Genomic DNA, 230686 nt, shown 5'->3' with positions numbered 1-230686 from the left:
TTTCCTTGAGTTCCAAACGTATCTCTTTGATTCCGGCCGGATCATTGTCCGTTACGTCCTTTAGGTTGGAATTGGCCTCCATAGCTTGCTTAAGCTCCATTTTGGCCGCCTTAAGCTCTTCAATATTGTTACCCAATAGCGAAACTGATACAGGGTTCCCTCCAAAGTTACCTCCTGAGCCATAAATCAAGCTTTCCACTCCAATTACCGGGCCTACGAGTTCACGAAGTCTCGTGGTTACCATGTCGGCACGTATACCATCCGGTCTTTCCTCTCCAGGCAACAGGTTGATTTCCAATGTTGCCGTGGATGAACCGGGTCCAAGGTTTTTAATCATGTTCACAAAAAGCATTTTATCCATGCCCTGTAAATATTCATCAGTCAATTCTTGGTTTACGATATGTGCTTTATCCTGTATTAGACTGATAATGGAATCAGTCACTTTCTCGTTGGTGCCGTTGGGCATAGTAAGATTTATAGATACTTGGTCACTGGCAATTCTTGGAAAAAATGCAGTTCGGATAATCCCTCCTCCAATGGAACCCAGCGTTAAAGCCAAAGCCATAAAGAACAGGGCAAAGGTCAAAAACTTGTAGTTCAGCATAAAATGGAGTGCCGGGCTATACCACTTATCCCGCATATAGTTCATTATCCTATCTCCTATTTTGTTGATGACGCGTAGCTCGGCAAATACCTTGGCAATGCCTGTTTTGGGTTTATCACTTTGTGGGTGCAAGGCTTTTGAATGTGCCAAGTGAGCGGGCAATATAATCAATGCTTCTACCAAGGAAACCACTAAAGTGAGAATCACTATAACAGAGACCTCACTAAAGAATTCGCCAATTCTACTATCAAGGAACAAGAAAATAGAAAATGCCAATATGGTAGTGATGATGGCCGAAATAATTGGCGGTATCACCTCCATGGTCCCATCCAAAGCGGCCTGCACGGGTGATTTTCCATCCTCGTAATGTTGATAGATATTCTCTGCTATTACAATTCCATCATCCACCAGAATACCGATTACAATAATCATCCCGAAAAGGGATAGTACATTGATGGTGACATTGAACATGGGTGCAAAAACAAACATCCCCAAAAATGCAATGGGAAGACCAAAGGCCACCCAGAATGCCAATCTTGTATTCAAAAAGAGGGACAGGAATACCAATACCAAAATCATTCCCACAATGGCGTTCTCGGTCAAGAGTTCGGTCCGTTGGGTCAATGTTGTTGAACGGTCATCGATTACATCCAACCGAACATTGGTATATTTTTCGTTGAAATCGCCGATATATTGCCGAACGTTTTCAGCAGAACCCATCAAATCTTCTGTATTTGTACTTGTAATCGTAACGTTTACGGCAAGCTCCCCATTAAAATAGGAGGCATTGGGGGTTTCGGAGAACCGGTCGCGGATAATGGCAACATCCTTTAAACGCACTGCCCTTCCTTCCACATCACCCCGAACTACGATATTGGATAGCTCATCCCCATAATACGAGCGGTTATTGGCTCTTATCAGATATTCTTCGGTTACTGTTTTGATATTTCCTCCCGTTACAAGGATATTGGCGTTGGAAACGGCTTGGGCGACATCGGCAAAGGACAGATTGTACGCCAAAAGACTGTTCTCGTCTACTGCAATCTCTATTTCCTCGTCAGGATAGCCGTCTATTTGTATCTGTGAAATACCGTCAATCGCTCTAAGATCGTTCTCAATCTGACGGGCAATTTGCTTTAATGTTGCCAAAGGAATATCCTTTCCGCTTACCGCAAAACTGATGGTCGGCCTTACAGGTTCTTGCTTGGCCACGATCAAAGGTTCCATTCCTGTTGGGAAGGTCGGTACACGATCCACCGCATTTTTAACCTCCAACAGCATAAAATCAACATTCCGTTCCTTTTCGATCTCTACATTGATGGTACCACTGTTCTCCCTTGAAGTGGATGTTACCCTTTCCACTCCTTCGAGTCCTTTAAGGTTGTCTTCTATTTTGAGGACAATCCCTTCCTCTATTTCTTGTGGCGAGGCGCCTGGATAAGCAATAGTTATGGTAATGTTCCGAGCTTCGTTGAGTGGAAAAAATGATGATTTCAAGGAAAGAATCCCTACAACCCCAAAGACAAAAAATGCCAAAATAAAGACATTTACTGCCATGTGGTATTTAATAAAATACGAGATGAGATTTCTCATGGCGGGGTTTTTTAAGATTTGCTTTCGTCAAAAGTGCGCACCAACATACCGGCATAGGCACCCGTCATCGGTTTGGCAACGATCACTTGGCCGTCAGGAACATTTTTGAGCACAACGGTCTTGTCCGTAAAAAATACGGGGTCAACATCCATTAAATCCAAAATGGAGTCCCGTACCACAAAAATTTGGTTGTTTTCCAATAAAAGTGACCTATTGATCTCAATGGCATTGGGCTCTTCCTTGGCCTCGAGATTGGCCTCGAGATATTGGCCTTCTTTCAAATTATCACCTTTGACCTCTATGTACACCATTATGGTCTGGGAATTTTGGTCTACCCTACTATTTACCCGTGTGACCTCGCCCATGTAGGTCTGGGTCTTTTCTAAATTACTGAGCTCTACCTTACGGCCCACCCTTAAGAAATCCCCGTAGGTTTTGCTTACGGATACTCCCAATTCATATAATCCAGTATCAATAAACTCACCTAATTTTTGTCCTGACCTAACCAAAGTCCCCTCAGTGACCAAAGCCTCGGTCAATACGCCGGTGAATGGAGCTGTTATGGTATACTTGGACAAACGCTGTTCCAAATTCTTGACATTGTAGTATGTTGTGATGATTTCCCTTCCAGTTATAAAAAACTTTTCTTTTTCGGAATCCAATTTTGGAAGTTCCGGTGTGGTCTTCTCCAAATCGAATCCGTTAAGATATTGCTGCCATTTGGGATAGATTTCTGGATAATCAAGTCTAAGGTCTGGCATTATGGAAGTAAGCAAATTGTACAGATTACTTTTGGCGGATTGTACAGTGGCATAATACTCGCTGGCATCTATTCTGATAAGTGTTTGGCCAGCGGCATATTCCTGTCCTGTTCGGAACAATTTACTTCCCGGCCTAAAAACACCTTGTACCTCGGAATAGAGTTCGACTCTCTTTTTAGCTTGAAGATTTCCATTTGCGGGAACCTTTATCGGTACGGTGGTATTCTGAACCGTATCCACAAAAACTGTCTTTACTATTTTTTGTGATGGCGGTCTTCTATTGTCTTTGCTATCGGCGATTAAGCCAGCAAAATATAGGGAGGCAAAAATAATTACACCTCCAAGAACAGCCGATATTATTAGCTTTCGCATGCGCTAGTTGGTTTAGTCGGTGCAAATCTATCCCCTACATTTTTTACAATGGTTAAATATTTCATAAAATCTATCGAAAATTTTGTCACAAAAAAAATGGGGATACACGCCTGTATCCCCAAACCAAACAAACTAAAGTAATACTAACTACTCGTTTTCGTTTTCGTCCTCGAATTTGGTATCTGCCATTCGAGTACGGTCTATTTTAATTTCATTGAACTTTGGAGCCAAAGTCTTATCGTCAGAATCAAAAACCAGAAACTGCTTGGAATCCATGTTGTGCAACACATTAAAGGAATTGAACCTGTTGTTTTGAAGTTGCAATATCTTTAAACTCGCCAATTGTCCGAATTCGGCTGGAATCTCCCCACCTAGTTGGTTGTTGGACAAAACCAGTTCTTTCAGCTGAACCAAATTCCCGATTTCCGCAGGTATCTGTCCTTCCAATTTGTTCTCAAAAAGACCCAAAGCCTCCAAGTTTGAAAGGTTACCTATAGATTTAGGTATATCTCCTTTTAGATTGTTGCTGGATAAATTAAGCTCTTTCAAATTTTTAAGCTCTCCAAAGCTTTCAGGTATAGTTCCTGTTAAAAAATTATTGAACATGGAAAAAATTTCCAATTGCTTAAGATGGCCTATCCCTTCAGGAATTCCACCTTTAATTCTATTCATCTCCAAACGCAACGTTTTGAGCTTCTCCAACTTGACCAAATCTTTGGGAAGTACACCCGTAATCTGGTTAAAAGCCAAGTTTAACGTGGAAATATGCTTAAGGTCGCCCAAACTTTCGGGCAACGTACCATTTAAATTGTTCATAAATAAGGTAAGCCCAACCACATGTCCCTGACTGATTTCCACACCTTTCCAGGTGTTGACAGGGGCATCCAAATCCCAAGAAGAGTTCCATTCCTTGCCATTGGTACTGTTGTAAAGGTCTACCAATGCAGATTTTTCTTTGGGGGAAACCTGTCCATTGGCCAACGATATACCAGCTGAGGACATCAAACAAAAGAGAAAAATCGTAATACGAAGCATTATTTCTTATTTAGTTGTAGGAAATTTACATACAAAATAATAAAAATGAGAAACATCTTACAAGTTTTATCGATAAACTCACAGCTATATGTTGTGAATTCACAAAAAAATGTTGTAAGAAAACGGTAACTTCTCTTAATCCAATGCTTCTAGTTCATGGGATAGGGTTTCCCAGTCTTCCATAAGACCTTCCAATTCTTTCTTTTTTCCTTCATACTTGTCAAAAAAGTTTGGTTTGGCAATGGTAGTATCATAGTCCATAAGAAGGTTGTGGTCAATATCTGCAATTTCTTTTTCCAATTGCGATATTTTCTTTTCCACACCACTGAGTCGATTCTTCAGTGATTTTTGTTTTTTCTGGATGTGGTAATCACTTTCCTTTATTTTTTCTTGGGGCTTTTCCTCTTTCTTTTGATCTCCTTTTTCAACACTTCGAAAATCATCCATTTTACGCTGTTCCAAGTAAAAATCGATATCGCCTAAATATTCCTTGATTCCCCCTTCCTTGAATTCGTAAACTCTATCCGTCAATCCCTGAAGAAAATCACGGTCGTGGGACACCAAGATCAGTGTACCTTCAAAATTTTGCAAAGCCTGTTTCAGCACATTCTTGGATTTAATGTCCAAGTGGTTGGTAGGTTCGTCCATCACTAGCACGTTAAAGGGCTGCAATAGCATCTTTGCCAATGCCAAGCGGTTTCTTTCACCTCCCGACAATACTTTTACATACTTGTCCACATCATCGCCCCTGAACAAAAATGAGCCAAGGATGTCCCTTACTTTACTCCGATTGCTCTCGTTGGCCGCATCGATCATAGTATCCAGAATGGTTTTGCTGCCATCCAGATACTCAGCTTGGTTCTGGGCAAAATACCCTAGCTGCACGTTGTGTCCGATTTTTAGATTTCCCTGATAATCGAGCTCCCCAACCATAATCTTGGCTAAAGTAGTCTTACCCTGTCCGTTTTGGCCAACGAAAGCTGTTTTGCTCCCCCTTTCCACCAAAAGGTCGATATCCTCTAATACTCTTTTAGAACCGTAGCTTTTTGAAACACGATCCAATTCGGCAATCACCTTCCCAGGATTTATGGACACAGGGAAACGCAGGTTCATTACACTGTTATCCTCTTCATCTACCTCGATTCGCTCCATTTTATCCAACTTCTTGATCAAGGATTGGGCCATGGAAGCCTTGCTGGACTTGGCTCTGAACTTTTCTATCAACCTTTCGGTCTGCTGAATTTGTTTTTCCTGATTTTTTTGGGCACTCAATTGTTGTTCCTTGATCTCTTTTCGGTGCACCAAAAATTGTGAATAGGGCTTACTGTAATCATATATCCTTCCCAAAGAAATCTCGATGGTACGGTTGGTGACATTATCCAGAAACATTTTATCGTGGGAAACGATTACCACTGCTCCGGTAAAGTTCCTTAAAAATTGTTCCAACCAGATGATGGACTCGATGTCCAAGTGGTTGGTAGGTTCGTCCAGCAAGAGCACATCATTGCTTTGCAGCAACAGTTTGGCAAGCTCGATTCGCATCCGCCACCCACCGGAAAATGTATCGGTGAGCTTGTTGAAATCTTCTCGCTTAAAACCTAGTCCAAGAAGAACCTTTTCGGTATCGCCTTGGTAATTGTACCCTCCCAAAATTTCATATCGATGGGTAACATCGTTCAGATCCACCATTAATTGGTGATAACCATCGCTTTCATAATCTGTACGTTCTGCCAAAGCCGTATTGATCTCGTCCAGCTTCAACTCCATCTCCTTGATCTCGGAAAATGCCTGGTAGGATTCTTCCAACACGGTTCTACCTTCCTCAAAATCGATGTCCTGTTTTAGAAACCCAATCTTGACGTTTTTCTCGGTTGCTATGGCACCTTCGTCCAAAGACATTTCCTTGGCCAAGAGTTTGAGCATTGTTGATTTTCCGGCACCGTTCTTTCCGATAAGCCCTACCCTGTCGCCCCCATTGAGACGAAAAGATATTTCCTCGAACAGGTATTCCCCTCCAAAGGCTACGGATAGATTATGAACATTTAGCATTTTATGTGACCTTGATTACAAAACATTAATTGGCGAATGTGTACTTTTGTACAAAAGCCGTGCAAATGTTAAAAAAAGGAACCAAAATGTACAGCATTTTAACAGGAAACTGTCCAAGATGCCAAGAGGAGAGCATGTATGAAAAGTCCAATCCCTATGTACTTTCCAAAATTTTTAGCATGAAAGAAAGGTGTTCGCATTGTGGCTTAAGATATAAGATAGAGCCTTCTTTTTTTTATGGAGCCATGTATGTCAGCTATGGTGTGGGCATTGCCTTTGCCGTAGCCGCCTTTGTAATCTCATTCTTGTTCCTGGACGCTTCATTGCCAACCACTTTTATTGCCATAGTGGGCACTTTGGTGGTTTTTATGCCGGTTATCATCAGACTCTCCAGAAACATCTGGATCAATCTTTTTGTAAAGTATGATGCTACCTCTGCTAAAAAGCACGAAACCGCATAAAGCTAATTTGAGTAGTATTTTTTAGTGAATCGTTGAATATCCATTTCGGGGTCGAGATGGGATTGTTCTTCTATATAATCGAACAATTGTTTGGAGGCGCACGGCCCGATCATTACTCCCCTTGAACCAAATCCGTTTAACACATAAAGGTTTTTGTGTTCTGGATGTCTTCCCACCAATGGTCTACGATCTACAACCGTTGGTCTAATACCCGCTACATGATCCACAACCTCAAAATCACACTTTAAAAAGGTCTTCAACTTTTCCAAAAGCTCATTTTTGGACTCCTCCGTGGGCATATTGGTCTTGTCCTTCCACTTGTAGGTAGCGCCGACCAAATACCTGTCTTGACCCATCGGAATGGTGAAAACGGATGATTTTATAACGTTGTTCTCTCTATATTCCGGAGCATGGATCATCAATAATTCCCCTTTGGTCCCATTTAAAGGCAGATATCCAAAATAGGGGTCTTGCTTGAGGCCAAAACCACAAGCGAACACGAGATTTTTTGCCGTTTCATTCTTGTACGATACGGTTTCATCGGTAGTTGATATCGCATTAAAATCCAGCGATTCCTCTAAAAGCAAATCTCTATTCTTGAGATAACTTCTGTACGACCTCACCAAAGCGGCAGTATCAATTCTACCTGTATATTTTACTTCTCCGAAACCATACGGAGCGTCAATGGCGGGATTGTTATTGGGGAGCAATTTAGTGGACAGAAAATAGCCCATATCTGAGCGGTCGGAAGCTTCGAACCATAGGTTTTGCTCTTCAATAGAGGCAAATTTCCGGAGCACAGGAAGATCATTATCGATAGTGATCCCTAATTTTTTTTCTAAATTTTGATAAAACGGTTTTGCTACTTCCAATTGCATTTTGGCTTTCCACGCCATGGTAAACCGCTTCAAAATAACTGGGTTGTACAATCCACCCGCCACTTGGGACGCCTGTTGGGATTCATCGGTAATCACCTTAAAGGTTTTTTCGTTTTCTTCCAGAACTTCACAAAAAGAGATTCCCGCCAAACCTAGACCTACTACAATATAATCAACCATACCACAAAATTAGCGAACTGAGCGAATCCTTGACATTTTCATTTGACTTTAAACCAAAAAAAACGCCGCACTGAGTGCGGCGTTTTGCTTTATTGAATTGGAAATATTCTATGAACGATTAATACGCCCACATATCTTGTTCCCTATCTCGTATACCCTCTTTGATTCTTTGGGCTTCCAAGAGCTGGAACAGTGCATTATCAAAAATGTAATCGCTTATCTCACGATCTTCGTGAACGTTTTCTTCTTTATAGATGACACCGTTGAATCGACGTGCGTTCAACAGCATATCAAAAGAAATGGGCCTTGCCGAGTTTTGCTGGTTGTACACCTTGGCATCGTGCAAAATTTTACGTGCCGCTGGATACCAAACCCAGAATAACTCTACTTTGTTCTCCCCCGTTCCCATAGATTCATCGTCTATGAAGTTTACGTCAGGAGCAACTGGGGCAATTCCCAATAAACGATACTTAAGCTCACCTTGGCGCTTATCGAAATACCACATTCCTTTGATTCTGAACTCCTCAATATCAGCGGCTGTCAAATCCCTTCTGTTGATAAACTCAGGGGATATTTGCTCACCGGCATTCAATTGTTCATATCCAAGATCAGTGGTATCCACTTTACGCAAGGTTGCCGAAAGGTCTTCCAACTTTCTCTTCTCTGTAAAGTAAGAGTCTGCATATACCTCGGTAAGGTTACCGTTTCTGATGTTTTTCATCAAAACGTGGTATAAAGACCTTCTATCGGCACCAATACCTATGGTATCGGTCGGATAATACAATGGAAAGTTAACTCGCTCGTCAAGATCGATGATTTCCCAGACGGTCTTGGACCAAAGGATATCCCTATCGTCCACATAACCGTATGCTAAAGGCTCATCGGCATCTTGCTCTATTTGAGCTTGGGTTTTTTTACCGATATCTTCGGGCAGCTTGGCATTCAAAATGTTTGCCTGCGCCATGATTGATACTGGCAATATGCCCAACAATCCTATTAATAATGCGTTTTTCCAATTCATAATCACTTGTATACTTTTTATACTTCTTAGTTTGTAAGCTCAACCACTACAGGAGATACTTTTTTCAACTTGTAGCTCTTGTTGTTGGTGATGTAAGCTTGGATATCGAATATCTGGACAGATTCACCTCTATCTGCTCTCTTAAGTGCAGATTTGGCTCTGGCATCCAATTTGTTTCCATTTACAACTACAGTAGGCTGACCGGGAACTTTGAACTTAAACTGGCTTACAGCAAGGTTCAAATCAAAATCAAAGTCTTCCAACATAGCACTAACAGTGGAAATTTCCAGGTTGTTTCTTGGCATCTTAACGCTACCAGACTCACCACGAACGGTACCGCTCGGTCTTGGGATATCCTTGATACGGAACTCAGACTTGGTGCTGATTCCTTTACCATCTGGTAATGTACCAGAAGCGGTAATGGTTACAGATCTACCTGTACCTGGGTTCATAACATATTGGCTTCCGCTTCTTCTACTCAAACCAGGAGCATTTGCAGACACCTTGTTATCTGGAATTCCAGGGATAGAGATTGTCATTGGGTTGGCAACACCACGGTACACTACGTTCATTTTATCAGCAGAGATAACCGCTGCATTAGGCATAGAGATCGTAGCAAAAGTGTTGTTTACTTCCACTGGAACTTCTTCACCGTCCTGCATAAAGGTCATTGTTCCTTTGATGGTGTGATCACCTGGAGTACCGGCACTGATCAACATTTTGATACCGCCAGCTTCCAATTCGTAATCTTTACCTTCTGTCATTGGTCTACCGTCCAAGGTCAACTCAGCTTTAACAGGAGTCGAAGTCTTGTCAGTTTTGCTAACAATGATTTTTCCATCATACTTCTCACCTGCGTAGTAAGCTGTTTTTGGAGCAGCCAATGAACTTGCAAAGTTGGTCAAGGATACAGCTTCTGTCAACTCACCTTCCAAAAGGGTTTTCAACACCTCTTGCTCGGTAGTTTTGATGTCAGCCTGCAATTGGGTCATCTTGGTCAAAGAAGCTACCAATGGGAATCCTTCGTAGTGATAGTTGATCCAATCTTGACGGGTTCCGTCTCTTTTCTCAACCTTGCCATCTTCACCACCTGTAGCAAAACGAGCTTTCACTGCAGATTTCAAAGATTCGAACTTACCTTCTGGCAATGCATTGATTACGCCGTCACGGTAGTTGTTGATGTATTCCATGAACTTTTTTCCTTCTGGGCCTAAATTGTCACCTTGAAAGAATTTTTGGTCCAAGTAATCGGATTTATCCATAACCACATAGTCCGTTGGGTCCTCCAAATCTGCGGTCATTTCTTTTTTCAATCCTTCCAAATAGCTGTAGTAGCTATCGGAAAGTTCTTTTACCTTTTGGGCATCTTCGTAAAGCTCTCCGTACTCTTCAGCATTTTCGGAAGCTTTGGTTTCCAAACTAGCAAAAAAGCTAGCGTTGTTGGAATCCATACTCGTGTTGGAAGTTTCCAACTTTTCGTTCATAAGTCCGAATGCCGCAAGTACTTCCTTGCTCATATTAAGGGCCAACATCGCGATGAAGATCAAGTACATAAGGTTGATCATCTTCTGACGTGGTGTTTGTTTTCCTCCTGCCATGTTTTTCTAATTAGATTTAATAATTAATTTGATTTGGTTTGTTTTCTGTTGATCAAACTCTAATTAGTTTCTTCCGCCCATGGCTGTAAGCATACCACCGTAAACTCCGTTCAAAGAAGAAAGGTTAGTGGCCAATGATTGCATTTGGTCTTTCAAAGCACCTGCGTTCTGTACAACTTCCTCGTTGATGGAAGCTTGTCTGCTAGCACTTTCCAATTGTACTTTGTACAAGCTGTTCAAAGATTCCATTTGAGCTGCTGCGTGAGATAGTTCCTCAGAATACTTTTTAGTGTGCTGGATAGCATCTGTTGTAGGAGTGATATTCTTAGCGGCACCTTCAAAACTCTTGATGCTTTCGCCCAAGTTGGCAAAAAGATCGGAATCGATTTTGGCTTCTTTAAGTAGGTTGTCCAATTTCTTAGAAAGAAGACCTTCAGCTTCTTGAGCGTCTTGAGCCTCTTGTTTTCTGGAAGCAGATTGCTGACCACCAGCTAATTCTGGATAAACCAAAGACCAATCGTACTCATCGTCTACTGGTTCAAATGCAGAGATAGCAAAGATCAATGCTTCGGTAATAAGACCTACAGCAAGAAGAAGTCCACCAGTAAGTGGTCCAAACTCCCAGTGAAGGATTTTGAACAATGCACCAATAATTACTACCGATGCTCCAAGCCCGTAGGCCATGTTAAACAGCTTTTTTGTTGATTTTGACTGCGCCATAATTTTAGTTTTAATTAAGTTATATAAAAAATAAGTATTTGGTTACTACTCTTACTTGTTTATATAATGTTCTCTCGTTGTTTTGTTTATAGTCCGCTTCTGCTTCCGTTGGTGGAATCTTCTTCTCCCATGTAATCTTGAACGGTTCTGAATCCAATGTAACTTCTTGCTGAATCTTGGTATTCGTAATCCCTGGTACTTACTTGAAGGAAGTAAGCAACATCTTTCCAAGATCCTCCACGGATCACTTTACGTTGGTTGTCCTGCGAACCAATGTTCGGGTTCATGGTGGACAGGTATTCGTATGCACCTGGATCAAAGCTTGAGTTGGTCCATTCGGCAACGTTACCGGCCATATTGTAGAGGTTATAATCGTTTGGTTCGAATGATTTCGCTTCTACCGTATATAAAGCTGCATCGGCCGCATAATCTCCACGCTGTGGTTTAAAGTTGGCCATGAAACATCCTGTATCACTGATCACATAAGGACCGCCCCAAGGATAGGTTCCTCCTTCGATTCCTCCTCTTGCAGCGTATTCCCACTCTGCTTCCGTAGGTAATCTAAATTGGTTTACAAACTGTTTGCCACGGCTTTTTTGGTCATCGTTCTTGAACTTGGTTCTCCAGTTACAGAAAGCCTTGGCCTGCATCCAGTTTACACCTACTACGGGATAATCGCTATAGGCATCGTGCCAGAAGTAATCGTTGTGCATTGGCTCGTTGTAGCTGTATTCGAAATCGCGGATCCAAACGGTAGTATCTGGATAGATCTCCAATTCTTCATGTTTGATAAAATCCTTTCTGTTACCGGTTCTGGCCCTGGCAGCAGCTTCGATGTCCATCCAACTGTACTTATACTTTAATTTGGTTACATCCACACTTCTCAACCCGTTGTAGCTCTCTTCTTCAGGTAGGTAAAGGGAATCCATTACCTCAGCGTAATACTCATCCGGGTATTCGGATGTGTCCCATACCAAATCTGCATCTTTGTTCAATGCTCTTCCCTCGTATCCGGTAGCACCTAGACCTGCATAGTTATCGAGCATGTACTTATCGTAAACGGAAAGTTCGGTAGTATCCGTATCCTTAAAAGCATACTCTCCGATACCTTCGTCCTCTGGGCTGATCCCCAGCTCGTCGGCCAAAATGGCCAATCTTGTTCTTACTATGGAATCCTTGACCCACTCCACAAACTGTCGGTACTCACTATTAGTGATTTCCGTGTCGTCCATATAAAAGGAACGTACGGTAACCGTTCTTGTGGGAGCGTTCAATACTTTTGCCTGATCCTCTTCGGCTTTACCCATAACAAAGGCGCCGCGGGGAATCAGTTCCATTCCATAGGGTTTTTCTGGATGCCACTTTTTACCACTGACCCCAACTAGTTCACCTTTTGATCTTGATTTAGAGCCACAACTGGTAAGCAAAAAAACAAGTGCTATAGATGAAAAGAATAGCTTTCTCATACTTTAGGTTAAATTATTCGATTCAAGATTTTTAACTGTTCTACACAGGTTCATTATTTTCAAAACTGATTTTTGAATGAATTATTGTGCAGCAAACAATTAATGGTCAAAATTTAATTTATTTAGTTCAGCCCTTTTCTGTAGGCTTTGAACCACCTTTCGGGAATGTTCTGGTTGCATGCATCCAGATAGTCCTCTTCGGTGCATGGTAATAACGCCACCGAATTTGTTTTAGTATGTTCAGCTAAAATTGTTGGCACTTCTACCCACCATCTTTCTGTAACATGGCTTTTGAAGAAGACCAATTCCTCGGTGTCCGTAGGCACGGTAAACTTTGTGAAGTCTTCGCTCTTAGAGCTTGGGTATTCTTTTATTCTAAAACTCAACCCTTCTATAAAGTACCAAATGATCTGTGCGATCATCTGAAAGGCTTGGTATGAATTCTCTCCCTCGTAAATACCGAACAAGGTTACTTTATCGCTTATCCCGGCGTAACGGGCAATGGCACATATCTCCCTTCCGGTAAATCCGTTGGGGGAAAAATTTCTGGAGCCGCCCATTTCACTTGCCCGAATCGCCCTTAAATCCAGGCTTACGATATCGCTGCTCCGCAATACCGGTTCCGCCAATTCTATGTTGGCCGCTATCTCTCCCAATCGGTAAGCATCGAAAAATAGACGCTCCATCAAATCCTTTTCCTCTTGGGCATTGAAGTAACTCTGGTAGCCAATGTTGGAAAAATTGAAAAGGTTGTTGGGCTTATCAGTTATGATTTTACTCATGTAGGAATGTGATGAAATCAACTCGTCGTCCTCACCAAAGTCGAACCGGCTATCGATGGAGACGAGATTCACCATATTCTTTATTTTATCAAAAGCACGGTAGGTAGGAAAGGTAATATCCTGGGTAAGCCCCAACACAATCGGGATTATGTTTTCCTCGAGCAGACCTGCAACAATTTCTTTTACCACAAAATAGGTGTCCTCTACGGTATTGCCTTCCTCCACATCGCCAATATCGATAATAGTAGAGTTCCAATTACCCATCATAAGACGGTAAAGCTGGATACGGACCTCGTCAAGATCCAATTTTTCGGGCTTTTTCTCGAAAGCGTTTCTGGATTCCAAGACGCCAAAAATGGCGACATCAGCTTGAGCGAATACAGGTAGCCCATCCTTTTCGGTATGCATGTGAACGTTCTTGCCCAATGCTTGTTCTGGCAACAATTCGGAATGTGCCAATACCTTGTCCTTGACCGGAACCAGAAAGTCGAACGCCATAGTTATTTCTTAGCTTTTGTCTTGGCTTTTTTCTTTGGTGATTTTTTTTCCAATAGGGCCTGCGCTTCTTCCAATGTGATTTTTGTGGCATCCACATCCTTGGAGAGCTCCACCTTTACCCTACCTTTTATGATATTGTGTCTTCCCCAACGGGCTTTTTCTATTCGTATCTTTTCCTCTGGCCACTCTTGAATAAGTTTCTCGGCCTCTTTTTTCTTTTTAGCCTCAATCAATTCAGCAATATCTCCGTCGGATAGATTATCAAAATCATATTTCTTGTTCACGTTGATGAACATACCGTCCCACTTGATAAATGGTCCAAACCTACCTACTCCTTTGGTAACATCCTTTCCTTCATATGTGCCAATGGGTGCATCCGCCTTTTGCTTTGCCTTGATAAGCTCAATGGCACGGTCCATATCAACATCAAAAGCACTTTCGCCCTTATCCAGTGATATAAACTTTTTGCCAAATCGAACATAAGGACCGTATCTACCTACATTAGCTTCTACCTCTTCCCCTTCGTAAACACCTAACTTTCGTGGAAGCTCAAAAAGGGTCATTGCTTCTTCAAAAGTAATGGTACCTATGGACTGATCTGGCAACAAGCTGGCAAACTCCGGCTTGTCCTCATCATCTACGGTCCCAATTTGCACCATTGGTCCAAAGCGGCCCAATCGAACGGACACCTGTCTGCCAGATTTTGGGTCAGTTCCCAAAACACGTTCTCCGCTGGCGCGTTCAGCGTTTTCCTCTACCTCAAGTACATTGGGATGAAAATCTTTATAGAAATTTTTCATCATTTCCTGCCAATCCTCGTCACCAGATGCTATCTCATCAAAATCTTCTTCCACTTGCGCCGTGAAGTTGTAGTCCAAAATTTGGGTAAAGTGTGTCACCAAAAAGTCGTTTACGATCATCCCTATATCGGTAGGTACGATCTTTCCTTTTTCGGAGCCGACCATTTCGCTCAACTGGCTATCGGAGACTTTTCCATCTTCCAATACCAACTGTACATATTTACGTTCTGAGCCTTCTACGGTACCTTTTTCCACATAGCCCCTGTTCTGAATGGTAGATATGGTAGGTGCGTAGGTAGATGGTCTCCCGATGCCCAACTCCTCCAATTTCTTTACCAAAGAAGCTTCCGAATAACGGTAAGGGGGCCTTGAAAATCTTTCGGTTGCCGAAATAAATACATTTTGAAGCGGTTCCCCTACTTTCATGGCCGGAAGCATTCCATCTTGCTCCTCCCCATCTTCATCATCGGTACCTTCCAGATATACTTTAAGGAAACCATCAAACTTTACTACTTCACCGTTCGCAGAGAATTCTTCACTGTGGGTACTGGCTTTTATCTTTACATTGGTGCGCTCCAACTGTGCATCGCTCATTTGGGATGCCAGGGTACGTTTCCATATCAATTCATATAATTTGGCCTGATCTCGCTCCAATTGGGGCGATTGCAGTTTCATATCGGTAGGGCGGATGGCCTCGTGAGCCTCTTGTGCCCCTTTGGATTTGCCTGTAAAGTTTCTGGTTTGACTATATTTTTCACCGTAGTTATCCAGAATAGCATCTTTTGCCGCAGCCAATGCTTCGTTGGAAAGGTTGACACTATCCGTTCTCATATAAGTAATAAGACCTGCTTCATATAAACGCTGTGCCACCTGCATGGTGCGGCTAACCGAAAAGTACAGTTTTCTAGAAGCTTCCTGTTGTAGAGTGGAAGTGGTAAACGGCGCTGCAGGGGATTTTTTTGCCGGCTTTTGGGCCAAATCGGAAACTGAAAAGTCTGCACCAATATTCTCCTTTAAAAATGATTCTGCTGCTTGCTTCGTCGGAAACGTAGTGTTCAGCTTTGCGGCAAATGTATTTCCTTCGTCGGTTTTGAATTCAGCTTTTATACGAAAAGATGCCTCGGGGGTAAACCCTTCGATTTCCCTTTCACGCTCCACGATCAATCTTACCGCAACGGATTGTACCCGTCCTGCCGAAAGTCCAGGTTTTATTTTTTTCCAAAGAACGGGCGACAGCTCGTAACCCACCAATCGGTCCAGCACCCTACGTGCCTGTTGTGCATTTACCAAGTTGTAATTAATGTCCCTTGGATTTTCTATTGCCTTTTGGATAGCCGATTTGGTAATGGAATTGAAAACAATACGCTTTGTCTTGCTTTTGTCCAACCCCAACTCTTCTGCCAAATGCCAAGATATGGCCTCTCCCTCTCGGTCCTCATCACTCGCCAACCAAATAATTTCTGCTTTTTTAGCCAAGTCCTTGAGTTTTTTCACCAAGGCTTTCTTCTCCTTGTCAACAGTATATTTCGGCTTAAAATCATTTTCCACATCTACGCCAAGCTCTTTCGAGGGGAGGTCGGCAATATGCCCAAAACTGGACTCTACTTGAAATTCTTTTCCTAGAAATCGTTCAATGGTCTTTGCTTTGGCGGGGGACTCTACAATAACTAAATTCTTTGGCATGCACTTGGTTTTGTCCTAACAAAAGTATATCAATTTTTCGATTTTGTGGTTTTGCCCTTTACCAATAAAAAAATATCCCACTAAAAGTGGGATAAGAAAAGTTGATTTTTCACCTAGTTAAGACCTATTTGACTTATTAACTTGATACCTCCGTCTAGATATTCATATTGATATAGTATACCGTCACCTACCATGATCAAGTAATTTTCCATTGGGATTACGTCATAAGTAACTATATCTTCAAAATGGTTCAGCTCTATCAAATCATTGATATCGGTCTTATCATAAACTTTAAGACCTGAATCACCATCGCAGATAAAGATTTTTTCATCCTTGATGCCAAGACCATATGGCCCTTTCATGGGATAGGTTATGGCCAGTTCAGGATTTTCTATATTGGAAATATCCACGATATATAATCCGCTCTCGGTAGCGCCGCACATATTTCCGCCCCTTAAAGTCACGTAAGCATAATCCCCATCCACCACAACAGGATCGCAGGCCGTGCCATGTTGAAACTCCGATACAAAGGTCGGTGTTGCAGGAGATGAAATATCATAAATGTACATTCCCCTCATACTTCCCAAGAAGAGGTAATTGTCCCTATTAAAAATGGTTTCAATATCAAAACCGGCATGCACATCGTCCAAAACCTGCGGATTGTCCAAATCTGAGATATTGAAGATATTGATATTGTGACTATCGACAGCGTACAGATACTCCTCTACTATTTTGAACCTTGCCAACGACCCGCCTTGACCAGTTCCTCCACTGGCATCGTTCGCCACTTCGGCAAAAGCCATCCCAAAATCCCCGAAACGGGATTGATACTGCTCTTCCGACATACGTTCGGAAACCATTTCCCATCCGATCACAATATCCTCTGAATTGTAACTGTAATCACCATAGTCTACCAAATCTGCCTCAAATGGAGCTACTACATAATCTTGCAACACATTTTCTAACCTATTTACGATTGTGATGTTATCAAGATCAGAAATATCCAAAATCACCAAATCCATTAAACTATCGGCATAAAGAAAATCGCTCTTTACCGAAATATCAACATTCCCAGGAATTTGAATAAAGGCCACTTTAACGGGCTGGTTCGGATTACTGTTGTCTATAACATGCACCCCCCTGTACTTATCATTAATAAAGATATAATCTTGATAGGTATAAACTTTTCCCGATTCCTCTACGGGTCGAGGAGCGATAACATCCACACTGTTGGCAAACTCGGTCCGATTCATAGTCAATGGACGAGCCACCAAATATTCCTCATATTTGCCGTTTGCATCATCATCGGAACAAGAAGTGAACAACAAAAAATTGATACATAAAAGTAAGAGCAGCTTGGTTTTCATAGCGGTTTGTGTTTTACTTACCTAGATGCAAACCAAAGCATTACGTTGCGCCGTTGGGTACAAAAAATTATACATCCATCGAGATGACCACAGCATCTTTGTGTATAAAATAAATCGGTATTTTACTGAACATTGCAGTAAACAATACTCCGACCAAACATAGGATTACTCCCAGTTGACCAACCAATCCAGAAACAAGTATCAAAAGGAATATCATCAACCAGTTTTTGTTGCCAAGGGCAAAACTTGCCTTCACCACTTCCAAAGCGCTAAGCTCCCTGTCAAATGCAAAAAATGCAGGGAACAGTGACATCGGCACCATTAAATAGACAATTCCCAAACCACAAGTTAAAACACCCAAAAAAGATAGACCGACCATAATCAACGAAATAACCAAAGCCTTTCCCAAGTATTCCCTTTTAAAGTAAAAGAAGTAATCATCCTTTCCGGATTCGTTCAAATCATATTTCCTACAGATTCTTAAAAAAGCGGCATTCAAACAAATGCCAATGGTCATCACTCCAATCATAAACAAAGGCATCATTAAAGTCATCAATCCTGCAAATACCGGCGGCATTTCTTGCTGTTCAAATATGTCAGGGTCACTTATGCCCATCGCTATCATCGGCAAATAAATCAGAAGATAAAAAGGAAGTATTCCGGCAAATGTCAATACAAGCGTAATAAAGCCTTGCAGCCATACTTTTTTGAAAAGTTCAATGGAGTTGTTGAACACGGACCCGAATTCTACCGGGACACTTTGTTGTATTCTATTGGAAAGACTGCTGAAATTCATTGTACTGTTTAAGTTGTTTTTTAAAGTGAAAGGTAATATTAACAAGGGATATCGCAATATATTATTAAAAAATACTGCCATATTGTCACTAAAATGTAATAAGCACTATCTTTGCACCCCATTGAAACATTTATGATAGAGGAAAAAAGCGTGGAAAAGATAATAGATGAAAGCCAACAGGGAAGTAGCCTGTCACTGGAAAACAACGAAAAGAACGGTCGAAAGCTCTACATTGAGAGCTACGGTTGCCAGATGAACTTTTCCGACAGTGAAATTGTTGCATCCATTTTGGCGAAGGAAGGCTTCAATACCACCCAAGACCTGAACGATGCAGATTTGGTTTTGGTAAATACATGCTCCATTCGTGAAAAGGCTGAACAGACCGTTCGCAAGCGTTTAGAAAAATTCAACGCCGTAAAAAGAACAAGACCCAACATGAAAGTGGGTGTTTTGGGATGTATGGCCGAACGTTTGAAGAGCAAGTTCCTGGAAGAAGAAAAAATAGTGGACATGGTGGTAGGACCAGACGCATACAAGGACCTTCCCAATCTGATACAAGAAATAGACGAGGGCAGGAATGCCGTGAACGTTATCCTCTCCAAAGATGAGACCTATGGCGATGTGGCGCCGGTTCGATTAAATACCAACGGAGTCTCTGCTTTTGTTTCCATTACCCGTGGTTGCGACAATATGTGCACATTCTGCGTGGTACCGTTTACCCGAGGAAGGGAACGTAGCCGCGACCCGCAATCCATTTTGGAAGAAGTAAACGACCTATGGGACAGAGGTTTCAAAGAAATCACCTTGTTGGGCCAGAATGTGGACAGCTACCTCTGGTATGGCGGCGGATTGAAAAAGGATTTCGACAAGGCAACGGACATGCAAAAGGCCACTTCCGTAAACTTTGCCGGACTTCTGGAACTTGTTGCACAGGCACAGCCGAAAATGCGCATCCGTTTCTCTACATCCAACCCACAGGATATGACCTTGGACGTAATCGAGGCCATGGCCAAATACAGAAACATTTGCAAGTACATTCACTTGCCCGTTCAAAGCGGAAGCAACCGCATTTTAAAGGCAATGAACCGTTTGCACACTCGTGAGGAATATTTTGAGTTAATCGACAACATCAAAAAACTAATTCCAGATTGTGCCATAAGTCAGGACATGATAACCGGGTTTCCCACAGAAACCGAAGAGGACCATCGGGATACCCTAAGTTTAATGGAATACGTAAAATACGATTTCGGTTTCATGTTTGCTTATTCCGAACGTCCCGGAACACTTGCAGAGCGTAAAATGAAAGACGACATTCCTGAAGAAACCAAAAAAAGGAGACTAACGGAAATCATCTACCTTCAGCAAAAGCATAGCTTTTATCGCACACAACAACACGTGGGAAAAACCGAAGAAATCTTGATTGAAGGGACTTCCAAAAAATCGGACGCTCATTGGATGGGAAGAAATTCACAGAATACGGTAGCCGTTTTCCCAAAAGAACACTACAAAGTAGGTGATTTTGTCAACGTTAAAATTAATGAATGCACTTCGGCTACACTTATCGGAGAAGCAGTAGGGTATTCAGAAAATAATTAGTAACCATTTGTTATTCCACACGGATGCTGAACGTAGTCGAAGCACCATGCGGAATCCAAAAAAATTAAGATTCCTGCCTTCGCAGGAAAGACAATATATGGAGAGCGTACAATCCATAAAACAACGGTTCGAGCTTATCGGAAACGATGTAAAACTCAACCGGGCAATAGAAAAAGCAATACAAGTGGCCCCTACGGACATTTCCGTGTTGGTAACAGGTGAAAGTGGTGTAGGAAAAGAATCTATTCCCAAAATTATCCACTCGTTATCTCACCGAAAGCATGCCAAATATATTGCGGTAAACTGCGGTGCGATCCCCGAGGGAACCATCGACAGTGAATTGTTCGGGCACGAAAAAGGTGCCTTTACCGGAGCCACCCAAACCCGTAGCGGTTATTTTGAAGTGGCCGATGGCGGCACCATCTTCTTGGACGAGGTCGGCGAACTTCCACTGACCACACAAGTACGTTTGCTAAGGGTACTCGAGAATGGAGAATTCCTAAAAGTGGGTTCATCACAAGTCCAAAAAACCAATGTTCGGATTGTGGCCGCCACCAACGTGAACATGTTCGAGGCCATCGAAAAAGAAAAGTTCCGGGAAGATCTTTACTATAGATTGAGCACGGTCGAAATCAATTTGCCGCCGCTTCGCGATAGAAGGGACGATATCCATCTGCTTTTTAGAAAATTTGCTTCCGACTTTGGTCAGAAATACAAAATGCCCACTATTCGTTTGGAAGACGATGCGGTAAACCTGCTCTTAAAATACCGTTGGCCCGGAAATATCCGTCAATTACGGAATATTGCAGAACAGGTTTCCGTACTGGAAGAAAACAGGAATATCTCCGCTTCAACTTTAAACAGCTACCTTCCGAATTCCTCTGGTTCCAATTTACCGGCTGTTGTGGGTCAGGCTAAAAAGGAAGGTGATTTTAGCAACGAGCGGGAAATCCTGTACAAAGTGCTCTTTGATATGAAGGGTGACCTGAACGACCTCAAAAAACTCACTTTAGAACTGTTGAAGGACAACGATTCCAATAAAGTTCAACGAGAAAATGAGGGCTTGATTCGTAAAATTTATGGCAATGAAGAGGCTGAAGAAGAAATAGAGCACGAGGAAACACCTGCCGAATTGCTCCATTTGCCCGAGCCAGTTTTGGAACCATCAACTCCTGCCCCGTCACAATTACCAACGGAAGACAGATATCATTTTGCAGAGGAAATCGAAGAAGAAGAAACCCTATCTTTACAGGAAAAGGAAATCGAGTTGATCAAAAAATCATTGGAGCGCAACAAAGGAAAAAGAAAGGCCGCGGCAGCAGAGCTTGGAATTTCCGAAAGAACGCTCTACAGAAAAATAAAGCAGTACGATCTTTAATTTGCCCTAAACAGTTAGTAGTCAGAAATGAAAAAAAATGGAATTAAAATCGCGTTGTTAGGATTGGTATTTTTCTTGCAAAGTTGTGGTGCTTATAACTTTTCCGGCGCCGATATCGGTACCGCACAGAGTTTTCAGGTTAACTTTTTCCAGAACTATGCAGACCAAACACCAGGTTCGGTAATCGTCCCCGGTTTGGGAAGAGATTTTACCTTGGCCCTTCAGGATATGATCAACAACCTTACTAGCCTGTCCTTGACGGGAAGCAATGGCGATTTGGTGTATGAAGGTGAAATTGTGGAATACAAAGTAATACCCATGACGGCCACTGCCGACCAACGGACCGCTCAAAACCGATTGACCATGAGCGTTAACGTACGGTTCTACAATACCACCAAAGAAGACGCAGATTTCGAGAGAAGGTTTTCCTTCTTTTACGATTTTGATGCCGCGGCTCCCCTGCCATCCGTACAGGCCGCTGCGCACGAGGAAATTTTTGAACGACTTACCCAGGATATCTTTAATGCTTCCTTGGGAAATTGGTAACACTATATGAACATTTCAGATTTTATACATATTCTTCAAAATTCAAATACCATCCTATCTCCCAAACAGACTCGGGAACTGGAATATATTATTGAAGAGTATCCCTATTTTCAGGCTGCCCGGGCCTTGCATTTAAAGGGACTCAAAAATCTGGACAGTTATAAATATAATAATGCCTTAAAGATAACGGCCGCACATACGGCTGATAGGGACGTACTTTTTGATTACATAACCTCCAAAGAATTCGTTCAAAACAATATTGCAGATGCCATTGCCGGACGAGGTGCCAAACTTGAGGACCAAGAAGCGGTGTCCGAAGAAATTCAGCCCAATCCAAATACGGCAAGCATGCTTTCGGAATCCAGTGAACCTGCCCTGCCTCAAAATTTGAACGAAGCGGAGCAAATTCTGAACCCCAAACTATTCGAATCCAAAAAACCTGAGCCCAAGGTTGAAAAAGTTGAGGAGCCCAAAAAAGAAACCGGCTCCGATTTAAATTTGGGCAAGCCCATACCGTTTACCAAAAAAGAGAAACATTCTTTTACCGAATGGCTTCAGCTTACATCCTCGAAAGAGGAAGCTGTTGAGAAGCCAGTTGTCAATGAGAACCATCAGGATGAAGATGCGCAGGATGAATTGGAACGTAAAAAGAAGTTTGAACTATTGGACAAGTTCATAGAGAACAATCCCAAAATAGTTCCAAAAGAAACCCTTCCAAAAATTAACATAAAAGAGTCCACCAAAATTGACAAAAATGAGTTGATGACGGAGACTTTAGCCAAGGTTTATTTGGAGCAAAAAAAGTATAAAAAGGCCATTCAAGCTTTTAAAATATTGAGTTTGAAATATCCAGAAAAAAGTGGTTTCTTTGCAGACCAAATTCAGGCAGTGAAAAAACTGCAGAAAGAAAAAGAATAAGAAATGAGCACGTTTTCAATTTTTTTGGTACTGATAATTATCGTGTGCCTCTTGTTAATCTTGGTCATTATGGTCCAGAATCCTAAAGGTGGTGGATTATCCTCATCCTTTGGAGGAAGTGGCAACCAAGTTGTTGGTGGTGTTAAGAAGACTGGGGACTTTTTGGACAAGAGTACTTGGACACTTGCTACCTTGTTGATTGTTTTGATTTTGCTTTCCAATGTTTCCTTAAAAGGGAACTATAGCCAAGCAGATTCCAAATTGTTACAAGGCGATGATACCGAAATACCAGAAACGGTTCCAGAGGAAGTACCTGAACAACTTCCACCGGCCAGCACTACAAGTCCAGTAGACACTATTGGATAACATAAAGTGACAAAGCATAGAAAAATGCCAGCTTGAAATGACAAGCTGGCATTTTTGTTTTCCAGATTGTCAGTTTTTGTGCATTGGCACAATTTCTGTCTCTAATGTTCAAGAATTTTTAAAACAAACACCTAAAAATTAAAAATATGGCTAAAATTAATATCAAACCATTGGCAGACAGGGTTTTGATCGAGCCGCTACAGGCTGAAACAAAAACTGCCTCCGGTATCATCATCCCGGACAACGCGAAAGAGAAACCACAAAAAGGAACTGTTGTGGCCGTTGGACCTGGAACCAAGGACGAAAAAGTGACCGTTAAAGTAGGCGACACCGTTCTTTATGGAAAATATGCCGGCACCGAACTAAAGTTCGATGGCACCGACTATTTGATGATGCGCGAAAGCGATATTTTGGCAATTGTATAATTAAAATCAACTAAATAGAAATGGCAAAAGATATTAAGTTTGACATAGATGCACGTGATGGACTGAAAAGAGGCGTTGACAAATTGGCTGAGGCCGTTAAGGTAACCTTGGGACCAAAAGGTAGAAACGTTATCATCAGCAAATCATTTGGAGCACCACAAGTAACCAAAGATGGTGTATCTGTAGCAAAAGAAATCGAATTGGAAGACGCCCTTGAAGATATGGGTGCCCAAATGGTGAAGGAAGTTGCTTCCAAAACCAACGATCAGGCCGGTGATGGTACCACTACTGCTACCGTTTTGGCTCAGGCTATTGTAAAAGAAGGTCTTAAAAACGTTGCTGCCGGAGCAAATCCAATGGATTTGAAACGCGGTATCGACAAAGCCGTTGAAGCTTTGGTGGCCGATTTGGAAAAACAAGCCAAAAAAGTAGGTAACGATTCTGACAAGATCAAGCAAGTAGCTTCTATCTCTGCAAACAACGATGAAGCTATCGGTGACCTTATCGCCACTGCTTTCACCAAAGTAGGAAAAGAGGGTGTTATCACTGTTGAGGAAGCAAAAGGTACCGACACATACGTTGACGTAGTGGAAGGTATGCAGTTCGACAGGGGATATCTTTCTCCTTACTTTGTTACCGACACAGACAAAATGATCGCCGATTTGGAGAATCCATACATTCTTCTTTTCGACAAGAAAATCTCCAACCTTCAGGAAATCCTTCCTATCCTTGAGCCAGTAGCACAATCAGGAAGACCACTTTTGATCATTGCTGAAGACGTAGAGGGCCAAGCCCTTGCCACTTTGGTAGTGAACAAATTGAGAGGTGGACTTAAGATTGCCGCTGTTAAAGCTCCAGGTTTTGGTGACAGAAGAAAAGCTATGTTGGAAGACATCGCTATCTTGACAGGTGGTACGGTAATCTCTGAAGAAAGAGGGTTCTCTTTGGAAAATGCCTCTTTGGACATGTTGGGTACTGCTGAGACCGTGACCATCGATAAGGATAATACAACTATCGTAAACGGTAGCGGTAACGCTTCTGACATTAAAGCGAGAGTAAGCCAGATCAAAGCTCAAATCGAGACTACAACATCTGATTACGACAAAGAAAAACTTCAAGAGCGTTTGGCCAAATTGGCCGGTGGTGTTGCCGTACTTTATGTAGGTGCCGCTTCTGAAGTTGAAATGAAAGAGAAGAAAGACCGTGTGGATGATGCCTTGCACGCAACCCGTGCCGCTGTTGAAGAAGGTATCGTTGCCGGTGGTGGTGTTGCCTTGGTAAGGGCCAAAAAGGTTCTTGAGAAATTGGCTACGGACTCTTTGGATGAAACCACAGGTGTACAGATTGTGGCCAAGGCCATCGAAGCTCCTTTGCGTACTATCGTGGAGAACGCCGGTGGTGAAGGTTCCGTAGTTATTTCCAAAGTATTGGAAGGCAAAAAAGACTTTGGTTACGATGCCAAGTCAGACCAATATGTGGATATGCTAAAAGCAGGAATCATTGATCCCAAGAAAGTAACCCGTATTGCTTTGGAGAACGCTGCATCTGTTTCAGGAATGATCTTGACCACCGAGTGTGCCTTGACCGATATCAAGGAAGATGCACCAGCTATGCCTCCAATGGGAGGTGGCGGAATGCCAGGCATGATGTAATAACATCTTATTCGGATATAAATAGGAACGCCCCGATGCAAATCGGGGCGTTTTCTTTTCTCTTAAGTTGTACGGCTCTCCGAGAGAACCAAAACCACAAGTTACTTCTTCTTACCAGTAGCTTGGGCAGTCTTCTTTGCAGCAGGTTTTACCGCTTTTGCAGGAGATGACTTTCCGTTTGACTTTGCTTGTTTCATCAGTCAATAAATTAAAAACTGAAGTAAATGTATTTCAGATTTGAATCCGTAGATTTTATTTGGCTAAAAATTAACTAAAATAAAAATCAGTCAATTGTACCCACTACGCTACCGCAGGTAAGCATAGCATCTCCATAGTACGGATTCCGTATTTCCTCCTCCAAACTCAACCAATTGGCACCCTTATCATTATTGGCCATAGGACAATGTTGCACATAAAGTTTTGAATCCAAACCTTGCATTTGTTGACCAATTTGAATCATGTTCTCGGAAAGTAAAACAAATGTTTCACGTTGACCTTCCAAGTCACTTTTTGAACCCATCTCTTTTAATTGACTCGCTAGTTGTCTGATATGACTTTTTCCCATGTCATCCATTTGCAAACCCTTAATTTCAGAAGCTATTCCAACTCCTTTTTGAGCTAATTTTTGAGTTTGTTCCTGATTTGAAGCTACCAAGGCATCTTTTAAATCCAGATACACTTTTAAAAGCCCGCCGAACTTAGTTTCAGCTTCTTTTGAAAATTCCATTTTCATGGTACTGCCTATATCAGAATGCCCATCGTGTCCCATTTGGATGCCCCCCCCTTGGTTCATCATAGATTTTTTGCCCTGCAATTGTGCTGCGGCATCTACCGTAAATGTTCCTTTGACTACAATCATTTCTCCTGATTGCAATCCTGAATTGACCACATAACTGCCATTCATCAAATTTCCGAGCTCGACTTCACGCACTTCAAAAGTTGAACTATTTTGATTAGGTTGTACATACACCAAGGAACGCTTTCCTGTCCACAACACAGCACTTTCTGGAATGGTCAATACTTCCCCATCTCGATTGTTCGCCACCCCAACTTCTGCCTGTACAAACATGCCAGGTTTTAGCATTCCTTTTTTGTTATCGAGCTCTGCACGAACTTCCAAAGTTCTTGTTTGTTTGTTCAATACTGGAGCTACAAAGGAAACTTTTGCCATGAAAGTTTCATTGGGATATGATGTTGTGGATACATTCAGTGTTTGACCTTCCTTAAACAAACTCAATTGGTTTTCATAAGCATCGAAAATGGCCCAGACCGAATTTAAATTGGCTACTTTGACCAAAGGTGAACCTGTTTTAATATAATCACCTTCTTCCACCATAATTTCTGAAACCACTCCACTCACATTGGCATACACGGGAAAGTTTTCCAGCACCTGCCCCGAACCTTCTATTTGATTTATTTGTGCATCCGACAACTTCCAAAGCTTCAATTTGTTCCTTACGGCTTTGTATAACTGGGGTTGCGATTCCTTCAATTTGGCTGCCGTCAATAGTTCTTGTTGGGCCGAAACCAAGGCTGGGGCATAAATCGTGGCCAATCTTTGCCCTTTACGTACTTGTTCTCCCTCAAAATTGACATTTATGCTTTCAATCCTTCCATCAAAATAAGCAGATTGCACCGCATCGGATTCTTGGTTGACGGCCACCTTTCCAGAAATCTTGATATGGTCTTCACCATCAACGCCGAAACCTACCATTATGGTTTCCACACCGGCCAACACCATGGCATTCTCCGTCATTTTAATTTGATTTACAGCCAATCCCTCACCTCCATTATCCGCAGGAATCAAATCCATTCCACAGATAGGACACGAGCCGGGTTCTTGCTGCATAATCTGTGGGTGCATGGAACAGGTCCACATTTCGCCAGAAGTAATTTCTGTGCTATGATCATGCTCGTCCGTGGTGGAAGTTTCAGTCCCACCACCAAATATGAGGTATCCGACCAGTAGACCTACTACGACAGCAATTCCAATGTATATGATGTTTTCCTTTTTCATAATGCTATTTTTTTCGTTTAACCACTTTTCTCATCGTAGGCGACGAGGTAAACCAAAGTAAAAATCCGCTCAACACGGTAATCAACCCTAAAAGGGAGAAAGCTCGAAGCACAGTGGTGTTGAAGTCATCACGTCCTTCATAGTCCATGGTGTGGGTCATCCAAAGAAAGTCGAACCACCTCCAGTCGCGATGCCTTACGGTTTGAAAAGAACCATCGGCTACCGAAACATAGGCTTTAATATTTTCAGGAGAGTCGTAGCTAATCACATAAGCAGGTAATTTCTTTTCGCGATACTCGTGATGCTTATCGGTCTCATCAATAATTTCAACTCCTTTTACTTTTAATTCAGATGACATTTGACGTTTTGCGACGGCCAAGGCTTCTTCCTCTGAAACCCCTGCTTTTAGATTTCCGGTTTTGGCATCCACCAAATATTCGTTATTGATCCAATAGTGGGGTTTTCCTGCGATTTCCTTTAAGCTCAACGAACTGATTTTAACGGGGAAGTCAACCTCTGAAAACCCAATAAGTCCATCAAATGCAGTGGGTTCATAATCCATATTCCTGAAATGATCTCCATGGATTTCATCAATATCCGTCCAACTGAAATATAGTCCACTTGCTGTCCACAAAATGAATTGGATTCCCAAGAAAATTCCTAAATATCTGTGGGCCTTTCTAATTTTAATCGCTGTTGTCCGTTTTACCATTTTGTTGTTAGTCGATAGATTTAGTTCGTAATCTTAATGCATTGGCAATTACCGATACCGAGCTAAAACTCATGGCAAGCGCAGCGATCATAGGTGACAACAATATCCCGAAAAAGGGATAAAGCACTCCGGCCGCTACGGGCACACCTACGGTATTGTAGACCAATGCAAAAAATAGGTTTTGTTTTATATTCTTCATCACGGCCTCACTGAGGTTCCGTGCTTTTACTATGCCATGCAAGTCTCCTTTTACCAAGGTCATCATGGCACTTTCTATAGCCACATCGGTGCCAGTGCCCATGGCAATACCCAAATCACTTATGGCCAATGCAGGCGCATCGTTGATGCCATCACCAGCCATGGCCACTACCCTACCTTCGCCCTGCAAGCGCTCCACTTCTTTCATTTTATCTTCTGGCAAAGTCTCTGCCTTAAAATCATCCAGACCCAGTTCCTGTGCCACTGCTTTTGCCGTGGTAGCATTATCGCCTGTCAACATGATGACGGCTATGCCCTTATCTTGAATCGCTTTGATAGCTTTGCCACTTGTCTCCTTGATTTTATCACCAATGGATACAAAAGCATGACATTTGCCATCGATAGCCAAATAGGAAACTGTTTTACCTTCTGCCTGAGCTTTTTTTACTTTTTCTTTTATGGAATCCGAGATTTCTACATTCGCCTTTTCCATCAATTTGATGTTCCCCAAAAGAATTTTTGCGCCCTTGATTTTTCCTTCAACACCCATACCCGTAACGGCATTAAAGGATTCCGTTTTCAGGATTTTGATGTTCTCCTCCTTACCATATTTCACGGTAGCTTGAGCCAAAGGATGTTCGCTATTGGCATTTACAGATACCAAATATTGCAATAAATCCTCTTTGGAATAGGTGTCTGAAAACACTTCCAAACGGTCAAAAGTGGGTTTACCTTCAGTGATGGTCCCTGTTTTATCAATGATCAAAGTGTCCACATCGGCCATTTTCTCCAAGGCCTCTGCATTTTTAATGAGCACTCCGTTTTGGGCACCTTTCCCCACTCCAACCATTACAGACATCGGCGTAGCAAGTCCCAGTGCACACGGACATGCAATGATCAAAACCGCAATGGCATTGATTAAGGCATACACGTAAGCCGGTTGTGGCCCCCAAATGGCCCAAACACCAAATGTGATGATGGAAATAATCACCACCGTGGGCACAAAATAAGCAGATACTCTATCTGCCAAATTTTGAATCGGAGCTCGGCTTCGGCTGGCATCGTTCACCATTTTAATGATTTGTGAGAGCAGGGTATCACTTCCCACTTTTTCAGCTTTCATCAAAAAGGATTGATTCCCATTGATGGTTCCGCTGCTCACTTTATCCTCTACTCCTTTTTCAACAGGGATGGGCTCACCTGTGATCATGGATTCATCCACGGAAGTTTCCCCCTCGGTTATAACACCATCTACAGGAATTTTTTCACCTGGTTTTACCCGTAGAACATCGCCAAGTTCAATGTCGTCGATACTGACTTCAACTTCCTCCCCATCCACTATTTTTATAGCTTTGTTGGGGGCCAGTTTCAATAATTCCTTAACTGCATTATTGGTTTTACTGTGTGCCCTTGCTTCCAACAATTGTCCTAAGAGCACTAAAGTGAGTATAACAGTTGCCGCCTCAAAATATACATGTACAACTCCTGTTTCACTTTTAAACTGATCTGGGAAAAACTCTGGAAACAACAATCCAAGAACACTGAAAACAAAAGCCACCCCAGCACCAATTCCGATTAAGGTGAACATGTTCAAGTTCCATGTTTTTATGCTTCGGTAAGCACGTTGAAAGAACATCCAAGTGGCATAAAAAACCACAGGAAGTGATAGGGCAAATTGCACCCAGTTCCAGTATTTCGGCTCCAATATTTTATAGAGCGGATTGTTTGGAATCATTTCACTCATCGCAATCAAAAAGATGGGCAATGTAAAGCCAACAGCGATCCAAAACTTTTTGAGCAGTTTTTTATAAGTCTTTTCCTCTGCACTGGCTTCGGGCTCTTTGGGCACTAGGTCCATTCCGCATTTTGGGCAGGAGCCTGGATCATCCTCCACCACTTCTGGGTGCATGGGACAGGTCCATTGCTGTTTGGAATTATAGGAATTATTCTGCTCCTCCACCAAATCCATTCCACAAACAGGGCAATCTCCAGGTTTGTCGTAAGTTTTATCACCCTCACAATGCATGGGACAATAAAAGGTTCCCGTTCCATTTGTTGGGGTTTGCTTTTTTTCTTGTTTTGGTTCATGATGATGTCCAGGCATATGAATGCTATAACTACCACCATCCTCTTTCATTGCTTTTTGGAACGTTTCGATTGGAATGTGTTCCTTCATCTCGATCACAGCTTCGGCTTTTTCCAAATTCACCTCAACCGAGGTAACCCCATCCACTTTAAATAGGGTTTGTTCCACATGGTTTCTACAACCATTACAGCTCATTCCGTGTATGTGATAGGTATGTTTCATCTTGTTTGTTTTTATTCAAAACTAGCTGAACACCAGTTGGAAGCTTTTTACAATTATGGGTGTTTTTTATACAATTTGATCTAAAGACTTCCTATTCCAATCTTTTAATTTTTTATAATCGCTCATAGACATGCCCGTTACGGTTTTAAACTGCTTCGCCAAATGACTACTGCTCTTATAATTTAGGTCGTATGCGATTTCTGAAAATGTTTTGGCTCCCATTTGAATGTCTTCTTTAACCCTCTCAATTTTTAAAAGGATGAAGTATTTTTCAATGGTAAGCCCTTCTTTAATGCTAAACATTTTGCTCAGTACCGAATACTCCTTGTTCATTTTTTCGGAAAGGTATTTCGAGAGATTCTGATGGGTGTCGTTTTGCAATGCATTGATCAGATGTTTTTTGATTTCAGCAATGTAACTGTTGTCCAAATCATCTATCAATTCAAAACCATTACGTGTCAGAATCTCCCGAATCCCTTCCATTTGTTTTTGGGCGTTGTCAGCAAACTGAATTTCACCCAGGTCCATTTGCACCACTTCGATACCGGCATTCCCAAACTCGTGTTTTAGGACTGCTTTGCATCTATCACAAACCATATTTTTTACTTTAATGCGCATCTTCGGTACAAATGAATTTTTAATTAGTGTTGGTCGTGCCCTTCCATTTGGAAGTCCTCGTTCAATACGTAGGTCATACCACAAACTGGGCATTTACCCTCTTCGTCGCTACCACTACCCTCACAATGCATTGGGCAAACATATTTAGAAGTGTACTCCTTACCTTGCTTGTCGGCAGTTTCCATGTTGCCCATATCATGTCCTTCATGTTCCATGGTGGCCTCAGTGGAAGTTTCCTTTGCTTCCTCTGTTTTTCCCTTACAGGATACGGTAAGCACCAATACTGAAGCGAATGCGATTCCGATAATTGTTCTAATGTTTGTTCTCATTTTTGATAAATTAAATTTACTTGTTAATTAAATAATTGATGATGGCAGATTGCAGGTAATACAACTGCACAGATTGTATTTGATTGGTTTGAAATTTTAACTGTAGTTCCTGAATATCCAAGACATCATTAAAGTCAATAGTTCCTGTTTCATAATTCTTGATCAGGATTTCTTCGGCATCCTTGGCCTGTTTTAGGTTCTTTTCTTGGGTTTGATGTGCTATCCGAGCTTGGTTTCGTTGCGAAATAGCATTGGCATAGGCATTTTCCAACACGTTCAAGCGCTCCACTTTTTGCAATTCAATCTCCTTTTGACGAAGCTCGTTTTGCTTGGAAACAGATCTAAACTTGTTGTTGAAAATTGGTACAGATAAAGTGACCATGGGCATTACAATATCCTTTCCATTATCACTAAAGACCATATCATCTCTTTCTGATACAGGAATATAATCCAAACCAATTCCAAAGCTTGGCGCATTTTCTTTTTGATTGAGCAATTCCGATTGGGTAACCGATTCATACAACTGATCATATTTCAACAATTCGGGATTCAGGCTCAAATCCTCCTTGTTCAGCATCGGGTCATTTTCTGGAACGTCCATCACTTCCACCACCTCAACGGCAATACTTTCATCACGGTTCAACAAATTATTGAAAACTGCCTGTTCTGCGATATAGGATTGTTCCAATACTTCCTTCTGCTGTTGTAATTCGTTTTGTCGAATTTGAAGTTTCAACACATCCACAGCCGAAGCATTTCCCACTTCCACAGAAGTCAAAGCCAAGGTTTCGTAAGTCTTGAGCAATGCAATATTCTCTTGTAGCACCTTTTGCTTGGCTTGAATTCCATATAAGTTATAATAGGATTGAGCTACGGACAAGGCCAACTTTCGTTTTGCAATCGCAATTTCAGCATACTCGGTCTCCGCCATGGCACTGGCATAATTTTCTCTAGTGGTGATGCTTCCAAACCAAGGCAACATTTGTGAAACTGAAAACTTAGCGCGTTGTGCACCTGTTCTGGTTTCTGGTTCGCTTACAAAATATCCAGCACCAAAAGTGGTATTCGGTAAGGTGTTTACTTCATTTACCTTTTCCTTGGCAATGTTATAGCGCAATTCCAAAGCCTGAATCATGGGGCTGTTCAACTCTGCCTCTTGAAGATACCCCTCCAACGACTGAGCTTTTAGTCCAATGGTTACTAAAGCAAAAACTATATAAATGACTGTTTTTCTCATCGGTTTTGCATTTTAAGTTGCAATTCACTTTTCCAGCTAAACAAAACTGGTACCACAAACAAGGTGATCAATGCGATCAGCATTCCCCCAAAACTTGGAATGGCCATGGGAATCATGATATCACTTCCTCTTCCTGTACTGGTCAAAACAGGCAACAGTGCTAAAATGGTTGTGGCTGTGGTCATTAAACAGGGTCTGATTCGTTTTTCACCTGCTTCCAAAACTGATGCTCGAATTCCTTTCAGGCTTTCTGGTTTGTTCTTATCAAAAGTTTGGGTTAGGTAGGTGGCCATCACCACCCCATCATCTGTAGCGATACCGAACAAGGCGATAAATCCTACCCATACGGCAACACTCAAATTGATAGTATGCATTTGGAAAAGTTCACGCAGATTTTCCCCCATAAAACTAAAGTTGAGGAACCAATCCTGACCATAGAACCAAATCATTAAGAATCCACCAGCAAAGGCCACCATAATTCCAGAAAACACCATCAAAGATGTGGCAACTGACCTAAACTGGAAATACAAAATCAAAAAGATGATCAACAATGCCAATGGCACGACTACAGACAAGGTCTTTTTAGCTCTTAATTGGTTTTCGTAGGTACCCGTAAACTGATAGCTGATGCCTTTCGGCACTACCAATTCACCACTTTCAATTTTTTCCAAAATCTTGGTCTGGGCGTTTTCAACCACATCTACTTCGGCAAACCCATCCAGTTTATCAAAAAGCACGTAGCCCACCAAAAAAGTATCTTCGCTTTTAATGGCCTGAGGTCCTTGCTCGTATCGAATGGTCACTAGTTCGCTCAAGGGAACTGGACTTCCTTTTTGCAGAGGAACATAAATATTTCCGATATCAGTTGGGTTTTCACGAAGCTCCCTTGGGTAACGTACCCGAACACCGTAACGTTCTCTGCCTTCAACGGTTTGAGTCAAAGTCATACCACCAAGGGCAACCTCCAAAATTTGTTGCACATCTTCAATCACCAAACCGTAACGAACCAATTTCTCACGGTCAATATCAATAAGCAGATAAGGTTTACCCACGATTCGGTCTGCAAAAACAGCTTCGTCCTTAACACCTGCCGCTTCTTTTAAAATAGGTTCCAGCTGAAGTCCAAAGTTTTCAATTTCTTTTAAATCCTGACCTTTCACTTTAATACCCATGGGCGCTCGCATCCCTGTTTGAAGCATCACCAATCGGGTCTCAATGGGTTGTAACTTGGGAGCAGAAGTAACGCCTGGTAGTTTGGTCACTTTCACGATTTCGTTCCAAATGTCATCTGGGCTCTGTATCTCAGGACGCCAGTTTCTAAAATATTCCCCATCATTATCTGGAATCAAAAGGTCTCTGTCAATTCGCAAGGGTTCGCTCACATGGTTATCGGAATACTTATGCTCATTGCTCACTTCCAAATTTGGATTGGCAAGCACTTTTCCATTGCGCAATTCAAAATAACCATCATCATTCACTTTGAATCGCTGTGGACTTCCAGCATCATTTTTTTGATATTCCGAACGATACTGAATGATGTTCTCGTACATGGAAAGCGGTGCAGGATCCAATGCTGATTCTGTTCTTCCAGCTTTTCCAACCACAGTTTGAATTTCCGGAATAGTAGCCACGGCCATATCCAATTGTTGCACTACCCTTTTATTTTCTTCCACTCCAGAATGCGGTAAAGATGTTGGCATCAACAAAAATGACCCTTCATTTAAGGAGGGCATAAACTCCTGTCCTGTATTTCGCATGATCAAGAATCCAAAAACAACGATAACAGTTGGAATGGACAAGAACAACAATTTGTTTTCCAAGGCCCATGTCAAAATGCGGCTGTAGTACTGTCTGAAGAGATAAAACACTCCGAGCAAAGCACCACAAATCAATCCAACAAAAATGAGGTTGATGCCGATGCTACGATCAAAACCTAAAGGCCTCCAATAGGTGGCCAACAAGAAAACAATGGTGGCAATGCAAATTCCCACATTGAGCATTCCTGTCTGTTTGCCATCAATAACCACTTTCAATTTGAGAAACCCAGCAATTCCAAAGGCAATCAAGGCCAAGCCTAACCAATATCCAAATACGATTGCAGTCAATCCTAACGCAATCAATACGCAATTCCAAATGTATTTGAAGACTTGATTTGACCCTTTCTTTCTAAAAATGATAGCCGCAAAAGGTGGAATCAAAAACAGGGCAACAATTATAGATGCCGTCAAAGCCATTGTTTTGGTAAAGGCCAACGGACGGAAAAGTTTTCCTTCTGCCCCTACCATGGTAAACACAGGAATAAAACTGATAATGGTCGTTAACACGGCAGTTAAAATGGCCCCTGAAACTTCGGAAGTCGCATTGTAAACCACCTCATTTATGGATAAGTTTTCGTTGTCCTCATCCATGTGACGTATGATATTTTCGGAGAGAATTACACCCACATCGACCATGGTTCCAATGGCAATGGCAATTCCCGAAAGTGCTACAATATTGGCATCTACCCCGAACATTTTCATCGCAATGAATACCATCAATACAGCTACGGGCAACAAACCAGAAATTAAGACAGAAGCCCTAAGGTTGAACACCATGACCACAATCACCAAAATGGTAATAAGGATTTCCAGCGTCAATGCTTCGTTGAGCGTGCCAAGGGTTTCTTGGATGAGTTCCGTTCTATCGTAAAAAGGAACAATAGTAAGTTGTGATGTGCTGCCATCTTTCAAAACTTTAGATGGAAGCCCAGCGCTCAATTCATTGATTTTTTCCTTAACATTATTAATGACCTCCAAAGGGTTGGCACCATATCGAGCGACAACCACCCCACCAGCAACTTCAGCACCTTCTTTATCCAAAATTCCACGACGCACGGCTGGACCTAAAGAAACACGGGCAACATCCTGAACTCGAATGGAGGTATAATCGGTTGCTGTAACTACGGCGTTTTTAATGTCGTCCAAAGATTTGATGTAACCGAGTCCACGAACCAAGTATTCGGCCTTGTTGATTTCCAATGTTTGCGCACCAATATCCCGATTACTTTGCTTTACTGCTTTTACGACTTGATCCAACCCGACATTATACTGCTTCATCAGTTCGGGATCTACATCTATTTGGTATTCCTGTACAAATCCTCCAATAGATGCCACTTCGGAAACACCCGAAGCGGAAGAAAGTGCATATTTTACATAGTAATCCTGCACACTACGAAGCTCTTGCAAATCCCATCCTCCAGTGACATTGCCATTTTTATCTCGGCCTTCCAAGGTGTACCAGAAGATCTGACCCAAAGCGGTAGCATCCGGTCCCAAGGCAGGGTTTACCCCATCGGGCAATAAGTTGTTGGGGAGTGAATTTAGCTTTTCCAAAATTCGGCTACGGCTCCAATAAAATTCCACATCTTCCTCAAAAATGATGTAGATGCTGGAAAACCCAAACATGGATGAACTTCGAATGGTTTTTACCCCTGGAATCCCCAATAAAGAAGTAGTTAAGGGATAGGTAATCTGATCCTCGATATCCTGTGGGGAACGCCCTGGCCACTTGGTGAAAACAATCTGTTGGTTCTCCCCAATATCGGGAATGGCATCCACAGCTACAGGATTGCTTGGTAAAATACCACCAGTATCCCAATTAAAAGGTGTACTAATAATTCCCCAGGCCATAAAAACCACGAGCATCAGTACAGCAACTAATTTATTTTCTATTAAAAATTTAATGCTTTTGTTCAGCATAAGGGTTTGATTTAAACATTAGATTGACATTAAAAACACGCGTAAACGCATTCGCCCAACCAGTTTGGTCGGGTAAATTCAATCCATTTAAATCAAATAAGGAAAGTCTGGTCAAGAACCTGCACATCCCGTATCAATGGCGGTGGGTTGTACTCACTAAAAATGCTGGGTTCCTCAGCATCAAAATCGAAAAGTTGAAAATAGGTTTGGACGAAACTTACCAAGAAGACTTGTTGGTCCAAATCAAATTTCTCGAAAGAAATTTTTAGGTCATCTTGACCTTGAACGGTGAAAGATTCATCATCACAACAAGATTTTTCCATCTCCATATCCATTCCACATCCCTCGGCATGCGAGAACAGGGAAATATCCATCACTCGGCCCATACAAATATGCTTGTCCACCGTCCACGAAACCGTGGAGGCCAAGACCAAAAGGGCCATCAATGAGGATAGTATTTGATGAAAAATCTGTTTCATTCGACTACAAAACTACAAAATATTAACATTTATTGTTTTGCTTAACAGAACTTTATCTGTTTTTGACCTGTAAGCCTTCCTTTTGTTTGTCGTACAAATCCACTATTCAATACATTTGTAAAAAAATATCTCATGCTAAAATCATTGGAACCCAAGGTGCTCGAAATAGTGAAGGATGGAAACAAATCCGCGGATACCCGTTTGGGCGAAATCTGCGAGCTTCTGCACAATAATGTGGACCATTACGATTGGGTAGGGTTTTATTTTAAAAATGGCGACAAGCAAGAGTTAAAGCTTGGACCCTACGCTGGTGCCCCTACCGACCACACCATTATCCCATTTGGAAAAGGTATTTGTGGACAGGTTGCCGTGAGCAATCAAAACTTTGTGGTACCCGATGTGGCCGCCCAAGACAATTATATCGCATGCAGTATTACCGTAAAAGCGGAGATTGTGGTTCCCTTGTTTGTAAATGGCGAAAATGTGGGGCAAATCGATATTGATTCCAATACTCCCGACCCATTTACAGAAGAAGATGAGCGCTTTTTGGAATTCATCAATGCCGAAGTGGCCCAAATTCTGTAAAACTTAACGAATTTTGTTGATAAACCGTTCTGCTTTTTAGCTTCAAAAAAAGTACTTTTGTGCGCTTAATAAATTGATTCTAAGACACAGAAGATGACTGCTAAAAAAGCCTCCGCTGCATTAATTTCAGTATTTCATAAAGATGGTTTGGAACCCATCGTTAAAAAATTGGATGAACTCGGTGTAACTCTTTATTCCACAGGAGGAACCGAAAAATTTATCCGTGACCTTGGTATCAACGTGGTACCTGTTGAAGATGTGACCAGCTACCCCTCTATTTTGGGCGGCCGCGTAAAAACATTGCACCCCAAGGTTTTTGGAGGCATTTTAAACCGTCAGGACAATGAAAGTGATGTGGCCCAAATGTCGGAATTTGAAATTCCTCAGTTGGACATCGTGATCGTGGATTTATACCCATTTGAAAAAACGGTAGCTAGTGGCGCTTCGGAACAAGATATTATCGAAAAAATTGATATTGGTGGAATCTCTTTGATCAGGGCCGCTGCCAAAAACTTCAAGGATGTACTTTGTGTTTCATCCATGGAGGACTATGAAGACTTTTTAAACGTAATCACCGAAGGAGAAGGAACTACAAACTTGGAAGACCGCAAGCGCTTTGCCACCAAGGCCTTCAATATTTCTTCACACTATGATGCGGCCATCTTCAACTACTTTAACCAAGAAAAGGAAGAAACTGTATTAAAGATCAGCGAGACCAAAGGTCAAGTATTGCGTTATGGAGAAAACCCGCATCAAAAAGGATATTTCTTTGGTGATTTTGATGCGATGTTCTCCAAATTGCACGGCAAGGAGCTATCGTACAACAACCTTTTGGACGTTGATGCTGCGGTTAACTTGATGGGGGAATTTAAAAATGACGACCCAACCTTTGCCATCCTAAAACATAACAATGCATGTGGATTGGCCACACGAAGCACTATTAAACAAGCGTATGTGGATGCATTGGCAGGTGACCCGGTTTCCGCTTTTGGAGGTATTTTGATTTCCAATGTTGAAATTGACAAACCTACTGCAGAGGAAATCCACAATCTTTTCTGCGAAGTGGTCATCGCTCCAAGTTATTCTGATGAGGCTTTGGAAATATTAAAAGGCAAGAAAAACAGGATCATCTTGATTCAAAATGAGATTGAATTGCCCGAAACCTTGGTCAGAACTTGTCTGAACGGTGTTCTGGTTCAGGATAAAGATTCCAAAACCGATGCTAAAGAAGACCTGAACCCAGTTACCGACAAAAAACCGACTGCTGAGGAAATCGAAGATTTGATTTTCGCCTCCAAATTGTGCAAGCATACTAAAAGTAACACTATCGTTTTGGCCAAAAACAAACAATTGTGCGCCAGCGGAACAGGACAGACTTCGCGAGTTGATGCCTTGAACCAAGCCATCCACAAAGCAAAATCGTTCGAATTTGACCTAGATGGCGCGGTAATGGCCAGTGATGCCTTCTTCCCATTCCCTGATTGTGTGGAGATTGCAGACAAAGCAGGCATTAAAAGTGTCATTCAACCTGGAGGGTCCATCAAAGACCAATTGAGCATTGATTATTGCAATGAAAACGGAATGGCGATGGTGATGACAGGTACTCGACATTTTAAACATTAATTTTAGTACTTTAGCCGATAAATTTTACCGTTAATCCGAAATAGACGCTTTTTTTATGGGATTTTTTGATTTCATGACCGAGGAAATAGCTATTGACCTTGGTACTGCAAACACCCTGATCATCCACTTGGACAAAGTGGTTGTAGACAGTCCTTCCATTGTAGCGAGGGACCGCGTATCAGGAAAAATTATCGCGGTGGGCCGCGAAGCCAATATGATGCAGGGGAAAACCCATGAAAACATCAAAACCATTCGACCGTTAAAAGACGGGGTTATCGCTGACTTTGATGCATCGGAAAAGATGATCAGTATGTTCATCAAAAATATTCCTGCGCTTAAGAAAAAGTGGTTTCCGCCTGCCCTTCGCATGGTCATCTGTATTCCATCTGGTATTACCGAAGTGGAAATGCGTGCGGTCCGTGAATCTGCGGAACGCGTAAACGGTAAAGAAGTCTACTTGATCCATGAGCCTATGGCAGCAGCAATCGGTATCGGTCTGGATATTATGCAGCCCAAAGGAAACATGATCGTGGACATAGGTGGAGGTACAACAGAGATTGCGGTCATAGCACTTGGAGGTATCGTTTGTGATAAATCTGTGAAAATTGCAGGTGATGTTTTCACGAACGACATTATTTATTACATGCGTACACAGCACAACTTGTATGTAGGTGAAAGTACTGCGGAAGCCATCAAGATTGAAATTGGTTCCGCAACCGAGGATTTGAAATCCCCTCCGGATGATAAATCCATCCAAGGTCGTGATCTTTTGACAGGTAAACCAAAACAAGTTCAGGTTTCTTACCGAGAAATCGCCAAAGCTTTGGACAAAAGTATTTTACGTGTCGAAGATGCCGTAATGGAAACACTCTCACAAACCCCACCTGAACTGGCGGCCGACATTTATAATACTGGGATTTATTTGGCCGGTGGTGGCTCCATGCTACGTGGTCTGGACAGAAGACTTTCCCAAAAAACGGATTTACCGGTCTACATTGCAGAAGACCCTTTACGAGCGGTTGTACGAGGGACGGGTATCGCGCTTAAAAACTTGGAGCGCTATAAGAGTATTTTAATCAAATAGGATTATTTTTAGCCTATTACCTTCAAGGTGGTGATAAACCCTTTTTAACGATACGATTGCATGCAACGGATCATCAATTTTGTCTTACGCTATCGAAATGCATTTCTATATGCTTTCCTTGCGTTTATATCCTTAGTGATGACCATTCGATCGCATTCCTATCATCAATCCAGATTTTTTAATTCGTCCCGATGGCTAACCGGAAGCATTTATGGGGCAGGATCCAATGTTTCGTCATACTTCAATTTACAGGAGGAGAATAAAAGGTTGGTAGAAGAAAATCAACAGTTACGAAAAATACTGTTCAACACCTTTAATGACAGCATTCAACCTTTGGATTCAACTTTGGCCGTATATCAAGTATTGAATGCGAAACTTATAAAGAACAGTTTCACCTCTCCCAGAAACTATGTGTTGATCGATAAGGGAGAGAAAGACGGTGTACACCAAGACATGGGGGTAATTACCACAGACGGTATCTTGGGAATTGTGGAAAACGTGTCGAATAGCTTTGCTACGGTGCAAAGTGTGCTTAACACCAAATCCAACATCAATGCTAAAATCAAGGGAACAGAATATTTCGGTTCCTTGATTTGGGATACCAAAGATTACAATGTAGTTCAGTTAATAGACATTCCACGATTGGTGCCGCTCGTTGTTGGAGACACCATCGTAACCGGTGGCATGTCCAGTATTTTCCCTGAAAATGTACCTATTGGAACCATAAAAAAATATGATTTGAATGATTCCAAGAGTTTCTACAATATAGATGTTCAACTGTTTTCGGACATGGCAAACATCAAAAATGTGTACTTGATAGAAAATAAAGATAAAGAGGAAATCGAGGAACTAGAATCCAGAACCATAGAATGAACAATTCACTCATCATAAATATTCTACGTTTTGTGCTGTTGGTCATCACACAGGTTCTCATATTCAATAACCTGAATTTTTTGGGTTTTATCAACCCATTTGTGTACGTGATTTTCTTTTATTGGTACCCCATCAAAGGGAATCGCGCCATTTTTATGCTTACAGCTTTTTTATTGGGGCTTGTCATTGATATTTTCTCGGATACACTTGCTCTAAATGCTTTAGCATCGGTAACCATTGCTTATGCTCGACCGTCCATAATGCGTTTTTGTTTTGGCGTGAATTACGATTTCCAAAATTTTAGTTTTAAAAACACGACCAAGTTGCAGCGAATTACTTTTATGGCGCTTCTTATTTTTATTCATCACCTGATATTCTTTTCGTTTGAAATTTTAAGTATCGCCCATATCCTGTTAATTTTGAAAAAAGTTTTTGCCACAGGAGCGATAACTTTGATACTTTGTGTATTATTCAGTTCACTTTTTAGTCCAAAGAGCGAATAAAAACGTAGTTTTTATCGTTGGGTTATATGTGCAACTCAAGAATTTAGGTCTATCATGAAAAAATTATTGCTTTCATCCGTCATCGTACTTATAGGCTTCACCTTTATAGGAAGGCTTTCCTATTTGCAATTGTTCCGGTTTTCGCCAGACCAAATATTGGATGATCCCGCAATAAAAAAAGTGTACGACTACCCGGAAAGGGGCTATGTATATGATAGGGACGGAAAACTTCTTGTAGGCAACCAACCCGCATACGACGTCATGGTAATCCCTAGGGAAGTAAAACCATTGGATACATTGGAGTTTTGTGGTCTATTGGGGATTGAGAAGGAGGAGTTCCTTTCCAAAATGGAAAAAGCAAGGGTCTACTCCCCCAGGCTTCCATCTGTTTTGGTGCCCCAGCTTTCCAAGGAGGATTATGCAAAACTTCAAGAAAAAATGCGCCACTACAATGGCTTTTATATTCAAAAACGTTCCCTGCGTTACTACAACACCAAAAGTGCCGCAAATGTGCTCGGATACATCAGCGAAGTGAACGAGTGGGACCTCAAGAACAACCCCTATTATGTTGCGGGCGAACTAAAAGGTAGAACGGGTATTGAGCAACAGTATGAGGAAATTTTAAGAGGTCAAAAAGGGGTAAAACACATTCAAAAAGATCGTTTCAACAGGGATATAGGCCCTTATAAGGATGGAAAACTGGATACCCTGCCACAACAAGGCAAAGAAATCCATATTACACTGGACAAAACCCTGCAAGAGTATGGCGAAAAGTTGATGCACGGTAAACGTGGCGGTATCGTTGCCATTGAACCAAAGTCGGGAGAAATTTTGGCAATGATATCCGGTCCAACTTACGACCCTGCATTATTGGTTGGCAGGGAGCGTTCCAAGAATTACAGCAAACTGCATTACGATACCATATCCAAACCCACATGGGATCGTTCTATTTTGGCTCAACCATCTCCTGGATCACCTTTTAAAACATTAAATGCACTTATAGGTCTCCAGGAAGGGGTAATAAATGAGGATACCAATTTTAGATGTTACCATGGTTTTTATGTAGGTAATACACTTCGTGGCTGCCACTGCGGAGGTGGTATCAGGGATTTAAACTCTGGGATATATCAATCCTGTAACGCCTATTTTGCGGGTGTGTTCCGAAAAATCTTTGATAAGTACAACACCACTGACCAAGGCATGAATGTTTGGGAAAAGCACATGAAAAGTTTCGGCTTGGGCGGTTATTTGGGTACAGACCTTCCAACGGGAGCACCTGGAAGAATTCCAGATGTTGCTTATTACGACAAATGGTACGGGGATGGCAGATGGGCTGCGTCCACCATCATATCCAACTCTATCGGTCAAGGGGAAATCGCAGCTACTCCATTGCAATTGGCCAATATGACCGCAGCGATTGCCAATAGAGGCTATTTTTATACGCCCCACGTCATAAAGAGCATCGGTAACAATGGAAAGATAGACCCTAAGTATACCGAACCCAATTACACCACCATCGACAGAAAGCACTTTGATCCCGTAATCGAGGGAATGGCAAATGTATATAATTACGGAACTGCTCGATGGGTAAAAATTCCTGATATCGATATTGCAGGGAAAACAGGAACCGTAGAAAATTATATCCGAATTGATGGTGAACGAATGCAATTGACGGACCACTCCGTTTTTGTAGCCTTTGCTCCTATTGAAAATCCTCAGATAGCCTTGGCAGTTTATATTGAAAATGGGTACTATGGGGCTCGTTATGCAGGTCATATTGCCTCACTATTGATTGAAAAATATATTAAAGGGGAAATTACAAGGACGGACCTGGAAAAACGCATGTTGGAAAAAACTTTGGAACACGAGTATGCCAAACCCTACAGCGGTGAACCTTTCAAGATAAACGAGTATGTCTGGTAGAGGGCCGTTTGGCAGATTGGATTGGATCAGTGTAATCCTTTATGCGCTTTTGGTTTTTATAGGATGGCTCAACATTTACTCAACTTCGGTAGGAGATGCGGACACATCAATTTTTGATTTCTCTACCCTTTATGGAAAGCAACTCTTTTTTATGGGTGTGGCTTTTTTGGGAATCATCTTCGTGCTTTTTGTTGAATCTACCTTTTTTGAACGATTTTCTTCAATTTTCTATGTGGTCTCCATAATTCTCTTGTTAGGATTGTTTGTTTTCGGAAAAACCATAGCTGGAGCCACATCATGGTACGATCTTGGTTTTTTTAACCTGCAACCCTCGGAACTGGCAAAGGTTACCACTTCGTTGGCATTAGCTAAGTTTTTAAGCGATATACAAACTGATATACGAACAGGAAAGCATCAAATTTATGCCTTGATAATTATTCTGTTGCCCGCTATTTTGATTTTACCACAGCCCGACCCTGGAAGTTCGTTGATATATTTTTCGTTGTTCTTCGTACTTTTTAGGGAAGGCTTCCCTATTTATTATTTGGGAATATTGGTCTTCGCCGTGGTCTTGTTCGCCACTACCTTGATGTTCGGAACTGTCTGGGTCTCCATTGGATTGATTATTCTCACCTTATTGATATATACCTTCAAAAAGGCTTCGGTTAAAATCCCCTTGCTCCCAGTATTGGGTGTAATTGTGGTTTCCATACTGTTTTCCCTGTCCGTGAATTTTGTTTTCGAGAACGTTTTTGAACAGCGTCACAGAGACCGATTTGCACTGTGGTTGAGCTTGGAAAAGGATGAGGATAAATTGGACGAAATCCGCAAGACCATAGGTTACAATACATATCAATCCGAAAAAGCAATCGAATCCGGTGGGTTTACAGGTAAAGGATTCTTGGAGGGGACCCGGACCAAGGGTGATTTTGTACCTGAACAGCACACTGATTACATATTTAGTTCCGTTGGCGAAGAATGGGGATTTTTGGGAACAGCCACTGTAATTTTATTGTTCTCCCTATTCTTTTTGCGGTTGATATATATAGCCGAGCGTCAGAAGAGCGATTTTAGCCGAATGTACGGATATGGTGTAATCTCGATTTTGGTATTCCATTACTTTATCAATATAGGAATGGTAATCGGACTGTTGCCTACTATTGGGGTACCATTGCCCTTTTTTAGTTATGGTGGTTCCGGTTTGATTTTCTTCACGATGCTGTTATTCATTTTCCTGAAACTGGACTCCAACCGCTTGAAGGACGGTATCTAGAATTTCCAGCCTTCGGCATCTACTTTTGATTCGATTCGCGACTGCCACGCATCAGGCTGTATTTCAAAAAAATCGATTCCTGTCCTTTTCTCGACCTCGTCCACGGAAACCAAAAAATCCTGTAATGGTTTTTGACTTTCTTCCGCAGGAATCAAAAAGGCAAGAACCTTTGTATTGTCCCCTGAACCTTTCATCACAATTTTATAATATACTCGGGGCACATCCACATCCTCATCCCCTATTTGTGGCAAACCATCTTCCAAAACACCTCCGGTAACCACAAAGAGTTCCCCATACTTTTTGCACCAATAACGAACTTGCTGTTCTAAATGATTCCAGATTCCGGCATTGAAATCTTTGTTCTGAGGACTAATATTACTGGTATAAAAAGTTTCATTGTAGGCCTGCTCCGAGAACCGGCGATCACCTGCTGGGAGCAAATGTCCCCTATCATATCCCGAACGTCTGTAATTGCGCCAATCGGCCGACTTTGTGGACACCATTGGGTCCTCGATAAAATAGGGACGCTTCCTATCATCGTAGGTCAAGTGCTCTTGCTTGAGCACATATGCCACCCACTCCGCCTGCTCATGTGGTTCGCTATATGATAAAGTATAGAAACTATGTTCCACAATCTCTCCTGTAGTGGAGCGCGGCAACAAATTGGCTTCGACAATATTGGTTTCCGACCCGTTGGGTTTGGAATAGGTTGCTGGCGTATAAAAGTTTTCGAACAGCCAAAAGCCAACGATACAAACAAACATCAATATTGCATATAGGGTTCTATTCTTCATCAAATGGATTTGAATTTGATTTGATGGTCCAATTTTGCAAATAAATTCATTTTAAAAAAATAAAACTCCTTTGGTCATATTTTTATATAGCAACTGAACAGAACAAAAAAGCCAACTCCGAAAAGTTGGCTTTTATATTTTATCATTTATTGAATATCCTTAGCCTTTGTTGACACTGGCCAATTCGCCATCTTTTTTCTTGATATTGTTCTTATGAAGATCCTTGAGCACGTTTACGGCCTCTTCCACATAAATATCACGGGCTAGATCCTTGTGCCATCTATCTCTTTTTTCCCTTAATAGAGAATCTTGGGTAAACAATTCTTTCTCATAGTTTAGTGAACTAAAGGACAATTTGGAATCGTAATCCCTTAAGCTTTTGAATTTTTCCGAACGCTTCTTTGCTTCTTCTTCTTTGCTCACGTATTTATCATAGTTCAGGGAAATCACATTTTCATCCTGTTGCTCCTTGAGCCATTTGGCATTTTCCTCGATAAGCTTGATCTGCTCATTCTTGGCCATACGTTCCTTGCTCTTTTTAACGGCATCTTCAAAATCGATGTAGCCATCCCATACTTTGTAGTCAGCAGCGGTAATCTTATCCCAACCCAAAGGATTCTGTTGATCTCGTTCGCCCAAATCGATATAGCTATATCTGTCCGGCACCACTATATCGCTTTTTACACCTTCCAATTGGGTAGAGCCTCCGTTGATACGGTAAAATTTTTGAGTAGTCAGCTTTATCGCTCCTAAATCTCCATGTTCGTTCCCTCGCACTATATCATCCAAAGGAAATATATTTTGGACGGTTCCCTTTCCGAAAGTTTGTTTGCTTCCGATAATAACGGCCCTTTTGTAGTCTTGCATTGCAGCCGCCAATATCTCGGAGGCCGATGCGGATAATTCGTTCACCAAAATCACCAATGGACCATCCCACTGGATTCTTTCATCTTTATCCTCATGGACTTCCTTGCGCTGACCAGAGGAACGCACCTGTACTATAGGTCCGTCCTTGATGAAAAGTCCTGCCATATCAACCACCGTTTTCAAGGACCCTCCTCCATTGTCCCTCAAATCCAGGATGATTCCTTCTGCACCTGCCTCTTTGAGTCGCTCCAATTCCTTGGCAACATCGGTCGCGGCATTCCTTTCGGCATAATCTTCAAAATCAATATAAAACTTGGGAAGGTTGATCAATCCATATTTATTCTCCCCGGCATCGATTGTCGCGGATTTTGCATAGGATTCTTCAAGCTCAACTACATCCCTTGTGATGGATACTGTTTCAATAGTTCCATCTACTTTTCTTACGGTAAGGTCCACTACGGTACCTTCTGGACCTTTGATTAATTTGATGGCGTCTTCCAATCGCATTCCCACAATATTGATGGGTTCCTCTCCTTCTTGACCAACTTTAAGGATTTGATCGCCAACTTCAAGACTTTGGTCCCTCCAAACGGGTCCCCCGGAAATGATTTCCACAATCTTTGCTCCTTCTGGTTTCTTCTGTAATCTGGCACCGATTCCTTCAAACTTACCGGACATACCAATATCGAACTTCTCTTTTTCTTCTGGGGCAAAATAGAAAGTATGAGGGTCAAATTCTTCTACGATGGTGTTCAAATACTGAACAAACCAATCCTTACGTTCCAAATCGTCCACAAAATCGAAAAATTCATCCAAGGTGTTTTTAGTCACCTCCCTGGCTTCTTCTTCTGTTGTGACCTTATCTATGGAACCTGGAATTTCGTTGAAGGCATAGGCAGCATCAACCTCCAAATCTGCTTCTGAATCAGCTATCTGATTTTCAATCTTATTATCAAAAACGTTAAGTGTATTGTATTTCAATTGTTTTCTCCAACGCTCCTTAAGCTCTTTTTTACTGGTAGCAAACTCTTGCTTGTCGTAGTCTATTTCAATGGTTTCATCTATAGTATAATCAAAAGGCTGGGCAAGGACATCACCGTAAATTTCCTTTGCCTCTTGCATACGCACCATCAAGCGTTGGTACACAACATTGAAGAAGGTGATATCGGTATTCCTGATCTCATCATCGATCATGAACCTATATTTTTCAAACTCGTCGATATCACTTTGCAAAAAATATCTTTTGGTAGGGTCGATAACCTCTATAAAGTCATCAAAAACATTGGAACTGAAGCTATCGTTAACTTCTTTGGGTTCATAATGCCCTTTTTCGAGTACGTAGGAAATCAATTCCAACAAAAATTTATCCTTGTCGTCGTTATCAAAAGACTTATTGGTAAAACTGCAGGAAGCTACTGCTACAAGAATAACCAATAGTGCCAAAATAAAGTTCTTTTTCATAATCTCATTTTTCTGGAGCGAAACTATCTGACCTCAACCGTCAAATCTTTATTGCGCCATCCATCTTTTCTAATTGTATGAATTCTCTAAGATACAGAAAAAACCGTGCCAGTCCCGATGGCTGGATTTAATTTTTTGTTAAACGGACAAAGCTCCATATCCTTATGAAAAACGTATTTTTATGCTTTAAATTATCCAACATGGAAAAACCCTTGATTCTTGTCACCAACGACGATGGCATCACGGCACCTGGCCTAAGGGCATTGATACGCACTATGAAAGAACTGGGCGACGTTGTGGTCGTGGCTCCGGACAGTCCGCAAAGCGGCATGGGGCATGCCATTACCGTGGACAGCACGTTGTTTTCCAAGCAGGTAGTAGTGGACCACAAAGAAGGGGCACCAAGTGAATACAGTTGTAGCGGAACACCCGCAGACTGTGTAAAATTGGCACTTCGGGTATTACTTGACAGAACTCCGGATATTTGCGTAAGCGGTATCAACCACGGATCTAACTCATCCATCAACGTAATTTATTCCGGTACCATGAGTGCGGCCATCGAGGCAGGGATCGAAGGAATACCGGCAATCGGGTTTTCGTTATGTGATTATTCATGGGATGCAAATTTTGAGCCTGCTCTAAAATCGGTCAAAAAAATAGTTGCGGAGGCATTGACCAACGGAATCCCAAAAGGCACGGTTCTAAATGTAAATATTCCGAAGACCGAAAATGGACCAAAAGGCATCAAAATATGCCGACAGGCACGCGGTAACTGGAAGGAAAAATTTGATAAGCGCACCAGTCCATCGGGCAAGGATTATTATTGGCTCACTGGAGAATTTGAGCTATTGGACAAAGGAGAGGATACGGACGAATGGGCATTGGGCCAAGGTTTTGTCTCTGTGGTGCCCACTCAGTTCGACCTTACCGCGCACCATGCCATACAACAAGTAAATAACTGGAACTTAAATGAAAAGTAACAAAGAAATCATCATAGGTTTTATCGTAGGAATCATTGCAAATACGTTTGGCACCCTGCTTTACATTCTGCTATTTTCCGATTTGGGAATCGTGGAAACATTCAATGCAGCCATAGAGCAAGGCCATATTGGCAGTTTGCTTGCCTTAGGTGCTATATTGAACTTGGTGGCCTTTTTTGGTTTTCTACGGATAAAGAGAGACCAAAGGGCCAAAGGGGTAATGTTGGCAACCTTGGTTACGGCACTTGTTATTATGATATACAAAGTGATGTCCTAGATTATACACCCATGAAATATTATATAATTGCTGGTGAAGCATCGGGAGACCTGCACGGGTCCAACTTGATCAAGGCCCTGAAAAAGGAAGATACCTCCGCAGAAATTCGTTGCTGGGGCGGTGATTTGATGCAGCAAGCTGGCGGTGAGCTGGCAAAACATTACAAGGATATGGCCTTTATGGGCTTTTTGGAGGTTCTGATGAACATTCCCACCATTTTCAAGAACATTTCCTATTGCAAGGAGGATATCCAACGTTTTAATCCCGATGTAGTAATTTTTATTGATTTCTCCGGCTTTAATCTCAGAATTGCCAAGTGGGCCAAACAAAATGGGTTCAAAACCAATTATTATATTTCTCCCCAAATTTGGGCCTCAAGGGAAGGGCGTATCTCAAAAATCAAAAGAGATATAGACCATATGTATGTCATACTTCCTTTTGAAAAAGAATTTTACGAAAAAAAACATGGATATCCCGTCCAATTTGTAGGGCATCCCCTTATTGATGCCATTGAGAACACCCCTCTGCAGGACAATGTATCGTTCCGACAAGAAAACAATCTTGATTCTGAAAAACCTATTATTGCCTTATTGCCCGGAAGCCGAAAACAAGAGGTACAAAAAATGTTGGAGGTGATGCTTTCAGTAAAAAAGGATTTTCCCAATTATCAATTTGTTATCGCCGGTGCCCCTAGTCTTCCTGACGAGTTTTATGCACCGTTTCTGAAAGGCGACAAGGTAGAGTATGTTTCCAACAAAACGTATACGCTCTTAAAACATTCCCATGCCGCATTGGTAACCAGTGGAACGGCCACATTGGAAACAGCGCTTTTTGAGGTGCCCCAAGTAGTTTGCTATAAGGGCAATTGGATTTCTTATCAAATTGCAAAGCGAATCATTACCTTGGACTACATTTCTCTTGTTAATTTAATCATGAAAAGAGAAGTCGTAAAAGAACTTATCCAAAATGATCTGACCACTAAAAACCTTAAATCCGAGCTTTCTAAAATAGTTGAAGGAACGGAACGGGAACGCATGTTGTCGGATTACAAATCATTAAAAGAAAAATTGGGTGGAAAAGGAGCCAGTGAAATGGCCGCCCGATTAATTGTGAAAAATGTGTAGTTTTATCATCCAAGAAAGTAAATCTATTCTTGGATGTTACGAAAAACCATAATCTTACTGTTGTTTTTTGCCATTACTGCTTGCGGACCAGGCAAAAAACGACGCACCTACAACAAGACCCGAACCGTTTCGGTAGAGGGGTCCACCGAAGACACTTCCCCTAAAAGTGAACCTAAAAAGGAAAACAAACGAGAGGGGCGTAAAAATGTTAAGGCAGATGAAATTATCTCCACTGCATTAAGCTATTCCGGAACCCGGTACAAGTATGGGGGCACTACAAAAAAAGGAATGGACTGCTCTGGCTTGGTCTATGTTTCCTTAAAAGAGAACGACATTATGTTCCCAAGAACGTCCTACCAAATGGCTTTGGAAGGCAACAAAATTAGGGTCAGTGATGTTGAAAAAGGGGATTTGCTCTTTTTTCAGACCAGTAAAACGGGACGACGCATCAATCATGTTGGATTGGTAGTAGACGTCAACGGTGACGACATTAAATTTATTCACGCCACAACCTCACGAGGCGTATTGGTATCCTCATTACGGGAAGGATACTGGAACAGCGCTTTTGTAAAGGCTATGCGCATCCTGTAACGTGCGCCAACTTAATTTTGTGTCCATAAAACTGACCATTTGGTTGATGATGGGCATCGTTATTGGTTTTCATTTTGAGATAGCTCCACTTCTCCCCCTCACAATTATGCTGGTTTTTTTGCCAGTAGCTTATTTGCTCGGCAAAAGACAGCAGCGTGAAGGGTTCCCGTTTTTTGAAGTGTTGATTGTCCTCACAACCATTAGTTTGGGCATTTTGGTGGTCGGACTTTCCTTGGGTCGTGGAATGTCATCCCATTACAGCACCAAAAACCTTGAAGCACAAGGAATTTGGCGGTTGAAGGTCGAAGAAGTCCTAAAACCCAACGACTTTTCCCAAAGTTATATAACTCGAGTGGTTGCTGTGGGCGATACACGAGCCTCCGGAAAATTACTCTTAAACCTGACTTTAGATTCCGTTGCGAAACCCTTAAAGGTAGATGATGAACTCCTTTCCCTTACCAATCCTGAAGCAATTCGGCCACCACTGAATCCACACCAGTTTGATTACCAAGACTATCTTCAAAAACAAGGTATCCAACATCAAATCAGGACAAACCATCGGTCCATTATTGTAAAGCAAGGTTCCAAAACTCTGTTCGGCATGGCCTCCAATTTTAGGGAACACATCATTTTAAAATTAAAGCAAAAGAACTTTGGCGACGAAGAGCTCGGCGTAATTCAAGCCCTGATCTTGGGAAAACGTGATGATATTTCGGAAGGCACCTACAACAACTACAAAAATGCGGGGGCAGTTCATATTTTAGCGGTTTCCGGGCTGCATGTAGGCATCATTTTATTTTTGTTGGAGTTTCTTTTATCTCCATTGGAACGTTTACCTAAAGGTAAAACCATAAAACTCATCTTTGTGGTTTTGCTACTTTGGAGCTACGCTTTTGTGGCAGGTCTATCGCCTTCCATTGTTAGGGCTGTTACCATGTTCTCGTTTGTTGCCTATTCGCTCTACCTCAACCGACCTACCAACTCATTTAACATTATAGCACTCTCCATGCTGTTCATTTTATTGGTAAAGCCCTTGTTTTTGTTTCAGGTGGGGTTTCAGATGAGCTACGCGGCAGTTTTTGCCATTGTTTGGGTCTATCCCCAACTGCAGAAATTTTGGTTTCCAGATAACATCGTTGTTCGAAAAGCATGGCAGCTGCTCTCAGTAAGCGTTGCGGCCCAATTAGGCGTATTGCCGATTAGTTTGTTCTATTTTCATCAGTTTCCAGCGCTGTTTTTTGTTTCCAACCTAATTGTACTTCCATTTTTAGGGTTGATTCTGGGCTTCGGAATCTTGGTGATTGCCTTGGCCATGACTGACTTTTTACCCAAATTTTTGGCCGAGGGTTTTAATTGGGTGATTCACCTGATGAATTCGATTGTTGGTTGGGTCGCTCGCCAAGAAGGATTTATCATCAGAAATATTCCTTTTGATTCGGTTCAAATGATAGTCGGATATGCTGTAATTATTGCTTTGGTTGTATTCCTATCCCGTCCCCGATGGAAATCGGCCTTGTTTTTCTTTGGTGGCCTGATTATTTTTCAGAGTTGGACCATCTGGAATCAGGTGCAAGTATATCAAACGGAAACCATTATCCTAGCACACAAAACCAGAAATACCATTGTACTACACCAGTTGGGAAGTTCAGTTACCATAATCACTTCGGACGCTTCCAACATTGGAAACATTGTAAACGATTATGAAGTTGCCGAAAGAATAAAAAACTTGGATACGATTCAGCTAAAGAACAGTTATGAATTGGATGATAAAAGATTGATTGTCGTGGACAGTTCGGCCATCATCCCTTTGCAAAAAAATCCAGATTACTTGCTCCTGACCCAATCGACCAAAATTAATTTGGAACGATTGATTGATTCCATTGGACCGAAAAAAATATTTGCCGATGGCAGTAGCTATCCGAGTGTAATATCCAAATGGAAGACGACCTGTATGGAAAAAGAAATCCCTTTCCACTATACCGGTGAAAAGGGATGTTATGTTTTTAAATTCTGAGTTGGTTTCTAGTGTACGTTGCCCATCAACTTTTTTATTAAAGGCGAGGCTAAAATTACCAAAACTCCGGCGCCCAGTGCATATTGGGCAATGAGCATAAACCCATCCGTATATACCGTAAGGGTACTAAAACCACTAATATCGGCATCTGTGCTTTCAATGGCCAATTGTTTACCGATAAAGCCCACTACTTGAAATGCGAACGCAGAAGAAAGGAACCAAACCCCCATCATAAAAGCAACGATTCGTTTTGGTGAGAGGTCGGTGATTTTGGATAGTCCTACCGGTGACATGAACAATTCACCCACAGACAACAAGAAGTACATCAACAAAAGATAAGTAAACGGTACAAATCCATTTTCGTTGGCACTTGCACCACTAACGGCCAATGCATAAAAACTGATACCTGCAAACAAGAGCCCCATTCCAAATTTATACGGCGTTCTTGGATTCAAGTTCTTTTTGGACAGCCATTGCCACATTAATGAAATAGGAATAGCCAGAATAATAATCCACATGGAGTTCAAAGAGTTGGTTTGTGAAGCCGACATAATTCCTACCAAATCCACATTACGAGCTGCAAAGAGTGTTATAACACTTCCGGAAAGCTCATGGAATCCCCAGAAAATCGTCATAAAGAACGTAATAAGGACAGCTACAAAAAGTTTTTTCCGCTCTTCTACCGACGCCTTGAACATAATGTAGCCCAGATACAACAAGATTGAAATACCAATCAACTTGAAGATGACATTTACAATATTCTGGTCATCAAAAAAAGTACCTTCAGCACCCAATGCCTTGTATGAGGATAATAAATATGCTATCACCGGAACCGAAGCGAATGCCAGTACCGGAACCAAGATACCTTGTTTAAGTCCAAAGACCTTTTTTTCTATGTTTCCATTTTCTGGAGGTAAGCCTTTATCACCAAACACTCCTTTTTTTATACCGCTCCAAAAAACAATCAAGCCAGTAAGCATTCCTATCCCAGCCAGTCCAAACCCGTAGTGCCATCCATATTTGGCGGCCAAAAATCCGCATAACAAAGGAGCCACCCATCCACCGATATTGATTCCCATATAAAAAATGGTGAACCCTGAATCCTTTCGTGGGTCACCATCCTTATATAAAGAGCCAACAAATGTTGAAATGTTCGGTTTAAAAAATCCATTTCCTGCTATAATTAGGGACAATGCAAGAAAAAACGTGATATTGTTTTCGATGGCAAGGACAAAATGCCCCAACGACATTAAAATTCCTCCTAAAAAAATAGAGCGTCGCATACCCAAAATACTGTCCGAAATTCTACCCCCAATAACTGTGGAGGCGTAAACCAAGGAACCATATGAAGAATAAACCGCAGCAGTGGCATAATCCCGTTCCATTAAAGCAGCAAAGATGACATCTACCATATAAAGGGTAAGTAGGGCACGCATTCCATAAAAGCTGAAGCGCTCCCATAGCTCGGCAAAAAAGAGATAGAACAACCCTCTTGGATGACCGAACAACTGTTTTTCTTCTTGTGGTTTGGTTATTTCTGACATAACGGCTATTTATTTTTTAAAATACTATAAATTCTCTTTAACAAAGTTGGTCAATTTGGTATACAGGTGAAGGCTGGTGTTTCCTCCATAAATACCATGGTTCTTGTCCGGGTAAATGGCCCAATCAAATTGTTTGTTGGCCTGCACGAGAGCTTCTATCATTCTCATGGTGTTCTGCACATGTACATTATCATCACCGGAGCCATGTACCAAAAGATATTTCCCTTTCAATAATTCTGGATAGTTGAACGGTGAATTATCATCGTACCCGGTTGGGTTCTCTTGTGGGGTCTGCATATAGCGTTCGGTATAAATAGTGTCGTAAAAACGCCATGAGGTCACGGGTGCTACGGCGATGGCCATCTCAAAAGTGTCGTTCCCTTTTAATATACAGTTAGTGGACATAAAACCTCCGTAACTCCAACCCCAGATTCCCGTTCTATCCTCATCGATATAGGGTAGTTCGCTCAATTTTTTGGCCGCGTCAATTTGGTCTTCAACCTCATATTTGCCCAATTCCTTTTGGGTCAATTTTTTAAAGTCACGCCCTTTTAAACCAGTGCCCCTGCCGTCTACACAAGCAACGATATAGTCTTCCGAAACCAATAATTGATGCCAGTAGTCCCTGGTTCCCATCCATCTGTTGGCCACCTGTTGCGAACCGGGTCCGCTATACTGGAACATGAACAATGGGTATTTTTTGTTTGGGTCAAAATCGGCGGGTTTCATCATATACATATTAAGGTCGTACCCATTTATATTGATGGTAGAAAACTCTTTCGGCGCAATCTCATACCCCTCCAATTTATTGAGCAGCTCCGAGTTGTCCTTGATTTCCTTTACCAATTTACCGTTTGATGCATCGTGCAAAGTAAACCGATATGGCGTGTCTGCACTTGAATATGTATTGATATAGTACGTAAAATCACTACTGAAGGAAGCCGAGTTAGTGCCTTCATCCGTAGATAATGCTTTCTTTTTCTTCCCTTTACTGGAAATACTATAGACTCCCCTATTAATGGAACCATTTTCTACGGACTGATAAAAAATACGGTCGTTTTTCTCATCATAACCGTAATAACTCGTTACTTCCCAAGGTCCTTCGGTAATCTGATTTTTCAACTTTCCACTACTGCCATATAAATATAAATGGTTGTAGCCGTCGGTTTCACTGGTCCAGATAAAGCTGTCATCGGCCAAAAAGGTTAGATCGTCATCAATATCCACATAAGCATTATCGGTCTCTTCCAATAAAACGTTCGCTGAATTGTCACTGGCATTTACTTTGTAAAGTGTCAAGCCGTTTTGATGCCGGTTCATGGTCTGAACGCTCAAATGGTTCGGATTGTTCATCCATTTAATTCTTGGAATATAGTATGGGTCATCCAAATCCACATCTGAAATAGTTCCAGACGCTACATCAAACATATGTAATGTTACAATGGAATTCTTCTCTCCGGCTTTGGGGTATTTAAACTCATGCTGGGAAGGATATAGTTCCGTGCCATAAACATCCATGGAGAAATGGGGAACCTCTGTTTCGTCAAATCGGAGAAAGGCAATTTTGGAACCATCGCTGTTCCATTCAAAAGCGCGGACAAAACCAAACTCTTCTTCATACACCCAATCTGTAACACCATTTATAATAGTACCTTTATTACCATTTGTAGTGACCTGTTTGGTAGTGCGCCCGGACAAGTCCATTACATATAAGTTATTGTCCAAAACATAGGCCACCTTGCTTCCATCGGGAGAAAGTGTAGGCTCTTGGATTTTTGTTTCCGATATTTTCACCAATTCTTTCGATGCTATATCGTACACATAATAAATCCCTAAACGGGAACGTCTAAATATAGGTTCAACTTCCGTCGCCAAAAGCACTTGGGATTCATCATCACTAAAACTATAGGATGAAAAATATGGTACGGCATCCGATGATGCTACTATGGTCTCCACTTTTTGCAAAGTTTCGTAATCGTACTTATCCAGACTACTGGAACGCGGGGAACGCGATGTATTTAATATGGTGTATTGTGTACCATTGTTCATGGATCGTAGGACATCCATGTATTCTGTCCTGAACTCTCCTCCAAAAATCTCTTCGAGGGTGATTTTTTTCTTTTGTGCTGTAGAAAAAGTAACAACTCCCAATAAGAATAGGAATAGAAAAGACTGTTTGTTCATGAAGTGAAAAAATTGATTAAAAACTCCCAAGTTTACTAATATTTATCGGAAAAATAAATTTTGATGTTGCATTTGCAACATATTTTAACCTTTGGTTCCAGCGATATTTTTTCAGAAATCGAACTTCATTCGGTAAATATCCATTATCCGTATATTTGAAAGCTTTAAGCCAGCTTTATGAATACGCCCGTTGAAGGATTTTCCAAACTTACCAAAACCCAGAAAATTGACTGGATTGCCATCAATTGCACCAAAGACCCCGAAGCCACCAAACAACTGTTGAAACAGTATTGGAATACGGACCCAAGGGTACAGCAACTGCACGATGAGTTTATTGAAAATACTGTTTCCAATTACTATTTGCCTTTTGCAATAGCACCAAATTTTAAGATAAACGACAAGCTTTATGCCATTCCCATGGCGATTGAAGAAAGTTCCGTTGTCGCAGCGGCCAGCAAGGCAGCCAAGTTTTGGTTGGAACGCGGCGGTTTTAAAGCTGAAATCATAGGTACCGAAAAGGTTGGGCAGGTACACCTTATATATAAAGGTGATAATCAAAAACTTTTCAGGTTCTTTGATTCCGCCAAACCTGAACTCATCAAAAGTGTTTCCAGCATTACACAGAGCATGGAAAAGCGTGGCGGAGGCATTAACAACATTGAGTTAAGGGACCTATCAAATAAGATTGACGGTTACCATCAACTGCATTGCACTTTTGAGACCTTGGATGCCATGGGGGCCAACTTCATCAACTCTTGTTTAGAGCAATTTGCAAGAACATTTAAAGAACAAGCCCTTCTATTTGATGCTTTTTCAGAAGAAGAAAAGAACATAGAGGTGGTAATGAGTATTTTGTCCAACTACGTGCCCGATTGTTTAGTACGGGCAGAGGTAAGCTGTCCTATTTCGGACTTGGGCAATGCCGATATGTCTTCCAAAGATTTTGCCGAAAAGTTTGTAAGAGCGGTCAATATAGCCAAAGTAGAACCTTACCGGGCAGTTACGCACAATAAGGGCATTATGAACGGGATAGACGCCGTTGTCCTTGCAACAGGAAATGATTTTAGAGCGATTGAAGCAGGAGTGCACGCTTATGCCACCAAGGAAGGACAATACTCCAGCCTTACCCATGCAACCATTGAAAACGGTATTTTTAAATTTTGGATAGAAGTGCCATTGGCCTTAGGTACCGTCGGTGGATTGACGAGATTGCACCCCATGGTAAAACTTGCATTGGAAATCCTTCAAAATCCATCCGCCAAAGAATTGATGCAGATTGTTGCCGTTGCCGGACTGGCACAAAATTTTGCCGCAGTGCGGAGTCTGATCACCACGGGCATACAAAAAGGACATATGAAAATGCACTTGTTGAACATGTTGAATCAATTGGGAGCCACCGAAGCAGAAAAACAAAAACTGGTCACTTATTTTAAAGATCAAACCGTAACAAATGCCTCGGTGAAGGAGGCTTTGGAAAGTCTAAAATCAAAATAATGAAGAAGGAGTTTTACAGTAACGGGAAATTGTTGGTGTCTGGCGAGTATGCCATTTTGGATGGTGCTTTAGGATTGGCCATTCCCGTTAGTTACGGGCAATCGCTGAATGTTACTCCGACCACCACGGGCTTGTTGGAGTGGAACAGTCTCGACGAAAGTAATGATACGTGGTTCTCCGCAACGTTCAACCTAGCTAATTTGAACGTAGTTTCCTCTTCTGATTCGGCAATGGCAAAGACTTTGAAGGATTTGCTCTTGGAGGCCAATGCGCAAAATCCATTGCTATTAACGGATAGTGAAGGTTTCTTGGTCGAAACACAGCTCACATTTCCAAGATCTTGGGGGTTGGGCACTTCCTCAACACTCATTAATAATTTGGCCCAATGGGCAAGGGTCGATGCGTTTCAACTATTATGGAAAGCGTTTGGCGGAAGTGGGTATGATATTGCCTGTGCGCAATCCAATTCACCGTTGACCTATCAATTAAAAAATGGCAGTCCACAAGTAGAAGAAATTCACTTTGATCCTATGTTCAAGGACTCGCTTTATTTTATTCATCTAAATCAAAAACAAAGTAGCAAGGAAGCCATTGCCAATTATAGGGAACAACAGTTTGACAAACCACAACTGGTTAAAGAAGTTTCAGATATTACCAAAAAAATGATTCATGCTATCACCTTGTCCGAGTTCGAAACCTTGATGGAGGAACATGAGACATTACTTTCCAAAGTTCTGAAAATACAGCCCGTAAAACAGCGCCTTTTTCCCGATTATTTTGGGGCCATAAAAAGTCTTGGCGCTTGGGGCGGGGATTTTGTTTTGGCCACAGGAGACGATAAAACCCGCTCCTATTTCAAATCCAAAGGTTTTGAAACGGTGATTCCATATTCTAAAATGTTGCTATAATTTCTTTCACCTAGGAGTCCCGTTTTTCCCAATTTTTGCTCATCCATCAATCCAAACAGGGCATCCGTCAATTGACACCCTACTAAAACTATTCTTTTTTGCATTTTGAGACCAGAAGATAAAATTGATAGCTATGTCGTTCTGGGAAAACACACCATTGTTCACAAAAAGCAAAATCGGTCTTTTTACCAAAAGACTGTTTTTACTCTTTTCATTTCTATTTTTTTTCTCCCTACTCATAACCATTTATAGTTGGTCCAATGTAGGCTATGGTTTTAGTTCAATTATGCTATATGCCCAAATCCTACAATTGATTGTGTATTTGGTGGTCATCTACCTTTTATTTAAAAATCAAAAGAATATAGCTCTAAAGGATAGTAATCTATCCACTTGCGATAAAAAGTACAAATATGAAAAAACCGGATTATCCGAATCCTTTTCGCTCGAACTCAAAAATAAACTGGAGCTATTGATGAATGAGGAAAAGCTTTATCTAAATCATGAGCTTAGACTTGATGATATTGCCGAATTATTGGATATATCCCGCCATCATGCATCACAGGTTATCAACGAGAATTTTAACCTCAGCTTTTACGATTTTGTAAACTCATACCGAATCGAGGAGGCCAAAAACAGGCTATGTTCGGACTTTGAAAACACATCGGAATCCATTTCAGATATTGCTTATCAATGTGGGTTCAACAATAGAGTCTCCTTTTATAAAGCATTCAAGAAAGTTACTCAGGTAACTCCCAAGGAGTTTGTACATGCCGCAGCATAAGCGATACAAACTGCAAACTTGTAAATGTAAATTTCATTCGGCAAATATGTAAAGGTTAATAAGCGCTTACAGCACCCGTTATTTCTTTCCCTTTTTTTATGGCGCAATCCACAAGGTAGGGGCTCTAAAATTATTCTTCCCCGAATCATTGTTTTTCATTGTCAAGGAGGATGATTATTTGAATTAGCCTACAAATAAGTTTTACCCCCTGCTTTGTTTGATTGCACTAACTAACTAATAACTCTTTAATTTATGAAAGCAAAAAACTATGGCATGTTGCTGGTATTTTTAATGTGCTTATGCGCCACAACACTAGCACAGGAAAAAAATGTAACTGGTACAGTTACCGACCAAAATGGACTGCCGCTCCCTGGAGTTTCTATTATGGTAGTAGGAACTACAAACGGAGCACAAACCAATTTTGATGGAAACTACTCTATCATGGCCAGTACAGGACAAACCCTTCGGTTTAGCTACATTGGTCAGGCAACTGTAGAGCGGACTGTTGGTTCTTCATCCACGATAAATGTGCAGATGGAGGAGGGTGCGGAAGCCTTGGAAGAGGTGGTTGTAACAGCATTGGGTGTTCAAAGAGATCCAAAATCCTTGGCATATTCAGCTCCAAAAGTCAATTCTGAAGAATTGAATTCGGCACAAAACAACAATGCAATCTCAGCACTTTCAGGTAAAGTTGCCGGTTTAAAAATCAATTCACCATCAGGAAACTTGGACGGTTCTCAGCGTATTTTAATAAGGGGGACAAATTCCATTACTGGTGAAAACCAACCGCTTTTTGTAATTGATGGAATTCCAATGGACAATTCCAACTTTAACACAACCAATGCACAGCGGGGTGCTGGTGGTGTTGACTTTGGTAGTACTATAAACGATATCGACCCCAACAGTATTGAGAGCGTTACTGTATTAAAGGGTGCAGCAGCCGCACTTTATGGGTCTCGTGCATCTAACGGTGTAGTACTGATAACAACAAAAAGCGGAAAGTCTTCAAAAAAATTAGGAGTTACCATTAATACCTCCGTAGCTATGTCGCAAGTTGCCATTCTTCCCAATTTACAACGGGAGTACGGTGGAGGCTCAATTATATCTGATGAAGATGGTGGCATCAATGGATTTGAAACTGTGAACATTAATAACACCCAATATTTGATTCCCCAATATGCTGTCGATGAAAGTTGGGGCCCTAAATACGACCCTAATGTGATGGTTCTACACTGGGATGCATTTGATCAAAGTAGTTTTCCTGAAGATTACCTTAAACCCAGACCTTGGGTTGCACCAGCTAATGATGTTGATAGTTTTTTCAATACTGGAGTATCCATCAATAATAATGTAACAGTTACAACAGGAGGTGATAAAGGCAGTACATTAATGTCTATTGGAAACCAAAATACCACAGGGATTCTGCCTGGCTCAGAAATAAAAAAGCACTTCATAAGAATGAACCTCAAACAACAACTTTCTGAAAAATGGTTGTTCACCAGTAACTTAAACTATGTTAAGTCTCAAGGAATAAGACCGACAATAGGTTATGATGACAATAGTGTTACCCAGAAGTTTTTTCAATGGGGGCAAAGACAACTGGATTATGATAGGTTAAGAAATTACAAAAACAATGATGGCTCTCAAAGAACATGGAACCGAATAGCTTGGAACGACCCAACCCCCAATTATTCAGATAATCCATACTGGACTGCCTTTGAAAATTATCCGACAGACACACGTTCTAGGATTTATGGTGCGGCAAGTCTCAATTATATGATAAGTGATGATTTAGGAGCTAAACTGTCTGTCTACGGAGATACATACAATTTTAGGAATACCGAACAAAAAGCAATTGGTTCTCAGGCGCAATCTTCATATTTGGAAAGAATATATGATTTCCAAGAATACAATTACGAGTTTACTCTTAACTATAATAAGGACATCACCGATAATTTTGGTATTAATGCCTTGGCAGGTGCCAATCAGAGAGACTACCAACTAGATTATAGGGCAATTTCCACAACAGGTGGTTTGGCACTTCCAGGAATCTTTAACATCAACAATGGTAATGGGCCACTAAATAAAGCCACCGACACAGAATTAAAAAAAGTAAACAGTCTATTTGGAAGCTTGAACTTTTCCATGGCAAATCAAATCTTTATAGATATGACTGCTAGAAATGACTGGTCTTCAACATTGCCAAATGACAAGAATTCATACTTCTATCCATCAGCTGCTTTGGCTTGGGTTTTTTCAGAAACATTTGCAAAAGATTCTAACTGGTTCAGCTATGGTAAATTAAGAGCTGGGTGGGCTCAGGTTGGTAACGATGCAAATCCTTATGACGCCTCAAGTACTTTATCGGTACTAAACCCATTCAATGGCGAAGGTAGAGCCACTGCACCAAATACTTTACAAAATGTGAATCTTAAAAATGAGATAACAGAAACTTGGGAAGTTGGTGCCGAACTTAGCTTTCTGAGGAACAGGTTCAATCTTGATGTAACCTATTACAATAACTCTACCACTGACCAGATTATTCCTGTAAATCTCTCGTTGAGTACAGGATACGCTGCCCAATGGATCAATGCTGGGGAAATGACCAACAAAGGGATTGAAGTACAGGTGGGAGTAAAACCTATTATGTCAGAAGATTTTTCATGGGAATTCAATGTCAACTATGCAAAAAATGAAAATGAACTGGTAAAATTAACAGAAGGTTTGGAAACCATCAATCTTACCAGCGCACCATTTAGAGCGCAATTGGTCGCAACCGAAGGACAACCTTATGGTGTCATCATGGGTACGGATTTTATTTACGATGATGCCGGCAACAAAGTGATTACCTCAGGTGGAGCCTACGCCGCAACTCCAGATCTAGTGCCATTAGGCTCTGTTCTACCTGATTATACAGGCGGATTGCGAAACACATTCCGTTATAAAAATGTTGACCTTAGTTTTTTACTGGAAATGAGCAAGGGAGGCAAATACTTTTCAACCACACATCAATGGGGTATGTATTCAGGAATGCTACAAGAAACTGTTGACAACAATATCCGTGAAGAAGGTATAGTGCTAGATGGTGTCACAGGAACAATTACCTATGATGAAAATGGAGATTATACCGTCACCGATACGGCTGAAAACACCACTACAATTTCAGCACAAGAATATGGGACAAACCATTATGGCGGTTTTGGCACTCCCGATGCACAAAATGTGTTTAATGCTGATTTTATTAAACTAAGAGAGATAACCTTAGGCTACACCTTTAAAAACCTTGCCGATATTTTTGAATCTGCAAGAATAAGCTTCTTTGGTAGAAACATGTTTACCTGGGGGTTGGATTATGATGGAATAGACCCTGAAACTGTTTCAACAGGTTCTGGTAACATACAAGGTTTGGAAGGTGGACTACAACCATCCATTAGAACATACGGAATGAACGTTCAATTATCCTTTTAAACAAAAAGCAATGAGAAATAATATAAAGAAATTTTTAATGACTCTTGGTCTTATGGCCATAGTGGCTAGTTGTGATACAGATTATATTGAAGATCCAGATAATCCTGTTTCTGTGCCCTCCATCCAATTATTCAATAATGCAACATATGATTTGGCATGGGAATTAAATGATGAATGGGTAGCCGGCAGAGGTACTTTGGGTATAGCTCAGTATTGGGCAGGTGCCTTTTATGTAGAAGAAAACTTATATGCTCTACGCCCTTCTATGATAGACGATATGTGGGAATGGCCCTATCGTATCCTAACAGATTATCAGAAAGTCATTGAACTAAACGAAGATCCTGAAACCAAAGCACTCATGGAACCTTATGGCAGTAACAATGACCAGATTCAAGTATGTCGTATGATGATGGCATATACTTTTTATAAATTGGTGGACACTTTTGGGGACGTTCCTTATTGGAGCTATGGTCAAAGAGACAATCCAGACTTTCAAGCATTGAGTTTATTGGATGAAAACCCTGTTCCAAACCCAGCTTACACCAATGCATCCATCATCTATCAAGATTTATTGGCAGAATTGCTAGATGCTTCAAAAAAAATCAATCCATCAGGTTCTACTTTTGGCACTATATATTCTGCTAACAGTGATTGGATTAAATTTGCTCATTCCTTAAGGCTGAGACTAGCCGTTCACCTTCTGGACGTCAATCCAACTTTAGCCAATAATGTATTTATGGAGTCCAACGAGCCTGCTTTTGGCAGCAATACCGACAATGCCTTGTTTACCTTTGGCACTGACGATATTACAGGAGGGCCATGGCACAACGCTTTTACAGTTAATGCAAGAAGGGATTTTGCCCCGACTTTATCCTTTGTAGACTTATTATATAATCGTACAGGCCCATTCATGAACTCTGATGCTGACCCACGGGTAGAACTTTATTTTGACAAAAGATTGGAGTCTGAGGAAGTGGTTGGAATACCTTATGGTTTTGGCCAAGATATTGCCCGAGCAGTGGTTGATGAAGGTATTCCTGCAGAACACATACTAGCTCCTGATTTTTCTCAGCCATTGTTGACCTATAGTGAAGTGGAATTCATAAGGTCTGAATTCACGGATTGGAATCAAATGCATTACGAAAATGGCATAAAAGCATCCATGGAATACTGGAGAGCACCTTCAGATGTTATTGATAATTACGTAGAAAGCATTGCTGTGGCTTCAGAAGAAACAGTTCTTACCCAAAAATACATTGCACTCTACATGGATGGACTCGAAGCTTGGACAGAGTACCGAAGAACCGGTTATCCCAACACATTGAGTGTCCCGGGAGATACATACGATGGAACTACTTTTGTGACTAATATTCCTGGGCTAGATATTATTCCAACAAGGGTGATATATCCCCAGAACGAACAGTTACTAAACCGTTCCAATTGGGATTCAGCCAGAAGTAAACTAAATAATGGGGATACTATGTTCTCCAAGATATTCTGGGATGTAGATTAGAATAATTAAGAAATATGATTTCTTTTAAAAAATGCCACATTCAAATTTGAATGTGGCATTTTTCTCTTTATCAATTACCTCATCCATCAACCCAAACAGGCCATCCGTCAATTGGCACCCTAAAATTCCGTCCATTGCCCGTATGTTTGATACTTATTCATCAAACTAATGAGAATAATGGCCCAAATCAGCAAAAAAACAATTGGAAATCTAGTGGCTGGGCTTCTTTTCCAGTCGACTACGATTGTGTTTGGTCAAAATGACACAGAAACACTATTAAGGCTAGATAACTTTATCAACAGCAGTTGCACTACCAATTACAATCTAATCACCTCGGAATTGGTCCATAACATTCTAAAGCACGATGTGTACTATATCACCCAAGAGACTAAGAACATATATGGCGAAAAAGAAAAAGAGGTTCATGAATTTATTGTGGTGGATACCGGTTTGGAGGTAAAACGGTTTGAGAGGATAAAAACCGATACTCCACTACCAGAACTTAGGAGCTATATACGTGAAGATTTTGTACTCAACGAGGAATCTGCACCCGATTTTCAAGCACTTTTAGATTATATATATCCCATTGCCGATTGGAAACCGGATAAACGTGAATTCTTTTTTAAAAATGGCAAGTGGTATTTCCTTCGGGATGCGTATTTCCGTACCAAACAAGGTTTTGAAATCACTGTGAGTCCAAACGGCAAAATCACGCATATCTGTTATAAAATGAGGTGGGATGAACATGAAACTAAATAAAAAAGCCTCCCGATCGGGAGGCTTTTTTATATCATCTTTAGCTAAATCCTAGTAGAATGTCGCTCTTTTATCTTCTATCTCTGCCTTATCTTTTAGAGCATTGTACACGGCCCCATTTACTCGGGCAGCAGCACTTGTTTGTAGATTTTGCGCATAGGTGCTGTAATTCTCCACATCGGCTGCTTCCGTTTTATTGGTCACTTTGATCATGTAAACACCAGTACTTCCCTCAAGCAAATCAGAAGTCTGGTCTTTCTCCATCGCAAAGGCCTTTCCAACAACAAATGGCTCCCTTCCTGCACCTGGCAGTGTTGGGGAAGACAATGTTAAGGCAGAAGCTGTACTTAAGCTTACATTATTAGCAGAGGCTATGGCATCCATTGCTTTACCTTTGTTGGCAGCAATTATCTGTTCTGCTTTACGCTCCTTTCTGATGGCTGGCAACGCAGTAGCTGAAGCATCCTCTGGTGCCATAAGTCCTTTCTTATATTTTTTTGTCAATTGCACCACGGCATAACCATTGTTTACATTAAAGCGTTTGATATCACCAACACTGGTATCGTCGTTAAACGCCCATTGCACAATGCTGCGCTGTGAACCAAGACCCGGAAGGTTCTCTTCCATTTCCTTGATTTTGTTTACTGGACGAACGGTGTAGCTACTTTCCCTTGCAATATCCCCAAAGTTCTCTGGTTCTGCATCCATAACCGCCATTTCATACTTAGTGGCATCGGTGAACAAGGTATTGATGGTTTCTTCTGATGGCTCTATTTCTCTCGACAATGTAGCTACCTGAATCACATCTTGCTTATCGTCAACTTTGATTACATGGTAACCAAATTGGGTTTCCACCAAACCAATGGTTCCTACCGGATTACCAAAACAAAAATCATTAAACTCGTCGGCCATTACTCCTTCTTGGAAATACCCAAGGTCTCCGCCACGTGGAGCGGATGGTCCGTCTGAATTTTCCCTGGCCAAAGTGGTGAAGAGCACATCTTCTTTTTTAGCCTCTGCCAACAATCTCTTTGCTTCGGCTTCGGCTTCTTCCTTGGTTCTGGTAACGGATGGGTTGGCACGCTCTGCTCCTTCCCAAGTAATCAAAATGTGGCTTGCTTTTGCAGTTCCATTTTCTTTTCTGTCCATTACTTTGGATACTTTATAAGCATTTCCATCTTTATATGGACCGTAGATTTCCCCAACACCCATTGTCATCAATGTATCGGCAACAACAGAAGGAAGGTCTTTTTTGGCCTTATAAATGGTATCGAACTTGGCATCGGAATGCCTGTCCAAGAAAGCGGCCATGTCCGTAGTGTTTCTAAATCCAAGGATGGTATCGTTGGCATCTTTTGCTTCCGAATACTCCACAGAGTTATCCAAGAGAGCAGTTATTGCCGTCTTAACGCTGTTTTCATCTTCAGCTGATGGCTTTTCTTCAAAATAAATAAAACGAATATCACGTGCCTTATCTTGTTTGAACAAAGCTTTGTGGTCGTCGATATAGGATTGGATATCACTTTTGGAAACTTCGATAGTGCTATCTGGAATCGAAGTGTATGGAATACGAACGTATTGCATGTCCACCTTGTTGTTTGCCATATCGTAGTTCAATTGGCCTTCGGTTAGGGTAGCAGTAACACCGCCTTTTACCAAATTGAAATACATACGTTCCTTAGCTGCCTGAATGATAGACTCTTCATCCTGCAACCAAGCATCGTATCGTAAAGGATCGTTGGCCTTCCAATCAGCAATGGCACTTTTAAACACTTGTTCGTTGAACAATCCGTTCTCATCCTGAAAATCTGGAATCTGTGCATAACCAGAGGTTCTCACAAACTCAACGATCTGATCGCTCTCCACATCAATGCCCAAATCTTCGAATTGTTGGTTCAAGATAGCCTTTCTGATTTCTTGATCATATACCATGTTCACCAATTGGGTGGATGTAACGGATGGTCCGTACCTTCTGGATGCTGTTTCAACCTGGGTTCTAAACTCATCAATTGGAATATTTTCCCCATTTACTTCTGCAACCGAGGAGCCCACTTTTCCACCAGCAAAATTATTACTGCTGAATACTCCTGATATTACGAATGCGAACAAAGCCAAACCAATAATTAGAATAAGAACTGTTGTCCGTTTTCTAATATTCTCTAATATTGCCATTTTACTGCTTGTTTTCTTTAAATTCAGTGGGCGAAAATACCACTTTCTTTTCAAATAGGAAAGCTAAAAAAGGGGTGGAAATTATTAATCTTCAGTATGAACGCGTACACTTACCAAGTCTATTTTGGTGTTGGACACCTCCAAAATTTTGAAGGTGAAGTTGTCCACAGTAACTTCTGAATCCTGTTCTGGAATCTCCCCGGTCTGATTTACGATCAATCCTCCCAATGTTTCATATTCTTCTCCTTCCGGAAGCTCCAATTTATAATTTTCATTGATGTAGTCCACTTCCAAACGGGCTGAGAACTTGTATTCATTCTCGCCTATCTGCTCTTCATGCAGGTCGGTGGAATCGTGCTCGTCCTCGATTTCCCCAAAAAGCTCCTCGATAATATCCTCCACGGTCAAAATACCCGAGGTACCCCCATATTCGTCCAGAACAACCGCCATACTCTTGCGCTTTTTGGTCAGTACGTTCAATATATCCTGGATAAGCATGGTTTCCGGAACAAACTCGACCGGGAGCAATATACTTTTAATGGTCTTTGGTTTTTTGAACAGTTCATAGGAGTGTACATAACCAATAATCTCATCAATACTATCCTTGAATATCAAAATTTTAGAATAGCCGGTTTCGGTGAAAAGTTTGGTAAGGTTTTTAGGTGTTTCGTTAAGTTCTACCGCTGTAATTTCGGTTCGGGGAACCATTACTTCCCTTGCCTTTACCGTGGAAAATTGAAGTGCGTTCTGAAAAATCTGTATTTCGGAATCTACGTCATCCTCCTCCTCTACGGTCTCCATTTGTTCGGTAATGTAGTCCCCCAATTCCAATTTGGTAAAGGACAGCTGAACTTCATCCCCTTCTGTTTTGAAAAATATCCTTAATATAAAGTCGGACACTTTGATTACGAACCAAGAAATTACCGAGAACAGTAGATAAAAAACATAAGCCGGGACGGCAAACACCTTGATCAGCACGTTGGCGTATATCTGGAAAAATACTTTTGGCAAAAATTCGGCCGTCAATAAAATAACGAGTGTGGAAATAATGGTTTGCGACAATAAGCTAAAGTCCGTCAGCAGTAGATCAACAAGTTGAATATTGGAGGGAAGCAGGCTCTGAAACCACTCCATGAGCATATCCCCCATAAAAAGCCCATAAATTACCAATGCAATATTGTTTCCAATAAGCATGGTGGCAATGAATTTTGAAGGTTTATCGGTAAGCAAGGTGAGTACCTTGGCCAAGAAGCCTTCTTGCTTTTTTTCAATTTCAATATGGATTTTATTGGCGGAAACGAAAGCTATCTCCATTCCCGAGAAAAATGCCGAAAACAGCAAAGAAAGAACGATGATGATTACGGAAGAATCCAATGCTATTGTTGATTATCCTTGTTTCGCTGTTCAAAACGTTTCCGATATCTTCTCCTAAAGATGAACATGCCTATGGACACCACGGCAAAGAAGATAAATATGTAGGTTTCCTTTGGATCAACGTTCCAAAGTGTTGCAATCTTGTAAATGGAAATGGCCGCTACTGCCAAATAAAGGTATTCTGTATATCTTAAAACTTTGATCATCCTATTCTTCTTCTTTTATTGTCATTAAGCCATAAGTTTTATGAGCTTTAAAAAAGGTAAAATCTTTATTAAAGTCCATGCCCTCACCATCCATTACCGTTCCGTCCTCGGGGTTTGTATATGTAAAGGCGGCTTCGGTAAATATCCAATTGTTTTTTCTATCGTAATACAACTGGTCGGTTTCCAATTTTTTACCGTCATGACTTTTGATTATGACATTCCCCCTCAAATCTATCAAATTAGTCTGTGAATATACAATACCATAATCGGCAACGATTACACTTTTTTGACTTTTTTCATCGTAAAAATCAACCTGTAATCCTTCTGGAAAGGTACGAAACTTGAAAGCTTGGTTATCAAAATCCTCGGACAATGGACTTGACAACACAGCCACTACCCTGGAATTGGCGGAGTCTTGGGTACTCATTGCCTCGACGGTCTCGGTGTACGTCAAAGTAAAATTTTGGGCCACACCTTGCGGAAAAAGAGGTTTAACGGCTTCCTCGCCCACTCTTTCATAACCATCACCACAGGACATAAAAAGGATTGCCACGGTGAATACCGTGGCAAAGCTCTTTAAAATATGTTTTGATTTCTGTTTCACCTTATAGACTAGGTACGGCAACACTACCTCCTACCCAACAGCTGAAAGTAATGGTCTGACCTGCTTTTCCTGAACTAAAGATCATTTCTTTAGATGGCGCTTTGGCATCATAACTCGCTGCTGTTTGACTGGCTCGGCTACTCAAAGCTGGATCTACAGTACCTGCTTTTCTTGCCATGCTGGCCGCCTTCCAATATATGGCTCTTTTTTCAAAAGGAGTATCGCCACAGGCATTGGCACTAGAGGCATACAGATTGGCAATCAATAAGTAAGCCTTACCGTTTGCTGGATTAGCATCTATAGCTTTTAGCGCATAGCTTCTTGCTTGAGACTTGCTACTGTTTCTAACCGTGGTCGCAATTTTATAAAGGATATCAGATTTTTTGTAAGAATCTGTTTCCAATTCCACTGCTTTGTTGAAATCAGCAAGTGCACCGTTCATATCTCCTGACTTTTGCTTAAGTACACCACCGTACATGTATGCATCGGCAGATGGGTCCAAAGCCAACTGAGCCTCGAACAGTTTTCTAAACATAGGGTCGTCGGTACATTCTTTGGAGAACATTCTACCTACGGCTCTCTTTACCCATTTTACATCATCTTTCTTTTCATCAAAGCTCTTTTCGTATAATGGGATAAGATTGTCACAATCGGCAAGCGCACCCAATTTGGAATCTACACTACTAGCTACTTTACCGAAAGATTCTGAATTCACCGTGGCCACCTTAAGAGTTCTTTTCTCTTTGGAAGTAAGTGTACCCAAAGAATCCTTAGGCAACAATTTTGTAACTACATCGGTCAATTTCTTGTTTTCTTCTTCAAGTTTACCGGTTACATCATCGTATGTATTGAAAACATCTTGAAGGTCTCTTTTACCAGCATCGTGCAAATCCACCAAGCTGGAGAAATAAAGGTACAGGGCCCTTGGATTTGTAAAGTTTTCCTGATCTTCTTGGAAGGCTTTGTCCAACATAGTGAACAATTCCTCGTCCGAAGCCATTTTGTTCTCATACATCAACAATGCTTTGTCGATGGCTACACCTGCTTTGGTGTAATTGGTCGGGAAATACTTAAGACTATTATCGTACAAGGACAACAAATCCTGAACGTAAGCATCTTTTTCAGCTCCGGTAGAATTCTCAACCTTTGCTTTCAAGATTCTTTCTCCATAGGAGAAATTCGCCTTGTTGATGTCCGGGCAACTTTCGTAAACCATTTTCCATGGTTCATAAGCTGCATCATAGTTTTTCACCTTTACGTGTTCTGCGTAAATAGACAGATTGGTCATACACTCGGGGTTCTGTGCTTGGGCCATACTTAATCCCGTCAACATGGTGACCATTATCATTGTTAAGTAGTGTCTCTTTTTCATCTTTCTAATTTTAAAGCTGTTAAAGTACAAATTTTCATTAAAAAATCCCTTTTCAGGGCCTTATATGGGTGGTTATTTATGAATTTTTTAAAAAAAGGCTTATTAATTAATTTTTCTTTGTTGAAACCATCTATCATTTAACGATAAGCCTATATTGACTTTAAAATAACTTTCCTCTATAAGGTTTGCATCTGTTGTTCCGCGTCTTCCTAGTTCAAAACCTACATTTAGGTTAGAGAAATCTGCGCCCAACGGTAAACCTAATCCAAAAGTTATGCCAAAGTTGTTTATCTCTTTATTGTTGATGGTCATTCCGGTTACATCATACCTAAGACCGGCCCTATATGTGATACGATTAAAATACCCGGTCAACGAACGATAGTCGGGAATCCAATACCCTCCCAAAGCATAGGTGTTGGCATCGCCATAGTCGATATTATCCAGTCCTAGGAAGGTATTTTCAAAATCGCCCATCTGTTGAAAACTGTATTCTGCTCCTAAAAACCATTTCTTGTTTTCTCCAAGACCGAGTCCAAAAGTGGTCCTAGTGGGTATTTTCAGTTCTGTATTTCTAAGATTGGATGCATCCAAGTCCACATCCACCACCTCAACATTGTTTCCGGTTACCAGTGAAAACGATCCCAATGTCTGGGTATTTTCCGAAGTAAGGTTTCCTTGCGTATTTATAAGTACCGATGTGTAAAGGGTATACTTGTCCTTAATGGTCGGGTTATAATTGAGGGCATATTTAAAATCGTATCCATTTATATTGGATTCACGATCGTCCAAAGTACCGAATTGTACGCCCTCCACACTTTGAATCCTTTGATATTCCAAAGTTCCAAAATTAAAGTTGGCCGTAACCCCAAAACTCAAATTTTTAATAGGCTCAAACCCAATGGAAGCATATAACCGATTGAGCCCTCCTTCACCTTCAAAAAAGTTGGAGACCTCCCCATCGGCCGAGTTCGAAGTTGAATTCAAACTGTAGCCCACCGATGAATAGGGCATTATCCCGAAACCAAATCCTACGTTCTTCGCCAATGGAAAGCCAATGGCCAGATAATCCAAATTGGTCACCCCGGTTCTTTGTTGCTCGTTCCAACTCTTAAGCTGATACTCTTTGTGGGAGATTCCCGCAGTGTAGGCCGTTAACCTAAGTTTGGAATACGCCGCCGGATTTGAAAGGTTGATATGGATACTGTCCCCATACATACTCACACCACCCATCATCTGGGTATCCACTGCTCCTTTGTCCCTATCGTCGCCTATACCAAAGTAAGAATATGGCGAAATGGTTCCATTTTGTGCAAACGCTCCATGTGCAACCACGCAGAGAAAAGCAATCAGAATCTTTTTAATCATTCAATTTGTATTGTATTCCAGTAGGCAATTAAGTCCTTCCAAGAGAAATTTGGAGTTCGCAAATATGGTGTTTTTTAGCCTTTTGGCAAAAAAATGGGAGTCTCCCCCTGTTAAAATAACTGTTAAATCTTGAAAACGAGAGCGATATTGGTCGATTACCCCATCAACTTCTTGCGACACGCCGTTTATTACTCCACTATGCATGGATGTTTTGGTACTGTTGCCGATAAAATCCAAAAGTTCGTCGGGAGCCAATAAGGGCAGACCGGCCGTTTGCTCGTGCATGGCGCGGTACCGCATCCGCACACCGGGAGAAATGGCGCCGCCCACATATTCGCCTGCATTGTTCACCATATCGTAGGTGATACAGGTACCGGCATCTATCACCAAGGTATTACCTCGGGGGTTTTGATAATAAGCGGCGGCGGCAAGTGCCAAGCGGTCCACACCCAAGGTCTGCGGTGTGGCATAACTGTTCTTAAAGGGCATTTTGGAATAGCTGGTAAGCACATGCACTTTACAAAAAAGAGCCACTATATCCCGTTCCTTTCGGTCCAATTTACCTACGGATGATAGTATGGCCTTGTTTATCCGGGGATATTTCTCGAACAGTTCCTTTATTTTGGAGAGGAACAGTCCCGATTCAAAACTATGGTCGTAGATGATGCTTCCGTTCTCAAAAACAGCGTATTTGACCAAGGTATTGCCGATGTCGATTACCAGATTCATGCTGCAAAGGTCGGGAATTGGAAAAAATCAAAACCTTTTTTTCGGGATTTTGTTTGTATATCCTAATTTTGAAATTATATTTGCACCCGCTTAATAAAGCTTGGTACCTTAGCTCAGTTGGTAGAGCAACGGACTGAAAATCCGTGTGTCCCTGGTTCGATTCCTGGAGGTACCACTTAGAAAAACCGCATTCACTTAATAACCAAAGTGTTGCGGTTTTATTGGTTTTATAGGGTGCTGCACAGGGTGTTATATAGCCTAGAAAAGTTTAAATATTATCGTAATCCAGCCATGCTTTTCCTTTTCCTTTTCCTTTTACAAAGTCTAAAAAAATTCGATTTTCAAATAGGAGGGTATGAGGAGAAAACGCTTAATCAACACCGTACTTAAGGTAATTGACCTTCTTCAGGGATTTACACAATTCAAATTTAGCATTTGTTAAGAATGAAGCTCTTTTGATATATATTTTTAGTAATCGCCGTTATTCTTTTTGACAATTAAAGACTTACCTTGCTTAAGTTTGGTTTGAATGTGGATTCACCAAGGAAGCGACATCTACATTTAATGCGGATGCTATTTTGTGAAGAGTTATTACTGTTGTGTTGATTTCTGCCCGCTCTATTCTACCTATTTGATTTTTTGGAATGTCAGCCTCAATAGACAAATCATGTTGAGACATCTCTTTCGACTCCCTGAGATGTCTTATCAATTCTCCAATTGATTGTAAAATTCTTATTTCATCATCTTTACCAAGCACATGATAAAAATGAAGCCTTCAAAAAGAGATTTCGGACACACATTTGTGTTTTTAATCACTTTTAACTAATATTATTGGACAAATCCATTGTCATTACAGAAAACCGTAATAAAGAATTCTGATTTCCATTTAAATTATCCAAAAAAATATGAAATCAATAATATTCGTTTTGTTCCTATCAATCGCTGTGCACTGTTACTCCCAGAATTACACTAAAAAATATAACCGTTACTTGGAGAGGTATGAGTTCTACAATAGCCAAGGTACTTTGGTCGGCTATCAGACATACAACCCATATCTACAACAATGGGAATATACGGATATAGCAAAATCCACCAACAGTACATACACATATCAAAACACACAAGATACAGACCTTATCGACCGTGTTTTGTCCAGTAAGCAATCAAGGTATGACCAGAATGTTGAAAAGATAAGGGACAAAATAAAATACCTACACAACCTTTTAATGGGAATAAACGACTTACAGACCAGAAAAAGGGCAGTCAACAGATTTAGTAAGGTAGTCTCCGACTTCAACGGAAGGAACTTAAAATATGATTACTCTAATAACCAGACGGCAAACCAAGTAATGAATTATTTTATCAGCGAATACAACAATATTCTCAGTGATTCAAAAAAATCGCCCACTTATAAAAGAAATCCAACCTCTAACAGAATTTTATATACGACCAAATTTGACAATCCAAAATACAAAGTTCCTCTATATGACCTTTATGGAGGATATTCAATAATATACAGTTGCCCAAAAAATTCTACAGTACAGGTCATGGACACAATAGATGGAAAGTATTTCAAGGTAATTGTTGATGGTAAAATGGGACGAGTTCATAGAAACTCTTTGAAATTAGGCAAAATCGGGAATTACTATATCATTGATTAAAACACAAAGCACTTTGTAATTGAGCATTATAACTACAAACCATGAGAAACAAAAAGAATTATAGTCTATCCATCAAATCCTATCTATTAGCGTTCCTACTAGTAACATTTTCATGTTCCAATTCTGAAGAAACCAACGTGCCAGAAGAAACACAAGAGTCTCTCATTGGAATCTGGAAGTTGTATTATTCGCACCTAGTCGACTATAACGACGAAGGAGAAGTAATTTATGACGACAAGGAATTCTTTGATGACACAGAATACAGCACTTTTGAGTTTAAGGAAGATGGGATTGCAATACAGACAGATTATAGCAACTCAGAAATTACAGAAATAGAGGAAATCCCATACGAAACGGTTCAGGACAGTCTTTATATCCATTGGTCAGCAAGCGAAACAGAAGTAAGCAAATATTCTATTATGGAAGACGAACTTCACTTGTTGCATTCAAATGGCAATAGCGATTCAAATGAGGAATACACCGAAGTATATAAAAGACAATAAAATTAAATTCTAATGCATCATTTTATAATATTTATTCTCCAATCAAGTGTGCTTGGTGATTTAAGGACCGAAAGCGAGGGAGACTCAATTTGGGACAATCCAATTACCGCAATTATGGGTGCAGCTTTATTTGGATACTTAATTTATGATTATTTGAAAACAAAAAAATAACAAGGAAATATCATATATTCCCTAGAATTGACTAACCGCCATGAGCAAACTGAAACTTATCAAACCATTTTTTAGTGTCCTTTTAATTTTTCTTATTTCCTCATGTTCATCTTCAGATGATGGCTCAGGTTCAAAAAGCTCAATAAGTCCACCTAACTGGATTTTGGGGACTTGGCTTTCCGATTCTACTGGATTTCGATTTGAAGCGGACGATGTTATTACAATAATCAACGGTGTAAGTGCGGTCAGCTATAAAGACCAGCTAAAGTTTTATAGCGACGCTGGTGAAGAGGCTTCAACCGAAGAGACAAAAACAGATGGTTCTTATCGATTGACCATGAATTTTCCTGCTGGCCAATCTGTAATCTATGAATTCTCAAGAAAGTCTGACTCGGTTATTGTTTGGGAAAACCAAGCATCAAAGCCTGAGTTTATAAAGCAATAAAAGATTTCAATGCAAAATAGACTTTTAATCCTCTTTTTTACCCTTCTTGCCATTAGCATTTTATTTTCCTGCAATGAAAATAAAAGTTATCAATTTCAAGAACCATATCTCAACCACGCAATTTTATTGGATTTAAACAGCAGTGTAAAAAAAGTAATCTATGAAAGAAAAATTTTATCCCCTACAGAGGGCGGGTATTTTCCAAGCGTAAGAAATAAAGAACATTACTCCAAGTTTATTGATTACCCATATTCTTCAAGTGATTTTAGATATATGGGAAATCTAAACATCAATATGATTAACAACTTACCTATAACCGCCAACCAATATTTTTTAAACGAACTAATTCTAATGGATATGGAAAGTTACGATGTCTCAATCCAATTCAAGGAAGGAAAAATAACCTCATATTCATGCAAAGTTGATGGCAATACCAATACACTTAAGTGCATTTACAATGATGAAAACAAACTAATAGAACTTCACAAAAACTCATTTGAAAAAATTCGATTTCATCATAAAGGCAATTTTCTAAAAAAGATTACAATTGCATCAGATGTCAGAAATGACAGTATTACCTTCAATCACAAATTAATTCAAAAAAATCATATCCAAATATCAAAAGGGAATGAACAAATCGATGTTTACTTAAAAACAGACCCAAATGAAATAATTCCTTCTTTATCAAAAATTGTGTCAAAGACCAAAAATGAAACAATAAAGTATTCCAAAGGGAAACTACAAGAAGCCTTCAAAGAAAGTAACAACAATTTGGATTCTTATAAAGGTTTTGCATATCAAGGAGATCAGATCAAATCGATGCTCCGAAATGATAATGAAAAAAGTATCGTTAAATATTCATTGGACAATAAAAACAACATTATTGGAATAAACATTGATACCGACTATGTAAGCGATAAGTCATTAGACCTTAATTTCCAGTATGAATACAACAATCAGGGAGATTGGACTATAATGTCTTTTTCAAGAAGTCGAGAAGTGTTTGACCAAGCTTCACGAAACATGAATGAAATAGAATCGAAATTATTGCGGTTAGGTTTCAAAGGGCCACAACTTGTCTTCAATAAATATTATATGGAGGCCAAAGAAAGAGTTGAATTTGCAAAACTTTATTGTTCAAAGACAATTATTGAACGTAATATAGAATATTGACAAATACTATAACTATTCTCGAATTCCCTTCCTCTTTAAAAGAAATTACCCAACCAAGCCAAAAAACTCGATTGGGTAAAATGCAACAAATCTTATAATTGACAATTAGTCCCTTATGCCGCCTTTTGGATTGCTTCACCATAACAATTCATCATCTGTTCAAATTTATCCTGTAACAGTTTCCTTATTGCAAATTGGGCGGAATCCAGCTCATTTTCCTCAACATATCTGCGGCAATCCCGCACCACACGCCTAAACACCTTACTACTCACGGAATTCTTCAAATTACTCCAATAATTTGGGTTTGTAAAATCCTTTATAAGTCCAGCACAAGCTTTGTCTGGGACTTTTACCATCCCTTTCATGTCTATTATCAACAACTTGTCAAACTGTACCAGAAGAAGCTCAAATAGCTTTATCATCACATTCCGGGACTTTAAATCCTCAAGCGAATAAATACCCATTTTATGCAGCAGTCGGGATTTGGTGATCTTCACTTCAAACCTCACAACATTGGTTTTCTTCATGTTCTGCTTTGATTTGTTGTACACCTTGAGGGAATAGTCAGTTTTTTTGAACTCCCTGAAATTCTTGCTACTAGTGACCTCATTCCTAGTGGCAATTTTGAAATCATACATCAGGAGCATGTAATCCAAAAAAATATCAGCATCCATAGGGATTTCAATATTCAACCCGAACTCAAGGTTGGTTATACTGGTCTTATCTGGTAGAACGTAAATTTCGTCCTGGGCCCATTCCAAGATTTGCAAAAATTCACAATATCTGAAATCATTGTAATTGTGATTCTCACCATGGACAATGTTGTTAAAAAGCTTATGGAAGCTACCAGTAACATAAGATCTATACTGATAAATATCCACACTCAAATTATAATACTTTCCCTTTTTTGGGTACTCCTCTATTTCCCCCGTATGCCTATTATACTGTGAAGTCAGGTCTATTACTCCACTTTTCTCGATTTGATAATCGAATAAATCTTTATCCATTAGGTAAAATCTCAAATTATCTATCATATCTTAAGTTTTTGGTATTAGACAATTTGATCTGCTCCAGAACATCCTCCAAAAGATATAATGGTTTGCGCCCAACTTTATGGGACGGTTTTAAAATACCCTTCTTCTTATGGTTGTGAAGGGTTACCAAGCTAATTCCTAGCATTTCCGCGACTTGATGGCGGCTTAAAAAGTTTTGCATTGTTAATAGATTTACGTTTTTCAAAAATTTTCATTTGAACCTTTCGAATGATTCAACGTAGCAAAACTGGTAAATGACAGCATCAAAAAAGAAAAAATGGACTTAGTGGTAAGACTGAAATTGGCCCTCAAAAGCGACCAATCAAATAACTGATAAAGGTTATTTTATTTGAAGAAAAATAAAAAGTGGACTAAAAGTGGACTAGACATCCAAAAAAAAATAGTCGGCGGCGAGATTTTTTTCCAGTTTTCGTTTATTGGGATAGTCTAAGGACCTACCGCCATCAAAAGAATAGATTTTTCTAAGAATATTAATGCCAGAGCGTTTTTCCTTGTGCCTTTGTTTAAACATACCTTTGGACTCACAAAAACAGTAAAATCTTACAAACAGCTTCGGTGTTTCCAACCATTGATCTGTTTCCTTGTTGATGAAAAATCGAACAACTAATTTCTTTTCAAAACGGTAATAAAGATCTAAGTTTTGATCTCCATCAATTAAATCTGCCAATAGAATTTGTTTGGATTGACCAAGATTGATTGGTTCCTCTTTCGGTATATACTCCTTAAATTCTTTGAGCAACACTCGTTTCAACTCTATGAATTTTGGATTCACAAGAGCAACATAACTAGTCAAATGTTTAGGAGCATTTTTATCCAAGTCCTTGTTATTTTCGATGGCAGTCTCTAGTCGTTCAAGCAATTGCCTAAACTTCTTTTTACGATAATCTATTTCAATAGAGAAATCCGTCAAATAGTTGTTCACATTGAACATAACATGACCTATATAGTCATCATAAATATCAACAAGTTGGTAAAAGGCCGAATCCTTATATTTGTTTTTTAATAAAACCTTTTTAATTTTCTCCTTCTCATCATCTTCCAATTGCAAATTCTCAACAAATTCCAAGCTCTTTTCCAAAGGAGTACCACCGCCAAAAATAGATATGCTACCATTGAAAGGGTCAAAGTTGGAATAATGCGGTTCCAAAATATTGATAACCAAACTCTCAATAAATTGCTGAAGCCCACCTGGAAATCTTAAATCATCAATATTAAAGGTAAATTCATCACCTTTGAGCAATTGTTCTTCTACCTTTTTGACATTACTAAGTAGATTGTAACCAACTAATGTCTTGACAATACCATGGAATCCTCCGTTTATATGTTTTATTGAATCATTAAAACGTTTTTCCTTTTCGTAGTCCATTATATTTCAAAAAAACCGTTAGAAACTATATTAAGAGTTCTTTCCTCTTTTTCAACCCTAATATATTTATAAAATTCCTTCTCGGTAGTATGTCCTGAAAAATGCATAATATCAAAAACTGGCATACCCTTTAGATACATATTGGTACAAAAAGACCGTCTTGCCGTATGAGTCCCGATAAGATTATACTTAAATTCAGTTTCTATTTCCTTTTTTCCACCTCGGGTATATTCCAGAACTATCTTTTCTTTGATACCTGCTTTATGTCCTATTTTCTTTATTTCTTCATTTATCTCCTGTTCGTTCATCTTAGGAGGTGGGGCGCCACCGTACCGGGGTTTCTTCAAAATATTCTTAATACTTTTAGTGATGGGACAATATACCTCCTTCCCCGTTTTCTTTTGTTTAATCTTAAAAAACTTGACCTTTTTACTATTCCTTTCAAGTTCAACAATATTATTTTTGGTTAAACCATTATAATCACTGACTCTTTGCCCTGTATGACATCCAATAATAAAAATATCCCTTGCTAATTCTTTTTTTGACGAGTCCTTTAAATCCAAATTTTCAATCTTGCCCAATTCTTCTAAACTAAGATAAATAGCCGTGGTCTGTTCTTTTGGAGCCTTAAAATCGCTTCTTGTAAAGACCATATTTTTGTTGACACCATCTTGGGTAGCACCTCGCAGAAAAACTTTAAGGTTTTTAATATGCTTACCGATTGTATTCAATGACTTATCATCTTCTTCCAAGAAAAGAACAAAATCATCATAAAATTTGAGGTCTATTCCGTCAAAATCCAGATTTGGATTGAATCTTTCCAGTAGTTTCTTTGTCTGTTTGTAGGAACGTAGAGTAACATCTGCTATTTTGCCCTTTTTATGGTCTAAGAATTTATCCATGTATTTGTACAATCCTATTGGCTCATCAATATCTTTGGGTTGACTTTTACCCGTAACTTGGTCTAGCTTTTGTTTCAAATGCTTATTGGTAACGGGAATGCCGTTTGCATCCAAAGTGCTTATTTCCTTATACAACTCGGTTTCAAGCATATTTAGATAATCATTTACATAGCCCCCATTCAAAATATGGGCTTTGTTGCGAATACGCTGTTTTTTCAAATCCCAATCTAAAAAGCAAGAATAATACCCCGTACTATATTTGAACCTTTGGCCTCTTCCATAATTAAAGTGAAGCATTATCAAAGATTCCTTTTTAGGCTCTTTTTTAAGGTTGGCCATACTTTCTTTGAAAGTAAATCGAATTGTTCCCTTAGAACGCTGAACTGCTTGCATTTTTTATTTTAAAAATACTTATAAAATTCCAGAAGGGTGCTACACAGGGTGCTATTTTCGATTATTTAATCAAAATTCTGATTAATGAAAATTAATCTCACTTAATTGTGAAAGCATTGTATTTATTGACAATTAAAGAGAATTACAATGAATCGAAGTTAATTTAAGTTAAAAAACAATATGGTACTGGAGGTACCACAAAAAAAACCCGCAAACTTGGTTTGTGGGTTTTTTGTTTTTAGCTGAATTCACTCAACAGCTTTTACTTCCACGTATTTTTGAACACTTTCTTTTTTCTGCCCCTACAAACCACAACTATACTGGAATGAAGCCGTTTTTACAACTTCACTCCTTGTTATTGTAGTTTTTTTTATTTTTTTACAATAAAAGAAATGACAGTGTAGATATTTTTATTATTTTACAATGAAAAGATATGGAGTTGTAATTTGAAAAATACATGAAAAATTTTAAAGCGGGCCAATATATTAATCAGGGATATTACAAAAGTTTTCAGCCCGAACCCATCAATAGACAATGGCTCTTGGAAGACATGGAACTTTTGCAGCTATTATCGCAAGCCGATAGACAACTGGGAAGATTGGACATGTACAGCGAACACATACCCGATATTGATCTATTCATTAGTATGCACGTTCTTAAAGAAGCTACCCAAAGTAGTAAAATCGAAGGTACGCAGACCAATATGGAAGAGGCATTACTTGACAAGGAAGATGTAAGTCAAGAAAAGAGAGATGACTGGGAAGAGGTTCAAAACTATATTCTTGCCATGCAAAAAGCCATTGAAATGCTGGGAGAAATCCCGTTTTCCAGCCGCCTTATAAAAGAAACCCACAAGATTTTGTTGCAAGGGGTGCGAGGGGAGCACAAAATGCCCGGTCAATTTAGAACAAGCCAAAATTGGATAGGGGGAGCCTCCTTAAATGATGCCATATTTATACCGCCCGTACACAACACTATTGGAGAACTAATGGGCGACTTGGAAAAATTTACACACAACGAAGAACTGTTCTTCCCTGATCTGCTCAAAATTGGAATCATACACTATCAGTTTGAGACCATACATCCCTTTTTGGACGGAAACGGAAGGGTAGGCAGGTTATTGATTACACTCTATCTGGTAAACAAAGAAATTTTAAAAAAGCCCATACTCTATCTATCCGATTTCTTTGAACGCAACAAGACCTTATATTATGATAATTTAATGCGTGCAAGGACCCATAACAATATTAAACAATGGCTCAAGTTTTTTTTAGTGGGAATCATTGAAACTGCCAAAAACGGGGTGCAAACCTTTAACGATATACTTAAATTGAAACAACAAGCGGAATTGAACATCCAAACCCTGGGCTCTAGGGCCAACAATGCGCAAAAAGTATTGGCCCACTTACTAAAAAGGCCAATCGTTGATGTAAACAGAGTGGTAGAAATAACGGACGTCTCCCAAAAAACAGGTTATAATTTAATAGACGATCTTGAAGAACTTGGAATACTGACCGAAGTAACTGGAGGTAAAAGAGGTAGAGTGTATGTTTTTAAAGAATACCTAAATCTTTTTAATTGATTATACTACTCGACAAAGTTTATTTCAAAGAGGTCTGGTTGGGCGATAAACATGGTTTTTGTTTGAAATTCAGTGCCCTTAGTTACTATTTATTATCTTCTAAAATTATTATAGTTGCTATTACATCTCAATTTTAGATGGATTAGTATCTTGATTAAATTCGTAAATTATCTCACCCAATTCCCAATTGTCAAATATTTTTAGTTTACAAGAATAACCAACCGCTTTTATTTCAAAGCTTTCTATTTCAAGGACTCTAGAAATTGCTTTCCATTCATTTCCCAGATAGTTGATTATAGATTCTTTAGAATTAAAAGATTTATTGTTAGCCCCCTTTTGAATATTAAAAATTAGGTCAGATAATAGGTTTTTTATTTGCACTTTATAATCAATTTTACTTGACGAAGGGAAGTCAAGCAATATCTCATATAAACCATTATATCTAGATTTCAATTCGGAATCATTTAACTGAGTGATTATCTGAAGTTCATCCTCTAAAGTTTTCCTTTTTAAGTCTTCTTGAATTTTATATTTATTTCCTTGATAAGAAGGGAAATAATTTTCAAGTGCCCCATTTTCTAATAGATATACTTGATTCTTTTTCAAGGAACTAATTAGACTGTCTATCTTGGACTTTATAAAAATGAGGGACCTATTTTCTATGAAGTCTTGAAATGAATCTTTATTAGTGTTTAATTGAATTAAAAAGGCTATTCTAGCTTTTCTCCAAGAATCAGAATTATTTTCAGCTAAAGATCTTTCAATAAATCTTTTTAATTCAGATAAGCTTTCAGGAACTTCATTATCTCTAATTTTTTCAATATGTTGTTTTAGGCTTCTTTCAAGGTCACTCACGGCACTTTGGAAGTTCTCACCTGCTCCGATAGAACTTAAATAATCTTTTATCAAATCCGAAGTGTCAGCACCTTTCCTAAGTTTATAAGTAAATAAACTGTCTAAATCAAAGATATAATAAGAGTGTTTCCCTAAATATTCTGATAAATAAAAATAATTTACAATTTGGTTGTTTCCTCCAACATCAATAATACAACTTCCAGCACCCTCAAAAGATACACCTCTTTTGTTTTGTATGGATTGAAAAAATATAGCATCAAAAATACCTTCTACAAAAATCGGACTATCGGCAAAGAACAATTGTTTATGATGAACATTTAGTTGAGAAATTAGATTTTCAAATTGAACCAATTTTTCATACTCAAGATTCATTAGATGAGATGGCACATCAAATTTGGTGTTAAAAGAAACTATCGCTTTTAAATCTTCTAAACTCTTTATATCAAGAATAAATGGAGAATGTGTAATTAAAACAACATTTTTCTTTCGATATTTTTCATTTTTAACTACTCGTCTAATTTCTTGAATAAGATATGATTGAAACTGTGGATGTAAGTTCAGTTCAGGTTCATCAATTATCAATGATTCATATTTGTCATCGTACAAATGAGTTAGTAAAATCAGTAATTCTTTAATTCCGTGACATTCTTCTTTATGTAGTTTATATGATTTTTCAGTATCTCTGTTATAAGCTATTGGTTGTAATCTTCCACTATCCCATTCCATTCGGATCTCTCGGTTTAAAAGCTGTGAAAGAGTTGCTTCTATTTGTATTCTTAAATCATATTTTTCTTCAAGCAAAACAAAAGCATCAATACCGTACCCAAGTTTTGTACTGCTTGTAATATATTGCCCAAATTGTTCCTTATTAAAACCCTTTTCAAATCTGTCATCACCAAAAATAGTATCATAACCTTTGTGATTTGCTGACATTCCTGATAATCTGTCTGCACTTAATGTTCTACAATTTGGAAGGTGTTGACTCAATTCTTCAGCAAATCTTGTTTTACCTGAGCCATTAGGACCGACTAAAAACATAAGGTTTGGAATTTTTTCAAATTCTATTTTCTTATTCTCCCATGGAATTGGTAATTGAATTTCTAACATTTATTTGAAATTAGTTTTAAATGAGTAGAGTATGTTTACAGAAACACAAATCACACTTCTATACCTCACAAATTAGGAATAAAACTGATAATCAGTACAATCTATTCAAATCAATCCTCAAACTCAAAAAGCTGCGGAATACTTACATCTAGAGCTAAGGCTATTTTTTGAAGTTGAAGAATATTGGCTGCCCGCTCACCCCGCTCTATTCTGCCTATCATATTACCATGAACCTTGGCCTCAAATACTAAATCAGCCTGGGTCATCCCTTTTTCTTTACGTAAGCGACGTATGTGCTCACCGAATTTAATCAGGAATTGTTCTTCTTCTTTTGTCAAATCATTCAACATGGAAGGAAATTGCCTATTCATCAAAACCCTCAGCAAAAAAATCGGTGATACTTAAATCAAAATAGGCAGATATTCTTTTGATAGTACTGAACTTTGGGTCCCATTTGCCAGTTTCAATTCGTCCAAAATGGATTCCAGTATCATTGTAGGCGTCTTCTTGGGTAAGATTTTTAGCTTCTCTCAAGCCCTTAATCCGGCTAGCTAAGTCCTTCAAAAAATCAACATTTTGGTCGTCGTTGTCCATCATACGACAGCAATGTCAAAATTTTAGGTGTCGAAATTAATGACGTAAACGTCATTTTATCTAAATTTGAAAATTCCCAATCATTAAAATTACCTACCATGCCATCACATCCTATTTCATCCACATTTACCAACTTCCTCCACCAAACTTCCCCTGCCCCGTTACAAATTACTTTTGCAACCCTAGAAATCCACAACTCCCAAAACGGGCAATTCCTAAACCATGTGTGTCGGCCGCAGAGCCGCCTTATCCTTAAAAAAATACCTTGTAGCGATCTAGCAGAACTTACGGTACTGGATAATCTGGTGTTCCGCTTTTCCTTTCAATTCCGTATGCCGCAAACCAAAGAGTTCCATACTATAGAAATGCTGTCCCTACCCCGCCCTTTGGACCACGGCAAGCTGCTGGTAGATGAAGAAAAAATAATGCTATCCTTTAGGATAGATGCCCCCGACCCTTCCCTTAGGGTGGAGGTAACGCATACCTACCAAGGCATTTGCGACTTAAAGGAGCTCTCCCCGCTACTTTCTCGCAAACCCGTAGGGCAACAAGACAACGGTTAGCCCTCCACTTGGGCGCTTTTTTTGTTGTTCTTGAATTCACTGGGGCTCAGCCCAAATTTCTCCTTAAAGATCTTGGAAAAATAGCTCCGGCTCGTAAACCCGATGGAGTAGACCACTTCGGAGATGTTCATTTCGGTGGTGGCAATGTAGTTTCTGGCCAGTTCCAAACGGGCGTGCCTAATATACTCGGTCACCGTTTTGTTGTAGAGCAGTTTAAAGCCTTCCTGTAGTTTGGCCTGGGTGAGCCCGGTCTCGGCCGAAATGTCCTCCAACGAAAAATCCTTGGCAATGTTCTTTTCTATCTTTTTGGCATAGTTGCGAACCACCTTTAACTCCCTTTTCAGCAAACTGGTCTGCGGTCTTTTATCCAACACCTCTTTGTTGTGCTGAATCATGTGCATGGATAGAATCTGGTACACCAGCCCCTCGATCATCATTATGCGGATCATACCTTTGGTCTTCACCTTTTTTATGGCCGTTACCACCTCGGCCATTTTTAGGTTGTAGGATCCGTAGTAGGCAAAAACCTTTTCGTGATCGGTATCCAAAAATACTTGGTACAGCTTTTTATTGAGTTCTTCGCCTTGGTTCAACCTTTTGCGCAAAAATGGTTTTCTGCGCACCTGTATCACGGTTTGGGAAATTTTTATATCCTTGGGAAAATACCTGTCAGTGATCCCGCCATCGCGATTGGTAAGGATAACGGACTGGAACTGCTCCATGATCTTTATCTTATCTTCTGGCTGGTACCCGAACTTATGGCCACAATAGCCCTCCAAACAATAATAAAAACTGATCGGGTTAAAGTCGGATGTATCCACTTCTATCAAAACCTCATCAAAAAAGGTAATGTCCAACTCCAACAGGCTCACGCCCCAGTCAAACGTTATAAAACGTATAGTGCCCTTTGCCTTGTCGTTGGAAACTTTCAACTGGTGCTGCCCCCACTGCTCTTCAATAGCTCCTCCTAAAACATTTTTTATCTGCTCCACAGATTCCGCAGTATCTTGGGCCTTTACTTTAATTTTGATCATTGGGTCTACAACTGACTTTTATTTGATTATTGGGTCTAAATCCTATAAATATACTCTTTGTTGGCCTTTGTACAAGGTCAGTCCCCTAATTACATATATCGAAAGCAACACGATTAAAATTATTTGCGTTAACCTTTCCGAGCTTCTTTTGCTTACTTGGGGTCATATTACAGAAGATTATGATTTACAAACTTTCAAATGAAGCTAGCACAAGCGAGATAGAAAAGGAGTTTGGAATTCCCTTCAGATATCCAAATTTATACACTCCCAACCCATTGATTAACGGCTTTAATGAGACCAACATAAGCGTGGTGACAATGGAAAACAAAAATGAAATAACATTTGCCATATGGGGCCTTATGCCGCAGGACTTTAAAGAAGATTGGCACATTTTCCAAGACAATGCCAATACTTTGAACGTGCAACTGGATGAATTGGAAAACGTTTCTTGGATGAAGGATTCTTTTAAAGAAAGGCGTTGCGTGATCATTGTCACCGGATTTTACACCCATTTGTTGGACAACGGCAATACCTGTAGCTATTATATCCATCAAGAATCTGAAAAGCCGTTCTATTTGGCAGGCACTTACAATATGTTGAACGACGGATTTTTATGTACCGCACTGATGGTAGGCAAAACCGACAACTTTGTTTCTAACTACCACAACATCAGCAACCTTGCCCCTATTATTGTTCCAAAGGAAAAAGTATCGGTTTGGCTGAACGATGGCCATGACATGGAAAGCCTCAAAGAAATTATTGAAAGGCCACATAACACCAAGTTGAAAGCCAAACGTATTTCCAACGAATTCTTTCTTAAAAACTTGACCTCAAATTATCAGATAGATTCCCTGTTTTCCTAAAAAATGAAGACAAACCATTATGCATCAATCTATTAAAATTCTATTTTTTTGAGTCAACATATAATCGGAAAACGGCAAGCTTCGGGAAAAAAGTGAACGACATTTGTAATGTACCGATTAAAGGATAATCGGGCACTAACTTAAAAAACACTACTATTATGTTACGTTGGACAATCATCTTTATCATCTTGGCCATTATTGCCGGTGTATTCGGTTTTGGTGGAATCGCTGCAGGTGCAGCAAGTATAGCCAAGATTCTATTCTTCATATTTATTGTACTGTTTATCATATCGTTGATTTCAGGAAGAAAAAGATTATAAAACCAAGAAATACAATAAAATCATTAACCCTTAAATATAGAACCCATGAGAAAATCAATAAGTTTATTCGCACTTTTTATTGCAATGGCGCTTACCTTGAGTATGACGAGTTGCAGAGAAACAAATGAAGATAAGGCCGAAGAAGCCGTCGAAGAAGTAGAAGATGCAGCTGAAGATGTAGGTGATGGTATCGAAGACGCCGCCGAAGACGTTGAAGACGAAGTAGAGGACGCTACAGACGACAGCCCTCAATAAAATAACCATTAGCACACACTGGAAAAACTCTGGCACCATCGCCAGAGTTTTTTTTGATTCGCACCAATTTTACCACAAAATACAGGAGCAGTAAATTCATTTCGTTATACCTTAGGAGAAACAAACACCGCCATTAAATGTGAATACCGCTCTAACCGCAATCTACATTCTTACTTCCATTTGGGCCATTGGTGCGGTTATCTACCATGGCAGGAGGCCATCAAGATCCATAAGTTGGGCGCTTGCCATTATTTTTCTCCCCTATTTGGGCGCGGCACTCTATTATCTATTTGGTATGAACCGCCGAAAGTTCAAATTTTTCAATACCAAGGAGTTCGACAAAAGAAATAAGTACACCCACCCCAAGATTTCCACCCAAGAAAAATTCTTGACCCATTTTGATGACGATATCCGAAAAGAACGGCTCAATAGATTGATCGAGACCAATTCCGACAGTACAGCAAAAAAAGGCAACTCCATAACAGCGCTCCAAGATGGGGGCGAAACCTTCAATGTTCTTTTTAAGGCGATGGAGAAAGCCGAAAAGTTCATCCACGTTCAATACTATATTTTGGAAAGAGGCACCCTACTGGACAAAATGCTGGAGCTTTTTAAAAGAAAAATACGAGAAGGCGTAGAAGTTCGAATCATCTACGACTCCCTTGGAAGCTACAAGCTACGTGGGCGGCCCAGGAAAGAGTTTGAGGACATCGGCGTAAAAATATATCCCATAATGCCGATACGGCTGACCAATTTGTTGTTCTCCCTTAATTTTAGGAACCATCGAAAAATCGTCATCATCGATAACAAAATTGCCTTTACCGGTGGTGTGAATGTATCGGACAAATATATAAGTCGAAAAAATGAGCTGGGCAAATGGAAAGATATCCATCTAAAGCTCGAAGGCCCCATTGTAAACGATCTACACCTTATTTTTCTGAAAGATTACTTCTTTGCGAGCAACAAGGAAGATTTTCATATCCCTGATTACCTTACCGAACAGCAAAAGGCCGGCGATGTGGATGCACAACTCGTTGCAGGGGGACCAGATTCGAAACATCCCACTATAATGCAACAATACATTGGAATGATGAACCAGGCTCAAAAGTCCATTTGTATAGCAAACCCCTACTTTGTACCGGGAGAGGCCTTTCTGGAGAACATGAAAATAGTTGCCATGGAAGGTGTGGAAATACGTTTGTTGGTTCCCAAAAAATCCGATTCGCAAGCAGCTAAATTTGCTATGTTCTCCCACTTTGAGGAATTATTGGAAGTAGGGGTCAAAATTTATTTTCGGCCCGATTTTTCCCATAGCAAGATCATGATCGTGGATGATGACCTGGTCTCCATCGGTTCCGGGAATTTTGATATTCGGAGTTTTGAGCTCAACTACGAGACCAATATTCTTATCTACAACAAGGAAATAACAACAGAAATGATCGGCGAGTTCGAAAAACTATGTGAAAAAGCGGATTTGGTCACATTGGAACGCTATCAAAACAGAACGATCTGGCTAAGATTTCTTGAAGGTCTTTTCAAATTCTTCAAACCCGTCATCTAATCTTCCTGCTTATTTGAATCAATGATTAATTTATTTGAGATAAGCAGATTCTGGGACAGAATTACCTTTGTGTCAAAATAAAACTATCATGAAAAACGCAATTTTATTTCTATTTTTAATCGGAGCAACAGCACTTAGTGCCCAAAGTATATCCAAGAACGCATTGGGTATAAGAGTTGGCGACAATGACGGTTTTGGAGGGGAAATCTCCTATCAGCGTTATTTGCACGAGAACAACAGATTGGAGTTTGACCTTGGTTGGAGAGATTCCGATAATGTAGAAGCCTTTAAACTGGTAGGTCTTTATCAGTGGGTAATGCCCATAGATGGAGGATTCCATTGGTACGTAGGTGCCGGTGGTGGTGTTGGGTCTTTTGATGCTGGTGAAAACGATGGTGCATTTGCCCTGATCGCTGGTGATATAGGTATTGAATACGATTTTGATATTCCATTGTTGATTTCGTTGGATATGAGACCGGAAATTGGTTTCAACGATGACTACTCGGACGACCTTGACCTGGATATCGCCCTAGGGCTTAGATACCAGTTTTAGAAAAACAAATAATCACACTAAAAAGGGCAAATTGTAATTTGCCCTTTTTTTAACCCATAAATTTTGAAAAGAAAGCTAAAACTACTTTTACTACTGTCCCTATCGGTATTTTTAGTTATCAGTATTTTGAAGAAACCCAAAAACAGCATACCCGAGAGCATCGAGCAAGAGGCTAGAATTGCACTGGGCTACTTTCCGGAACTAGAGGGCATCCCTATTGAGTTCAAGTTCAAAAAGAACATCAAAAAATCGGTAATGCAGGCCCAACCTACTTGGAGCGGTCTGCTAAAACCAAAGAACAAGCGCAGCTATGTGATCTTGATCAGTGAAAAGTTCAAGATATCCGGTGAAGAGTTCAAGACCGTGGATGTACCCAAAGATGTTTTGGTCGGGTGGATAGGTCACGAACTGGGCCACGTAATGGACTACCAGCAAAGGGACAACCTAAACCTCATAGGATTTGGCATTAGATACGTTTTGCTAAAAGAATTTGTGAAAAAAGCCGAGCGTGCGGCAGATTCCTTCGCCGTGTCCAGGGGAATGTCTGAATACATTCTGAAAACAAAGCGGTTTATCCTCGACAACTCTGAAATAGACGAGACCTACAAGACACGTATTAAACAATATTACCTTTCTCCTGATGAGATTATGGAAATGGTAAAAGAACTGGACTCCATAGAAGGAAATGGTTAAGCTTTTTGGGATACAAAATCCTCCCATTCCTTAAAACGTTCCTCTCCCATTACACGCTCCATTTTCACTTGTCCTCCTTTTTTCTTGTTGGCACCGCTCCATTCGGCAAACATCTCTTGGGGCACAAAGTGCACTTTCACACCTTCCAAAGCTTTGCTACGTGCCACTTTATAGTTTTTATTGGCGCTTTTTAAATAATCGTCCAAAACGTTGGCAGTTTTCTCTTCGTCCAATTTGCTATCGGAACCCAAATACCATGTGTGGTAAAATCCATCATCGAAACGTTTGGCACATAGCGTGTATTCCGGCACTTTAATGTCTAGTTCATCTTCCAAATGCTTCACGGCATCGTTAAGTTTGTTTACGGAAAGCTGTGAACCTACGGTGTTCAAAAAGAATTTGGTGCGACCTGTAATCTTGATTTCGGCCCGTTCCACATCGGTAAACGCAATGGTGTCTCCAATGATGTATCGCCAAGCGCCAGAAACCGTTGAAATAATGAGAACATAGTCTACATCTTCCTCAACCTCATCCAAAGTAATCGAGGGAGCATCATCTGTCAATGAACCATCTTGGTTAACATATTTGGGTTCAAAGGGAACAAACTCAAAATAGATTCCATTGTCCGTAATTAATTTCATGGAAGAGGTTTCCGGTCTGTTCTGGCAGGCAAAAAATCCTTCCGAAGCCAAATAAGTATCAATAATTTGAATCGGATGGTCCAACAACGCATTGAAACTTTTTTCGTAAGGTTCAAAAGCAACCCCTCCCGAAGTGTATGCACGTAGATTGGGCCATATTTGATGGATATTGTCCACATTATGGTACTCAATAACTTTTTTAAGCATAAGTTCCATCCAGGATGGGATACCGCTCAAAGCTCCTATATCCCAGTTCTTGGCATTTTTGGCAATGGACAGCACTCGCTCGTCCCAATCATCGATTTTGGCAATTTGGTCGCCGGGCTTATAGTATTTTTTAAACCAAAAAGGAATATTGCTTGCACTTATCCCACTAATTTCCCCCTCTTTTTTACCGTCTCGCTCTTGCAGGTTGGTAGAACTTCCCAACATCATGATCTCTTTCTCAAAAAAGTCCGCAGACATATCAAAATTGCTCATCGCATAAACTTGATGCCTCCCTGCTCGGGTTATGGAATCGATCATATCTTCGGTTACCGGAATCCTTTTGGATTTTTTACCTGTTGTACCTGAACTTAGAGCAAAAAAGTCAGGACTTCCAGGCCAAGCAATATCAGGTTCACCATCAATGGTCCGGCTCCACCACTCTTCGGTGATTTTTTTATAATCGTGATAAGGTATGGCCTCCGCAAATGCTTTTTGAATATTATCCGACTCCAAAATGGCGGCAAAATCATATCGCTTGCCAAATTGGGTATCCTTGGCCCTGTCCAATAATTCATTAAGTACCTCCTTCTGTTCGTCTATAGGATTGGGTTCGCTGCTCAAGGCCTCTTTTGCCTCGATAACCCCTTTGATAATGTTTCCAATAATTGCCATATCGAATACTTTTAATAAAGTAAAATTACCCATATCCATAGATTGGGATTTACTCAATCCATTTTTTGATCAACGTAAATGATCTTAAAAATTAAGTGTAGCAAAAACAGGTGAAGAGATCTTGGAAATTTTCTTGGAAACGGGCTGTTTCAATTTGTTGGCAATTTTGGAATAAAGAGGTTCAGGTGTATCTCCATGCACCGAGACGTTGCCTTTGACCGCATCTATTTCTATTGCCACCAAAGAAAGATAAGGCATCAGATGTTCCGCCTCTTTTATTACTATCTTTACTACCTGAAGCCGCACGGCATACTCTAAATCCACCTTTTGTTTGTGGTCTAAAGCAGTCTTTCCCGTTAAGCTCTTCCAGATGATTTCCAAGTCAAAAAATTTTGGACCAAAAGTACTTCAAATAATGATAAACTTACAATTAAGTTACATTAATTTAACATTGAAATTGATTTGGACTTGTCGTTTTCAACAAATTGTCCAATAAAAAAGCAACACAGAATCAATTACTTAACACTTTTTTGACTATCCTATTTAGATTTTTTCAACACTTCACCAAGAGACTTCTTAATGTTTTCATAAATATGAAAATCAAATCGTTCCATAGGCAAAAAATATCAAACTAACTCTTATATTTAGCCGATTGCGAATAATTTTAAAAACAAAAAATGACCCACGAGTTACTACAAAAGGCGGAAGAGTTTGAAAAAAGGCCCATGAGCCACATGTCCACCAGCGATAGGGTTAAGGCCTCAAGAGAAGCAAAGAGCTTGATTCTTTCGATCAACGAAATTTATAAAAAGACCAAGGATTCCAAATTAATGGAAACCATGAAGAACATTACCGCTAAAAAGCGTAAAATAGAAAAACGGCTCAAAGGTTCTCCTTTGGCTTAATTCATTTTTGGGGAAGGGTGTTGATTATATTAAAAATGCATCTTTCCCCAACAACATCCTCATACTACCTCCCTTAAAACCTTCCTAACACACTGTTTTTCAACAAATAAACCGTTTATTGGACAGGAGTCGCTATATTCCAATAAGTTCGTTTTTTCCATTTACATAACTTTTACGACCAATTATGCCCAAAAAAGTGCAACCAATAAAAATATAGATTGCACACGGGTGTGTTTTGAATAATTTAGGGCTGAAGTTTTAACCCAACTAAAAACAAACACCAAAAAATGAACACTGTAGAAGCAAAGCTTGGATACCTATTTTGGTACGCTGTAATTGCACTATCCGTTTACTCTCTTTTTAGCAGCATATACTTATACATTAGTTAACTATACTAAACACTGGCCCAATCCAAATTACCCATAGTTAAAAAATGTGTCTCAAAAAGGGCCCCGTTACAGGTGCCCTTTTTCATTGCTATCCCATCCCTTCAAACAACCATATCTCTTTTTTTAAAAATCGTACCGGAAAACATCCTGTCCTCAGAATTACTCTCTATCTTTAAGCAGCGTTTTTAACCCCAGCTAAATCCAAATAAGTTGAGCAAAAACCTACTTTTAATTCTTACCCGCAACCCCGAACTTGGTAAATGTAAGACCCGATTGGCTTCTAAAGTAGGGGATAAGGCCGCATTGGAAATTTATAAGTTTTTGTTGGACAAGACCGTGTCGTTCACCAAAGATTTGAAGGTTGAAAAATGGGTCTACTATTCGGAAGAGGTTTGGGAGAATGATATTTGGAACAACAACTTATATTCCAAAAAACTCCAAACCGGAACGGATTTGGGCGAACGGATGATGAACGCTTTTAAAGAGGGCTTCCAAGCAGGTTTTAAAAACATCATTATTATTGGAAGCGACATGTACCATCTGAATCAATCCGATTTGGAAGAAGCATTTTCAAAACTTGAACATCACGAGTATGTGATAGGTCCTGCAGAAGATGGAGGATACTATCTTTTGGGAATGAAATCTTTAAAAACAGCATTGTTCCAAAATAAAAAATGGGGAACAAACACCGTGCTTGCCGATACTTTATCCGATATAAAAGAGGACAGTTTCGTTCTTTTGAATGAAAAAAACGATGTCGACTACTATGAAGACATTAAAGATATTGAGGCCTTTGCGCCATTTTTAAAACACATGAAAAAATGACAAAAAAACAGATAGCAGAATCCGTTGAATACTTAAAAAAACGAGGATTTGAAACCCCTGAAATTGGTATTGTACTGGGCACAGGGCTAGGACAATTGGTGGACAGCATTGAAGATTCCATTGAGGCACACTATAACCATATTCCTTATTTTCCGTTGGCCACAGTGGAATTCCACACGGGCAAATTGATTTACGGAAGCATTGAGGGCAAGAAAGTAATCGTAATGCAAGGACGCTTTCATTTGTATGAAGGTTATGATTTTTTGGATATCACCTATCCTATTCGTGTCATGCACCAACTTGGTATCAAAAAACTGTTTGTCTCCAATGCTGCTGGCGCCATCAATCTTGACTTTAAAAAAGGGGATATTATGCTGATCGAAGATCACATCAACCTTCAGGGAGGTTCACCTTTAGCATTTAAAAATGTATCCGAATTCGGCGACCGATTTGTGGATATGAGCGAACCTTATGACCCAGAAATGCGCAAAAAAGTCATTGCTATTGCAGAACGTGAGAGCATCTCATTAAAAAAAGGTGTATATGCCTCTGTAGTAGGTCCACAATTGGAAACCAAGGCGGAGTATCGGATGCTTAAAATAATGGGCGCCGATGCTGTAGGCATGAGTACCGTACCGGAAGTAATTGTTGCCAATCATTTACGACTACCTATCGTAGCGGTTTCCGTACTGACAGACGAATGCGACCCGGAGAACCTTGAACCCGTTAAAGTTGAGGAGATTTTAAGGATTGCTGGGCAAACGGAACCCAAAATGATCAAACTATTCAAAGAATTAATCAAAGAACTATGAGCTATTTAGACGCCACCCAAGACCTATACAAACAAGCAGCACTAACACCCGATGTGGGGCTTTGCTGCACCACTAACCCCATTTGGCAGTTCCCCGGGCTTTCCATTCCCAAGATCATGCAAGAGATGAACTATGGTTGTGGAAGCACGGTTTCCGCGCAAGACCTGGTAAACAATCCCAAGGTATTGTACGTGGGTGTCGGTGGCGGAATGGAGTTATTGCAGTTCTCTTATTTTTCTAGACAAAAATGGGGTGTCACCGGTGTGGACTCAGTTGATGAGATGTTGGAGGCTTCCCGAAAAAATTTCAAAATAGCCGAAGAAGAAAATAATTGGTTCAAGAGCGAATACGTGAATTTGGTGAAAGGTGATGCATTGAATCTTCCTGTGGAGGATGAAAGTATTGACGTGGCGGCACAGAATTGTCTTTTCAATATTTTTAAGATAGATGATCTTAAAAAAGCCGTTTCCGAAATGTACCGGGTACTGAAGCCCCATGGAAGATTGGTGATGAGCGACCCTATTTGCGAACAACCGATGAGTGAGGAGCTTCGTAATGATGATAGACTTAGGGCTCAATGCCTGAGCGGTAGTATTCCCTTGAAAGATTATGTAAAAGTGTTGACGGACGCTGGTTTTGGTACTATAGAAATTAGAGGTAAACGATCGTACAGGGTATTATCTCCCAACCATTATCCGACAAAAGAGATTATCCATATCGAGTCCATTGAAATAGCGGCTATAAAAGACCCTATGCCAGCGGATGGCCCCTGTGTTTTTACGGGTAAAACAGCCATCTATTTTGGGGATGAAGCCTATTTTGACGACCAGAAAGGGCATATGCTACTACAAAACCAACCTTTGGCGGTATGTGACAAAACAGCCGCTGCCTTGGCCAGTGCTTCGGATGAAATATTTATAAGTGAAAGCACATACCACTACAACGGTGGCGGATGTTGCTAGTTTATTTGGAAACAGCTTCTTTAGAAGACTCATAATCCAACAAAATTCCCTCGGAAATCCATTTGGCCAGTGCCTGGCGGTTATCTGGGTCTAGGATTCTACGTTGGTCTTTTTTGCTTCTGATATTGCCTATTTCGATATAGGCCATGGCGGGGAGCGTGTTTTTAACTACGTACAAACTGCTTCTCTCCATAAAAGTTCCGTTGTACAGTCGGTTGGGCTGGAATTTTTTATACTTTCTTAAAAATGTCTGGTGAATGCTCTCTGCCAGCCTTTTTCCGTTGGTACTCTTTTCGTGATGGTAGAAAAACACATCGATATTAGTGCCCTCGCCCCTACTATCTACATGTGTGACCAAAAGGCGTTGGTATTTCCCTGTATTCTTTGCGTACAGGTCATTGACCGCTTTGGTTCGCTGCTTCAATCGTTCCAATTGATCTAAAGGAATAGGCTGTGACTGAACGGTTTCGTCCGTATCCAATTCAAGGACTCTTTTGTCCCGAATGCCATCATTCTCATCTTGCACTATAATATGCACATCTGCTCCGTGGGATATCAGCTCTCGAGCCAATCTTAGAGTCACATCATAGGCATACTCATCCTCTGCAATCAATTTACCATTATGCTTTTCTATGGCTCCCGGGTCGGGGCCACCATGGCCGGAAATCAAATAATACACTGTATTTTTTAATCTTGAACTTGCCTTGTCCACCTTTTTAAAATCCTCCCCAAAAATGGAATAGGTGATTCCCTCTTCTACCGTTTCAACCGTTTTTGTTTCCAAAGTATCGGGCAGCATATACTGCCTGCCCAGAATCAAGGATTCATCCTCGCCCAAATCCTCTGCATTTAGTTTCACAAAGTTGTTGTAATGTTTTGTTGGGCTCACCCCGTGTCTTCGCAGTAACGAATAAATACCATCACCTTCTTCCGCCATGACCTTGGGAAATTCCTCTTGGCCCCATAGGGTGGACTGTGCCAAAAACAAAACACTTAAAAATGTGGTAAGCTGTAAAAATCTCATTTAGTTCTCGAATTCTAAATCAACATAATCATTAATAATGCCATTGCTGATCAAATCGGCAAATTCTTTTTTATTTGGTTTGAGTGATATCTTGCTTTTAGATGTCTGACTCGTATTCTCTATCGTCATTATACTAATGGCGGGGAGAATATTTGTAGCCAGATACAAGCTGTTTTTGTCCTCAAAAACCAAACTGGATTCATCAATAGTGGTGCTGGAAACGTTGTTCTCCCTGAATACATTCTGTATATTCTCTGCAAAACGTTGGCCTTGGATGCTTTTGTCATAGTGGTATACAGCCACTGCCATGTTACCTTTCTCGATTACATTCTCTGTGCGGATCAACAACACCCGTTGGTATTTTCCAGTGTTCTTTATGTATCTTTTGTTGATGACCTGTACATAGTCTCCAAAAGTATTGTCAATAGAAACTTCTTTATCCTCTGAGTCACTTATCAAGTGATCACCCATAACATACACATGGGCTCCATTCAATATTAATTCTCTTGCAATACGTTGCGTAACATCATTCACAAAGCCGTTATCCGTTTCAGAGCTATTCTCAACAATAAGATAGTATACAGCATCTTTCAGCTTATCACTTTTAAGGGACATCTGAGCCAGTTCCTTATCAAAAATGGGAGTTTCTGAGTCTTTTACCGTCTCGACCATTACGCCAGTTTTCTTTAAGGAATCATCCGCATAAGGAACCCTGTACTCTTCACCCAGTTTGAGGGCGGTTCCTTCTGCTATTTTATCAGAATTCAATTCCAAAAATTCCCCGTAGTGTTTGGCAGGGTCAAGACCTTGTTTGCGCAGCAGCGAAAAAATACCGTCACCCTGTTCGGCAACCACATTGTAATAGGTACTTTCCTGTCCCAAAATAAATGTACAGGCCCATACCCAAAAAAGAAGGGATAATTTTAGTCTCATTGCTGTATGTTTTTGGGTGGGATGTATTGCAAATATGGGGAAAAAACACATAGCATGGTCACGAATTAGTCCAAAATTTCCGACAAACCTTTCCTTGTTCCTAAAGACTTGATTTCTTTCCGTGGGCATACTGTCTCCGTATAACGGATTCAGCCGGTTTGTTCTGCGGTGTAAAGCGGTTATCCTCTATACCGCCAACTTCATCATGCTGCATAAACCACTTCCAAACAAACCCTCCTGCAAACCAGTCTTCGTTCCAAAATTGATCAAATATTACTTGCGTTGCATCGGCTTGCGCCTTTAGGTTCACCCGTTCTTGGTTGCGGTCCACCAACCAAGGTTTCTTGCCCGTAAAATCCATACTTCGGTATCCGAACTCAGTGAATAAGATTGGCCTGCCCTCTTTTCTTGCAAGTTCGCGCATTTTAGTCTTCCAAGGCTGCCAGCCCAGCGTTAGTGTTTCAATTGTAGGATTTTGTTTTTCGCATAACGGGAAATAAGCATTCACGCCAATATAATCCAATTCAGCCCAAAAAGGAGTATCATCATATTCGTCCCAATTGGAGGCATATGTGATTTTACCGCTATAAACATCACGGACCTTTACAATGAGCTGGTTCCAAAAATCAGGTCGCTCCATCACAAAGGTCTTCAGCTCCGTACCTATACAAAAAATATCACTCCTGGTTTCCTCCGCCATTTCAGCATAAAGCAGAATAAAATCCTCGTAGGAAGCCTCCAGTTTTTGCCATTCTTCTTCGGATGCCATCTTCATGTTACCGGTAAATTTTCCATCCCAAATCCAGATTTGGGGCTTTACCATCACCTTTACCCCATTTTGATGCAGCTTTTCTATATACTGCTTCGCACCTTCTCTTCGCTCCCCAAACCATTGTCTATCCGTATTGAAAATCAGTTCTGGAGAATCCAGATCACGAATAAATCCAAAAGGCATTATGGCCGCATAGTTAGCCTGCACATCAAGAACTGGGTCAATGTGATGCTGCGCCACTTCCTCTCTAGACGAGACAAAACTGACACCATTGACTTTGTCAATCTTACTACTGGCGCAAGAAGCAAAAACAATAACCCATAAAAAATATAGCTTCTTCATACTAACTGTGAACCCCCTCTAAAAATAATAATTTTAAAACAGCTATTAGCTGCCAAATTCTTATTAATTTTCATTTTACTGTTAAGTTCTTTCCGCAAAACTCGACATACAAAACAATCAAACCCAACCCATGGAACACATCGTCATTATTGGAAATGGAATTGCTGGCGTTACAGCCGCAAGGCACATTCGAAAGCTTTCTGACAAAAAAATCACCATTGTTTCCGCAGAATCTGAATATTTTTTTTCCAGAACGGCTTTGATGTATGTCTACATGGGCCACATGAAGTTTGAACATACCCAACCCTACGAGAACCACTTTTGGAAAAAGAACCGAATCGATTTAATAAAAGGGTACGTTACCAACGTCAACACCAAAGAAAAATTCATACAGCTTGATTGTGCTGCAGACCTCCCTTACGATAAACTTATTATTGCCACAGGATCTAAACCCAACAAATTTGGATGGCCCGGTCAAGATTTGGACGGCGTTCAAGGACTGTATTCCAAGCAAGACCTGGAACTCCTGGAAGAGAACGCTCCCAACAACAATATCTGTAAGCGAGCAGTAATTATCGGTGGTGGGCTTATCGGAATCGAATTGGCCGAAATGCTCCGTACTAGGAATATTCCCGTTACCTTTTTGGTGCGTGAGAAGAGTTTTTGGAACAGCGTGCTACCTACGGGCGAATCGGAAATGATCAACGAACACATTCGGGAACACCATATTGATTTGCGCCTGGGTGCCTCGCTAAAGCAAATCAATCCGGACGAAAACGGAAGAGTGAAATCCGTGACCTTGATAGAAACAGGTGAAGAAATTGAATGTAATCTCGTTGGTTTAACCACTGGCGTTACCCCAAATATTGATTTTCTGATGGATTCGGGCATCGAATTGGGGCGTGGTGTAAAAGTGAACCGGTTTTTGGAGACGAATGTTGATGATATATACGCCATTGGTGATTGTGCGGAACAGCACGAAGCCATTGGCCATCGACGCCCAATTGAAGCGGTTTGGTACACAGGTCGGATGATGGGCGAAACACTGGCCCAGACCATCTGCGGTAATAGAATGGAATACAAGCCCGGGCATTGGTTCAACTCCGCCAAGTTCTTGGATATTGAATATCAAACCTATGGTTGGGTATTTTCGGAAAAAAGAAAAAAAGAGAACGAAGTGCATTTCCATTGGAAACATCCCAAAGAAAAACTGTGCATTACCATAGCTTTTGATAAGGTTTCCGAAACGTTGTTGGGCATCAACACCTTTGGGATTCGTTTGCGCCATGAAATTTTTGACCGATGGCTAAGCGAAAGTAAAAGTATCGATTATGTGATGGAGCATCTGAGGGACGCCAATTTTGATCCTGAATTTTACAAGGGTTTTGAATCGGACATTGTTTCAAAATACAATTCCGATTTTACAAAATCCATCAACCTGAAAAAGAAAAACCTAAAACGCATCTTCCAACTGAATTGATTGGTTTATGGTTCAGGGTTAATGGTTTTTTAAAAGTTTAAACCCATAAAAAGATAAATTTTGATTTTGGGAAGTTGGTCGGAACTATTAGTCAAAAAACAATTAAAGCTAGGATAAGCAACATTGGAAAAGTCATCTCCAATTGGAAAATATCTGAATAAAGAAACAACAAACAATGAACAGTCAAACATATCATAAAAGCATGGCCCTAACCGGCGAACCACCAAAAAGTTTGAGCATTGCTCAAAAACTTGCCGTCCTATTGGGATTTTCGGGAATGGGTATTTTGCTATTGGCCATTTTTAACGTCAATTTTCCTAATAAAACTTTGTGGCTGACCATGTCCTTATTGGCTATCAGTATTGGAACTATTTGGTTTTCATGGGATGCGTATTCCCAAAAAATCCCTGGCATTAAAAATGATGGCGTTTGGTTCAAGTCCATTTCCAGCAGAGGACTATGGGCGTGGCTAGCAGGGTTGGCCCTGACAGGTTTTTATATTGTACTTTATTTTTATCCAGAATATCTTGGTCTTGTCAGCGAAGGAGACAACAAAGGTGTAATCGGCCTTTTTGACCCGCTTAGCAAAGTATTGAACGGTAATCCGGCAAGTCAATGGTTTGTTTACGGCACGCTGTACACCGTGGCTATTTTAGTTTTCGGCATCAAGTTCCTGTGGAAATACCGCCATAACCGTTACGAAAGATTAAGAACGTGGAGCGTGATGTTTTTTCAATTGGCCTTCGCCTTCATCATCCCTGAATTGATGGCCCGCTTGAACGGACATAAAATTTTGGATGGTGGCAGCCTCCCTTATTACGACCTTAAAAATATTTGGCCCCTCAATTATTACAATTTTGAAAGCTATCGGATTAAAGCGTTCTTAACTTCGGGGGAAATTGGTTTCGCCCTTTTGATTTTCGGTATCCTGTCCATTTTTGTGATAACCCCCATCCTAACCTATAAATATGGTAAAAGATGGTACTGCTCCTGGGTCTGCGGTTGCGGGGGGTTGGCAGAAACTGCGGGAGATTCCTTCAGACAGCTAAGCGATAAATCCACCTTTGCATGGAAAGTGGAACGCTGGGTGGTGCACAGCGTTGTGGTATTCGTAACTTTGATGACCACTGCCGTAATCTACTCCTATTTGGGCACCGATACCAGCAAATACTGGTTGACCAAAAGCTCTTTCTTAATTGGCGTTGCCGTATTACTTACTTTAGTTTTTGGTTGGGCCATGATCTTTAAAAGAGACCAGCTTCAAAAAGATGCACAGTACGGGGCCATCGGTTACTTTATAATCATCATTGCCTTGATTAGTTTTCACTTTTTTAGTGGTGACGGAGAGGTTTTTCTTTTCAAATCAGGAACGCTACGTAAATCGTATTCCTTTTTGATTGGGAGCATATTTTCGGGGGTTATCGGAACAGGCTTCTATCCCATCTTTGGTAGCAGGGTATGGTGCAGATTCGGCTGCCCAATGGCCGCCATCCTCGGTTTTCAGCAAAAACTATTTTCCCGATTCAGGATTACCACCAATGGCGGACAATGCATTTCTTGCGGAAACTGTTCCACCTATTGCGAAATGGGCATCGATGTACGCGCTTATGCTCAAAAAGGTGAAAACATTGTACGTGCCAGTTGTGTGGGCTGTGGAATATGCTCCGCAGTATGTCCACGTGGTGTACTTAAATTAGAGAACGGTCCATTGGACAAAAGAATAGATAGTAATCAAGTTTTATTGGGTAATGATGTGGATTTGATGACGTTAGTGAACAAAAACTAAACATCCAATAAAACTATATCCCACCTCTTTTATTTTTAGATATCCTTAACATTTTTTCGGTTTATTGGTTTAGTTTTGATCCTGCAAACACTAACTAAATCGATTCCCGGCCAATGGCTGATATCAAAGTAATTATTCCCGCAATCAACGAAGGAGATTCCATTGGTTTGGTAGTTTCCGAAATCCCTGATCATGTATCAGAAATTGTAGTGGTTGACAACGGTTCCGAAGACGATACCGTAGCCAATGCAAAAAAAGCTGGCGCCACCGTAATCACAGAAAACCGCAAGGGCTATGGGTTTGCCTGCTTAAAGGGATTAAATTACCTATCCGAACGATCCAAAACACCCGACATCATCGTATTTATCGACGGAGATTATTCAGATTATCCAGAGGAATTGGATAAGATTGTTGCCCCTATTTTGGAAAATGACATCGATTTTGTGGTGGGAGCGCGAAAAAAATCACTTCGTGAACCGGGATCAATGACCCCACAACAGGTTTTTGGGAACCAATTGGCCACATTCTTAATGAGATTGTTTTTTAGGTCAAAATTTACGGATTTAGGACCTTTTAGGGCGATAAAATATGAAAAGCTCAAAGAATTAAAAATGCAGGACACTACGTACGGTTGGACAGTGGAAATGCAGTTAAAAATTTTAAGAAAAAAAATGTCATACATCGAAGTACCAGTGCGTTACAAACGAAGAATTGGTGTCTCAAAAGTTTCTGGTACGGTAAAAGGTACTATATTTGCTGGCATAAAAATATTGGGTTGGATCTTTAAATACAGTTTAAAATAATGGGACTCGCTATCGTTTACATCATCATTGCTATTTATAGTACCGCCTTAGTTTTAATATTCTTTTACAGCCTTGCTCAATTGAATCTTTTGATCAATTATCTAGGCTATAAAAAACGAAACGAGGAAGCCCCAAAATTCAACCTTCTCGATCCCAAGGAAATCCCATACGTTACCATTCAACTTCCCATCTATAACGAGGAATATGTAATGGAGCGTTTGCTGGACAACATTGCCAAAATAGAATATCCAAAAAGTAAATTGGAGATACAAGTATTGGACGATTCCACCGACGATTCTGTCATCGAAACGGCCCGTAGAGTTACTGAACTTCAAGAAACTGGATTGGATATTAAGCACATCCGAAGAGAAAACCGACAAGGTTTCAAGGCCGGTGCACTAAAAGAAGGATTGGAAATCGCCAAAGGTGACTTTATCGCTATTTTTGATGCTGACTTTTTGCCTGAAGCAGATTGGCTCAAGAAAACCGTTCCCTATTTTAAAGATCAAGAAATCGGTGTGGTACAGACCCGCTGGGGACACATCAACAGAGATTACTCTACCTTGACCCGTATCCAGGCCTTTGCCTTGGATGCACATTTCACCTTGGAACAAGTCGGAAGAAATTCCAAAGGACACTTCATCAACTTTAATGGTACAGCAGGTATCTGGAGAAAACAGTGTATCCTTGATGCTGGTAACTGGGAAGGCGACACCCTAACCGAAGATTTGGATTTAAGCTATCGCGCCCAATTAAAAAACTGGAAGTTCAAGTATTTGGAGGACGTGGAAACGCCAGCCGAGCTACCCGTAGTTATCAGCGCCGCACGTTCACAACAGTTCCGTTGGAACAAAGGCGGGGCCGAAAACTTCAGAAAAACCGTATTGAGCGTTATTACGGCCAAAAACATATCCTTTAAAACCAAATTCCACGGAGTAATGCACCTTTTGAACAGTTCCATGTTCCTTTGCGTGTTCATCGTGGCCTTGTTGAGCATTCCTATGCTCTATATTAAAAACACCTATGGTCATTTAGGGTGGGTGTTCGAGGTAACAAGCTTCTTTATTTTGAGTACCATTATCCTGTTCGTATGCTATTGGTTTACCTATAAGAGCATACAGGGCAGCAGCTTTGATAATTTTGTAGACTATATTAAACTGTTCTTTACCTTCTTTTCCGTTGCATTGGGCTTCTCATTGCACAATACCGTAGCTGTTTTGGAAGGACACTTGGGTAAACGAAGCGAGTTTGTACGTACACCAAAATTCAACATCAACAGTATAAAGGATACTTGGAAAGGCAATAAATATTTGACCAAAAAATTATCGCCCAATATGATCTTGGAGTTTGCCTTGATGATTTATTTCCTTTTTGGAATGTACAGTGCCATCCCATTGAACGACTATGGATTGTTTCCTTTCCACTTAATGTTGTTCCTAGGTTTTGGTTTTGTATTCTTTAATTCCTTAACTTCCAAGGCATAAAACACCACAATGCAATCTTATTGGCGACTGCATAGATACCCGATATTATTTGCGGTCGCTTGTATTTTATTCTACTGGAGCTTTGCTTACAATTTGGTCCGCACCGATTTTGTTAAGCTGTTCATGCTATTTGGTGCACTTTTTTACCTCACCTCCAAAATTATTCAGTTCGAAAAATGGAATTTCAAGTTCCTATTAGTGGCTGGAATAGTGTTCCGTTTGGTATTCCTGATGGCAGAACCCAATCTTTCGCAGGATTTCTATCGGTTTATTTGGGATGGCGAACTCATCAAAAACGGTATCAATCCCTATCTGTACACACCCGACCAAATCATGGAACAAGGAACTGTATCGTTCCCAAGCATGAACGAACTGTACGCGGGAATGACCGACCTTAATGCAAGACATTATAGCAACTATCCGCCCGTTAACCAAATACTTTTTGCCCTTGCCGTTTTCTTGGGAGGCGGAAGTGTCTTGGGCGCCACAATTGCCATGCGTCTAATCGTAGTCATTGCCGATTTTGGCGTGCTCTACTTTGGAAGAAAGCTGCTGCAAAACATGAACAAGGCCAACCATTTGGCATTTTGGTATTTTTTGAACCCATTGGTCATCATCGAAATCACGGGCAACCTTCATTTTGAAGGTGTCATGTTATTTTTCTTCGTGTGGGCCTTATATCTTATGGCCAAGAGCAAATGGTTATGGGCTACACCGGTTTATGCCCTATCCATAATGGTCAAACTAATGCCATTGATGTTCCTGCCACTTTTTATAAAATATCTCGGGTTTAAAAAAAGTGCCGTTTTTTACTCCCTCGTCCTACTGGCTTGTGCCGCTTTACTTCTTCCATTTTACTCTTCCGTTTTTATTGATAACTATACGGACACCGTCGGATTATGGTTTTCCAATTTCGAGTTCAATGCCAGCATCTACAACGTGGTAAAAAAGATTGCCGTAAACTATTTCGAAGCCAAACCTTGGGAATTGATTGACTCCTACGGTTCGTTAATTCAAAAAATTGTACTTGTCTTAATCCTATTGTTCGCTTTTATTCGCAAAAACAGGACTTTGGAAAGCCTTATTACCTCCATGGTATTTGCACTGGCCTGCTATTATTTTCTATCTACCACGGTTCATCCTTGGTACGTAGTCTTCTTGTTGGGCTTTGCCATCTTCACCGACTATCGGTTTCCCTTGGTCTGGTCCTGTGCTATCATTTTGAGTTATTATGCCTACACCAATCCAGACAATAAGGAGAGTTTATGGTTATTGGCGATTGAATATATTCTGGTCATCGGCTTTTTTATTTATGAAATGATAGGAAGCAGGCCGAAAAAGTTATATTTCTTCAAAAAGTAACCACAACTTCAGAACAATTCGAATTAATTTGTACTTTAGCCTTCATAATGAAAGGACACGAGTACATATTTTCTTCTTTGAGCATTGCTGCTCCCATCAGTCCATTTACCCCCCGTCGTCGTCGCCCGTAAGGGTGCATTATATCAATTGGAAATAGGTGAGTCCATTTCCGCAGAACGACCAAATCTATTTTTTTTTAATTTTTTCAGAATAATCGCTTGCAATGGAAATTATTGTTGCTAACGAATCTCATTTTAAATACGCACAGATCATAAGTGATACCATCACCGAATCGGCAAAAGTCCGCGGCACAGGTATCGCCAGACGCACACCAGAATATATTATAAAAAGGCTACAGAACGGCAATGCCATAATTGCCTTGGATGGCGATAAATTTGCCGGCTTCTGCTATATCGAAGTATGGGGCAACAAAGACTTTGTGGCCAACTCCGGTTTGATCGTACATCCCGATTACAGAAACCAAGGATTGGCCAAACAGATTAAAAAAGCTGTTTTTGACCTTTCTCGAAAAAAATTCCCCGAGGCCAAAATATTTGGCATTACCACTGGACTGGCCGTTATGAAAATGAACTACGAGCTGGGTTATAAACCTGTTACATTTTCCGAACTTACGGATGACCCCGAATTCTGGAAAGGCTGCCAGACCTGCAAAAACTTTGATATCCTAACACGTACGGAGAAAAAAATGTGCCTTTGCACGGGAATGTTGTACGATCCAGCATCAAAAAAGCAGGAAACCAAAAAATTGAACAACAAGGCATTTCAACGCCTTAAAAGCATAAAGGAACAACTGTTTCTAAAGAAGAAAGACAAATAAAATATTAATTCGAGCTCTAGTGCAAACAAATACATCTCCACTACGCTCGATGTTACAACATAAAGAATCAAGAAATGGAAAAATTAGTTTTAGCATATAGCGGCGGATTGGATACTTCATACTGTGCCAAATATCTATCTCAAGAAGAAGGATATGAGGTACATGCAGTAAGTGTGAACACAGGAGGTTTTAGCAAGGACGAAATAAAGGAAATCGAAGAAAAAGCCCTTGCTCTTGGTGCTTCCAGCTATACTTCCATAGATGCCGTAGCCACGTTTTATGAAAAAGTAGTAAAATTTTTGATCTTCGGAAATGTATTGCGGAACAACACCTATCCCCTTTCGGTGAGTGCGGAACGAATCGTACAAGCAATCGAGATCGTAAACCATGCCAAAAAAATTGGTGCAAAGCATATAGCGCATGGAAGCACCGGAGCGGGTAACGATCAGGTAAGATTTGATATGATCTTTCAAATATTGGCACCGGAGATTACCATAATCACCCCCATCAGGGACAAAAAATTGGCCCGGGAAGAGGAAATCAACTACCTACAACAAAACGGTATAGATTACTCTTGGGAAAAAGCCAAATATTCCGTTAACCGTGGTTTATGGGGAACATCCGTTGGAGGCGACGAAACGTTGACCTCTCACCTCTCATTGCCGGAAAGCGCCTATCCGAGCCAATTGGAAAAAGAACTATCAAAAGTTCTGAAGCTCACATTTAAAAAAGGGGAATTGGTCGCTCTGGACGGCGAACAGTACACCCCAGTGGCCAATATCGAGAAGTTGTCCGCCATTGCTTCAAAATATGCCATAGGCAGGGATATCCATGTAGGAGACACCATCATAGGTATTAAGGGAAGGGTTGGTTTTGAAGCTGCCGCCCCATTGATCATCATTAAGGCGCACCACCTGTTGGAAAAACATACCTTGAGCAAATGGCAGCAGTTCCAAAAGGAACAAATGGGCAATTTTTATGGTATGTTGTTGCATGAAGGTAACTATCTGGATGAAGTAATGCGAAACATCGAAGCCTTTTTGACAGATACCCAGAAGCATGTTTCCGGAGATGTGTTCATTACCCTACACCCCTACCGATTTGAGCTGAACGGGATCACTTCCGAACACGATTTGATGAATGCTTCCTTTGGAAGCTATGGCGAAATGAACAAAGGATGGACGGCCGATGATGCCAAGGGCTTTATCAAAATTTTGTCGAACTCAGGGAAAATAGCCAACCACGTAAACCAAGATTCATGATTAAAACAGGAATCATAGGAGGGTCGGGGTACACTGGCGGGGAATTGATCAGGATTCTGCTCAACCACCCTCAGGCCCAAATCGATTTTGTATATAGCACCACAAGAGCGGGAAAACCGATTAGCTCAGCACATCAAGATTTATTAGGACTTACCGATCTCCAATTTTCCGGTGAGATCAACCCAGAGGTCGACGTAGTTTTTCTATGCCTGGGCCATGGCAATTCAACTTCATTTTTGAAAGAGAACCATTTTTCGGCCTCAACAAAGGTCATTGACCTCAGCAATGATTTTAGACTGCAAGCAGATTCGGTTTTTAATGGGCAACGTTTTATTTACGGGCTTCCAGAACTAAACAGATCTTCCATTCAATCAGCGGAGGCCATTGCTAACCCTGGTTGTTTTGCGACAGCCATCCAATTGGGGCTTTTGCCTCTGGCTAAAGCAGGTTTACTTGGGGAAGATGTACATATCAACGCCGTCACCGGCAGTACCGGAGCGGGCGTAGGATTATCGGAAACATCCCATTTTAGCTGGAGGAACAATAATGTTTCTTGGTACAAACCTTTTACCCATCAGCATTTGGGAGAAATTGGAGAAAGTTTGAACTCTTTCGGAAATTCCGTGGGCAAATTGATGTTTTTACCGAATCGCGGCAACTTCAGCCGTGGAATTTTGGCCACGGCGTACACCAAATACAACGGCAATTTAGAGGATGCGAAGAAGCTGTACAACGATTTTTACAAAGACGCTGCATTCACCCACATGTCGGATAAAGAACTGCATCTAAAACAAGTAGTGAACACCAACCAGTGCCACATCCATTTGCACAAGCACGATGATATTCTTTTGGTTACATCGGTCATTGATAATTTATTGAAAGGTGCATCCGGACAAGCTGTACAGAATATGAATTTAATGTTCGGTTTCCCTGAAACCGAAGGTCTGTTGTTGAAGGCAGGCGTCTTTTAAAATAAACCATCATGAAAATAGCCATTATAGGAGCAGGAAACTTGGGCTTGGCCATTGCAAAGGGCATTTTGCACAGCAACGGGGCCACTACCATGTACCTCACTAAACGAAACACCAGATCTATTCAGGAGTTTGAAAAATATGGAATAGTTACCGTGACGTCGGACAATAAGGAAGCGGTAAGGAATTCGGATATTTTGATTTTTGCGGTGCAGCCAGGTCATTTTGACAAAATATTGAACGAAACCAAAGACCTACTTACCGAAAAACATGTGATCATCAGTACCATCACAGGTTTTAAAATCCCTAGGATTGAAGAAATCATCGGGTCGGATAAATTTATCATCCGAAGTATGCCCAACACTGCAATTTCCGTTGGCAAATCCATGACCTGTATTTGCAGCAACGAATTGGGCAAAAAACGAATCGATTTGGCCAAGGCCATTTTCAACCGAATGGGACATACCATGGAAATCCCAGAGGACCAAATGCAGGCGGCCACCGTAATCTGCGCGAGCGGAATCGCATTTTGGATGCGTTTGATACGTGCTACCACACAAGGAGCCATTCAATTGGGGTTTGATGCCAAGGAGGCACAAGAACTTGCTATGCATACCTGTAACGGAGCCGCAAGCCTATTGATAGAATCGGGCAGTCACCCAGAAGAAGAAATTGATCGCGTGACCACCCCAAAAGGATGCACCATTGAAGGTTTGAACGAAATGGAACATCAAGGATTGAGCTCATCATTGATCAGGGGAATTGTATCCTCGTTCGAAAAAATCAGTCAAATCAGAAAAGGATAAAGATATCAGGTCGAGCTGTCACATCGAGCGGAGTCGAGATGCGAGACCTAAAAAAGTAAGTTTACCTCTCGACTACGCTCGAGATGACAAATAAGAAATTATGAAACTATTTGATGTATACCCATTATATGATGTCACTCCAGTAAAGGCCAAGGGCATTGAGGTTTGGGACGACAAAGGGGAAAAATATTTGGATTTTTATGGTGGTCATGCCGTAATCTCCATTGGCCATACACATCCGCACTACGTAAAACGAATCAAGGAACAATTGGACCAAATGGCCTTCTACAGCAATTCGGTACAAAACCCATTGCAGGAAGCATTGGCACAAAAGCTAGGTGATTTGTCTGGTTGTGAAAACTATGACCTTTTTATGTGTAATTCGGGCGCCGAAGCCAACGAAAACGCACTAAAGATGGCCTCGTTCCACACAGGAAAATCAAAAGTAATCGCCTTTACCAATAGTTTTCATGGAAGAACTTCTGCTGCTGTTGCCGCCACGGACAACCCGAGCATCAATGCGCCCATTAACAGGCAACAAGAGGTCACTTTCTTGGCATTGAACGATTTTAATGCCTTTGAAAAAGCCATTGAAACTGGCACCTATTGCGCCGTTATTTTAGAGGCAATTCAAGGTGTTGGTGGATTGGACGAGCCTACCACAGAGTTCTTTCAGTTTATAGCCAAAAAATGTAACAAGCACAATGTTGTCCTAATTGCGGACGAAGTACAGTCAGGATACGGACGTAGTGGTAAGTTCTTTGCATTTCAGCACCATTTGGACACTGAGCGGAGTCGAAGTGTACAACCCGACATCATATCCATTGCCAAAGGCATGGGGAACGGTTTTCCCGTAGGCGGTATTTTGATACATGAAAAATTTAAGCCATCATATGGTCTTTTGGGAACCACTTTTGGTGGTAACCATTTGGCGTGCGCAGCCAGTTTGGCGGTATTGGAAGTTTTGGAAGATGAGCATTTAATCGAGAACGCCTCAACACTTGGTTCGTATTTTAAGGAAAAAGCAGCCGAAATACCCAAAATTAAAAAAGTAAAGGGCCGAGGATTGATGATAGGCTTGGAATTTGATTTTGAAGTGGCCGAGCTCCGTAAAAAAATGATCATGGAGCAGCACATATTCACCGGAAGTGCCAAAAACAAAAAATTGTTGCGATTTTTACCAGCACTGAACATCACTAAAAACGACATTGACCTATTTTTTGAAGCGCTGAAAAAAGCATTATAATGAAGCATTATTTATCCGTAAACGATATAGAATCCCTACCCGATTGGGTAGATGAAGCAATAACCCTAAAAAAAGACCCATATCGGTTTGAAGATTTGGGCAAACGTAAAACCATATGTCTGTTGTTTTTCAACAATAGCCTTAGGACCCGTTTAAGCACGCAAAAGGCGGCCATGCACCTTGGTATGGAAGTAATGATCATGAATTTCGGCAACGAAGGCTGGGCGCTGGAATATGGTGATGGCACTGTAATGGACCAAGGCACTTCGGAACATATCAAAGAGGCCGCACAAGTGGTTTCCCAATATTCCGACATTGTAGCCATTCGCGCTTTTGCAGGTTTGGTGGACAAAGAAAAAGACGAAGCCGAGGAGGTAATCAATGGATTTGCCAAATATGCCACAATTCCAGTGGTGAACATGGAAAGTTCCGTAGGGCATCCGCTTCAGGCTTTGGCCGATGCCATTACTTTGAAGGAGAATGAAGTAAAAAAGAGACCGAAAGTAGTTTTGTCCTGGGCACCCCACCCCAAAGCATTGCCACATGCGGTGGCCAATTCCTTTATTCAGATGATGAAACTGCAGGATGCCGATTTTGTCATCACTCATCCCGAAGGATATGAACTTAATCCAGAACTGACTCAAGGTTGCACAATTGAATACGATCAGGACAAGGCACTGGAAGATGCGGATTTTGTATACGTGAAAAACTGGAGCAGCTATTCCGATTACGGAAAAGTATTGAACAAGGATAAAAGCTGGACCATTACCAAAGAAAAATTGGGACATGCCAAGTTTATGCACTGCCTTCCCGTTCGAAGAAACATGATTGTGGAGGACTCCGTTTTGGACGGAGAACAATCATTGGTGGTGGAACAGGCCAACAACAGGATTTATTCCGCACAGATTGTATTGAAAAAAATATTGGAGGAAAAATGAAACTCAAGGACAAGGTCTGCATAGTTACAGGCGCAACCAGTGGAATAGGAAAAGCCATTGCCGAATCCTTTTCTTCTGAAGGGGCCAAGCTAGTACTTTCTGGTCGCAACCAAGAAAGTGGCAAAGCATTGGAAAACGGCCTTAACAATGTGCTTTTTGTTCCAGGTGATGTTACCGACCCATCCTACAACAAAAAATTGGTGCAAACCGCTATGGAAACCCATGGCAAGCTGGACATCCTATCATTGAATGCGGGCATTCTTGGATTGGGAAATGTCCAAGAGCTGTCCATTGATTCGTGGCGGCACACCATCGATACGAATTTGAGTTCCATCTTTTACCTTTGTAAATACGCACTTCCACAGTTGCAAAAACAACCGCAAGGCAATATTTTAATCAATGCATCAATTGCAGCCTTCAAGAGTTTCCCGAACCATCCCGCTTATTGTGCTTCCAAAGCTGCATCCGTAGCCCTGATGAAGCAAATGGCAGTTGATTATGCGCCAAAAGTCAGAGTGAATGCCATTTGTCCAGGCCCTGTGGACACCCCTTTGTTGTGGGAATCCGCCCAAGCTTTTGAGAATCCAGATACTGCTGTCGAAAATGCGAAAAGGACTACATTGTTAAAAAGGTTGGGGACGCCCAAGGATATTGCTAAACTTGTACTTTTCTTGGTTTCCGAGGATAGTTCTTGGATTACAGGAACCACAGTGACCATAGATGGAGGAATTATAAATACATAAAATGAAACAGAAATTATCCGTAGTAAAAATTGGTGGCAATCTTATTGAAGATGCTGCAGGATGCAAAAAGGTATTGGACCTGTTCTCCAAAATGGACGGCAACAAAATTTTGGTCCATGGCGGAGGCAAAAAAGCTACCGAATTGGCCAATCAGATGGGGGTGGAATCCAAAATGGTCAACGGCAGACGCATTACCAATGCTGAAACCCTCGATATTGCCCTAATGGTCTACGGAGGATTGTACAGTAAAAAAATAGTGGCCAAATTGCAATCGTTGGGTACCGATGCCATTGGAATGAGCGGTGCCGACGCCAATGCGATACGTGCCCATAAAAGACCCAAGAAAAATGTAGATTTCGGTTTTGTGGGCGATGTGGACACCGTGAACACCTACGGAATCTTTAAATTGTTGCAGGCAGGTTTCACACCCATATTTTGTGCCTTGACCCACGATGGTAACGGACAAATGTTGAACACCAATGCCGATACCATTGCCGCGGAAATCGCCATCGCCATGTCCGACCAATTTGAGACTACCCTTTATTATTGCTTCGAGAAAAAAGGGGTGCTTCAAGATATCGAGGACGAAAACTCAGTCATAAAGCACATCGATTCAAAAGGGTACGACGAGTTATTGGCATACGGCATCATTGCTGATGGTATGTTGCCCAAAATGCACAATTGTTTTTACGCATTACGGAACAACGTTTCCAAAGTATGTGTTGGAAACACGAACATGCTCGAAGCCAACAATTCTGAATATACGACATTGACTTTATGAACATAACCCAAAACATATTAACGGAAAAAGCCATTGAACTTCTTAAAACACTCATTCGCACCCAATCTTTTTCCGGGGAAGAAGACAAAACAGGGGATGCGATAGAGGCATTTTTGAGAAGCTTTGGTATCGAGACCAAGAGACAGCACAACAATATTTATGCTTTCAACAAATATTTTGATGAGAGCAAACCGACCCTGTTGCTCAACTCCCATCACGATACCGTAAAACCGAACAGCGCCTATACCAAAGACCCATTTGATGCCCATATCGAAGACGGCAAACTTTACGGTCTTGGCAGTAATGATGCAGGCGGATGTCTGGTGTCGCTATTGGCCACCTTTGTTCATTTTTATGAAAAAGAAGGGCTAAGTCACAATATTATTATGGCTGCCACTGGTGAAGAGGAGGACGCGGGAGAGAAAAGCATTAGGGCCCTGCTTCCAATTTTACCACAAATTGATGTGGCCATTGTAGGCGAACCCACATTGATGGACCTGGCGATTGCAGAAAAGGGATTGGTGGTTTTTGATGCGGTTGTCTCTGGCACACCATCGCACGCGGCACACCCGAATGATGACAACTGCATCTACAATGCTATTGAAACATTACAATGGTTCAAGGATTACTCGTTTGATAAAGTATCCGATGCCTTGGGCGAAGTAAAATTGACCGTTACCCAAATAAATGCAGGTAAACAGCACAATGTAGTTCCTGCACAAGTTGATTTAGTTGTGGATGTAAGGGTAAACGATTGCTACTCCAACCAAGAGATTTCGGACATCCTTCAAAAAGAAGCCCCATGCAAAATGACACCCCGTTCCCTGCGGCTAAACTCATCCTGCATTGATCCCGATCATGCATTGGTAAAAAGTGGATTGGCACTGGGCAGAAAAACCTATGGTTCGCCCACCTTATCCGATCAGGCTGCTTTGACCTGTCAATCCGTAAAATTGGGGCCAGGTGACAGTACAAGATCACACTCCGCCAACGAATTTATTTTCGTGAGGGAAATTGAGGAGGGCATAGATATTTACATCAAAACCCTAACGGGATTTTTACAATAAACAATGACCAATCAGCAATTTACATTCATCTATCGTTTATTGCTCATTGACAACTGATAATTGAATAGTATGAAACTCTGGGATAAAGGATTCAGTACCGATAAAAAGATAGACCATTTTACCGTGGGCAACGACCGCGAACTGGATTTGGTCTTAGCCAAATATGATGTAATCGCCTCCAAGGCACATGCCAAAATGTTGGGTAAAGTTGGACTGTTATCCGAGGATGAGGCCAAAGAACTAGTAAAAGCTTTGGATGAAATTGCCAAGGACATCGAAAAAGGAAAGTTTGCCATAGAAGACGATTTTGAGGACATGCACTCCAAAATCGAATTTATGCTGACGGAAAAATTGGGCGATACCGGTAAAAAAATCCATTCGGCACGTTCACGGAACGACCAAGTCTTGGTGGCTATGCAATTGTTCCTCAGAGATGAATTGACGGAAATCAAAGATCAAGTAAAGGAACTCTTCGATTTGCTGATGAAATTGGCGGACAAACATAAAAATGTATTGCTTCCTGGCTATACCCACCTTCAAATTGCCATGCCATCCTCCTTTGGACTTTGGTTTTCTGCCTATGCCGAAAGTTTGATAGACGACCTATACTTTGTACAGGCCGCCTATAAAGCTGCCGACCAGAATCCTTTGGGAAGTGCCGCAGGCTATGGAAGCTCCTTCCCTATCGATAGAAGTTTCACCACTGCCGAAATGGAATTTTCTACATTGAAATACAATGTAGTGGCCGCCCAAATGGGTCGTGGCAAAGTGGAAAAAGCAACGGCCTTCGGAATTTCCAGCGTTGCCGCTACCCTATCCAAAATGGCGATGGACATTTGCCTGTACATGAGCCAGAACTTCAATTTTATCTCGTTCCCTAACGAGCTGACCACTGGAAGCAGCATTATGCCGCACAAGAAGAATCCGGATGTGTTTGAGCTCATTAGGGCAAAATGTAATAAGATTCAAGCGGTACCCAACCAATTGATTATGATCATGAATAATTTACCCAGTGGTTATCACAGGGATCTCCAATTGGTGAAAGAAGTAATTGTTCCTGCTTTGCAGGACATGCATGCCTGTTTGGAAATGATGACGTTCAGTTTAAAGGAAATCAAAGTGAACAAGGCCATTTTGGAAGACCCCAAATACGATTACCTCTTTAGTGTGGACACTTTAAACGAGCTTGTAAAAAGTGGCATGCCGTTCCGTGATGCCTACAAAACCATGGGCAAAGCGATCGAAAATGGCAACTTTAAGCCCAAACGGGATATAGAACATACCCACGAAGGCAGCTTGGGCAATCTGTGCTTGAAACAGATAAAAGAAAAAATGGAGAAATCCTTAGATTCCTAAAGATACCACTACTTATCAAGTGTTGATTTCTGGTTTATCAATCCTAATGGGGGCATTGATGAATTGTAGCTAGAATTTGAACCCGAAAAATACTAACTTCACTTATCGTACGCTAAAAACCATTGAAACGATATTTAGCTAACCGTTGGGATAATTAAAAACGACAGTAACCATGTTAACAAAAAGTAGCAGACAGACTTTTAAGTTGCCACAAACGAAAGTAAATTTGACTTATGTATGAAAGTAGAGAACAAATACGATTTATTGACCTTTTCTGCGGAATCGGTGGTTTCAGAATAGCTTTTGAAGAAGCTTGCGAAGAGCAGGAAATTAACGCAGAATGTGTCTTTTCTTCAGACATTGATAAGTTTGCTCAGGACAGTTATGAAGCTAATTTTGGTGAACGACCACATGGCGACATTACTCAAGTTGACGAAAAAGAAATTCCTGACCATGATATTCTTTTTGCAGGTTTTCCTTGCCAACCATTCAGCATTATAGGTCAGATGAAAGGGTTAAACGACACTCGGGGAACTCTGTTCTTTGACATTGCCCGAATAATTAAGGAAAAAGAGCCAAAAGCATTTATCCTTGAAAACGTTAAACAACTTGTCGGGCATGATAAAGGGAATACGCTCAAAGTAATTTTAAAATCCCTAAAAGACCTCGGTTATCATGTTCAATACAGCGTATTAAACGCTCTTGATTACGGGCTTCCTCAAAAGAGAGAAAGAATTGTAATTGTCGGACACAAACAACCGATAATGTTCACATATCCAGACCCAATCAAACCCTTTAAGCCACTAACTGAAATCTTAGAAAAGAAAGTTGACAAAAAGCATTTCGCTTCGGACTACATAAAGAACAAAAGAAAAGAAAGCCATAAATCTTCATTCTATCCTTCGATTTGGCACGAGAACAAGTCAGGTAATATTTCGTCATATCCATTTTCCTGTGCGTTAAGAGCAGGTGCCTCATACAACTACCTTTTGGTTAATGGAGAAAGACGTTTAACACCCCGAGAAATGCTAAGACTTCAAGGTTTTCCTGATTGGTTTAAAATTGTGGTCAGCGATGGACAAGCTAAAAGACAAGCAGGAAATGCAGTACCAGTCAACATGATAAAAGCTGTTGTTCAGAAGCTTCTACCCTATGTCGCAACTTCATTAGACCAAGCGGCAGTTTTAAGAGAATACGATTTAAAATATAATCCGAATTAATGAGTAAAAAATCACCAAAACTTCGGACCGTTAATAAATCTCTGCCACCTTATCCTCTTAATGAATTTGGTTCGGAGTTTCCGTACATACTTGGACGAGAAATTGTTTATCTGCTTGCCTCTAAAGGTAAAGGAGTTCTTGAAGGTTCAGAATGGGAAGAAATATTCGCGCATTGCATTGGCGCAGATTGGAAACCTTCAAACGTTGGACTTGATGATGTGGTTTTAGGCAACACGGCTTGGGGTGCTAAGACAGTAAAATCGGGAGTAAAAGACTTCAGAAACCTGAATAAGGTACGACTTATTTCAGGTCGGAATTCGATAGTCTACTCTTATGGTGGTACAATCGACACCTCTGCTGACCCAGATGAAGTTGGCGAACAAGTTCTTGAAATTTGGAACGAAAGAGTTTCTTCAATTCGCGAAAAGTTTAAACACTTAAGAACCGTGGTTCTCGTAAAGTCAAATGATTTAACTCAGGTCGCCGTTTTCGAATATGACACCGTTCGATACGACCCAGAACTATTTGAATTCTCTTGGAATAAGAACGGAAACCTCGAAGGCTTCCACAAAGGAACGGATAACAAAAGATTCGTTTGGCAACCTCACGGTTCGCAATTCACAATTATCGAAGAAGTGCCGACAAGCAGTTTAATTTTAAAACTGAAGCCCCCGAAAGCTTTGAATAAGGACAAAATACTTGAAGCAATCGGATTTGATAAAACATGGGTTACTGTGGAAAAAAGAAAATAAAAATTGCCCCAAACAATACTCAATGAAACATAGTGTAACCTTTGTATTCACTTTTATTTTTGCTTGCCTCACTGGAAATGCCCAAGACCTCTATGCCAAAAATGAATCGGTAGATATTCAAAACTATGTTTTTGCCCTTCAATTGAATGATGCTTCCAACAAAATCAAAGGGGAGACCGAAGTAACAGTTCGTTTTAAGGAGGGTATGGTTCCATTTGCTTTGGACCTCATCCAAAAATCGGGAGAATTTGGCATGGAAGTCACCGAAGTATTAGAACAAAACATCAAGGCGAACTATACTTACACCAATAACAAAATCAACATCGTTCCTAAAAATTCAAAGGATTCCGTACAAACGTTCACCATCAAATATCAGGGGGTGCCCGAAAAAGGCTTGGTCATTGATACCACTAAGTATGGTAAGCGCTCTTTTTTTGGAGACAATTGGCCCAACTTGGCTAGGCATTGGTTGCCGTCTGTAGACCATCCATACGACAAGGCCAGTGTGGAATTCCGGATCACTGCCCCAGAACAATACGATGTGGTGGCAACGGGCAAAAAAGTGGAGGAAAGTAATCTTGAAAATGGCTTTAAACTCACGATTTATAGCGAGCCTGCCCCAGTAGCCACAAAAGTAATGACGATTGGTGTTACAGAATTTGCTTCACGAGTCGTGGACAACATTGATGGAATTGAGGTTACGGCATGGGTATATCCACAGAACCGGTTGGAGGGTTTTAGCGATTATACAGTAGCAGGACATGTGCTGGAATATTTTATAGATCATATTGGACCTTATTCGTATGCCAAACTGGCCAATATGCAGGCGAAAACACAGTGGGGTGGACTGGAAAATGCAGGCACCATCGCTTATTTTGAAAATTCGGTGACAGGAAACAAAACAGTTGAACCTTTGATTGCGCACGAAATTGCACATCAATGGTTTGGAAATTCAGCAACCGAAAAAAGCTGGAACCATGTGTGGTTGAGTGAGGGTTTTGCAACCTATTTCTGCATTCTCTATTTAGAAAACGAATATGGTGATGACCGCAGAAAAGAGGAGTTGGCCATCGATAAACGGCAAATCTTTGAGTATTACCGAAAAAACCCCGTCCCCATTGTTGACCTTACCATTAAGGACCCAATGAAGGTGTTGAGCACCAACACTTATCAAAAAGGAGGTTGGGTATTGAACATGCTACGTCACAAATTGGGTGATGGTGTATTCTGGAAAGGTATCAGAACTTATTATACCGAGTATCAAAACAGCAATGTGCTTACGGATGATTTTAGAGAGGTGATGGAAGAGACATCTGGAGAAGATTTGGCGTCCTTTTTTGAGCAATGGCTGTTTATAAAAGGCCACCCGCAGATTAAATGGAAGTGGAATTACGCCGATGGAAAAATCAATCTCACCCTGCAGCAATTACAGGACCACCATGTATTTGAGTTTCCTTTGGAAATAGGTGTGGTAAAAGATGGGAAACTGACCATAAAAACCATTGAGTTGGACCAGCGCAACCAAAACATCCAATTGGAAAGCAAAGACCGACCCGATTCCGTTGTTTTAGATCCAAATGAGTGGACATTGTTTGAGGATATGGGAAAATTATAGCATCCGTCAATTCAAACAAGGCATTGGTCAATTTCTTCCTTAGTTTCGACCGGAAAACCTCTAACTTAACTCAGCGAAGACCTAAAATTCAGTTAATGGCTACAGTTGAGACAGAACACTTGAGACTAATTCCGTGTAACAGTGAAATTTTAAAAGCAGCTATTAAAGGAAATGATAGCATTGCCCAAAAGTTAGGTGTTACCATACAAGACAATTGGACAGAGTTTGGAGTTGGCGCTTTACAATACTCACTTGACAAGCTTACGGAAAATGAAGATGAAAAAGATTGGTGGACCTATTTCCCCATTCACAAAAAGGATAACAGATTGATAGGAAGCGGTGGTTACAAAGGAAAACCAACGTCAGATGGAACCGTTGAGCTTGGATATGAAATCGCTCCGGCCTACCGTAATAAAGGGCTAGCAACTGAAATGACAAAAGGGCTTATTGAAAATGCGTTTAAGAACAGTAGCGTAAAAACAATAATTGCACACACCCTCGGATTTGAGAACCCTTCAACCAAAGTGCTGCTGAAATGTGGTTTTGAAAAAGTTGAAGAAATCAACGACCCGGATGATGGGCTTATTTGGAAATGGGAACTGAGAAACAAAAATGGGACAACGAACCAGTAAAAGAAGTTCTGAATTCTATATTTTTCAACTTGAATAACAAGCCAATGAAATATATAATCACAATTTGGTTATTCACAATAGTCATCTCACCACTATTGATAGCATTAATTTTAGGAGCTATAGTAACTGATTCAAACTTTAGTGACACTCTGAGTTTTTACGGTTCTTTTGATATAATACTTACCATGATTATTGTTGGTTTTGTTTATTCTATACCCACAATGGTTATTTTTTGGCTGATAAAAAAGAAACTGAAAAATAGATATTCGAACTTATCGAAGAAAATTATATTATCCACTTATGCCTTTTTATCCGTGTGGATTACATTTTACATTGTAGATAAAGGATTTCTTATAGTAGGATCTGAACAGACAATTTTAGCTTTAATATATTCCTTAACTATAGTTATTGGTATTTGGGTTTTTAAATTGGACAATAAATAAAAAGTGGTGTACAACAAAGTTGGTTGTGTTGACCTCCTTATTCCTCTCTTCAATCCTTTTTAGAAAATACAACCAGCATCAATTTCTCTCTGCTTTCTTTTTAGTTTCATTTTTACCCTGAAAGACCTTACGATTTTCAAAGGAGACAAAATTGCTATCCCTGGCTTGGATAATGAAGCAGGATTCAAAAATCCATCAATTCAAAACAGCCATTCGTCAATTGATGTAGGAATTTCTGGCCCATATTCACTAACTTCATTATTTGATTTTTTCCAATCCCCCACTAGATAGACTATTAACATTCAACATTTCCATGGGTTGATTCATTAAAAATTAGGATTGTGGTAGAGGTTTCAGATATAAAAGCTTGGTTGGGTTATTGGAAAAAAACGCTGTTAGATGTTGACAGAAAAAGAATTGATGTTTCCACACACCCGATTCCCGTAGATTCCTACTTTATACAGCAAGTACCTCAAAAACACGCAAAATTCTTGTGGAAAATTTCTGGGGCCAACAGAGATACACCATATATAAACGTAGATATTTGCCCTTGTTCAATCCAACCAGAATTTGAGCATGCACGATCAAAGGAGCTGGAGGAAGAAATAGCCTATCCTTTTTGGATCCCAGCAATAATGTACAAAGATGGGACACTTGAGCCACAAAAATCCAATAAGGGTGTATCCAGACCGTTTTTTGTTAGGGAATACCTTTCCCCTACCTACAAAGGTTCCTGTAATATCGCATCCATAAAAGATGTTGATATTGCCTTACAGAAAGTTGAGTTCAAAGACGATTCATGGGAAGCATACTGGAAAAAGTGCGAATCTTTTTTTTCGATTGTAACAGCGAAGAACTTTGATGAGTTCAACACAAAGCACGAAAAACATATATTCATACAAAAAGGTGAACTACGCGGCCTAACAGGAAATATCCGAAAACTATATAAAAGACTCGAAGAGGCACCTCCTAAAAACAGTTTGCTCAATAGCCTAATTGATGCCGGGAAAGTAGACTGCATGTCGATTCCTGATAAATCCACGATCATTCGGAACAAAAATCACATTGGGCAAATGAGTGGCGAGTTTCCCCTATCCGTATCGCAAAGAGAAAGTATTGCTTGTTTTAATCTTCTTACGGATTCAAATATCTTGGCTGTAAATGGCCCACCAGGAACTGGGAAAACCACCTTTTTACAGTCCGTTGTTGCAAATAGTGTGGTCTCCACTGTTGTAAATCAGCAAAAACCAGAATTACTGGTCGCATGTTCCGCAAACAATCAAGCCATAACAAATATACTTGACAGTTTTGTACTGGACTCAAAGGATAAATTGACCCAACGTTGGTTACCTGGTTTATCCTCTTTAGGGCTATACCTATCCACCAATGAAAACAAAAAGTATCAGACCTGTACTTCTGAATTTGGAAACGGTTTTATAAATGATTTTGAAAGTGACCCGGTTGATGATAAAAAAGAGTTCTTTCTAAATGAGTTCGAAGCATATATTGAAAAAAGCAAGGATATTGAAGAATGCAAACATCAATTATTCAATATAGTTCAATCAAAAGTCAATCACATTAGGGAGCATCTTGAAATTGCTGAAAACTATGAAAACATAGGTCTGCTTTTAGAAAAAAGTGGATGTTCCAATCTTGATGATTTAAAAGAACTTGTTTCCTCTATTCAAACCAAGGTTGAGAATTGCAACGCTGAAATTCAACAAATTTCGGATGCAGAAAAGAATCTGATACAAGTAGAAAAACAACAACCATTTATCCAAAAAGCATTTTCCTTTCTTCCAAAATTTAAGGAGCGAAGGGCTTCACTATTTCAAAGAACACTGTTACATATTGACTTGAAGGAAGTTTCGGACTACAGCAGCTACAGTGCTTTGATTCATTTGCTCAACGAGAAAATTATTTCAAAGACCAACTCGGCCAAACAACTGGACATAGAGTTGACCCATGCCATTGACTCTAAAAACAAGGTTGAGGAGTTTACTTCCAATTATCAATCCTGCATTAATGACTGGAACAACAATTATGGTGACCAATTCACCAAACTTCAGTCCATGACCGGCAAAGAATATCAAAATTTACAACCGTTGGAGGATATGCAGGTTAGAATGGATATTTCGTTCCGTTATGAAGCTTTTTGGTATGCCATACATTTTAGAGAAGCTGAATATTTACTGAACCTTGAGGCCAAGCTCCAAAAAAACAGCAAGGATAAGGAGCGGGGCAAGATTGGTTATAAAGAAAAACTACAGCGGTTTGCGGGGGCAACACCCATTTATATCTCCACCTTTCATTCAATTCCTAGGTTTAGTACCTTTTACGATAATGCCGAAGGTGAACAAGCCTATTACGATTTGTTCGACCTGATCATTGTTGATGAAGCTGGACAAGTTGCTCCAGATATTTCAATACCTTCATTTTCCTTGGCAAAAAAAGCAATTGTTGTAGGTGATGTATTTCAGATAGAACCTGTTTGGTCCGTGGAGGAAAAACTCGATATTGTCAATCTTAAAATGAACAATATCCTGGCCAAGGATGCTTCCGATGATGCAATCAATAACTATAAGGATTCAGGGTTACTATGTTCGTCCGGTAGCTTAATGAAAATGGCCCAACGTTCCTGTTTTGTGAAAGATGGTGAACTCGGAGGTACACTTTTAAAAGAACATAGGAGATGCCCGGACAAGATTATTTCCTATTCAAACAAAAATGTATATCACAACAAACTGATCCTGACCAAAGGGAATAAAAGAAAGGTGGACATAGACCTTCCTTTAAAAGGATTTATGCACATTGAAAGCACAAGTGATAAGGTGGGAAATAGTAGACAGAACCATCAAGATGCCATTACCATTTCCAAATGGATTGAAAGCAAGAGAGCGGAACTTGAAAATTCTTTTGGCAATAAACCTATTGCAGAAATACTTGCCATAGTTACTCCCTATAAATCCCAAGCGTCCCTTATTAAAAGTGAGCTCTTAAAGGTTGATAAAAAAGCATATCAAAAGTTGATATCTGGTACGGTTCACGCATTGCAAGGTGCTGAAATCGATATTGTTATTTTTTCAACTGTACTTACACCAGGCGACAGTACATTCTTTGCCGACAATCTAAATATGCTCAATGTAGCCGTTTCGAGAGCAAAATCAAGTTTTCTTGTTTTTGGCAATCTAAACGCCATTGATGCAACAAAGAACAATCCGTTGGGCCGTTTAAAACAATGGCTACAAGAAGATGAAAATTGTGAGTTGTCCAACAAGATTGTTTTTGATACTACAGAAACAAATCACGATGTAATTCGCGTCGCTGACTTAAAAACGCATGTTGGCACACTTAACCGTGCATTCGAAATTGCAAAATCTGAACTGATTATTGTTTCCCCGTTCATTTCTTCGAATGCGATAGAATGTGATACAATCAAGTGCTTTGATAACAATGACAAAAGAAAATTGACCTCAATTAAAATCGATTCTGTAAAGGAACAACTAAGCAATACCGTCAATAAAGGGATAAAGGTTACCATAATTACGGACTCAACACTTGACCTACAAAATAATCAGCTAAAACCTGTAGCCCAGAAAGGCCGTGAGATAATTATGCAAAGTGGAGCGAAATTGAAATTGGTAAATGGCATCCATAGCAAAACAATTATAATCGACAATGACATAATTATTGATGGTTCGTTCAACTGGTTTTCTGCACTTCGTGATGAAAACAGCAAGTATTTTAGGAACGAATCATCTATTGTGGTAAAAGGTGAGCCTGCCAAAGCAATGATCAAAAAGGCCAAAACATATTTGGAAAAGGCAATCAAATAAATTGCGTACTCCGCAAGATTGATATAGATGCTTATTGCTAAAAATCTTCTTAAACACATCAACCAATTAATCTTTTGTCTAAAAATATGGCAAATTAGAGCATCCGTCAATTGAAGTAGGGCATTGGTCAATTTCTTCTGGAGATTCAACCGGAAATCTGCTAACTTCACTTATCGGTCAAAATAATTCACTGCGTACTGAGCGTAGCCGAAGTATTAAAACGAATCATATCTTTAACGTTGGCGGTAAGCATAAAAAGACACGATGCAAACAGAAAAACAACTGAAAATATTGACTGAGTCAGGTGAAAGTGAATTTCAAGTTCGTTTTCTGAAGGAAGATGGAGTTGGATTACTCACAACAAAAAAGGATGACAATTATTTAATCCTCGAAAGTATAGACTTTTGGTATGACTTGATTCAGAATGAATATCCCAAGAAGAAAAAATGTTCCTGTAGAAATGAGTGGTTTAATGTTCAATTTAATTACACTCCCAGATTTGGAACAAATGATTATAGGGAAATTGTTGTTTTTACAACTTGTACGTCCTGTAATAAAGTGACAAAAGCTCTTTCTATTGATATAGATTACTCACCGACAGATAATTTGTTTTCTAATCCAATATCATTCTGTGAAAAGCCAAACATAAAATATAAATTCACTGAATTCAATAGTTATTGGACTGGAGATGATTTAAAGGATTTTTTAAGTTTTATATATAACGACCTTAAACTTTATGTTTATTGCTGGTTCTTTGAGTTTCCCGAAAATATTAGGCGTTTTGAAAAAGTCTCATTTGATAAGATAATAAAGATTATTACCATTAATCATAAATATTTAGACTTCTTCTTTAGTTCGTATGAATTGGATAATGACAAAATAATAAAAGGCTCAGATGACAAAGGAATTTACATAGATTCTGACAAATGGCGTAGATTTGAAATTATTCATCTTTCATCACCATTTGTAATTGTTGGTTATGGCACACTTTATTACATACATTTTTGCAATCAATATCTCGATAAAGGTAATGCGATTGATAAATCAAAATCATTTGAAGGTACTACAAAGAGATTAGTAGATTGGATGAAATTGAAATTTGTCAATAAACGTGGAAAAAACTGCTTTGATAGTGAATTAGGATATGAAAAGTATATTTCAAAACGGACTAATAAATAAATGCCAGCCGCCAACACACAATATAAAACAGTTGGGGTTCAGTGATTTGCCAGCACTCGTTCTCTTCAACTTTCTGCAACGGTGAACAGGAACGCACTCCGAAAACCCAACCGATTTTATATTGTCAAACGATAAGTGCAACACCTAAAACACTCCCAACCACTCCATCCTCAATCCATCATTTTAGATTGCACATAATTATTTGACAATATAACCACGCTAGTTTTAATTCATTGTTAAAAAACAAAGTAAATTATTACATTTACTCCACTAAACAAACAATGATCAACCGAACCAACCTCACCCCCGTCCTCATGGCATTAGCCATGTTCTTTTGTGTGTTTTTACATGCCCAAAAGAAAAATGCAGATTACAAAATTCATCTTTTCAAGACTACCGAAACCTTCACTATTGATGGTCTTGACAACGAGGAAACATGGCAAAAGGCAGAACCAGCAAACGACTTTTTTATGGTTTTGCCCATGGACGACCGCAAGGCCACACAACCTTCCGAAGTAAAAATAGCTTACGATGACAAACAACTCTATCTGTTGGCTACTTTTTTTAAGACTCCAGGTAACACCTATGTAGTGGAATCGCTCCGCAGGGACTTTTCCTTTGGGGGCAACGATAATTTTTTGTTGTTCATGGACCCGTTCAACAACCAGACCACTGGGTTTAGTTTTGGGGCTAACGCCTATGGTGCCCAATGGGATGGCACCATGTCCAACGGCGGCAGTATCGACCTGAATTGGGACAGTAAATGGGTTTCGGAAGTTCAAAATTATGAAGACAAATGGGTGGTAGAAATGGCCATTCCCTTTAAATCCATCCGGTATGAAAAAGATGTGACCGAATGGGGCGTCAACTTTTCCCGGTTGGATTTGAGCACCAACGAAAAATCGAGCTGGACACCGATTCCAAGACAGTTCCCGACGGCATCTTTGGCCTATACCGGCACTATGGTCTGGGACAATCCACCCCCAAAACAAGGGCTAAATTATTCCATTATCCCCTACGTATTGGGCACTGTTGGCAATTCGAGTATCGAAAATCTCGATTATGAGAATGAATTTAAAGTGGGTGGCGATGTTAAATTAGGGCTCACCTCTTCTTTAAATTTGGATTTGACCATAAACCCAGATTTTTCACAGGTTGAAGCCGATCGTCAAGTAGCCAATTTGACCCGGTTTGAGCTCTTCTTCCCCGAAAGGCGTCAGTTTTTTCTGGAAAACGCTGACCTCTTTGCCAGTTTTGGATATGATGAGATACGTCCTTTCTTTTCCCGCAGAATCGGATTGGGCGTGCCCATAATTGCCGGGGCAAGGGTTAGTGGAAACCTTAACCGCAACCTCCGTCTAGGCATGATGGACATGCAGACCGACAAATTGGACGAAACAGGTCTACCAAGCCAGAACTTTGCCGTACTCTCTTTACAACAAAAGGTATTCTCGCGTTCCAATATTGGTTTGATGTTCGTTAACAAGGAATCGCTGGATTACAATTCCTTGGCCGATAGTCTTCAGACCCAATACACGAAGTTCAATAGAAACCTTGGACTTGAATACAACTTGGCCTCTGCGGACAATAAGTACAATGGAAAAGTTTTTATGTTGAAATCCTTCGGTCCCGACTCTTCCTACAATGGAATTGCACAGGGGGCCCATTTACAATATAGCAGCCGTAGATGGAACTGGCGGGTACAGCAGGAATATATTTCCGATGATTTTACTTCGGAAGTGGGTTTTGTGCCCCGTACCAACTACGTTAAACTGGAAGGTTCCGTAGGTCATTTGTTTTTACCAGCCAGCGAAACCGTAGTGAGTCATGGGCCACAATACACCGGTTTCTATTATTTTGACCCTAATATGAATTCCACAGATTATGTCTCCATTTTGGGGTATGCGGTAAACTTTATAGATCGTAGTTCCTTGGGAGTCGATGTTTTTAATGAATATGTACAGCTTTTGGCACCTTTCGACCCCACTAACACGGGCAAGGAGGAACTGGCAACCGGTACCCGCCACCATTGGAACGGCGTATACCTTTCGTACAATTCGCGTCCTAAAAGTTTGTTCACCTATAATCTGACTACCCGATTGGGCCGCTATTTTTCTGGGGGATACCGAACCAACCTAAATGCGGAACTGGGGTATCGTTTTCAACCCTACGTGAGTTTGGGCGCTGTCCTCAGCTACAATAATCTTGATCTGCCCGAACCATGGTATACCACGGATTTTTGGCTGGTGGGCACGGAAGCGGACATCACCTTCACCAATAAATTGTTTTGGAACACCCTTTTCCAATACAATGAGCAGATCAATAATTTTGGCATCAACTCGAGGTTGCAATGGCGGTATGCCCCAGCTTCCGATTTATTTTTGGTATTCAACAACAACGAGCAACTATCGCCGCTTGAAGGAAATTTATGGTCGTTGACGCTCAAGTTTACCTATTGGTTTAACCGGTGATTGTTTTAAATTTTTGATGCTATTTCTAAATCCGTCAACCCAAATGGGGCATTCGTCAATTCATGGGTAATTTAACCTTATATTTCATTTAACTTCCGCCACGTACTGCCCAATGCGCAGAAACAATCAAAAATAACGGATGAAATGAAACAATTATTTATGACCCTAATTGGGATTCTATGTATTGCCACAAGTTGTAAATATGAATTAAAAGAAAGGGAAGAACCTATCACAGTTCCAAAAAAGCTTGAACACCGCCTTTCAAAAACCGATTCTCTCAAAAAGAAGTTCAAACCTGATACTACAATTGCGGGCATTTGTCTGCTCAATTCCAAAAAAGTGGATAGTATACTGGGAAACAACGTGATGGAAAGGCTTGTGCACAAGGGATTGCCAAATACAAGCGTGGTTTCAAGAGATTCCGAACAACTGCTTACCATTTATTTTCACCCAGGAAATGAGGCCAAGGAATTTTCTGAGTTCCATGTTGCCCATGCCGTCGGTACAGAGGAAAAGGAATTGGCAATGAAAGAGAATGAATTCAAAACTGAAAGCGGTATAAGACTTGGCATGACAGCGGGACAGCTTAAAGCGATAAAAGGCGAACCGCACAGGATAACGAACATGGATAATGCCACCGTTCTACATTACAGGGTAGATGATTTTAAGACCTCAAAGTTCCTTAAGAGATATAATATGCCTGTGTATTATGCTGATTATGAGTTTTCCAATGGTCATTTGAGAGCGTTTAAGTTTGGATTCGAATACCCATAAACAGATGATATTGGACAAACATACGGGCACCTTGTCCATTGCAGAGGGCGTAGGATTTGGTCCCCATGCTGATTTCAATAGGGTAAAAAGTTGGCAACTTGGTGAGAATCTTGAAGTCATTGGGACCTCGGATGCTCTGGAGCAAAAAATAGTCTTTCGGAATGTAATCGTCAATGATGACTATTTCATTTTTCGCTTAAATTTCAGCTATAACAAATTAAAGCTTTGCGAGATTTTTATTAGCCCAACCCCTTTTGAATCCAATCAAGATTGGAACAGTTGGAGCTATGAAGACGAAATGAAATATCTGGAATATTGTAAAGCCTGGCTCAAAAAAGAGGTCGGGGAAACACGGGATTTTGATTGGGGGCACATCTGGTGCGGCTACGATAGTCTGGGCGGATTTAGCAGCATAAAAATCAGATATAGTTAAAAAAACAAGCATCCGTCAATTCATAAGGGGCATTCATCAATTGGTGGCTACCGCATTGGACAGTTTTATCCATCTTTATTTTTCAAATCTGAAAAATAATGAGCAGCCTACTTAAATTTTCCATCAAACAAAAGCATAGGGAATACCGTAAAAAGAGAAAGGAAAAAATATTCAAGGGAAATAGTGTCCAATGTTCCATCTGTAATTCAGAGTACCGGGAATTTGGACCATTTGGGAATACAAAAAGGAAGAACTCCAAATGCCATAAATGTGGTTCATTGGAAAGGCATAGATTGATTTGGAAATATATACAGGACAAAAAATTGATAGCTAAATCTATACGGTTACTCCATTTTGCCCCAGAGAAAGTTTTTTATGACATTTTCTCAGAGTCGGACGATATTGCATATTTTCCGTGTGATTTACATCCAAAAGTATACGATTACAAAGGAAAGACCATAATCAATAAGGTCGATATTACCCAAATCCCTTATGAGACCGACTCTTTTGATTTTATTTTATGCAACCACGTTCTAGAACATATTCCCAATGATGCATTGGCAATGTCGGAACTTTATAGGGTGATGAAACCAAATGGTTTGGGCATATTCCAAGTTCCCATTGATTATGATCGCGACAAAACTTATGAGGATTTTTCCATAACATCCCCCAAAGCAAGGCTAAAGGCCTTTGGAAGGCGTGACCATGTGCGGTGGTATGGCAAAGACTACAAAGAACGGTTGACAAATACTGGCTTTGAGGTAACAGAGGATGATTATATTTCTTCCTTTACAAAAGAAGAGCAGTTTAAGTACGGTTTTGACAGCACCGAGCTGATTTACCTTTGTAAAAAACCAATGCAGTAAAAGTAACAACTTCACTTATCGGCCATTATAATTCATTAAAAACAAAAGATGACAAGAAAAATCAGCATTATATTCATATTTTTTTTATCGATTAAAATCTATTCGCAGAAATGTAAAACTGAACAAGACCCCTTTACGAACGAGAAAATCACATCATTTGATTTTAATGACAAGACTGTCTATTTAGAAATTAAAAATGACACCATAACGTTCGATATCACATTCAATTATTGGGGAGAAAGAGATTATGAATTCGAGAAAAAAACTGAGGTTTCATTTAAACTGGAAAATGGCTCTACGATAGTCTTGACAACAATAAAAAAGTCCGAACCAAAAATTGAAAATGTTACATCTTCAAATGGGTTTTATCAAGGCTTTGGAGGAATAATGACTACTTCAAGCTCTAAAAATTTTACTGCTTACTCTTTTGTTTTTCTACTGACAGAATCAGAATTGAAAAAATTTGCAGACTCTAAAATTGAGCTTGTACGAATTCCTGATACTGACGAGGGTGAATATGTTGACCTAAAAGCTAAAGGCAGAACAAAGAAAAAAATTAAGGCCATTATCAAAGGTGCTAATTGTATAATTGAACAATTGTAAAGAACATTTGTCAATCATATAATTACTTCAGATTCTTCAAATTGATTACCTCCTGCTCCGTTAAATGTCTCCAATGGCCTCGTGGCAAGTCTTTTTTGGTCAATCCAGCAAAGATTACCCTATCCAACTTGGTAACATTGTAACCCAAATGTTCAAAAATACGGCGCACAATACGGTTTCGCCCGCTGTGGATTTCTACTCCGACCTCGCGTTTTGGGGCTCCTTGAATGTAACTCACGCTATCAACGGTAATGGGGCCATCTTCCAGTTCTAGACCGGCTTCAATTTTATGGAGGTCGCCCAAACTTAGGTTATTGTCCAAATGCACGTGGTAAATCTTACGGATATTGTGCTTGGGATGCGTCAATTTTTTGGTGAGGTCACCGTCGTTGGTAAAAAGCAATAAACCGGTCGTATTTCGGTCCAATCGGCCTACCGGCAACAAACGGTTGTTGGATGCACTCGAAATCAGTTCCATTACGGTACGGCGCCCTTTTTCATCACTTGTGGTAGTAATAAAATTTTTGGGCTTGTTCAACAGCACGTATTCCTTTTTTTCCAAATTAAGGCGCTTTCCATCAAAACGCACATCATCGGAACGCTTTACCTTGTAACCCATTTCTGTCACCGGTTTTCCGTTTACGGTCACGTTTCCAGCAGCAATATAGGTGTCAGCTTCCCTACGGGAACAAATCCCGGCATTGGCAATATAGCGGTTCAATCGAATCTCATCTGGATTGGATTTTTTCTGGGGAGCATTCTGCTTGGGTCTTGAAGAAAAATTTTTGTTGAACGGTTTTTTTCTTTCACCGCCCTTGAAGTTTTTTGAGGGCCTTTTGCCCCTATGGTTGTCTGATTTCGCCATCAGTCGAATTTTTTGCAAATGTAGTCTTTTTAAGTTCCAAAAATCCTAAAGAACAAAGAATTACAAAATTCGGTTCAGTACCACATCCACATCTATCAACAAAATACTGAAAACGCCCACCACAATAATAAATTTGATGATGTTGTGCAGCCAAACGTAGTGCATTTTGCCCTCGGCTTTCCATAAGAGCGCCAAGAAAAAAATCAAAAGTATCACACACGCCATAAAATAATAATGCATATACCCGACATCAAAGGTTTTGATCAACAAAAGTGCGGGAACCAAAGTGAGTACAATCAAAAATGTGATAATGGATTTTGAGACACCAGCCCCATATAATATAGGAATAGTTTTATAGTTCTGTGCCAAATCGCCTGCCATACTCTCCAGATCCTTGATCATTTCCCGGGCCAAAATCAATAGGAACAAGAAAAGTGCATGTACAAAAATCACAGTCTGAAAGTTCTGGTAGTAGACAAAAACCACAAAAAACGGGGCAATGGCCAAAGTTGACGATACCAAATTGCCGACAAAAGGTATACGTTTCAGCTTGTGCGAATAAATCCAGATACCAAAAATATAGGCCGAAAAGAACAATACCGCCCTAAATGAAATATAGCTCGCTGCAAAAACAGTCAAAAAGTTAAGAATAAAATAGGTGGTCAGTTTAAAACGCTGGCTAACCAAACGATCCAACATACTTTTGGTAGGCTTGTTGATCAAGTCCTTTTCCGCGTCATAAAAATTATTTATGATATACCCGCTCGCTATGGTAAGTGCAGAAGCAGTTACGATAAGGAACAAATTTACATCCAAAACCACTTTACGCAAAGGTATGTTGGGTGACAATATGTAGATAGAGGCCAAGTACTGTGCAAAGGTTATCACGAGGATATTGTAGCCCCGAACCACAGAAAACAGACTCAATAGCTTAAACAGCAAGAGTTTGTTTTTTCTACTAAGCATGCGTTTGCTTTTAGAAGTTGTACACTACTTCCAGATTATGGCCTTTGAGTGCTTTTTTGGCTTTTTCCAAGTCCTGGGTAAAGCCCAAAATATATCCACCGCCACCGGAACCGCAAAGTTTGAGGTAATAATCGTTGGTTTCGATACCTTTTTGCCAAAGTTGGTGAAACTTGGAAGGAATCATAGGCTTAAAGTTGTCAAAAACAACATGTGAAAGTTGTTTTAAGTTCCCGAACAACGATTTTACATTACCGTTCAAGAAGTCTTCCACACAGGCATCTGTATGTTTGATGAACTGGTTCTTGATCATATTACGGAAACCTTCCTGCTTCATGTTTTCCATGAACAGTTGCACCATGGGTGCAGTCTCCCCCGTCATTCCACTATCCAATAAAAAAACTGCACCCTTTCCCTCCGTATTCTGTGAAGGAATGCTAGTAGATTCGATATTGTCCTTGGAATTGATAAGTATGGGCAAGCTCAAATAACTGTTCAACGGGTCCAATCCGGAAGATTTACCATGGAAAAAAGATTCCATTTTACCAAAAATCTTCTTCAATTGAAGCAATTTTTCGCGGGTAAGGTTTTCCAGTACCGTGATTTTATCGGTGGCATAACGGTCATAAATCGCAGCGACCAATGCACCGCTACTGCCAATTCCGTAGCCTTGGGGAATGGAACTGTCAAAGTACATTCCATCTGCCACGTCCTTTTCCAAAGCTTCAATGTCAAAAGAGACCAAACCTTCCTCCTTTATCTCGAGTACTTTTAAATACTCGGCATAGGCCTTTAGGCTTTTGTTCGATTTTTGCGCCATTTCGGAATTGTCGTTATCCCACTTGAGCGCTCCTTTGAAAAAATTATAAGGTATGGATAGTCCCTTGGAGTCCTTGATGATGCCGTACTCCCCGAACAATAATATCTTGGAATAAAATAATGGACCTTTCATATGATACTACTAAGATACAAACAAATTTTGTTTAATATTTGACAAACATCGATAAACAAATCGATTTTATCCATAAAAAACTGCTCCCGTCCGCCTAAAATCTTGGCAAATAACGTAAAAAAACAGCTTAGCTGTTCATTTTTAAGTGTTTATTTTGATAGCTCCCTGCCCTACTTGGTCGTGAATATACTGGCCGTTTTCGCAATGCTTGGCCAATGTATTTTTGATGAAATCGCGCACTTTTTCCTTTTCCGCTTCGGGATAGAGCAAATGCACGTTGGCGCCGGCGTCCAAGGTAAAGCAGACGGGGATTTTGGTGGTTTCTCGGTATTCCCAAATTTTATTGATGATTTCCAAAGTATCCGGTTTCATCAAAATAAAATAAGGCATACTGGTCATCATCATGGCATGTAAGGTCAATGCTTCACTTTCCACTAGTTTGATGAATTCTTCCAAATCGCCACTTGCCAAGATCGGTTTTAACTTGTCCAAGTTATCAAATGCCTGTTGAAATCGATTTTCCGCATACGGGTGACCGTGCATCAATTGGTGGCCCACCGTGCTACTGACCTGTTTTTGTCCCTTGTGCACCAACAAGATGGTATCGCAATAAGTTCTAAAAACTGGGTTCACCTCGAACGGGTATTCAATTCCGTACACATCAGAACTATTTGGAATATTGTTGTGCCCTCCCCACTGAACCAGACTGCCCTTAATACTTCGGCAAGCACTTCCAGAACCCAAACGGGCCAAATGCGAAGCTTTGGCATAAAAGGATGCTTCATCCAAGGCATGGTCTAGTTGCTTTTCTATATCCATCAAACATAATGACAGTGCTGCCATGCCACTGGCAGAGGAGGCAATACCACTGCTATGCGGAAAGGAGTTTGAGGTCTCGATGGTAAAATAGTATTCCTTTAAAAAGGGAAGGTACTTTTCTATGCGCTCCAAAAAGGTTTGGATCTTCGGTTTAAAATCGTCCTTCGGTTTTCCCTCAAAAAATAAGTCAAAAGAAAAACCTGTGTTGCTGTTGTTTTTTTCAAAAGCTACGGATGTGGTCGTTGCGCAAGTATCCAATGTAAAGCTTATGGATGGATTGGCGGGCATTTGAACGGGACGTTTTCCCCAATATTTTACAAGGGCAATATTGCTTGGTGCTTTCCAGGCAACCTTGCCTTTTACTGGCAAATTTTGATAATTACCGGGCAAAAAATCATTTTCCGTCATGGAGGATGGATTATTTCAACAAATATAAGCAGCGACAAACTTACTGGAAATCGGATGCAAATAAATTCTTATTTTAGTCGAAGTTGTACCAACCATGAAAAAAAGAATTATCTACATAACCCTGAGCGTTTTGGTCTGCCTTGCCATTGGTTTTTTGGCGAGCATCGCCACCCAAAGCTCCGTCAACGATTGGTACGTTACCCTGAACAAGCCTTCTTTTACGCCCCCAAACTACCTTTTTGCCCCAGTATGGACAGCATTATATATTATGATGGGTGTGGCCGCCGGTCTGGTTTGGTCCAAGGGCTATCACCATATTTGGGTAAAAACGGCATTGTACCACTTCGTATTTCAGTTATTGCTCAACGCCTTATGGAGCATCGTTTTTTTTGGTCTAAAGAATCCATTGGGCGGTATGATTGTGATTTTGGCCCTCTTGACAATGATCATACTTACCATAAAATGGTTCAAGGTCATCAGTAAGACCGCTGCCATCCTAATGATACCCTATGTCCTGTGGGTAGCCTTTGCTTCGGCACTGAACTACAAAATTTGGGAGCTCAACGCCTAATCCGAAACCAATTCCAATAATTTCAACATGGTTTTGTGGTTACGGGTGGTCGCCTCTACCTTGAGTTTGTTTTCAATGAGATTGTTGTTGAGTTTTGCCTTACCATAGCCACCTTTACAGAAAAGATATACGCAGGTATCGGTGATTTTAAAACCTTCATGTTCAAATTGAAGCTGATTGAACTGCTCAACCAGCACTTCTTTAGGGGTACTTTTCAGCAAAACATAATACAGTTTGTTTTCCTCCGCCTCTTCGTGAAAAGGATTTGCTTTCAATATGTGTTCCACATCATTCTTTCTAAGCACCAAGGTAGGTACATCAAATCCAAATTGTTGACGTATAATTATCGCTATTTTTTCCTGAAGTGCACTCCTATCCACCGGTTCACTATCAAAAATAATATTGCCGCTTTGGATATAGGTTTTGACATTTTTTAGTCCATTTTCCTCCAAAATTTGCCTTAAATCGGCCATTTTTATCTTTTTTTGACCACTTACATTGATTCCGCGCAACAAAGCTATATGTGTATTCCCCATAATGATGGATTCCAAACCCGAATTAATTTTAGTAAATTCAAACGCACTTAAATTAGCAAAATGAATCAATATATCCTTGCCTTGGACCAAGGCACTACAAGTTCCCGTGCCGTGGTCTTTGATCAAAAGGGAACCATTATTTCCGTAGCACAAAAAGAATTCACACAGATATTTCCAAAACCGGGATGGGTAGAACATGATCCCGATGAAATCTGGTCGACCCAAGCAGGTATGGCCGCAGAAGCCGTTAGCAAGAAAGGATTAAAAGCATCACAAATGGCTGCCATTGGTATTACCAATCAGAGGGAAACAGTTGTGGTGTGGGACAGGAACACGAGTGAACCAATATATAATGCCATTGTTTGGCAAGACAAACGTACAGCAGATTATTGCGATGAGTTGAAAAAAGAAGGTAAATCCGATTTGATTCGAAAAAAAACCGGTCTGGTCATCGATTCCTATTTTTCCGGTACCAAAGTAAAATGGATTTTGGACAATGTGGAGGGCGCTCGAGAAAAGGCAGAAGCGGGCGATTTGATCATGGGAACCATAGATTCGTGGTTGATATGGAAAATGACGGATGGTGGGCTTCATATTACCGATGTGACCAATGCGTGCCGCTCCATGCTGTTTAATATCAACACCATGGATTGGGACGATGAACTCTTGGATTTGTTGACCATTCCCAAGAGCATGCTTCCCGAAGTGAAGCAATCCAGTGAAATCTATGGTGAAACAACTCCTAATCTATTTGCTACTCCCATTCCGATAGCTGGAATTGCAGGTGACCAACAAGCCGCTTTGTTCGGGCAAATGTGCACCAAAAAAGGGATGGTCAAGAACACCTACGGTACAGGTTGTTTTATGCTGATGAATATTGGGGAAAAACCCATTGTTTCCGACAACAACCTGCTTACCACCGTCGCATGGAAAATCGATGGAAAAACACAATATGCCCTCGAGGGAAGCATTTTTATTGCCGGAGCTGTGGTGCAATGGCTACGTGACAGTCTAAACATTATAAAAACCTCAGCTGAAGTGGAAAAACTTGCCAGTTCCGTAGCCAGTACAGAAGGAGTGTTTTTTGTTCCTGCCTTTGCTGGGCTGGGAGCTCCACATTGGAACCAAAAGGCGCAGGGAACTATTTTTGGGCTTACACGGGGTAGTACCGATGCCCATATTGCACGTGCCGCTTTGGAGTCCATTGCCTACCAGACCATGGATATCCTAAAAGCTATGGAAGCGGATTCCGGTATTTCCATAAAAGAACTACGTGTTGATGGCGGTGCCACTATAAATGATATGCTGATGCAATTTCAGGCCGATGTTTTGAACACTGTCACGGTACGACCAAAGATTGTGGAAACTACCGTAATGGGAGCCGCCTATTTGGCAGGCTTGGCCGTTGGGTATTGGGAAAGCGCAGAAGAAATCCAAAATATTTGGCAAACCGACGTGCATTTTAATCCAACTAAAGAGCGTGAAGCCATTGATGGAGGTATCAAAGGTTGGTATAAAGCAATAAAAGCGTTGGAGTTCTGGACCGAGAACACTTAATTTGTCAAGTAACATAAACACTAACACTTTCTTTATATGACTCCATTTGTATCTGAAATTGTAGGTACTTTTTTGCTGATGGTACTCGGATGTGGTGTAAACGCCAACGTATCCCTACAAAAAACCTATGGTAACGGCTCTGGCTGGATTGTAATCACTACAGGCTGGGCTTTTGCTGTTTATACCGGTGTTGTTGTCGCTGGCCCATACAGTGGTGCGCACATAAACCCTGCAGTAAGTATTGGATTGGCCGTTGCTGGTGAATTTCCTTGGACAGAGGTTCCCTCATATATATTGGCCCAGTTTATCGGTGCAATGTTTGCGGCTCTCTGTGTATGGTTGGTCCATAAAGATCATTTTAACGCCACAGAGGATGGAGACACCAAGCGAGGAGTTTTTTGTACAGCGCCAGCTATCCCAAATACATTTATAAATCTGTTCTCCGAGGTATTGGGAACATTTGTATTGGTCTTTTCCGTACTCTATTTTACAGACGCAGTACTATCTACGGAGAATGTGATTATAGGTCTGGGTTCTCTGGGCGCTTTGCCAGTTGCTCTCATTGTTTGGGGCATTGGTTTATCACTAGGGGGAGCCACAGGCTATGCCATTAATCCTGCACGGGATTTGGGTCCGCGCATTGTTCATGCACTTTTGCCTTTAAAAAACAAAGGAAATAGTGGATGGGGCTATGCTTGGATACCTGTTGTTGGACCTATTTTGGGAGCCTCGATAGCTGCATGGATTGCTTTGGCCTTATAATGTTTTCATGAAACAATGGCTTGCGCAGCAATGTAAGCACCTGTCCATGCATTTTGAAAATTGAACCCACCTGTGATAGCATCCACATTAATGATTTCTCCTGCGAAATAGAGATTGGGATGTAATTTACTCTCAAAGGTCTTAAAGTTGATTTCTTTTAAATCCACTCCACCTGCAGTTACAAATTCTTCCTTGAAGGTACTTTTCCCCTCAACCTTAAAGGATGAAGCTGTCAGTTGTTCGGCCAACGCAAGTAGCTGCTCTTTATTTATATCGCCCCAGCGTTCATCTGGCATTATATTGGCTGCTTCCACCAAGCGCTTCCATAAACGTTTGGGCAATTCCGTAACATTGGTGCGCATAACAGTTTTTTTGGCCTCCACCTCTTTGAGTTCTTTAAGGTAAGCCTCCATGGATTCGGTACTGTATTCGGGCAACCAGTTCACTCTTATTCTGAAAGAATAATTATAATCGTGCAAAATATTCGCGCCCCACGCAGAAAGCTTCAGAATGGCAGGCCCGCTCAAACCCCAGTGTGTAATCAAAAGTGGTCCATCTGAATAAAGAACCGGTTCATCTTTTACGTTACTCTTAAGGTTCAAGTTTTTTTTATCGGTATGAAAAGTCTTTTTTGGAAGTACCTCTACGGTAGCATACGCACTTATCCCTTGAATTCCCTGAATCCTTTTATCCTTTATATTGAATGTGAACAAGGAAGGTACGGGAGATATTATCTGATGTCCCAATTTTTGTAGCTGTGCCCAAATTTTAGGGTTGCTCCCTGTAGTCAGCAGTAACTTTTTGGTCTGGTAATGCTTGTTCATGGTTGTTACCTGCCAACCATCATTCAATTTATCGATGACCTTTACCGAACTGTTTTTTAAAACTTGCACACCTAAGCGCTCTGCCTCAGTGACCAAGCAATCTATTATACTTTGGGATGAATCACTTTTAGGAAAAACCCGTCCGTCCTCCTCTATTTTGAGTGGCACTCCCCTTTCTTCAAAAAATGCCATAACATCCATTGGGGCATATTTATGAAAGGGCCCTAAAAGCTCTTTTTCTCCACGAGGATAGTTGGTGGCCAATTCTTTGGGAAGAAATTCGCCATGGGTTACATTGCAACGTCCCCCGCCTGAAACCTTTACTTTGGAAAGTACGGTTTTACCTCTTTCAAAAATGGCTATATTTAACTCCGGCGACAATTCCGCAATTTGAATTGCCGCATAAAATCCTGCTGCTCCTCCCCCTGCTATAACAATATCGTACATTACTTCACACGTTCCGGATAATTGGTAATGATTCCATCTACCCCGAACTCGGTCATTTTTTGGATGTCCTCGGGTTCGTTAACCGTCCATGTGTACACTTTTAATCCTTCTTCTTGGATTTTTGCCGTATTCTCTTTCGTAAGTGTTTCAAAATGAGGGTTTATAGCAACGGCCTTCAGTTCTTTGGCCACAACAATCGCTTTGATTGGGTCTTCCGAAGTCAGTATAGCAATTTTTATATCTGCATTACGGGACCTCATATCTCTTAGTTCATCCCAATTAAAACTTGAAATCACAAAATTCTCCGGACTCCATCCTTTGGATTTGATGTAGTAATCTACAATGTAATTTACCCTATCCGCGGTCCCGGGACCTTTTAGCTCTATGTTCAAAACAACTTTGTTGTCTATCTGTTTTAGAATATCTTGAAGCATGGGGATTTTATGCCCGCCATCCAAGATAAGTTGTCGAAGTTGAACAATATTATATTCTTCAATATTGCCGCCACCATTTGTCAGCCTATCCACTTTTTCATCATGAAAAACGACAATTTCACCACTTTGAATTTTAAACACATCTATTTCTATCATATCCACACCTAAATCAAGTGCTTTTTGAACGGATGCCAAGGTATTCTCGGTTTCGTGCCCCATAGCACCTCTATGGCCAATTACCAATGGTTTCGATGTTTTCATTTCACAACTGGTTAAAAATAGAAAAGCTCCTAGAGCTACTAGCAAGGTCTTATTCATGTTGGTTTGGTTTTAGAAATTAAAAATACAATTTGAAAATGAAAAAAATGAATCATTCATCAACCTTAAAAATATAAGATTGAAGCGGTGCCAACTCCAGTTGTATTTTTCCCTGGCCATCAGCAATGGTCATATCCGTATTGAGCGTTCCGTAGAGCTCCTCTTTTAGCAGATATTTTCCATCTTTTAATTGCCATTCGGCCACTACATCTTCCGGTATTTTGAGTTCGAGGGAATAGCTTTTGTATTCATCAAAATTGGTAAGCACAATGATTTTCTCGTTGTTTGTCCATCTCACATAAGACAAAACCCTATGGTCGTATCCCTCTGTATTGTCTTTATTATAAAAATGAATTTCTTGGTATTGGCCCATCAACGCTTCACTGTTGATAGTGAAATTTAGGAGGCGCTTGTAAAAATCCCTGAGAAGTTTCTCTTCATCTGATAATTGGCCTCCATCATATTTTTTGTTGTTGAGCCACCTTTGGTGGTGCGGCACCCCGATGTAATCAAAAATGGATGTTCTTGTAGGCTTTCCGAACCCAGCATCTTCTGCGGCCGGCTCACCAACTTCCTGACCAAAGTATATCATCGTCGGGGACGTGCTGATGGTTGCGGAAACCACCATTGCGGGTTTTCCCAATTCTGCATTGCCAACAAAATCGGGACTGGCAATACGCTGTTCATCGTGGTTTTCCAGAAAGTGGAGCATATGGTGCTCTATATCGGCCATTCCTCTTTGCACTACGGGGATATGGTCGGTCCAACCATACCCCTTCATAATATGTTTTATACTATCATAGAGTTCTACCTTATCATATAGGTAGTCCATTTTCCCCTTCTGAATGTAATCGCGGTACAATCCTGGATTATATACTTCGGCCAACAGGAATGCATCTGGTTTTGTCATTTTGATGTTGGAGTTAAGATAGCTCCAAAACTCTACGGGTACCATTTCGGCCATATCAAAACGGAAGCCGTCCACACCAAAATTTAACCAATATTGGGTAATATCCTTGAATTTGTGCCACGAATCGGGCAATTTTTTATCCTTCCAGAATTTGTAGTGCTCCCTGTAATCCTTTTGACGATATTCTTCGGGTAATTCTTCAAAATCCTTGGTCCCATCGGGGCGTACACCATAATTGATCTTTACGGTTTCGTACCAATCATTAAAATGAGGCTGCGCCAATCGGGAGCCGTTTCCTGTCCATTTTGCCGGATTTTCCTCAAACTTGGAATCTGCCAACGTATTCTCGTTACCTCCCAATGGTAAATATCCATCTTGCCACTCGGGCACTTTAAAGGCTTGGCCTGGGATATAGTAAAAATTGTTGTTGATGTAGTATTCCTTGGAAGTATCGTCAGCGGCCCCAAAATCTTGTACACCCTCTGGATTTGTAAGCCCCTGATAACCTCGGGCCACGTGATTGGGAACAATATCGATTATGACTTTTAAATCTGCGGTGTGGCTTCTTTGAATCAACTCCTTGAACTCCTCCAAACGGTTGGCAGGATCCACGGCCAAATCGGGGTTTACATTATAGTAATCCTTTACCGCGTAGGGAGAGCCTGCTCTTCCTTTTACTACATCGGGATCGTCGTTTGAGATTCCATAATCCGAATAGTCTTGGATAACGGCATGATGAGGCACCCCTGTATACCAAATGTGGGTCACTCCTAACTCCTTGATCTCTGACAAGGCTTTTGGGGTAAAGTCGGCAAACTTGCCCACTCCATTTTCTTCGATAGTGCCCCATGGCTTGTTGGTCGTTTGGGTATTTCCAAAAAGTCGGGTAAATACCTGATAGACTACTGCTTTCTTTTTCATGGGCAACGGGCTCGTCTTTTGGTCTGGTTTATCTTTACACGAAGATAATATGACTAATACTAGGAATAAAATAGGGCCAAATAGTATTCTCATTCAAAAGAAATTAGGCCAGTTTGTTACGTCAATGGGCTATAGAGTCCCTAATGACCAAGGTAGGCTCCAGAATTTTTGTTTGATAGGTCTCTTCTTCTGCCTCACTCTCAACCTTATCTATCAACATCCTTGCCGACTCCTCACCCATTTTTTCACCATGCTGTGCCACAACGGTTAGGCTTGGATTGGCATATTTGGATAAAACTCCATCAGTAAATCCGATAAATGCAATATCCTCTGGTATTCTTAGACCTTTTTTCTGGACAAATCGCATGCCGCAGACGGCAAAGATTTCATTTACACATAAAACGGCATCGGGCTCCTTCTTATCCAGAAAGGTTTTGATGGCTTCTTCGTCCATCTCCATTGATGGCATCTTTAGAATCATGGATTCATCGGCCCCCATTTCACTTTCCTGTAATGCTTTCCAATATCCCTTGGTCCGAGCCTTGCTTACACTTAGGTAATCGTCCGTGGTAATCAGTGCTATTTTTCTCTTACCTTGGTCTATAAATTTTTTTGTTGCTTGGTAAGCACCAAGCTCATCATCAATAATCACTTTATCGCAATCTATCTCGTGTGTGATCCTATCGAAAAGTACAACGGGAATACCTTGGTCGGTAACTTCCTTTAAATGGTTGTAGTCCCCTTTCTCCTGTGTTTGGGAAGAAAGCGACATGATAAAACCGTCGATACTACCATTGGCCAGCATTTCCATATTGATGACCTCCTTGTCAAAAGACTCCTCAGAAAGACAAACGATAACATTATAACCGCGCGCATTTGCATACTTCTCAATACCACGGATAACGGTGGTAAAAAAATGATGGACGATATCCGGAATTACAACCCCGATATTCTTGGTCCTCTTGTTTTTTAAGCTAATTGCTATATTATTTGGCTTGTAATTATAAAGCTTAGCAAAGGCCTGAACCTTCTCTTTGGTATCCCTACTGATTTCCTCGCTGTTCTTTAGTGCTTTGGAGACGGTAGAAATGGACACCTCAAGTTCTCTTGCTATATCCTTTAATGTAATCTTGGCTTTCAATTAAATTTATTTTGTGGTAATCTAATTCGGTCTTGAAAATTACTCAATAATCAAACAATGTAGTCTACGTGTTTTACTTTTTTAACAAAACATGAACGTCCATTGTCTTAGTTGTCATCAATAAAAATATTGTTCAAAAAATAAAATTGCTATATTAGAGGGATTATTGCTGATTTCGCAATTCCCGTATACTTAATTGGGAATTAAACAAACTTGCAGATTTAAAATTGTGAAATCCACACCTCATAAAGTTGTCAACACGAAAACGGTTTCGTTGAATATTGCAATATACTTAAATTTCGATTAACCTTTTTTTTATATATGTTTAACACTTGAATTAAAATTAACTAAACTTAAAATTAATTATTTATGAAGATTACGCTACTAAGGAGCTTTTTAATGCTCGGAGCATTCCTGTGCTTTGGGTTGGTAAAAGCCCAAACAGTATCAGGTACCGTTTCGGATGCGAACGGACCTTTGCCAGGGGCAAGCGTATTGGTAAAAGGCACTACCAACGGTACGCAGACCGATTTTGACGGTAATTATACCCTAAACAATGTAGAGGATGCCGCAACTTTGGTATTTAGCTACATTGGTTACAAAACCCAAGAAATTGCAGTCAATGGGCAATCTACCATTGATGTTACCTTGGCGGAAGATGCTCAAGCATTGGACGAAGTTGTTATTATTGGTTACGGTCAAACAACCGTAAAAGATGCAACAGGTGCCGTTTCGGCAGTTACTTCGGAAGATTTCAACAAAGGTGTTATTTCTTCCCCAGAACAATTAATCCAAGGTAAAACAGCTGGTGTGCAGATTGCACAAGGTAGTGGTGAACCTGGTTCTGGTGTTGCTATTAGAATTAGGGGTACTTCTTCTGTAAGATCCAACAACAATCCTTTATTTGTAGTTGACGGAGTTCCGTTGCCTTCTGGGGATACTTCCTCCGAAGGAACAAACATTGGTGTTGGTTCAAGCTCTGCAAGAAACCCACTTAGCTTCCTTAACCCTAACGATATTGAAAGCATGAGCATCCTTAAAGATGCTTCTGCAACAGCGATTTATGGTTCTAGAGGTGCAAATGGAGTGGTAATAATTACGACTAAAAGTGGAAAAACCGGAGCCAGAGGCGGAACTTGGGAGTATTCTTCCGATTTGAGCTATTCTACACCAGCAGAAAGTTACGACCTTCTTAACGCTTCCGAATTCCTTGATGCCGTTGATACTTTTGGAGGCTCAGCAATCAATGCCGGAGCAGATACAGATTGGCAGAATTTGGTAACAAGGTCTACTGCTTCAACAAATAACAACTTAGCTTATTCAAGGAACTACGGTTCTGGGAATGTTAGAGCTACTTTCAATTACGGAAAACAATTTGGTGTCATTGAAAAATCATCGCAAGAAAGAATTACTGGAAGGTTGAACGCTTCCCAAAGATTTTTGGATGACAAGTTACGCATCAATTTACAAGGTACACTGTCAAGGGTAAACGATGAGGCCCCACCATTGAGTGGTAGTGCTGGTTCTACCGGTGACTTGTTGGGTGCCGCATATGCAGCAAACCCAACTTGGCCCGCAAGTCCACGATTCAACCCTGGGGATAGGATCAACCCATTGAACCTATTGAACAACTGGCAGAGTATGACATACACTGACCGTGTATTGGTAAACCTTTCTGCTGAATATGACATAACCGATGAATTGACAGGAAAGGTTACTGTAGGTTACGATAAATCAGATTCAAAAAGAGAAGCTTCATTAACATCAGAATCGTTCAACGTTGCGCGTGGTGCCGGCAATAACGGTAGAGGTGCTTTGAACGACTTGATCAATGAAAACCGATTATTGGAAGCCACATTGAACTACACCAAGGAATTTGACAATTCAAACTTGGACGCTTTGGTCGGTTTCTCTTATCAAGATTTCAATAGAAGAGGAAGAAATATAGAAGGGTGGGGGTACAGCACTCCTGACCTTAATCAAATGCCAAGAGACCTTTCCAGTTCTGCTTCTACACTTGAATCAATGATTTCAGGAAATTATCAGCAGTATGGTTACTCTTTCGATGTACCCAACAATCCCAATGGTCTTTTTGTTAACCGTTTGTTTCCCAATCCAGAAACAGAGTTTTTAGGAGAAACCAGTGGTGTGGCAGTTAGAGCACTGTTTGCTGACACATTCGACAATACGGACGAACTTCAATCTTTCTTCGGAAGGGTAAACTACACCTTGGCCAACAAATATTTGTTTACCGCCACCGTGAGAGCTGATGGTTCTTCGCGTTTTGGTGAAAACAATAAATATGGTATTTTTCCATCTGCAGCCTTTGCTTGGAAAATCAATGAAGAAGATTTCATAGGAGATGCAGTATCTACCCTTAAATTAAGATTGAGCTATGGTATCACAGGTAACCAAGATGGTATTGGCTACGGTAGATTCGTAAGAAGAGAAAGATATTCAGGAGGAAGTGTAGGTGACGGTGGCGCTGTAAACGTACCTGGTACCAGTACAGTGGATTTTGCCAATCCCGACCTTAAGTGGGAGGAAACAACCCAATACGGTGTTGGTATTGACTTTGGTTTTGGCAATGACCGCCTAAATGGTAGTGTGGATGTGTATCGTAAAGAAACTAGGGATTTATTGCTTAGCGTTGAAGCTGCACAACCATCCCCTCAACCATTCTTTTTCCAGAACTTGGACGCAATGGTCTTGAACCAGGGTGTAGAATTCTCCCTTAACTATGATATTTTACAAGGTGAGGACTTCTTTTGGACAGCTGGTTTCAACATGGCATACAACAAAAACGAAATTCAAGATTTTGAAGGAGCAATTCCAGCGGGAACAATTAGAGGTGCGGGTCTTACCAATGCTTTCGCACAACGTTTACAATCTGGACAGCCACTTTACTCGTTCTATTTGAGAGAGTTTACTGGATTTGATGAGAACGGAAACCCTGTTCACGAAGGCGGTACGGATAACCAAAAATTTGTTGGTAAAAGTGCGCTGCCCGATTTCACAGGAGGTTTCTCAACCTCAGCAAACTATAAAAACTGGGATGCTTCCCTATATTTCACTGGACAATTTGGGAATTACATTTATAACAACACAGCTAACGCCTTCTTCACAGCAGGTGCAATTGGAAGTGGTAACAACGTTATAAAAGATGTAGTGGCCTTGGCAGGAGAGGAGAGCCGTTTTGCAGAAGCATCAGTATCAACTAGATTCTTGGAGAAGGGTGACTTTGTTAGATTGCAAACAGCTTCCATAGGATACAACGTTCCTCTTTCAGGTGATGGACTATTCAAAACAATGAGGTTGAGCATCACAGGCCAGAACCTATTTGTAATCACCGATTACAGTGGTTTGGATCCTGAAGTAAGTGTTACCCCAGCGTCCGGAGACCTTTTGAACGGACTTCCAATTGCCGGTATCGATTACTCATCATTCCCAAGGCCAAGAACATACACCTTTGGCTTTAGTGTAACTTTTTAAAAAAAATAAGCATGAAACTAGAAACATATAAAAAATTTGTTTTTGCTTCACTCTTAATACTAGGTCTTACCTACTCTTGTACCGATTTGGAAATAGAGGAAACAGACTCGTTGATAAGTGAAGGAACAGGCGACACTGGGTTTACAGGGGTAACCAACCCTTCCAGTGCGTTAAATGATCTGTACAACAAGGTTGGTGGCGATTTTGCTACTCAAGAGAACATGTACTCGTTGTCTGAAGTAACCTCTGATGAGCTGTTGGTTCCAACAAGAGGAACAGACTGGGGAGACAATGGTGTTTGGAGGCAGTTGCACACCCATACCTGGACTCCTGACCATGCCTTTGTTAAAGGAGCATGGAACAACCTGAACCAGAATATCTTTAGAGCTTCTGAAATCATCGAGACAACAAGTGCTGAAACCAGTACTGTGGCCCAAGCAAAGTTCTTAAGGGCATTTAACATGTTCTTTGTAATGGACCTTTTCGGATCTGTTCCTTTCAGAGGAGTAGATGAAGGTCCAGAAATAAACCCTACGGTACTAACTAGACCTGAGGCCTATAGCTTTATCGAAACAGATTTGACCGAGGCTATAGCTGCTTTGCCATCTGTTGGTCCAGGAGTAGCCAATGTTGGAACAGCCTCTCAAGAAGCGGCTAAGTTCCTATTGGCTAAACTCTACTTGAATGGGCATGTCTACAAAGGAACAGGAACACCAGACAATGCCGATATGCAAAACGTAATTGACTTAGTTGACGAGATCAATGCTAGCGGCTTCGATATTCAGGAAGGTTATTTCCAGATTTTTGAGCCGACCGACGATACTGAAACTATCCTATTTTTGAGAAGTGACCTTGGTGCCAGAATTTGGAACAGTCTGCACTATAATCAAAACTCACCGGACAATACTGGTGGAGGTTGGAACGGTTTCTCAACTTTAGCCGAATTCTACGACTTGTTCGAAGGTGATCCAAACACCAACTACGTGGGCGATGGCCAAGAAGAAAGAAGAGGATTTGTTCCTGATGCCGCTACAGCCAATGAGCAAAATTTGGGAATTGGTTATGGTTTTTTAATTGACCTTCAATACAATGAAGATGGGACCCCGTTGACCAACAGACAGAACCAACCATTGGTTTTCCAAAAAGAATTCCCTTCCCTAGTTGGTAATGGTGAAGCAGAAGGAGTTCGTGTTATCAAGTATCACCCTTACGACCCAACAGATGAAGAGGATGGAGTAAACTCATACAGACAGCACCAAATCATTTTTAGATATGCCGACGCTCATTTGATGAAAGCAGAAGCAATGATGCGTATGGGTGGAAATCCAACCACAATGGTAAATGAGCTTAGAAGTTTAAGAGAAGATACACCTGATCTAGCTAGTGTCGATGAACAAACCCTTCTTGACGAAAGAGCTCGTGAATTGTTCATTGAATTCTGGAGAAGAAACGACTTGGTAAGATTTGGCCAGTTTTCTGCACCATGGGGCCTTAAGGAAGTTAGTGGGGATGATAATGTAAATCTATTCCCAATACCGGCAACGGCACTCTTATCCAACCCTAATCTAGTTCAGAACCCAGGTTACTAACATAAAGTTTAAGCTGTTTTAATATAAATGCCGTCCTTATCTCAAAGGGCGGCATTGCTTTTTGACTGAAACAGTAAAAAATAGCAAATAAAGGATTAATGAAATATTAATGGCCATCAATAATTTTGAGATAAACACCCAACTTGGTAGATTGGTTGCTTCGTACAGATTATTTAGCACATATTGATGAACATGAAGAAACGAGCTGATATCAAAAACTAAAAAAATCTGTGTGATTGCCAGAAAAATTGAAAAGTAAACATCAAAGGGGAAGAGGAACTTGTAAGGTTATGGATGGTGACACCCCCATTTTTTGGTTAAAAAAGAACAATAAATGAAACTGAGATATAGCACAGTTAGCCTTCTTCTATTAGGCCTTATTATTTCCTGTAACAATAAAGAAACACCCAATTCTGAAGAGGAAAAAAAAGAAACCCTGTTCACACTGTTGAAACCAGAGGAAACAGGTGTCAACTTTATAAACAAGGTAGAAAACCAGAAGAACTTCAACATCTTTAAGTACCGTAACTTTTATAATGGCGGGGGTGTTGCCATTGGTGATATTAACAACGATGGACTACAGGATATTTACCTAACCGGTAACATGGAGCCCAATAAGCTTTACCTAAATAAAGGGAACATGCAGTTTGAGGACATATCCGAAATGGCTGGAGTATTAGGAAACAAACCTTGGTCCACTGGTGTAGTAATGGTTGACATCAACAATGATGGCCTCTTGGATATTTATGTATGCAATGCAGGAAACATGGAAGGCAATAATCATGACAATGACCTATATATTAACAACGGTGACCTAACCTTTACAGAAAAAGCTGAGGAATACAATCTTGCCAAAACAGGATTTACCACCCATGCCTCATTCTTCGATTATGATAAAGATGGAGATTTGGATGCGTACATTCTTAACAATAGCAATATTCCTGTAAGTAGTCTTGGATATGCAGAACAGCGTGAAGTTCGTGCGCAGGACTGGGAAGGCGTTCCTGACATTTTTAAAGGGGTTGGAGACATGTTGTTAAGGAATGATGACGGCAAATTTGTGGATGTAAGCGAAGAAGCTGGAATTTATGGGAGTTTAATAGGGTTTGGCTTAGGAGTTTTGGTCACTGATTTCAATGGGGACCTGTACCCAGACATCTACGTGTCCAACGATTTTTATGAACGAGATTACCTGTACATCAATCAAAAGGACGGCACTTTTAAAGAAGAAATCAAGGAATGGACATCGCACATGAGCCTTTCCGCGATGGGAATCGATATTGCCGACATCAATAACGATGGTCACAACGATATTTTCATAACGGACATGCTTCCAGAAGAAGAATCCCGGGTAAAATCCGTAATGGAATTTGAAGGCTACAACGTTTTTAACCTAAAACAGAGCAAAGACTTTAGCCAGCAATACATTCAAAACACCTTGCAGCTCAACAATGGAAATGGCACTTTTTCCGAAGTGGCCTATTATAGCGGCATTGATGCCACGGATTGGAGCTGGGCAGGACTTATGTTCGACATGGACAACGACGGCCTAAAGGACATATTTATAACAAACGGCATCAACCACGATTTGACCGATTTGGATTTTGTCGACTTCTTTGCCAACGAGATTGTCCAAAAAATGGCCTTAACGGGTAAAAAGGAGTCAATAGACTCCATTATCAGCAAAATGCCCATCAAACCCCAGCCCAACTACGCTTACAAAAATAATGGCGATATCTCCTTCAAAAATGCCAACAAGGAATGGGGCTTCGAATTGCCATCTCGCTCCAATGGTGCCGCCTATGCAGATTTGGATAATGACGGGGACCTTGACTTGGTCATCAACAATGTGAACACCCCTGCTTTTATATATAGAAACAATACCGAATCGATGTTGGACAATAACTACATCCAACTCAAGTTCAAAGGCCCAAAAAACAACCCTTTTGCTGTAGGAGCACTCGCTAAACTATATTTTGATGGAAACATCGTGAACCAAGAGTTGATTCCTTCAAGGGGCTTTCAATCTTCAATGCAATACGAGATGACGATTGGTTTAGGGAAAACTACACAATTGGACTCTATTAGAATAGTTTGGCCTGATATGCTCACTCAAAAATTGGAAAAAGTAGAAGCAAACCAAATGTTGGCCTTAGACTATGCCAATGCAATCGAAACCTATAAATTACCGAAGAAACAAACCAAAAAATCCTTTTTGACAGAGTTGGATAATAGCTCGACAGGAATCCATAAGGAAGACAATTACAATGATTTTGACTACGAAGGTCTTATCTCCCATAAACTATCACAAGAAGGACCATCTTTAGCTGTGGCAGATGTTAACGGTGACGGCAATGAAGATTTCTACCTTGGCGGCGCGAAAGGTCAATCAGGGTCCATCTATGTACATCAAGGAAAAGGAAAGGTTGCTCTCAAAAAAAGTATGGTTTTTGAAGAGGACAAAGAATACGAAGACGTTGCTGCTGCCTTTTTTGATGCAGATGGAGATGGAGACATGGACCTGGTCGTTGGCTCTGGCGGAAATGACGTCGCCATGCAGCGAAACTATCGGGCCAGATTATATCTGAACGATGGCAAAGGAAACTTCTCCAAATCAGAAAACGAACTTCCATCAACATTTAAAAATATTTCCACCATTTCGGCTTTTGATTTTGATGAGGATGGAGATGTTGACCTCTTCATAGGCTCTCGAAGTGTGGTAGGCGTTTACGGAGTTTCCCCCGACCACCTGCTTTTGGAAAACAATGGAGATGGCACCTTCAACAATGTCACCGAGCGTTTGGGGTATGACCTCAAAGACGCAGGAATGGTTACCGACTCCAAATGGGTAGATATTGATGGGGATGGCAAAAAAGACCTTGTAGTAACAGCAGACTGGGATACCCCTAAGGTTTATAAAAATACAGGAAGAAGACTGACTAAAATGACTAGTTCGCTCGACAGTCTTTATGGTTGGTGGAACACTGTAGAAACCGCAGACCTTGATGGAGATGGCGACCAAGACCTGATTTTGGGCAACCAAGGTCTCAACCTACATTACAAACCCACGGAATATGCCCCAATGCGAATGTACATCAACGATTATGACAACAACGGGACCATTGAGCAGATTGTAACCGTGCAAGAAAATGGGGGCGACTACCCAATCCATCAAAAAAGGGAACTTACCGAACAACTTCCCTTGCTCAAAAAACAGAATCTAAAAGCATCGGACTATGCGCACCGCACCATACATCAACTTTTTCCTAAGGAAGTTATGGACAAATCCATTGTAAAAAAAGCGGAAACCTCAGCATCCGTGATTGCCATAAACGAAGGAAACGGAAAATTCTCTATCAAGAATTTGCCGCCGCGAGTCCAACTGTCATGTGTTTGTGATATTACCTGTACCGATGTTAACCAAGATGGAAATCTGGATTTGATCATGGCCGGGAACAATTACGAGTTTAAACCACAGTTTTCCCGATTGGATGCAAGCCAAGGAAACCTATTGCTGGGAGACGGAAAAATGGGATTCACTTGGCAAGATTACGAAACCAGCGGATTTAAAATCAGGGACGAAGTAAAATATTTGAAACAATTCAAGGATAAAAACGGTAAAATTTACGTCATTGCTGCCGTAAACAACAACAAACCAAAGATTTTTGCCCTAAATGAATAGGTTCCCTATCATATGGTTCATGGCGGTGCTGGCCATTTCCTGCAATAAAGGAGGTAGCCTTTTTGAAAATCCCGACACAAAAAAAACGGGGCTGGATTTCACCAATACCCTTACGTCCACCAAAGACCTGAGTATTTTGGACTACCTGTATTTTTATAATGGAGGTGGTGTATCCATTGGCGATATCAACAACGACGGGCTACCGGACATATTCTTTACCGGGAACCAGGTAAAAAACAAACTCTACCTCAACAAAGGAAACCTCAAGTTTGAAGACATATCAAGTTCTGCGGGAATCGAAGGGAGCAGTGATTGGAATACCGGGGTTACCATGGCCGATGTAAATGGTGATGGATTCTTGGACATTTATGTGTGTGCCGTGGTCGGTATCAACGGGTTCAATGGTTTTAATGAACTGTACATCAATAATGGTGACAACACTTTTGCGGAAAGAGCCGCCGAATATGGACTGGATTTTGACTCCTATAGCTCCAACGCTGCCTTTTTTGATTATGATTTGGACGGCGACCTTGACATGTACCTGCTCAACCATGCCGTACACACACAAAATTCCTTCGGGCGTTTTGACCTTCGGTACGACAGATTATATGAAACCGGTGACAAATTGCTCCGAAACGATAATGGAAAATTTACCGATGTCAGCGAAGAGGCCGGTATTTACGGAGGTGTGAACGGTTATGGTCTAGGCCTGGCTATCTCGGATTTTAATCAAGATGGATACCCGGATATTTATGTAGGCAACGATTTTCATGAAGATGACTATTACTACCTGAATAACGGGGATGGCACTTTTACAGAAAGTCTAAAAAAATATTTTGGACACACTTCCCGCTTTTCCATGGGTAACGATGTTGCTGATATCAACAATGATGGCAGACCCGATTTACTTTCGTTGGATATGCTACCGGAAGACGAAGTGGCCCTAAAATCTTCGGAAGGCGATGACAATATCCAGACCCAAAAGATGCGGATAGACCGTTTTGGGTACCATTATCAGTTTACACGTAACATGCTTTTTGTAAACCAGCCCGATGGCAACTTTATGGAAACCGCATTGATGAGCGGTATTGCTGCAACCGATTGGAGTTGGAGTGCCCTTTTTGGCGACCTTGACCTAGACGGTCGCCAGGACGTGTTTATTTCCAACGGAATACCCAAAAGACCCAACGACCTTGATTTTATCAAATTCGTCTCCAACGACCAGATCAAGAGCAAAATAGACAACACCAAACTTGTAGACCAACAAGCTTTGAATCTAATGCCATCGGGAAGTGTGCACAATTATGTCTTTAAAGGTGGTGAAGACCTTCATTTCCAAGACATGTCCAATAAATGGATTACAAAAGACACCTTGGTTTCCGGAGCGACCACCATGGGCGACCTCGATGGCGATGGTGATTTGGATTTGGTTACGAACAACATTGACCAGCCCGTGACTTTGTACGTCAATAAAACAAACAAGAAAGGAAAGCATCTCAAGATTAGGTTTAACTATTCCCAAAACAATAAGTTCGGAATTGGAACCAAAGTATATTCCTATGCCAATGGAGGGCTTCAATTCAAGGAATTATTTACTACAAGAGGGTTTCAAGCATCCTCGGAACCCATGGTTCATTTTGGATATAAAAATGTCGAAAAGGTAGATTCCATCAAAATAGTTTGGCCGGACAAGACCTATCAGGTTTTACAAAATATACCAGTAAATCAAACGCTGACCGTTGAGCCCAAAAACACTAAGCCTTTTGACTACAATTCGCTTCGCGAAAGCAAAAAACCCCTGTTCAGTCCAGTAGATAATAATCTAGGTTTGGATTTTACACATGTTGAGGACAACTACACGGACTTTAACCGTGAAAAATTGATTCCGTATCAAATCTCGGACAGAGGGCCTGCATTAGCTATGGGAGACTTAAACAATGATGGCAGGGAAGATATTTTCATCGGAGGTTCGAAATATATATCATCCCAAATATTTGTACAACAGGATTCCATTTTTGTAAACCAAAACATTGAAAGCCTTCAAAAAGATTCTATTCGAGAAAATATCTCGGCAGGCATAGCTGACTTTAACAATGACGGAAAAAACGACCTGATCATAAGCTCTGGGGGAGGTGACTTTTTTGGAAAAGCAGAACCCTTATTGGATGCCTATTACGTTCAAAAAGACTCGATTTTCCAAAGTCTCGAACTACCTGAATCCTATCAAAATTCGTCAGTTGTTGCCCCTTTTGATTTTGATGATGATGGCGACATGGATGTTTTTATCGGCGGGCATACCATTACAGCAGAGTTCGGTGCTCTTGCCAATTCTTATCTATTGGAAAATGAAAATGGCTCATTTAAAATAAATAAAGCTTTTCAGAAGTTTTCCAAAGGCATGGTAACCGATGCCATTTGGAGCGATTTTGATGGTGACGGTACCACCGACCTTATTCTGGTCGGCGAATGGATGTCTCCAAAGTTCCTACAATATCAAAATGGTACTTTTACCGAAGTGAAGCATGTAAACATTCCCGGACTATGGCAGGCCATTGAAGCTTTTGACATTGACGGAGATGGGGACACCGATTATCTTTTAGGAAACTGGGGAACCAATTCAAGGTTCAAAGCCTCCGAAGAGCATCCCATGAAGTTATACTTTAACGATTTTGACGATAATGGTCAAACGGAAACGGTAACGGCCATGGAAAAAAACGGAAAATACTATCCATTGGAGACTCTGGACGGATTGGCATCACAGTTGGTGTACCTAAAAAAGAAATATACCACCTACAAATCCTTTGCTGGCGACACGATGGAAGAAATTTTTGGGGAAGATGTCCTGAAATCGTCCACCCAACTACAGGTAAACACATTGAAATCCGGTTATTTACGGAATGACGGTGGTAGCTTTGTTTTTGTACCATTTAAAAATGAGCTGCAGGTGTCCCCTATTCTTTCTTTTGCTCTAGCTGATTTTACCGGAGATGGAAATACCGAAGTGCTGCTAGCAGGTAATTATTTTGGCATGAAACCTTATCATGGGAGACTGGATTCGTTTCCGGGAGCCCTCATCAAAAGCGATGGCAGCATTATATTGGGCAACCAATTGGGATTGGATTTCACCAAAAAATCCATCAGGCACTTAAAAACAATTACCCTCAATAATAAAAAATATTTGTTAGCTATATTCAATAACGATAAAGCACAAGTTTATAAAATCAATGATTAATCTCTCAAGGCCATGAAGAAAAGAATAAGTTTAATCGTAGCAGTACTATTGGTTTTGGCATCATGCCAAAAAAAAGAGGAACCCGTTGAAGTTTCTCCGGAAGAATTCCATGCCTCTGTGGACAAAGTAATCGAAATAATGATCCATGATATATTCTCGCCTCCTGTGGCCAGTAGGATTTTTGCCTACTCCAACATTGCGGCATATGAGATTATTGCCAAGAAAGACGATAATTATAAATCCTTGGCGGGGCAAGTAACGGATTTGGAAAATATTCCAGACCCCACCAATAGTGAGAATATCAACTACGAGATGGCCGCCCTCATCGCTCATATGAATATTAGCAAGAGGCTTATCTTTTCCGAAGAAAGAATGGAAAGCTTTAGGGACAGCCTATATTCTACTTGGAAGGAAAAGAACGAAACCGTTTTTAATGCCAGTAAGGAATACGGACTGGAAGTAGCCAATTTTGTGGGAGACTGGATGAACAAGGACAACTATAAGGAAACGCGCACCATGCCCAAGTTCTCCGTAGATTCAAACGACCCTTCTCGCTGGCAACCTACTCCCCCGGCCTATATGAATGGGATTGAACCACATTGGATGAAAATACGCCCCTTCGCTATTGATTCCGCCCAGCAGTTCAAGCCCATTCCACCACCAGAGTTTTCCATGGAAAAAGACTCAAAGTTTTATCAGGAAGTAATGGAAGTGTACGAGGTTAGAAAAAGTATGGTGGGCAAAGGTGATAAATCCGACGAGATTGCAATTGCACAGTTTTGGGATTGTAATCCTTATGTTTCCGTGACCCGAGGACACTTAATGTTCGCCACTAAAAAGATTACTCCCGGGGCCCATTGGATCGGCATCACTAAAATTGCTGCAAGAAAAACCAATGCGGATTTTGCAAAAACCGTATATGCCTATACTAAAACCTCTATTGCCATCGCAGATGGATTCATTAGCTGTTGGGACGAAAAATATAGAAGTAACCTAATTCGCCCAGAGACCGTGATCAACGAATACATTGATGACAGCTGGGAACCTGTATTGCAAACACCGCCGTTTCCAGAGTATACCAGCGGACATAGTGTGGTATCAGGGGCAGCAGCCATAGCATTGACCGATATATTTGGTGATGACTTTGCCTTTGATGATGACACTGAAGTAGCATATGGCCTACCAGTACGTTCCTTTACGTCCTTTAACCAAGCGTCGGACGAGGCCGCATTGAGCCGCATGTACGGAGGTATTCATTATCGTGCTGCAATTGAAGTGGGAATTAAGCAAGGGCGGGACCTAGGAAAATTTATCGTGGACAAACTGGATATGACAAAAGGCTAATCCGTATTTTTGCTCCTTAGTTATGAGGAAGATTATTTCTATAATCCTTGCCCTAGTGGTTGGAGTAATTTTGTGGTATCTGTTCTTAAAGCCCCAAGATTATCAGGTCAATTTTAAGGCGAAGGCAATTCCTGGGACCATATACGAAACCGTAAAAGCATGGAACAAGGGCTTTGATTCCGTAATCCCTATAGATTACAAAACTCCAAGCCATTTTGAGCAGACCATTCTTGTTAATGACTCGGTACACATATATGATTGGAAGATAACCCGGGTGCACGATTCCCTTAGTGAAGTCGAGGTGAACATCAAAGATTTATCCCATTCCCTTGGCAATCGTTTATCAGTCCCCTTTTCGGATACAGATTTTGAAAAAGGCTCCAGAAAGCTATTGTTGGATTTCAATTCTTTATTGAATGAGCACATAAAGGGCTTTAAAGTATCCATTGAAAATGAAGAAGAAACATTTTCATCATTTTGTGCCTGTGTCAAACTTAATACTTCTCCCGAAGACAAAGCAAAGGGCATGATGGCAAACTATAATTTCTTGGACGGCATCCTTGCAGAGAACGAAGTACAGCTGAACGGTCCTCCATTTGTGGAAGTCTTGGATTGGGATTTAGATAATAATCTGCTTTCCTATAACTTCTGTAATCCCATTGTAAGATCGGAAAAACTTCCGGATCACCCAGATATCGAGTATAAGCGAATGTTCAGTAAAAATGCGCTTAAAGCGGTTTACCATGGCAACTATATCACCTCGGACCGTGCTTGGTATGCTTTGCTTGATTACGCCAAAGAGAACAACATCTCCATAGAGAAAAAACCAATTGAGGTTTTTCACAACAACCCCCACATTGGCGGGAATGAACTTGAATGGACAACCGAGGTGTTTATGCCCATAAAGGAATCCAATGAATAAACTTGTCCTTATTTTTTTAGTAATGGCAGTAAGTGCCTGTGCTCAGCAAACTTATTTGGGGGAATTGGACAAACTTGGAAAATTTTCTTCCAAGCTCAAAGAAGTTTCTGGTTTAGAAGTGACCCAAGATGGCAAGGTATGGGTTATTGAGGATAGTGGAAACAAGGACAAAATTTATAGAGTCAATAAAGCGGCTGAAATTAAGGAATCTCTAAAAATTGACCATGCCAAGAACGTTGACTGGGAAGATTTGACCATGGATACCGAAGGCAACCTGTATATTGGGGATTTTGGCAACAACAAAAACGCTCGGGAAGATTTGGTCATTTATAAGGTTACCAAAGATGAAATGGAGAAAAAAGAACCCAATGCGGATAAGATTGAGTTCTCTTACCCTCAGCAAACCAATTTCCCACCAGAGAAGGACAGCCTTTATTTTGATACAGAAGGTTTTTTCCACCTAAACGATTACCTCTACATTTTTACCAAAAACCGTACGCGACCATATACGGGAAAAACCCTGATCTATCGTGTACCGGAAAGGGAAGGGCAATACAAAGCTGAATTTTTAGGTGACTTGTTCCTATGCGGAGATCAGAATCATTGTTCGGTGACCAGTGCGGATATTTCTCCCGATGGCAAAACCATTGCCCTCTTAAGCTATGGGTTTGTTTTTCTACTGACGGATTTCACCGCTCCGGATTTTACAAAATCATCCATCAAGATAATTGACCTACAAACCGACACCCAGATTGAATCAGTGTGCTTTTATGATGATAAAACCCTCTTGGTCGCAGATGAGGAAAACAAGTATGGGGGTAGAAAGCTTTATGAGTTGACATTGAATTAAAACCCGAACCCAAGCCCAAAAGCAAAACGTAGCCCATCCACACTGTTGAAAAGCCCAAAATTGGCCGTAAGCACGTCGACTCCATTTAAGAAGAATCCTCCTCCGTAGGAATTGTGCCATTTGTCCGATTCCTCACCAGGGTACCAAACGCGGCCATAGTCAAACCCGCCATAAATTCCAGGTGTTATGGGCATCAGGCCGGTCTTCATACTCCTAAAGCTATACCTAAGGTCGGTATTTTGAAAATAGGCTGTTTTGCCGGAAAATCTTTGGAAACGGAACCCTCGCAACCCATTGTTTCCACCAATACTGGCGGCTTGATAAAATTCGTAGCCGTTCCCGATAATAAAATGTCCCTTGAACTTGGTAGCGAGCACTAACATGCCATCGGCAGTAAGCTTATGATCTAAAGAAAATGATGGAATAACATATCCGAACGACTTGGAGGAATCATCCAAATTGGTCTTGAAACCACCTTCGAGGGCAAATGCCATTCCCAAAGTTGGAAAGGCCTCGTTATCGGTATTGGAATAGCTGTATTCGCCATCGACCCCAAAAAAGCTCAGATGGTTTTCCTCTCCATTTTCCAAATAAAATTCATTAATGAACCTGTTTTCGGTTTCCTCAATTTCAATGTTCTCATAGGATACTCCCAATCGTGCCTTGGAACCGAAAAATCCGCGCCACACCAATGATGGTGCAAATCTCAGGTTTCGGATACGGACACGGTTATAATCCAACTCCAAGGGTTCTTCATCATCATTATTGACCGTCTCGTTCCCAAAACCAAAAAAGTTTTGGGTAAAATTAGGACTGGTGAACCTTGCGTGAAGTTCCAAATTCACTTTGTTGAAAATATGTGCAAATTCTCCACGATAACCTAAGTCAAAACCATCCGTCGCAAAATAGTAGGCTGCACTTACCGTATGCTGCTGCGTAAATGGATTTTTTCTGAATCCATTAAAGGTATAGGTGTTGGCCAAGCCTATCCTAACACCATCGTCTGGATTAAATCCTACAGTGGGCAACGTTTGATTGTTACTGCCTTTTATGTTCAGAAAGTCATACGTATTGGTATCGTAATCATTAACCAATTTTACCTTACCACCGTAGGCTTCTTCCAAAGTGTTTTTCTTTGATTTAAAATCATAGATCAAAAGCCGTTTGGAATCTTCCGAGACCTTATAAACGTCATTGTTTTGACCTCCAGCAATACGCACCTTTATTTTTGATGTTTCCGTATTGGCCTCAAAAATATCATCATCATCCAATCCATAGATCCAGATTTCTTTGGTATAATCGGGACTATACACCTTATTGAAGAACAAATCCGTGTACTCCCCTCCTTTGATTCGATAGGCCCTCACCTCAACATCTCCATTGGGACGCGAGACAATATTGAAATAATCATCCTTATCCGTGCCCGTAATTACACTGTATTTGTTCAAAACGGCATAGTACTCGCGTGCCGTTTCGACCAAGTTTTGTTTTCGGGCCAAAAGAATTCTTTTGATTTCTGTCAAGGTTTCGTCCCTCACCTCTTCTGGAAAAGCCAAAAATGCCTCATCGATTATTTCACCTGTCAGATTTTGTTGGATAAATTTGGCCTGGTATATCCACATCTCCATATCGGTTTCTGTAAGCAAGGCCATATCCAAGGCAAAGGTTCGGGGTGAAGAGGTCAACCCTTTCACGCTTCTAACCTCTTCATGAAATCCTTCAAAAATACGAAGCGCCGGAACTGCCCTGGATCCAAAGTTCATGATGAGGCCATCTCCCCAACGGGAAAACACCTGATCTCTATCACGGGCAATAGGTTTGTATACCTTGTTTCCGTCTTCAGTTTTAAATTCTGCCCAACGCCATTGGTCCACATGCCTGTCCCAATCCCCGATCAAGATATCGAACAAGCGGGCCTTTACGTATTCCCTTTGGTCTATGCTATATTCCTCATCTTCGCGGAGCTTGTCCATAAGATCGTAGGTGCTTTCTATTTTTTTGGTGAATCCAAAGCTTTCTAGATTATCATGGTCGTCCGAGACATGCTCCTCGATCATATATAGGCCATCACCGAACTCCTTGTTGTAATCGCCCAAAACGGATTGCTTTGGCACATAGTACAATTTAGGGTTGGTGTGGTACATTCCAAGTGCGTCCGACATTCTATCAATGGTAAATGGTGCATACGGATGTGCACCTGTATATAGATCCAACAGCAATTTTTCGGGGTACGTGTCCTCGAACTTTCCAATGACGTATTGGTCCTGAAAAGCTATGGCCTGAAGGTATCGCTCTGCACTTTTTCGCAAGCCCCTCATCACATACTCCCTACCATCTTTATCGGCCAATCGTAAAGAATTCGATTGGTTTCCTCCACCTTTTCGAACAACGGTCAATCCACCAAAGAGGGTATCTAACCGAACGGTGGGCGCCTTTACTTTGGTTCCATAATACTTCCTGTACCGTTCGCCCCAAAGCAACTTGTGAAACCCACTCTTCTTGATCTCTTCCGGTTCGTATACGGACGCCATTTTATATGGAGGAAAATCTTCGGCCAGTCCCAGCCGTTCCGTAGATCTATCGGGTGGAAGGACTTCAGTTTGATATAGCAGTGCTGTTGCATTGGCATCGGCACCATAAAACTCAACTTGTGATGAACCATCCGTATACACCCTTAAAATTGCATAGCCAGTTTTACCTGTTGAAAATTTACTGCCGTTCAAAAGTCGGGTGGTACCTGTTTTGGCCCCCGAACCACTTACAATTTGAGGTTTACCATATTCCTCGATATACTGAAGCGTATGCTCATGGCCCGATGCGAATATTACCTTCTCGGAGTATTGCGCAAGGGTCACAACTCTTTGCTTAAGCTCGTTGTACTTTTTATTGGAAATGTCTTCCGATGTAGCCCCTGATGTCTTTCGCAGCAGATTAATAGCGGACCCCAAAATGGGAAGCGGCACTTTACCCCCACTGGGATGGATTCCTTGTTTAAATGAAAATTGGCCTCCGTGCGAACCGTAGGTAAACATAGGATGGTGCATGGCCAAAATAACGGTTTTGTCCCGGTTCTTTTTGATGATGCTTTCCAATTCCTCAAAAAAACGGTTTCTGCTCTTTATTTCGCAATCATCATTTATAGTAGGATGCTTGTCCCAATTTACAATGTACCACTCTGTATCAATGGCGACGAGCAAGACCTTGTCATTGACCTCTATCTCTTCAATGGGGCATCCGTTCTCTGGCTGAAAAGCATCATTATCATCCAGTGCTTCCTCCACATATTCTTCTTCTCGTTTTAGGCCTTTGAGCCCCTCCGTGTACCAATCATGATTTCCAGGGATAAAGAGTTTCTTCCCCTTGTAGTTCTCCAAAGTGCTCAATTGGGCATCCAAATGGTTTTTGGCTTCCAGATATGCAATGGTGGAATCCTTTTTATCGGGTAGGCCAGCAGGATAAATATTATCTCCCAAAAAGATGGCGGTACTATTGGCGTCGGCCTGATCTAAAACTTTTTTAAACGCTTTTAGAGTAGGGTTTACATCACCCATCGGGGATTTACCTGCATCACCAATCAAATAAAACGTGTGTTCGACCTCCTTTTCGATCAGAACATTGTGTGCGGAAAAAGGCTCTGCATATTTGGCTTCATATGTTGCACAAGCAGAGACCAAGACCATTAAAAACAGTAAAAAGTAATGTTTCTTCATATACACGAGGTTGATTCCAAAATTTTGTAATTTGGATGCTCTAATCTGGAACTATGTCGGAAATCGTTGAAAAAACTGAACACTTTGTTTCTGAACTACTAACAAAAGAACTAGATGCAAGGTTCTTGTACCACAACTTGCGACATACCCAAAGAGTAGTCAAAAGTACTAAAGAATTGCTCAACTATTATAACCTGAGCGAAGTTGAAAACGAAAGGTTAATGTTAGCTGCATGGCTACACGATACGGGGCATACCAAAGGTTGGGAAAACCATGAGGAAAACAGTTGTGAGATTGCCAGGGATTTTCTCCAAAAGAATGGGTATGACGCTGAAGGGATTGAACAGGTTTGTTCGTTGATCATAGTCACCAAAATGTGCAACGAGCCATCCAACCTTTTGGAAGGGATTATCCGAGATGCCGACATATCCCATTTTGCCAAAAAAAGCTATTGGGAGACCACCGATTTCTTGAAAGAAGAACTGAAAGCTTTGGGAATCGCCGATTATTCCAACAAGGAATGGCGGGACAAAAACATTAAAATGTTCCGCACCAAACATAATTTCTTCACCGACTATGCCAAGGAAAATTGGGAAGAAGGCAAACAACAAAACCTTAAAAAATTGTTGAAAGAAAAGAAAGAAGAAAAAAAGATTGCCAAAAAAGAAGCCTTGAAGGCCAAGTACAAAAATGAGAGCCCCGATAGAAGCGTTCAAACCCTGTACCGGGTCACACTAAAAAATCATTTAAAATTGAGCGATATTGCCGATACCAAAGCGAACATATTGCTTTCGGTCAACGCTATAGTCATTTCTTTGGTGTTGGCCAATCTATTGACCAAGTTGGACAATCCGTCCAATACCTACATGATTTATCCTACCTTGATTTTGATTATGTTCAGTGTTGTCTCCATGGTACTTTCGGTATTGGCCACCAGACCCAATGTCACGAGTGGTAAATTCACCAAGGAAGATGTGGAAAAAAGAAAGGTAAACCTCCTGTTTTTCGGAAACTTTCACCAAATGGAGCTTTCCGAATACGAATGGGCACTGAAAGAGCTAGTAAAGGATAAGGATTATGTATACTCTTCCTTGACCAAAGACCTCTATTACTTGGGCGTTGTCCTTAACAAAAAATATAAAATACTACGGATTACCTACAATATTTTTATGTTGGGCATGATTATCTCCGTAATCTCTTTTATAATCGCCTTTAGGTATTTTGGCCCGGAAAGGCTGATTTTCTGACCTAGGAGTTTAGTTCTTCCATTAAATCGTCGTAAGTATAGGTGCGCTCCGATTTTTTGTCCTTTTGGTAAAGAATCTCTGCCCGTATCGCTTTTAATCCAGATACACCTTGAACTCCTTCGAGCTCCACGATTTCAATATTATTGGTAAAATAGCCTTTCGCCTTTAGGAAGCTGATATATCGCATATACTCCTTTTCATCTTTACGTTGGGAGTACACAATGGCCAATATGCCCTTTTGTGTCAAACGCTCATTGGTTCCCTTGATGTATGACTTATCGATACGTTTTTTGATAACCTCGTAACGAGCATTGTACGTACCGTCCACATCAAAACGTTTCTCGTCCATTCTAAACCTAATGGCCAACGATGTACTATACACCAAAACCAAGGAAGCTACATCAAGCTTTACAGGCAACTTTGGCTTTAGGCCATAATATTTATTTTCCATTTCGCACATGACCTGAAGTTGCCACAACCTAAGGTTGCTCAGGAACAGTTCACTATACTCCCTGTCCCTTGTGATGGAACTTCCAATATACATGTTGTGCTCTACGCCATCGGTCTTATAGCGCTCAAAATAATGTGGAAACATTTCCTGTGCTTCTTCCTGTCTTTTATCAAGAAGGGCGGCGAGCTTCATATTGGCCTCCATCACGCTGTTATCGTAATTTCTACGATGGTCGTAGTAGCTCTCAGTGGCCTTGTCGATTTTTTTATTGTACTGTTCAAGCAACCCTGCAATGGCTTCATCTTCCTTTTGAAGGTGATTAAAGACGGGATCCACTTCTTCTTTCACAAAATCAAAAACAGCTTGTTCCGTGTGTGTAAACAGGGCCTCCCTTACCTCGCTCAGGTAATTGTTTACCCTAAATTGCAGTTCTTCGTAAATAGGGAGTTTGTATTTTTCAATAGCGATATCCAGCACATCGTTGATTTCCGAAAGTTGAATCATTAAATCCCTTTGGATAGCCAAATTTCTCTCTTTCGCAGAGTCTTTAATATCAATTTGGCCATAAAGTGGATATACATCCTTAAACACTACTTCTTTGAAGACAGGTTCGTTGCCAGCCAACTCGTCCTTCATAAAACGTTTGGCCTCTTCTTGGAACTTCCAATAAACGGAAGGGTGCACCGAGGTACACTCGTGCTGTATAACGGCATCTATCAAATTCTCCTCTTCCTCAATGGTCCGCATAACCGCCGCAATAATGTATGGCATAACATCGTCCAACTTGTTGGCGTTTACGCTATTGAGTTCATTGACCTTGCCCGACACCAATTCCAAAACCCCCAAAAGATTTCCATTAACAGCAATTGGGGCCAGTATGGCACTTTTAATGCCTTGCTCCATCAAACTCTTATAAGGTTGGGTCTCTCCATGGGATCCTTCAAAATATTTCTCTACATTGGAGATGGCAAAATACTTGTTCTCTTTGAAAAGTTTTCCATGGGTATGGTTACAGAACATGGAATCACATTCTTCCATATCCTTTCCATTAAGGATGTAACTTTCCATCCCCTTACCATAGATCCGGAAAAAATTATTGGCATCGGCATCATATCCGGAAAATCCAACTTTTATATCGTTCAGATTAAAGAAGGACCTAAAGGTATCCTCGAAACTCTCCATGAAGGTATCCTTGCCCTTTTGAGCACGACCTATCAAAGTCGATTTGATTTCCGACACGGAATGTTCAGCAGTTACATCGAACATATTGGAGATAACAAAACCTTTGGCAATAAAACTATTGGGTGGAATTTTCTCCCTCCATATGTCCAAATTGTAAAAATTGTCAAGCAACTCGTCCACATCGTCCTGGGTAAGCTCCTTGGCATTTTCGGTAGGGATGATTTCCATAAAATCCGCATTGTACAAAATGCGGTACCTGCGCATCACCCCATTGGTATCTGGAATATCGTAAAAAAAGGGGCGCTTAAAATCCAGATTATATCCGTAGTGGAATTTTAAAATTACGGTACATCTCATAATGTAACCGAACTCCATGGGTATGTTGGTGATCGCAAGGTCAAAATCCTCGCCGGCATCCTTCAAAATCTGACGGAAGCGTTCGGAAGAATTGAAGACCAAATTCTCAAAGGGTGTGGATGCGGTTTTAATCTCGTTCTTGGTCAGAATAGGTGAGAAAGAATCCTCTAAGATCACTCGAATTACATCCCTATGTTTCTCCAACAAGGATAAGTCGGTAAAGCCATCGCGCAACTCTGGATATGGTGCCTGTGCATCCAGTACATACCTTGCCCTTTCCACTTCATAAGCGTTGTCGCTATTCAGCAGTTCGTCGTAATGCTCCAACAATTTATTGAAGCTTACCAATTGAACCAGAGGGCTCTCGGAATTGAGGTTATGGTGCATACCCAAATTAGTCGTGGTTTAGGGCACAAAGTTACAAAAACTACAAATGGAGTTTCATTATTCGGTTTCTTTATGGACAAATCGCCATTTTTAAGGATATTTAGCAAAAACTTTTAGATGTCCTCATCAAAACGATTAGACAGAGCTTACAAAAATGCTGTGACGATTCCATTCGACGAAGGTTCAAAGTTTATCTTCTTCAGCGACTGCCATCGAGGGGACAATAGTTTTGCTGACGATTTTGCCAACAATAGAAATATTTATTTCCATGCCCTTAACCAATATTACCGCGAAGGGTTTACCTATATCGAATTGGGGGACGGTGATGAACTATGGGAAAACATTACTTTCGAAGCCATTTTTGAAGCGCATAAGAATGTTTACCAATTATTAAAACGGTTCCATTTGGAAAAACGCCTCCATATGCTTTGGGGCAACCACGACATGGTATATCGGGACCCCGAATATGTGGATGAGCATCTTTCACATTATTTTGAACCGATCGATGGCTCCGACAAAGAACTTTTTGAGGGAATTACTTACCATGAGGCCCTTATTTTGAAGCACACCAAAACGGGTCAGGAGATTTTTTGTGTCCATGGCCACCAAGCGGATTGGTGGAATTATGTTTGTTGGCGGATTGGTCGGTTTTTGGTTAGAATATTATGGAAACCGCTACAGGTAGTGGGTATTGCTGACCCGACGAGTCCTGCTAAAAACTACAAAGAGCTTATCCGCATAGAAAGGCGAATCAAACGGTGGATATTGAAAAAAGATTTGCTGATCACGTTAGCAGGTCATACGCACAGGCCCAGATTTCCCGAACCGGGCCAAATTCCTTTTTTTAATGATGGGAGTTGCGTTCACCCAAGGAGCATCACGGGTATCGAGATTGTAAATGGAGAGATATCACTGATTAAATGGTATATTGACACCAAACCTGATGGTACTCTTCAAATTGTGCGGGCATTATTGGAAGGTCCTCAAAAATTAGCTGATTACCTAGTGAAATAAATATGCAAGAGGTACAACACATCCTTGAGCAAATTCCCATACGTCACGACCTAGCGTCGCATATTATGCTATTGGGCATTATCCAAGGATTGTTTTTGGCCCTGGTTATTTTTTTAAGGGCCAAACGGAAATCGGCCATCACGCTCTTTGGATGGTCACTTTTGGTACAATGCCTTGTTTTTTTTGATGTGTATTTATGTTACACCGGACTCATCAAATATGCTTTCCACTTAAATGATTCCACGGAATTCTTGGTATTGATGATCATGCCCACCATGTACTTTTTTTTGTATACCCTTTTAAACAGAAAACCATTTACCCTTAAAAAACATTGGCCGCATTTTGTGCTCCCACTGCTCTATTTAATCTCCCAATTTAACTATTACACAAGTCCAATCGAAGTAAAAATAAACGCGTATTTAGGTGCCTATTATAGGAATTTGGGCTTTTTGGATGTGCCAAAAGCCGTGGATTACTCCTACCATCTTATCAAGGATGAATTTAGATGGCTGGTACTCCTGAGCTTTACATTTTATCTCATCCTGTCCATAATATTGGTTATAAAATCATGGAAAAAGGGATGGACCTCATCCAAAAACATAAAGATGGACAAGTATATTTTCTCAAGAAATACGGTTATCATCTTTTTGGTACTGATGTTTACCTTACTTTTAATTTATCTGAACCATGATGATGATGGAGGTGATCACATCATAGGAATCATGCAGACCATTACTATTTTCATTACATCATTTTTCATCCTTTCCGAATCACGTTTTTTTGAAAAATCATGGATTGCCGATAAATATGAGACCATAGCAGGTAATCCCATTCAATTTGAAGCCGTTGAAAGTTTTATTTCCGAGGCCCAGTATTATACCAAGCAAGACATCACGCTAAAAAAAATAGCAGAGCAGTTGGACACCAATGCTAACGCCATTTCCAGGCTCATCAACTCGGAAACCGGCACCAATTTCAATGAATACATCAACCAAAAAAGAATTGCTTTGGCGCAAGAAAGATTGTTGGATAAAGAATTTAAACATCTTACAGTGGAAGCTATTGGGGCATCTGTCGGGTTCAAATCCAAGTCTGCCTTTTACAACGCTTTCAAAAAACATACTGGTCAATCACCCTCATTGTTTATGAAGCAAAACCGTGGTTAATTTCTCCAGAATTACAATTCAGGACGTTTCCCGACACAAAAAGTAGTTCTTTCTGAAAGGCACTTTCCATCTTTGGGAAAATTTAAAACATGGAAACATCAATCAGGCGTTACGATTTGGACTGGCTTCGGGTTATCGTATTTGCATTGCTCATATTTTATCATGTAGGAATGTTTTTTGTTCCTTGGGGCTGGCACGTTAAGAACAACATTATTTACGATTGGCTACGCTGGCCCATGTTGTTCCTTAATCAATGGCGTCTTCCCATTCTATTTGTTATCTCCGGTATGGGCACCTATTACGCTTTGGGAAAACGAAGTATGGGGAAATTCATGTGGGAACGATTTCTGCGACTAGGGATTCCTTTGGTCGCCGGTATGATTTTGATTGTGCCACCACAAGTATATTTTGAGCGTTTAGCAGAGGGACAGTTTACGGGTTCATATTGGCAATATTTTACCTCGGTTGCTTTTGATGGTGTTTACCCCGAAGGCAATCTAAGTTGGCACCACCTTTGGTTCTTACCCTATCTTCTGGTGTTCTCCTGGATTTTGGCTCCGCTATTTGTGTTCCTAAGAAGGCACCAGACCCTTTTTATCGACTGGGTAAAAAGATTGATTCAAAAAACGTGGGGCATTTATGCATTTGTTATTCCGCTCTACTTTGTAGAATCGCTGGTCGAACCTTTCTTTCCCGTCACCCACGCCTTGGTGGATGATTGGTTCAATTTTATATTTAGTATAATCCTATTTTTCTATGGTTTTACATTGATTGCGACAGAGGATGTGTTTTGGCAAGCACTGACAAAAGTAAAATCAAAGGCCATAATCCTGGGAATAGTAGGATTTGCATCCCAAGCTTTTATATGGCTGTTTTTGGAAGATGGCTATGTGGTACATTTTACCGAAGCATTTTTAAAAGTGATGAATATTTGGTCTTGGATATTGGTATTGTTCGCCTACGCTGCACAATACCTCAACAAGCCCAGCAAGGGGTTGGCGTACTCCAACCGAGCAGTTTACCCCTTTTATATTTTGCACCAGACCGTCACCGTTGTCATTGGCTATTATTTGATGGATTTGAGATGGGGATTTCTACCAAAAGCATTTGTTCTGGTCGTGGGAACTTTTGGGATAAGTTGGTTGATCTACGATTTGATTATTCTACGCATTCCCGTAATGCATCCGTTATTTGGATTAAAATCTAAGAATAAGAAAAGTATGTAGCTTAACGATTTAACGCCAATTTATAATGTTGATGGCAAGGTATTTGCTAACTTTATTCTCCAGATAATTAGCTGTCTTGCCATGAAAAAGAAGATATATATCGTTTTGGGAGCCGTCCTTTTCAGCTTGCCCATGTTCGCTCAGGGCGACTTGCCCACTACGCGACCTTTAAAGATTGGCGAGAAAAATAATCTTGATATAAAAGCAAGCAATCAAGGTACTTTACTTCGAATGCCTTCGGTACTCGATGAAAGCCTTACCTCCAAAAACGAAAAGCCCGGTGTAAAAATGTTGCCCGACAGGGAACTTCTTCAGGCAGGTCACGATATGGTCATAGACCCCAAGGTTATTGAAAAAAGGGAAAAGGGAGCCAATGAACATTTTGGTGACCAATATCTGGGTGATTTCAAAACCACGGCAAAATTTGTTGGCATTGTTGCTAGGGACCATGAATATGTGGACGGGGACCGTATCAAAATTTATGTGAATGGTGAAGTAGTAGAATATAATTTACTGCTTTCAGGTTCTTACAGAGGAATCAACCTAGATCTTGTAGAAGGTTTCAACCGAATTGAATTCGAAGCCCTCAACCAAGGTTCTTCAGGACCAAATACCGCCCAAGTCGTAGTTACGGACGATAAAGGTGTAGTTATACACAATAACCGCTGGAATCTTTCCACAGGCTCCAAGGCCAGCCTAATTATTGTAAAGGAAGAGGATAGCGGAATTACAAAGAACAATTAAATTTTTGCTCAATATTTCTCGCCCGGGGAGTACGTTGCTTCAGCCCGTTTTAGCACATCCTCCTTGTAATATGCCGCATCCTTGAATTCCATGTCGGCATATCTTTGTGCCTGATCATTAAAATATGGTGATTTTGGATTTCCACTCTGCCCACCTGCCAACATTGTCTTTGCTTTTACTTTATCTCCAAATTCCACAGCAGCCACAAAACTGTTGCCCCGTGTTCCGTAAATCTTTTTAGTATTGTTGTTATATCTAGCACCGTATGCGGCCAAAGCTCCCCATGTTCCGCTGGCAAAACCAATGGGAATACTGGGTTTGTCATCATCAAAAGGTTGACGAATGTCGCCATTTAATCTTTGATAACGGTTCACCTCGCCCCAAGGCATTTTCCAAGTGCCAAAATCATTTTCCAATTTGGACAATGTTTCTTGAAAAAATTCCAGTTTTTGAGCATCCGGCCAATCACTGCCCCAATATTCGACCCACTGCATGGAATACATTCCTTCAGGACGTTCTGCTTTGGAATAGCAAAGTGTACCATAGTAATGCGCCAAGGTCATAGCAACGGATTGTTTTGAGGTGTTAAAATCCCATTCTCTCAGAATTTCAATAGGTTCTTGAAGCTCTGGGTATGCTTTTGCATTTTCATTATAGGCTTTCACCAAACCTGGAATCAATGCTTCAAAAGCTGGCAAGTAAGGGTCATGCGCCAGTTCGATAAGTCCATCCAAGGTATATCCGCTTCTGCCGGTCAAAAGTTTTATAGCATGGATGCCCCTAAAGTTCTCCTGATCTCTCGACATATAATTGGGGTAATCTTCACGCTTTGGACTGAACTCCAACGCTGAAGTATACGGTGTAGAATTACAGTTTTGTATCCAACCGTTTTCAGGGTTCAGCACCAAAATATTTTCATCTACGGTATGTAATCCTTGCCAATCTGTTTTGGGGTTGCTGCCATCCACAGGTTGGTTATAATCGAATATAGTATCCCGCTTTGGCACAAAATTTCCGTGAAAATAGGCAATATTCCCTTCTGCATCGGCATACACTGTATTGTTCGATGAGTTGGTACGAATATCCATCATTTTTCGAAAACCGTCATAACCATCTTGCTTGGTTCGAGTATAGGATTGTTCCAAAGCCTTTACTGGTTCCCACATCATGGCGGAAGCCGTCCATTGGTCATCAACCTGATGGGTAATCGGTCCGTGATGGGTATGGTACATTGGGAATGTCCTCTCCTTCATACTTCCCCCATTTTTATATTTTAAGGTAACCGAACTGGAATCCACAGGTCGCAGTTCCTCCCCATACTGATAAAACAATTTTCCATCATTTTTTACGATGGTTTCCTTAAACTCGTCCATCACATCGGTATAGGTGGAGGTATGCATCCATCCTGTTTTCTCATTGAAGCCTTGGTACACAAAAAACTGACCCCAAGTCACGGCGCCATAGGCATTCAGACCTTCTTCGCTCACCACGTGTACTTCACCTCTAAAGTAGAATGAAGTATGGGGGTTGATCAATAACATCGCATTTCCAGATTCGGTCAAGTCTCCAGAAATGGCAATTCCATTGGAACCTTGTGGCTCTGCCATTTCCTCCTTTTTTTTGATTTGAAGCGCTTCCATTGTTGGCAATTCCATTCCACTTTCATAAAAACTTTTGATTTTTCTAGTGGATATGCGCTCAATATCGCCGCCGATGGAACCCTCACTAAAATACATGGGCATCCAAGGTTCAAAACGGGTCAGTAATTTAGGTTTCACCTCGGGATGGGTATGTAGATAATAATTGATTCCGTCAGCAAAGGCATCACAAAGTTCTTTCAGCCACGCAGGACTATCTTCATAATGGGCCTTTGCTTCTTCCTCTGTCATAAAAAGCTTGGCACGAAGGTCACTGTACAGGGCATCCACCCCTTCTACTTCAGCCATGCGGCCCGTAGCCCAAATGTAGTTTTGTTCCACTCTGTTAAAATCATCCTCACACTGGGCATATAGCAAACCAAAAACGGCATCGGCATCTGTTTTCCCATAAATATGGGGAACCCCAAAATTGTCTCGTATGATTGTAATGTTTTCAGCTTGTGCTTCCCATTGTTCCACCTCCGTTTTGGGCTTTTCAGAACATGAAACAACTAAAAAAAGTGCTGCAAGGACAATAATTCTCATCTCGGGATTGGTTTAGTTAGTTTGTGTGAAAATACGTGAAATCGTCAACAATTACCAACTTCCACTTGCTCCTCCACCTCCAGAACTACCACCTCCACCAGAAAAGCTGCTGGACGAACTGCTCCCAGAACTGGAACCAAAAGAATGGGTACCCGAAGAAGAGAAGGTTTTTTTCATATAAGTCTTATCGGATTTAAAAAATGAAAGCTTAAGATTCTTGTCTCCTTTTCTCCTGATTTTTAGGATGGCCAGGAGTATCGTAACCGCTATAAATACAAGAATCACCAATAATACCCAAGTAAAGTCTTTTACAAATCCATTCAATACATCATCTAAACCGAGCAGCATGGCCATAAAAAACAAGGGCATACCCATAAAAACCAATCCAAAAATCAAGGGAAACATCATAAAAACTGCCATGAAAATTCCCCTAAAGACCGCTAATTTTCCAATGAAAATACCTCGTATTATTTCAATAAGCGTGGAATAGCCCTTATAAAAAACGAACCCTCCAGCTGCAACGAACATTAACAGGAACAAACCAATGATCAAAAACAACCACCAAGGTGTTTCGGCTTCGGCCTCGATTTCTGCTTTGAATTCTTCCAAGGCTTCAGGGTCGTTCAAAAATTCTATGATCTGGTCGGTAGCAAGATCTATCCCTTCAAAGTAATCTTCATCCTTGAACCTTGGAATCATGGTATTTCGGATAATTCGCGAAGCAACGGCATCGGTGATATAGGATTCCAATCCATAGCCCACCTCTATCCGGACCTCTCTATCGAACTTGGAGAACAGAATCAAAATGCCATTGTCCTTCCCTTGCTGTCCTAATTTATTTTTATTGAAAACTTCTAACGCATACGTTTCAATGGTTTCGCCCTGCAAGTCATCAATGGTCAAAACTACTAACTGGTTGGTGGTTTCCGATTCAAATTGATATAACTTGGTGCGTAGCCCATCAAGCTGTGACTGGGTAAAAATCTGCGCGTCATCAACAACAATTTCGGACAACTTAGCATACTCTTCCTGTGCAGCACACAATGAGAACATCAAAAACAAAATACCGAACCAGTTCGCTTTTAACATGACTATTTTAGTATTGTAGCTATTAAATATAGTGTTTGTAATCTTTCTGGACTTAAAACTAAACGATTCGGCATCCTTTTTAATTTGCCGTAACTTGCAGACTCTTTCTACAAAATTGATATGCCTGATAAAAAAGTTAGCATCCTCACAGCGTTCAAGACCATTATTTGGCCAAAGCGTAAACTCGTATTTCTTGGTCTATTTTTGATTGCAATCAGCAAAGCGGCAAGTTTTGTTGCTCCGATTGCTTCGAGATATTTGATTGATGACGTCATCGTAAAAAAGGATGTCGACATGCTTAAATATCTTGTTGCCGGTGTCATGTTGGCAATTTTGGTGCAGTCGGTCACCTCTTTTTTATTGACCAAAATATTAAGCGTTCAAGCGCAATACCTTATCTCTGAACTTAGGGCACAGGTACAGAAAAAGGTACTGGCCCTCCCTGTTAGATTCTTTGACAATGCCAAGTCCGGCGCATTGGTATCCCGAATAATGTCGGATGTTGAAGGTGTTAGAAACCTTATTGGTACCGGTTTGGTTCAATTGGTCGGCGGCATTATTACAGCAGTTGTTTCTTTGATTTTATTGATGAGAATCAGTGTTTTTATGACGCTCTTCACGTTTATACCTTTGACTATTTTTGCCGTAATCGCCCTAAAAGCTTTTAAAATTATCCGTCCCATATTTAGAAACCGTGGTAAAATCAATGCCGAAGTAAAGGGCCGTCTTACGGAAACTTTGGGCGGTATAAGGGTCATTAAAGGATTTAATGCAGAAAAACAAGAGGAAGAAGTTTTTGAAGTAGGTGTAGAACGATTGTATCAAAACGTAAAAAAGAGCTTAACGACCACTGCATTTATGACCAGTTCCTCAACTTTTTTACTGGGTGTAGCGACCACCAGTGTCATGGGATTTGGCGGATATAAAATAATTCAGGACACCTTAACAGTAGGTCAATTTGTTGAGTTTACAGTGTTATTGGGGCTCATGATTGCCCCTATCGTACAAATGAGCAGCGTAGGTAGTCAGTTGACCGAGGCACTGGCCGGACTGGACAGAACAGAGGAATTAATGAACTTGGAGGAGGAGTCGGATAACGAAAACCGAACCACAGTCCTAGATAATGTTGTGGGCCGTATGTCCTTTTCCGATGTTCACTTTTCCTATGAAAAAGACAAAGAAGTGCTGCACGGTATCAGTTTCAATGTGGAACCCGGTCAGGTAATAGCTTTGGTAGGAAGTTCGGGCTCTGGAAAATCCACGATTGCCGGTCTGGCTGCAAGCTTTTTGAATCCGGACTCTGGCACCATTACCATTGATGGACACGACCTTTCCAAGGTGAATTTGAACAGTTTTAGGCAACATTTGGGCGTGGTTCTCCAAGATGACTTTTTGTTCGAGGGCACTATACGGGAAAACATCCTTTTCCCAAGACCCGATGCCGGTGAGGACAAACTATTGGATGCGGTAAAAGCGGCCTATGTAGACGAATTTACCAACCGGTTTGATAAAGGGTTGGACACCCTAATCGGAGAACGAGGGGTTAAACTTTCGGGCGGTCAACGACAGCGTATTGCCATTGCCCGGGCCATTTTGGCCGACCCAAAAATCTTGGTGCTGGACGAGGCCACGTCCAGTTTGGACACGGAATCGGAAGCATTGATTCAGAAAAGCTTGGGTGAACTTACCAAAGGCAGAACAACATTTGTTATTGCCCACCGACTGAGCACCATTCGCAAAGCGGACCAAATTCTAGTGATTGAAAACGGCAACATCTTGGAACAGGGAACCCATGAAGAATTAATCGCTTCCGAAGGAAGATATTTCAATCTGTTTACCTATCAAGCCAGGATTTAAGCTTCTTCCGGAGCCAATTCCACCTCTAGACCGTCCAAATCCTCAGTGATATGGAGCTGACAGCCCAAACGGCTATTGTCCTTCACATTAAACGCCTCCGACAGCATTGCTTCTTCGTCATCGGACATTTCAGGAAGTTTATGGTCGGATTGCACATAGCATTGACAAGACGCACACATGGCCATTCCCCCGCAAATTCCAATAGTTCCCTCTGGAGCAAGTTCGTAGGAACGTACTACTTCCATCAAGTTCATGTTCATATCGGTCGGGGCATCCACCTCATGTGAAACACCTTCTCGGTCTATAATTTTTATTTTAATATCGCTCATACCTATTTGAAGCTTGATCAAGCTTCCTAACGATTAATTGGTTGTTTTATTCTTAGTCGATTGCCTTAACAACAGCTTTCGGCGCTTCTTTTTTACTTCCGTCAAATCCTGTTACACCACCTACTGTGGTATACTTCATCACATATTTTTTATCTGGATTGATTCTTTGATAGGCGCTCTGGCACATCAAAGTGGCTTCATGGAACCCACAAAGTATCAATTTTAGTTTTCCCGGATAGGTGTTGACATCCCCAATGGCATAAATTCCCGGAATATTGGTCTGATAATCGTACGTATTGTCCACCTTGATTGCATTTTTTTCAATCTCTAGACCCCAATCTCCAATAGGTCCCAATTTGGGCGACAAGCCGAACAATGGAATAAAATTATCGACATCGATATTCCTTTCTTCGGATGTACTTGTATCCTTAACGGTCACTTTTTCCAAGTGGGATTCACCTTTCAGAGCAACCACTTCTGCAGGAGTTATCAAATTGATTTTGTCCTCATTTTTGAGTTGCTGTACCTTCTCAACCGAATCCAATGCCCCCCTGAACTCATTTCTTCTGTGTACCAAGGTTACTTCTTTGGCAACATCGGCCAAAAAGATGGACCAGTCCAAAGCGGAATCCCCACCTCCTGCGATCAGCACTTTTTTGTCTCGATACACTTCAGGTTCTTTGATCATATAGGCAACACCATTATCCTCAAACTTTTCCAAGTTTTCCAACAGTGGCTTTCTTGGCTCAAAGCTCCCCAGACCACCTGCAATGGCCACAACGGGCGCATGGTGTTTGGTGCCTTTGTTCGTGGTAACGATAAAGGTCCCATCATCCAGTTTTTCAATGGTATCTGCACGTTCGCCCAAGGTAAAACCAGGCTGGAACGGTTTAATCTGTTCCATAAGGTTATCCACTAAATCACCAGCGAGCACTTCTGGGTATCCGGGGATATCATAAATGGGTTTTTTTGGATATATTTCGGAGCACTGACCACCTGCTTGCGGCAATGCATCGATTAAATGACATTTGAGCTGTAACAGGCCTGCTTCAAAAACAGCAAAGAGACCCGTAGGTCCCGCTCCAATAATCAGAATATCTGTTTTGATCATATACTAGAGGTTTTGGCCTGCAACTTACTGCATGCACAAAAAAAGATTCATGATTTTAATCAGTTAGGAGATATTAATAACCTCTTCAATCTGCGGAGCGTACTTTTTTATGGTCATCTCCACACCGCTTTTTAAGGTCATCTGGTTTACGCTACATCCGATACAGTTTCCTTCCAAACGGACTTTTACTGTATTATCCTCGATGGATATCAATGTAATATCTCCTCCGTCGCTCTGCAAAAAAGGTCGTATCTCTTCCAACGCTTTTTCTACATTGCTTCTTGTTTCTTCTGATGTCATTGTTGTCATGCTCATTTCTTTTTAACAGCGGAACAACCGGCCATTGTTGTAATTTTTATTGCTTCGGTCGGGGGAAGGTCGGTATTTCTTCTCACCAACTCCTGCACCACATTTTTAGTAAGGTCCTCAAAAGCTTCTTCGGTCGGGGTTGCCGTTTGCAAGGCAGCAGGTCTTCCTACATCTCCCGCTTCTCGAATGCTCTGTACCAAGGGAATCTCCCCCAAAAAGGGAACTCCCAAATCTTCTGCAAGATTTTTTGCGCCGTTCTCTCCAAAAATATGGTACTTATTATCAGGTAGCTCCGCAGGTGTAAAATACGCCATATTCTCCACGATTCCCAATACGGGAACACTTATCGCCTCTTGTTGAAACATCGCTACTCCCTTTCTGGCGTCCGCCAATGCAATTTCTTGCGGTGTACTTACTACTACGGCACCAGTTACCGGTAAGGATTGCATTATGCTCAAATGGATGTCACCTGTTCCCGGTGGCAAATCCAGCAACAAAAAATCCAGTTCGCCCCAGTGCGCATCAAAAATCATTTGGTTCAATGCCTTTGCTGCCATCGGTCCTCGCCAAATAACCGCTTGGTTGGGCTCGGTAAAAAATCCGATGGAAAGTAATTTTACACCATAGTTTTCGATGGGCTTCATTTTGGCCTTGCCCTCTACGTTGATGGACAGTGGTTTTTCCGAAGCCACATCAAACATAATTGGCATGGATGGACCATAGATGTCCGTATCCAAAAGACCCACCTTAAAGCCCATTTTGGCCAAGGTCACTGCAATATTTGCCGTCACTGTAGATTTTCCTACACCTCCCTTACCGGACGCGACTGCAATGATATTTTGAATTCCGGGAATAGGATTTCCCTTGATTTGATTGACCTTGGGCTGTGCCGAAGCATCAACCTTAAGATTGACCTTTATTTTTGCTTTCTCGTATACCTCTCTGTGGATGCATTTCAAAATTTCCACTTCGGTCTTCTTCTTTGCCTGAAGACTTGGATTTTTGATGGTCACATCCACTTCAACCTCATCACCGAAAACCTGAACATTGGTCACTGCACCGCTCTCGACCAAGTTTTGGCCTTCACCGGGTGCGGAGATTTTTTCCAGTGCCTTAAGAATATCTGTTTTTTTCAACTTCATGGATCAATTTTTTAAACCAACTGTTTGAACTGGTTCTAAACTACAAAGATACGGTGTTGGCTTTAGATTAAGAAGTTGTGTTGAGGAATTTCAAAAAAATCACAAGATGAATTACCGGGAATAGAATAAATCAATCCAACGAACTTAAATTCATGTGATTATTGTGCAGGTTTTTTTGAAAAAATGTAGCTTAGAAGCTGCTATTTCAAATAACCCACCAACATGCCAATTAAAACCAAAGTTCCCTATCTGTTCCTCTTACTGATTTCCCTTATGTGGCTATCATGCTCCACAAATAAGGACACATTCAACAAAAGGGACGTAAAAAAGTCTGAAAAATTAATCGGTCTTCATTTTGCCAATAAAGACATTGATACGCTTTACCCTTACCTCAAAAGGAACCGAAGCGGTTTTGATTCCTTACGCAAATACCCATTGGGAAATGACGTTTTCCCTGCAGTACGTTTTGACCCAACACCATTTGGCTTCACTATGCCTGTCCAACAAAACGGGACCGAATGGGAGATTCCGGATAACGTTGAAATTCCAGAGCCATACGATTTGTTGGCTTTTTACACGATACCCCAGCTTGCATCGCTTATCAAAAACCAGAAAATTACGCCCACGGAACTCACGAAATTTTTCTTGGCACGACTCAAAAAATATCAGCCTACGTTGCAATGCAGCATCTCCATCACTGATAGCTTGGCATTGGAGCAGGCCAAGCGAGCCGACGAAGAAATCAAAAATGGGAAATATCGGGGAATCCTGCACGGTATACCCTATGGCACCAAAGATTTGATGGCGGTTCCAGGTTATCCCACCACTTGGGGGGCTGCGCCGTACAAAGACCAATTCATCAACGAAACGGCTACCGTTGTTAAAAAACTGGAGGAAGCGGGTGCGATTTTAGTGGCCAAATTGGTCTCCGGGGCATTGGCCCGAGGTGATGTATGGTTCGATGGAAAGACCAAAAACCCATGGGATACAACCCAAGGCGCCAGTGGTTCCTCTGCGGGGTCAGGTTCGGCAACGTCGGCAGGACTTGTGCCTTTTGCTTTGGGAACGGAAACATTGGGGTCGATTACTTCGCCAAGCACACGAAATGGCGTAACCGGCCTTAGGCCCACTTACGGGAGAGTAAGCAGACATGGAGTGATGAGCTTGAGCTGGTCCATGGACAAAGTCGGCCCATTGGGACGAAACGCGGAGGACTGTGCCATTATTTTTGAAGCCATTCAGGGAAAAGATGAAAACGACCTTACCACGGTTGACCTTCCTTTTGGCGTGGATTGGAAAAAAGACTACAAAAACTTACGGGTTGCCTATTTGAAAAAAGATATTGAAAAAGACACTACGGAATCTGGGGACAATCTTAGAAATGCCCTTAAGTCCCTAAAAGAAATGGGGGTTGAGCCCACAGCAGTAGAGATGCCCGAAGCAGTTCCCTATCGTGGGTTTGATATTATTTTGAGGGCCGAAGCAGGAGCATTTTTCGATGAATTGGTGCGTTCGGGCGGAGTCGACATCATGGTAGAGCAAGATCAGCGGTCCAGGGCCAACTCGTTAAGGCAAAGTAGGTTCATTCCTGCAGTTGAGTATATTCAGGCCAATAGACAACGTCAGGTACTCATTCAAAAAATGCAGGATTTGATGAAGAATTATGATGTGTTGATCTCACCTTCTTTTGGGAATGATCAACTTACTGCCACCAACCTCACCGGTCACCCAGTGATTGCAGTTCCTACGGGTCTAGATGACAAAAACCATCCGACCAGTATGACGTTTGTTGGCAATTTGTACGATGAGGAAAGTATTCTACTGTTGGCCAAGGCGTTTCAGGACAATACCTCTTTTGATGAATTGCATCCTCCAGGATATTGATTCAAAGTTCTTGGGCAGGATCCCAAAAATATTTTTGAAAGTCAACAATTTGATTCTCCTTTACTGGAATTCCTTCGTTCTCTAGGAGTTGTTGCATAATATTCGACCCATCAAAATGGTGCTTACCGGTTAACACACCCACCCGGTTTACTACGCGATGTGCCGGAACATCTTTGGCCAAGGAATTGTTCATGGCCCATCCTACCATTCTAGCGCTGCGGGCAGCCCCTAAATATTTGGCAATGGCACCATATGAGGTAACCCTGCCATAAGGAATCTCTTTGGCCACTTCGTAGACTTTATCAAAAAAGTTTTTCTCTTCCATGTTAGCGGTACATTATTCGAATCAGGGTAATGATCAAGAGTAAAAGCATCAAAGCACTCAGTATATAATTTGAATTTTTGGAAAAGCGATTGGTCTTTGTCTCCATTTTATCAAAATAAAAAGTGTAGAGGTATAAAACAGAAAATGTCCCTACTCCGGCAGCCACAACAAAGGTGGTGATGTCCTTGGCCTCGAATTTAATCCACCCAGCCTCGTTCCACATGGCATTTAATCCACTATAGTATGGAATGGTCAATAAATTGAGAGCTGCCAACAAAACCCCTTTAAAAAAACTGTTCTTTTTGCTCAGATTGACGTCTTTGATGGCCTGCGACTGAGTTTTGTTGCGCTTGGCCATAATAAAAAAATAGACGGCAAAAAAGGCAAAAACAGCGACCGCAATCTTAAATAGAACATCAATCACCTCTGGATTACGGTACAAAAATTTAGAGATATAAACCGCAATATAGGCCTGTACCATAATGGTGCCGGAAACACCCAAACTAAAAATGATCCCATTCAATTTTCCCTTTTCAACACTTACCTTGGCTGCGTTCATATTGAGCAAACCGGGAGGTACGGTGGCCATAAAGGCTGCCGAAAATGTGGCAAAAAAGAGTATGAGTACGTGGGTCATTGGTTAGTTGATCCTAAATTGGATATAGGTAATTGATTTTCCTTTTTCAAGATACTGATTTTCGTAGAAAGTCTGAATTTTAAGAACTTCAGATGGTGCTCCTTCGTTCTTGTAAACATCATGATTCGCATACACAATTTCGTGTCCCAAGCCTTGTAAAAGTCCTAAGGTGTAGCCGTGCATATACTCGCTATCGGTCTTTAGGTTAACAAGTCCCCCAGGCACAAGAATCTTTTTGTAACGTTCTAAAAAAACCGGATTGGTCATTCTATGCTTGGTCCGCTTGTACTTTATCTGTGGATCGGGGAAAGTAATCCAAATTTCGCTGACCTCTCCCTCTGCGAACAAGTAATCCACCAATTCTATTTGTGAGCGCAAAAAGGCAACATTGTCCAAGTTTTCTTCCAAAGCGGTTTTTGCTCCTCTCCAAAATCTTGCACCCTTTATATCGATTCCGATATGGTTCTTTTCTGGGTTTATTTGGGCAAGCCCAACAGTATACTCACCCTTACCACAGCCCAGCTCCAATACGATCGGGTTGTTGTTTCCAAAAAAGGAAGCCCACTTGCCTTTGTATTCGAATCCAGCCATAACATCTTCCCTCGTAGGTTGGACCACATTGGTAAATGTTTCGTTCTCTTTGAACCGCTTCAATTTATTCTTACTTCCCACTTTGGTGTTTTATTGAGCAAAAAATTAATGATTTGGCAAAACTAAGGAAATCTAAAAGCAATTCGCATTTTGTTTTTTTGTGGGTATGAATTCTTCCAAACGTATTCTGGTAGCTCCATTGAATTGGGGACTGGGACATGCTACTAGGTGTATCCCTATTATTCATGAATTATTGCGACACGGTCATCAACCCTATATCGCATCGGACGGCGTGGCACTATCACTGTTGAAGAAGGAATTCCCCAATATCCCAGCATTTGAACTCCCATCTTACAAGATTTCGTATGCAGAGAAGGCCAAGAACTTCAAAATAAAAATGATTTGGGACTCACCAAAAGTGCTCAAGGCCATGGCCAAGGAGAAAAAAGCTGTGAAGCGATTGGTGAAGGAACATGGCCTGGACGGAATTATCTCCGATAACCGATTGGGTGCCTACTATAAAAAGGTGCCCTGCATATTTATTACCCACCAGCTCAACGTCCTTTCCGGCAACACGACTTGGATGAGCTCCAAAGCACATCAAAAAATAATAAAAAAGTTTGATGCCTGCTGGGTCCCCGATGTTGAAGCGAAACCCAATTTGACAGGTAAGCTGGGACATCTAAAAAAATCCAAATTGAACATTGTGTATTTGGGTCCATTGAGCCGATTTGAAAAAAGACAATTTGCCATTACCAACGACTTGATGGTTTTACTGTCCGGTCCGGAACCGCAACGAACAATGCTGGAAGAAAAATTACTGAGTGAATTGCAGCAGTTTGAAGGTAATATTCTCTTCGTAAAAGGTAAAATTGAGGATGAACAGGTTGTGGAAGAGATCCAAACGCCAAGAGGAAAAATACGGCACTACAATTTTATGAAATCAGAAGAACTGGAAAATGCTATAAACCAGAGTGATAAAGTTCTATGCCGATCGGGATACACCACGGTTATGGATCTGGCTAAATTGGAAAAGAAAGCATTTTTTATCCCTACACCAGGGCAATATGAGCAAGAATATTTGGCGAAACGGATGCAAAAGCAGGGACTTGTCCCTTTTTCCAGTCAGGAGGATTTTACTGTGAAAGATTTATCGAGAATCGAAGAATTCTCAGGTTTGGCTCAGTTTGAATCGACCACTGACTATTCCTCCTTGTTTGAGGTTTTCTCTGCTACAGATACCGGAGCCTTAGCTTTTTCCAATGTAAAAGAGAATTCGGAACCTACATCGACCTCGCTCTCCACATAAATTTTTTCGCCGTGGCCTTCCACAATGTGCTTCACAATGGAAAGTCCAAGACCGGACCCTCCCTCGGCTCGGCTGCCACTTTGGTCCACACGATAAAATCGCTCGAACAATCTTGGAATATGCTGTTTGGGGATACCCCCTCCATTATCCGTTACCCGAACGATCACCTTATTTTTAATTAAGTTTTCTACACTTACCTCCGTGGTTCCTTTGGGCAGCCCATATTTAATAGAGTTTACCAAAAGGTTACTTATTACCTGTTGTATTTTTTCCTTGTCCCCGTTCACGTAGACAGGGTTCGGGTATTCCATATCAAAGGTGAGTGAGATTTCCTTTCTGGCCGCTTTCATTTCCAATAGGTCAAAGGTGTTCTGTATAAGCTCGATGATATCAAAATCCTCTCTCTCCAATTTCAGTTCACCTGCTTCCAATTTGGTGATAAGATCAAGATCCTTGACGATATAAATCAACCTTTCTACACCCTTATTGGCGCGTTGCAGATATTTTTTACGGAGCTTTTTATCCTTCATGGCCCCATCGAGTAAGGTCAAAATATAACCTTGGACCGTAAATAATGGTGTTTTTAATTCATGGGAAACGTTGCCCAGAAAATCTTTTCGGTATTCTTCTCGGATTTTAAGCGTGTCTATCTCTATTTTCTTTCCCTCGGCAAATTTTTCAATTTCCTGTACCAAAGTGCGCATATCGGTGGTTACAGGTTTTGAGGAAAAGGAAGATGATTCCAGAAGGGAGACATCATCATAAATTCTTTTGATTCGCCTATAAATGAAGCGTTCTACACGGATTTGAATTATTGCAAAACAGATACCAAAACATATCAAGGCAAAAAGTAAGGTGTGCGACCAATCTATATGGTCAACATCCATATGAAATCCTATAAATACCAGAGTGATCAAAATGGTGATAACCAAAGAAGATCGAAGTGCAAATTTGTATGATTTCTTTAGTTTTATGGCCATTAGAGTACAAACTTATACCCCACACCCTTAACGGTTTTAAAGTGGTGGTCGCCGATTTTCTCACGTAATTTTCTAATATGGACATCTATGGTTCGGCCGCCAACAACCACTTCGTTGCCCCAGACTTTATCCAAGATCACTTCTCGCTTAAAGACTTTGTTTGGCTTGGATGTTAAAAGTGAAAGGAGTTCAAATTCTTTTCTTGGAAGGACCATTTCTTCACCATCGTTTACAATTTTGTACTCTTCCCTATTGATGATAATCTCTCCGACTTTGACAATATCTTCCACTTCCTTTTTATCATCTTTTAATCGTCGCAGCAAAGCCTTGACCTTGCTCACCAATACTTTTGGTTTTATGGGCTTAGTGATATAATCGTCTGCCCCTGCATCAAAACCGGCCACTTGTGAATAATCTTCACCACGAGCCGTTAAGAAAGTGATTATAGTATGATCCAACCCCGGTGTGTTCCGGATCACTTCGCATGCCTCAATACCATCCATTTCCGGCATCATAACATCCATAATAATCAGATGGGGGCTTTTCTTCTTGGCCTTGGCAACTCCTTCCACTCCATTTTTGGCAGTGAATACTTCGTACCCTTCCGCAGAGAGGTTATAACTTATAATTTCCAGAATATCAGGTTCATCGTCTACCAATAGAATCTTAATGTCCTTGTTTTTCATGGGATGGTATTTCTGTGTTAAACGCCCAAATGTAAAGATAATACACTTACGGGATAAACGCTTAACGTTGATTTAATCTAGTAACCTTATTGTAACAAAACTGAAATAAACACTTAACATACAACTAACACGGCTTTTACAACCCGTGGCGTTCTTTGCGCCAAATATATACCTGATAATGAAATATTTTTTACTGATTTTTGCCTTGTTGGCAACATCACTGAGCAGCGCCCAGCAATCCACGGGTAGCATTGTCGGTAAATTAACCGACCAAGAGTACAACAATGAGCCACTTGCTTTTGCCAATGTGGTAATTAAGGGGACCACTATTGGAACTACTTCCGATTTTGATGGCCTTTATGAAATTTCCGGGATTGCCCCGGGCACTTACATTTTAGTATATAGTTATTTAGGTTATGAAACCGTAGAAATCCCAAATGTAACAGTAGAAGCTGGAAAAGTTACTAGCGTAGACGTTCCAATGAGTGCTGGACAGGGAATGGCACTAGATGAAGTAGTAGTTACCACTGTAGCCAGGAAAGATTCTGAAACCGCCTTGCTATTGGACCAAAAACGTGCAATTGAGATAAAAGAAAGTATTGGTGCCGTAGAATTGGGAAATTTAGGAATCTCCGATGTAAAATCTGCCGCTACTAAAATCTCCGGCGTTACTGAAAGTGAAGCTTCTGGAGATGTATTTGTTCGTGGTCTTGGAGATAGATATTTGACCACTACCTTTAATGGTCTTCCTATTCCATCCGATGACATCGAGAAAAAGAACATAGACCTTGGCTTGTTCCCAACTAGGGTAATCCAAAACGTGAGTATTAGCAAAACCTATTCTGCTGCCACTTCTGCCGACCAAGCTTCCGGTAATATAAATATTGCCTCAAGGGAATTGTCCGGAACCAGTGAATTGGAAGTGGGTGTTTCCATTGGAGCCAACACCAATGCTATTGGCGATGGTTCGGACGGGCAAGGTTTTAAGGTAACAGCAAACTACGAAGATACCTCTCTCGGATTTTACGATACCGATATCGATATCAGAGATCAAATCACCAACCAATCATGGGACGCCAGTACCGTTGAAACGCCAGCCAATATGGGCGTCAACATTAGTGGTGGAAAATCCTTTTTTGACAACAAGTTCAAGGTGTTCGGTACATTGTCCAACTCCAAAAATCATAAATATTACAGCCCTGGCGAATTTTTGATTTATGATCAGGTCACCGTTACAGACTCCATTACAGATTTTCAACAATGGGAAACAGAGCATGTAAACAATGCCATGTTGGACCTTACCTACCAAGATGATAAAAACATAATAAAATCTGTTACACTTTTTGTAAATACCTTAAATGATGTAGTATCAGAAGGAGGTAGAAACGGTTTTGGTAACATTCAGGAAGAGACCATTGGAGATTTTTCTGATTTTTTAAGAGATCAGAACACCAAGCAGACCCGTTTGTTTGTTACCCAATTGATCGGTAACCACAAGTTTGGAGAAAAAAATGTATTGGACTGGGCCGTTAGTTATAACAAACTTAACGCCGATGAGCCGAACAGGATTCGTAACATCATCAACTTTACCTCAGACCCCGTAAATGCTTTTCTCTACGAAAACAGTGCCTTTGAATCAAGAAAACTTTCCCAGACAATTGATGATGAAGAGTACAACGGTCTCTTAAAAGATAGGCTGAAAATCATTGATGAAGAAAATAAAAAATTTTACATTGACCTTGGGGCGAACTATAGAAAAAAGACAAGAGATTTTGAATCTACTTTTTATGGAGTTTCCAACGTAGATGACAATAGACCAAGCTCCACTTCATTGGATGATCTTGATCAGATTTTTACAGATGCCAACTTCAATAACAATATTTTGGAAATTATCGCTTTCCAATCCAACGAAGCTGGAGAAGTAAAGGATGAATATACCGGCGAGTATGAATCCATTGCAGGGTTTGCTCTTTTTAATGTTGGATTTGGAAACTGGAACTTTAACGCCGGCCTTAGGGCGCAACAAGATGAAATCGTAGTAAACTATGATGTGGCCAATGCACCTGGTGGTGAAGTTGGTTCCGTTTCAAGGGATTATACCAACGTTTATCCTAGTTTGAACATAAAATATGCACTTAATGAAGAGCATGCCCTTCGTTTTGCTGCCAGCCGTAGTATTACACTTCCAGAGTTTAAGGAAATTGCTCCTTTTAGATACATTTCCCCCACAGGGCAACAAGTTTTTGGTACTGTTGGAGATAATGCATTGGAAGCTTCGTTCTCCAACAACTTTGACCTTAAATGGGAGTTCTTCCCAACCAGGGGCCAGCTGATTTCTGCTTCCTTGTTTTATAAAAGCATAGAAGACCCCATCAACAAAGTACGCGCACGTGGTTCCGATGGTGCCTTGTTCACCTTCAGAAACACAGGGGAAGAAGCCACTATCTATGGTATCGAGATAGAATCCAAAATAGATATCATCACTCCTGAAATGAACGATGAGAACGGCAACCCATTAGGACCAACACTAAGTTTGGTACTAAACGCCAGTAGAATGTGGCACGAGCAAGACCTTATCGAAAGAACCACGGAAGAAGGTGCAATTATAGAAACCTTTAGATACGGAACCAATAAAAATGCCCCCCTACAAGGTGCTTCCGATTGGATCATGAACAGTAGTTTAAACTTGGAAACCTCTAACAATTGGGTGGCCAACGTATCAGCAAGCTATGCTTCGGACAAGATTTTTGCCATGGGATTTGCAAGAGCTCAAGAAGATTGGGATACCCGTTATAATGATGCCATTTTGGAAAAAGGATTCGTTGTGTTGAACTCGAAAATCAGTAAGCAGTTTGGACAAAACTTTCAAGTATCGTTATCCGGACAAAACTTGTTAAATCCAAAAATAGAACAGTCCATAAACTACTTGACTTCTGAAAGCAGAGCAGAATTGGAAGCATTTTCAGATGACAGGGAAGTACGTTTGGGCCCAGGAGCCCCACAAAGGGAGACTATTACCGATGTAGTTCGCTCTTATACTTTGGGCAGAACATTTAGCCTTGGACTTAAATATACCTTTTAACGCTAATCAATACAGTAGTCTAATAATTAATCTAAATCCATTTCATTTATGAAAACGAAAATTTTGAAAATTTCAATGTTATCACTGGCCACAATGGCACTGGTTTTTACCAGCTGTAGTGGTGACGATAATGGCGGGGACAATCCAACCACGCCTACCTGTGATGACAATATCCAAAACGGGGATGAAACAGGTGTAGACTGTGGTGGTTCTTGCGAGCCATGTGAAAATCCAGCTACAACGCTTACAGGTTCAATATCCGAGGATATGACCCTAGACCCAGCTGAGACTTATGTTCTACAAGGTTCTTTTAGTGTGGAGTCTGGAGCTACTTTGACCATCCCTGCTGGAACAACAATTACAGCCGAGGTTGAAGATGGTACCGAAACCAAAACTTACATCGTTGTACAAAAAGGAGGTATGATCGATGTTCAAGGTACCGAGGCCAACCCTGTTATCCTTACTTCTGCAAACGAAGAGCCAGGTGACTGGGGTGGTTTAATTCTTGCCGGTAACGCAACCACTACCGAAGGTGTGGATGCCGAAGCTGAAGTAGGCGGTATCATCTATGGAGGTACTGACGATGCCGACAACTCTGGTAGCATTGATTACTTGATCATTAACTACGCTGGTGCTCAAATCAGTACAGAATCTCAGTACAACGGTCTAACCCTTTACGCTGTTGGTTCAGGTACAACAATAAGTAACGTTGCCGTACTTAACGGTACCGATGATGGTGTTGAGTTCTTCGGTGGAACTGTTTCCGCATCCAACTTCTATTTAGAAAACAACGAAGATGATGCTATCGACTGGACTGAAGGATGGAACGGTACATTGACAAACGCTTATGTAGTTCACACTTCTGGATTCTCTACTGTTGTTGAAGCAGATGGAGAGAACAAAAACCCAAGTTTGGTTAATTTGACCGCTGTTTCTTCAGTTGGAGGTACAGCCCTTCAGTTTAAAAAAGAATCTGGAGCAACCATTACAGGACTTTCTTTGAACGGATACGATACATCTGTATTGATGAGCGACGCTGGTCCATTGGCCAACGTTCAAATTGAAGGAGCAGATGCCAATCCCAACCTATCTTACGTTGGTGATGCCACAGTTGATGTAGAAATGTTTGGATGGGTAAACTCTGCACTTGTGATCGAAGAAAGCAAATTGACAGGTTCCCTAACTTCCGATTTAACTTTGGATCCCGCTGTAGACTACTTTTTGGAAGGAAGCTTTAGCGTAGAATCCGGTGCTACATTGACTATTCCTGCTGGAACAAGAATCGTTGCCGATGTTGAGGAAGGCACTGAAACCAAAACATACATCGTAGTACAAAAAGGTGGTATGATCGATATTCAAGGTACTGCTACCGACCCTGTTGTTATGACTTCTTCCAACGAAGAACCAGGTGATTGGGGCGGATTGGTAATCGCTGGTGATGCAACTACTACCGAAGGTGTAGATGCCGAAGCCGAAGTAGGTGGTATCATCTACGGTGGAACAAACGATGCGGACAACTCTGGTAGCATTGAATACTTGATCATTAACTACGCTGGTGCGCAGATCAGCACTGAATCTCAGTATAATGGTCTTACCCTTTACGCTGTAGGTTCTGGAACCACAATTGATAACGTGGCTATCTTGAACGGTACCGATGATGGTGTTGAGTTCTTCGGTGGAACCGTTTCCGCTTCCAACTTCTATTTGGAAAACAACGAAGATGACGCTATTGACTGGACAGAAGGATGGAACGGTACATTGACCAATGCTTACGTATTGCACACAGCTGGTTTCTCCACTGTTGTTGAAGCCGATGGTGCCAATGGAAACCCAAGCTTGGTTAACTTGACCGCTGTTTCCACAGTTGGTGGTACAGCTCTTCAGTTCAAAAAAGAATCCGGAGCAACCATTACAGGACTTTCTCTAGACGGATATGATACATCAGTATTGATGAGCGACGCTGGTCCATTGGCCAATGTTCAAATTGAAGGCGCCGATGCCAACCCAGCAGAAACTTATGCTGCTGTTGCCTCTGTTGACATCAATACATTTACTTGGGCTACAGGAAATGCTGAAGCACAATCTGCTACGTTGACAGGTTCCCTTAACTCTACACTTACATTGGATGCTGATGTAACTTACTACTTGAACCAATCTTTCAGTGTTGAAGATGGAGCTACTTTGAACATCCCTGCTGGAACAACCATCATTGCCGATGTTGAAAATGGTGACGAAACCAAAACATACATTGTGGTTCAAAAAGGAGGTACAATCAATGTACAGGGTACTGCTGCTAATCCTGTTGTTATGACCTCATCCAACACAACTCCTGGTGACTGGGGTGGTTTGGTAATTGCCGGTAAAGCTACTACTACCGAAGGTGTGGATGCCGAAGCTGAGGTTGGAGGTATTCTTTATGGTGGTACTGAAGATGATGACAATTCAGGTAGCATCGAATACTTGATCATTAACTATGCCGGTGCGCAGATTAGCACCGAATCTCAGTATAATGGCCTTACACTTTATGCAGTAGGTTCTGGAACAACAATCGATAATGTTGCCATCAAAAATGGAACAGACGACGGTGTTGAGTTCTTTGGTGGAACCGTTTCCGCTTCCAACTTCTACTTGGAAAACAACGAAGATGACGCTATTGACTGGACAGAAGGATGGAACGGTACATTGACCAATGCTTATGTATACCATACTTCTGGCTTCTCTACCGTTGTTGAAGCCGATGGTGCTAACGAAAACCCAAATTTGGTCAACTTGACCGCTGTTTCCACGGTTGGTGGTACAGCCCTTCAGTTCAAAAAAGAATCTGGTGCAACCATTACAGGACTTTCTTTGGTTGGATATGACACTTCTGTATTGATGAGCGATGCTGGTCCATTGGCCAACGTTCAAATTGAAGGTGCAGATGCTGATCCAGCCGAAGCATATGATGCTGCTGCTACAGTAGACCTAACAATCTTTGACTGGGCCAACTAATCAAGATTGGTCAGACACTTATATTTTAAGAGCCCCCGCTATGTCGGGGGCTTCTTTTTTGCATTTCATCGAAAAGTAATGCCCTAATCGTCAAATGGTTCAACAATCGCATCACTATTTTTATATATTTGTGGCATACCGTTTGCAACCATTAACGTATGAAGCACTTTTACTTCGTCATTTTCTTTTTTATCTGTTCACTTGGGTTTTCTCAGCAAAGCGCCAGTTCAAGTGCAGATATTGACGGATTTAAGATGTATCCCAACCCTGTTACCCAAGGCAAGGTTTATATAGAAACCAAAGAAAACGCTCCAAAGAAAATTCTGGTTTTTGATGTATTGGGCACACAAGTCCTTGAGACCACCATCTTAGGTAGAGAGCTCAACCTATCAAACCTAAGCAAAGGAGTTTATATTTTAAGGGTTTTTGAACACAACAAGGTAGCTACTAGAAAGCTCATTGTGAAGTAGTTCCCCGATTTTCACGGCTTTTCGCCAACCATATACCACAGCTTTCAACGCTTTACCACCCATTTTAGTACTTTCACAACATAAAATAGTCAACAATATCCTGTTTACCTACTTTTATCATGCACATAGACCCCAAATCAGCTTGCATGAAGAAAATCTACTTTGTTTTACTTATGGCTTTACCACTACTCTCATTCGGTCAAGACCTAGTTACAGTTAACAATGAGCCCGTACAGGAGCTCAAGGGTTTTAAAATGTACCCGAATCCAGCTTATGGCAATGAGGTATACATCTCTACAGAAACCAACGGTACTAAAGAGATTAAAATTTATGATGTTTTTGGTGAAGTAGTGCTAACGGAAAGAATCAGTACCAATACTTTGGACATTTCCCGACTGGTACCTGGCGTTTACGTACTCCAGGTTACGGAACAGAAAAAAACAATGACCCGAAAACTGGTCGTCAAATAAAATCAAACAGCATATTACATTTTAAGCCCTTTTCCCGAAGGGCTTTTTTATTTTTGGGTACTTTTGATTCACAATGAAGCAGTTTGATACCCATCGGATTTTCAATATCAACAATGCGGACGAATTTGAAGAAGTCGCATTGGATATTTTCAAGTTTCAATACGAAAACAATGGGGTGTACAGGGACTTTTGTATCCATTTAAGAAAGTCTCCTCAAAGTGTTTCAACCACTTTGGAAATACCATTCCTGCCCATTTCCTTCTTTAAGACACATAGGGTTATTTCAACTCAAAAAGAGTCACAGACCATCTTTACCAGCAGCGGAACCACGCAAAGCACTACTAGCAAACATTTCGTTCCTCATATCGGTCTTTATGAAGAAAGTTTTTTACGAGCGTTTGAACTTTTTTACGGAAAACCCAAAGATTTCTGTATTCTAGCTCTTTTACCCTCCTATTTGGAAAGAGAAGGTTCTTCATTAATTTATATGGTAAATAGCTTAATCGAGCAATCCGGACACCCCAGTAGTGGATTTTATCTTCATAACCTTGATGAGCTTCGTGATAAGTTAAAGCACCTGGAGCAAAAAGGCACCAAAACGTTGCTTGTTGGAGTTTCCTTTGCACTTTTGGACCTCGCTGAAGCATCTCCACTTTCCTTAAAAAACACCATAGTAATGGAAACAGGAGGTATGAAAGGGCGTCGGAAAGAACTGATTCGGGAGGAACTCCATCGAACTCTAAAAAAAGGGCTTGGTGTTGAACATATCCACTCAGAATACGGAATGACGGAATTGTTGTCACAGGGATATTCCAAAGGCAGCGGAATTTTTGAAACACCTCCTTGGATGAAAATCCTAACACGTGATACCGAAGACCCGCTAAGCATTCAACCCCACGGAAAAACAGGAGGGATCAATGTGATCGATTTGGCGAACCTATATTCCTGCTCCTTTATCGCTACCCAAGATCTTGGGAAAATACACCCAAATGGAACCTTTGAAGTTTTGGGTCGTTTTGATGATTCGGATATTAGAGGATGTAATTTGATGGTTTTATAAGACCATAATCCTCCGATTATACAGAAAAGAATACCTGCCACAATCAATTAATTATCATATTATCAAGTTTTTACGTAATTTAATTACGTAACCAAACAAACTATATGATGAATAGAAATGATTTTTTAAAACGTAGTGCCCTCTCGGCTGCTGCACTTGCTTCATTACCGGCATTTGCACACTTTTCTTCAAAAGATGAAAAAACCTTAAACCCTAAAATCGTTAAGAATGGGGAAGGCAAACAAGTGAATGTCATCGGCGACCAACAAACCTTCAAACTTACAGGAGCCGATACCAACGGCCAATTTACGTTAATTGAAGAGGTAAATCCACCCGGAACCATGATCCCTCCACACGTTCATACGAACGAAGACGAAATCTTTAAGGTATTAGAGGGCGAACTCGAGGTTACCGTTGGTGATGAAACTACAATCTTAAAGGCAGGTGATTTGGCCTTTGCCCCAAAAAACGTGCCCCATACTTGGAAAGTCGTTGGAGACCAAGATTGCAAAACTATATTGAGCGTATTCCCTGCGGGACTGGAATCGATGTTCGAAGAACTAGGAGGATTACCCCCTGGTCCGCCAGATTTTGCCAAAATAAGTGAGATTTGTAGCAGATAGGGAATCACTTTTTTAACGTAACAAAAAAGCCATCTTTTAAAGATGGCTTTTACATTTTTACGCTACTACGAGCACAAAATAATTCTTCTTGCCTCGCTGTAACAGCACAAATTTATCATTGATCAAATCCGATATTGTAATCAGGTAGTCCTCTTTCACCTTTTCCTTGTTCACGGATATGGAGTTTTGCTTCAATTCCCTCCTGGCTTCACCATTGGAACCCAAAAACCCCGTTTGGGCGGCCAGTGCGCCTATCATATCCAAACCGGGATCAAGTTCGTCCTTGCTCACCGTAGCTTGCGGAACACCTTCAAAAACATCTAAAAATGTTTTCTCGTTAAGCTGTTTTAAATCCTCCGAAGTTGATTTGCCAAAAAGAATGTCGCTTGCCTTTATCGCATTGTTAAGGTCTTCTTCTGAATGCACCATTATGGTCACCTCCTCCGCCAGTTTTCGTTGTAATGCTCTCTGGTGGGGAGCTTCCTTATGTTCGGCCACTAAAGCTTCTATTTCCTGTTGACTTAGAAAAGTGAATATTTTAATGTACTTCTCGGCATCGTCATCCGAAGTGTTCAGCCAATACTGGTAAAATTTATAGGGTGACGTCCTTTCAGCATCCAACCAAACATTCCCACCTTCGGTTTTTCCGAATTTGGTTCCATCTGCCTTGGTGATCAACGGACAGGTAAGGGCAAAACCTTTACCGCCACCGATTCTTCGAATTAATTCCGTACCAGTGGTAATATTTCCCCATTGATCGCTACCTCCCATCTGAAGGCTACAATTGTGATTTTGGTACAGATATAGAAAATCGTACCCTTGAACCAACTGATAGGTGAATTCGGTAAAGGACATGCCTTCTTTCGCATCTGAAGAAAGACGTTTTTTTACGGAATCCTTAGCCATCATATAGTTTACAGTGATGTGCTTACCGACATCGCGGATGAACTCCAAAAAGGAGAAATTTTTCATCCAGTCGTAGTTGTTCACCAATACGGCTGCATTATCCTCACCACTCTCAAAATCCAAAAAGCGTGCTAATTGTCCTTTAATAGCCTCTTGATTATGACGCAAAGTTTCCTCGTCCAACAAGTTTCGCTCTGCCGATTTACCCGATGGATCCCCGATCATTCCCGTTGCACCCCCTACTAAAGCATAAGGTTTATGACCTGCCAATTGGAAGTGCCGCAACATCATTACACTTACCAAGTGTCCGATGTGCAAAGAGTCTGCTGTTGGATCTATACCCACATATGCCCCTCGCATTTCCTCCATTAAGTGTTCCTCGGCTCCTGGCATCACATCGTGCACCATTCCCCTCCATTGCAGTTCTTGAACAAAATTCTTCGTCATGATCAGTTTTTTGGAATAGCTGCAAATATAAAATGAAGTTGGGATTTGAATCAATTTTTACGGCACAAATAGGTACTTTTACCTTATGATTTTGGTTACAGGAGGCACTGGACTGATTGGTTCCCATTTACTTTTCCGTTTAATCAGCAATGGAAACAACGTAAGGAGTAATTATAGGACTCAAGCATCTATAGAAAAAGTGCGTAAGGTTTTTGGTTATTATACAGACAATCCCTCCGCTTTGGTGGAGAAAATTGATTGGGTACAGGCCGATATCACCGAACTTGGTGGATTGGACAAATTATTTGACGGTATTGAGCAGGTATACCACTGTGCGGCATTGATCTCGTTCGACCCCAAGGATTTCAAACTTTTGGAGCGCACCAATGTTGAGGGTACGGCCAACATGGTAAACCTTTCCATAAAAAATGGTGTAAAAAAATTGTGCTATGTCAGTTCAATCGCGGCAATAGGCGCTAGCGTAAAGCAAAAAGAGACCACCGAAGAAAATGAATGGAACGAAGCAAGGGCCACAGTTTACGGGATTACCAAATATGAAGCAGAGCTCGAAGTTTGGCGCGGCTCACAGGAAGGACTTGACATTGTTGTTGTAAACCCCGGTGTTGTAATCGGGCCGGGATTTTGGAAATCTGGCAGTGGATCATTTTTCACCTATGCTTCTAAAGGAAAAAACTACTTTATACCCGGAGGAACCGGTTTTGTAACCGTGACCGATGTGGTCAACGCCATGACCTTATTGATAGATTCAAACATCCGGACAGAGGGTTACATCTTGGTCAATCAAAATATGACCTACAAAGAGCTTTTCGATAAAATTGCACCTAACCTTGGAGTCTCCCCTCCCACCAAAAAAGTTTCAAAATTTATGATTGAGTGCTTTTGGAGATGGGATTGGGTAAGGAGCAATATTTTTGGCAAAAGAAGAAAATTGTCCAAAGCTGTCGCCAAAGGATTGTTCAATAAAGAAGATTACAGCAGCGAAAAAATAAAATCCGTATTAGACTTTGAATTCGAAGACTTGGATAAGGCAATCGAATTTTGCTGTGACAGGTTTACCGAGAAATAGTAGTATCTGGCTTTTTTACACCTTCCTTTTGCTCCCTAATGGCTTTTAAGGAATCATTTCGTTGAATACTTGCCTCACGGATACTGTCGTTCAACCGCTTGCCGATAGCCTCCAAGGTATCCTTTTGCTGCTTCAGTCTAGCTTCTACATCTTTGTATATGGTTTGGTATTCCAAAGGAATAGACGCATAATAAAGGTCGCTCTCCGCAAATTGGGTGCTATCTATATCATATTTGGTATATAGGAATTCCATGATATCGATACCTGAATCCTTAAACTTTCTCGAGGCGCCAGATTTTGAAGCATTTAAAATCGCAAGATCATGAAGAATCTCGGTCATTTTCTCCTTGGGAATAAGGTTTTCCGGCTCATCCACTACCTTTTCGGCACAGGACACCAAAATGATGAAACCCAAAATGTATGTAACGATATATTTCATCCCTAACGATTAAACGTAAGCCTCCTTGCTTTCTTTTCTGCACTAAAATTGCCATTCTCGTAGGCCAAAAGACCATTTACAAAGGTGCGCTTTACTTCCGAATCAAAAGTAACACCTTCAAAGGGAGACCAACCACATTTATAGAAAAGATTGGCTTTTTTAACCTCATTTTTGGAACTCTGGTTAACCTGAACCAAATCTGCGTAATAGCCTTCGCGAATAAACCCACGTCGGTCAATATCAAATAATTTTGAAGGATTATGACACATTTTCTCGACAATTTTCTCCAAACTGATGATTCCTTCCTTTTCCTTTTGGAGCATAGCCAGCAAGGCGTGCTGTACCAATGGCCCTCCCGATGGTGCGCTGGTATATGGATTATCCTTTTCTTCTAGCGTATGTGGGGCATGATCGGTGGCAATCACATCAAAACGGTCGTCCAAGAGCGCTTCCCAAAGTTTATCCCTATCGGATGTCGTCTTTACGGCCGGGTTCCATTTAATATGGGTCCCTTTTTCAGCATAATCCTCATCAGAGAACCAAAGGTGATGAATACAAACCTCAGCAGTGATTTTCTTCTCCTGCAAAGGAATCTTGTTCGTGAACAAATCGGTTTCAATTCCCGTGGACACATGGAACACGTGTAACCTTGCCCCTGTTTTTTTGGCGAGTGCAATCGCATTTGAAGAGGAAAGGTAACAGGCCTCCGCACTTCGAATGATCGGGTGCATTTCAATTGGAATATCATCCCCGTACATATCCTTGTACTTGGCCAAATTGGCCCTAATGGTGCCTTCGTCCTCACAATGGGCTGAAATCACCATTTCGGTATTACTGAATATTTTCTCAAGTACTTCCTCATTGTCCACCAACATATTTCCCGTAGAAGAGCCCAAGAACAGTTTTACACCCGAACATGCATTTTTGTCCAGTCGTTTTAGCTCTTCCAGGTTATCGTTTGTTCCTCCAAAAAGAAATGAATAATTGGCTGAAGAACCCTTAGCGGCAATGGCAAATTTTTCCTCTAGTTTTTCAATGGTGGTGGTCTGCGGAATGGTATTGGGCTGTTCCATAAACGTGGTGATGCCCCCGGCAATCGCCGCCCTACTTTCCGTTGCAATGGTTCCTTTATGGGTAAGCCCGGGCTCCCTAAAATGTACTTGGTCGTCTATGACCCCTGGCAATAACAGATCACCTTCCAGATCTATCACCTTGGCATTACCATCAGAAATGTTTGAATCAATTTTTGATATAAAATCCCTGTCCAGTAGCACATCCGACTCAAAAATGCTGTTCTCGTTTACGATTTTGGCATTCTTCAACAGTATTTTTGACATAACTAAAAGCTCTTTTTAAAAAATATACTCCTAAACTTCATGGCTATCACCCCAAAAATGGCCTCCCGAATAATGGCAGAGTTCATTTTTGACTTTCCGTTTACCCGATCGGTAAAAATAATTGAGACTTCCTCTATCTTGAATTTTCTGAGATAGGCCCGGTACTTCATTTCTATCTGGAACGCATAGCCAATAAAGCGAACGTTATCCAAATTGATGGTTTCCAACACTTTTCTTCTGTAGCAGACAAATCCAGCGGTAGGATCGTGTACCTTCATCCCTGTAATCAACTTTACATAAAAAGACGCTCCGTAAGATAGCAGGATTCTTGCCAAAGGCCAGTTCACTACATTTACTCCCTTTTTGTATCGGGAGCCTACGGCAACATCGGCACCATTAAGGCAAGCCCTGTGCAAACGGGACAAATCTGCTGGCCGATGCGAAAAATCGGCATCCATCTCAAAAATATACTCGTACCCCTTTTTCAGGGCCCATTTAAAGCCATGGATGTATGCAGTACCCAGACCCGATTTCTCTTTACGAACCTCTAAAAAAAGACGATCAGGGTAATCCGTCTGCAAGGTTCGTACACAATCTGCCGTACCATCGGGTGAGTTATCATCGACAACAAGAACATGAAAATCCTTTTTTAGGTCGAAGACCGTCTTTGTTATGGCCTCGATGTTCTCGATTTCGTTGAATGTAGGTATGATCACCAAGCCGTCTGCCATTCGCACTGGATTAGATTGTTCAAAAATACGGTTTTCTAAATTGTACACGCAATAGATAATTGGATGCTTAAACAGGACTTCCCCAATATTTGTAACTTTGCCCCTTTAAAATCACATTTTGATGTCTCAAAAGTTTCCCAGACTTTTTTTTGTTCTCTTGGCCGCTCTATTTGCACTCAACCTGCTGCAATCATCGGTTACGGAACTTATTTATGATGAAGCCTACTACTGGTACTATGCGCAAAATATGGCCTGGGGATATTTTGACCATCCGCCCATGGTCGCGTTTTTGATAAAGCTCAGCAGTTTTCTGTTTGACGACGAACTAGGGGTGCGATTTATGAGCTGCCTACTTTCTGCTGGAACCTATGTGCTATTGTGGTCGATGGTGGAAAATCCAAAGAAAAAGGATTACGTAATACATTTTTTCCTTTTGGTATTCTCCTTTACGTTGATGAATGCCTACGGCTTTTTAACCCTTCCCGATACATCCCTTTTATTTTTTACCGCACTTTTCCTTTGGTTGTACAAGCGCTTTTTGAACAAAGAGGACATCCTGACCACAATCGGATTGGGGTTGGTAATGGCCGCATTAATGTACAGCAAGTACCATGCAGTATTGGTAATTCTTTTTGTGTTCTTATCCAACTACAAGCTCATTTTCAACAAAAAAGCGTGGTTCGCCGTAATTTTGGCCCTAATTTGCTACGCCCCTCATTTTATATGGCTCTACCAGAACGATTTTGTTTCCATCACCTTTCATCTATACGAACGTCCCAACCAAGCGTATAAGTTTGATGAGTTTACCCTAGGCTTTTTCTTGAACAACATTGTGATCATTGGACTTCTATTTTACTGGGTGTACGGTGCATTTTTCAAATATAAATCAACAGATAAGTTCTCTAAATCTCTGATTTATTTGATTTACGGAATACTGATTTTCTTTTTCGTATCCAGCTTTAATAGAAGGGTACAAGCCCAATGGACCATCGCCATTTCAATCCCTTTGGCCGTAATTGCTTTTGACCATCTTTTAAACAACGCCAAAAGCAGAAAATGGATGTACCGAATCGGTATAGTGAGTTTTGTGCTTTTGATGTATGCCAGGGCATGGATGGTACATTATGAATTATTCCCGATGCATTTTGAGACACACGGTAACAAGGAGTGGGTGAACGAGCTCAAGACAAAATCCGATGGGGTTCCCGTTGTTTTTGAAAACTCTTACCGCCGTTCCTCCATGTATGAGTTTTATTCAGAAGTCCCTGCCATATCACTGAACAACTTTATGTATCGTAAGAACCAGTATTCCATTGATAACTCTGAGGAGCGAGTGCGCGGAAAAAAGATTTTATATGTTTCCCAGTACAGAAAAAGTGGCGACATTAGTTATATGCATCTGGACAGTACAGTTTTTCACGGTATATATATTGATGATTTTCAGTCATACCGAAAATTGCAATGCATTGTGGAAAAGCCAGAGACCGGCATCAAATATTCACTCAAGGTTTACAACCCATATCCTTTTGATGTGCCTTTGAAACAATTGGAATACACTATTTCATACTCCAACGAGCACAAGCAAGTTAAGCAGATGCTTCCCTTAAAGGTTCAGAACTCCTTACCCCAGGAATTTTTGTTGAAATCCAAAGACACCATCAACTACTCCTTTGAGTTACCTTTATCCAACATGGAAAGACCATCATATTTTAGAATTGGCATTGCAGAAAACGGACTTCTTCCCGGACTTAATGGAAAACCTGTTAAAATCGAATAATGGAACCCATTGAAAAAACAATAGTTTCATTGGATTGGATGACCATCATGTTGTTTACGAGCTTGGTTGTTTTGGCATTGGGCAAATACCTGTTCCATAAGAAGTTTTTAAACTTCATCATTTTACCTTTTAATGATAAATACATCCTGCTCCATAACAAAAAAGGACAGTTTTCTCATTGGTTCCATCTGCTATTGACCGTTTTTCAGCTTGTCAACCTATCCTTTTTTATTTTTCTCATCCTTCATAGTTTCGACTTGGTCTCCCAAGATAGCACCTTGACCAACTATTTGATCATTCTAGGGTTTTTGGCCCTATTTGAACTTGTCAAGTTCTTGATACAAATGTTTACAGCATTCGTTTTCAACAACTTAAGTTTGATCTCTAGTTTTGTTTTCAGTAAAATTTCTTACCTCAATTATAGTAGCATTATAATCTGCGTTGCCAATATTTTATTGATTTACATCTCAAACGACTCAAAAACAATAATATACACGGCATTGGCCCTGATTTTTCTTATTAATGGCATCGGCTTGACCAAGCTATTAAAGAACCATCAAAAAACACTCCCCCCGTATTTTCTGTATTTTATTTTGTACCTTTGCGCACTCGAAATTGCGCCCTTGGTGTTAATTGGAAGCTATTTAAAAGGTTGATAACTTATGAAAGTAAAAACAATTTTGGTTTCCCAACCAGAACCCAAAGTCGAAAACTCCCCCTATTCAAGACTAATTGAAAAAGAGAAAGTTAAAGTAGATTTTAGACCTTTCATACACGTTGAAGGCGTAGAGGCCAAAAATGTGAGACAGCAAAAAATCGACTTGAACAACTTTACGGCAATCATCCTAACGAGTAGAAACTCCGTGGATCATTTTTTTAGGATTGCCGATGAAATGCGCTTCAAAGTTCCGGATTCCATGAAATATTTTTGTCAGTCCGAGGCTGTGGCCTACTACTTGCAAAAATATGTGGTGTACAGAAAAAGGAAGATTTACGTTGGGAAAAGAACTTTTAACGAGTTGATTCCCTTGATCAAGAAGTACAAAGATGAAAAGTTTCTATTGCCTTCTTCCGACTCCTTAAAGCCTGTTGTTCCAGAATTGCTGGACGAGCTGGGTGTAAACTGGACAAGAGGAATCTTCTACAAAACGGTAATCAGCGACCTTTCCGATCTTAGAAATGTGTATTACGACATTTTGGTATTCTTTAGTCCATCAGGAATTGAATCTTTAATGAAGAACTTTCCCGATTTTGAACAAAACGATACAAGAATTGCCGTTTTTGGCAACAGTACGGTAAAAGCAGCAACAAGTGCAGGTCTTAGGATAGATATTCAGGCTCCAACGCCAGAAACTCCTTCAATGACCATGGCATTACAAAAGTACATTACCAGCGTTAACAAGTAATCTTGACACTGGTCTTAAAACAACAACGCCCTCGGAATCCGAGGGCGTCTTTTTTTTCTAGAAGGCATACCGTTGTGGTCCTCCCCTTCGGATTTCCTCGCTGGCGTGCTCCTCGAACTTTTTAAAGTTTTCCCTAAAGGCATTGGTGAGCTTAAAGGCCGTTTTGTAGTAGGCATCGTCATTGTCCCATGTGGCCCTTGGGCTCAGTACCTTAGTAGGCACTCCCGGGCACTCCCTCGGCTGGGCCACCCCAAAGACCGAGTGGATATGGTACTTCTCGTAATTGTAGAGTCCCAGCTCGCCGTTCAATGCGGCGCTGATCATTGCCCTGGTGTACTTCAGCTCCATGCGCGTGCCCACTCCGTAGGGACCGCCCGTCCAGCCCGTGTTCACCAACCATACATCCACACCGGACTCCTTCATCTTCTTGCTCAGCATCTCGGCATACTTGGCCGGGTGCAATGGCATGAACGGGGCCCCGAAACAGGCCGAGAACGATGGCTGTGGCTCCACAACACCGGCTTCCGTTCCCGCTACCTTGGCCGTATAGCCCGATATAAAGTGATAGGCAGCCTGTGCAGGGGTCAATTTCGAAATGGGGGGCAATACCCCAAAGGCATCGGCCGTAAGGAAAAAGATGTTCCTTACGTTCCTCCCTATCGATGGCCACTGGATGTTATCGATATGGTGTATTGGATAGCTCACCCTGGTGTTCTGGGTAACCGACGTATCTGTAAAATCGACCTCGCCGTTGTCGTCCATCACCACGTTCTCCAATATAGCGCCCTTTTTGATGGCACCGTAGATCTCCGGTTCCTTCTCTTTTGATAGATCGATCACCTTGGCATAGCAGCCTCCCTCGAAATTGAACACCGTGTTGTCCGGGGTCCAACCATGCTCGTCGTCCCCTATCAGTTTTCTGTCCGGGTCCGTGGAGAGGGTCGTCTTCCCCGTTCCGGATAGTCCAAAGAATATCGCCGTGTCCCCCGATTCCCCCACATTGGCGGAACAGTGCATGGGCAATGTGTTCTTGTATACGGGAAGGATGAAGTTCAGCGCGGAGAATATCCCTTTCTTGATCTCACCCGTATAGCCCGTACCACCGATAAGGGCGATCTTCCTGTCAAAGTTCAGTATCGCAAAGTTGTGCTGTCTGGTACCGTCCTGGTTTGGGTCGGCCATAAAGCCGGGTGCGTTGACCACGGTCCACTCCGGGTCAAAATCCTCCAATTCCTCCTCAGTGGGCCTGAGGAACATATTATAGGCGAACATGTTGGACCATGGGTACTCGTTGATCACACGGATGTTCAAGCGGTAGTCCTGATCGGCACAGGCGTACGCATCCCGAACATACAGCTCTTTGGTGTTCAGGTAGGCGATGACCTTATCGTAGAGCGCATCGAACTTTTCGCTGTCGAAGGGAATGTTGATGTCGCCCCACCAGACCTTGTCCTTGGTGATATCGTCCTTCACGATGAAGCGGTCCTTCGGCGAACGGCCCGTGAACTCCCCGGTATTGACCGCCAAGGCACCGGAGGAGGCCTCACGGCCCATGCCCTTGTCGATAGTGATGTCCTGGAGCTCCTCCGGGGTCAATTGGTAATGGATGTTGTTGTGATGTATTCCGTAAGCATGCAACGAAATCGTTTTCGTGGTTGAAGCAGAATCCTTCATGTTTTATGTTTTGCGTTGGTACAAAGCTAGAAAATATTCAGTTTTAGACCTTTTAAAACTTGCTTAATTGGATGATTTTGGGGTTAAAATGTGATATCACAAATAATTCTATCAAAATATTGCAAAACATCCTTGGTCTTTCTTAAAAAAACAAAAATCGCATGAACAATTGAAGCTAAAATCATAAAAGTCAACATTTTTTTAATAAAAACACTTGATTCGTCAATTCAAACCGCCCATCCGTCAATTGGGGCAACCATTTTATAGCTGTTTCCTATACATTTCCGACTCAAAACTATACCGATATGCAAAATGTAAAAAGTATTACCCTAATCTGTACCGTATTTTTTCTATGCTTTAGCTGTAATTCAAAATCAGACAAAAAAGCTGGCAATTCTGAAAAATCCGATTCTTTTGAAATCGGAGCATCCGATAAAAGTGATTTTATAGACGAAGTTTCCATTGCGATATGTTTATGGCCCAAAGTAGGACTGCGGGATAAACCTGGACGAAAGGGCACAAAATATCTTACCACCATCTATTTTGGTGAAACCGTGGCGCTTCTTGACGAAAAGAAAAAAGCAGAAGATGATAAGGAATATCTAAAAGTCAGACTTTCCGATGGAACCGAGGGATGGGTCTATGAGCATCTTTTTGCCGTTGGCGGGGAACTGGCAATCATAGATAAAGGCACAGAGCTTTACAAAAGACCTGATATTATGACCTTTGAAGGAAAAAAATTGGAGCCTATGGACATGGTCGTTCTTTTTAAAAATGAAGAAAATAAGGGGTGGCATGAGGTGACCAGTATGAAACGGGAGAAAAAAGGCTGGATTCAAGGGGATATTGATGCAATCCAGAATGAAATTGATGTAAAATTGGGGATTCTGTATTGGCGGGCCATGGAAGAATCGGCCGAAAAAAAGTTTGAACTATTGGAAAATATTCTGGCCAATCCCAATTTTAAAAAATCAAAATTGATAGAAAACGTAAACAAGGCGCTTTACGATACCAACCAAGGTGAGGCCTTCTATATTGAAGAGCTTGATTCGTTTGAAAACCTTTCGTCCAACAAATTGGGAATACAGACAGATTTGGCCAATGCAAGAAGCGAACCTAAGACCAAAAGTGATGTTCTATTCCAACTTGAAAAAGGTGACATCTGCCATATAATTGCACAAGGGGAATCTTTGCAAGAAGTAAATGGTGTTACCGACCGTTGGTACAAAGTTAACTTTAATGGCCAACAAGGTTGGGTATTTGGATATTACACCACCAAGAGAAGGGAGTAATGTTCCAATACATCCTATTGGGACCTAATAATGCGGTAGGCCAAGGCCAGCCAGCCCAAAATCATGAACAGACCTCCAATCGGTGTTAAAAAACCGATTACGGAAAAATCAAAAGAGGTCAAACTATTCAACGTGAGCAGGTAAATCGAAAAAGAAAAAAGAATTACACCAAGTAGAACAAAGACAAACACGATTTTTTTATTCTTTTCAACCATTCCTGCATAAAGCCCAAGAAATAATAAAAATAGGGCGTGGTACATTTGGTACCTTACACCAGTTTCAAAAGTATTTACAGCATCGGCGTCCACCAATTTTTCCAACCCGTGGGCGCCAAATGCACCCAAAATAATGGCCACCATGCCCATTATAGTTCCTGTCAACAAAATTGTTCTGTTCATAACTTTAACTTACTATTTTTTTAAAAATATAACATTTTAATACCTTAGTGACCATACAATTCAAAAGTAAACAAAACACATGGTCCGTACTATTTTAGTTATAGGAGCAGGTAAGTCGACCTCATACCTTTTAGATTATTTCCTAAAAAAATCAAACGAAGAAAACCTACATATAAAAATTGGGGATCTTCGACCCGAAAATATTCCCGACTCGGTTGCAAAGCATCCAAACTGCACTGTATTCGGATTGGATATTTTCAACGAGGCTGAGAGAAAAAAAGCTGTTGCCGATGCCTCCATTGTAGTTTCCATGTTACCGGCAAGTTTACACATTAATGTTGCCCGTGATTGTGTCGAGTTTGAAAAACATTTTATCACTGCTTCATATGTTAGCGATGAGCTCAGAGCACTGGACGCCGAAGTAAAAGAAAAAAACCTTGTTTTCATGAACGAAATCGGTCTAGATCCCGGAATCGACCACATGAGTGCCATGGAGGTGATAGACCGGATACGGGATGCAGGCGGTAAAATGCTGTTGTTCGAATCTTTCACAGGTGGGCTGGTAGCACCAGAGAGCGACACCAACCTTTGGAACTATAAGTTTACGTGGAACCCAAGAAATGTGGTCCTAGCGGGACAGGGGGGTACGGCAAAATTCATTCAGGAAGGAACATACAAATACATTCCCTATCAAAAATTGTTTAGAAGAACCGAATTTTTAGAAGTAGAAGACTATGGTTCTTTTGAAGTCTATGCCAATAGAGATTCCTTAAAATACCGCGAAGCTTACGGATTGCAAAATGCACTTACCCTTTATAGGGGCACCATGCGCAGAGTAGGGTTCTCAAAGGCGTGGCAAATGTTTGTAATCCTTGGCATGACAGATGATAGCTATACCATAGAAAACTCTGAAGGAATGTCGTACCGGGAATTTGTAAATCTTTTTCTCCCCTATTCTCCTACGGATTCGGTCGAATTAAAATTGAGGCACTACTTAAAAATCGACCAAGACGACATTATGTGGGGAAAACTTTTGGAGCTTAACCTTTTTGATTCCACAAAAAAAATACCCTTGAAGAATGCAACGCCGGCTCAAATGCTTCAATACATATTGGAGGACAGCTGGACCCTTAAGGAACACGAGAAGGATATGATAGTAATGTACCATAAGTTCGGATATGAGCTCAATGGTGAAAAAAAGCAGATTGATGCAAATATGGTGGTAATCGGCGAAAACCGCGCCTATACCGCAATGTCTAAAACTGTAGGATTACCCGTTGCCATGGCGACGCTGCAAATTTTGAATGGTAAAATCAACACCCCGGGGGTTCAAATCCCTATAAAAAAAGAGGTGTATAAGCCGATTTTAGAGGAACTAAAAGCCAATGGAATACAATTTAAGGAATATGAAGTCCCTTATCTTGGTTACAATCCAGATTCTGTTGCAGGTTAATCTCCTTTATATTTTGAATATATTTGACTTCAAATCAAAACAAGTATTGTGAAAAACAATAACAATTCGGTTAAGATTGATGGGATTGACAAAAAAATCCTAAGATATCTTATGGAGGATGCTCGCAAACCTATTCTCGAAATAGCACGGAATATTGGGATTTCAGGGGCGGCAATTCACCAAAGGCTGCGTAAACTGGAAAGCTCAGGACTCATTTCCGGTTCCAAGTTCGTAATCAATCCAAAAGTTCTAGGTTATTCCACCATGGCTTACATTGGTATTTACTTGGATAAGGCCATGACCAATCCAAAAGCTGTAAAACAACTGAAAGATATTCCAGAAGTATTGGAGTGCCATTACACCACTGGAAACTGGTCCATCCTTATTAAAGTATTGTGCCAGGACAATGAGCATTTGATGCAGGTACTCAACAAAAAAATTCAGCAAATAGAAGGTGTTTCACGGACCGAAACCTTTATCTCATTAGATCAACAAATTGACCGACAAATACAGATTTGATATTTGTATTGAATCTAAATAAACATTACATTTGCCCCATGAATGTAATATTTCAATCCACATATTACACCTTATACCAAGCCGCCAACGAGCGCTGTTTTTATATTGATTTCGGTCAAAAAACGGTTCGTATGTCATTGTGCCAGTTACTTGCACTCCGCCATAAGCTGATGAGCATTAACATCGAGGACCATTTTGACAGTGATTTGAACGCCCACGGCTTCGAAGTCCTTATGCTTTGCAACAAGGAGCATCTTTTTGTTCTAAACACTTTGGAAATATTGGATTTACAAAGATTGGTCTACAACAGTTTTGTATCCTTGGGACTTGCCGTAGGAGCCATGGAAACGGTAACTTCCTAGCAACAGCTTTTTTCCTTATTTTTATTAAATCTTAAACTGTCTTAAAACTAGACCGTTACTTTTTAAACGTCCGCAAATTCCGTAAATTTGTTAAGAACCCAAGATTAAAATCATAGCGACTATGAAAGATATAGCAAGACAAAGTATGAGCATTAAAGTGGAATCCATGGATTTGCTCAACGGACAGATAAAAATGGAGGCACATGCTTCCGCTACCTATTTGGCCATGGCCTCGTGGTGCGAACAGAATGGCTTTTTCACCAGTGCCAAATTTTTCTTTAAGCAAGCAGAAGAAGAACGTGAGCACATGATGAAGATTTTCAATTTCTTGGTGGACACGGGCGGAAATCCCATTTCTCCAGAGGTAACTGGAATCAACCATGACTATTCATCCATCGTTGATGTTTTTGAATCAACTTTGGAGCATGAGGTAAAAGTGACAAAATCCATTCACAACATTGTAAAGAAAGCCAGAGAGCTTGGAGATTTTGCAACTGAAAGATTTTTGGATTGGTTTGTTATGGAACAAATTGAGGAAGAAAACACAGTTAGGGACATCTTGGATATGATCGAGGTTACCGGCACCGAAGGTGTAGGATTGCAAATGATAGATAACAAGGTTTTGGATTGGATTGATTAAAAGTTCAACCACAAATAATAAAAAAGGGAGCCAAATGGCTCCCTTTTTTGTTTCTTAATATTATCAAATATTTCTTAGTCCCTGCCACCAAATACCTGAAGCGCCCAGTACAACAGGGAAGCCAATGCACCAAGTGCTGCAACCAAATAGGTTCTAGCCGCCCATTTAAGTGCATCTTCCGCACCGGCATATTCTTCCTGAGTCACCATGTTCTTTTGCTTTAACCATACCAATGCTCTTTTACTAGCATCATATTCTACAGGTAGGGTAATAAAACTGAACAAGGTGGCAAACCCCATCATAATCAAACCGGCTACGGCGATATAAAACCCAATTCCACCGGCTACACCAGTGGCGGCCATCAACATAATACCACCAAAAACCACCCAAGTAGACATACCGGAGGTAACACTTACAATCGGGACCAATTTAGAACGCATGGTCAACCATTCGTAGGCCTGTGCGTGCTGTACCGCGTGTCCACATTCGTGCGCGGCCACCGCGGCGGCTGAGGCATTTCGTTGGTTGTATACGCCTTCACTCAGGTTTACGGTTTTGTTCTTAGGATTGTAATGGTCCGTTAGCATTCCAGGAGTGGAAATTACTTTTACATCTCTAATTCCATGGTCATCGAGCATTTTCTGGGCAATCTCTGCCCCGCTCATGCCATTTCTTAGATGGACTTTGGAATATTTTTTGAACTTGCTCTTCAATTGATTGCTTACCAACCAACTGACCAGTGCAATTGCACCGATCAATATATAATATGTCATCATAACTTTATCGTTTTACGTAGATATAAATATACCATATAAAAGCAAAAACCCCGCCAAATAAATGGCAGGGTCTATTTTCTGTCAAAATGTTAGTCCATCAAGCCAATACTGGCTCCAAGTGAAAGGTTTCCGCAATTTCTTTGTAGACTATTTCACCTTCAACAATATTTAATCCCTTTTCCAAGGATCTGTCCAACTTACAGGCACTTCGCCATCCCAGATTAGCCAATTTTAGCACATAGGGCAGTGTTACATTCGTCAAGGCAACAGTAGAAGTATAAGGCACTGCCCCTGGCATATTGGCTACACAGTAATGGACCACATCATCAATAATGTAAATGGGGTCCTCATGGGTCGTTGGTTTGGTGGTTTCCACGCATCCGCCTTGATCTACCGCTACATCTACAATAACGGTCCCTGGATGCATATCCTTGAGCATATCCCTCGTAATCAAATTAGGGGCTTTTGCTCCTTTTAATAGGACACCACCGATAATTAAATCGTTTGTTTTTATATGTTTTCTGATATTGAACTCATTCGAAAATCCGGTCACTACATGGCTTGGCATAATGTCGTTCACATACCTGAGACGTTTCATGTTTACATCCAAAATGGTTACTTGGGCACCCAATCCTGCTGCCATTTTAGCAGCCTGAATACCCACCGTACCAGCTCCAAGGACCAAAACCCTCCCAGGCGACACTCCTGGCACTCCGCCCAAAAGAACGCCTCTTCCTTTCACGGGCTTTTCCAAATACTTTGCACCTTGCTGAATGGCCATTCTACCGGCAACCTCTGACATCGGTGTTAACAAAGGCAAAGTTCCATCTTCATCCTCTACAGTTTCATAGGCGATACAGATAGATTTGCTTTTGATCATGGCCCGTGTCAACGCCTCACTGGATGCAAAGTGAAAATAGGTGAAAACAATCTGACCTTCTTGAATAAGACTGTACTCTTCGGCAATTGGTTCTTTAACCTTTACGATCATATCGCTCATGGCATACACCTGACCAATGGTATCCAAAATAGTAGCCCCAGCCTGCTGGTAGTCCTGATTAAAAAAACCACTTCCCTCACCTGCACCAGATTGTACATAAACAGTGTGGTTGTTCTTTACCAATTCAAATACACCAGCCGGCGTCATGCCAACTCGGCTTTCATTGTTTTTGATTTCTTTAGGTATTCCAACAGTCATTTTGTTGCTATTAATTGTTTCTGGGGCCAAAGTTGAATAAAAAATTTAGATTAAAACACAAATACTCGATAAAAAACAGGGGTGATTCGTTAAAATAAGTGTTTTTTAACATTTATACCCCTTTTTTATGTGGGGTATAATGTTTTTATAGTGATTTTTATACACACACCCCTTACTTTTTTGGGGTTATTTTTATGGAAAATAAAAAAGCATGCCGATTGGCATGCTTTTTTGGGGGTACGATATGTTTTTATTAAAATTTTCGGCTAATAATCCAGTTTTACAATCAACCTACAATATTCACAATCTTTCCAGGCACTACGATTACCTTTTTAGGGTCACGTCCTTGTAATTGCTCCTTTGTTTTTTCGTGAGCCAAAACTGCAGCTTCAATATCTTCCTTGCTCATATCCATGGGCAACTCCAATTTGAATCGCATTTTTCCATTAAAAGATATCGGGTACTCTTTGCTGCTCTCCACCAAGTACTTCTCCTCGAACTTTGGGAATGGCGCTTCCGCTATAGATCCTGAATTACCTAAACGACTCCAAAGCTCTTCAGCAATGTGAGGTGCATAAGGTGATACCAAAATAGCCAAAGGTTCCAAAATAGCTTTGCTGCTACATTTTTGAGATGTCAACTCGTTGACACAGATCATAAAGGTGGACACCGAAGTGTTGAACGAGAAGTTCTCAATGTCTTCTTCTACTTTTTTGATGGTCTTATGCAGCGTTTTGAGGTTGTCGGCGGAAGGCTCCTTATCCTCAATGGCCGCATACAACTTCCAAAGTTTCTTTAAGAAAGAATGTACTCCGGTAATACCTGCAGTGTTCCAAGGTTTGGATTGCTCCAAGGGGCCCAAGAACATTTCGTACAAACGCAACGAATCTGCTCCATACTCCTCACAAATGGCATCTGGGTTAACGACATTGTATTTGGATTTGGACATTTTTTCGATTTCTCGAGAAACCTTAAATGTTCCATCATCTCCTTTTATAAATTCAAAATCAGCGTATTCTGGACGCCATTTTTTAAACCCTTCCACGTCCAATTCGTCAGATGCATTAATCAAAGACACGTCAGCATGTACTGGGACAATTTCTTCCTTTTCATGCACTATGGTTGTATGTTTTACATCAGCATCTCTCCTTATTTCATCCTCAATAAGTTTGCATAATTTCAGAAACAAATCTCCTTGTGTAATTAAAACTCCATCCATTTTTGATTTAGTGATATACGACTCACTGATACAAAATGATTTTTTATAAAGAATTCTTGATACACTTTTATCCTTTGATTCAATCGTAATTCTTGTATCCAAAACAAAACGATAAACAAATGCACTCGTCCCCGTAATCATTCCTTGGTTGATCAACTTTTGAGCAAACTCGTCTTTAGGTACATAGTCCATATCAAACATAAACTTCTGCCAAAAACGGGAATACAACAGGTGTCCCGTAGCGTGTTCGCTACCTCCGATGTATAAATCCACATCTTGCCAATAGTTGATGGCTTCGGGAGAGAAAATAGCGTCATCGTTCCGCGGGTCCATATACCTATTAAAGTATTGGGAACTTCCCGCCCAACCCGGCATGGTGTTCAACTCCAAAGGAAAAACGGTCTTGTGGTCAATCAAATCGTTGGAAACCACTTCATTTTTATCGGTGTTCCAAGCCCAATTGGTAGCGTTGCCCAATGGTGGCTCGCCTGTTTCGGTAGGGAGGTATTTTTCCACTTCGGGCAACTGCAAGGGCAAATGCTCCAAATCAATCATTTGCGGCATACCATCCACATAATATACAGGGAACGGCTCTCCCCAGTAACGCTGACGGCTAAATACGGCATCACGCAAACGGTAATTCACTTTTCCTTCTCCATGTCCAATCTTCTCCAACTCCGCAATGGCTTTCTTCATCGCATCCTTATACGAAAGCCCATTTAGAAAATCAGAATTGGCAATAATCGTAGTTTCCTTATCGGCAAATGCCTCTTCAGAAATATCCACCCCTTCAAAAATATTGGGGATGTCTATGTTGTAATGTTTTGCGAAATCATAATCACGTTGGTCGCCACAGGGCACGGCCATTACCGCTCCTGTTCCATAACTGGCCAACACGTAGTCGCCAATCCAAATGGGAACAGGCTCTTTGGTGAATGGATGCTCTGCATAAGCTCCCGTAAACACACCTGAAATGGTCTTTACATCGGCCATACGGTCACGTTCGGAACGTTTTGCCGTAGCTTCCACATAAGCATCAACCTCAGCCTTTTGTTCTGGGGTAGTGATTTTGGCTACCAACTCGTGTTCTGGAGCCAAGGTCATAAAGCTTACTCCGAAAATGGTATCGGGGCGGGTGGTGAAGACCTCAATATCAAATGATGAGTTTTGAGTTTTGAGTTCAGAGTTTTCACTCTCGCTCACTCTTAACTTTTCACTCATAACTCTAAACTTAACCGTGGCTCCTACTGAACGTCCAATCCAGTTGGTCTGAGAATCTTTTAACGGCTGTGGCCAATCAATTTTGTCCAAGCCGTCTAACAATCGCTGGGCATATGCGGTAATACGCATACTCCACTGCGTCATTTTTTTACGAACCACAGGATGGCCTCCACGCTCGGAAACACCGTTCACGATTTCATCATTGGCCAAAACGGTTCCCAAAGCGGGACACCAGTTCACCTCGGTATCCGCCAAATAGGTCAATCTGTATTTTAAGAGAATTTCTTGCTTTTCCTTGTCGGAATACCCATTCCAAGTTGCAGCATCAAAACTTGGCACATCATCATCACAAGCGGCTTCAACATTAGCATTTCCTTCTTTCTCAAAAATGGAGGTCAAACTTGAAATGTTTTCCGCCTTGTCGGATTTCTTATTGTACCACGCATTGAACAATTGGATAAAAATCCATTGTGTCCATTTATAATATTGTGGATTGGAGGTACGCACTTCGCGGCTCCAATCAAAAGAAAAACCAAGTTGGTCCAACTGCTCGCGGTACCTGTTGATGTTGTTTTCCGTGGTAATCGCTGGATGTTGCCCCGTTTGAATCGCATATTGCTCCGCAGGCAACCCGAAAGAATCGTAGCCCATGGGGTGCAACACATTGAATCCTTTATGTCTTTTGTAACGTGAATAGATGTCCGTGGCAATGTAACCCAGCGGGTGCCCTACGTGCAAACCTGCCCCAGATGGGTAAGGAAACATCGACAATGCATAGAATTTAGGTTTATCGGAATCGTTGGATGCCTTAAAAGTTTCATTTTCTGCCCAATACTTCTGCCATTTGGCCTCAATCTCGCGGAAATCGTAATTCATTGTTAATCTTGTTCAATTTCGTGTGCAAAAATAGGTTTAATCCCCTAAATACAATTTACTTTTCTATTTTTACGTACTGATTCTACTATATGAGCCAATATATTGAACGATATCAGCGTCGAAAACTGATTTCCTCCTACTTTTCCGTGGCTTTGAGCATTGCCTTGGTCCTGTTCCTTTTAGGTGTTTTGGGCCTTTTGGTGCTCAATACCAAAAAATTAGCGGATCACTTTAAGGAGCAGATTACCATTTCGGTGTTTTTGAAAGACAGCGCAAAACCTGTGGAAATAGATCAATTGCAGAAAAGTTTGGCGCTTGCGGAATACACCAAGTCGGCCGAATATATTTCCAAAGAAGATGCTGCGGAGCAATACAGCGAGGATATTGGTGAGAATTTTGAAGAGTTTTTGGGTTACAATCCCCTAAAAAATTCTATCGATGTGAATTTAAAGGCCGATTTCGTCTCTCCGCAACAAATTGATGAGATTGCTGAGGAGCTCGCAGCCAAGGCCTACGTGGACGAGGTAAGCTACGACAAACCTTTGATTTCGCTACTCAACAACAATGCACGGAAAATCAGTTTGTGGATATTGGTGGCCAGTGCCATTTTTACCGTAATCGCATTCTTATTGATCAATAGTTCCATTCGACTGTCCATTTATTCCAAAAGGTTCATCATCAAGACCATGCAAATGGTGGGTGCCACCAAAACCTTTATCCGAAGACCTTTTATTTGGACGAACATTAAACTAGGTATGGTCGGAGCAGTGGTTGCCTTGATCGGACTTGGCGTTTTAGTGTATTATATCGACAAAAATTTCCCCGAACTGAATCTTTTGCAAGATTATATGGTACTCATCATTTTGTTCGTTAGTGTATTTAGTTTGGGCGTTATCATATCTTGGGCCAGCACCCATTTTGCGACCCAACGTTTTTTAAATCTAAGGACGGACGATCTTTATTACTAAATTTGCAGCATGAGCAAGAAAAACAACAACGGTCAAAAACCTACCAAGGAGTTTGTTTTCCAAAGGAAAAACTATCTCTTTCTATTTATAGGTATTGCCCTTATTGCCCTCGGATTTATTTTGATGAGCGGTGGTGGAAGCGACGACCCCGAAGTATTCAATCCCGAGATATACAATTTTAGGAGAATCCGCCTTGCACCGACCTTGATTCTTATCGGTCTTGGCATTCAGGTGTATGCCATTTTGTTGAATCCTCACAAGAAAAAGAAGGAATAATTGGAATTAATTGACGCCATTATCCTTGGAATCATTCAGGGATTGACCGAATTTTTGCCTGTTTCCTCCAGCGGTCATTTAGAATTAGGAAAAGCTATTTTGGGAGCGCAGGCCGTTCCCGAAGAAAGTTTGTTGTTTACCGTAGTGCTTCACTTTGCGACCGCTTTAAGTACTTTGGTGGTATTCCGAAAAGATGTTTTTGAGATATTGAAGGGCCTATTTCAGTTTAAATGGAACGAGGAAACCCAGTTTTCTTTAAAAATTATCATCTCCATGATTCCTGCCGCTTTGGTCGGTCTTTTTTTGAATGATTTTATCGAGGTGTTTTTTGATGGTGCCATCGTTATCGTCGGTATCATGCTCGTGATTACGGCATTTTTGCTGTATTTGGCAGATTTGGCCAAGACTACCGATAAAAATGTATCCTTCCGCAGTGCTTTTGCCATAGGAATGGCACAGGCAGTTGCCATATTACCAGGTATCTCCCGAAGTGGTGCGACTATTTCGGCAGCCGTACTTTTGGGGGTTGACAAGACAAAATCGGCACGTTTTTCCTTTTTGATGGTAGTGCCTCTAATTTTAGGCAAAGTAGCCAAAGATGTGATGGGCGGAGATATTACCTTTCATGGCGACCAAGCTGTAGCCATGGGAGCAGGTTTTGTCGCAGCATTCATCGCTGGACTTGCCGCCTGTACTTGGATGATCAAATTGGTACGCCAAAGCAAGTTGACCTATTTCGCTATTTACTGCTTAGTGGTAGGCCTTATAGCTCTTGCGTGGAGCATGTGGGGATAGATCAGTATATTTGCCCAAAACCCCAAGTTGTTGAACACCAAAGAAGATTTTTTAAACGGTCAGATCTTATTGATCGATAAACCATTGGAATGGAGTTCCTTCCAAGCGGTGAACGCGCTTAAATGGGCCATTCGTAAAAAATTCAGCCTCAAAAAGATAAAAATAGGTCATGCAGGAACATTGGACCCTTTGGCTACCGGGCTGTTGATTATCTGTACGGGGAAATTCACCAAAAAAATTCCAGAGCTTCAAGGACAGGTAAAAGAATATACGGGAACTTTCACTTTAGGGGCCACCACGCCATCCTATGACTTGGAGACCGAAGTGAACGAGACCTTTCCCATCGGCCACATTACAAATACATCAATCAAAGAAGCTACGGCACAATTTTTGGGCGTAATTGACCAAGTACCCCCCATCTTTTCTGCCTTAAAAAAGGATGGGAAACGATTGTACGAATTGGCACGTGAAGGAAAACAAGTCGATATAAAATCACGAAAAATTGAAATTTCTGAGTTTGAAATTACCCGAATTGAACTGCCCGAAGTTGATTTTCGGGTGGTGTGCAGCAAAGGGACCTATATCCGTTCTTTGGCCCACGATTTTGGTAAAGCCTTGGACTCTGGAGCCTATTTATCCAAACTAAGAAGAACCAAAATAGGTGATTTCAACGTAAATAATGCTACAAGTCCCAATGTTTTCAAGGATAATCTTGAAGCAAACGTTTCTCCTTAAATGTTGGGATAAAATAATTTTGCAAAAAAGCGGTTATAGTTAAACCATGAACTTAAACAAGAGCCAGTTATCACTTTTGATCACTTTCTTCGCTATGTCCATAGTGATATTATTGCTGTTCAATATTCACTTAGGGGGCATACAAGAGGATGAGTACGTTATTGAAATGAGCTTGGCCGATGAGGATATCGAGAAACTTCTGGAAGAGGAAGAGGAGCGATTGGAAGAAATGCAAGCCGCCAACGACCCCATTAAAAGCCACATGGCGGTCAATGAAACCGCAAAACCCAGTGTTGGAAATCCCGAACCTTTAAAGACCCTTGAAGAACTTATTGAAGAAAGAGCATTGAGCAGCGAGACCGGGGAATATGCCGATAACTCAGGTTTTGAGGACCAATTAAAACAATTGAAAGCACAACGGGACGAGAAAAAAGAAAAACTTGGCGAACGCGATGCTCAAAAAGAGGAGTTCACCAATTATTTAAAAGATAGACGTACCTCCATCTCCTATTCTTTGTTGGAAAGAAATGCCTACTATCTTCCTCCACCCATCTACACTTGTATTGAAGGTGGTAAGGTCGTCATCAATATTACTGTGGACGAAAATGGTTATGTAAACGAGGCGACCTTCAACGATAAAAGTTCGGGAACCAGTAATGGTTGCTTAGTGGACAATGCTATCGCTTATGCACTAAAGGCACGTTTTAGCCCGGATTCCAAAGCATCCCAAATCGGGACGATAACCTATCTATTCCAGAGCAAGTAATTCCAGAATATCTTCCAAGATATTTTGACCCTTATTTTTATTGTACCAAAGTTGTAGCTCTTGTTTGAACTCATCGGTCAATTTACCATGTTCTCTTTTGTAGTCCTCCACCATTTGGGTAGCCATGCTTGGTCTTGGACCCCACTCCCCAATGATTTCATTATTGGCTTTATCAAACACGATAACTTTGGGAATTGAGCGGGCACCGTTGGTAAGGAACAGATCCATTAAATCGAGATTTTCATCCCTTAACACAATCTTTAATGAAATACTTGGGCTTGCTTCAGCTATTTTATTCATAATAGGCAAACTGGCCGCTGCATCACCGCACCAGCTTTCGGTAAGTACGAGCAGGACCAATTCCTTATCGTAGGATTTCAATTTTTCCCGGACCTCCTCGGAAATCTTGAATGTTTTTTCCCAACGCGACATCCGCTTGTCGCCCAGTTTGGTGTAATTCACATATATTTCGGATTGATTGGGACCGGTGGAACCACCTGTCAAGGCCAATTGAGAGACCAATGCACGATACCTTGGATAATCCATTGCCTTTGAGATGTATTCCTGAACCATTTCCAACCTGTTCTTCTCCAGTATTTCCATAAAAACATTTTTTCAAAAGTAGCACCATGCATTTAGCGGTTAGGTGACTTTTGTCATTGGTTGTTTGTTAGATTGAAACCTTACAATGTTTTTGGGTTTATGGCCAAACTCTTGAACAACATGGCCTTAGTGTAGAAAAACTTGTTCTGCATCTCATTCTGTTTCAAGTAGGCATCAATAAGCTTGCTTTCCCGCGAATTGATCAAAAACAGGGAACTCTCTCCAAAACTGAACTTTCGCTCCTCGGCTTGCAACATAGTTGTATAGTCTTTAACAATGTCGGATATCAACTGGTTTTGTTGCGTAAAGGAATCCAGTTCGTTATAAATAGCAATCACCTTGTTCTGAATTTCGACTTGTGCGTTGTCCCTTTCGTACTCTGCGTCCCTCAACTTAAACTTGGCCAGTTTTAAATCTCCGCGTTCCTTCCGTAGGAAGATGGGCATCTGAAAACTTAAGCCAGCCTTATAATTTTCGGTCACAAAAGAATCGATAAACTCAGGGGTCTCAGTGATAAAATTGTATTCAGCTTGTAATTTTGGAAGCAATTTATTCGCCTTCAATCTTTTATCAACTGCTAGCCCTTCTATTTTATAATCCAAGGACAACAGCTTTGGATGTGTCTCCAGATTAAAGCTGTCCAACGGTATACCATCTATCTCCAAGGTTGAATTGATATCTATTTCGGGTTGCAAATTAGGAGCTATACCGGGCTGAAGTTCAACGGGAACGTCCTCTATCCATAAAAAATTACTGAGCTCCAATGATTTTTTCATGAGGTTGACCTTTGCCTGCTGATAGCCCAAATCTCGGTTTCGAACGGCAATTTTAGCCTCAACTGTATCAATCATGGCAATATCGCCTGCCAGGGCACTTTCTTTTATCCCTTGAAAACGTATCTCGGCATTCTCCAAAAAATCTTTGTATACCTCAGCATCCCTATAGGCCTTTAACCAATCAAAATAGGCCAAGGATGCATTGTACAACACTTGGTTAACCTGCAGGTCTTGGTCGGCTTTGGTCTGCTCCCTAAAAAGCTTTGCTTTTCTGAGGGTGGCCATACGCTCGTTGATCCAAAACCCCTGTAAAACGGACATGGATACCCCGGCACTGTACAGCCCATCATCGGGCAAGGTTTCATCAGGATTGAGGTAGTACCCTTCATTTTGCTGAAAATTTCCTTTGAGCTCTATCCCAAACCAGGTAGGTATCTTAAAGGTGGCATTCAAGCGGTCCCAGTATTCGGTTTCTTTGAACTCCTTGGTATTGTAATCCACTTCGACCTTGGGATCAAACCCTCCTCTGGCCTTCATAAGATTGGCCTGCCCTATGGCAATGTTCAATTGGGCCTGCTTGGCTACGGGATGATATTTTTTTACATAGCCCAAATACTCTTTAAACCCCAGAACCAAAGAATCTTGCTGAGCGTAAAAAGAACCTACAGTAAAGAAAAAGAGGGTACAAAATAAAAATGATCTTCTATTTCTTTGCGGCATCTGCACTTGTGTTTTGAGGTTGATAATAGTTTGGCGGGAAGCCATTCAGTTGCCTCCATAGTTCGTACCAAATGGGAACATCTTCCAACAGGGCCATGGTACTTGCTCCTGAGCCTACCCGAATATCCTTGGGCCAGGGAGCTTCTTCCTCGTCCGGGGCCAGCAGTATACGATATTTTCCATTGGGACTGATAAAATTCTCGATAGCGACCACTTTTCCCCCAAAGGTACCGTAGGAAACATTGGGCCAGCCGCTGAATACTATGGCAGGCCAACCATCAAATTGGATACGTACCTTCTCATCCAAGTGAATCAAGGGCAAGTCGATGGGATCTACATACGTTTCTACAGCTATATCATAATCTGAAGGCATGATGCCGACCAATTGGGCTCCTTCCTTAAAAGTTTCCCCAATTCCAGACTGTATGGCCTTGGTGATATACCCATTTTGAGGGGCCCGTATAAACAGCATATCACTCCTCATCTCATAATTGGTATACTGGTTCTCCAGTTTTGTTACCTGCGCTTCTGAGTCGAACTGATTGGATTGGGCCGTATAAAGATCACTTTGTGCTTTTGAAATTTTATCGGTGTACTCTGCCTGCACTCGATTGATCTCTACCTGGGCATTGATTACATCATTTTTACTGGCCAACAATTTATTTTCTTGGCTAATGAGCTTTGCCTGTGTCTCTTGCAATTTTAATCGTTTTTCTTCTAGATCGGTAACGGCCTTTAACCCCTCATCTTGCAATTTTTCAACTCGGTCGTACTGTCTCTGGGCAATCGAAATATTGGTCTTGGCCGCTTCTAGATCTATACTATCGCTTTTTACCTTTAGTTTTGACTGCATCAACTTGTTCCTAGCTTGTTCCAGTTTTAAACCGAGTTCTTGGTTCAACGCTTTGATCTGCTGGTTCAAGGCTTTTACTTTTTCCTGATAGGACGTCACGGACATGGACTTGGCCTTAATCTGCTGCCCGGTTCGCTCTACCAAATTTGGGTCAAAATATTCGCTCTTTACCTCGGAGATATGCAAAATAGTATCTCCCTTTTCCACATATTGACCTTCTCTCACAAACCATTTTTCAATCCGGCCGGGTATTGGCGACTGGATTGTTTGAGGTCTTTGATCCGGTGTCAAAGTGGTAAGGTACCCTCGACCAGATATGTTCTGGGTCCACGGCAGAAACATCATAAAAACAACAATTATGGAAAAGGATGCCAAGAAGCGATTGAACTGCTTGTAGTGCCTCTTATGGAACACTTTTTTACCAGCTTCGTAACCGGTAAGGTCCACCTTTTCGTTCAGTTTATTATTTGAAGAAATATTCAGCATGAACTTTAATTTACGTTGATCAATCTACCTTTTTCCATACGGATTACTTGATTACAGCGTTTTGCCCACTTGGGATTTTCGCTAACAACGACCAAAGCCCATCCGTTGGCGGGGTCAGTTAAGAAATCCATCATTCTTTCTGTTTCTTCCTCATCATATTGCTCCAATGGGTCCTTGAGCACCATCAATTTGGGACGGGTTACTATGCTTCGGGCCAAAACAATTTTTCTGGAGATAAAGTCGGGGAATTTTTTTCCTTCAGGATACAGGACGGTTTTTAACCCCTGCGGCTGCTCCTTCACAAATTCTGAAAGACTTACTTTTTCCAAGGCCCAATACACATCTTCCATAGAGATGTCCTTGTTACCGAAGGTAATATTGTCCAATAAGGTTCCTTCAAAGGGATATTCCTCCGTTAACGAATGACCAAGATATGATCTATACTGGCTCAATTTGATTCCTTTAAGCGCTACATTGTTCACATATATCTTGCCTTCATCCGGTTCTAGAATACCGGCAATCATTCTTAGCAACGTTGACCTTCCCGACCCACTTTTTCCTTGAATCAGCAACTTTGTTTCTGGTTTTATAGTGAGCGATAAGTGGTCTATTATTTTCTTATCCAATCCGGGCACCTTGTACACGATATCTTCCAGCTCCACCATTAATCCTTCATTTTCCTTGAACGGGGTTTCCCCTTCTTGTGGTTCCAATTCCTTATCCACGACCTGCCCCATTTTTTCCAATGAAGTCAATAAATCATAAAATGTCTCGAGACCCAAAATCAATTTTTCCACAGAACTGATAACCAATAGAATAATGATTTCCGCCGCCACAAACTGACCAATGTTCATCTGCTGCTCCAGTACCAAGAGCCCCCCGATCAAAAGCAACCCTGCGGTAACCAAAACCTTGAAACCTATCATCTGGATAAATTGCAATACCAACACTCTAAAGTGACTTTCCCTCGCATCCAAATAGTCATCTACCAACGTGTCGTTCTTTTCAAGGGCATGGGAGGTCTTACCAGAAAGTTTAAAACTGATAATGGAACGGGCGATTTCTTGAACCCAATGAGCTACTTTGTATTTGATCTTGGATTCTTCCAAACTGGTATCCAAGCCCCTTTGTGCAGTAAACTTGAACACTATATAAATGAGTACCAGTAACAACAATCCATAGATAATAAAGAAAGGGTGATAAAACGACAGCAACAATAGTCCGAAAACAATCTGTAGCAGAGCCGCCGGGAAATCTATCAATATTTTGGATAAGGATTTTTGTACGGTAAGAGTATCAAAAAAGCGATTGGCAAGTTCCGGAGGATAATAATACCTAAGCTCACTCATCTTGATTTTTGGAAAGCGGTAGGCAAACTCAAAGGAAGACCTCGTGAATATCTTTTGCTGCAAGTTCTCTATAATCCTTATCTGCATTAACTGCAAAACCCCAACAAAGGCCACACCCATGGTTACAAGAACCACCAATACAATCCAAGAAGTACTCACACGGGCCCCTTGAATCAGGTTAATAATGGCCTGTATTCCCAAAGGCAAGGAAAGATTGACCAGCCCCGCAAAAATGGCGTAGTAAAAAATTTGAAGAATATCCTTTTTGTCCAAGGAGAGCAAACCGGTTAGCCGCTGCCAGGCAGAGAGTATTTTTTTATTGGCCATGTACTTTTTGATTTAGTGTGCGGAATATCAAATCCGTGAAAAATGCGGTAGGGGTTACCTCTTCACTACAGTTTGTGAGAGATGGAAAGTGCGATTTTAAAAAATTCTGGTGTAACGAACCTTCAAGCACATTACTGGCCAGACTAGTCGGAAATTCATAATCACCGTCCACATCAGAAATCATTTTGCTGAGACGACCCACTAACCTTTTGCATATGATAAAGCTCCCTTCCGCCCCATCATTGTTCATTTCTTTCACAAGATAGGACTTTGAATACTCGTTAATGATTATCTTGTTAAGTACCACTTCGTTAATATGCGAAAAGGAGGAATCTTCCTCTACTGTCTGTGTCAATACTTCAATGGAAGCTGCCAATTTTTCCACGGGGTCGGAAATTGCATTGGTAGAAAAAACCATCTTGTACTCCACCCAACCCCAATACCAAGAGGCCAGATAAAGCAATAGCTTGTGCTTGTTCTCAAAATATCGGTAAATCGAACTCTCGTTTGAGTGTATTCTAACACCCAATTTCTTAAACGTAAAGGATTCGAAACCAATTTCATCTATCAACAATATACTCTGCTCCACGATTTTCTTCCCCAAATCTGACGATTCAGGGTCTTTAACATAGAGTTTTTCATCGATTTCCAGTTTCACAGATTGTAGTAAAATGTCCATGCTATTCCATTTTTAAAACAAAGTCTCGCAAAAATAATAGCATTACTATTAACATGCATCACTTTAACTTGCACTTAACGATTTCTTATTTTGCCTTACTTTTACTTAAAATTGATTGCTATGGATAAACATAGATGTGGCTGGTGCATCGGCGACACCCTTTATGAAGCCTATCATGACGAGGAATGGGGCGTTCCTGTCAAAGATGATGAAACTCTTTTCGAATTTTTGATCTTGGAGACCTTTCAAGCGGGCCTGAGTTGGATAACTATATTAAGAAAACGTGAAAATTTTAGGCAGGCCTTTGACCATTTTGACTACAAAAAGATTGCAAAGTATGATCAAGCTAAGATTGATGCCCTTCTACAAGACACGGGAATCGTTAGAAATAAACTAAAAGTCAATGCTACAGTCACCAACGCCATTGCTTTTATGGAAGTCCAAAAAGAATTTGGTAGTTTTAGTAAATACATTTGGGGATTTGTAGGACATAAGCCCATTAAAAACGAGTTGAAAAACTACAAAAATGCTCCGGCAACCACCGACTTATCCGATACAATCAGTAAAGATTTAAAAAAGCGTGGCTTCAAGTTTGTGGGAAGCACAGTAATTTACGCCCACATGCAGGCCACAGGCATGGTCAACGACCACGAAGTAAACTGTTTTAGATACCATGAAGTTTAAATACCTCCTATTTGTAATCGTTGGTACTGTGCAAATCACATCTGCGCAAAACAAGTACGAACAGGAATCCAGAATAGACAAGGCCGACTTCCCGAACAGCGCCTATCTGTTAATTGAAGATTACCTGAAAGATGCCAAACGAGTACGTTTTTACCAAGAAACGGATAGTACCAAAAAAAGCTTTGAAACCAAATTTAAAAAAGGGCGATTGCATTACAGCGTTGAGTTCGATGAAGAAGGAACACTCGAAGATGTAGAGTTTAAGATAAAGGAAAGGGACATTCCGAACGATACATGGAATACTATCCAATCCTATTTGGATGAAAACCACTACAAACACAGAGTAAAAAAAATTCAACAGCAATATCCCTTACGTGAAGAAAAGTCGGTTGAAAAGACTTTACACAATGCATTTCAGAACTTGATTCTGCCCGATGTAAACTACGAATTGGTCTTTTCTGCCAAAGAAAGTGGCGGTTTTCAAGAATATGAGGCGCTTTTCGATTCTGAAGGGCAGTTGATACGATTGCGAAAATCCCTTCCCCCAAGTTATGATCATGTACTTTATTAAACGGATTTTACTTGTTTCATTAGTACTGTTGATGACTTCCGTATCCGTAAAAGGTCAAGAAAACCTAACGGGTTACTGGCAGCCACAATTTGCTGTAAACTATAAGGTAGCGAGTGCGTACTCACATAATTTTTCCATCGCTAACAGAAACTTTCTCTATGAGAACGAAGATTTTACATTTAGGGTGAAACAATTGGATTTTACCCACTTTTCAAAACTTGAGATCAAGGATAACCAAAGTATTGCTCTTGGTGTAATGTACAGGTTTTACAATAGCAGGGAGAACGAACTTAGATTCACCCAACAATACAACGTAACCCACAAGCCGTTCGCCATACGTTTTGGACATCGGTTCCGTGCCCAGCAGCGTATCACCAATTCCTTGACCACACATAGGTTTAGATACCGCTTTGCCATGGATTTTCCATTAATGGGAGAAAAATTGGATTTGGGGGAACCTTATTTTGTAGGAAGCTTTGAAAATCTCTTGAGCGTGGCAAAACAGAACTCACCCGAATACGACATACGCTTGGTCGGGCAAGTGGGCTGGGAATTGCACGGTGGCATGAAATTGCAAATAGGGGTAGAATATCGTATGGAGGATTACACTTCCAATGTTCCGGAACACATCCTTTTTCTACTGACCAGTGCGCAAATTTCCTTGTAGCAGTTTAACGAATTCTTTTCTAGGAATAAGTTCGGCACCCAAACTTTCCAAATGATCGGTGTGCACTTGACAATCTATAACCTGATACCCTTTCTCACCCAATTCCCTTGCCATTTGTATAAATGCAAACTTTGAGGCATTGGCCCGTAAGCTGAACATGCTCTCTCCGCAAAACACATGCCCTAGGTCAATTCCGTAGAGTCCTCCAACCAAATCTTCATTTTCCCAGACCTCATAGGATTTTGCATGCCCCTTTTCGAACAACTTCATGTAAGCGGTTTTCATTTCGGGCGTAATCCATGTACCATCTTGGCCTTTACGACGAATTTGGGCGCAGTAGTCGATTACCTGTTCAAAGCAGGTGTTTTGGGTTAGCACGAAAGACCCATCCCGAATTACTTTTCGCATGCTCTTGGACACTTTTACTTTATGTGGAAACAGCACCATCCTTGGGTCGGGCGTCCACCATAAAATCAGTGAGTCATCATTGAACCATGGAAAAACCCCATTTTTATAGGCCAGCAGCAATCGCTCCGGTGAAAGGTCTCCACCTACCGCGAGCAAACCATCATCACTGGCATTATCAACAGGAGGAAACTCCAATCTCTTGTTCAAAAAATATAGGGGAGTATTTTCCAAGGGCAATTTTTTCTAAAAATACAAATCAGCCCAAAAACTAAAAAATCCGAACATAACGTCCGGATTTTCGAATTCTATCGATGGTAAATCTATCTATTAGAATGGAAGATCATCGTGGTCCTCATCATTGTAATCATCGGCCGGTTCAAAGGCTTCCATTGGTGGAACCGGAGGCATGTTATCGCCTGCAGCCTCGGACTGAAGGTTCTCTATTCGCCATCCTTGGATGGAGTTGAAATATTTGGTTTCTCCTTGAGGGTTTACCCATTCCCTTCCTCTCAGGTTGATACTGATCTTCACCATTTGCCCCACGGAATAGTTGTTGAGCAAATCACATTTGTCCTGAACAAACTCTACCAATATATGCTGCGGATATTGTTCTTCAGTGGTCACGACCACCTCTCTTTTTCTGAAACCGTTGTTGCCATAGGTTTTGGTCTCATCTATCATTTTGATTCTTCCCTGAACTTCCATGCAATGTTAATTTTTGTTGAAAATTCAAAAGTACATAAAATGAATCCTAATGACATCCGTTATTTAAACTAACTATCAACATGTTTTCCAATTACCTATCTTTAAAAAGAATTTGACCACCAATGGATTTTAGTACCAAACGGAAAACCTCCAATATTATACTGCTGGTATCGGCATTCATCATTGTAAGTCTTATTCTATGGAACACCAATAGCTTTTTCCGAAAGTTTAAGGAGGAGGAACGCCTAAAAATGGAAATTTGGGCAACAGCGCAGTTGGAACTTGTTCAATCATCGGTAGATCAGGAACTGGGTAACCTTACCCTCAAAGTTCTGGGCAACAACACGTCTACCCCAATGATTCTGGTTAACGAGGAAGGTTCCTATAAAACCCATAATATTCCCGAGGACAAAATTGCCGACAGCGCATACATCCAGCAAAAGATAGCACAGTTCAAAAATGAGAACCAACCCATTCAAATCATTCAGGAAGACGAACTGCTCGAAACTCTGTATTATGGCAATTCGGAGGTACTCAACAAACTAAAATATTATCCACTTGCCCTTTTGTTGATTATTTTTTTATTCGGGGCAGTAATATTCTTTTTCTTCCGGACCAACAAAGCATCGGAACAGAACAAGCTCTGGGCCGGCATGGCCAAGGAAACGGCGCATCAAATCGGAACGCCGCTCACATCTCTTTTGGGTTGGAACGAACTACTGAAATCTGAAGATATCAATCCTGAGGTGACCCAAGAAATAGCAAAGGACATTGATAGGTTGGAAACCATTACAGAACGATTTTCCAAAATTGGTTCTATTCCAGAATTGAAGGACCATGATATTGTAAATGAAACCAAAAAGGCATTCGAGTACCTGAAGCAACGTAGTTCCAAACTGGTACATTTTTCCTTTAGCTCCAATATAGATGAAGCCCACGTGCTTATGAACCCCCCATTGTACAACTGGAGTATAGAAAATCTGGTAAAGAATGGCATTGATGCCATGAAGGGCAAGGGAAATATTGCCATCCAAATAGAGAAAAAGGGACAAAACATCAATATTCTGGTATCGGATACCGGCCATGGAATCCCCAAAAGTGATTTTCAGAACATCTTCAATCCCGGTGTAACTTCCAAGCAAAGAGGCTGGGGATTAGGGCTTTCGTTGGTAAAAAGAATTGTTGAAGAGTACCATAAAGGAAAAATTAAAGTATTTTCGTCTAGTAAAGAAGGAACTATCATGCAAATTACCCTACGAGCACTATAAATTTGAATTATGGCAAAAGAAAAGCAACTCGTAATACAAGAAGCTGATATCACCAACAATTGCCCCAAATGTTTTAATCAGGAACTTAAGATTACGTTTTATCAAAAACACACGTTTAATGCACTGTACCACAGAACTACCGGTGTGGTGACCAATGAGATCAAGTGCAAAAAATGCAACTCCACCATATATCCTGTGGATTGGACACCCGATATTGAAAGGGTTTTTGATTACTACAACAAATTGGTAAAACCAGACAGGCCCGCGGTGCGTTTTACCATGCTATTTTTTGTGGTTTTGGTCCTAATGCTATGTCTTGTAGCGGCCGGCGTCTATTTTATGATAGAGGGCTAAAGATGTGACTTGATTTGTTCCGCTACCGCTTCAAACTCATCTGAGGTAAGACTCTCCTTATTTTGAAACGTAGCATTGGCCATACTTTGCAACGGAATTAAATGTACGTGCACATGAGGCACCTCTAAACCAATAACCGTCATCCCCACTCTTTTACAGGGCACTGCTTTTTGTATGGCAAGACCAACTTTTCTTGAGAAGGCCATGAGTTTCATGTAAGATTCCTCATCAAGATCCAAAATCTTGTCCACTTCCTTTTTTGGGACACATAGCGTGTGTCCTTTGGAATTGGGGTTAATATCCAAAAAAGCAAAATGATCTTCATCCTCCGCTATTTTATAAGAAGGCATATCTCCATTGATAATCTTGGTAAAAATGCTGGCCATTTTAATTCAGTTTAAAATAAAAAAATCCCGTGCTATGACGGGATTAAATATACCAATTTAGTTGCTGTTACTCTCGAGTGATCTCTAAAATCTCAAATTTGAGTGTTCCATTGGGAACCTTGATCTCGGCAACATCACCTACTTTTTTGCCCAATAACCCTTTACCAATCGGAGATGTCACGGAAATCTTACCTGCCTTTAGATTCGCTTCGCTCTCTGCCACCAAGGTATACTTCATTTCCATCCCATTGGCCTGGTTCTTTAGCTTAACGGTAGAAAGTACTAATATCTTGGAGGTATCCAGTTGTGATTCGTCTATCAAACGGGCATTGGCCAAGGTTTCTTCCATTTTGGAAATCTTCATTTCCAAAAGCCCTTGGGCCTCTTTGGCCGCATCATATTCCGCATTTTCTGAAAGATCTCCCTTGTCTCTTGCTTCAGCAATGGCCTGTGACGCTTTTGGACGCTCTACATCCTTAAGTTGGTTCAATTCGTCCCTCAATTTCTTTAATCCTTCGGGTGTATAGTATGATACTTTGCTCATATCGTTAATTTTTAATGCAAAGAGGCATTGAAGAAAATCAAAAAATTTCCCCAATGTACTCTTCCTCTACAAATACAAAAAATCCTCAACGATGCCCATGACCTGCATGGTTTTTGCGAGGATTTAACGCAAATATAGAGAATTTTTGTTCAACTTTGCTGCCGTAACGTACTGAAACTATCGAACATGAAGCACCTCTGGGCCATAGTATTATTGGCACTGGTATTATCCTGTAGCTCCGACACTTCCAATAGAAATCCATATTTGCAAGAAGTACGATTTCGTTTTGAGTTGAACCTTAACCTGCCCTTATACAATAATTTACAAAACATTGGAAATCCTGTTTACGTGGGTAACAATGGAGTGGGAACTCGAGGCGCTTTTGTTATCAATACAGGGTCCAGTTTTATGGCTTGGGAAGCCAGTTGTCCCAATCATGTACCCAATGAATGTTCCACCATGACAATCGACGGGCAGAACGCTGTATGTAGCTGCGAAGGTTATACCTATAGTTTGTTTACCGGACAATTATTGGATAGGCCCGATGATGGAAACCGATACCATGACCTCTTATTTTATAGGGCTACCCAAAGTGGAAACGTGGTCATCATATCTAATTAGTCCTGAAGAATGAAGTATAGAAAACTAGGAAAAACAGGAATAGAAGTCTCTGAAATCTCCTTGGGTACTTGGCAGGTAGGTGGAAAATGGGGCTCTGGATTCAATGATGCTTTAGCTGAACAAATTATTAATGAAGCAATAGATGACGGTGTAAACTTTATAGACACCGCTGATGTCTATGAAGCCGGTGCAAGTGAGGCAGCCGTTGGCCGAGTGGTAAAATCAAGGTCCGAAGAAGTTTTTGTGGCCACAAAATGTGGAAGACAAATCAATCCGCACATTAATGAAGGATATACCCCGGAGGTGCTTAGAAAATATGTGGAGGACAGCTTAAAAAACACTGGGCTGGAAGCCGTAAATGAACTTAAAAAGGTATTTCCTGATAGAGAAAGCCTGGCTCCCATTGCACTTCGTTGGATATTGGATTTTCCCGAGGTCGGTTGCATTATTCCCGGAGCATCCAAAGTTGAACACCTGAACAGCAATATCAATGCTGCTAAACTACCTCCGTTAACAAAAAAAGAGAAAGTTGCCGTCAACGACATCTACGAAAAGTACATCAAAAAACACGTGCATCAACTTTGGTAGCACCTTAAAGTGTTCCCAGAATTTTTTCCATAACCCAACTGGTATGTAGCCCCGTTTTTCCCGTTGATGGGTGTGTCGCCTTTTCAAGAAGGTGAAGTTTGATATTCTCTGCGTGAAATTCTTGAATGTGTTGGGGGTGTACAATTTCCAATGCTTGATGTCCTGATGCATTGTTCAGTTCAATGGGAGCCTCATCCAGAACGGCAAAACGAATACTGCCTTCGGAACCTAATATTTCAACCTTGTCCGTCCGATCATGGGTGCCAAAGTTCCAATTACCTGTACCCGTTATCCCTCCATCATGCATCCAATGGGCCGCTACTGCATCAAAAGCAGTATATAGCCCTAGTTGATTGGTTGCTGTTCCATTAACCTCTACAATATCACCCAACAGAAAGATGAACAAATCCAGGCCATGGCTGGCCAAATCATCAAAATACCCTCCTCTGGCGATAGCCAAATCGGTACGCCAGTTGTATTTTTTACTCAAATCCAGTTCACTGGGCGGTTTAGTCTTTTGCCAATGGATATGGCGGACTTCACCGATCAGACCATCATCCAACCATTGCTTGACTTTCAAAAATCTGGGCAAAGAACGGCGATAATAAGCTATAAAAAGAGGAACATCCCCTTTCCGAAAAGCTTCATAAATGGCCAAACTATCATCATACGTAGGGGCCATGGGTTTTTCTATACAACAAGGTTTCCCCGCTGCAACTACTTTTAAAGCGTAAAATTTATGGGTATCGGGAGGTGTAGCAATATAAACTGCATCAATATTTGGATTGCCGATTACTTCATCAGCATCGGTCGTCCAATGAGGAATCCGGTGCCTTTTGGCATAATCTTCGGCTTTTTCCGAATCGCGCCGCATTACCATGGCAACCTCAAAACCGGGTGTAATCTTATAGGCTGGCACGCTTTTTATTTCGGCTACGGCACCACAACCGATAACGCCCCAGCGCAGGGGCTTTTCTTCTGAAAAATTAAAACGGGATTCTGTCATTATGGATAAATTTACAGAATCCCGTTCTTTTTACACCTTAAAAGTTGATGGTCGCTCCCACAAGAAAATTGATTCCTGCTTGTGGATAGTAACCGGCACCTTCAATTGTGGTAATGGTTCCAGGATTGGAATAGTCATCA

The 230686-nt window shown here is 41.0% G+C and carries 200 protein-coding genes and 1 tRNA gene (2 of these 201 running past the window's edge); 114 read left to right on the top strand and 87 right to left on the bottom strand.

What is annotated here, in order from left to right; genetic code table 11:
* From GUA46_RS04290 to GUA46_RS04275, 4 genes are all read right to left on the bottom strand, one after another.
* A protein-coding gene (locus GUA46_RS04290) for an efflux RND transporter permease subunit (protein WP_176619429.1) crosses the window boundary here: on the bottom strand, positions 1-2197 show its 5' portion. Its footprint begins 1094 nt before the window's first position; the window shows 2197 of its 3291 coding nt (coding positions 1-2197); the start codon lies at positions 2195-2197; its stop codon lies off the left edge, out of view.
* Positions 2198-2208: 11 nt separating this feature from the next.
* On the bottom strand, positions 2209-3330 hold the full coding sequence (locus tag GUA46_RS04285) for an efflux RND transporter periplasmic adaptor subunit (protein WP_176619428.1): 1122 nt from the start codon (positions 3328-3330) through the stop codon (positions 2209-2211).
* Between the two features lie 147 nt (positions 3331-3477).
* Positions 3478-4365 carry a leucine-rich repeat domain-containing protein gene (locus tag GUA46_RS04280; RefSeq protein ID WP_176619427.1) on the bottom strand — a complete coding sequence of 296 codons (888 nt, stop codon included), beginning with the start codon at positions 4363-4365 and terminating at the stop codon, positions 3478-3480.
* A gap of 135 nt (positions 4366-4500) precedes the next feature.
* Positions 4501-6414, bottom strand: coding sequence for an ABC-F family ATP-binding cassette domain-containing protein (locus tag GUA46_RS04275; RefSeq protein ID WP_176619426.1), 1914 nt, complete (start codon positions 6412-6414; stop codon positions 4501-4503).
* Positions 6415-6479: 65 nt separating this feature from the next.
* Between GUA46_RS04275 and GUA46_RS04270 the strand changes: the two genes are divergently transcribed.
* On the top strand, positions 6480-6875 hold the full coding sequence (locus GUA46_RS04270) for a DUF983 domain-containing protein (protein WP_108246916.1): 396 nt from the start codon (positions 6480-6482) through the stop codon (positions 6873-6875).
* Positions 6876-6877: 2 nt separating this feature from the next.
* Here GUA46_RS04270 and GUA46_RS04265 read toward each other — a convergent pair whose 3' ends face one another.
* The 9 genes from GUA46_RS04265 to GUA46_RS04225 form a co-directional block, all read right to left on the bottom strand.
* Positions 6878-7933, bottom strand: coding sequence for an NAD(P)/FAD-dependent oxidoreductase (locus GUA46_RS04265; RefSeq protein ID WP_176619425.1), 1056 nt, complete (start codon positions 7931-7933; stop codon positions 6878-6880).
* 118 nt (positions 7934-8051) lie between these two features.
* Complete coding sequence (porN, locus tag GUA46_RS04260; RefSeq protein WP_176619424.1) at positions 8052-8954, bottom strand: type IX secretion system ring subunit PorN/GldN; 903 nt, start codon at positions 8952-8954, stop codon at positions 8052-8054.
* 26 nt (positions 8955-8980) lie between these two features.
* Positions 8981-10552, bottom strand: a complete 1572-nt coding sequence (porM, locus tag GUA46_RS04255; RefSeq protein WP_176619423.1) for a type IX secretion system motor protein PorM/GldM — start codon at positions 10550-10552, stop codon at positions 8981-8983.
* A gap of 63 nt (positions 10553-10615) precedes the next feature.
* Positions 10616-11272, bottom strand: a complete 657-nt coding sequence (gene porL, locus GUA46_RS04250) for a type IX secretion system motor protein PorL/GldL (RefSeq protein ID WP_176619422.1) — start codon at positions 11270-11272, stop codon at positions 10616-10618.
* An 86-nt stretch (positions 11273-11358) separates the two neighbouring features.
* Positions 11359-12738: a T9SS ring complex lipoprotein PorK/GldK gene (gene porK / locus GUA46_RS04245; RefSeq protein WP_176619421.1), complete on the bottom strand. Its 1380-nt coding sequence runs from the start codon at positions 12736-12738 to the stop codon at positions 11359-11361.
* A 122-nt stretch (positions 12739-12860) separates the two neighbouring features.
* Positions 12861-14018, bottom strand: coding sequence for a formimidoylglutamase (locus GUA46_RS04240; protein ID WP_176619420.1), 1158 nt, complete (start codon positions 14016-14018; stop codon positions 12861-12863).
* 2 nt (positions 14019-14020) lie between these two features.
* Complete coding sequence (gene topA, locus GUA46_RS04235) at positions 14021-16501, bottom strand: type I DNA topoisomerase (RefSeq protein WP_176619419.1); 2481 nt, start codon at positions 16499-16501, stop codon at positions 14021-14023.
* Positions 16502-16614: 113 nt separating this feature from the next.
* Positions 16615-17868, bottom strand: a complete 1254-nt coding sequence (locus tag GUA46_RS04230) for an LVIVD repeat-containing protein (RefSeq protein WP_176619418.1) — start codon at positions 17866-17868, stop codon at positions 16615-16617.
* 67 nt (positions 17869-17935) lie between these two features.
* Positions 17936-18664: a hypothetical protein gene (locus GUA46_RS04225; RefSeq protein ID WP_176619417.1), complete on the bottom strand. Its 729-nt coding sequence runs from the start codon at positions 18662-18664 to the stop codon at positions 17936-17938.
* 150 nt (positions 18665-18814) lie between these two features.
* Between GUA46_RS04225 and miaB the strand changes: the two genes are divergently transcribed.
* The 7 genes from miaB (at position 18815) to groL (ending at position 25545) form a co-directional block, all read left to right on the top strand.
* Complete coding sequence (miaB, locus tag GUA46_RS04220; protein ID WP_176619551.1) at positions 18815-20260, top strand: tRNA (N6-isopentenyl adenosine(37)-C2)-methylthiotransferase MiaB; 1446 nt, start codon at positions 18815-18817, stop codon at positions 20258-20260.
* Between the two features lie 97 nt (positions 20261-20357).
* Positions 20358-21638 (top strand): sigma-54 interaction domain-containing protein, encoded by a 1281-nt coding sequence (locus GUA46_RS04215; RefSeq protein WP_176619550.1) that lies wholly within the window; start codon positions 20358-20360, stop codon positions 21636-21638.
* Positions 21639-21665: 27 nt separating this feature from the next.
* On the top strand, positions 21666-22184 hold the full coding sequence (locus tag GUA46_RS04210) for an LptE family protein (protein WP_108246927.1): 519 nt from the start codon (positions 21666-21668) through the stop codon (positions 22182-22184).
* Between the two features lie 6 nt (positions 22185-22190).
* Complete coding sequence (locus tag GUA46_RS04205) at positions 22191-23102, top strand: hypothetical protein (RefSeq protein WP_176619416.1); 912 nt, start codon at positions 22191-22193, stop codon at positions 23100-23102.
* Positions 23103-23105: 3 nt separating this feature from the next.
* On the top strand, positions 23106-23468 hold the full coding sequence (gene secG, locus GUA46_RS04200; RefSeq protein ID WP_108246929.1) for a preprotein translocase subunit SecG: 363 nt from the start codon (positions 23106-23108) through the stop codon (positions 23466-23468).
* Positions 23469-23614: 146 nt separating this feature from the next.
* The gene (locus GUA46_RS04195; RefSeq protein ID WP_108246930.1) at positions 23615-23893 is read left to right on the top strand and encodes a co-chaperone GroES; all 279 of its coding nucleotides are present in this window, start codon (positions 23615-23617) and stop codon (positions 23891-23893) included.
* Positions 23894-23913: 20 nt separating this feature from the next.
* Positions 23914-25545, top strand: a complete 1632-nt coding sequence (gene groL, locus GUA46_RS04190) for a chaperonin GroEL (RefSeq protein WP_176619415.1) — start codon at positions 23914-23916, stop codon at positions 25543-25545.
* 283 nt (positions 25546-25828) lie between these two features.
* On the opposite strand, the gene GUA46_RS04185 is transcribed toward groL, so the two are convergent.
* The 8 genes from GUA46_RS04185 to GUA46_RS04150 form a co-directional block, all read right to left on the bottom strand.
* Positions 25829-27562, bottom strand: coding sequence for an efflux RND transporter periplasmic adaptor subunit (locus tag GUA46_RS04185; protein ID WP_176619414.1), 1734 nt, complete (start codon positions 27560-27562; stop codon positions 25829-25831).
* A gap of 4 nt (positions 27563-27566) precedes the next feature.
* Positions 27567-28274: a PepSY domain-containing protein gene (locus GUA46_RS04180; protein WP_176619413.1), complete on the bottom strand. Its 708-nt coding sequence runs from the start codon at positions 28272-28274 to the stop codon at positions 27567-27569.
* Positions 28275-28281: 7 nt separating this feature from the next.
* The gene (locus GUA46_RS04175; protein WP_176619412.1) at positions 28282-30780 is read right to left on the bottom strand and encodes a heavy metal translocating P-type ATPase; all 2499 of its coding nucleotides are present in this window, start codon (positions 30778-30780) and stop codon (positions 28282-28284) included.
* 66 nt (positions 30781-30846) lie between these two features.
* Positions 30847-31398 (bottom strand): helix-turn-helix domain-containing protein, encoded by a 552-nt coding sequence (locus GUA46_RS04170; RefSeq protein WP_176619411.1) that lies wholly within the window; start codon positions 31396-31398, stop codon positions 30847-30849.
* A 23-nt stretch (positions 31399-31421) separates the two neighbouring features.
* Complete coding sequence (locus GUA46_RS04165) at positions 31422-31727, bottom strand: heavy metal-binding domain-containing protein (RefSeq protein ID WP_176619410.1); 306 nt, start codon at positions 31725-31727, stop codon at positions 31422-31424.
* 16 nt (positions 31728-31743) lie between these two features.
* The gene (locus GUA46_RS04160) at positions 31744-32964 is read right to left on the bottom strand and encodes a TolC family protein (RefSeq protein WP_176619409.1); all 1221 of its coding nucleotides are present in this window, start codon (positions 32962-32964) and stop codon (positions 31744-31746) included.
* Positions 32961-36701, bottom strand: coding sequence for an efflux RND transporter permease subunit (locus tag GUA46_RS04155; RefSeq protein ID WP_176619408.1), 3741 nt, complete (start codon positions 36699-36701; stop codon positions 32961-32963). The genes GUA46_RS04160 and GUA46_RS04155 overlap by 4 nt, the downstream gene beginning before the upstream one ends.
* Positions 36702-36793: 92 nt before the next feature.
* Entirely contained in the window at positions 36794-37180 is a 387-nt protein-coding gene (locus GUA46_RS04150) for an HYC_CC_PP family protein (RefSeq protein WP_229418425.1), read from the bottom strand.
* 132 nt (positions 37181-37312) lie between these two features.
* Here GUA46_RS04150 and GUA46_RS04145 point away from each other — a divergent pair, with 132 nt between their 5' ends.
* The 7 genes from GUA46_RS04145 (at position 37313) to rodA (ending at position 45044) form a co-directional block, all read left to right on the top strand.
* Positions 37313-37765, top strand: a complete 453-nt coding sequence (locus GUA46_RS04145) for a GAF domain-containing protein (protein ID WP_176619407.1) — start codon at positions 37313-37315, stop codon at positions 37763-37765.
* Between the two features lie 93 nt (positions 37766-37858).
* Positions 37859-39388, top strand: a complete 1530-nt coding sequence (gene purH, locus GUA46_RS04140) for a bifunctional phosphoribosylaminoimidazolecarboxamide formyltransferase/IMP cyclohydrolase (RefSeq protein ID WP_176619406.1) — start codon at positions 37859-37861, stop codon at positions 39386-39388.
* 55 nt (positions 39389-39443) lie between these two features.
* Positions 39444-40472: a rod shape-determining protein gene (locus GUA46_RS04135; protein WP_100816354.1), complete on the top strand. Its 1029-nt coding sequence runs from the start codon at positions 39444-39446 to the stop codon at positions 40470-40472.
* 60 nt (positions 40473-40532) lie between these two features.
* A complete protein-coding gene (gene mreC / locus GUA46_RS04130) occupies positions 40533-41345 on the top strand; it encodes a rod shape-determining protein MreC (RefSeq protein ID WP_176619405.1) in 813 nt (270 codons plus the stop codon).
* Positions 41342-41848 (top strand): rod shape-determining protein MreD, encoded by a 507-nt coding sequence (locus GUA46_RS04125; RefSeq protein ID WP_176619404.1) that lies wholly within the window; start codon positions 41342-41344, stop codon positions 41846-41848. Before mreC ends, GUA46_RS04125 begins: the two co-directional genes overlap by 4 nt.
* Before the next feature lie 54 nt (positions 41849-41902).
* The gene (locus GUA46_RS04120; protein ID WP_108246943.1) at positions 41903-43771 is read left to right on the top strand and encodes a peptidoglycan D,D-transpeptidase FtsI family protein; all 1869 of its coding nucleotides are present in this window, start codon (positions 41903-41905) and stop codon (positions 43769-43771) included.
* Positions 43761-45044, top strand: a complete 1284-nt coding sequence (gene rodA / locus GUA46_RS04115; RefSeq protein ID WP_176619403.1) for a rod shape-determining protein RodA — start codon at positions 43761-43763, stop codon at positions 45042-45044. Before GUA46_RS04120 ends, rodA begins: the two co-directional genes overlap by 11 nt.
* Here rodA and GUA46_RS04110 read toward each other — a convergent pair.
* Positions 45041-45838: a DNA/RNA non-specific endonuclease gene (locus GUA46_RS04110; RefSeq protein WP_176619402.1), complete on the bottom strand. Its 798-nt coding sequence runs from the start codon at positions 45836-45838 to the stop codon at positions 45041-45043. The two genes, rodA and GUA46_RS04110, sit on opposite strands and share 4 nt — an antisense overlap.
* 159 nt (positions 45839-45997) lie before the next feature.
* A complete protein-coding gene (locus GUA46_RS04105) occupies positions 45998-48166 on the bottom strand; it encodes a carboxy terminal-processing peptidase (RefSeq protein ID WP_176619401.1) in 2169 nt (722 codons plus the stop codon).
* Positions 48167-48366: 200 nt separating this feature from the next.
* Between GUA46_RS04105 and surE the strand changes: the two genes are divergently transcribed.
* From surE to GUA46_RS04080, 5 genes are read left to right on the top strand one after another with little or no spacing between them, the layout of a single operon-like run.
* A complete protein-coding gene (surE, locus tag GUA46_RS04100; protein ID WP_108246976.1) occupies positions 48367-49146 on the top strand; it encodes a 5'/3'-nucleotidase SurE in 780 nt (259 codons plus the stop codon).
* Entirely contained in the window at positions 49136-49423 is a 288-nt protein-coding gene (locus GUA46_RS04095) for a hypothetical protein (protein ID WP_176619400.1), read from the top strand. Before surE ends, GUA46_RS04095 begins: the two co-directional genes overlap by 11 nt.
* Positions 49424-49434: 11 nt before the next feature.
* Entirely contained in the window at positions 49435-50547 is a 1113-nt protein-coding gene (gene lpxB, locus GUA46_RS04090) for a lipid-A-disaccharide synthase (RefSeq protein ID WP_176619399.1), read from the top strand.
* Positions 50548-50580: 33 nt separating this feature from the next.
* Positions 50581-51138 (top strand): C40 family peptidase, encoded by a 558-nt coding sequence (locus tag GUA46_RS04085; protein ID WP_176619398.1) that lies wholly within the window; start codon positions 50581-50583, stop codon positions 51136-51138.
* 19 nt (positions 51139-51157) lie between these two features.
* On the top strand, positions 51158-53152 hold the full coding sequence (locus tag GUA46_RS04080) for a ComEC/Rec2 family competence protein (protein ID WP_176619397.1): 1995 nt from the start codon (positions 51158-51160) through the stop codon (positions 53150-53152).
* An 8-nt stretch (positions 53153-53160) separates the two neighbouring features.
* Here the strand turns inward: GUA46_RS04080 and GUA46_RS04075 are convergent, their stop codons facing one another.
* Both GUA46_RS04075 and GUA46_RS04070 read right to left on the bottom strand, forming a co-directional pair.
* On the bottom strand, positions 53161-54696 hold the full coding sequence (locus GUA46_RS04075; protein ID WP_176619396.1) for a peptide MFS transporter: 1536 nt from the start codon (positions 54694-54696) through the stop codon (positions 53161-53163).
* A gap of 24 nt (positions 54697-54720) precedes the next feature.
* Positions 54721-56880 (bottom strand): S9 family peptidase, encoded by a 2160-nt coding sequence (locus GUA46_RS04070; protein ID WP_176619395.1) that lies wholly within the window; start codon positions 56878-56880, stop codon positions 54721-54723.
* Positions 56881-57057: 177 nt separating this feature from the next.
* On the opposite strand from GUA46_RS04070, the gene GUA46_RS04065 reads away from it, so the two are divergent.
* From GUA46_RS04065 to GUA46_RS04040, 6 genes are all read left to right on the top strand, one after another.
* On the top strand, positions 57058-58374 hold the full coding sequence (locus GUA46_RS04065) for a hydroxymethylglutaryl-CoA reductase, degradative (protein ID WP_176619394.1): 1317 nt from the start codon (positions 57058-57060) through the stop codon (positions 58372-58374).
* The gene (locus GUA46_RS04060) at positions 58374-59282 is read left to right on the top strand and encodes a GYDIA family GHMP kinase (protein WP_108246953.1); all 909 of its coding nucleotides are present in this window, start codon (positions 58374-58376) and stop codon (positions 59280-59282) included. The genes GUA46_RS04065 and GUA46_RS04060 overlap by 1 nt, the downstream gene beginning before the upstream one ends.
* Positions 59283-59415: 133 nt before the next feature.
* A complete protein-coding gene (locus GUA46_RS04055; RefSeq protein ID WP_176619393.1) occupies positions 59416-60063 on the top strand; it encodes a helix-turn-helix domain-containing protein in 648 nt (215 codons plus the stop codon).
* A gap of 252 nt (positions 60064-60315) precedes the next feature.
* Positions 60316-63531 carry a SusC/RagA family TonB-linked outer membrane protein gene (locus tag GUA46_RS04050; RefSeq protein WP_176619392.1) on the top strand — a complete coding sequence of 1072 codons (3216 nt, stop codon included), beginning with the start codon at positions 60316-60318 and terminating at the stop codon, positions 63529-63531.
* Between the two features lie 10 nt (positions 63532-63541).
* Entirely contained in the window at positions 63542-65044 is a 1503-nt protein-coding gene (locus tag GUA46_RS04045; RefSeq protein ID WP_176619391.1) for a SusD/RagB family nutrient-binding outer membrane lipoprotein, read from the top strand.
* A 177-nt stretch (positions 65045-65221) separates the two neighbouring features.
* Positions 65222-65803, top strand: coding sequence for a hypothetical protein (locus GUA46_RS04040; protein WP_176619390.1), 582 nt, complete (start codon positions 65222-65224; stop codon positions 65801-65803).
* A 48-nt stretch (positions 65804-65851) separates the two neighbouring features.
* Here the strand turns inward: GUA46_RS04040 and GUA46_RS04035 are convergent, their stop codons facing one another.
* The 7 genes from GUA46_RS04035 to GUA46_RS04005 all read right to left on the bottom strand — a co-directional run bounded on the left by GUA46_RS04035 (position 65852) and on the right by GUA46_RS04005 (position 73622).
* Positions 65852-67972, bottom strand: coding sequence for a peptidylprolyl isomerase (locus GUA46_RS04035; protein WP_176619389.1), 2121 nt, complete (start codon positions 67970-67972; stop codon positions 65852-65854).
* 84 nt (positions 67973-68056) lie between these two features.
* Positions 68057-69346: a hemolysin family protein gene (locus tag GUA46_RS04030; RefSeq protein ID WP_108246959.1), complete on the bottom strand. Its 1290-nt coding sequence runs from the start codon at positions 69344-69346 to the stop codon at positions 68057-68059.
* Between the two features lie 2 nt (positions 69347-69348).
* Positions 69349-69552, bottom strand: a complete 204-nt coding sequence (locus GUA46_RS04025) for a hypothetical protein (RefSeq protein WP_176619388.1) — start codon at positions 69550-69552, stop codon at positions 69349-69351.
* Between the two features lies 1 nt (position 69553).
* Positions 69554-70156 carry an LPS export ABC transporter periplasmic protein LptC gene (gene lptC / locus GUA46_RS04020; protein WP_176619387.1) on the bottom strand — a complete coding sequence of 201 codons (603 nt, stop codon included), beginning with the start codon at positions 70154-70156 and terminating at the stop codon, positions 69554-69556.
* Between the two features lies 1 nt (position 70157).
* A complete protein-coding gene (locus tag GUA46_RS04015; RefSeq protein WP_176619386.1) occupies positions 70158-71528 on the bottom strand; it encodes a hypothetical protein in 1371 nt (456 codons plus the stop codon).
* A 102-nt stretch (positions 71529-71630) separates the two neighbouring features.
* The gene (locus tag GUA46_RS04010; protein WP_176619385.1) at positions 71631-72893 is read right to left on the bottom strand and encodes a BamG family beta-barrel-assembly machinery protein; all 1263 of its coding nucleotides are present in this window, start codon (positions 72891-72893) and stop codon (positions 71631-71633) included.
* On the bottom strand, positions 72894-73622 hold the full coding sequence (locus tag GUA46_RS04005; RefSeq protein ID WP_176619384.1) for a type III pantothenate kinase: 729 nt from the start codon (positions 73620-73622) through the stop codon (positions 72894-72896). It abuts the gene before it with no gap.
* Positions 73623-73724: 102 nt separating this feature from the next.
* On the opposite strand from GUA46_RS04005, the gene GUA46_RS04000 reads away from it, so the two are divergent.
* Positions 73725-73797 (top strand) — tRNA-Phe (locus GUA46_RS04000).
* A 339-nt stretch (positions 73798-74136) separates the two neighbouring features.
* On the opposite strand, the gene GUA46_RS03995 is transcribed toward GUA46_RS04000, so the two are convergent.
* Positions 74137-74379: a helix-turn-helix domain-containing protein gene (locus tag GUA46_RS03995; RefSeq protein ID WP_313790852.1), complete on the bottom strand. Its 243-nt coding sequence runs from the start codon at positions 74377-74379 to the stop codon at positions 74137-74139.
* A gap of 148 nt (positions 74380-74527) precedes the next feature.
* On the opposite strand from GUA46_RS03995, the gene GUA46_RS03990 reads away from it, so the two are divergent.
* The 4 genes from GUA46_RS03990 to GUA46_RS03975 all read left to right on the top strand — a co-directional run bounded on the left by GUA46_RS03990 (position 74528) and on the right by GUA46_RS03975 (position 77575).
* Positions 74528-75283, top strand: coding sequence for a hypothetical protein (locus GUA46_RS03990; protein WP_176619383.1), 756 nt, complete (start codon positions 74528-74530; stop codon positions 75281-75283).
* A 41-nt stretch (positions 75284-75324) separates the two neighbouring features.
* Positions 75325-75786, top strand: a complete 462-nt coding sequence (locus tag GUA46_RS03985) for a hypothetical protein (protein WP_176619382.1) — start codon at positions 75325-75327, stop codon at positions 75784-75786.
* A gap of 211 nt (positions 75787-75997) precedes the next feature.
* On the top strand, positions 75998-76402 hold the full coding sequence (locus GUA46_RS03980) for a hypothetical protein (protein ID WP_176619381.1): 405 nt from the start codon (positions 75998-76000) through the stop codon (positions 76400-76402).
* 9 nt (positions 76403-76411) lie between these two features.
* Positions 76412-77575: a hypothetical protein gene (locus GUA46_RS03975; protein WP_176619380.1), complete on the top strand. Its 1164-nt coding sequence runs from the start codon at positions 76412-76414 to the stop codon at positions 77573-77575.
* 113 nt (positions 77576-77688) lie between these two features.
* Here GUA46_RS03975 and GUA46_RS03970 read toward each other — a convergent pair whose 3' ends face one another.
* From GUA46_RS03970 to GUA46_RS03955, 3 genes are all read right to left on the bottom strand, one after another.
* Positions 77689-78609, bottom strand: a complete 921-nt coding sequence (locus GUA46_RS03970; protein WP_176619379.1) for a hypothetical protein — start codon at positions 78607-78609, stop codon at positions 77689-77691.
* 382 nt (positions 78610-78991) lie between these two features.
* Complete coding sequence (locus GUA46_RS03960; protein WP_176619377.1) at positions 78992-79996, bottom strand: hypothetical protein; 1005 nt, start codon at positions 79994-79996, stop codon at positions 78992-78994.
* Positions 79996-81291, bottom strand: a complete 1296-nt coding sequence (locus tag GUA46_RS03955; RefSeq protein WP_176619376.1) for a tyrosine-type recombinase/integrase — start codon at positions 81289-81291, stop codon at positions 79996-79998. Before GUA46_RS03955 ends, GUA46_RS03960 begins: the two co-directional genes overlap by 1 nt.
* A gap of 457 nt (positions 81292-81748) precedes the next feature.
* On the opposite strand from GUA46_RS03955, the gene GUA46_RS03950 reads away from it, so the two are divergent.
* Complete coding sequence (locus tag GUA46_RS03950) at positions 81749-82873, top strand: Fic family protein (protein ID WP_176619375.1); 1125 nt, start codon at positions 81749-81751, stop codon at positions 82871-82873.
* 120 nt (positions 82874-82993) lie between these two features.
* On the opposite strand, the gene GUA46_RS03945 is transcribed toward GUA46_RS03950, so the two are convergent.
* From GUA46_RS03945 to GUA46_RS03935, 3 genes are all read right to left on the bottom strand, one after another.
* The gene (locus GUA46_RS03945) at positions 82994-84835 is read right to left on the bottom strand and encodes an ATP-dependent nuclease (RefSeq protein WP_176619374.1); all 1842 of its coding nucleotides are present in this window, start codon (positions 84833-84835) and stop codon (positions 82994-82996) included.
* 110 nt (positions 84836-84945) lie between these two features.
* Positions 84946-85185, bottom strand: coding sequence for a helix-turn-helix domain-containing protein (locus tag GUA46_RS03940; RefSeq protein ID WP_176619373.1), 240 nt, complete (start codon positions 85183-85185; stop codon positions 84946-84948).
* Between the two features lie 13 nt (positions 85186-85198).
* Entirely contained in the window at positions 85199-85399 is a 201-nt protein-coding gene (locus GUA46_RS03935) for a helix-turn-helix domain-containing protein (protein WP_229418424.1), read from the bottom strand.
* Positions 85400-85527: 128 nt separating this feature from the next.
* Between GUA46_RS03935 and GUA46_RS03930 the strand changes: the two genes are divergently transcribed.
* Positions 85528-85992 (top strand): hypothetical protein, encoded by a 465-nt coding sequence (locus tag GUA46_RS03930; RefSeq protein WP_176619372.1) that lies wholly within the window; start codon positions 85528-85530, stop codon positions 85990-85992.
* On the opposite strand, the gene GUA46_RS03925 is transcribed toward GUA46_RS03930, so the two are convergent.
* On the bottom strand, positions 85989-87026 hold the full coding sequence (locus GUA46_RS03925) for a helix-turn-helix domain-containing protein (protein WP_176619371.1): 1038 nt from the start codon (positions 87024-87026) through the stop codon (positions 85989-85991). The genes GUA46_RS03930 and GUA46_RS03925 overlap by 4 nt on opposite strands.
* Positions 87027-87205: 179 nt before the next feature.
* On the opposite strand from GUA46_RS03925, the gene GUA46_RS03920 reads away from it, so the two are divergent.
* The 6 genes from GUA46_RS03920 to GUA46_RS03895 all read left to right on the top strand — a co-directional run bounded on the left by GUA46_RS03920 (position 87206) and on the right by GUA46_RS03895 (position 91271).
* Complete coding sequence (locus tag GUA46_RS03920) at positions 87206-87889, top strand: SOS response-associated peptidase family protein (RefSeq protein WP_176619370.1); 684 nt, start codon at positions 87206-87208, stop codon at positions 87887-87889.
* Positions 87890-88047: 158 nt separating this feature from the next.
* Positions 88048-88209 (top strand): DUF1328 family protein, encoded by a 162-nt coding sequence (locus tag GUA46_RS03915; protein WP_108245962.1) that lies wholly within the window; start codon positions 88048-88050, stop codon positions 88207-88209.
* Positions 88210-88311: 102 nt separating this feature from the next.
* On the top strand, positions 88312-88464 hold the full coding sequence (locus GUA46_RS03910) for a hypothetical protein (RefSeq protein WP_313790851.1): 153 nt from the start codon (positions 88312-88314) through the stop codon (positions 88462-88464).
* 139 nt (positions 88465-88603) lie between these two features.
* Positions 88604-90025: a cardiolipin synthase gene (gene cls / locus GUA46_RS03905; RefSeq protein WP_176619368.1), complete on the top strand. Its 1422-nt coding sequence runs from the start codon at positions 88604-88606 to the stop codon at positions 90023-90025.
* Between the two features lie 88 nt (positions 90026-90113).
* Positions 90114-90578 (top strand): hypothetical protein, encoded by a 465-nt coding sequence (locus GUA46_RS03900; protein ID WP_108245965.1) that lies wholly within the window; start codon positions 90114-90116, stop codon positions 90576-90578.
* Between the two features lie 63 nt (positions 90579-90641).
* Positions 90642-91271, top strand: a complete 630-nt coding sequence (locus tag GUA46_RS03895) for a hypothetical protein (protein WP_108245966.1) — start codon at positions 90642-90644, stop codon at positions 91269-91271.
* Here the strand turns inward: GUA46_RS03895 and GUA46_RS03890 are convergent.
* Both GUA46_RS03890 and GUA46_RS03885 read right to left on the bottom strand, forming a co-directional pair.
* Positions 91268-92791, bottom strand: coding sequence for a GH3 family acyl-acid amido synthetase (locus GUA46_RS03890; protein ID WP_176619367.1), 1524 nt, complete (start codon positions 92789-92791; stop codon positions 91268-91270). The two genes, GUA46_RS03895 and GUA46_RS03890, sit on opposite strands and share 4 nt — an antisense overlap.
* 84 nt (positions 92792-92875) lie before the next feature.
* A complete protein-coding gene (locus tag GUA46_RS03885; RefSeq protein ID WP_108245967.1) occupies positions 92876-93172 on the bottom strand; it encodes a hypothetical protein in 297 nt (98 codons plus the stop codon).
* Positions 93173-93468: 296 nt separating this feature from the next.
* On the opposite strand from GUA46_RS03885, the gene GUA46_RS03880 reads away from it, so the two are divergent.
* From GUA46_RS03880 to arsM, 4 genes are all read left to right on the top strand, one after another.
* Positions 93469-93696 carry a hypothetical protein gene (locus tag GUA46_RS03880; protein ID WP_176619366.1) on the top strand — a complete coding sequence of 76 codons (228 nt, stop codon included), beginning with the start codon at positions 93469-93471 and terminating at the stop codon, positions 93694-93696.
* 599 nt (positions 93697-94295) lie between these two features.
* Positions 94296-94910 carry a TIGR04282 family arsenosugar biosynthesis glycosyltransferase gene (locus GUA46_RS03875; protein WP_108245969.1) on the top strand — a complete coding sequence of 205 codons (615 nt, stop codon included), beginning with the start codon at positions 94296-94298 and terminating at the stop codon, positions 94908-94910.
* Positions 94907-95722, top strand: a complete 816-nt coding sequence (locus GUA46_RS03870) for a purine-nucleoside phosphorylase (RefSeq protein WP_176619365.1) — start codon at positions 94907-94909, stop codon at positions 95720-95722. Before GUA46_RS03875 ends, GUA46_RS03870 begins: the two co-directional genes overlap by 4 nt.
* A complete protein-coding gene (gene arsM / locus GUA46_RS03865) occupies positions 95719-96684 on the top strand; it encodes an arsenosugar biosynthesis arsenite methyltransferase ArsM (RefSeq protein ID WP_176619364.1) in 966 nt (321 codons plus the stop codon). Before GUA46_RS03870 ends, arsM begins: the two co-directional genes overlap by 4 nt.
* A 1-nt stretch (position 96685) precedes the next feature.
* Here arsM and GUA46_RS03860 read toward each other — a convergent pair whose 3' ends face one another.
* The 3 genes from GUA46_RS03860 to GUA46_RS03850 form a co-directional block, all read right to left on the bottom strand.
* The gene (locus tag GUA46_RS03860; RefSeq protein ID WP_176619363.1) at positions 96686-97708 is read right to left on the bottom strand and encodes an N-acetylmuramoyl-L-alanine amidase family protein; all 1023 of its coding nucleotides are present in this window, start codon (positions 97706-97708) and stop codon (positions 96686-96688) included.
* Positions 97709-98641, bottom strand: coding sequence for a hypothetical protein (locus tag GUA46_RS03855; protein WP_176619362.1), 933 nt, complete (start codon positions 98639-98641; stop codon positions 97709-97711). It lies immediately after the preceding gene.
* A gap of 100 nt (positions 98642-98741) precedes the next feature.
* Entirely contained in the window at positions 98742-99755 is a 1014-nt protein-coding gene (locus GUA46_RS03850) for a glycoside hydrolase family 113 (RefSeq protein ID WP_176619361.1), read from the bottom strand.
* A gap of 130 nt (positions 99756-99885) precedes the next feature.
* Between GUA46_RS03850 and GUA46_RS03845 the strand changes: the two genes are divergently transcribed.
* From GUA46_RS03845 to GUA46_RS03720, 26 genes are all read left to right on the top strand, one after another.
* Positions 99886-101235 (top strand): NAD(P)/FAD-dependent oxidoreductase, encoded by a 1350-nt coding sequence (locus tag GUA46_RS03845; RefSeq protein WP_176619360.1) that lies wholly within the window; start codon positions 99886-99888, stop codon positions 101233-101235.
* Between the two features lie 175 nt (positions 101236-101410).
* Positions 101411-103021 (top strand): 4Fe-4S binding protein, encoded by a 1611-nt coding sequence (locus GUA46_RS03840; RefSeq protein ID WP_176619359.1) that lies wholly within the window; start codon positions 101411-101413, stop codon positions 103019-103021.
* A 113-nt stretch (positions 103022-103134) separates the two neighbouring features.
* Positions 103135-103824, top strand: a complete 690-nt coding sequence (locus tag GUA46_RS03835) for a glycosyltransferase family 2 protein (RefSeq protein ID WP_108245977.1) — start codon at positions 103135-103137, stop codon at positions 103822-103824.
* Positions 103824-105308 (top strand): cellulose synthase family protein, encoded by a 1485-nt coding sequence (locus tag GUA46_RS03830; RefSeq protein ID WP_108245978.1) that lies wholly within the window; start codon positions 103824-103826, stop codon positions 105306-105308. Before GUA46_RS03835 ends, GUA46_RS03830 begins: the two co-directional genes overlap by 1 nt.
* A gap of 9 nt (positions 105309-105317) precedes the next feature.
* Positions 105318-106670: an MptA/MptB family glycosyltransferase gene (locus GUA46_RS03825; protein ID WP_176619358.1), complete on the top strand. Its 1353-nt coding sequence runs from the start codon at positions 105318-105320 to the stop codon at positions 106668-106670.
* A 223-nt stretch (positions 106671-106893) separates the two neighbouring features.
* On the top strand, positions 106894-107508 hold the full coding sequence (locus GUA46_RS03820; RefSeq protein ID WP_108245980.1) for a GNAT family N-acetyltransferase: 615 nt from the start codon (positions 106894-106896) through the stop codon (positions 107506-107508).
* 74 nt (positions 107509-107582) lie between these two features.
* Complete coding sequence (argG, locus tag GUA46_RS03815) at positions 107583-108770, top strand: argininosuccinate synthase (protein WP_176619357.1); 1188 nt, start codon at positions 107583-107585, stop codon at positions 108768-108770.
* Complete coding sequence (argC, locus tag GUA46_RS03810) at positions 108767-109741, top strand: N-acetyl-gamma-glutamyl-phosphate reductase (RefSeq protein ID WP_176619356.1); 975 nt, start codon at positions 108767-108769, stop codon at positions 109739-109741. Before argG ends, argC begins: the two co-directional genes overlap by 4 nt.
* An 11-nt stretch (positions 109742-109752) precedes the next feature.
* A complete protein-coding gene (proC, locus tag GUA46_RS03805; RefSeq protein WP_176619355.1) occupies positions 109753-110547 on the top strand; it encodes a pyrroline-5-carboxylate reductase in 795 nt (264 codons plus the stop codon).
* A 100-nt stretch (positions 110548-110647) separates the two neighbouring features.
* Positions 110648-111793 carry an aspartate aminotransferase family protein gene (locus GUA46_RS03800; RefSeq protein WP_176619354.1) on the top strand — a complete coding sequence of 382 codons (1146 nt, stop codon included), beginning with the start codon at positions 110648-110650 and terminating at the stop codon, positions 111791-111793.
* A complete protein-coding gene (locus GUA46_RS03795; RefSeq protein WP_176619353.1) occupies positions 111793-112731 on the top strand; it encodes a Rossmann-fold NAD(P)-binding domain-containing protein in 939 nt (312 codons plus the stop codon). The genes GUA46_RS03800 and GUA46_RS03795 overlap by 1 nt, the downstream gene beginning before the upstream one ends.
* Positions 112728-113474 carry an SDR family NAD(P)-dependent oxidoreductase gene (locus GUA46_RS03790; protein WP_176619352.1) on the top strand — a complete coding sequence of 249 codons (747 nt, stop codon included), beginning with the start codon at positions 112728-112730 and terminating at the stop codon, positions 113472-113474. Before GUA46_RS03795 ends, GUA46_RS03790 begins: the two co-directional genes overlap by 4 nt.
* A 1-nt stretch (position 113475) precedes the next feature.
* Complete coding sequence (gene argB, locus GUA46_RS03785; protein WP_108245987.1) at positions 113476-114255, top strand: acetylglutamate kinase; 780 nt, start codon at positions 113476-113478, stop codon at positions 114253-114255.
* Positions 114252-115322, top strand: coding sequence for a M20 family metallo-hydrolase (locus GUA46_RS03780; RefSeq protein ID WP_176619351.1), 1071 nt, complete (start codon positions 114252-114254; stop codon positions 115320-115322). Before argB ends, GUA46_RS03780 begins: the two co-directional genes overlap by 4 nt.
* 69 nt (positions 115323-115391) lie before the next feature.
* Positions 115392-116678: an argininosuccinate lyase gene (gene argH, locus GUA46_RS03775; protein ID WP_176619350.1), complete on the top strand. Its 1287-nt coding sequence runs from the start codon at positions 115392-115394 to the stop codon at positions 116676-116678.
* A gap of 233 nt (positions 116679-116911) precedes the next feature.
* On the top strand, positions 116912-117898 hold the full coding sequence (locus tag GUA46_RS03770) for a DNA cytosine methyltransferase (protein ID WP_176619349.1): 987 nt from the start codon (positions 116912-116914) through the stop codon (positions 117896-117898).
* Entirely contained in the window at positions 117898-118650 is a 753-nt protein-coding gene (locus GUA46_RS03765) for a hypothetical protein (RefSeq protein ID WP_176619348.1), read from the top strand. Before GUA46_RS03770 ends, GUA46_RS03765 begins: the two co-directional genes overlap by 1 nt.
* A 22-nt stretch (positions 118651-118672) precedes the next feature.
* Entirely contained in the window at positions 118673-120265 is a 1593-nt protein-coding gene (locus tag GUA46_RS03760) for a M1 family metallopeptidase (protein ID WP_176619347.1), read from the top strand.
* Positions 120266-120360: 95 nt separating this feature from the next.
* Entirely contained in the window at positions 120361-120897 is a 537-nt protein-coding gene (locus GUA46_RS03755; RefSeq protein WP_176619346.1) for a GNAT family N-acetyltransferase, read from the top strand.
* 784 nt (positions 120898-121681) lie between these two features.
* Complete coding sequence (locus tag GUA46_RS03750; protein WP_176619345.1) at positions 121682-125176, top strand: AAA domain-containing protein; 3495 nt, start codon at positions 121682-121684, stop codon at positions 125174-125176.
* A gap of 264 nt (positions 125177-125440) precedes the next feature.
* Positions 125441-126355, top strand: coding sequence for a hypothetical protein (locus GUA46_RS03745; RefSeq protein ID WP_176619344.1), 915 nt, complete (start codon positions 125441-125443; stop codon positions 126353-126355).
* 281 nt (positions 126356-126636) lie between these two features.
* Entirely contained in the window at positions 126637-128826 is a 2190-nt protein-coding gene (locus tag GUA46_RS03740; protein WP_176619343.1) for a DUF5916 domain-containing protein, read from the top strand.
* Positions 128827-128970: 144 nt separating this feature from the next.
* Entirely contained in the window at positions 128971-129600 is a 630-nt protein-coding gene (locus tag GUA46_RS03735) for a hypothetical protein (protein WP_176619342.1), read from the top strand.
* Between the two features lie 10 nt (positions 129601-129610).
* Positions 129611-130033: a hypothetical protein gene (locus GUA46_RS03730; protein ID WP_176619341.1), complete on the top strand. Its 423-nt coding sequence runs from the start codon at positions 129611-129613 to the stop codon at positions 130031-130033.
* Between the two features lie 98 nt (positions 130034-130131).
* A complete protein-coding gene (locus GUA46_RS03725) occupies positions 130132-130899 on the top strand; it encodes a class I SAM-dependent methyltransferase (RefSeq protein WP_176619340.1) in 768 nt (255 codons plus the stop codon).
* Positions 130900-130947: 48 nt separating this feature from the next.
* Positions 130948-131502: a hypothetical protein gene (locus GUA46_RS03720; RefSeq protein WP_176619339.1), complete on the top strand. Its 555-nt coding sequence runs from the start codon at positions 130948-130950 to the stop codon at positions 131500-131502.
* Between the two features lie 22 nt (positions 131503-131524).
* Here GUA46_RS03720 and GUA46_RS03715 read toward each other — a convergent pair whose 3' ends face one another.
* From GUA46_RS03715 to mvaD, 4 genes are all read right to left on the bottom strand, one after another.
* Positions 131525-132367, bottom strand: coding sequence for a pseudouridine synthase (locus tag GUA46_RS03715; RefSeq protein ID WP_176619338.1), 843 nt, complete (start codon positions 132365-132367; stop codon positions 131525-131527).
* A gap of 60 nt (positions 132368-132427) precedes the next feature.
* The gene (locus tag GUA46_RS03710) at positions 132428-133333 is read right to left on the bottom strand and encodes a geranylgeranylglycerol-phosphate geranylgeranyltransferase (protein WP_176619337.1); all 906 of its coding nucleotides are present in this window, start codon (positions 133331-133333) and stop codon (positions 132428-132430) included.
* 10 nt (positions 133334-133343) lie between these two features.
* A complete protein-coding gene (locus tag GUA46_RS03705) occupies positions 133344-134282 on the bottom strand; it encodes a mevalonate kinase family protein (protein WP_176619336.1) in 939 nt (312 codons plus the stop codon).
* A gap of 141 nt (positions 134283-134423) precedes the next feature.
* Entirely contained in the window at positions 134424-135509 is a 1086-nt protein-coding gene (gene mvaD / locus GUA46_RS03700; protein ID WP_176619335.1) for a diphosphomevalonate decarboxylase, read from the bottom strand.
* 94 nt (positions 135510-135603) lie between these two features.
* Between mvaD and GUA46_RS03695 the strand changes: the two genes are divergently transcribed.
* Positions 135604-136080: a TspO/MBR family protein gene (locus tag GUA46_RS03695; RefSeq protein ID WP_108246005.1), complete on the top strand. Its 477-nt coding sequence runs from the start codon at positions 135604-135606 to the stop codon at positions 136078-136080.
* Here GUA46_RS03695 and GUA46_RS03690 read toward each other — a convergent pair.
* Positions 136077-136631 (bottom strand): DUF1697 domain-containing protein, encoded by a 555-nt coding sequence (locus tag GUA46_RS03690; protein ID WP_176619334.1) that lies wholly within the window; start codon positions 136629-136631, stop codon positions 136077-136079. The two genes, GUA46_RS03695 and GUA46_RS03690, sit on opposite strands and share 4 nt — an antisense overlap.
* Positions 136632-136676: 45 nt before the next feature.
* Between GUA46_RS03690 and glpK the strand changes: the two genes are divergently transcribed.
* Positions 136677-138173 carry a glycerol kinase GlpK gene (gene glpK / locus GUA46_RS03685; protein WP_108246006.1) on the top strand — a complete coding sequence of 499 codons (1497 nt, stop codon included), beginning with the start codon at positions 136677-136679 and terminating at the stop codon, positions 138171-138173.
* Positions 138174-138209: 36 nt separating this feature from the next.
* Positions 138210-138935, top strand: a complete 726-nt coding sequence (locus tag GUA46_RS03680; protein WP_176619333.1) for an MIP/aquaporin family protein — start codon at positions 138210-138212, stop codon at positions 138933-138935.
* 5 nt (positions 138936-138940) lie between these two features.
* Here the strand turns inward: GUA46_RS03680 and GUA46_RS03675 are convergent, their stop codons facing one another.
* From GUA46_RS03675 to GUA46_RS03660, 4 genes are all read right to left on the bottom strand, one after another.
* Entirely contained in the window at positions 138941-140206 is a 1266-nt protein-coding gene (locus GUA46_RS03675) for a BaiN/RdsA family NAD(P)/FAD-dependent oxidoreductase (RefSeq protein WP_176619332.1), read from the bottom strand.
* Positions 140206-140901 carry a glycerophosphodiester phosphodiesterase gene (locus GUA46_RS03670; RefSeq protein WP_108246043.1) on the bottom strand — a complete coding sequence of 232 codons (696 nt, stop codon included), beginning with the start codon at positions 140899-140901 and terminating at the stop codon, positions 140206-140208. Before GUA46_RS03670 ends, GUA46_RS03675 begins: the two co-directional genes overlap by 1 nt.
* Positions 140902-141010: 109 nt before the next feature.
* Positions 141011-142882 carry an alpha-amylase family glycosyl hydrolase gene (locus tag GUA46_RS03665; RefSeq protein WP_176619331.1) on the bottom strand — a complete coding sequence of 624 codons (1872 nt, stop codon included), beginning with the start codon at positions 142880-142882 and terminating at the stop codon, positions 141011-141013.
* A gap of 28 nt (positions 142883-142910) precedes the next feature.
* Positions 142911-143930: a LacI family DNA-binding transcriptional regulator gene (locus GUA46_RS03660; protein WP_176619330.1), complete on the bottom strand. Its 1020-nt coding sequence runs from the start codon at positions 143928-143930 to the stop codon at positions 142911-142913.
* 369 nt (positions 143931-144299) lie between these two features.
* On the opposite strand from GUA46_RS03660, the gene GUA46_RS03655 reads away from it, so the two are divergent.
* The 7 genes from GUA46_RS03655 to GUA46_RS03625 all read left to right on the top strand — a co-directional run bounded on the left by GUA46_RS03655 (position 144300) and on the right by GUA46_RS03625 (position 159041).
* Entirely contained in the window at positions 144300-147422 is a 3123-nt protein-coding gene (locus tag GUA46_RS03655; protein WP_176619329.1) for a SusC/RagA family TonB-linked outer membrane protein, read from the top strand.
* 11 nt (positions 147423-147433) lie between these two features.
* Positions 147434-149011: a RagB/SusD family nutrient uptake outer membrane protein gene (locus GUA46_RS03650; RefSeq protein WP_108246012.1), complete on the top strand. Its 1578-nt coding sequence runs from the start codon at positions 147434-147436 to the stop codon at positions 149009-149011.
* A gap of 334 nt (positions 149012-149345) precedes the next feature.
* Positions 149346-152693: a VCBS repeat-containing protein gene (locus GUA46_RS03645; protein WP_176619328.1), complete on the top strand. Its 3348-nt coding sequence runs from the start codon at positions 149346-149348 to the stop codon at positions 152691-152693.
* Positions 152686-155925 (top strand): VCBS repeat-containing protein, encoded by a 3240-nt coding sequence (locus tag GUA46_RS03640; RefSeq protein ID WP_176619327.1) that lies wholly within the window; start codon positions 152686-152688, stop codon positions 155923-155925. The genes GUA46_RS03645 and GUA46_RS03640 overlap by 8 nt, the downstream gene beginning before the upstream one ends.
* Positions 155926-155937: 12 nt before the next feature.
* Positions 155938-157269 (top strand): vanadium-dependent haloperoxidase, encoded by a 1332-nt coding sequence (locus GUA46_RS03635; RefSeq protein ID WP_108246015.1) that lies wholly within the window; start codon positions 155938-155940, stop codon positions 157267-157269.
* 22 nt (positions 157270-157291) lie between these two features.
* Positions 157292-158191, top strand: coding sequence for a GyrI-like domain-containing protein (locus tag GUA46_RS03630; RefSeq protein ID WP_108246016.1), 900 nt, complete (start codon positions 157292-157294; stop codon positions 158189-158191).
* A complete protein-coding gene (locus GUA46_RS03625; RefSeq protein WP_176619326.1) occupies positions 158184-159041 on the top strand; it encodes an NHL repeat-containing protein in 858 nt (285 codons plus the stop codon). Before GUA46_RS03630 ends, GUA46_RS03625 begins: the two co-directional genes overlap by 8 nt.
* On the opposite strand, the gene GUA46_RS03620 is transcribed toward GUA46_RS03625, so the two are convergent.
* The gene (locus GUA46_RS03620; protein WP_176619325.1) at positions 159038-162751 is read right to left on the bottom strand and encodes a metallophosphoesterase; all 3714 of its coding nucleotides are present in this window, start codon (positions 162749-162751) and stop codon (positions 159038-159040) included. The two genes, GUA46_RS03625 and GUA46_RS03620, sit on opposite strands and share 4 nt — an antisense overlap.
* Positions 162752-162804: 53 nt before the next feature.
* Between GUA46_RS03620 and GUA46_RS03615 the strand changes: the two genes are divergently transcribed.
* A complete protein-coding gene (locus GUA46_RS03615) occupies positions 162805-163998 on the top strand; it encodes a Pycsar system effector family protein (protein WP_176619324.1) in 1194 nt (397 codons plus the stop codon).
* A 1-nt stretch (position 163999) separates the two neighbouring features.
* Here GUA46_RS03615 and GUA46_RS03610 read toward each other — a convergent pair whose 3' ends face one another.
* Positions 164000-166375, bottom strand: a complete 2376-nt coding sequence (locus GUA46_RS03610) for a GAF domain-containing protein (RefSeq protein WP_176619323.1) — start codon at positions 166373-166375, stop codon at positions 164000-164002.
* A gap of 117 nt (positions 166376-166492) precedes the next feature.
* Here GUA46_RS03610 and GUA46_RS03605 point away from each other — a divergent pair, with 117 nt between their 5' ends.
* From GUA46_RS03605 to GUA46_RS03590, 4 genes are all read left to right on the top strand, one after another.
* Positions 166493-167389 carry a metallophosphoesterase gene (locus tag GUA46_RS03605; protein WP_176619322.1) on the top strand — a complete coding sequence of 299 codons (897 nt, stop codon included), beginning with the start codon at positions 166493-166495 and terminating at the stop codon, positions 167387-167389.
* A 2-nt stretch (positions 167390-167391) separates the two neighbouring features.
* On the top strand, positions 167392-168555 hold the full coding sequence (locus GUA46_RS03600; protein WP_176619321.1) for a helix-turn-helix domain-containing protein: 1164 nt from the start codon (positions 167392-167394) through the stop codon (positions 168553-168555).
* Positions 168556-168644: 89 nt separating this feature from the next.
* Positions 168645-169781, top strand: a complete 1137-nt coding sequence (locus GUA46_RS03595; protein ID WP_176619320.1) for an acyltransferase family protein — start codon at positions 168645-168647, stop codon at positions 169779-169781.
* Between the two features lie 81 nt (positions 169782-169862).
* On the top strand, positions 169863-170525 hold the full coding sequence (locus tag GUA46_RS03590) for a hypothetical protein (protein WP_176619319.1): 663 nt from the start codon (positions 169863-169865) through the stop codon (positions 170523-170525).
* Positions 170526-170533: 8 nt separating this feature from the next.
* On the opposite strand, the gene GUA46_RS03585 is transcribed toward GUA46_RS03590, so the two are convergent.
* Together GUA46_RS03585 and GUA46_RS03580 are read right to left on the bottom strand one after the other, a co-directional pair.
* Positions 170534-172708: an acylase gene (locus tag GUA46_RS03585; protein ID WP_176619318.1), complete on the bottom strand. Its 2175-nt coding sequence runs from the start codon at positions 172706-172708 to the stop codon at positions 170534-170536.
* A gap of 51 nt (positions 172709-172759) precedes the next feature.
* Entirely contained in the window at positions 172760-173797 is a 1038-nt protein-coding gene (locus GUA46_RS03580) for a TPM domain-containing protein (protein ID WP_176619317.1), read from the bottom strand.
* A 120-nt stretch (positions 173798-173917) separates the two neighbouring features.
* On the opposite strand from GUA46_RS03580, the gene GUA46_RS03575 reads away from it, so the two are divergent.
* Positions 173918-175654 (top strand): ABC transporter ATP-binding protein, encoded by a 1737-nt coding sequence (locus GUA46_RS03575; protein ID WP_176619316.1) that lies wholly within the window; start codon positions 173918-173920, stop codon positions 175652-175654.
* Here the strand turns inward: GUA46_RS03575 and GUA46_RS03570 are convergent.
* The 4 genes from GUA46_RS03570 to GUA46_RS03555 form a co-directional block, all read right to left on the bottom strand.
* Positions 175651-175983, bottom strand: a complete 333-nt coding sequence (locus GUA46_RS03570; protein WP_176619315.1) for a 2Fe-2S iron-sulfur cluster-binding family protein — start codon at positions 175981-175983, stop codon at positions 175651-175653. The genes GUA46_RS03575 and GUA46_RS03570 overlap by 4 nt on opposite strands.
* A gap of 52 nt (positions 175984-176035) precedes the next feature.
* Complete coding sequence (locus GUA46_RS03565) at positions 176036-177094, bottom strand: NAD(P)/FAD-dependent oxidoreductase (RefSeq protein ID WP_176619314.1); 1059 nt, start codon at positions 177092-177094, stop codon at positions 176036-176038.
* Between the two features lie 63 nt (positions 177095-177157).
* Positions 177158-177394 (bottom strand): NifU family protein, encoded by a 237-nt coding sequence (locus tag GUA46_RS03560; protein WP_108246045.1) that lies wholly within the window; start codon positions 177392-177394, stop codon positions 177158-177160.
* Positions 177395-177405: 11 nt separating this feature from the next.
* Positions 177406-178545, bottom strand: a complete 1140-nt coding sequence (locus GUA46_RS03555) for an Mrp/NBP35 family ATP-binding protein (protein WP_176619313.1) — start codon at positions 178543-178545, stop codon at positions 177406-177408.
* Between the two features lie 222 nt (positions 178546-178767).
* On the opposite strand from GUA46_RS03555, the gene GUA46_RS03550 reads away from it, so the two are divergent.
* Positions 178768-180429: an amidase gene (locus tag GUA46_RS03550; RefSeq protein ID WP_176619312.1), complete on the top strand. Its 1662-nt coding sequence runs from the start codon at positions 178768-178770 to the stop codon at positions 180427-180429.
* Between the two features lies 1 nt (position 180430).
* Here GUA46_RS03550 and GUA46_RS03545 read toward each other — a convergent pair whose 3' ends face one another.
* Genes GUA46_RS03545 through trmB form a run of 3 tightly spaced genes read right to left on the bottom strand, consistent with a single transcriptional unit; the run spans position 180431 to position 182063 of the window.
* Complete coding sequence (locus GUA46_RS03545; RefSeq protein WP_108246033.1) at positions 180431-180754, bottom strand: MGMT family protein; 324 nt, start codon at positions 180752-180754, stop codon at positions 180431-180433.
* Position 180755: 1 nt separating this feature from the next.
* Positions 180756-181391 carry a LysE family transporter gene (locus GUA46_RS03540; RefSeq protein WP_108246034.1) on the bottom strand — a complete coding sequence of 212 codons (636 nt, stop codon included), beginning with the start codon at positions 181389-181391 and terminating at the stop codon, positions 180756-180758.
* Between the two features lie 3 nt (positions 181392-181394).
* Positions 181395-182063 (bottom strand): tRNA (guanosine(46)-N7)-methyltransferase TrmB, encoded by a 669-nt coding sequence (gene trmB / locus GUA46_RS03535; RefSeq protein WP_176619311.1) that lies wholly within the window; start codon positions 182061-182063, stop codon positions 181395-181397.
* 85 nt (positions 182064-182148) lie between these two features.
* On the opposite strand from trmB, the gene GUA46_RS03530 reads away from it, so the two are divergent.
* Entirely contained in the window at positions 182149-183291 is a 1143-nt protein-coding gene (locus GUA46_RS03530; RefSeq protein WP_176619310.1) for a glycosyltransferase, read from the top strand.
* Here the strand turns inward: GUA46_RS03530 and GUA46_RS03525 are convergent.
* Both GUA46_RS03525 and GUA46_RS03520 read right to left on the bottom strand, forming a co-directional pair.
* Positions 183186-184271: a sensor histidine kinase gene (locus GUA46_RS03525; RefSeq protein ID WP_176619309.1), complete on the bottom strand. Its 1086-nt coding sequence runs from the start codon at positions 184269-184271 to the stop codon at positions 183186-183188. The two genes, GUA46_RS03530 and GUA46_RS03525, sit on opposite strands and share 106 nt — an antisense overlap.
* Positions 184271-184957, bottom strand: a complete 687-nt coding sequence (locus tag GUA46_RS03520; RefSeq protein WP_176619308.1) for a response regulator transcription factor — start codon at positions 184955-184957, stop codon at positions 184271-184273. The genes GUA46_RS03525 and GUA46_RS03520 overlap by 1 nt, the downstream gene beginning before the upstream one ends.
* 178 nt (positions 184958-185135) lie before the next feature.
* Here GUA46_RS03520 and GUA46_RS03515 point away from each other — a divergent pair, with 178 nt between their 5' ends.
* The 6 genes from GUA46_RS03515 (at position 185136) to GUA46_RS03490 (ending at position 193653) form a co-directional block, all read left to right on the top strand.
* The gene (locus GUA46_RS03515; protein ID WP_176619307.1) at positions 185136-188039 is read left to right on the top strand and encodes a TonB-dependent receptor; all 2904 of its coding nucleotides are present in this window, start codon (positions 185136-185138) and stop codon (positions 188037-188039) included.
* A gap of 48 nt (positions 188040-188087) precedes the next feature.
* On the top strand, positions 188088-191030 hold the full coding sequence (locus tag GUA46_RS03510; RefSeq protein WP_176619306.1) for a beta strand repeat-containing protein: 2943 nt from the start codon (positions 188088-188090) through the stop codon (positions 191028-191030).
* Positions 191031-191188: 158 nt separating this feature from the next.
* On the top strand, positions 191189-191500 hold the full coding sequence (locus tag GUA46_RS03505; protein ID WP_176619305.1) for a T9SS type A sorting domain-containing protein: 312 nt from the start codon (positions 191189-191191) through the stop codon (positions 191498-191500).
* 146 nt (positions 191501-191646) lie between these two features.
* The gene (locus GUA46_RS03500; RefSeq protein WP_176619304.1) at positions 191647-191970 is read left to right on the top strand and encodes a T9SS type A sorting domain-containing protein; all 324 of its coding nucleotides are present in this window, start codon (positions 191647-191649) and stop codon (positions 191968-191970) included.
* A gap of 73 nt (positions 191971-192043) precedes the next feature.
* Positions 192044-193030 carry a LuxE/PaaK family acyltransferase gene (locus GUA46_RS03495; protein ID WP_176619303.1) on the top strand — a complete coding sequence of 329 codons (987 nt, stop codon included), beginning with the start codon at positions 192044-192046 and terminating at the stop codon, positions 193028-193030.
* A 104-nt stretch (positions 193031-193134) separates the two neighbouring features.
* Positions 193135-193653: a quercetin 2,3-dioxygenase gene (locus tag GUA46_RS03490; RefSeq protein WP_229418423.1), complete on the top strand. Its 519-nt coding sequence runs from the start codon at positions 193135-193137 to the stop codon at positions 193651-193653.
* A gap of 57 nt (positions 193654-193710) precedes the next feature.
* On the opposite strand, the gene tyrS is transcribed toward GUA46_RS03490, so the two are convergent.
* Positions 193711-195006 (bottom strand): tyrosine--tRNA ligase, encoded by a 1296-nt coding sequence (gene tyrS / locus GUA46_RS03485; RefSeq protein WP_176619302.1) that lies wholly within the window; start codon positions 195004-195006, stop codon positions 193711-193713.
* An 85-nt stretch (positions 195007-195091) separates the two neighbouring features.
* On the opposite strand from tyrS, the gene GUA46_RS03480 reads away from it, so the two are divergent.
* Complete coding sequence (locus GUA46_RS03480; protein WP_176619301.1) at positions 195092-196093, top strand: NAD-dependent epimerase/dehydratase family protein; 1002 nt, start codon at positions 195092-195094, stop codon at positions 196091-196093.
* Here the strand turns inward: GUA46_RS03480 and GUA46_RS03475 are convergent.
* The 3 genes from GUA46_RS03475 to GUA46_RS03465 are packed head-to-tail and all read right to left on the bottom strand — an operon-like array spanning position 196080 to position 198600.
* Complete coding sequence (locus GUA46_RS03475; RefSeq protein WP_108245911.1) at positions 196080-196532, bottom strand: DUF4296 domain-containing protein; 453 nt, start codon at positions 196530-196532, stop codon at positions 196080-196082. The genes GUA46_RS03480 and GUA46_RS03475 overlap by 14 nt on opposite strands.
* A 2-nt stretch (positions 196533-196534) precedes the next feature.
* Positions 196535-197869: a dihydroorotase gene (locus GUA46_RS03470; RefSeq protein WP_176619300.1), complete on the bottom strand. Its 1335-nt coding sequence runs from the start codon at positions 197867-197869 to the stop codon at positions 196535-196537.
* A gap of 2 nt (positions 197870-197871) precedes the next feature.
* The gene (locus GUA46_RS03465; RefSeq protein ID WP_108245909.1) at positions 197872-198600 is read right to left on the bottom strand and encodes a polyprenol monophosphomannose synthase; all 729 of its coding nucleotides are present in this window, start codon (positions 198598-198600) and stop codon (positions 197872-197874) included.
* A 121-nt stretch (positions 198601-198721) separates the two neighbouring features.
* On the opposite strand from GUA46_RS03465, the gene GUA46_RS03460 reads away from it, so the two are divergent.
* Genes GUA46_RS03460 through GUA46_RS03450 form a run of 3 tightly spaced genes read left to right on the top strand, consistent with a single transcriptional unit; the run spans position 198722 to position 201783 of the window.
* Positions 198722-200377: a glycosyltransferase family 39 protein gene (locus GUA46_RS03460; RefSeq protein ID WP_176619299.1), complete on the top strand. Its 1656-nt coding sequence runs from the start codon at positions 198722-198724 to the stop codon at positions 200375-200377.
* Positions 200377-201033, top strand: coding sequence for a DUF4271 domain-containing protein (locus GUA46_RS03455; protein WP_176619298.1), 657 nt, complete (start codon positions 200377-200379; stop codon positions 201031-201033). Before GUA46_RS03460 ends, GUA46_RS03455 begins: the two co-directional genes overlap by 1 nt.
* Before the next feature lie 6 nt (positions 201034-201039).
* Entirely contained in the window at positions 201040-201783 is a 744-nt protein-coding gene (locus GUA46_RS03450; protein ID WP_108245906.1) for a uroporphyrinogen-III synthase, read from the top strand.
* 57 nt (positions 201784-201840) lie between these two features.
* Here the strand turns inward: GUA46_RS03450 and pckA are convergent, their stop codons facing one another.
* On the bottom strand, positions 201841-203457 hold the full coding sequence (gene pckA / locus GUA46_RS03445) for a phosphoenolpyruvate carboxykinase (ATP) (protein WP_176619297.1): 1617 nt from the start codon (positions 203455-203457) through the stop codon (positions 201841-201843).
* Between the two features lie 305 nt (positions 203458-203762).
* Between pckA and GUA46_RS03440 the strand changes: the two genes are divergently transcribed.
* On the top strand, positions 203763-204749 hold the full coding sequence (locus GUA46_RS03440; RefSeq protein ID WP_176619296.1) for an SH3 domain-containing protein: 987 nt from the start codon (positions 203763-203765) through the stop codon (positions 204747-204749).
* A 14-nt stretch (positions 204750-204763) separates the two neighbouring features.
* Here the strand turns inward: GUA46_RS03440 and GUA46_RS03435 are convergent, their stop codons facing one another.
* Positions 204764-205147, bottom strand: a complete 384-nt coding sequence (locus GUA46_RS03435; protein WP_176619295.1) for a DUF423 domain-containing protein — start codon at positions 205145-205147, stop codon at positions 204764-204766.
* Between the two features lie 79 nt (positions 205148-205226).
* Here GUA46_RS03435 and GUA46_RS03430 point away from each other — a divergent pair, with 79 nt between their 5' ends.
* From GUA46_RS03430 to GUA46_RS03415, 4 genes are all read left to right on the top strand, one after another.
* Entirely contained in the window at positions 205227-206600 is a 1374-nt protein-coding gene (locus GUA46_RS03430) for a saccharopine dehydrogenase family protein (protein WP_176619294.1), read from the top strand.
* 48 nt (positions 206601-206648) lie between these two features.
* Positions 206649-207119 (top strand): Lrp/AsnC ligand binding domain-containing protein, encoded by a 471-nt coding sequence (locus GUA46_RS03425; protein ID WP_108245901.1) that lies wholly within the window; start codon positions 206649-206651, stop codon positions 207117-207119.
* A gap of 38 nt (positions 207120-207157) precedes the next feature.
* A complete protein-coding gene (locus GUA46_RS03420; RefSeq protein WP_176619293.1) occupies positions 207158-207481 on the top strand; it encodes a hypothetical protein in 324 nt (107 codons plus the stop codon).
* Positions 207482-207602: 121 nt separating this feature from the next.
* Positions 207603-208121 carry a ferritin gene (locus tag GUA46_RS03415; RefSeq protein WP_176619292.1) on the top strand — a complete coding sequence of 173 codons (519 nt, stop codon included), beginning with the start codon at positions 207603-207605 and terminating at the stop codon, positions 208119-208121.
* 74 nt (positions 208122-208195) lie between these two features.
* Here the strand turns inward: GUA46_RS03415 and GUA46_RS03410 are convergent, their stop codons facing one another.
* The 3 genes from GUA46_RS03410 to GUA46_RS03400 all read right to left on the bottom strand — a co-directional run bounded on the left by GUA46_RS03410 (position 208196) and on the right by GUA46_RS03400 (position 213411).
* Positions 208196-208897, bottom strand: a complete 702-nt coding sequence (locus GUA46_RS03410) for a zinc metallopeptidase (RefSeq protein WP_176619291.1) — start codon at positions 208895-208897, stop codon at positions 208196-208198.
* 97 nt (positions 208898-208994) lie between these two features.
* On the bottom strand, positions 208995-210095 hold the full coding sequence (ald, locus tag GUA46_RS03405) for an alanine dehydrogenase (RefSeq protein WP_176619290.1): 1101 nt from the start codon (positions 210093-210095) through the stop codon (positions 208995-208997).
* Positions 210096-210381: 286 nt separating this feature from the next.
* The gene (locus tag GUA46_RS03400) at positions 210382-213411 is read right to left on the bottom strand and encodes a leucine--tRNA ligase (RefSeq protein WP_176619289.1); all 3030 of its coding nucleotides are present in this window, start codon (positions 213409-213411) and stop codon (positions 210382-210384) included.
* Positions 213412-213500: 89 nt separating this feature from the next.
* Here GUA46_RS03400 and GUA46_RS03395 point away from each other — a divergent pair, with 89 nt between their 5' ends.
* From GUA46_RS03395 to GUA46_RS03375, 5 genes are read left to right on the top strand one after another with little or no spacing between them, the layout of a single operon-like run.
* Complete coding sequence (locus GUA46_RS03395; RefSeq protein ID WP_108245895.1) at positions 213501-214379, top strand: cell division protein FtsX; 879 nt, start codon at positions 213501-213503, stop codon at positions 214377-214379.
* Between the two features lie 9 nt (positions 214380-214388).
* Positions 214389-214655, top strand: a complete 267-nt coding sequence (locus GUA46_RS03390) for a DUF3098 domain-containing protein (protein WP_108245894.1) — start codon at positions 214389-214391, stop codon at positions 214653-214655.
* Positions 214656-215450 (top strand): undecaprenyl-diphosphate phosphatase, encoded by a 795-nt coding sequence (locus tag GUA46_RS03385; RefSeq protein WP_108245893.1) that lies wholly within the window; start codon positions 214656-214658, stop codon positions 215448-215450. It abuts the gene before it with no gap.
* 30 nt (positions 215451-215480) lie between these two features.
* Positions 215481-216185, top strand: a complete 705-nt coding sequence (truB, locus tag GUA46_RS03380; protein ID WP_108245956.1) for a tRNA pseudouridine(55) synthase TruB — start codon at positions 215481-215483, stop codon at positions 216183-216185.
* Positions 216186-216231: 46 nt separating this feature from the next.
* Entirely contained in the window at positions 216232-216951 is a 720-nt protein-coding gene (locus GUA46_RS03375; RefSeq protein WP_176619288.1) for an energy transducer TonB, read from the top strand.
* On the opposite strand, the gene GUA46_RS03370 is transcribed toward GUA46_RS03375, so the two are convergent.
* The 5 genes from GUA46_RS03370 to GUA46_RS03350 all read right to left on the bottom strand — a co-directional run bounded on the left by GUA46_RS03370 (position 216934) and on the right by GUA46_RS03350 (position 222744).
* The gene (locus GUA46_RS03370) at positions 216934-217554 is read right to left on the bottom strand and encodes a thioredoxin family protein (protein ID WP_108245891.1); all 621 of its coding nucleotides are present in this window, start codon (positions 217552-217554) and stop codon (positions 216934-216936) included. The genes GUA46_RS03375 and GUA46_RS03370 overlap by 18 nt on opposite strands.
* A gap of 80 nt (positions 217555-217634) precedes the next feature.
* Positions 217635-219050 (bottom strand): TolC family protein, encoded by a 1416-nt coding sequence (locus GUA46_RS03365; RefSeq protein WP_176619287.1) that lies wholly within the window; start codon positions 219048-219050, stop codon positions 217635-217637.
* Complete coding sequence (locus GUA46_RS03360) at positions 219034-220389, bottom strand: HlyD family secretion protein (RefSeq protein WP_176619286.1); 1356 nt, start codon at positions 220387-220389, stop codon at positions 219034-219036. The genes GUA46_RS03365 and GUA46_RS03360 overlap by 17 nt, the downstream gene beginning before the upstream one ends.
* Before the next feature lie 5 nt (positions 220390-220394).
* The gene (locus GUA46_RS03355; protein ID WP_176619285.1) at positions 220395-222065 is read right to left on the bottom strand and encodes a peptidase domain-containing ABC transporter; all 1671 of its coding nucleotides are present in this window, start codon (positions 222063-222065) and stop codon (positions 220395-220397) included.
* Positions 222055-222744 (bottom strand): TetR/AcrR family transcriptional regulator, encoded by a 690-nt coding sequence (locus GUA46_RS03350; RefSeq protein WP_176619284.1) that lies wholly within the window; start codon positions 222742-222744, stop codon positions 222055-222057. The genes GUA46_RS03355 and GUA46_RS03350 overlap by 11 nt, the downstream gene beginning before the upstream one ends.
* A 120-nt stretch (positions 222745-222864) precedes the next feature.
* On the opposite strand from GUA46_RS03350, the gene GUA46_RS03345 reads away from it, so the two are divergent.
* The 3 genes from GUA46_RS03345 to GUA46_RS03335 are packed head-to-tail and all read left to right on the top strand — an operon-like array spanning position 222865 to position 224666.
* Positions 222865-223428 carry a DNA-3-methyladenine glycosylase I gene (locus GUA46_RS03345; protein ID WP_176619283.1) on the top strand — a complete coding sequence of 188 codons (564 nt, stop codon included), beginning with the start codon at positions 222865-222867 and terminating at the stop codon, positions 223426-223428.
* Positions 223418-223999, top strand: coding sequence for a hypothetical protein (locus GUA46_RS03340; RefSeq protein WP_176619282.1), 582 nt, complete (start codon positions 223418-223420; stop codon positions 223997-223999). Before GUA46_RS03345 ends, GUA46_RS03340 begins: the two co-directional genes overlap by 11 nt.
* Positions 223986-224666: a DUF2490 domain-containing protein gene (locus GUA46_RS03335; RefSeq protein WP_229418422.1), complete on the top strand. Its 681-nt coding sequence runs from the start codon at positions 223986-223988 to the stop codon at positions 224664-224666. The genes GUA46_RS03340 and GUA46_RS03335 overlap by 14 nt, the downstream gene beginning before the upstream one ends.
* On the opposite strand, the gene aat is transcribed toward GUA46_RS03335, so the two are convergent.
* Positions 224637-225311, bottom strand: a complete 675-nt coding sequence (gene aat, locus GUA46_RS03330; RefSeq protein WP_176619280.1) for a leucyl/phenylalanyl-tRNA--protein transferase — start codon at positions 225309-225311, stop codon at positions 224637-224639. The genes GUA46_RS03335 and aat overlap by 30 nt on opposite strands.
* A 90-nt stretch (positions 225312-225401) precedes the next feature.
* Positions 225402-225779 (bottom strand): DUF3127 domain-containing protein, encoded by a 378-nt coding sequence (locus GUA46_RS03325; protein ID WP_176619279.1) that lies wholly within the window; start codon positions 225777-225779, stop codon positions 225402-225404.
* A 122-nt stretch (positions 225780-225901) separates the two neighbouring features.
* On the opposite strand from GUA46_RS03325, the gene GUA46_RS03320 reads away from it, so the two are divergent.
* On the top strand, positions 225902-227047 hold the full coding sequence (locus GUA46_RS03320) for a sensor histidine kinase (RefSeq protein ID WP_108245882.1): 1146 nt from the start codon (positions 225902-225904) through the stop codon (positions 227045-227047).
* A gap of 9 nt (positions 227048-227056) precedes the next feature.
* Positions 227057-227401, top strand: a complete 345-nt coding sequence (locus GUA46_RS03315; protein ID WP_108245881.1) for a hypothetical protein — start codon at positions 227057-227059, stop codon at positions 227399-227401.
* Here the strand turns inward: GUA46_RS03315 and GUA46_RS03310 are convergent.
* Positions 227398-227787 (bottom strand): HIT family protein, encoded by a 390-nt coding sequence (locus GUA46_RS03310; RefSeq protein WP_176619278.1) that lies wholly within the window; start codon positions 227785-227787, stop codon positions 227398-227400. The genes GUA46_RS03315 and GUA46_RS03310 overlap by 4 nt on opposite strands.
* A gap of 67 nt (positions 227788-227854) precedes the next feature.
* The gene (gene greA / locus GUA46_RS03305) at positions 227855-228331 is read right to left on the bottom strand and encodes a transcription elongation factor GreA (protein ID WP_108245954.1); all 477 of its coding nucleotides are present in this window, start codon (positions 228329-228331) and stop codon (positions 227855-227857) included.
* A gap of 186 nt (positions 228332-228517) precedes the next feature.
* Between greA and GUA46_RS03300 the strand changes: the two genes are divergently transcribed.
* Together GUA46_RS03300 and GUA46_RS03295 are read left to right on the top strand one after the other, a co-directional pair.
* On the top strand, positions 228518-228952 hold the full coding sequence (locus GUA46_RS03300) for a Rieske (2Fe-2S) protein (RefSeq protein ID WP_108245879.1): 435 nt from the start codon (positions 228518-228520) through the stop codon (positions 228950-228952).
* Between the two features lie 9 nt (positions 228953-228961).
* A complete protein-coding gene (locus tag GUA46_RS03295) occupies positions 228962-229540 on the top strand; it encodes an aldo/keto reductase (RefSeq protein ID WP_176619277.1) in 579 nt (192 codons plus the stop codon).
* Between the two features lie 4 nt (positions 229541-229544).
* Here the strand turns inward: GUA46_RS03295 and GUA46_RS03290 are convergent, their stop codons facing one another.
* Positions 229545-230546 (bottom strand): Gfo/Idh/MocA family protein, encoded by a 1002-nt coding sequence (locus tag GUA46_RS03290; protein WP_176619276.1) that lies wholly within the window; start codon positions 230544-230546, stop codon positions 229545-229547.
* 37 nt (positions 230547-230583) lie between these two features.
* A protein-coding gene (locus tag GUA46_RS03285; protein ID WP_176619275.1) for a TonB-dependent receptor crosses the window boundary here: on the bottom strand, positions 230584-230686 show its 3' end. 2150 nt of this gene lie beyond the right edge of the window; the window shows 103 of its 2253 coding nt (coding positions 2151-2253); its start codon lies beyond the right edge, outside the window — the gene reads right to left on this strand; its stop codon occupies positions 230584-230586.

The sequence above is a fragment of the Flagellimonas chongwuensis genome (genome assembly GCF_013376415.1).
Taxonomy (GTDB): Bacteria; Bacteroidota; Bacteroidia; order Flavobacteriales; family Flavobacteriaceae; genus Flagellimonas; species Flagellimonas chongwuensis.
The sequence above is the reverse complement of the archived record's forward strand: the minus strand, read 5'-3'. Positions and strand labels throughout refer to the sequence as shown.

Bases quoted from the DNA above. Each gene is read 5' to 3' on its own strand.
- GUA46_RS03855 (WP_176619362.1), bottom strand. From the start codon at position 98,641: ATGAGACTAAAATTATCCCTTCTTTTTTGGGTATGGGCCTGTACATTT.
- GUA46_RS03420 (WP_176619293.1), top strand. From the start codon at position 207,158: ATGAATGTAATATTTCAATCCACATATTACACCTTATACCAAGCCGCC.
- GUA46_RS03975 (WP_176619380.1), top strand. From the start codon at position 76,412: ATGCAAAATAGACTTTTAATCCTCTTTTTTACCCTTCTTGCCATTAGC.
- GUA46_RS03645 (WP_176619328.1), top strand. From the start codon at position 149,346: ATGAAACTGAGATATAGCACAGTTAGCCTTCTTCTATTAGGCCTTATT.
- GUA46_RS03725 (WP_176619340.1), top strand. From the start codon at position 130,132: ATGAGCAGCCTACTTAAATTTTCCATCAAACAAAAGCATAGGGAATAC.
- GUA46_RS03355 (WP_176619285.1), bottom strand. From the start codon at position 222,065: ATGGCCAATAAAAAAATACTCTCTGCCTGGCAGCGGCTAACCGGTTTG.
- GUA46_RS03695 (WP_108246005.1), top strand. From the start codon at position 135,604: ATGAAAAAAAGAATTATCTACATAACCCTGAGCGTTTTGGTCTGCCTT.
- GUA46_RS04285 (WP_176619428.1), bottom strand. From the start codon at position 3,330: ATGCGAAAGCTAATAATATCGGCTGTTCTTGGAGGTGTAATTATTTTT.
- GUA46_RS04025 (WP_176619388.1), bottom strand. From the start codon at position 69,552: ATGATCAAAGTTTTAAGATATACAGAATACCTTTATTTGGCAGTAGCG.
- GUA46_RS03765 (WP_176619348.1), top strand. From the start codon at position 117,898: ATGAGTAAAAAATCACCAAAACTTCGGACCGTTAATAAATCTCTGCCA.
- GUA46_RS03675 (WP_176619332.1), bottom strand. From the start codon at position 140,206: ATGTACGATATTGTTATAGCAGGGGGAGGAGCAGCAGGATTTTATGCG.
- GUA46_RS03490 (WP_229418423.1), top strand. From the start codon at position 193,135: ATGATGAATAGAAATGATTTTTTAAAACGTAGTGCCCTCTCGGCTGCT.
- GUA46_RS04120 (WP_108246943.1), top strand. From the start codon at position 41,903: ATGAAAAAATTATTGCTTTCATCCGTCATCGTACTTATAGGCTTCACC.
- GUA46_RS03500 (WP_176619304.1), top strand. From the start codon at position 191,647: ATGAAGAAAATCTACTTTGTTTTACTTATGGCTTTACCACTACTCTCA.
- GUA46_RS04175 (WP_176619412.1), bottom strand. From the start codon at position 30,780: ATGAAACATACCTATCACATACACGGAATGAGCTGTAATGGTTGTAGA.
- topA (WP_176619419.1), bottom strand. From the start codon at position 16,501: ATGCCAAAGAATTTAGTTATTGTAGAGTCCCCCGCCAAAGCAAAGACC.
- mvaD (WP_176619335.1), bottom strand. From the start codon at position 135,509: ATGACGGAAAATGATTTTTTGCCCGGTAATTATCAAAATTTGCCAGTA.
- GUA46_RS03310 (WP_176619278.1), bottom strand. From the start codon at position 227,787: ATGGCCAGCATTTTTACCAAGATTATCAATGGAGATATGCCTTCTTAT.
- GUA46_RS04010 (WP_176619385.1), bottom strand. From the start codon at position 72,893: ATGATTAAAAAGATTCTGATTGCTTTTCTCTGCGTGGTTGCACATGGA.
- GUA46_RS03360 (WP_176619286.1), bottom strand. From the start codon at position 220,389: ATGCTGAATATTTCTTCAAATAATAAACTGAACGAAAAGGTGGACCTT.
- GUA46_RS03780 (WP_176619351.1), top strand. From the start codon at position 114,252: ATGAACATAACCCAAAACATATTAACGGAAAAAGCCATTGAACTTCTT.
- GUA46_RS03900 (WP_108245965.1), top strand. From the start codon at position 90,114: ATGAAAAACGCAATTTTATTTCTATTTTTAATCGGAGCAACAGCACTT.
- GUA46_RS03410 (WP_176619291.1), bottom strand. From the start codon at position 208,897: ATGATGACATATTATATATTGATCGGTGCAATTGCACTGGTCAGTTGG.
- tyrS (WP_176619302.1), bottom strand. From the start codon at position 195,006: ATGACGAAGAATTTTGTTCAAGAACTGCAATGGAGGGGAATGGTGCAC.
- GUA46_RS03705 (WP_176619336.1), bottom strand. From the start codon at position 134,282: ATGAAAGGTCCATTATTTTATTCCAAGATATTATTGTTCGGGGAGTAC.
- GUA46_RS03570 (WP_176619315.1), bottom strand. From the start codon at position 175,983: ATGAGCGATATTAAAATAAAAATTATAGACCGAGAAGGTGTTTCACAT.
- argC (WP_176619356.1), top strand. From the start codon at position 108,767: ATGATTAAAACAGGAATCATAGGAGGGTCGGGGTACACTGGCGGGGAA.
- GUA46_RS03630 (WP_108246016.1), top strand. From the start codon at position 157,292: ATGAGGAAGATTATTTCTATAATCCTTGCCCTAGTGGTTGGAGTAATT.
- GUA46_RS04230 (WP_176619418.1), bottom strand. From the start codon at position 17,868: ATGAAAACCAAGCTGCTCTTACTTTTATGTATCAATTTTTTGTTGTTC.
- GUA46_RS03970 (WP_176619379.1), bottom strand. From the start codon at position 78,609: ATGATAGATAATTTGAGATTTTACCTAATGGATAAAGATTTATTCGAT.
- GUA46_RS04145 (WP_176619407.1), top strand. From the start codon at position 37,313: ATGCTAAAATCATTGGAACCCAAGGTGCTCGAAATAGTGAAGGATGGA.
- GUA46_RS03985 (WP_176619382.1), top strand. From the start codon at position 75,325: ATGAGAAACAAAAAGAATTATAGTCTATCCATCAAATCCTATCTATTA.
- argB (WP_108245987.1), top strand. From the start codon at position 113,476: ATGAAACAGAAATTATCCGTAGTAAAAATTGGTGGCAATCTTATTGAA.
- secG (WP_108246929.1), top strand. From the start codon at position 23,106: ATGAGCACGTTTTCAATTTTTTTGGTACTGATAATTATCGTGTGCCTC.
- GUA46_RS03325 (WP_176619279.1), bottom strand. From the start codon at position 225,779: ATGGAAGTTCAGGGAAGAATCAAAATGATAGATGAGACCAAAACCTAT.
- GUA46_RS03560 (WP_108246045.1), bottom strand. From the start codon at position 177,394: ATGACATCAGAAGAAACAAGAAGCAATGTAGAAAAAGCGTTGGAAGAG.
- GUA46_RS03940 (WP_176619373.1), bottom strand. From the start codon at position 85,185: ATGTTGAATGATTTGACAAAAGAAGAAGAACAATTCCTGATTAAATTC.
- GUA46_RS04110 (WP_176619402.1), bottom strand. From the start codon at position 45,838: ATGAAGAATAGAACCCTATATGCAATATTGATGTTTGTTTGTATCGTT.
- GUA46_RS03395 (WP_108245895.1), top strand. From the start codon at position 213,501: ATGAGCCAATATATTGAACGATATCAGCGTCGAAAACTGATTTCCTCC.
- GUA46_RS03790 (WP_176619352.1), top strand. From the start codon at position 112,728: ATGAAACTCAAGGACAAGGTCTGCATAGTTACAGGCGCAACCAGTGGA.
- GUA46_RS03930 (WP_176619372.1), top strand. From the start codon at position 85,528: ATGCCATCACATCCTATTTCATCCACATTTACCAACTTCCTCCACCAA.
- GUA46_RS03990 (WP_176619383.1), top strand. From the start codon at position 74,528: ATGAAATCAATAATATTCGTTTTGTTCCTATCAATCGCTGTGCACTGT.
- GUA46_RS03295 (WP_176619277.1), top strand. From the start codon at position 228,962: ATGAAGTATAGAAAACTAGGAAAAACAGGAATAGAAGTCTCTGAAATC.
- GUA46_RS03760 (WP_176619347.1), top strand. From the start codon at position 118,673: ATGAAACATAGTGTAACCTTTGTATTCACTTTTATTTTTGCTTGCCTC.
- GUA46_RS03830 (WP_108245978.1), top strand. From the start codon at position 103,824: ATGGGACTCGCTATCGTTTACATCATCATTGCTATTTATAGTACCGCC.
- GUA46_RS03680 (WP_176619333.1), top strand. From the start codon at position 138,210: ATGACTCCATTTGTATCTGAAATTGTAGGTACTTTTTTGCTGATGGTA.
- GUA46_RS03745 (WP_176619344.1), top strand. From the start codon at position 125,441: ATGCAAACAGAAAAACAACTGAAAATATTGACTGAGTCAGGTGAAAGT.
- GUA46_RS03505 (WP_176619305.1), top strand. From the start codon at position 191,189: ATGAAGCACTTTTACTTCGTCATTTTCTTTTTTATCTGTTCACTTGGG.
- GUA46_RS03825 (WP_176619358.1), top strand. From the start codon at position 105,318: ATGCAATCTTATTGGCGACTGCATAGATACCCGATATTATTTGCGGTC.
- GUA46_RS03850 (WP_176619361.1), bottom strand. From the start codon at position 99,755: ATGAAGAAGCTATATTTTTTATGGGTTATTGTTTTTGCTTCTTGCGCC.
- GUA46_RS03590 (WP_176619319.1), top strand. From the start codon at position 169,863: ATGAAAAAGAAGATATATATCGTTTTGGGAGCCGTCCTTTTCAGCTTG.
- GUA46_RS03635 (WP_108246015.1), top strand. From the start codon at position 155,938: ATGAAGAAAAGAATAAGTTTAATCGTAGCAGTACTATTGGTTTTGGCA.
- argG (WP_176619357.1), top strand. From the start codon at position 107,583: ATGGAAAAATTAGTTTTAGCATATAGCGGCGGATTGGATACTTCATAC.
- GUA46_RS03595 (WP_176619320.1), top strand. From the start codon at position 168,645: ATGGAAACATCAATCAGGCGTTACGATTTGGACTGGCTTCGGGTTATC.
- GUA46_RS03755 (WP_176619346.1), top strand. From the start codon at position 120,361: ATGGCTACAGTTGAGACAGAACACTTGAGACTAATTCCGTGTAACAGT.
- GUA46_RS03435 (WP_176619295.1), bottom strand. From the start codon at position 205,147: ATGAACAGAACAATTTTGTTGACAGGAACTATAATGGGCATGGTGGCC.
- GUA46_RS03770 (WP_176619349.1), top strand. From the start codon at position 116,912: ATGTATGAAAGTAGAGAACAAATACGATTTATTGACCTTTTCTGCGGA.
- GUA46_RS03345 (WP_176619283.1), top strand. From the start codon at position 222,865: ATGGATAAACATAGATGTGGCTGGTGCATCGGCGACACCCTTTATGAA.
- GUA46_RS03555 (WP_176619313.1), bottom strand. From the start codon at position 178,545: ATGAAGTTGAAAAAAACAGATATTCTTAAGGCACTGGAAAAAATCTCC.
- GUA46_RS04105 (WP_176619401.1), bottom strand. From the start codon at position 48,166: ATGAAAAAGAACTTTATTTTGGCACTATTGGTTATTCTTGTAGCAGTA.
- surE (WP_108246976.1), top strand. From the start codon at position 48,367: ATGGAAAAACCCTTGATTCTTGTCACCAACGACGATGGCATCACGGCA.
- GUA46_RS03640 (WP_176619327.1), top strand. From the start codon at position 152,686: ATGAATAGGTTCCCTATCATATGGTTCATGGCGGTGCTGGCCATTTCC.
- GUA46_RS03870 (WP_176619365.1), top strand. From the start codon at position 94,907: ATGACAAAAAAACAGATAGCAGAATCCGTTGAATACTTAAAAAAACGA.
- GUA46_RS03340 (WP_176619282.1), top strand. From the start codon at position 223,418: ATGAAGTTTAAATACCTCCTATTTGTAATCGTTGGTACTGTGCAAATC.
- GUA46_RS03820 (WP_108245980.1), top strand. From the start codon at position 106,894: ATGGAAATTATTGTTGCTAACGAATCTCATTTTAAATACGCACAGATC.
- GUA46_RS04205 (WP_176619416.1), top strand. From the start codon at position 22,191: ATGAACATTTCAGATTTTATACATATTCTTCAAAATTCAAATACCATC.
- porL (WP_176619422.1), bottom strand. From the start codon at position 11,272: ATGGCGCAGTCAAAATCAACAAAAAAGCTGTTTAACATGGCCTACGGG.
- argH (WP_176619350.1), top strand. From the start codon at position 115,392: ATGAAACTCTGGGATAAAGGATTCAGTACCGATAAAAAGATAGACCAT.
- GUA46_RS04225 (WP_176619417.1), bottom strand. From the start codon at position 18,664: ATGAATTTCAGCAGTCTTTCCAATAGAATACAACAAAGTGTCCCGGTA.
- GUA46_RS03510 (WP_176619306.1), top strand. From the start codon at position 188,088: ATGAAAACGAAAATTTTGAAAATTTCAATGTTATCACTGGCCACAATG.
- GUA46_RS03550 (WP_176619312.1), top strand. From the start codon at position 178,768: ATGCCAATTAAAACCAAAGTTCCCTATCTGTTCCTCTTACTGATTTCC.
- glpK (WP_108246006.1), top strand. From the start codon at position 136,677: ATGAATCAATATATCCTTGCCTTGGACCAAGGCACTACAAGTTCCCGT.
- greA (WP_108245954.1), bottom strand. From the start codon at position 228,331: ATGAGCAAAGTATCATACTATACACCCGAAGGATTAAAGAAATTGAGG.
- porN (WP_176619424.1), bottom strand. From the start codon at position 8,954: ATGAATTGGAAAAACGCATTATTAATAGGATTGTTGGGCATATTGCCA.
- mreC (WP_176619405.1), top strand. From the start codon at position 40,533: ATGCAACGGATCATCAATTTTGTCTTACGCTATCGAAATGCATTTCTA.
- GUA46_RS03580 (WP_176619317.1), bottom strand. From the start codon at position 173,797: ATGTTAAAAGCGAACTGGTTCGGTATTTTGTTTTTGATGTTCTCATTG.
- GUA46_RS03455 (WP_176619298.1), top strand. From the start codon at position 200,377: ATGGAACCCATTGAAAAAACAATAGTTTCATTGGATTGGATGACCATC.
- GUA46_RS04160 (WP_176619409.1), bottom strand. From the start codon at position 32,964: ATGAGAAAAACAGTCATTTATATAGTTTTTGCTTTAGTAACCATTGGA.
- GUA46_RS03495 (WP_176619303.1), top strand. From the start codon at position 192,044: ATGAAGCAGTTTGATACCCATCGGATTTTCAATATCAACAATGCGGAC.
- GUA46_RS03960 (WP_176619377.1), bottom strand. From the start codon at position 79,996: ATGGACTACGAAAAGGAAAAACGTTTTAATGATTCAATAAAACATATA.
- GUA46_RS04125 (WP_176619404.1), top strand. From the start codon at position 41,342: ATGAACAATTCACTCATCATAAATATTCTACGTTTTGTGCTGTTGGTC.
- GUA46_RS03835 (WP_108245977.1), top strand. From the start codon at position 103,135: ATGGCTGATATCAAAGTAATTATTCCCGCAATCAACGAAGGAGATTCC.
- GUA46_RS04275 (WP_176619426.1), bottom strand. From the start codon at position 6,414: ATGCTAAATGTTCATAATCTATCCGTAGCCTTTGGAGGGGAATACCTG.
- GUA46_RS03415 (WP_176619292.1), top strand. From the start codon at position 207,603: ATGAAAGATATAGCAAGACAAAGTATGAGCATTAAAGTGGAATCCATG.
- GUA46_RS03625 (WP_176619326.1), top strand. From the start codon at position 158,184: ATGAATAAACTTGTCCTTATTTTTTTAGTAATGGCAGTAAGTGCCTGT.
- GUA46_RS03375 (WP_176619288.1), top strand. From the start codon at position 216,232: ATGAACTTAAACAAGAGCCAGTTATCACTTTTGATCACTTTCTTCGCT.
- GUA46_RS04165 (WP_176619410.1), bottom strand. From the start codon at position 31,727: ATGAGAACAAACATTAGAACAATTATCGGAATCGCATTCGCTTCAGTA.
- GUA46_RS03735 (WP_176619342.1), top strand. From the start codon at position 128,971: ATGAAACAATTATTTATGACCCTAATTGGGATTCTATGTATTGCCACA.
- GUA46_RS03530 (WP_176619310.1), top strand. From the start codon at position 182,149: ATGAATTCTTCCAAACGTATTCTGGTAGCTCCATTGAATTGGGGACTG.
- GUA46_RS03460 (WP_176619299.1), top strand. From the start codon at position 198,722: ATGTCTCAAAAGTTTCCCAGACTTTTTTTTGTTCTCTTGGCCGCTCTA.
- GUA46_RS03365 (WP_176619287.1), bottom strand. From the start codon at position 219,050: ATGCCGCAAAGAAATAGAAGATCATTTTTATTTTGTACCCTCTTTTTC.
- GUA46_RS03320 (WP_108245882.1), top strand. From the start codon at position 225,902: ATGGATTTTAGTACCAAACGGAAAACCTCCAATATTATACTGCTGGTA.
- arsM (WP_176619364.1), top strand. From the start codon at position 95,719: ATGAGCTATTTAGACGCCACCCAAGACCTATACAAACAAGCAGCACTA.
- GUA46_RS04210 (WP_108246927.1), top strand. From the start codon at position 21,666: ATGAAAAAAAATGGAATTAAAATCGCGTTGTTAGGATTGGTATTTTTC.
- GUA46_RS03525 (WP_176619309.1), bottom strand. From the start codon at position 184,271: ATGGCCATAAAACTAAAGAAATCATACAAATTTGCACTTCGATCTTCT.
- GUA46_RS03610 (WP_176619323.1), bottom strand. From the start codon at position 166,375: ATGCACCATAACCTCAATTCCGAGAGCCCTCTGGTTCAATTGGTAAGC.
- GUA46_RS03290 (WP_176619276.1), bottom strand. From the start codon at position 230,546: ATGACAGAATCCCGTTTTAATTTTTCAGAAGAAAAGCCCCTGCGCTGG.
- GUA46_RS03800 (WP_176619354.1), top strand. From the start codon at position 110,648: ATGAAACTATTTGATGTATACCCATTATATGATGTCACTCCAGTAAAG.
- GUA46_RS03370 (WP_108245891.1), bottom strand. From the start codon at position 217,554: ATGGAAATACTGGAGAAGAACAGGTTGGAAATGGTTCAGGAATACATC.
- groL (WP_176619415.1), top strand. From the start codon at position 23,914: ATGGCAAAAGATATTAAGTTTGACATAGATGCACGTGATGGACTGAAA.
- GUA46_RS03655 (WP_176619329.1), top strand. From the start codon at position 144,300: ATGAAGATTACGCTACTAAGGAGCTTTTTAATGCTCGGAGCATTCCTG.
- ald (WP_176619290.1), bottom strand. From the start codon at position 210,095: ATGACTGTTGGAATACCTAAAGAAATCAAAAACAATGAAAGCCGAGTT.
- GUA46_RS03910 (WP_313790851.1), top strand. From the start codon at position 88,312: ATGACGAGTTGCAGAGAAACAAATGAAGATAAGGCCGAAGAAGCCGTC.
- GUA46_RS03980 (WP_176619381.1), top strand. From the start codon at position 75,998: ATGAGCAAACTGAAACTTATCAAACCATTTTTTAGTGTCCTTTTAATT.
- GUA46_RS04155 (WP_176619408.1), bottom strand. From the start codon at position 36,701: ATGCTGAACAAAAGCATTAAATTTTTAATAGAAAATAAATTAGTTGCT.
- GUA46_RS03620 (WP_176619325.1), bottom strand. From the start codon at position 162,751: ATGAAGAAACATTACTTTTTACTGTTTTTAATGGTCTTGGTCTCTGCT.
- GUA46_RS03440 (WP_176619296.1), top strand. From the start codon at position 203,763: ATGCAAAATGTAAAAAGTATTACCCTAATCTGTACCGTATTTTTTCTA.
- GUA46_RS03585 (WP_176619318.1), bottom strand. From the start codon at position 172,708: ATGAGAATTATTGTCCTTGCAGCACTTTTTTTAGTTGTTTCATGTTCT.
- GUA46_RS04185 (WP_176619414.1), bottom strand. From the start codon at position 27,562: ATGAAAAAGGAAAACATCATATACATTGGAATTGCTGTCGTAGTAGGT.
- GUA46_RS03670 (WP_108246043.1), bottom strand. From the start codon at position 140,901: ATGAAAACATCGAAACCATTGGTAATTGGCCATAGAGGTGCTATGGGG.
- GUA46_RS03390 (WP_108245894.1), top strand. From the start codon at position 214,389: ATGAGCAAGAAAAACAACAACGGTCAAAAACCTACCAAGGAGTTTGTT.
- GUA46_RS03475 (WP_108245911.1), bottom strand. From the start codon at position 196,532: ATGAAATATATCGTTACATACATTTTGGGTTTCATCATTTTGGTGTCC.
- GUA46_RS03715 (WP_176619338.1), bottom strand. From the start codon at position 132,367: ATGGCGAAATCAGACAACCATAGGGGCAAAAGGCCCTCAAAAAACTTC.
- GUA46_RS04060 (WP_108246953.1), top strand. From the start codon at position 58,374: ATGAAGAAGGAGTTTTACAGTAACGGGAAATTGTTGGTGTCTGGCGAG.
- GUA46_RS03335 (WP_229418422.1), top strand. From the start codon at position 223,986: ATGTACTTTATTAAACGGATTTTACTTGTTTCATTAGTACTGTTGATG.
- GUA46_RS04265 (WP_176619425.1), bottom strand. From the start codon at position 7,933: ATGGTTGATTATATTGTAGTAGGTCTAGGTTTGGCGGGAATCTCTTTT.
- GUA46_RS03710 (WP_176619337.1), bottom strand. From the start codon at position 133,333: ATGCTTAGTAGAAAAAACAAACTCTTGCTGTTTAAGCTATTGAGTCTG.
- GUA46_RS03315 (WP_108245881.1), top strand. From the start codon at position 227,057: ATGGCAAAAGAAAAGCAACTCGTAATACAAGAAGCTGATATCACCAAC.
- rodA (WP_176619403.1), top strand. From the start codon at position 43,761: ATGTCTGGTAGAGGGCCGTTTGGCAGATTGGATTGGATCAGTGTAATC.
- GUA46_RS03920 (WP_176619370.1), top strand. From the start codon at position 87,206: ATGATTTACAAACTTTCAAATGAAGCTAGCACAAGCGAGATAGAAAAG.
- GUA46_RS03840 (WP_176619359.1), top strand. From the start codon at position 101,411: ATGAACAGTCAAACATATCATAAAAGCATGGCCCTAACCGGCGAACCA.
- GUA46_RS03430 (WP_176619294.1), top strand. From the start codon at position 205,227: ATGGTCCGTACTATTTTAGTTATAGGAGCAGGTAAGTCGACCTCATAC.
- GUA46_RS03545 (WP_108246033.1), bottom strand. From the start codon at position 180,754: ATGGAAGAGAAAAACTTTTTTGATAAAGTCTACGAAGTGGCCAAAGAG.
- GUA46_RS03480 (WP_176619301.1), top strand. From the start codon at position 195,092: ATGATTTTGGTTACAGGAGGCACTGGACTGATTGGTTCCCATTTACTT.
- GUA46_RS03925 (WP_176619371.1), bottom strand. From the start codon at position 87,026: ATGATCAAAATTAAAGTAAAGGCCCAAGATACTGCGGAATCTGTGGAG.
- GUA46_RS03515 (WP_176619307.1), top strand. From the start codon at position 185,136: ATGAAATATTTTTTACTGATTTTTGCCTTGTTGGCAACATCACTGAGC.
- GUA46_RS04040 (WP_176619390.1), top strand. From the start codon at position 65,222: ATGGCCCAAATCAGCAAAAAAACAATTGGAAATCTAGTGGCTGGGCTT.
- GUA46_RS03470 (WP_176619300.1), bottom strand. From the start codon at position 197,869: ATGTCAAAAATACTGTTGAAGAATGCCAAAATCGTAAACGAGAACAGC.
- GUA46_RS04085 (WP_176619398.1), top strand. From the start codon at position 50,581: ATGTTACGAAAAACCATAATCTTACTGTTGTTTTTTGCCATTACTGCT.
- purH (WP_176619406.1), top strand. From the start codon at position 37,859: ATGACTGCTAAAAAAGCCTCCGCTGCATTAATTTCAGTATTTCATAAA.
- GUA46_RS04180 (WP_176619413.1), bottom strand. From the start codon at position 28,274: ATGGTAAAACGGACAACAGCGATTAAAATTAGAAAGGCCCACAGATAT.
- GUA46_RS04055 (WP_176619393.1), top strand. From the start codon at position 59,416: ATGTCGTTCTGGGAAAACACACCATTGTTCACAAAAAGCAAAATCGGT.
- GUA46_RS04150 (WP_229418425.1), bottom strand. From the start codon at position 37,180: ATGAAACAGATTTTTCATCAAATACTATCCTCATTGATGGCCCTTTTG.
- GUA46_RS03955 (WP_176619376.1), bottom strand. From the start codon at position 81,291: ATGCAAGCAGTTCAGCGTTCTAAGGGAACAATTCGATTTACTTTCAAA.
- GUA46_RS04045 (WP_176619391.1), top strand. From the start codon at position 63,542: ATGAGAAATAATATAAAGAAATTTTTAATGACTCTTGGTCTTATGGCC.
- GUA46_RS04015 (WP_176619386.1), bottom strand. From the start codon at position 71,528: ATGAAAAAGAGACACTACTTAACAATGATAATGGTCACCATGTTGACG.
- GUA46_RS04215 (WP_176619550.1), top strand. From the start codon at position 20,358: ATGGAGAGCGTACAATCCATAAAACAACGGTTCGAGCTTATCGGAAAC.
- GUA46_RS04095 (WP_176619400.1), top strand. From the start codon at position 49,136: ATGAAAAGTAACAAAGAAATCATCATAGGTTTTATCGTAGGAATCATT.
- GUA46_RS04005 (WP_176619384.1), bottom strand. From the start codon at position 73,622: ATGAATCTGGTAATCGACATCGGCAATACCTTGGTCAAATACGCTGTT.
- GUA46_RS04135 (WP_100816354.1), top strand. From the start codon at position 39,444: ATGGGATTTTTTGATTTCATGACCGAGGAAATAGCTATTGACCTTGGT.
- GUA46_RS03890 (WP_176619367.1), bottom strand. From the start codon at position 92,791: ATGGCAATTATTGGAAACATTATCAAAGGGGTTATCGAGGCAAAAGAG.
- GUA46_RS03795 (WP_176619353.1), top strand. From the start codon at position 111,793: ATGAAGCATTATTTATCCGTAAACGATATAGAATCCCTACCCGATTGG.
- GUA46_RS04035 (WP_176619389.1), bottom strand. From the start codon at position 67,972: ATGGCAATATTAGAGAATATTAGAAAACGGACAACAGTTCTTATTCTA.
- GUA46_RS04050 (WP_176619392.1), top strand. From the start codon at position 60,316: ATGAAAGCAAAAAACTATGGCATGTTGCTGGTATTTTTAATGTGCTTA.
- GUA46_RS04075 (WP_176619396.1), bottom strand. From the start codon at position 54,696: ATGTCAGAAATAACCAAACCACAAGAAGAAAAACAGTTGTTCGGTCAT.
- GUA46_RS03300 (WP_108245879.1), top strand. From the start codon at position 228,518: ATGAAGCACCTCTGGGCCATAGTATTATTGGCACTGGTATTATCCTGT.
- GUA46_RS04170 (WP_176619411.1), bottom strand. From the start codon at position 31,398: ATGCGCATTAAAGTAAAAAATATGGTTTGTGATAGATGCAAAGCAGTC.
- GUA46_RS04065 (WP_176619394.1), top strand. From the start codon at position 57,058: ATGAATACGCCCGTTGAAGGATTTTCCAAACTTACCAAAACCCAGAAA.
- GUA46_RS03350 (WP_176619284.1), bottom strand. From the start codon at position 222,744: ATGGACATTTTACTACAATCTGTGAAACTGGAAATCGATGAAAAACTC.
- porK (WP_176619421.1), bottom strand. From the start codon at position 12,738: ATGAGAAAGCTATTCTTTTCATCTATAGCACTTGTTTTTTTGCTTACC.
- GUA46_RS03600 (WP_176619321.1), top strand. From the start codon at position 167,392: ATGCAAGAGGTACAACACATCCTTGAGCAAATTCCCATACGTCACGAC.
- GUA46_RS03615 (WP_176619324.1), top strand. From the start codon at position 162,805: ATGTCGGAAATCGTTGAAAAAACTGAACACTTTGTTTCTGAACTACTA.
- GUA46_RS03450 (WP_108245906.1), top strand. From the start codon at position 201,040: ATGAAAGTAAAAACAATTTTGGTTTCCCAACCAGAACCCAAAGTCGAA.
- GUA46_RS04270 (WP_108246916.1), top strand. From the start codon at position 6,480: ATGTTAAAAAAAGGAACCAAAATGTACAGCATTTTAACAGGAAACTGT.
- GUA46_RS03880 (WP_176619366.1), top strand. From the start codon at position 93,469: ATGACCCACGAGTTACTACAAAAGGCGGAAGAGTTTGAAAAAAGGCCC.
- GUA46_RS03575 (WP_176619316.1), top strand. From the start codon at position 173,918: ATGCCTGATAAAAAAGTTAGCATCCTCACAGCGTTCAAGACCATTATT.
- lpxB (WP_176619399.1), top strand. From the start codon at position 49,435: ATGAAATATTATATAATTGCTGGTGAAGCATCGGGAGACCTGCACGGG.
- GUA46_RS03465 (WP_108245909.1), bottom strand. From the start codon at position 198,600: ATGGCAGACGGCTTGGTGATCATACCTACATTCAACGAAATCGAGAAC.
- GUA46_RS03720 (WP_176619339.1), top strand. From the start codon at position 130,948: ATGACAAGAAAAATCAGCATTATATTCATATTTTTTTTATCGATTAAA.
- GUA46_RS03945 (WP_176619374.1), bottom strand. From the start codon at position 84,835: ATGTTAGAAATTCAATTACCAATTCCATGGGAGAATAAGAAAATAGAA.
- GUA46_RS03650 (WP_108246012.1), top strand. From the start codon at position 147,434: ATGAAACTAGAAACATATAAAAAATTTGTTTTTGCTTCACTCTTAATA.
- GUA46_RS03605 (WP_176619322.1), top strand. From the start codon at position 166,493: ATGTCCTCATCAAAACGATTAGACAGAGCTTACAAAAATGCTGTGACG.
- GUA46_RS03665 (WP_176619331.1), bottom strand. From the start codon at position 142,882: ATGAGAATACTATTTGGCCCTATTTTATTCCTAGTATTAGTCATATTA.
- GUA46_RS04240 (WP_176619420.1), bottom strand. From the start codon at position 14,018: ATGGCGTTCGACTTTCTGGTTCCGGTCAAGGACAAGGTATTGGCACAT.
- GUA46_RS03520 (WP_176619308.1), bottom strand. From the start codon at position 184,957: ATGAAAAACAAGGACATTAAGATTCTATTGGTAGACGATGAACCTGAT.
- GUA46_RS03400 (WP_176619289.1), bottom strand. From the start codon at position 213,411: ATGAATTACGATTTCCGCGAGATTGAGGCCAAATGGCAGAAGTATTGG.
- GUA46_RS04195 (WP_108246930.1), top strand. From the start codon at position 23,615: ATGGCTAAAATTAATATCAAACCATTGGCAGACAGGGTTTTGATCGAG.
- GUA46_RS03915 (WP_108245962.1), top strand. From the start codon at position 88,048: ATGTTACGTTGGACAATCATCTTTATCATCTTGGCCATTATTGCCGGT.
- porM (WP_176619423.1), bottom strand. From the start codon at position 10,552: ATGGCAGGAGGAAAACAAACACCACGTCAGAAGATGATCAACCTTATG.
- proC (WP_176619355.1), top strand. From the start codon at position 109,753: ATGAAAATAGCCATTATAGGAGCAGGAAACTTGGGCTTGGCCATTGCA.
- GUA46_RS03845 (WP_176619360.1), top strand. From the start codon at position 99,886: ATGGAACACATCGTCATTATTGGAAATGGAATTGCTGGCGTTACAGCC.
- GUA46_RS03740 (WP_176619343.1), top strand. From the start codon at position 126,637: ATGATCAACCGAACCAACCTCACCCCCGTCCTCATGGCATTAGCCATG.
- GUA46_RS03565 (WP_176619314.1), bottom strand. From the start codon at position 177,094: ATGATCAAAACAGATATTCTGATTATTGGAGCGGGACCTACGGGTCTC.
- GUA46_RS03540 (WP_108246034.1), bottom strand. From the start codon at position 181,391: ATGACCCACGTACTCATACTCTTTTTTGCCACATTTTCGGCAGCCTTT.
- pckA (WP_176619297.1), bottom strand. From the start codon at position 203,457: ATGAAGGATTCTGCTTCAACCACGAAAACGATTTCGTTGCATGCTTAC.
- GUA46_RS03860 (WP_176619363.1), bottom strand. From the start codon at position 97,708: ATGAGATTTTTACAGCTTACCACATTTTTAAGTGTTTTGTTTTTGGCA.
- GUA46_RS04070 (WP_176619395.1), bottom strand. From the start codon at position 56,880: ATGAACAAACAGTCTTTTCTATTCCTATTCTTATTGGGAGTTGTTACT.
- GUA46_RS04280 (WP_176619427.1), bottom strand. From the start codon at position 4,365: ATGCTTCGTATTACGATTTTTCTCTTTTGTTTGATGTCCTCAGCTGGT.
- GUA46_RS03950 (WP_176619375.1), top strand. From the start codon at position 81,749: ATGAAAAATTTTAAAGCGGGCCAATATATTAATCAGGGATATTACAAA.